Genomic DNA, 230,686 nt, shown 5'->3' with positions numbered 1-230,686 from the left:
TTTTCGTATCTGCGGCTTGGCACATTCTGATGCTTGCCGGTTCAGCTGATGGCTTGCGGGCTATTGCCACTCTTGATAGCTGGCGAGGCGGTAGCCGCGCTCGGCGATAAGGGCGGGCAGTGATGGGTTGGTCAGGATAGCCAGTTCGTTGAGGCGGGGCTGGCAGTAGGAGCTACCCTGCATCTCCAGATCGATAAAGGAGGGGTGGCACATGATCTCGAGCGAATGGGCCCCCTGTGCGCTGGCCTCATCGAGCAGTTGCAGCAGGTCGGTCTGGGTCAGCTGCGCGCCGTAGAAGCGGTCGTCAAACCGATCGCAGCTTTGCGATTGGTTGACGGTCAGGCCGTGGCGGGCGATCTCGCCCCGGTCGATGCGAAGGGGCAGGTAATGCGCCTTGGCGAAGGCTTCCACCAGTGGGTAGATAGTCGGCAACATATGAACATGGTGGTGGCTGTCGATATGGGTCGGCTTTCTGCCGAAGATCGCGACAAAGCGCTGATACTGACTCGCCAGCTCGCCGGATATCTCGGCCAGATCCAGCTCTCCCGCCTCGCTCTTGTGCCAGATCCCCTTGTTGAGCTCACCCTGCTCGTTCACCAGCGAGGTGAGCGGCGTGAGCGGTTTTCCCCAGCTGAGCATAAAGTGCAGCCCAACGGGCAGCTCGGGGAAGCGTTCGGCCAGCCAGGCGGCGTGTTTGATGGCGGGGGAGGTGACGATGGCGGTGGTGGAGCTGACGACTCCGTGCTCGAACGCCTCTACGATGCCGTAGTTCTGGGCGCGGCAGAGGCCGAAGTCGTCGGCGTTGATGATCAATCTCTTGCTCATGAGGGTTCCCTTGCGGTTAAGCGCCCCGCCGGTTCGGTCGGGGCGTGCTGGTCTCAGGCGAGGGCGTCGATGGCGGCGGCGAAGTTGGGCAGGTGTTCGCGGTGGGCCAGCAGCAGCTCGCGGGCGACGATGCGGGCATCGTTGTCGGAGTGGATCAGCGGGTTGAGGTTCATCGCCAACAGCAGGTCGTCGAAGTTGCCACTGATGGCGGCCTTGGCGGCTGCGATCTCGAAGCTCTTGATGAGGTGCACCAGCCCGTTCACCTTGTCGTCAAAGCGGGTGAGACGCGGATGGGGAATGGCGCCATCACGCCCGATCAGGCAGCTCATCTCCACCGTCCAGTCGGCCGGGATATTGGTGACATGGCCCTGATGGGGCACGATGACATAGTGCTCGCTCTGCTTGTCGTTGTAGATGGCGCTGATCACCTCGCATGCCGCGTCGGAGTAGTAGGCGCCGCCACGCAGCTCCAGCTCCTTGGGCTTTTCGCACAGCTCGGGGTTCTGGTAGAGCTCGAACAGCTTCCTCTCGACCTGCTGCACGACTTGAGCCCGGGCGCCGCCTTTGTAAAACTCGCCCATTTCGATCCCCAGCATCTCTTTCTCCTTGAAGTAGTAACGCAGGTAGGAGCAGGGGAGCAGGCGCAGGCCGCGGATAAAACCGGGATCGAACGGCAGATCGAAGATGTTTTTGACCGAGCTGGCGCGGGTCAGGCTGCCATCGGCGACCCCTTCCAGCAGCTCGTCAAAGCGGGATTCGCCGTTGACCAGCACATCGCCGATAAAGACCAGATGGTTGAGGCCGAACAAGTCCATGGAGAGGTGATCCCGCTCGGTGAGCTGGAGGGCATCGCGCACGAACATCTGCATGCCGACCGGAATGTTGCACACCCCGATAAAGCGGCGGAAGTTGGTATGACGGCGCACCGCTTCGGTCACCATGCCGGCCGGATTGGTGAAGTTGATCAGCCAGGCATCCGGGCAGAGCGCCTCCACGTCGCGGATGATGTCGAAGATGACCGGAATGGTGCGCAGCCCCTTGAACAGACCGCCCGCACCGTTGGTCTCCTGCCCCAGCATGCCGTGGCTCAAGGGGATGCGCTCATCCTTCTCTCGCGCCTGCAGTTGGCCGACTCGAAGCTGGGTGGTGACGAAGTGGGCGCCCACCAGTGCCTCGCGGCGATCCTGGGTTTTGTGCAGGGTCATGGGGATGCCAGTCTGGCGGATCATCCGCTGGCAGAGGTCGAAGATGATGTTCAGTTTCTCTTCGCCAGCGGGAATATCCACCAGCCACAGCTCGCTGATGGGCAGCTCGGCATAGCGCTTGATGAAACCATCGACCAGCTCCGGGGTGTAGCTGCTGCCGCCGCCTATGGTGACTACCTTGATCTTCTCGCTCATAAATCCCTCTTCATCGATCTCTATCGGTTTGATGGTGGCCGCTCTGTCATCAGGGTGAGAGGGGCCGCAGCCGCCTGTGGCAGGGGCTGGTCAGGTTCTGTGCTTTCTATTGCAATCTGTTCTATTTACATGGAGTTCACTGTCGGCATCAGGCCGGGCTTTCAAATTTCGGGTAGAGATATTTGCGGTAACTGCCCGGGGTAAACGAGGTGAGCTTCTTGAAGTTTTTGATAAAGAGGCTGACGTCGTTGTAGCCGGTCTCGAAGGCGATATCGGCCACCGAGTTGTTGGTCACCTCCAGCTGCATCTTGGCGTAGTTGATCCGGATCTCGTTGATGATCTGCATCGGCGTCTTGTTGTAGTAGCGCCGGGTGGCCCGGGTCAGATACTCCTGGCTCTTGCCACAGAGGGAGACCATGTTGGCCAGCGCATCCTCGGCAAAGAGGGGGCGATCGTGCATCCGCTCCACGGTTTCGTGGAGCCAGAGCGGCAGATCGTCGCTGGCGGAGGTGTCCTTGTAGTGACGCAGCCGGTTCATCACGGCGTAGGTCACTACTTCGAGAAATTCGGTCAGCGCCTCTTCCCGAAAGCCCGGCGAGACCAGCACCGACTCGATGTAGCTGAGGAACTCGCTCTTGAGCGCATAGGCCTGAGAGGCGACGAAGTGCTCCGGCAGCAGGTATTTGAAGTGCTCGTCGAAATAGGTGCGGGTGATCCCGACGTTGAAGATGCGGGTGGTGCCGAACTCGTAGAAGCTTTGATGGCGGGAGCCGAGCGGAATAAACACCACGTCCCCCCGCTCCAGCAGCACCCGCTTGCCGTTGACCTCCTGATAGTAACGACCGGTCAGTACCAGGGTGAACTCGTAATAGTCGTGCTGGTGCAAACCGGTTCCGCTCACCTGCTTGTTGTAGATGAACATCTGGAACGGTTTGTTGTTAAACAGTTCGGTTTCCCGGATTGTTTTAACGCTCATGAGTCGCTTCCTGATCTGCGGGCCGATGACGGGGCTTAGCGCCCCGTCCGGAGGTCATTTATTCTGCAGCTTTTCGTGCAACTCGATCAGCTCGCTGATCAGCTCACGGGCCAGCATGGAGGTCATCAGGTGATCCTGGGCATGGACCAGTACCAGGGTGACCGGGATCTTGCCTTCGCCCTGATCATCCTCGATCAGCTGGGTCTGCACCAGATGGGCGGCATTGAGTGCCTCGCGGGATTGGGCCATCAGCTGGTGTGCGGCGGCCAGCTCCCCCTCTTTGGCCTTTTTCAGCGCGGTGTAGGCGAGACTGCGGGCCTGCCCGGAGTTGATGATGAGCCCCATCACCACCTCTTCCAGATCGTTGCAGGTGGCGGCCTCTTCAGTGATGTTGTCCAGATCGAACATGTGTCGTTCCTTACGTGAATGCGTTAATTGAAACCGTTAATTAAAACCATGGTTGCGCGCTACCTCGGCAAACCAGTAGCCGCTCTTCTTGATGGTGCGCTGTTGGCTCTCCAGATCGAGGCGGATCAGGCCGTAACGGTTCTTGTAGGCGTTGAGCCACGACCAGTTATCGATAAAGGTCCACAGGTGGTAGCCGCGGCAGGCGCTGCCCTCTTCCAGTGCGCGATGCAGCCACTCGAGGTGTTCGCGAATGAACTGGATGCGGTAGTCATCCTCCACCCGACCCTCGGGGCCGATAAAGCGATCTTCCCCCTCTACCCCCATGCCGTTCTCCGAGATGTAGCAGGGCAGGTTGCCATAGTTGACTCGCAACTCGGTGAGGATGTCGTAGATCCCTTTTTCGTAAATCTCCCAGCCGCGGTGGGGGTTCATCTTGCGACCCGGCATCTTGTAGTAGTCGAACAGGTCGTCAGGGGTGCGTGGCACCCCCTGCCAGGGTTCCTCTTTGGCCTTGATCCGGCGTGGCTGGTAGTAGTTGATGCCGAGGATATCCACTTTACCGGCGGCGAGCAGTGCCTTGTCACCCTCTTCGATCTGCGGCAGCAAGTCATACTGCGCCAGCAGGGCGACCAGCTCGGGGTCATAGCTCCCCTTCATGGCCGGATCGAGGAAGCTCTTGTTGAGCAGCAGATCTGCGATGCGGGAGGCGGCGATATCTGCCGGATCCTGCGAGCGGGGATAGGTCGGGCTCAGGTTGAGGATGATGCCGATCTCGCCATCATGCTGACAGGCGCGATAGGCCTGCACGGCACCGGCATGGGCCAGCGCGGTGTGGTAGGCGACGGTGGCCGCCCGGCCGAAATCGACCACGCAGGGGTAGTGATAGTGGCCAAGATAGCCACACTCGACCGGCACGATCGGTTCGTTGAAGGTGAACCAGTGTTTGACTCGGCCGCCAAACAGGTCGAAGCAGCGGGTGGCGTAGCGCACATAGGCGGCCACCACTTCCCGACTCTCCCAGCCGCCGCGCTCCTGCATGCACATCGGCATGTCGAAGTGGTAGAGGTTGATAAGCGGGGTAATCCCCTCGGCCAGCAGCCGATCGAAGACGGCGTTGTAGAAGCTGACCGCCTCCTGATTGACCTCGCCTACTCCGTCCGGGATCAGCCGTGACCAGGAGATGGAGGTGCGGAAACTGTTGTGTCCAACCTGTTTGAGCAGCTTGATGTCACTCTCGAAGTTGTCATAGAAGGTAGAGGCATCGGTCGGACCGACCCCGTTGTGGAAACGCTGCGGCTCGATGGAGAACCAGTAGTCAAAGATATTGGCGGATTTGCCGCCGCGGTTGGCGGCGCCTTCCATCTGCGGGGCCGAGCTGGCGCTGCCCCACCAGAAGTTATCCGGAAAACGATACTGCATGGGTGATTTCTCCAGGCTGATGGGGGAGGAGTATTGCTCCTCCCTTGCTGTCATTTGAATGGCTGTTATCAGAACTTCAGGGCCAGAGCGATATCCTCTTCGCTCTCCTCTTCTTCATCGATGACGTTCTGCGCCTTGTTGGCAATCAGCACGAAAGGCATATACATCAGGGTGGCGACCCCCAGGTTGAATATCGCCAGACAGAAGGCGGCCACGCTGCCGTTGGTGGTGAAAAAAGCCATCAGGCCGGTTGGCATGGTCCATGGCGCTGTGTTGGTGATGGGCGGGATGATCCCGGCGGAGTAGGCCGCCATGGTGATCCCCATCAGTACCGGGTGCACCAGCAGGAATGGCACCATCAAGACGGGGTTCATGATGACTGGCAAGCCAAACAGGATGGGCTCGTTGATCTGGAACATGCCTGCTGGCAGACCCAGTTTGGCGACCTGACGGTAGTCATCGCGGCGGGAGACCATAAAGATGGCGATGATGAGGCCCAGCGTGGCACCGGTACCGCCGAGGAAGACGAAGGAGTCGCAGATCGGCTTGGCCCAGAAGTGGAACTGATGACCTGCCGCGATGGCTGCGTCAACTGAACCGTAACGGTTGAATAGATCGATGTTTTCGAGTGTGAAGGGGCCCAGTACGCCGGACTCCAGCGCGGTGAGTGCCAACATACCGTGCACACCGAAGAACCAGAGGAAGGAGGAGAAGACCACGTAAATCCAGCCTACCAAGTCACTCATGTTGGACAAAGGTTTGGAAATATTGTCCATGATCAGCTGGTGGAAGTTGGTACCGACGCCGTTCAGCAGATAGGCAATTACCCCCATGATGGAGAGGATGATAAAGCCCGGGATCAGCGCAGAGAAGGAGCGGGAGACCGAGGCCGGTACGCTGTCTGGCAGGGTGATGACCCAGTTGCGACGGACGATAAAAGCAAAGACTTCGGCAACACCAATACCGAGCAACATGCCGGAGATGACATTGGTACCACCCAGCCAGTTGGCGCCAACCGCATAGGCGTCTCCCACGCTGAACGGCGTGACGGTCATAAAGGCTGCCACCGCGAGCAGGCCGGCGGCCAGGGGATCGGCTTTGCGCTCTTCCGCCATCGCCATACCGATAAAGAAGGGGGTCATCAGCGACATGATCCCCATGGTGCCGTTATAGACGTTACCACCAATTCCTTTGAGCCCGTCCAGAATGGCAATGGTGGCGGGATCGAGCCGTATCCCGATGGAGTAGAAGAAGGAACCTTCGCCAAAGCTCAGAAAGACACTATTGATGAGGATAAACATTGCCCCGACCAGAGAGAGGGGCATCATTTTGATAAAGCCGTTCTTGATGGCGTTGACATGAGGCTGTTTACCCATCTTGACGGCGATGGGTAGAACGACCTTTTCCAACGATGCGATGATGTTGCTCACAGGGATCTCCTTAACCTATGCGAGGCTCTTCTTGATGGAGGCGACGGCTGCCTTCAGCACGCCCAGCCCGTCGACCTTGCCGTAGAGCAGGGTGTCGATCACCTCAACCGGCTTGCCCGGCAGCTGTTGCTGGATATCAGGCAGCATGTAGGCGATTTGCGGGCCCAGCAGCACCAGATCGGCATCCTGTCCCTTCTCACCGGCCAGGGTCTCCGGGTAGGCATCGATCAGCACCGGCACATCATATTTTTCCGCCTGCGCCTTCATCTTTGAGACCAGCAGTGACGTGGACATCCCGGCAGAGCAAAACAGGTAGATACGCTTCTTTTCCATAACTCTTCCCTCAACGCTTGAAAACTAAATGAACAGATAGGTCGAGATGCTTGTTTGTCGCTTCAGCAAGACAAATCAATCATCTTCAGTTGACCTCATTGTATCGATCCCTAGTTTTCACCGGGTATTTCGATATTTATATCAATAGTCTTTGGTTGACCATCTGTTTTGCCGTTGCTCACATTTTTGAGGGTGGGGATCAGAGTGAGTACACAAAAAACAGCAGATCCAGATGATGCAACAAAAAAATAAGTTGTTATTTTTCATGTAATTAAAGTTTTTCATGAGATATGGCATTCTACTTTTTATATAAAACACTCATAACTGGCGAGAGATCACATTTTTAGCAATGTGCAACGTGGTTGATATTTTTCTTTTTTGGCTCGGAGGTTCGCTATCAGTAATAAAGTGTGTGCTAATTGACCATTTTATTCGCAGCTGAAGTTGTGGTGACCAAAACCAGCCGCTTCATTGTGATGTGTCGATGGCGCAGAGTTTCACTTCATGCCACTTCAAACTGGGTGGTGATGAGGTCGGGGCGGGGCGTCCTCCTGCATACCCCGCAAGAAGTAACAACACAGATACCCGGTCAACAGACCACTTTCGAGCGACGAGAGCCCACTATTTAGCCCCTTTACTCCTGTATAAGGAGCTCAATAAGTTTTCAGCAATCAAGTGATACTTTGGTGTTGGTGTCGTGATTTAAGTCACGAAAAAAACCGTTTTTATGGATTAGCATAATCACGCATGACACATTGTATCGAATGATTGCTTTATTTTTTTAGTGGCTTGGGGAACGCAGATGAAAAGCGTGGTCGGATTGATAGAAAGCAAATTGATGCCGCTGGCAGGGCGCCTTGCTCAACAGCGTCATCTGGGGGCTATTCGGGATGGCTACATCTCATTTATGCCGTTCATCATCGTTGGTTCGATATTGTTGGTCATCTCATCGTTCCCCAGCGACAGCTACAAAGCCTTCATGGCATCCATCTTTGGTGAACAGTGGGGCACCACGATTGAGATCCCGTTCAATGCCATCTTCTCGACCATGGCACTGTTTATCTCTTATCTGGTGGCCTATCGTCTGGCGGAACGTAATGATATCGATAAGAGTTCTGCCGGGATTCTGTCGCTCTCTTGTTTCCTCATCCTGACACCATTTAGCGTGGATGCGCATGGGGCAGCAGTGATTCCGATGGAGTGGATTGGTTCCAAAGGACTGTTTGTTGCCATGTTGGGGGCCATTGTCTGGACTGAGCTATTCACCTTGTTCCTGCGTCGCAACATAGTGATCAAAATGCCAGAGGGGGTACCACCAGCGGTACAGAAATCATTTGCTGCCCTGATCCCGGCTCTGATCATTCTCTCTATGGCGCTGGCTATCCGGATCTTCTTTGCATCCACCGCATATCACACCATTCATGAATTTATCTATTCCGTTATTGCCATGCCGGTTCGCCATTTTGGTACTTCCTATTTTGGCGCGGTTTTGACGGTGCTCAGCATCAGCTCACTGTGGTCGGTCGGGATTAACTCCGGTTCCATGATTAACGGGATCTTGCGTCCCTTCTGGATGGACAATCAGGCAGAAAACTTGGCAGCGACTCATGCCGGCTTGATGCCCCCGCACGTTGTCACAGAGCAGTTTTACGACATGATCTGGATGGGGGGCTCAGGTGCTACCTTGTCGCTGGTCTTGGCGATGCTGATTTTTGCCCGTAGCCAACATATCAAGAAAATGACCCGATTAGCCGCGGGCTCTTCCATCTTCAATATCAATGAACCCATCCTGTTTGGTCTTCCGGTCATCATGAACCCCATCATGTTGATACCGTTCAATCTGGTGCCTGTCGTACTGGTGACCACCCAGTATGTCGCGATGGCATCGGGTCTGGTTGCAACGACAACCGGGGTTTATATCCCTTGGACACTTCCGGCTGTCATCAGTGGTTTTATTGTCACTGGCCATCTGAGTGGAGCCCTCATCCAGTTATTCAATCTGGTGATTGGCGCCATGATTTATCTGCCTTTCCTCAAGGTTCTGGATCGCCAGTATCAGGCAACAGAGAGCCCAGCAGAGAGTCATGGGGAGCCGTCATATTCACAGCAATCACATAAGAAGGTAAGCAATGGTTAATCATCAATGGGGCATTATCGCCACCTGGCGGATGGCTTACGAAGGTCTGAGTGCAAGTGCCAGACTGCTGGCTGACAACGGCGATGCCCGTTCCGCGGTATTACAAGCAGTCAAGCAGGTAGAGGATTACCCTCTCTACAAGTCAGTCGGGTACGGTGGCCTGCCAAATCAGAATGGTGAAGTTGAGCTGGATGCTGCCTTCATGGATGGCGACTCATTGGCTATGGGGGCTGTAGCTGGGGTACGTAATTTGGCCAACCCGGTTTTGATTGCTGCGGCGCTGAGCGAAGAACGATTCAACAGTTTCATGGTGGGGGGCGGTGCGGAACAGTGGGCTATCCACAAGGGCTTCGAGCAAAAGCAGATGTTGACCGAGCGGGCGATGCAACACTATCGCAAGCGATGCCGAGAAACGCTTGCGCGTGGTCTAAACCCTTACACAGGACATGACACTGTCGGCATCATTACTCTGGATCAAAGTAGCAAGATCTGTGTGGCAACTTCAACCAGTGGGCTTTTCATGAAGCGGCCTGGTCGTGTGGGGGACTCTCCAGTTTCCGGTAGCGGTTTTTATGCTGATAGTACTATGGGGGCCGCGACGGCTACTGGTCTGGGTGAAGATTTAATGAAGGGCTGTATTAGCTACGAGATTGTTCAGCGCATGGGGCGGGGGATGACGCCGCAGATGGCGGCAGAATCTGCAGTTTATGAACTGGAAGCCCGTCTGCTGGCCCGTTATGGGCGAGCCGGAGACCTTTCGGTTGTATGTATGAACCATGAAGGTGAGTTTGGTGCAGCAACCAACATCGACAGCTTTTCTTTTGTTGTTGCAAACCACTCCCTCGCGCCGACGGTTTTTCTGGCTCGGCGTGAAGGCAATCATACCCTCTACAGTGAGGCGGATGAGACTTGGCTGAATGCATATCTTGCCCGTATCAGTGCCCCCGTGGAGGAACCTCATCATGCTTGATGCGTCAGTAGCACTTTGGTCAGCCCACTTACCTGCGACGGCGCATTTGCTGCTGTGGCAGAGCGGGTTACAAAGCTATAGGGATCAACCTGCCTTACAACCCATAGCGGCACTATTGGCTGAATTGAGCTGTCGTCAGAACACCACTGTTGATGTCGGGCTGGCGGGGTTGTGTCAACGTCTCACTTGGCTGGCAGCTGACCATCAGAAGTTGCTGAAATCTGCTGGATTGCGCGAGGTGACCGAGGCATTGATCCGTGCCATACCCGGTGACGGAACCGAGTGTATTGCCCTCGACATCACCCCCTTTTCGCTGGAAAACCCGGCGCAACGGGCTGCGTTGCGCCACTGCATCGTCACGTTGCAAAACCAGTTCTACCAACTGCCTCTGCTCGGTTATCGATCTGTCCCCAGCCATGCAGAGCCGGCACTGCGGCTACTGGCAGCACCAGAGCAGTATCCATTGGCCGAGGCGCTGTTGAAGGAGTCTTGTGCCATCAGCTGCGGGATGCGACTTGCCCGGCGCATGGCTGATCGGCCAAGCCAAGATTGTACGCCTGTGAGTGTTGCCGATGAATTAGCGAGCTATGCCGCGCAACATGACGAGGTCAGCTGTGAAATTCTCGACGAGGAGGCTATCCGTACCTTGGGATTGGGTGCATTGCACGCGGTTGGCAAAGGGAGCTTGAATCCGCCCCGGTTGGTCTTGCTGCGTTATCGGGGGGGCGGTGATGCCCAACCTTACGCGATAGTGGGCAAGGGGATCACCTTTGATAGCGGTGGCCTCTGGCTCAAAGAGGGCGAGGGTATGCGTACCATGAAGTACGATATGTGCGGTGCGGCCGTGGTGTTCGGACTTATTGATACTGTGCGACGGTTGAAGCTGCCGCTCAATCTGGATGCTGTACTGGTATTGGCTGAAAATATGCCAACGGATCGAGCCATGCGGCCCGGCGATGTGGTCACAACCTATGCTGGCCACACTGTCGAGATCATCAACACCGATGCCGAGGGGCGGCTGGTATTGGCGGATGGAATCGCCTTTGCGGATCGTCAGCTATCTCCTCGTTGCATTATCGATGTGGCAACGCTCACTGGCGCCGTCGTCAAGGCGCTGGGTTATGACATGAGTGGCTTGATGAGCAATGACCCTGCGTTGGGTTCGGCCCTGACCCTGGCTGCTGAGTCGAGTCGAGACCGACTATGGGCGCTGCCGTTTGACGACAGTTTTGAACCGCAAATCAAGAGCTACATTGCAGATTTCACCAATACGCCCCCTAACAACGCAGCTATTGCTGTTTCTGCTGGCTATTTTCTGAGTAAATTCTGTGGCAACCGTCCGTGGGCTCATCTGGATGTGAGTGGTACCGCCCTGCGCCGTGGTGACTATACCCAGGCCAGTGGTCGTCCTATCCCCTTGTTGACGGAATTTCTAATCCAGCAAATCGCTCCCGCCATGAATGGGTGAGCCGAAGGAGTTAATAATGAAAAAGATCTTATTGGTATGTGATATGGGCATGTCTACCAGTCTGGTAGTAAAAAAAATGCAGGATGTAGCGGCTCGCCGTCAACTTGAGATCGACATTCAGGCCAAAGGTATGCAGGAGTTCAAAGAAGCCATACAGTCGTTTGACTGTGCACTGCTGGGCCCGCAAATTAGCTATAAATTGGCAGCTTGCAAGGAACAAGCCGCTCAATATGGTAAAAAAGTCGAGTCTATCAATATGATGCACTACGGGATGCTGGATGGGGAAAAGATCCTCGACCATGCGTTGACGCTGATCTAAGGAGCAATCATGGAGCTAGAAGAACAGGTCATGACCCTGATTGTCAGTGCAGGTAGTTGCCGCAGCATGTTGATGGAGGCCATGAGGCATTCACGTAATGGGGAATTTGAACAAGCTGAGCAGTTGGTCGAGCAGGCTCGTTGTGCACTCCATGCCGCACATGCGGTGCAAACGCAATTGATTGAAGCTGATGCTGGAGAGGGAAAATTGCCAGTCCAGATCGTGATGGTACACGCTCAGGATCATGTGATGAATGCGGTCTTGCTGATGGATCTGACCCAAGAGATGATTGCGATCCATCGTCGTTTACCGCCTGTAGCGACAAGCCGCAGCCAATCAGCGGCAATGGCCTGCTAAGGCATTTCTGTTGTCAGGCCGAAGGTTAAAAGAGGGAGGCGTTATGCTTCCCTCTTCTCATTGCCGACTACATCAAGCTCGAACAGTTTGTGCTTGGAAGTCAACGTTAGCATTTTTGCTGCAATTGGCGGATGTAGGCGCTAGGTGTAAGGCTTTTCAAGCGAGTACGTAATACCCTGTGGTTGAGGATATCTTCGTACTCAAGTAACACTGCGCCTAGATTAAGGCGTTTGTCAAAACGCTCCCCAGCCAGAATGTCTGCCAGTGAGTTAGACAATGTTGTCGAGCCGATCAGCTCATTTGATACCGGCAGAGGGGTGGGGGTGACTTGTTTACATAGTCGGCTTGCCATTGCCTGCACTTCGGGGAGTAGACAGGTCACCTCAATGCTCTTGAGCGCGTAGGGCAGCCCTTCTTGCAGATAATTGGCAAAGCCATTCAGGGTCTGTTCCTGCTCTTCCGGAGCGCAGAGGGCAAATGAGATATGGCCGGTAAATTGCTCCGTGAGCATCAGTAGCAAAGGCTGACTAGCTGCTAGCCCAGCCGGGAGATAGACAGCATCCAGCCACATTCGACCTAATTCAGATGCTGGGTCAGGCTTTTTTAACCGGTCTTGTTGATGTTTCTGCAGGCAGCGACTTAAGCCTGCCCGTGAGACATCGGCGCGGATCAGTAAACGTGTGACTTCAAGCAGCTCATCGAGAGATAGGTGTAACCGATGGCGGAGAAACAACACCAGCCATTCTTGCTCCGGTTGCAGCTTGCGATGGATAGTGCGCGGTCTATGGGATTTGTCATAGCAATCATCACGATTGCGCCAGCGTCTCACTGTATCAATCGAGATGCTCAGTTCTTCGGCAAGAGCGGCATCGGATTTGGTTGAGGTCTGGATATATTTGCGGGTCCGGGGCGTAGTGGTTGCGTTTTGGTGCAGCTTTATTTCCATCTTGTGTACTCTTGGGCTAACCGTGCGGGCCGGGCGAAAAGGGTAGTGATTATATCGTAATAAACAGTACCTGGCATATTGGCTACGGAATGGATGGTGCAGCTGCTCATAGCTTGGATATAAAAATCAATAACTGGCAGCTCTGACTCGATAAATAATGCAACCTGATTGATGTTCGGCTTTCTCGTGATGTGACGGTTGTGCTGATGGGGGAAAGTAGGGCAATCACAAGCGTGGGCGGTGAGTGAGCGAGGGCAATAAGAGGAGAGGACACAAAAGGGTAAAAAAGCCGACCCCGGAGTGGCTCCGGGGTCGGTGGGGAGGGCGTTAGATCCGGCCCTGATAGCGTAGGGGGAAGCGGCCCTGACTGTCGGGCTGGCCGAGGAAGGGGAGCCCCTGCTGCATCTGCTCTGGCAGCTCGGGCCCAGGCTTGAGGGTGCCCTGGAACAGATACTGGCCATTGGGTTGCAGCTCGAGGCGACCAATGGTCTGTACGGCATCGGATCCCTGCTTGAGTTCGGCCACCAGTTTGGAGTCGAGGCAGGTGAGTTTCACCTCGGGGTCTGCCAGATCCAGTTTGCCCGCCGGGGTATCGGCGCTGGCGTTATACCAGTCGAGGTTGCCGTAGAGGTTGTCGCACCAGGGATTGCCCTGGGCAAATTGATCCACTTTGAGTTGCAGCTGGCCGGTGACGGTGATCGGGATCGGCAGGCGCATCGGCACCCGGCTCAGCAACCAGGGGGCGGGGGCGTTGAGGGTCAGATCCCGGCCAAAGGCGGCGCCATTCCAGCCGACAACGCCCTGACCGTTGAGCCCGTTGCGATCGCCAAAGCGAAGGGTCACTTCGGGGGCGAGGCGCAGCAGCGACCAACCGTTGAGATCCCAGCGTAGCTGGTTCACCGATTCGCTGGCATATTGCAGCCGGGCTGCCTGGCCGTTCCAGAGGGTGCCGCTCACCCCTTCCAGTTTCAGCAGGTTGGCGACATTAGCGGGCAGCGGCAGATATCGCGCCACCAGTGCCGCAGGCAGGGTGGCCAGCAGAAACACCAAATAGGCCGCCAGAAAGAAGCTGGCAATCAGGATGCGTTTTTTCATTGGGGACGACTCAGCTGCAAACGTCTGACCTTGACCAGACCGGGGGCCAGCCCCTCGCGGGCGATCTCGATGATTTGGACCTGAATGCCGTGTTGCTCCACCAGCGTCGCGAGCCACAGCAGCAAGTCATCGAACGGGACAGTGTCGATCCACACTTGTAGCTCCTGTGCCTGTGGTTGCAGCCGGGCAATCTTGATCTTGTGGTTGAAGGCGGTGCGGTTGACCACCCCTTCCAGGGTGCCGCTGGTGTCGATCTGGCGCCCCGCGCCACCTTGCATGGCCAGCACCTCTTCACCCTTCTCCTTGAGCCAGGCCAGGGTCTGCTGCTGGTTCTGCACCTGCCGCTCCCGCTCCGCGATGCGGTTGGCGATGGGCTGCCAGATGCTCCAGTAGCAGAGGCCGACCAGCAGCAGGGCACCGCCCACAACCACCAACCGCTGTTCCCGTGCGCTGATGCCCTGCCACCAGCCCTGCAATTTTTCCATCATGATGATTTACCTTTGAGCACCAGTGAACCCTCTACCTTGCCCTCGGTGCTGCGCACCTCGCCCTGCTGTACCTCGAATTGCTTGCCTGCCAGCTCGCGGAACCGCTCGATCTCGGCAAAGCCGGGGGCGGTGACCTGTAGCCGCAGCTCGCGGCGACTGGCATCAAAGCGCATCACCTGCGGTTTCAGGCCAGGCACTTCGGCAAAGGTGGGGGCCAGTTCGGTCAGCATCAGCAGCACGCCGTTTTGCGGTGTTTGCCCCATCAACTTGAGGTGCTGGGTCATCTGACTGCGCACGTTGACGATGCGGTTCTCGCCCGGAAAGATGCGGGTATAGACGGCACGGATCTCCGTTTTCAGCGCCTTGTCCTGTTCGGTGAGCTGATAGAGCTGCACCCCGCGCTGGCCGAGGGCCACCAGCAGCAACAGGCCAGCGGTGATGGCCACCTTGCGCCACTGCAACCAGTAGCGGGCATATTCGGTCTGTGGCCGGTAGGGGCCAGTGAGCAGGTTGGCGCGGCAGCTGAGTGCTCCCTTGGCCAGCAGCAGCATCGGCAGTTCGGGCTCTGCCGCCTGCCAGTTGGCGGCGGCAATGGTGGGTAGCGGGGTGTGGCTGTGGATGGTGACCGGTTCGGCTTCGGTTGCCAGCAACATGGCCAGCAGCGGTTCGTCGGCGACGATCCCCTGACAGGGGCCCTGACGCACCAGCCATTCGCTGCCGAGCTGCAGGGCAGACCAGCCATCAGCGGCCGGTGGCAGCGCCAGCACATCGGGCAGCAGTTGCAGGCTCTTGATGCCGGCAGCCTCGAGCCAGCCGAGCCACTCATTCATCTTTTGCTGATCCACCGCCATCAGATCGACTTGTGGGCCGTCATTGGCCAGCACTACCAGATGCAGGGTTTCCACATCGGAGGCGATCTGATCTTCCAGCAGGTAGGGGAGGGCCGCCGCCGACTGGTTGTTGTAACGGCCCGGCAGGGTAACACGCCGGAACACCAGATCGCTGCCAGGCACTAGCGTGACCACGGGGCGGCCACCGGCCCGCTCTTGCAGCTCTGTCAGTGCATCGGCCGAGGGCAGGGTGCCGGAGGCGATGATCTCCTGCTCCTGACCTGACCAGACCAGCCAGGCCACGGGTTGTTGTTTATTGGTCCCCAGTCGGATGACCAGACTTTCGCTCACGCATCTCTCTCCTGCGATACTGTTCGGCCTCAAGGGGACGATCAGTGCGCAGCCCGCAGGCTGCAGCCAAAACCTCTTGTACCCGCGACCAGATGCCCGCGGATACGCTGTTTATTCGGCGCCACCATTGAGGCGGCGCAGCATCACCAATTTGTTGTCCTTGCCCCGCTGGAACAGGGTTTCGAGCCAGGCCCGGTTATCGCCCACTTCAGCGACCATACGGGCTTCGAAGAAGTCGCTTTTGACTACCAGCGCCTCTTTCAACCCTTTGACCGAGTCGGCCGAGGTGAGTTGATCCGTCATCAGCTTGGGCTCTTTCCACCCCTTGGTCGGGCGCTCGGTCAGCACCCGTTTGGCGTCATTCAACTCAATCTTGCCCAGATAGAGGGCGACCAGTAACTCGGGGCGCTCGGGGGCCAGGGTATTGATATTGATCTTCAACTTGTCGTTTGGCAGGGCGCAGACGTAGGGGGCCAGTTTGGCATAGACCCTGGCCGTTACTCCGCGTACTGCCCGCAGCTCGTCCTTGCCCAGCATCAACTGGTTGGCGGTCAGATAGGGAGGCTTGAGCCCCTCGTAGTAGGCATCTTCGGCGCCAAGGCTCGAGACCAGCGCGGTATCCTTGTCGGTCCAGTCACGAATGGCATCGGTGAGCTGGGCCGCCTCATACTCCTCCATCGCCAGCTGTTTGAGCAGCTCGCGAAACACCTGTACCGGATAGGGTTGTTGCTCCAGCTCCTCGCCACTGCTGCCCTCCTTGGGGGGCAAGCTCAGGCTGTTGAGATTGAAGCAGGATTGCAGGTCGGTTACCTCACCCCGCAGCTGGCCATCATCTACCGGAAACACCGTATTCTTGCGGGCCCAGTTTTGACTGAGATTGACCACTTCCGGGTTATCTTTGAAATCCTGCGCCAGCACCTTGCTCACCAGCGCTTCCGCCGACAGGGCATACCACCAGGCCTGTTTGCCGGTGGTAATGTTGGCGGTGCGGCGCAGCTCCAGCTGCAGGCGACCACTCATGTTGCTGGCGATGATCACCATAATCGAGAGGATCAGCAGCACCACCAGCAGGGCCATGCCACCCTGGCGGCGGGGTGGTGAGGGGCGCTTAGTTCGCATTTTCGACTCGCTGGCCACCGGCCCCAATCAGGAATTGACGGCGAATGGTGCCGTAATCTTCCAGATCCAGCTCCACCGCCAGCCCGTAGGGCAGCACGCTGCGCTGGGTCCACCCTTCTTTCCAGTTGCCCTTGTCGTAGAAATAGAGGCGAAACGCCGTGACGCCGGTCAACACCTGCTGGATCCGTGGCTCGTTGCCGATCACCGGATCCGGATAGAGATCGCTGAGCCGCTCCAGCTTCTGATCTTTGAGGCGCCAGCCAACCCGCTGCAGATGAGAGCGGGGCAACATGCCATCGGGGTTGAGCCAGCCGCTGCGCATAAAGGCCATGCCCCAGTCATCGCTCTGCTGGCCGAAACGGGACGCCGCCAGCAGCACTTTGCTGTTCTCCCCCTCGATGCGACCACTGCGCGGCACCATCTGGGTGACATCTCGCTCCAGCAGGGTGAAGGCGAGCTGCAATTCATTGAGGCGAGCCTCCTTGCGTTTGGCCACCTCATCGCTGGTGAGCACACCCTGCAGCACTTGATAGGCACCCATGCTGAGGCTGGCGAAGATGGCGATCGCCACCAGCATCTCGAGCAGGGTAAAACCGCCCTGACGAGCTGGCCGGACGTGGTGAGTCGTGCGGATAGGGTGTTGAATCATCGGCTGATATAGGTCCGCATCATGGCCACCGGGCTGTCGGCTTTGGCCTCGGTGCGCACTTCCATATCGAGGGCACGAAAATTATTGTCATTGGTGGCCACGCCACGATAGCGCCAGTACCAGGTAGTGCCTGCCATCTGCTCGTCCCCTTCGACCCAGCTACTGCGGGGCCACTTGTTCTCGAGTTTTTGCTGTACCAGCTGGTTCTCCACCACCCAGCTGGCCAGGGTCTTCTGCTCCAGATAGTTGAGTGCAGAGAGGTGCTCGCTGGCGGTTTTCATCACCGCCAGACCGGCGATGGCAAAGATCGCCAGCGCCACCATCGCTTCGAGTAACGTCATGCCACGGGCGTTCATAGCGCCACCCGTTGGGCGTGTTGTTGGCACATAGGTGGCGCCACCATCACACCTTTCTCAAACAAGGTCATGCCACGGGCGTTCACTCGGACACCTCTTCATCTTCATCACCGGTGAGCAGGGTCAGGCGACCGAACTCGTCCCCCTTGACGATGCGGGTGTAGCGCACGTCGTCATCCTGCTGGGTGAAGGTGAGTACAAACGGGCTCAGCTCGCCGCCCGGGAAGACCAGCAGTTGCGGTGTACGCTCTTTCTCGTCACGCTTCTGTTCGGTTTTTTCATCGGGGTTCGGTTGCCAGCCAAAGCCTTCCAGCTCCAGCGCCAGCACCATATTTTCGGGCAGTTGCACCGGACCGAGTTGCTTGTCGCCGGTCAGGGCCAGCCACTTGCGATCCTTGGCCTGACGCTGCATGAATTGCCAGCCGTTATCCTCGATGCGAATGCCCACCAGCCGACCATCCATCACCGCATACTCCTGCGCCAGCTGCAGGGTCGCCATCAGTCGGCGCGCCTGCTTGTCCAGCTCCCGATCCCCTCTGGCACCCCCCATGCTGAGGGTGACAGCGGTAGCTACCAGCCCCATCAGCATGGCGACCAGCAGTACCTCCAGCAGGGTAAAACCAGTTTGGCGAGAATGCTTCATCGCGCAGCTCCTGGCCGCGTTGTGGCGATATAGCGCCACCCCGCCAGCATGGCGGCACTACGCAACAGCACCTCCAGTAGGGTAAAGCCGGATTGGCGACGAGAGGAGAGAGACCGATTCATGCAGTCAGCTCACAAGGAGTACGGTGGTGGCAAATCACTTATTGGAAATCCTTCAGGTTCCAGTTACCGATGTCGTCATCGGTACCTGCTTCACCATCCAGACCCATGGAGAAGATGTCGAGCTTGCCAAACTGGCCCGGGCTCAGCAGCTGGTACTGGTTGCCCCAGGGGTCTTGCGGCAGGCGCTTGATGTAGCCGCCATCGCGGTAGCTGCGCGGCGCCGGATCGATGGAAGGCTTGGTTACCAATGCGTCCAGCCCCTGTTCGGTGGTCGGGTAGCGGTTGTTGTCCAGCTTGTACATGTCGAGGGCGTTTTCCAGCGCCACGATATCGGATACCGCTTTCTGCTGGTCTGCCTTCTCCTTGTTGCCCATCAGGTTGGGCACCACCAGACTGGCCAGAATGCCGAGGATCACGATGACCACCATGACTTCCAGCAGGGTAAAACCGGATTGACGACGTTTGTTCATGAGTTGCTCCGTAACGAATGAGATGGGATGGCCCATCAGAGATTGATCAATGGGTGGGGTCGACAGGTTCCCTGTCGAACGCCGGAAAATTACATATTCACCATGTTGTTGAGCTCGAGGATCGGCTGCAGGATCGACATCACGATAAACAGCACCACGCCGGCCATGGAGACCACCAACAGCGGCTCGAACACCCCGAGGGCGATGTTGACCTGGGATTCAAACTCCCGATCCTGGTTGTCCGCCGCCCGTTCCAGCATGCTGTCGAGCTCGCCACTCTGCTCGCCCGACGCGATCATGTGCAGCATCATGGGTGGAAAAATTTTGGTCTCGGTCAGCGCCTTGCGCAGGCTGGTACCTTCGCGCACCCGCTCTGCCGCCTCACCAATACGGGTGCGGGCAAAGTCGTTGGAGAGCACTTCGCCGGAGATCTTCATCCCCTCCAGCAATGGCACCGCACTGGCGTTGAGAATGCTCAAGGTGCGGGCGAAACGGGCGGTGTTGAGACCGCGGCTGACCCGACCAATCACTGGCAGGCCAAGGATCACCTGATGCCAGTGGCGGCGGCGTTTCTCATCGGTCAGCCACCAGCGCCAGACAAAGCTGCCGAGGAAGATCAGCAGCAGGAACCACAGGCCATAGTGCTGCATCAGTTCGCTGGTGCCGATGAGAAAGCGGGTGGTAGCCGGCAGTTGCTGACCCATGTGTTCAAACTGGGCCACTACCTTGGGCACCACGGCGGTGAGCAGGATCGAGATCACCCCGACCGCCACGCAGGTGAGCACGATCGGGTAGATCATCGCCTGCAGCAGCTTGGTGCGCATGTGCTGGCGTTGCTCGGTGTAGTCGGCGAGCCGGTTGAGCACTTTTTCCAGATGGCCCGATTTTTCACCGGCCGCCACCATAGAGCGAAACAGCTGGTCGAATACGTGGGGGAAGGCCCCCAGCGAGTCGGCCAGCGAATAGCCTTCCACTACCTTGCTGCGCACCGTGGCCACCAGACTGCGCAGGTGAGCCTTCTCGCACTGCTCTGCGACCGCTCGCAGCGCCTCTTCGATGGTGAGACCGGCACCGACCAGGGTCGCCAGCTGGCGGGTGATCAGGGCCAGCTCGGCGGTGCTGGCACCACGCCGGAACAGGGCAAAACGGGTCGCCTCCCGCTTCGCCTTCTCGGTGGTTTCGTTCACTTCAAGGGGGGTGAGCCCTTGCTCACGCAGCAGCTGGCGTACCTGACGGGCCGAGTCGCCCTCCATCACGCCGCTCTTGCTGCGCCCCTTGTTGTCGAGGGCCTTATATTCGAATGCCGCCATCTCAATCTTCCCGGGTCACGCGCAGTACCTCTTCGAGGCTGGTCTGCCCCTTGAGGACCTTGTCGATGCCATCGCGGCGAATGCTGGGGGTGTGGCCACGGATCAGCCGCTCGATGGCGAGTTCGCCGCTGGCACTGTGGATTGCCTCGCGCACAGCTTCGTCGATCACCACCAGTTCGTGAATGCCGGTCCGGCCACGGTAGCCGGTGTGGTTACACTGTTCGCAACCCACCGGGCGCCACACCTGCTGATCGGGGGCCAGCTCGATGCCCATCGCCAGCCGCTCCTGCTCGGTGATGGGGCGCGGGGCGCGGCAGTCGGGGCAGAGGGTGCGCACCAGTCGCTGGGCCAGCACCGCCAACAGGGATGAGGAGAGCAGGAAGGGCTCGATCCCCATGTCCCGCATCCGGGTGATGGCACCGATGGCGGTGTTGGTGTGCAGGGTTGACATCACCAGGTGACCGGTGAGGGATGCTTGTACCCCGATCTGGGCGGTCTCCAGGTCCCGGATTTCCCCCACCATCACCACGTCAGGGTCTTGGCGCAAGATGGCGCGCAGACCGCGAGCGAAGGTCATGTCCACCTTGCTGTTGACCTGGGTCTGGCCTACCCCTTCGAGGTCATATTCGATGGGATCTTCCACCGTGAGGATGTTGCGATCCCGCGAGTTGATCTCCGAGAGCGCCGCATAGAGGGTGGTGGACTTGCCTGAACCGGTCGGGCCGGTCACCAAAATAATGCCGTGGGGCTTGCGAATAAGTTCGCTGATGATGGTGCGGTTGGGCTTGGTCATGCCGAGCTGCTTGAGCTCGAGGCGCACGTTGTTTTTGTCCAGCAGACGGAGCACAACCCGCTCGCCGTAGCTCGACGGCATGGTTGAAACCCGCACGTCGACCGCGCGGCCGCCGATACGCAATGAGATGCGGCCATCTTGCGGTACACGCTTCTCGGCGATATCCATCCGCGACATCACTTTGATCCGCGATACCAGCAGCGAGGCCAGTTTGCGATGGGGGCGCAGGATCTCCCGCAGCACCCCATCGATGCGAAAGCGGATCACCAAGGCCCGCTCGAAGGTCTCGATATGGATATCGGAGGCCTCTTCCTTGATCGCTTCGCTCAACATGGCGTTGATGAGACGAATGATGGGGGCGTCGTCATCGGCATCCAGCAGGTCTTCGCTCTGCGGCAGCTCTTCGGCCAGCGCAAAGAAGTCCATCTCGTTGCCGAGATCTTCCATCAACTGGCGCGCTTCGGAAGAGTCGCGCTGGTAGTGGGCCATCAGCAGCTCTTCAAAGGTGTCGTTGTCCAGTTGCTCTACCGTGAAGGCACAGCCCGCCACCCGCCGCACTTCCAGCAGGGCTTGCGGGGTGACGCCGGGGCGGCACTGCAATATCGCCAAGCCCGCCCGCTCCATCAGGATCACCCCGAAGTTGCGGGCAAAGGCAAAGGGCAGCTCGGGCAGGGGCGCAGGGCCTACCCCCCCATCGAGATGGTAGGCACTCATCAGGGCTGACCCTGGACAACCGAGCGGGTGCTGTCGGCCGTTCCCTGCTGGTGAGCCTTCATCAGCTCAATCTGTTTTTGCACCTCTGGCGACATCATCACATCCTGGCCATAAGCAGGCAGCACCTGGCGTTTGGGTGAGGTGAGATAGCGTTCCTCGGCGGCCAAATCAAGTTGCTCGGCACGGAACAGGGAGTACTTGTTGCTGGAGATACCGGAGTAGACGTTGGCATCGCGCAAAATAGTCGGGCGGATAAAGACCATCAGATTGCGCTTGGTGGTGGTGTTCGAGGTAGAGCGAAACAGATAGCCCAGCACCGGAATATCGCCAAGCAGTGGCACTTTGGATATCTCCTCCAGGGTCTGGGTATCCATCAGACCGCCCAGTACCACGGTCTCGCCGCTTTTGACCAGCACCGCATTCTTGACGATACGGGTGTCAAAGGTCGGGCCGAGACCCGTTGTACCTTCAGCCTGCTTGCCAACACTGGAGACCTCCTGCTCGATATTGAGCAGCACCGAGTCCCCCTCGTTGATCTGTGGGGTGACGGTCAACTTGGTCCCGACAGTTTTGTATTCGATGGTGTTATAGATGCTGTCAGTACTGGTGGAACTTTGGCTGCCTGTCTGGGTCGGGACTTCCTTACCCGCGTTAAATGAGGCTTCCTTGTTGTCCATGGTGACGATACTCGGGGTGGAGAGAATATCGTTTTTGGTATTGGAGGCGAGGGCGGTCAACAGCATGGCCCAATCCCCTTTATAGAAGCCAGCAGCCATGCCGTTGAAGCCGTCCAGCAATTTGGCTGCAGTTTCAGGCTTGCCATTCTGGTAATCCTTGCCTGCGGCAATAGCGCCACCGAGTGGCAGGCCCGTGTTGGTAAACTGGGTACCCCCGCCATTGGCATTGCCCCACTGCACCCCGAGGTTCAGACCATCGCTATCCTGGATTTCGACGATGATCGCCTCCACCAGCACCTGGGCACGGCGAATATCGAGCTTGGCGACCACCTGCTCAAGCTCGGACATCACATCCGGCTGAGCAGTGATGACCAGCGCATTGGTGGTCTCGTCGGCGGAGATGGCCAGCTTGCCACCGCCGATGCTGGCACCACCTGTGGTGGCGCCGCCGCCTTTCTTGTCGGCCTCGATGCTGGAGCTGACCCCCTTGAGCACCTCGACCATGTCTTTGGCTTTGCCATATTTGAGATAGAAGACCCGGGTATTGCCCTGGCTTTGCAGGTCGCGGTCGAGCTGGCGCACCATCTGGATAATGCGGGCACGCGCTTTCGGTTCACCGCTTACCACCACCGAGTTGGTGCGCTCGTCGGCCACCACCTTGGGGGAGAGCAGCAGGGAGGCGGTGCCGCCCTGGGGGCTGCCATCCTTGTTGAGGTTGGTCACCAGTCGCACCATCTCGCCGGCAGAGGCGAACTTGAGCTTGATGATGTCCACATCCTGATCTCCGGCGCGGTCGACCCGGTTGACCACTTCCACCAGCCGATTGACCACGGCGGCGCGGCCGGTGATCAGCAGTACGTTGGAGGGCTCGTAGTGCACCACGTTGCCACCACCGGCGTTGTCGTTGAGCTGGCGCAGCAATGGGGCCAACTCACGGACCGAGACGTTGCGCACTGGTACTACTCTAGTCACCATCTCGTCGCCCACCCCCGGGTTGCTGCCATCCACCACCGGAATGGCGGAGGTTTTGGCATCCCGCGAGCGCAGCACCTTGAGCACCCCGTTGTCCATCGGCACCACGGCGAAGCCGTAGACGTCGAGCACGCTCAGGAAGAACTGGTAGTACTGCTCCTCATTGAGCAGGTCGTAGCTGCGCACGTTGATCTTGCCGCGCACCGATGGCTCTATGATGATGGTTTTATTGAGGTTCTTGCCCACCGTATTGATGAACTCTTCAATCTCGGCGTTCTTGAAACTGGCTGAATATTCGGTGGCCCAGGCTGAGCCCGCCATCATCAGTGCCGCTGCGACAGTGGCCAGACGCCAGCATTTCCCTTTAGTGGTCATTATTGGTACGACTCCAAATCATTATTCTGACAAGTGCACATAGATGTCGAACTGTTCGCCCTGTCGCTCGACGGTCACTGTCAGTTCGGTGGCACCCGCCATCTGCTGCATGGCCTGCATGGCTTGCATGTTGTCTCGTAAATCCAGCCCGTTGATGCTGATGGCCAGATCATTGGCCTGCAGCCCGCTCTGGTTGAAAAATTCCGGATGGGTGCCCGGATTGAGGCGATAGCCGGTCATGCGGCCATCCACCTGAACCGGTGAAATATTGAGGTAATCGGTGATCTTGCCCGGATCGGTCATCAGCTCGCTGCGCAGGGCGCCAAGCGGTGCGGCGTTACCGGTTTGTGGCAGCGGCTTGCCGTACTCCTCGCCGTCCAGCATCAGGGTTTCGTCACGACCATCCCGCTCGATGATCACCCGATCTGAGAAGACCTGGCGGATCCTGGCCTGAGTGCCGTCAATCATATCACCGACACCATAGGAGTTTTGAATGCCGGACATGGCGATGATGGCGATGGATTTGGCGGGCTCTGAGCTCGCCAACACCCCGTTGAGCTGGGCATTGAGCTGGGTGCGCGGCGCGTTGGCGGCCACGGCGGCGGCTTTTGCCTGCGCCTTGGGGATCGCCTTGCCAAACAGGGCCAGACGGCTTATCTCTCCCAGTTCAAGGCGTGGACCGCTCTGGCTGGCAGTGGCTACCGGCACTGGTTGCCACGGCTGGCTGGTTTGCGGGCTTGCCAGAGTGAGCAGACGCCAGGTGAGGGCGGCGCTCTGTTGCGCCAGCATCAGCAGCAATACCAGAAAAATCACCTGGGTGACTCTGGTCATGGGGAGCCGCCGGCACTGGGCCAGTAGGGTCAAGATCTCATCCCTGAATCGTAATGTCATATTAATCAACAAATTCCAGGTTCTGGGTCGGCTGCATATTGTGTACGGCCGGTGGCTGCGACACAACGGCGCTGAGCACGCCAATAAGCAAAAATGAATATTTCATCACACTAAGCCTGAATGGGTGCTGATAAAAGTAACAGCCTGCGTCACTACATGCCCGCCTGATGCTCGCCAAGATGGTGCCAGCGATAAGCCTGTGCAATTTATGAGTTATCCGCGCCAATCCTGCAGCGCCTTGAGGGTGACGCTCTGTCCACCCACATCCAGCACAATGTACTGCTGCTCTATGGTGGCAAGGTGTACGCCGGGCGCCACTTCGTTGCCCTCACGGTATTCGCGGCCATTGAGCACGACGGCCCGCTTGGCCGCATTGGATGAGAACAGATGGGAGCCATAGCTCAGTGTCGGCACTTGCTGGCGTATCGACTGCGGGGCAGCAGCCAGTGCCATCAATTGGGCCGGTTGTACGTTCTGAGCGGATGCCCCGGGGGTCTCTTGCAACGGGGTATCGTTGAGAGCCCGCATCAATTGCTCGGCCAGACTCAAAGAGGGGGCCTGGCCCTGGTTGGCTGCGTCGTTTCTGGCCACCGCTTTGGGTTGTACCACCGGCTCTGGCAAGGGGGGCGGCAGCGGCCGAGTGATCATCGCCTTGGGTTCGACCCGCACGAAGGGAGGGGTAATCACCTCCTTTACTTCCACTTTTTCCTCAATGGGGCGATTGTGCAGCAGATGCCAGCCATAGTTGGCGGCAACCCCCAGCAGCAGCGCCAACGGTGCGAGCAGCCAGCCGATGCGGCGGGGGTTGCGCTCTTCTTCACGGGGCATTGGCAAACCCATGGCGGGGATATGGGCACTCTGTTGCGGTTGCTGTGCGCGGCGCAGCGCTTTGAGCAGGGTGGACATCAGGAGGCATCCTCCAGTCTGGGCATGGGTTCACCGGAGTGGACATTGAGGCGCAACAGGGTATTGCTGCCTGCGATGCCGTCGGGGGTCAGTCCCTGATCTTGCTGGAACTGCTGCAGTTTGTTTTTGAGCTCGCCATCGAAACGGCGCACCTTGCGTTCGGGCTGTTGCAGCGCACGGCTCAGGGCGTTGTCGAGCCACTGGATCTGGGTTTGTCCGGCATTACTGGCAATCAGGCTGACACCCCCTTTGGGCATGCGCCAGAGCAGGGTGTAGCTGCCACCCCAGTTGTCGGTGAGCCACTGCCGCTCCACCTGCCAGCTTTGGCTGCCGATCATCAGGCTGGCCTTGCTCGGCCCCAGATTGACCAGGGTCGCGTAGTAGATACCACCAGTCTCGTCGGTCAGGGTGATCATGGCGGGGTGTTGCAGGGCGCGCAGTTCATCGAGGCTCGCCTCACCCTCCTGACAGCGCAGGCCAGCGCGAGGGGCGTTGTCACAGGTCGCCTCAAAAGAGTCGACCTCATAGCCCCAGACTTTGTAAAGATTCTGCATGGCGCTATCGGGATCGATGGCCTGATTGATCGCCTCGGTGAGTTGTTCCTGCTGCTCGGCGGTCTCGTCGACGGTGACTGGCACCTCGACCTTGACCACCGGGCGCTCGGGCAATACGCCAAAGAGTTGCCAGCCCCACCAACCTGCGGCCACCAGCAGGGCGCCCGCCAGCGTTATCATCAGACCCGAGATCCAGCTCCCCTCGTCGCGCACCCCGTTTACTTCAAACGCGGCCTGACTGATATCGCTATGTACTATTTTGTAGCTGCCACGGGAGAAGGCGGCGATCAGCGCGCGATCGCAGATGAGGTTGATAAAACGGGGGATGCCGCCACTCAGGCGGTGGAGTGTCTTGATGGCTCTGGGGGTAAAAATCGGTTGCACGCAGCCAGCCACCTGCAGGCGAAAACGGACATAGGCATCCACATCAGGGTGCGACAGGGGCAACAGGTGATAGCGGGCGGTAATGCGTTGGGCCAGCTGACGCAGCAGGGGTTGGCGCAGCATCTGCTGCAGCTCGGGCTGACCGATCAGCACCACTTGCAGCAGTTTGCGTTCGTCGGTTTCGAGGTTGGTGAGTAGACGCAACTGCTCCAGTACCCCGGGCAGCAGGTGCTGCGCCTCATCCACCAGTACCACGCTACGCTTGCCTGCTGCCAGGTTGGCCAGCAGGTGATCGCGGATCAGGTCAAACAGCCGCTTGATCCCGGCATCTTCGGGATAGGGGAGTTGAAACTCGTCGCAGATGGCGGCCAGCAGATCCCGTTCGGTCAGAGAGGGGTTGAGGATATAGGCGATCTCGGTCTCGGCGGGCAGCTGCTGCAGCAGGCAGCGGGAGACGGTAGTCTTGCCGGTGCCGACTTCACCGGTCAGCAGTACGAAGCCGCCGCCATCTTGCAATCCATAGTTGAGGTGAGCAAGGGCTTCGCCGTGGCGCTCGCTCATATAGAGGTATTTGGGATTGGGCGAGATGGAAAACGGATGTTCCGAGAGGCCGAAGAACTGTGTGTACATGAGGGTATTCTTGTTTGGCTGGCGAAAGATGAAAAATATCACCGGATGATAGCAAACCTCGCTTTCATTGGAAGCCATCATTGACGCCGGATGGCTAATGTCGCGATTTTCCTGCCATCTTGTGATCCCGGTTGTGCCATCTGCACGAACCCGGATCACAAAATGACAAAAAACATCTGTAAATAAAGGGAAATATCAATATGCCCGGCGTGGCACATGCCGCTTGTGCGCATTTTTATGACGCAGGTTGTCCTGTCAGCCACCACGGCAAAGGGTCGGGATGCGCCTGCTCAGTGGTGATCCTGAAACTGCGCGGCAATTTCCCTGAACTGCGCTTCGCAGGCGAGAAAAGCCGCGACGATGCCGGGATCAAAATGGCTGCCGCTCCCTTTCACGATGATGGCCTTCGCCTCGTCATGGCTGAATGCAGGTTTGTAGACCCGCTTCGAGATGAGCGCATCGTAGACATCCGCCACCGCCATCAAGCGCCCGGAGAGAGGAATATCCTCACCCGCCAGCCCTGCCGGATAGCCGCTGCCATCCCACTTTTCGTGATGGGTGAGGGAGATCTCCCGGGCCAGTCGCAGGAAGGAGTTGGAGCCCAGCTGCGCCTCGGCACTGGCCAGCGCATCGGCGCCGATCTGCGGGTGGCGCTTCATGATGGCGAACTCCTCGTCGGTCAGCCTGCCCGGTTTGAGCAGGATGGCGTCGGGAATGCCCACCTTGCCCACATCGTGCAGGGGCGCCGATTTGAACAGCAGGTCGATGGTGGCGTCATCGAGCGGGTAGCGATCCCGGTCGTTGCGACTGAGGTATTGCGCCAGCGCCTTCACATAGTGTTGGGTGCGGATGATATGGGCGCCGGTCTCGTTGTCCCGAGTCTCCGCCAGCGAGGCGAGGCCGAGGATGGCCACGTCACGGGTCAGGTTGAGCTCGTCGCTGCGGGATTTCAGCTCGCCGATCATCTGATTGGTGCTGGCGGCAATCAGGCCGAACTCGTCATCCCGGGTGACCGGCACCCGGGCGTCGAAGTCACCGCATTGCACTCTGGCCATGGTGCGGGTCTGCTGGCGCAGGGAGAGGCCGAGATTGCGACCATAACCGTGGATGATGAGGGCGAGATAGCAGAAGGTCACCGTCATCACGAAGGCGATCTCCCACAGGATGTAGTGCTGGGCATCGGCCCTCGGCAGACTGCGCTCCACCGTCACCAGCCACTCCAGATCCTTGTTGAACAGCAAGAAGAAGACGCCTCCCAGCAGGGTGAGGGTCGCCAGGGTAAAGAGCGTGAACTTGCGTGGCAGCGGCATGGCCAGCGGGTGGCTCAGCGCCAGACTCTGCTCGGCTTGCCGTGCTCTGGCCCGATGCCAGCCCCGCTCCAGGGTCAGATCGGCTGCCACCAGAAAGCCAAGGGTAGTCATCCCCAGCAGCACCTTGAGGTGGCTCTCCAGCGGAAAGTCGTGGTTCAGGGCGTTGTAGCACGAGAGCAGCAGCGCCCCCAGCAGGTAGAAACCCACCTCCAGGCCGAACCCGTTCAGCTCGTTGCGCGGCAGGGGCCGCCTTGAGAGCAGCCGGTTGCGCACGGCGAACATGATGGCGAACGTCACCAGGGTTGGCCCCAGCAACTGGGGTAGGGTGAGGCTCTCCAGAAACGGGCAGACCTGCCAGCCATAGAGACAAAATAGTGACAGGGTTACCCCGTAGTGCAGGGCGCAGCGCCCCGTGATCCTCTGCATATTCCCACCCATGTTGCTGGTTATTGTTATGTCGGCGGGAGGCCCGCCATTACAGGCGCCGCAGCAGCAGGCTACCGATGGAGTAGCCAGCGCCAAATGAGCAAAGTACGCCGCGGGCCCCCGCAGTAAGGTCGCGATTGTACAGATGAAACGCGATGATGGAACCCGCCGAGCTGGTATTACCATAGCTATCAAGAATGACCGGCGCCTCCTGTTGGCTGGCATCGTGGCCCAGCAGCTTGCGGCCGATGAACTGGTTCATGGTGAGGTTGGCCTGATGGAGCCAGAGCCGGTTCAGGCTCTCTGCGGGCCAGCTTTGCTCATCGAGCTGGCTGGTGATCTGGTCGCACACCAGCGGCAACACCTCCTTGAACACCTTGCGCCCCTGCTGGCGAAACAGCTTGTCATCGCCATAGCGGGTACGCGGGCTCAGCCGGTTCAAAAAGCCGAAGTTGTTGCGGATGTTGTTGGAGTACTGGGTCACCAGCTTGCTGGCCACCAGTTGCCACGGATTGGCGACCTTGCAATCGGTTTCCCGCTCCAGCAACACAGCAGTGCAGGCATCGCCGAAGATAAAGTGGCTATCCCGATCGCGAAAATTGAGGTGCCCCGAGCAGATCTCCGGATTGACCACCAGCGCTACTCTGGCGGTGCCTGCCGCCAACATGTCCGCGGCAGTCTTGATGCCGAAGGTGGCGGATGAGCAGGCCACGTTCATGTCAAAGGCCATGCCGCTCGCCCCCAGATAGTGCTGCAGCTCGATGGCCAGCGCCGGATAGGGGCGCGGCATATTGGATGCTGCCACTATCACCAAATCGATCTCCCCCGGCTCGCGGCCAGCGGCGATCAGCGCCTGTTCGGCGGCGGCCACCGCCATCTCCACCATGATGGAGGGCATTTCATCGGGCCGTTCCGCCAGCAGCGGCTGCATGATGTCGGGGTTGAGCACCCCCTCGCGGCTCACCAGATAACGGCTCTTGATGCCGGAGGCCTTCTCGATGAACTCGCAGCTTGAATGCTGCTTGGCGGGTAGCTGGCCAGCGTCGATGGCGGAGGCGTTCTCTTCGTTGTAGAGATCCACATGCTGGTTAAAGGCGACCACCAGCTCTTCATTGCTGACGGCAAAGGGTGGGGTATAGAGGCCTGAGCCACTGATCACGATAGAGGTCATCTTTGCTCCTCGCCGGGTGCGTTCCCGGCTTGTCGGTTTATAGGGTAGAGAGGGTTACAGCTGGTCGATCGCCGCAGCGAGACCCGCCAGGGTCAGCGGATGCATCCGCCCGCCAACCACGTCATTCATCAACTTGATGGAGGGGTGCCAGAGCCACTCCCGCCGCGGAATAGGGTTGATCCACACCAGTTTGGGAAAGTGCTGCTGCAAGAGAGTGAGCCATACCTGACCCGACTCCTCGTTCCAGTACTCAACGGCACCGCCGGGCCAGCTGATCTCGTAGGGACCCATCTTGGCGTCTCCCACCAAAATTACCCGGTAGTCGCTGCCGTAGGTGCGTAGCAGCTGCAGGGTGTCGAACCGCTCCTCAAAGCGGCGGGCGTTGTCCTTCCAGACGAAGTCGTAGAGGCAGTTGTGAAAATAGAAGTACTCCAGATGCTTGAACTCGTGGCGCAGGGCGGAGAACAGGCGCTGCACCTCGGCCACGTGGGCATCCATGGAGCCTCCCACATCGAAAAAGACCAACAGCTTGACCCCGTTGTGGCGCTCGGGTCGCAGCTTCACATCAAGCCACCCCTGCCGGGCAGAGCTGCTTATTGTTTCGTCGAGATCCAGCTCGTCGGGACTGCCTTTGCGCACCCAGCGTCTGAGCTTGCGCAGCGCCAGCTGGATGGCGCGCTGGCCGAGCGGCGAGTCGTCGCTGAAGTTGCGATAGTGTCGGGCCTCCCACACCTTGGCCGCCTTGCCGTGCTGCCCCTCTCCGCCCATGCGCACCCCCTCGGGGTGAAAACCGCCGTGGCCAAACGGGCTGCTGCCGCCTGTGCCTACCCATTTGTTGCCACCGGCGTGGCGATCTTTTTGCTCGTTCAACCGTTGGTTGAGGGTCTCCAGCAGCTTGTCGAGTCCGCCGAGGGATGTAAGCAAGGCCTTCTCCTCAGGGCTCAGCAGTCGCTCGAACTCTTTGCGTAGCCACTCCTCGGGCAGGCTCTCCGGCAGCAGGGGGATGGCTTCCAGCCCTTGGTAATATTCGGCGAAGGCGCGATCGAAGCGATCGTAGTGGGCCTCGTCTTTCACCAGCAGGCAGCGGGCGAGCTGGTAGAACTCGTCCATATCGATAGTGACCAGCCGTGCTGCCAGTGCGGCGTGCAAGTCCAGCAGTTCGCGCAGGCTACAGGGGAGCTTGTGGCGGCGCAGGTGGGTAAAAAAGTCGATCAGCATGGGTCAGCTGCCGCGCCGGGCCAAAAAGGCGAGCTTCTCGAAGAGATGCAGGTCCTGCTCGGTCTTGAGCAGGGCGCCGTAAAGCGCGGGCACCAGCTTGCCCGGCTCGCGGGCGCGCATCGCCTCGGGGGCGATATCGTCGGCCAAGAGCAGCCGGATCCAGTCCAGCAGTTCTGAGGTAGAGGGCTTCTTGCGCAGCCCCTCTACCTCGCGCAGCTCGAAGAAGAGCTCCATCGCTTCGCCGAGCAGGCTCTCCTTGAGGTTTGGGTAGTGGAGTTTGACGATGGCCTGCATCTCGGCCTTGTCGGGGAAGCGGATGTAGTGGAAGAAACAGCGGCGCAGGAAGGCATCCGGCAGCTCTTTTTCATTGTTGGAGGTGATGATGACCACCGGCCGCTGGCGCGCCTTGACTCGCTCGCCGGTCTCGTAGACATCGAACTCCATCCGATCCAGCTCCAGCAACAGATCGTTGGGGAATTCGATGTCGGCTTTATCGATCTCGTCGATCAGCAGCACCGGCCGCTGCTCGGCGCTGAAGGCCTGCCACAGCTTGCCCTGGCGAATGTAGTGGCCGATATCGGCCACTCTGGGGTCGCCGAGCTGGGAGTCGCGCAGCCGGGCCACAGCATCGTATTCGTAGAGCCCCTGCTGGGCCTTGGTGGTGGACTTGATATGCCAGGCAATGAGGTCTGTGCCGAGATGGTCGGCGACCGCTTCTGCCAGCACTGTCTTGCCGGTGCCCGGCTCCCCTTTGATCAGTAGCGGTTTTTCGAGGGTGATGGCGGCATTGACCGCCATCCTCAATGCATCGGAGGCGAGATAATCGCTGCTTCCTGAAAATCCCATAACGTCGGTTCCTTTGACGATTGGCGCCCGGAGTCAGGGGCCAGAGAGAATAAGCTCTATATGTTGTAATACCATATGGTTATAACGAATAGTCACTTCTCATTCAGAAATCACAGGGTAATCTTGTTTCATCGTCGTAACAAACACAGGGATAGCACCATGAGCAAAATTTTTGAGGACAACAGCCAGACTATCGGTCACACCCCGCTGGTTCGTCTCAACCGTGTTACCAAAGGCCGCGTGCTGGCCAAGATCGAGAGCCGTAACCCTAGCTTCAGCGTCAAGTGCCGTATCGGTGCCAACCTGATCTGGGATGCCGAGAAGCGCGGCATCCTGACCAAGGGTAAGGAGATCATCGAGCCCACCAGCGGTAATACGGGTATTGCTCTGGCGTTTGTTGCGGCTGCTCGTGGTTATGCCATTACGTTGACCATGCCCGCCACCATGAGCCTGGAACGCCGCAAGCTGCTCAAGGCGCTCGGTGCCAATCTGGTGCTGACCGAAGGGCCGCTCGGCATGAAGGGGGCCATTGCCAAGGCCAACGAGATCCTTGAATCCGAGCCGGGCAAGTATGTGTTGCTGCAACAGTTTGAAAACCCGGCTAACCCGGAGATCCACGAAAAGACCACAGGCCCCGAGATCTGGGATGCCACCGACGGCGAGGTAGATGTGTTCGTGGCCGGGGTCGGTACCGGTGGCACCCTTACCGGTGTCTCCCGTTATCTGAAGCAGACTCAGGGCAAGGCGGTGGTCTCTGTCGCGGTCGAACCGGCCGAGTCGCCGGTCATCAGCCAGAAGCTGGCCGGTGAAGAGATCAAACCGGGCCCCCACAAGATCCAGGGTATCGGCGCCGGCTTTATCCCGGGCAACCTGGATCTGTCCCTGATTGATCGGGTTGAGCAGGTCACCAGCGACGAAGCCATCGAGATGGCCCGCCGCCTGATGGAGGAAGAGGGCATTCTGGCTGGTATCAGCTCGGGTGCCGCGGTAGTGGCGGCCAGTCGTCTGGCAGAACTGCCAGAATTCGAAGGAAAAACGATTGTCGTGATACTGCCGAGCGCGGCGGAGCGTTACCTCTCCAGCGCCCTGTTTGCCGGGGTATTCAGCGAGCAAGAGCTGCAACAGTAACTGATCGGATTTTGTCAAAGAAGCGGCGCTCTCAGGAGCGCCGCTTCTTTATGGGCTAGACTCAGCGCCAGTTAGTGTCACTTGTTTCTTATTTTTTGGGGTAAAATAACAAGTTCCTGCATGAGAAAAAAAGCAGACATCGTGCGGCAAATCTCATATCCTGTGCGGCGTCACGCGGTGTTTGCTGGCTTGGTATCACAAAGTAACAAAGTGTTATTTTTCGTTATAAAATAATTTCAGGCCAGTCCTGATGCGGCTTGTAGCCCAATAACTGAAAATTGCCAACCAGCGCGCCGATTACTGCACAGAAACTTGACCTGGATTAAGCTATTGCGGGTCTGCTTTCGTTACTTTACAACATATCCATACTGACACGGTGGGTCAGGGCGCTTAAAAACCGACCAATCCACCAAAAAATATCAATAATATGGGGTGAAACCATGTACGAGAAGTCTGTTGTTATCACTGCTGAAAACGGCCTGCACACCCGTCCAGCAGCTCAGTTCGTGAAAGAAGCCAAAGAATTCCAAAGCGAGATCACTGTGGTCTCCGGTGGCAAGTCCGCCAGCGCCAAGAGCCTGTTCAAGTTGCAGACCCTGGGCCTGACCAAGGGCACCAACGTGACCATCCAGGCCGATGGTCCGGACGCTCAACAAGCTGTTGAGAAGCTGGTTGCCCTGATGGACGAGCTGGAGTAATCCAGCTTTATTCCTCCCCCACAGTCGTTTTAATAGGAAGGATTATGATATCTGGCATTCTTGCGTCCCCCGGTATCGCATTCGGTAAGGCGCTTCTTCTTAAAGAAGATGAAATCGTTATCAATCAGGGCAAAATTTCTGCCGAGCAGATTGATGTCGAGATCAACCGTTTCCTCGAAGCTCGTACCAAGTCAGCTGCTCAGCTGGAAGCCATCAAAACCATGGCCGGTCGCACCTTCGGTGAGGAAAAAGAGGCCATCTTCGAAGGCCACATCATGCTGCTCGAAGATGAGGAGCTGGAAGGGGATATCAGATCCTTCATCAAAGACAACAAGGCTTCCGCTGACAAAGCCATTTATGAGGTGATCGAACAGTACGCCAAAATGATGGCTGATCTGGATGACCCTTATCTGCGTGAGCGCGCCACTGACTTCCGTGACATCGGTACCCGTCTGGTGAAGAACGTACTGGGCATCGCCGTTGTCAACCTGAGCACCATCGACGAAGAGGTTATCCTGGTCGCCAAAGACCTGACCCCGTCTGAAACTGCTCAGATCAATCTGAAATATGTGCTGGGTTTTGTGACCGATATCGGTGGCCGTACCTCTCACACCTCCATCATGGCCCGCTCTCTGGAGCTGCCGGCCATCGTGGGCACCAACGACATCACTGCGCGTGTCAACAATGGTGACCTGCTGATCCTTGATGGGATCAACAACCAGATTATTGTCAATCCGACCGCTGAACAGCTGACCGAGGCCAAGAAGTTCCAAGCCCAGTTCCAGGCCGAGAAAGATGAGCTGGCCAAGCTGAAAGACTTGCCTGCCATCACCCTGGATGGTCATCAGGTCGAAGTGTGCGCCAACATCGGTACCGTCAAGGATACCGAAGGTGCCATCCGTAATGGCGCCGAAGGCGTAGGGCTGTACCGTACCGAGTTCCTGTTTATGGATCGTGATGCGCTGCCGACCGAAGACGAGCAGTTCAAAGCCTATAAAGAAGTGGCCGAAGCGATGCCGGATCAGCCGATCATCGTGCGCACCATGGATATCGGCGGCGACAAAGAACTGCCGTACATGAATTTCCCGAAAGAGATGAACCCTTTCCTGGGCTGGCGTGCCGTGCGGATCTTCTTTGACCGCGCAGACATCATGAACGCTCAGCTGCGGGCCATTCTGCGTGCATCTGCCTTCGGTAAATTGCGCATCATGTTCCCGATGATCATCTCTGTCGAAGAGTTCCGTAGCCTGAAAGCTACCGTAGAGACGCTGAAAGCCGAACTGCGTGCTGAAGGCAAAGCCTTTGATGAATCCATCGAAGTGGGTATCATGGTCGAGACCCCGGCTGCGGCCGTGATGGCTCACCATCTGGCCAAGGAAGTGGATTTCTTCAGTATCGGTACCAACGACCTGACCCAGTACACTCTGGCTGTCGATCGTGGTAACGAGATGATTTCCGCCATGTACAACCCGCTTTCGCCCTCCGTCCTGACGCTGATCAAGATGGTTATCGATGCGTCCCACGCCGAAGGCAAGTGGACCGGTATGTGTGGTGAACTGGCCGGTGACGAGCGCGCCACTCTGCTGCTGCTGGGTATGGGTCTGGATGAGTTCTCCATGAGCGCCATCTCTGTACCGCGTATCAAGAAGCTTATCCGCAACACCAACTTTGAAGATGTGAAGGCAATGGCCGAGCAGGCACTGAGCTTTGCCACTGCAGCTGAAATCGAAGCTTGCGTAGATAACTTTATTAAGCAAAAAGCAGTCTGCTAAGATCGGCTGCAAGCAGCGACAAATCATCTCTAGGAGCTTTACTATGGGTCTGTTTGATAAACTGAAGAAACTGGTTTCCGATGATAGCTCTGATACCGGTGGCATTGAGCTGTATGCCCCGCTGTCAGGTGAAATCGTACCGATCGAAGATGTGCCTGATGTTGTCTTCGCCGAGAAGATCGTGGGTGACGGTATTGCCATCAAGCCAACCGGCAACAAGATGGTTGCTCCGTGCGATGGTACCATCGGCAAGATTTTCGAGACCAACCACGCGTTCTCTCTGGAATCTGACTCAGGTATCGAGCTGTTCGTTCACTTCGGTATCGACACCGTTGAACTGAAAGGTGAAGGTTTCACTCGTATCGCTCATGAGGGCCAGCAGGTCAAGCGTGGCGACACCATCATCGAGTTCGATCTGGCCATTCTGGAAGCGAAAGCCAAGTCTACCCTGACGCCGGTTGTCATCTCCAACATGGATGAGATCAAGGAGCTGATCAAACTGACTGGTGCAGTGACTGTGGGCGAGACCCCGGTTATCCGTATCAAGAAGTAATGCCCGGCTGGCGCAAGCCAGTTGCTGCAATAAAAAACCGAAGCCTGGTGCTTCGGTTTTTTTATGGCCGGGAGTCGGCTTCCCCTTCTGGTTACCACTCTATTGTGCCGAGATGACAACCCTATTACGCCCCTGTGCCTTGGCTTGATAGAGGGCCCGGTCGGCCATCATCAGCAGATTGTCGAGGCTCTCCTGGCTCTCCTGGCTCTTCATGCTGGCACAACCCAAGCTGATGGTGATCGAGAGCTGCTCCCCTTGCCACGGTAAGCGGGTGGCACAAACCTGCTGTCGCAGCTGTTCGGCACGTAATGCGGCCCGCTCTATGGTGCAACCTGGCAAGATCAGCAAAAACTCTTCCCCGCCCCAGCGGGCCAGGCTCTCCCCTGGCAGCAGTTGGCTGGCCATGGCGTGAGCGACGGCACAGAGCACGGCATCGCCTGCAGGATGACCATAACAGTCGTTGATCAGCTTGAAATGGTCGATATCCCCCAGTACCACCGCCAGGGTCTCATCTTGCAACCTGTGGGCCTGCAGCTGTTGCTGGGCGCCGCGCCGGTTGGTCAGGTCGGTGAGGGGATCGGTACAGGAGAGGTGACTCACCTCTTCCACCATGCACTGCAGGTCGTGAATGTCGCGAAAGGTGATGATATGGCAATCAGGGATGGCATCCGCCCCCAGTTGTGCGGTGGCGACAAACCAACGGGACTGACCGTTCTTGCAGCGGATCAGCGCAGGCATTTCGGCGACTTCCAGCCCTTGAGCCAGGCTCTGCTCCACCTGGGTATGCCAGGCATCGATGATGGTGCGACGATACCCTTCATCCGGGTAGGCGAGTCGAAACCAGGAGGCCATGTCAGGCAGATCAGCAAGGTCATAACCCAGCTGTTCAAGGAATGCCTTGTTGATAAAACGGTGGAGCCGTTGCGAAAGCGGGTCCGGTGAGGTGCTATCGGGTCGCGTAATGGCTTCCGACACCAGAATAGGCAGCGGTATTACATCGAAGGAGCGAAACAGGATCTGTTGCAGTTCTAGGTCATTCATCGGGAACCTGGCTCCTTGATGCATATATTGCATGCTTTACCATAGGCCAGAGCCCAGGGGTGGTAAACCGATTTATAGCGACTGCGGGAGGGGGTTTTCCGATCGGTCTGGTGGTGCTCGCAGGGGGATGAGACAGTCTGAACATGTTTGGATGAACTCTGCTTACAAAGGTCTTTGTAGCTACAGCTACCCGCAACCGGTATTGAAAGGCTGAGATGTCCATGATGGTAGGCCTGGAACTGATGTGTTATGCCAAGATTAGCCTTTCAACAGGTCATTGAGAGATAGCCATGAAAAAGCCGCTCCCCTTGGGTGAGCGGCTTTTGTCATCAAGTCATTGCAGCTGGGCTATCAGGCTGGCTGCTTGCCATCTTCAGCTGGAGGCGGCAGGGCGGTGGAGCTGGACTCTACCTTCTGCTCTTCTCCCTGCATGTTCTTGATATAGACATCCATCTGGTTGAAGGCGATCTCGATGCCATTCTCGCGGAACAACTGATCGATCTTGCGGTTCAACTCGTCCACCGCCGGGTTGCGATCACCCAGTTCGCTCACGAAGAAGCGCAGCTCGTGATCCAGGGTGCTGGCGCCAAAGGTGAGGAAGTAGACGATAGGTGACGGGTCTTTCAGTACACGGCTGTTCTCATCCGCCGCCTGTTTGAGCAGGGTGCGGGTCAGCTCCAGATCCGAACCATAGGCCACACCAACTCGCACAATAACCCGGGTGACGGTATCACTGAGGGACCAGTTGATCAGCCGTTCGGTCATCAACTGCTGGTTGGGGATGATCACCTCTTTGCGGTCGAAGTCGGTCAGGGTGGTGGCGCGGATACGGATCTTGGAGACGGTACCGGAGAAGGAGCCGATAGTGACGGTGTCACCGATCCGTACCGGACGTTCAAACAGGATGATGATGCCGGAGACGAAGTTGGAGAGGATCTCCTTCATACCGAAACCGATACCGACCGACAGACCACCCGCGACCCACTGCAGCTTGTCCCACTGCACGCCCATCATGGAGAGGGCGGTCAGGGTGCCCACCCCAATCAGCAGGTAGTTGAGCATGGTGGTGAAGGCGTAGGCCGTACCCTGGGCAAGGCGCAACCGTGAAAGCACCAGTACTTCCAGCAGACCCGGCAGGTTGCGGGCCAGTGACCAGGCGCCTCCGAGCATGAGGAAGCCGATCAGCACATCACTGAGGCTAACCGGGAAAAGGATGGCATTGGCGCCGGTTCCTTCGCTCTTGTGCCACAACACCATGCTATCGAGGTAAGAGAATACCGCCACCAGATCAGACCAGAGCCAGTAGAAGGCCACGCCGAAGATCACCAGCAGCACGGTACGGGTCAGGCGCAGGGATTGCTGGCTGACATCCTCCAGATCCATTGGCTGTTCTTCAATGGATTCGCCACCTTCTGCATCTTCCTGAGACTTGTGATCACGTTTGGCGACTGCACGGCGATAAGCCAGGCGACGGGCGGCCAGCTCCAGACCACGCAGGGCGGTACGGTAGATCAAACCCCAGGTAATCAGCAGGTAGAAGGATTCGATCAGGCGACCGGTCAGCTTCAGTGCTGTGTAGTAGTAACCAAGCACCGCCAACACGATCAGTGCCACTGGCGCCAGTGCCAGCGCGATCGCGATGATCGACTTCTGCATGCTCGCCTCGCCCTTGATGCGGGCGCGGGAGATGGGGAACACCAGATAGGCGGCCAGTCCAAGCAAGGAGAGGGTCATGGCCTGGCCAATCACGTCGTTGCCAAGAGTCGAGGGTTCAACCACCGCCTTGGTCGCGAGCATGATCAGCGGCAGCAGTGGCAGCCAGAGATAGCGCATGCTGGTGTGTGTGGCCTGTAACTCCGCCTTCGGGATCCGGAAGTGGGATTCGGCAATACCGCCCGGACGCATCACGGCCAGATAGACACTGAATACCAGATAACCGAGGGCGAGGTTGAGGGTGATCTGGAACGTTAGTTTCGGGCTGAGCAGACCGCAGTAGGTGATTAACAGGCCGCCAGCCAGAATGAACAGGCTGCCCGGCAGGCGATGCAACAGGGTGAACAGCAGCGCCTTGGGGGTGTGCCACTGGCTGTCTTGACGGAAGCGACCCAGATCTTTGGTGATCCGCTTCTGCTGTTCGATAAGGATGGGGCGCTTCCACATCAGTACGCCCCCGATCAGCAACAGCGGGAAGGCCAGTACGGAGACAGCCAGCAGCTGTGCGCGCCAGTGCTTCCAGTCGGGCTTGAGCACCCAGTCAGAGGCTTGTTTGTAAGCTTGGGTGGGCCAGTTGATCAGCCACTTGCTGTCGATAGGCTTGTTGCTGCTTACCCAGAAGATGTGCTGCTGCAGGGTAAACTCGATAGCGTCGTGGGTACGGGCCAGCTGCTGCTGGGTCAGCTGCAGGCTGATGGCGTTGGTGAGCTGGCTGTCGAGTTGGCGGTTAAGCTGGTCCAGCAGGTTGATACGGGTATCGAGCAGCTTGGCAAGGCTGGCCTTGTCCTCATCGCTGACCGGATCCTTGCTGCCGGCAATCAGGTTGTCCAGATAGAGGTTCTTCTGGAACAGTTGGTCACGCTGCTGGCTCAGTTCAAACTGGGCCAGATGCAGATCGGCGATCTGCTCTTCCAGATTCTTGACGGCGATTGCGGGGGCCGCCTCCAGTTGCTGGTAGAGCTGATAGAGGATACGAGAGAGCAGCAGATTGCCTTTGAGCATCTGCACCTGTTCATTGAGGTTGCGCTCGGTCTGGATGCCGCGTTCTAACCAGGTCTTGGCTTGCAGGTTTTTTTGTACCAGCGAGTTGAGGTTGCTGGTGGCGTTGACTAACTGCTGACTCAGCTGGTGGTTGAGTTCCTGCTCTTTTTGTACCAGCGGGTTATCTTCGCTGGCGACCAGTTCACCGGTCTGTTCGGCCGTTTTTTCGGTGTCGCCAAGGCGCTTGGCACTGCTCTGCTCCTGCAGCAGTTGCAGTTTCTGCTCTTCGCTGGCGAGGCGGGCACTTTGGTAGTCGCGCTGTTTGACCGCCAGATCCTGCATGCTGGTGCGGTTATCCAAATCCTTTTGCAGGAGCGCCAGTTGCAGATCCAGCAGTGCGGATTCGGCGTTCAGCTTCATCTTCTCGGCACTGCTGACAGTTTCGCCCGCATTGAGACGGCTGCGGATCTCCTGGCTGCGCTGGTAGGCGCGGCTCATGCTGGTCTGGGCACGCTCCGGCAGGGTCTGCAGAGTGGTCAGCTGACTGCCAATGGCGCCGAGCGCCTCCTGGGCTCCCTGCATATTGGCCAGTACTTCCGGCTGGCGGCTATCGAGCTCCGCCAGACTCATGCTGGCGTATTCGCTCTTGATCTGCTCGACGCTCTTGCCCTTGGTCAGGGCATCGATCTTGGCACTGATCTCGTTGAGCTCGGTGGGCAAGCTGCGGATGCGCTGGGCCTGGGTTTTAGCTTTGGCCTCTTCCTTGTCGATGCTGTCGAGCAGGGCGAGGGTTGCGGTCAGCAACTTCTGATCCTCTTGCTGGCTGACCGTCGGCGTTTCTGTTTTCGCCAGACTGTCCAGCGTGCGCTGAACTGTGGCTCGAGAGGGCACATCTTGCGCCATGGCGAGCGGGGTGCAGAGACTGGAGATTAGACAGAGCAGCGGCAACAGGGTGGCCGAGGCTCTTTTAAAACGTATTGAGGGCATATAACTTCCGGGTTATTACACGGGGCGCGGGAAACTTCCCACATAGAGTAAATTGGCGTGGATTCTAACACCGGGCTTGTCAGGTAAGCAGGGGGGAGGGATAAAAAAAACGGCGCCTGAAGGCGCCGTTTTCACGTTGTTCGGCTCTGATTAAAGAACGTGAACAGAAGCGGTGTTAGTAGTGCCGCTCGGTACCAGTGCACCGGAGACCATAACAACTACGTCACCCTTCAGGCCCATACCGCTTTGCAGCGCAGCTTCTTTACCGATGCGATAGAAATCGTCGGTAGAAGCGATGCTGTCAACAACATGAGCAACCACACCCTTGGTCAGAACCAGCTGGGCAGCAGTTTTCTTGTTGGTGGTGATGGCCAGGATCCAGGCTTGCGGGAAGTACTTGCGAATGGCTTTGGCAGATTTGCCGCCTTCGGTAGCAACCACGATCAGCGGGGCGTCCAGCTTCTCAGAGGTCTCTACGGCACCTTTACAAACGGCTTCGGTGATGCGCAGCTTGTTGCTGTCATTGGCAGCAGACAGGTTGGATTGCATCACGGCATCGGTACGCTCGCAGATGGTGGCCATGATGGTCACGGCTTCCAGCGGGTACTTACCCTTGGCGGACTCACCGGACAGCATCACTGCGTCGGTACCATCCAGCACGGCGTTAGCCACGTCGCCAGCTTCGGCGCGGGTCGGACGCGGGTTCTTGATCATGGAATCCAGCATCTGGGTGGCAGTGATAACCACTTTACGTGCCTTGTTGCACTTGGTGATGATCATCTTCTGGGCGAAGATAACTTCTTCAACCGGAATTTCTACACCCATGTCGCCACGAGCAACCATGATGCCGTCGGAGACAGCCAGGATCTCGTCGAAGTTGTCCAGGCCTTCCTGGTTTTCGATTTTGGAGATGATCTGGATGTTCTCGCCACCGTGGGCTTTCAGGTGCTCACGGATTTCCAGTACGTCTTCTTTCTTACGGATGAAGGAAGCAGCAACGAAATCAACGCCTTGCTCGCAACCGAAGATCAGGTCGCGCTTGTCTTTCTCGGCCAGTGCCGGCAGCTTGATGGAGACGCCCGGCAGGTTAACGCCTTTGTTCTCGCCCAGATCACCGTTGTTCAGCACTTTACAGATAACTTCGCGCTCGGTGATTTCGATAACGTCCAGACCGATCAGGCCGTCATCAACCAGGATGCGGTTGCCGACGCGCAGGTCGTTGGCGAAACCGGCATAGGTCACAGCTACTTTGTCTTTGTTGCCAACCACAGTCTGGTCGGTGGTGAAGGTGAAAGTCTGGCCAGCGACCAGCGCGACGTCATTGCCACCTTCCAGCTTGATGGTACGGATTTCCGGACCTTTGGTGTCCAGCAGGATAGCTGCGTGGGTGCCGGTTTCGGCCATCACTGCGCGCAGGTTGCTGATACGACCACCGTGTTCGGCGTAGTCACCGTGGGAGAAGTTCAGGCGCATGACGTTCATGCCGGCATCCAGCATTTTGGCCAGCATTTCTTTGGATTCGGTCTTAGGACCGATGGTGCAGACGATTTTGGTCTTTTTCATGTCAATCTTCATGGTTAAGGAATTTCCGCCGAGCAATATACACCAGTTTTTGGAATCTTTTTATGATCCAGAAACAACGTTTTGACCAGATAACGTTTTCTTTTAAGGGATAACGTTTTCCTATTGGTCACTATTTAGGATATACGGCCACTGATCCGGACTGACGGGACACAAATGTTACCACCTGTGGTGGTTTGGCCCGGTTGAGGTTCAGATGTTGTAAAATGACCACCCGCCCACTGTCACCGTCTTGTCACCAGCTTGCGCAAAAATGTTAGTTCATTGGCGCGCAGGTGAAGGAGGTCGGGATGAAAAACAGCCATGAAACCGGATTGGCCCTGCTGTTGCTAGGCACCGCCCTGCTGCTGGTTCAGGCACTGCCAGCCGGGTACTGGCCTGACAACCCTCGTTTGCTGGCGATCTTCTCCCATCCGGTGACAGGGGAGGCTGCCGCCGAGGGGCTGGCGTGGCGCGAATGGCAGGATCATGGCGCCGCGACCCGGATGGCGCTTCGCGCTTCCCGACCGCTGCCGGATGTGCCACAGCCTTGATATGTATTGCCGCTTCCCGGTCGTGAAGGAGTGAAGGGGTGAAATTATCAACCATTGGTTGATAGTGCTTATCTATGTTGCTGGATTGTTCACCTTAAGTGGCAGGGTGATAATCGATTCCATCAGCGATATCCCATCCGATATCGCCCCCTGATACCTTGTTGGAGTTCGCTTTATGTCTCTCGCCCCCGTCTGGTTTATCTCTCACGGCGCACCGGATCTGGTGCTGCGTGAGCAACCCGCCACCCGTTTTCTGCGTACCCTGCGTCTGGGTGAGCTCAAGGGGTTAGTGGTCATCTCCGCCCACTGGTTCAGCCGCGAGCTGCAGATCAACGTCGAGCCCAAACCTGCGCTGATGTACGACTTCTACGGCTTTCCCGAGCCCCTCTACCGGATGCGCTGGCCTGCCAGCAGCCCCGAGTGGTTGCAGCAGGGGGTGAGCGATCAGCTGACGCTGGCCGGACTGACCGCCACCCCGGTGCGGCGCGAGCTGGACCACGGGGTCTGGTCGCCGCTCTCCCTGATCGACCCTGAGAGCAAGATCCCGCTGGTGCAGATTTCCATCCCTGCTAGTTTCACCCCGGCCCAGTTGTGGCAGCTGGGGGAGGTGCTGGGGGCGCTGCGTAGTCAGGGGATTGGCATCCTCGCCTCCGGCGCCATCACCCACAACCTGCGGGCGCTGGGGCCGGATGATTCACCGGTGCCGGAGTGGGCCAGCCAGTTTGTCGGCTGGCTGGAGCAGAAGATGGCCGAGGAGGATCGGCTGGCGCTGCTCGACTATCGCCAGCGGGCTCCCGGAGCGGTGGAGTCCCATCCCCACGACGATCACCTGCGCCCACTCTTTGTGGCGCTGGGGGCAGCCGATGGTGTGGCGCCCACCCGGCTGCACGAAAGCTGGGATGGCGGCAGCCTCTATATGGGCGCCTACCGCTTCGGTTGATAGCCTCCCTTACAGCAAGACCCCGCCAATTGGCGGGGTCTTGCTGTTTATGGCGTGGTGATTGAGCCGATGGAACTGGTGATTGAACCGATGCTACTCAGGGGACCCGCACCCGACTTTCGCCACCGCCGAGGGCTTCGACTCGTATCTGCACGCCAATCCGCTCCACCAGGGTCTGGACGTGGGAGATGACCCCGATCTGGCGACCGGCGGCTTGGAGGGAGTCGAGGCTGGAGAGCGCCAGATCCAGACTGTCCGGATCGAGCGTGCCGAACCCTTCGTCGATAAACAGCGACTCGACCTGGGTTTGCCGTGACGAGAGGCTGGAGAGGGCCAGCGCCAGCGCCAGCGACACCAGAAAACTCTCGCCGCCGGAGAGGGAGTCCACCGAACGCACCTCGTCCCCCATGTCGAGATCCACCACCTGCAGCGCCAGATCGGTGCCGGGCACCCGCTCCAGCCGGTAGCGTGGCGACAGCTCGGCGAGCTGGGCGTTGGCTTCCAGCAGCAGGCGCTCGAGGGTGAGACTCTGGGCGAAGGTGCGGAACTTGGCGCCGTTGGCTTGCCCGATCAGATCGCACAGCTGCTGCCAGTGGTCGGCCACCGCCTGTTGGGCGGCCAGTTCCTGCTGCAGGCCGCCCGCCTTGAGGGCTGCGGCTTCGGCCTGTGCCAGCTTGCTCTTGCACTCGAACAGCTGCTCTTCAAGGGCGCGACAACGGGCATCGAGCGCTGCCAGCTGCTCACTCAGCTCTGCATCCGGCAGGGTGGCTAGCTCGGGATGGTGCTCCCGATAGCGATCCCGCTTGCTCTCCTCCAGCGCCAGCGCCCGTTGCCGCTCGGCAAGACGGGTACGCGCCTCGCCAAGGGCATCCTCCAGCCCTTGCAGGGCAGTGCGGCGTGCCTTGAGCTCATCGGGGGTGATTGCGAGCAGGCGGCGCAGGTCGTATTCGGCGATGCCAAGGGTGCTGGCGTGGGCAGCCCAGCGCCCCAACGCCTCCCGCTTGCGGCGGCTGCTGGTCTGTTTTTCCTGCTCCACATGGGTGAGGCGGGTCTTGAGCTCGGTCTGCCGCTCCCGCACAACGCGGGCGCCGCTCTGCATCAGCTCCAGTTCGCTGGCGAGTTGTTGCAGCCGCTGTTGCCAACGGCTCTCGACCAGCGGGATCTCCTCACCGCCGAGACAACCGCTGCGGCTGGTGAGCAGCCCCTGCCGCTGCTGCTCGTGCTCCTTGTAATCCCGCTCGAGTTTGTGCAGCAGCTCGCGCTGGTTCTGCAGGCGCGCCTCCTGTGCGCTCAGGGCTGGGGTGAGGCTGGCGATCTCGCTGGCCAGCCGCTCCCACTCGCTCTGGCCGTGCAGCCAGGCTTCGCAGGCCCGCTGCCACTCGTGCCACTGCTGGCTGCCGAGCCACTGGCGCCACGGTTGGCCACCCATCTGCTCGTCGAGGCGGTGAGCGCCTTGCTCAAGGCGCTGGCGCAGGGTCGCCTCCTGCTCGCCCATCCCCTTCACTTCCCCTTCCAGCGCGATGCGCTGGCGGTCGGCCTCCTGCCACTGCTGGTCAAACTGCTGGTGCTGGGCAGCCAGTTGGCTAAGTTGCTGACGCACCCCTTGCAGCTGTTGTTGACCAAGCTGGGCCTGACGCAGTAGCTGCTGGCTGTGGGCCAGCCCCTGCTCCAGCGCCTGGCCACGGCCGAGCAGGGTGCTCATCAGCTCGTTCCACTCAATGGGGCTTTGGCGCAGTGGCAGCGGATGGCCGAGCAGGGTATCGCCCCCCAGTTGTTGCCAGCGCTGGGTCAGCTGCTCGGCGCGCGCCTCCAGCTCCGGTAGGTGCTGCTGGCGCACCGCCAGCTGACGGGCCAGCTCTTGACGCTCGCTCTCGCACTGAATGTATTGATGGTTGAGCCGTTCCCATTCGAGATCCAGACTGCGGACCCGTTCAGCCAACTGACCCAGGATCCCCGCCACCTGCGGCTGGCTCTGGCTGTAGGGGTGCTCCTTGGCGCCACACAGCGGGCAAGGTTCGTCATCGCTCAGAATGTGACGATACTGCTCGAAGCTGGCGATGGCGCGGGACTGCTCCAGCGCGTGGCGCGCTTCATCCCGCTGCAGGGCGAGCCGCTCGCGGGCTGGCGCCAGCTCTTCGCTGAGGGTGGCGAGTTTGCTGAGCGCCTGCTCCAGCTGGGCAATCTCCTGCTGCAAGCGGCCATGCTGCTCGCCGTGGTTGCGGCCATAATCGGCCAGCTCCAGCAGTTGGCGCAGCTGGCCCAGCTGTTCGGTCTGCTGCTGCCACTGCTCCTGCGCCTTGGCGAGACGGCTCTCCCACTGCTGCTCCTGCAGCTCGTTTTGTTGCTGTTGTAGCCGCGCCTGCTCCTGTTGCCAGTAGTCGCGCTTCTGCTGGCCCTGTTCCAGCTGGCGTTGCAACTGCTGCAGGGTGTGCAGCTGGTGATCCCGCAGGGTGAGCAGCTGTTGCAGCTTGTCGGCATCCTCGGCCCAATCCTGCACGGCGGTGAGCAGGGGCTGCCACTGGCGGGCCACCGGGGCCAGCCCCTTGTGCTCTTCGAGCCAGAGCCCCCATTGCTGGTGTTGCTGCTTGAGCAGTTCTACCTGTTTGCTCTGCTCGCGCCAGCCCTGCTCGAGGGTGAGCTGGACTTCCCGCTCCTGCGCCCCCTCCTGCTGGATCTTCTGCAACTGCTGCACTTTTTCCCGGATGCGGGTATCGAGCTCCTGTGCCCGTTTGAGTTCGGGTTGCAGGGCGCCCCACTCCCGCTCGGCGGCGATCTTCTCCGCCAGCAGCTGCTGCTCGGTGAGGGCACTCTGCCGGGTCTGCTCCTCGAGCTTGGCCAGCTCCGGCCCCAGCTCGGCGATCACCTTCTCCTGCTGCTGCACTTCCAGAGTGAGGCGGGCCAGTTCGTCGTGATCGGCGCGGGCCACCTGAGCCTGTTCGGCGCGGGCAAACTCGTCGCGCTCGGGGGCGGCGGCGCCGTGGGCTTGCAGGGTGGCATCGAGCGCCGCCTGTCCCTCGGCGCAGCCCTGCAACTGGGCGGCAATGCGGCTGTTGAGGTCGCGCAGATCCTGCATCAGCTGTTGTTGCTGCTGTTCATGTTTGAGGGTGGTGGAGAGGCTTATCTGCTGGCTCACCCACTGTTCGCGGGTGGCCTCGTCCATCAGCGCCACGTCGCCGAGGCGCTGGGCAATGGTCGCCAGCTTCTGCTGCTCTTCCCGCGCCCGTTCATAGGTCTGGATGGAGATGGCGGAGTAGAGCTCGGTGCCGGTCATCCGTTCGAGCAGGGCGGAGCGCTCGTTGGCGTCCGATTTGAGGAAGGCGGCAAACTCCCCCTGCGGCAGGATCACCGCGCGGCGGAACTGCTCCCAGGAGAGCCCCACCAGCTCGTCGATGCGATCCTGCAGCTCCCGCTTGCTGCCGGAGAAGACCTGCCCCGACTCGATATCGGTCAGGGTGCGCTCCTGCGCCTGAAAGCGCCCCTCCGAGCGGTTGCGGGCCCGGCGCACCGCCCAGCGGGCTAGCCAGATGCGGCCATCGCAGCCACGAAACTGCACCTCGGCAAAGCCGCTGGCGTGGCCGCGACTGAGAATGCCGCGCACGTCGTTGGCCTTGAGCTTCTCTTCATCATCCATGCGGCCCACTTCGGCCACGTTCTTGCGATTGGCGATAAAGCGCGGCATCTCGTCGTAGAGGGCGAGACAAATGGCGTCGAGCAAAGTGCTTTTGCCCGCGCCGGTGTTGCCGGTGATGGCAAACAGGCCCGCGGCGCCGAGCGCCCCTTTGGTAAAGTCGATGGTGAAGGCGCCGGTCAGACTGGCCAGATTCTCACCAGACAGAGACAAGATTTTCATTGGTTTGACTCCTTCACCTGCTCCAGGATCTCTTCAAACGAGGCGACCAACCCGGCCTCGGGCTCCCCTTCAAACTGGCGCTGATAGCAGAGACGAAACACCTCGGTGGGGGAGAGCTCATCGAGCCTGCGCCGCTCGCGACCATCGGCCAGCCCTTCCCCCGAGCCCTGATACTGGGTGCTGATGCGGGCGAGGCGCACCGGTTTGTCTGCAATGGCGGCCAGGATGCGCTCGCGGATGCGGGCCTCGGGCTTGGGTAGTAGCAACCGCACTTCGAGGAAGGGCTGTGCCTCTTGTGGACAAGCAGGCAGCTCGAGCGATGCGATGGCGTTCAGCGCGTCGTCGAGGGTGCTCTGGGGTAGGCGGATCATCTCCACCGCGCGTGGCACTGGAATGGATGCCACCGTGGTGAGCTTGCCCCCCGCAAAGGTCACTTCCAGCACCTGATGGTTGTAGTTGGCCTCGGCCAGCGATAGCGGCAGCGGCGAGCCGCTATAGTGCACCCCCTCGGCCGGGTTCTGGGCCAGATGGAGGTGACCGAGCGCCGTGTAGTCAGCCGCGGCGAAGAGATCAGCAGGCAGGGCGTGCTGGTTACCGCCGAGCACCCTCCGCTCCGAAAGCTCCGAGAGCTGGCCCGCCGCCAGATAGGCGTGGCCCATGGCGATCAGCGGCAGATCTTGCCCGCAGCGGGCGCGCCCCTCGGCCAGCACTTCTGCGTAGACCTGCCGTACCCCTTCGATCAGCCTGTCTTGCCCCTCTGCCAATTGATCCACCCGCAGATCGCTGCTGCGCAGGAACGGCACGGCGGCGCACCAGGCGGCGAGCTTGCCTGCTTTGTCTTGCAGCGGCACCAGCAGGCGGTCGGTTTCGAGCTTGCCTTCACTGTCGCGGCTGACACTGCCCACCAGATGAAGATCGAAGGCGCGCAACAGCTCGTGGGGGGCATCGAGCTTGGAGGGAGAGTCGTGGTTGCCGCCGATCAGCACCATGTTGAGGTGGGGCATCTCGGCGCGTAGCCGCGCCAGAAAACGGTAGAGCTGTTGCCAGGCGCTGGCGGGCGGATTGGCGGTATCAAACAGATCGCCCGCCACCAGCAGGGCGTCGATCTCGCGCGCCTTGAGGGTGTCGCTCAGCCAGTCGAGAAAGGCATCGTGTTCAAAACGGCGGTCGTGACCATGGAGTTGATGGCCAAGGTGCCAGTCGGCGGTATGGAGGATTTTCATTGGAAAGCTGCCCGGTTGCAGGGACGGTGCCAGTGGCACCCGATGGAGACAAGATGAGGATGCCCCGTGCTTTTTTCAAGTAAAACAGGGGGCTGGCATCGATTCAGGCTGGTTCGCAGCACATCCTGTATTGGGGGTGGCCGGTGAGGGGATCGGACTCCTCGGCCTCGATAACGAAGCCGTGGCGGCGATAGAAACGCACCGCCTGATCGTTCTCGACAAAGACCCGGGCGTGGAGCGACGCCCCCTGACGCTTGGCCTCTTGCAGCAGGGCATGGCCGACGCCGCGTCCCTGGCGGTCGGGGCGCACGAACAGGGCGGCGAGGTAGTTGTCCACCAGCGCCATGAAACCGAGCAGATCGCCGCGCTCCTCGAATACCCAGATGGCAGCGCGATCGAGGTAGCGAATGCGCAGATCCTCCTGAGCCCGCCACCAGCAGGAGGCATCGACGAAATCGTGGGCCTGCAGGGAGGCCAGCAACCAGATTTCGACGATCTCTTCCATGTCTTCCGGGCGACTGGGCCGTAACATAATTTCATCCTTGTTAACAACTTGCACAACTCGCAGTCTAGGGGAACTTGGTGACCGCTCAGGTGATATAAATGAGACCCTGTGAGGTCGATCGCCCTTTATTTAGCGAGAATGATTGGCTGATCACAAAGCGCCTCTCTAGTACAATGCCCGCCGGACAATCTAGAGACCGAGGACGCCATGTGGTTTAAAAACCTGCAGATTTATCGCTTTACCCGCCCCTTTGACCTGACCGTGGATCAGCTGGAAACCCAGCTGGAAGCCTGTGCCTTCACCCCTTGCGGCAGTCAGGACATCTCCCGTTTCGGGTGGGTCAAGCCCCTTGGCAAATTCGGCTCAACCCTGACCCACTCTGCCTCCGGCCACATACTGCTCTGCGCCCGTAAAGAGGAGAAGATGCTGCCCGGTACCGTGGTCAAGGAGATGCTGGCCGAGAAGGTAGAGGCGATCGAGTTCGAACAGGGACGTGCCCTCAAGAAGAAAGAGAAGGAAGCGCTCAAGGAGGAGATCCTCCACACCTTGCTGCCCCGTGCCTTCAGTCGTACTAGTCAGACCTTCGCCTGGATCAATCCGGCCGATAATTTAATGGTGGTGGACGCAGGTTCTGCCAAGAAGGCAGATGATCTGCTGGCGCTGCTGCGCAAATCCATCGGCTCCCTGCCGGTGGTACCGGTGGCCCTCAAGAACCCGCCCGAGATCACCATGACCGAGTGGCTGAACGAGGGTAACCTGCCATCTACTTTCACGCTGGAAGACGAAGCCGAGCTGCGCAGTGCCATGGAGCACGGCGGCATCATTCGTTGCAAACAGCAGGATCTGATGAGTGAAGAGATCAAAAACCACCTGGCCAACGACAAATTGGTGACCAAGCTGGCCCTCAACTGGGGCGAGACCATCAGCTTTGTGCTGGGGGATGATCTCTCCATCAAGCGCTTGAAATTCAGCGAAGAGCTGCGCGAGCAGAATGACGACGTCACCAGCGAAGATCCGGCCGCCCGTCTGGATGCCGACTTCGCGCTGGTCACCTCCGAGCTGGCCCAGTTTATCCCGGCGCTGTTTGCCGTGTTGGGTGGCGAAGAGCAGTCCATCTAAATGGACTGGCGGCTGTTTAGCCTCAGCTATCCCATTGTAAAAACCGCCTTCGGGCGGTTTTTTTATGTCTATTGCGGATAACCATTATTGATAGATGACTAAGATATTGATCTTGTTCAATAACTTGAGCTGTCAGCGCCAATCGTGACATAGTCCCTCTTCATGGTCATAAAACAGACAAGGAGAGTGTCATGTTGCTCAAACCTCTGGGGCTGGCTGTTGCCCTTGCCCTGCTGGCCGGTTGTGCCAGTGATAAAGGCTTTCACTACGCCCCGCCACCCCAGGCCCTGATCGCGCCGGAAGCGGCCAGTGGCTGGACCGACAAACAGGGCTGGCAGGGCCATGACTTCATGGTGGCGGCTGCCAACCCGCTGGCGGTGGATGCGGGCTATCAGATCATCAAGGCGGGTGGCAGTGCCGTTGATGCCGCCATTGCGGTGCAGCTGGTGTTGACGCTGGTGGAGCCGCAATCCTCCGGGATCGGTGGTGGGACGCTGCTGCTGGTGTGGGATGGCCGCAAGGTGAGCGCGGTGGATGGTCGCGAGACGGCACCAGCCGCCGCCACTGACCAGCTGTTTATGCAAGATGGCAAGCCGCTGGCGTTTTATGATGGGGTGGTAGGGGGCCGCTCGGTCGGCGTTCCCGGCACCCTGCGCGCCCTGGCGCTGGCCCATCAGCGTTATGGCAAGCTGCCCTGGGCTGGGCTGTTCGAGCCCGCCATTACCCTGGCAGAACAAGGATTTGTGATAAGTCCACGGCTGGCAACCTTGCTGGCTAAGGATCCCTATCTGGCCCGCGACCCGGATGCGCGCGCCTATTTCTATCAGGCTGATGGCAGCCCCAGACCTGCGGGCTCACGGTTGACCAACCCGGCGCTGGCCAAGGTATTGCGCACCCTGGCAACAGAGGGGGCGGATGCCTTCTATCAGGGGCCGCTGGCGGATGCCATGGTGGCCAAGGTGCGTCAGCATCCCACCAATCCCGGGGTACTGGCAGCCACCGATCTGGCCAGCTATCAGGCCAAACTGCGGGACGGCCTCTGCTTTGACTATCGCCAGAGCGAGATCTGCGGTTTCCCCACCCCTTCATCCGGCACTCTGGCGCTCGGCCAGATCTTCGGCATGCTGGAGAGCCGCGATATGGCGGCCCTCAAGCCGATCACCACCAAGGAGGGGGGACTGGCTGCTTCCAGCGAGGCCATCCACCTCTACAGCGAAGCGGCACGCCTTGCCTTCGCCGATCGCAATCAGTACGTCGCCGACAGCGATTTTGTCAGCGTGCCGGTGAAGGGGCTGCTGGATAAGGGCTATCTGGCCGAGCGCGGCAAGCTTGTCGGCGAGAGGTCCATGGGGATTGCCAAGCCCGGGACGCCGCCGCTGGCGCTGGCTCGCGGCAAGGATGCGACCCCAGAGTTGCCCTCTACCAGCCATGTCTCGATCGTCGACCAAGCGGGGATGGCTATCTCCATGACCAGCTCCATCGAGGATGGTTTTGGTTCGCGCCAGATGGTTAACGGCTATCTGCTCAACAACCAGCTCACCGATTTTTCCTTCACCTCGGTGGACGCTGCCGGTCTGCCGGTGGCGAACCGGGTGGAGCCGGGCAAGCGGCCCCGCTCCTCCATGTCACCGCTGCTGGTGTTTGACAAGCCAAGCGGCGAGCTGACCATGACGCTGGGCTCGCCGGGGGGCTCCGCCATCATCAACTACGTGGGCAAGACCCTGCTCGGCACTCAGGATTGGGGCTTAAACCTGCAACAGGCCATCAACCTGCCCAACTTTGGCAGCCGCAACGGCCCCACCGAGCTGGAGGCGGGACGCACTCCCATGTCGGTGGTCGAGGGATTGAAGGCGAGGGGGCACGAGGTGGTGCTGAACGAGCAGACCTCTGGCTTGCAGGGGGTTGAGCGCAACGCTGGTGGCTGGTTTGGCGCAGCGGATCCGCGTCGGGAAGGGATCGCCAAGGGGGAGTGACGTTCCCATAGCAACAAGGCCAGCATGATGCTGGCCTTCTTGTTGATGGCGTGTGACGGCGTGCTTACTGGATACCCAGCAGCTCTACGTCAAAGATCAGTACAGATCCCGGCGGGATTTTGCCCGCGGCGCGGTCGCCGTAGGCGAGGTCGGCGGGGATGTAGAAACGGGTCTTCTCACCTTCCACCATCAGCTGTACTCCTTCGGTCCAGCCCTTGATCACCTGATTGAGGCCAAACTCGATGGGCTCGCCACGGGCGACCGAGCTGTCAAAGACGGTGCCGTCCAGCAGCTTGCCCTCGTAGTGCACCTTCACCTTGCTGGTGGCGGTGGGGTGAACGGTGCCGGTACCCGGGATCAGCACTTCGTACTGCAGGCCGGAGGCGGTGGTGGTCACCAGCGGTTTCTCCTTGTTGCTGGCGAGGAACTCGGCGCCAATCCGCACGTTGTCGGCCGCCAGCTTTTTGTTGTTGCTGCTGGAGTAGAAGTAGTAGGCCACACCGGCAATGAGCAGCGCGATCAGTATGAATTTCATCGGTTTTTCCTGTTCCATGAAATGTAAAAAGTGCAATAAAGGCGCCATCTTATCGCGCACCGCCTCTGATGGCGAGCCACAGGGCGGGAGGATGTGAGCGGGCAGGCAAAGCAGGGTGACGCAGATGCAAAAAGGGGCGAGTCGGTGACTCGCCCCTCGTGATGGCGCCAGCGCTTACTTGGCGGCCACCATCATCAGGGCGGGCAGGGCGAAGAAGAGACCCGCCACATAACCCAGTGCCAGCAGCTTGTTCTCGCTGCCTACCCGGGCCAGCCCCTCGGCGGCCCGCACTGGCAGGTCACGCAGCAAGGGGATGCCATAGATGAGCACCACGGCGAAGACGTTGAACAGCACGTGGACCAGCGCTATGGTCAGGGCCAGCTGGGCTCCGGCTCCGCTGATGGCGGTGGCAGCCAGCAGGGCGGTGATGGTGGTGCCGATATTGGCCCCCAAAGTGAAGGGGTAGAGCTGGCGGGTGCTGAACACGCCGCCGCCAGCCAGCGGGATCATCAGGCTGGTGGTGGTGGAGGAGGACTGCACCATGATGGTCACCAGCGCACCCGAGGTGATGCCAGTCAGCGGGCCACGGCCCAGCGCCTTGTGCAACAGCTCTTTGGCACGGCCAACCAGCACCTGTTGCAGCACTTTGCCGAGCCAAGTGACGCAGGCGAGGATCAGCAGGATACCGATGACGATGGTGGCGATGGCGGCACTCTTGCCCGGCAGGAAGGCGACGGCGCTGTCGATCAGCTGCTGGGCCGGTGCGGTCAGCGGCTTCATGAAATCCATCCCCTTCATCGACATGTTGGCGGAGCCTACCAGCAGGTTGGCCAGCCACTCGGCGCTCTGTTGCAGCAGACCGAACATCAGCTCCAGCGGCAGGAAGATGAACACCGCCAGCAGGTTGAAGAAGTCGTGTACGGTGGCGGCGGCGAAGGCGCGGCGGAACTCGTCGCGATCCCGGATATGACCCATGGAGACGATAGTGTTGGTGATGGTGGTTCCGAGGTTGGCACCCATCACCATGGGGATGGCCATGCCGATGGGCAGGCCGCCGGCCACCAGACCGACGATCACCGAGGTGACGGTGCTGGAGGATTGCACCAGCGCGGTGGCCAGAATGCCGAGCAGCAGGGCGACAAAGGGGTTGTTGGCAAAGGCGAAGATCTGGGCTGCGCCCTCGGCGCCGCCGGAGAAATCTTTGAAGCCGTGGGAGATGGCGCCCACGGCTACCAGGATCAGGTAGACCAGTACGATGACACTCATCCAGTTGAACAGGGCGCGAGTCGCGGGCGGCTGTGACAAAGCGTGATGGTGTTGCATAAAGCCTCTTGGGACGGTCGTTCCGTCTTGGGTAGTTGATGACCCGCGCATTTAAGCAGTGGTAAATGACAGAAATATGACAAAGTGACACTTTTATGATGGTTTTATGACTGGGGAGGGGGGCTTTTTCGGTAACTTCTTCGACAAGGTGTGACGGATATGGACGATTATCCGGTCGCCCGGGGGCTATCGGCACAATAAGGCTTGTGATCCCGGCACGGGACGCTATGCTGCGGCGTTTCTTTTGAGTCGTGGAGTAATAAGCGTGATGCGAGCATGGGTTCTCTCTCTTTCCCTCGGGTTGTTGTCGGTCGGTGTGCAGGCCAAGTCAGTGCTGCAGCCGGATTGTAATCTGGACAAAGCGCTGAAGAACGAGGCGATGGGGGCCTCCGTCGGCGTCAAGGGGCGTTGTGATACCGAGATGCTGATGCGTCAGCAGAAAGAGAAGGCGAAGGATGAGCTGAAAAATGGCACCGCCGATCTGCGTGACAAGGCCAACGACAGCGTGCAAGGTGCCCGTGATGACGTTAAATCGACCCAGCGCCAGGCCGACAAGGCCCAAGATCAGCTCAAGCAAGTGAACAAGGATGTTAAAGCGGTTGCCAATGATCCGCTCAAGGCGGCAGCAACTGCGGTGATCAACAAGAGTTGATCACCCTCTCCTCTTACGCTTTTTAGCGAGTAAGGGCAGTCACTCGGTGAGATAGCGCCGGTGAAATAACAGAAGGGGAGCCATGGCTCCCCTTCTGTGTATCCGTTATCGCTCAGGATCAGGCGTCAGCCGCTTCCTCGTACTGACGGAACGGGATGCGGAACACCGCCAGACGCAGGAACAGATAGGTCACACCCAGACCGGCCCAGATCAGCCCCAGCTCGAGGGAGCTTTGCTCCAGGTTGATCCACAGGGCGCCGATGGTGGCAGCGCCGAGCAGCGGCAGCAGCAGGAAGACAACGTGATCCTTGAGGGTCTTGTTGCGCTTCTCGCGTACCCAGAACTGACCGATCACCGACAGGTTGACGAAGCTGAACGCCACCAGCGCCCCGAAGTTGACCAGCGCCAGCGCGGTATCCAGATCAAACGACACGGCGGAGAGGGCCAGACCGCCCACCATCAGCACGTTGATGGCCGGGGTGCGGTATTTCGGGTGGATGTAGCCAAACACCCGCTCCGGGATCATCCGGTCACGACCCATCACGTAGAGGATGCGCGAGACACCGGCGTGAGCCGCCATGCCGGAGGCCAGTACCGCGACTGTGGTGCAGACCAGTACCACCGACTGGAAGAAGGTGCCACCAACGTAGAGGGCGATCTCCGGCAGTACCGCATCCGGATGCTGGAAGCGGGCAAGGCTCGGGAAGTAGAGCTGCAGGCAGTAGGAGACCACGACGAAGATGATGCCGCCGATCAGGGCCGTCAGCACGATCGCCTTGGGGATCACCTTGCCGGCGTTCGGGGTCTCTTCGGAGAGGGAGCTCAGACCGTCAAAGCCGAGGAACGAGAAGCAGAGGATGGTCGCACCGGTAAAGAGCGGCACCATCTGGGCTGACTCGACGTGGAACGGACGGCTGCTCATCAGGGTGCCAGCGCCCTCACCATGATAAATGCCCCATGCCATCAGGCCGATGAAGAGGGTGATGATGGCGAGCTGGATCACCACGATCAGCCCGTTGAAGTTGGCCACCAGATTGATGCCGCGCAGGTTCAGCAAGGTCATCACGGTCACCAGACCGAAGATGAAGATCCAGGGCTCGACGCCCGGGAACATGGCGGTCAAATAGATCTTGGCCAGCAGGATGTTGATCATCGGCATGAACATGTAGTCGAGCAGGGATGACCAGCCGACCATGAAACCGACGTAGGGGTTGAATACTTTCTGGGCATAGGTGTAGGCAGAACCCGCAGAAGGGAACTTGCGTACCAGATGACCATAGCTGAGGGCGGTGAGCAGGATGCCACCCAGTGCCAGTAGATAGGCGGTGGCGACCCGGCCATCGGTGATGTCACCGACGATGGCGAAGGTGTCGAACACAGCCATGGGGGTCAGATAGGCCAGACCCATCACAATCACTTGTGTCAGGGTAAGGGTCTTGAGCAGCGTGGCGTTTTGCGATGCCATTACGCTTTCTCCTCAATCAGTGCCGCAGCACGTGCTTGCAACGAGCGCAGGGATACGATGGATTCGCACACCTGCACATCAAGGGCGCCGGGGTGGCGCATACCGGGCTGTACCGGCAGGAAAGCATTAAAACGCCCCATGGTTATCCTCTCAACGTCGGGAGATTGTTTGGCAATCTCGAATATCACTTCCGGAAACGTTCCGGCCTCTTGTGGTGGGTTTGTACTGCACTTCAAAAATACAAAAACCGATGTCGCAGTGAACATCGGTCCTTTATTGGCGGCGTATTTTGCATTCGTGATGCCCCCTTGACAAGCAATTAAAGGCGCTAAAACGCATTTATTTGCATAAAGGGGAGGCAGGTAAGTGATCACTATCCCGCTGTGGCTGCCGGTGCGCCTTGCGGCTCTTTTTGGGGTAAAAACAGGATGGTCAGAGAGGGGATGAAAAACCGGCAAATCGTCGCTGCAGGGTGCATGGCGCCTGAATATTGATCCGGATCATATTTGCCATGATCCCCTGATATGTGAGTCCCGTTATCGAGTGGTTGGGCAGGGTCAGCCAAGGGGGATAAAGGGCGGATCAGAAACCTGAATAGTTAGTCACATTAGTGACTGCGCGTATGGCATGCTTCTGCCAAAACCAGCTAATAACGAGACGGCGCAACGGGTGGTTATTTGAAATAAATCACACTTTTGCGACAAACCCCAAAGAGCCTGCCGGCTCTTCGGGCGTCGTGATGAACCCATGGCTGGCAGTCTCTCCCGTCAGGCCATGATATCCAGCTGGGAGCCTTTGCGTTTTTCTTCACCAACCATACTACCCATCTGTTGACCGAGGGGGCTCTGCTGGAATTGCAGATAGTCGGTCAGGTTCTGCTGGCGCTGGTAGCGATTTGCCGCCTGATAAACATCAGCGGTGCTCGGGGCGGCGCTGTCGCCGGTCTCTTGTCCGCTCGCTTGCAAGTAACGATTGATCGCCGCTTTATCCTGCTGGTGGGCGGTGTAGGAGACGGCCATGGTTCTGCGGGCGGTTGCCTGCTCCTCGCTCTGCGCCTTCACCTCATCCTTTTTGGCCAGCGCTTCATTGCGGGCTTTATTGATCTGCTCGGGTGTCACATCGGGGTAGGAGGGGTATTTGCTGTAATCGGGCAGTGGCATGGGCTGGGAGGTGATCTGCATGGGGGCTCTTCTCTTCTGAACAGGAACGGCCGCATGATACGTGGCCGGTTTCGTTCAACAAAGCACCACTTGCCGGTTCATCAAGAGTAGGTTCAGCTTCGCGAATAGATTGTTAATTGAACAGTGGCGGAGCAATAAAAAAGGCGCCAAAAGGCGCCTTTCATATGGTCCAACCATAGCCTGATCAGCTAAAGAACCAGTAACCGCGATTGACCAGACGGGTCAGCAGTTGCAGGAAACCGGCCTGATCGGCGAGCTCCACCATATCTGCCTGGGTGATGATGTCTTTATCACACAGCAGGGAGATGGCAGCCGCATCTTCGCTCGGCAGGGTCCAGGCTTCGCCGTCGATATAGCACTGCTGACTCTCGCCGCTGAACCAGACGCTGCGCAGGCCCGGTACCTTGATGGCAGGCTCGCCCTGGGTCAGCAGGTCGGCTACTTCCTCGGCGCTGTAGTCCGGCTCGACCGGATTGACGTCCAGATCGTGCTTGGCCTCGGAGATCATGGCGCCGAACCACTCCTTGAACAGGGTCTCGTCATCGAGGGCCTGTTGCATCAGCTCGCGCAGACGGTGCAGTTCATGGGACTGGATCTCGCCATGACGGGCACGGGGCTTGAGGTCCGGGTCGCTGTAACGCTCGGTACGCACCTCGTTGTCGATCAGGTGATCGGCAAAGGAGGAGATCAGCGCCTTGGCGTCCGGCGCGCGGAAACCGACCGAGAAGTTCATGGAGGGCTCGATGGCGTAGCCTTCGTGGGGGAATCCTGGCGGAATGTAGAGGATATCGCCCGGCTCCATGATGACGTCGATGATAGCCTCGAACGGCTCGCAGTGCAGCAGGGCTGCGTGGGCAGCAAATTCGTTCAGCGGCAGCGCATCGCCAACCCGCCAGTGACGCTTGCCCAGGCCCTGGGTGATAAACACATCGTAGTGATCGATGTGGGGGCCGACACCAGCGTGGGGGGTGGAGAAGCTCACCATCACATCGTCCAGCCGCCAGCCGGGGATGAACTGGAAGGGCACCGCCAGTTCGTTCACCTCGGGCGCCCAGTGGTTGCAAGCCTGTACCAGAATGGTCCAGTTCTCTTCGCCCAGATGGTCATAGGATTCGAAGGGGCCGTGGGCGGCATCCCACTTGCCATCAAAACGGGTGACGAGGCGGGACTCTACCACCTCTTCCATGGCCAGACCTGCCAGCTCGTCCGGGCTGATGGGATCCTGAAAGTCTTTGAAGCCGCCCTTGATAAGGAGCGGGCGCTTCTGCCAGTAGTGCTCAAGGAAGTGAGCGATATCCAGATTGAGTTCGTACATAGATCTTCTCGTAAAAGGGTTCGGCAAAGGGTAAGAGAGGTCTTGCCAGAGGCGGCAGCCAACCTCGGGCAAGCCCTCTTGCAAACTGTGTATAGGGTGCCACATAAAATAACCGGGGCCCTGTTGCAGATCATGCACAGGGCCCCGGTCGTGTTACTTATCCGCTTATTTCAGCAGATCAACCAGACGCTGGGCGTCACCGATATAGTTGGCCGGGGTCAGCTTCTTCAGCTCCACCTTCACTGCTTCTGGCAGTTCGAGGGTGTCGATAAAGGTACGCATCCCTTCGGCATCAACGCGGCGACCACGGGTCAGCTCTTTGAGCTTCTCGTAGGGCTTCTCGATGCCGTAGCGGCGCATCACGGTCTGGATCGGCTCGGCCAGCACTTCCCAGTTGGCGTTCAGGTCAGCGGCCATGGCATCGCTGTTGGCTTCCAGCTTGGAGATACCCTTGAGGGTCGCCTGATAGGCGATAAGCGAATAGCCCACTGCCACACCCAGGTTGCGCAGCACGGTAGAGTCGGTCAGATCCCGCTGCCAGCGGGAGATGGGCAGCTTGCTCGCCAGGTGCTGGAACACGGCGTTGGCCAGACCCAGGTTGCCTTCGGAGTTTTCGAAGTCGATGGGGTTGACCTTGTGCGGCATGGTGGAGGAGCCGATTTCGCCCGCGATGGTGCGCTGCTTGAAGTGACCCAGTGAAATGTAACCCCACACATCGCGGTCAAAATCGATCAGGATGGTGTTGAAGCGGGCCATGGCGTCGAACAGCTCGGCAATGTAGTCGTGGGGCTCGATCTGGGTGGTGTAGGGGTTCCAGTTCAGGCCCAGCGAAGTCACGAACTCCTCGGAGAACTGGTGCCAGTCCACATCCGGGTAGGCGCTGATGTGGGCGTTGTAGTTGCCGACCGCACCATTGATCTTGCCGAGGATCTCCACCGCCATGATCTGCTTGTACTGGCGCTCCAGACGGTAGGCGACGTTGGCCATCTCCTTGCCCATGGTGCTCGGGGTTGCCGGCTGGCCGTGGGTACGGGAGAGCAGCGGCATGTCACGGTACTCGTGAGCCAGACGCTTGAGCTCGCTGATCAGCTTCTCGCAATAAGGTTTGATGACCTCTTCGCGGGCGGTTTTCAGCATCAGACCGTGGGAGTTATTGTTGATGTCTTCCGAGGTGCAGGCGAAGTGGATAAATTCGCTGACAGCTGCCAGCTCAGGGGTCACTTCGACCTGCTCTTTGAGGAAGTACTCCACCGCTTTCACATCATGGTTGGTGGTGCGCTCGATCTGTTTGATACGGGCTGCGTCACTCTCGTTGAAGTTGCTGACGATGCCGTCGAGCAGGGCATTGGCGGCCGCGCTCAGGGCAGGGACTTCGGGGATCCCGGTGTGGCTGGCCAGTTTTTGCAACCAGCGCACCTCGACTTCGACGCGAAAACGCAGCAGGCCGAATTCGGAGAAGATAGGGCGCAGGGCATCGGCCTTGTCGCCATAACGACCGTCAATCGGGGAAACAGCAGTCAGCGCGGACAGCTCCATGGGGTGAACTCCTGATGATTTGTGTGGGGGATCCGTATCCACTCGCGCGTTGGCCGGAGTCGTCATCAAGGCCGCTGTGCGGCTGTTCACCCTGATGTCGACCTCGATTGCCCGCGCGCGAGCCGATGATTAGTAACGTTTGGCCAGCTCCACCATCTTCTTGCGAGCGAAGATGATCTGGGTTCGGCTGCCACCGAGCTGACGCCACAGCACGCAGGCACGGATGCCCGCCAGCAGCAGGGCGCGCACCTTGTGCTGCACCAGCGGCTGCTGCAGGAACAGCGGGGTACCCGCCACCTGAATGCGCGGCCCGATGGGGCTGATGAGGTCGCTGTAGATGCTCGCCATGTTGGCCATGATCTGCTCATCCAGCAGATCGAAATGCTGTTGCTGGCGGCCGATCTGGCTGATCCGCTCACCCAGCATGTTGAGAATGTCCTTGCGCTTGGCCAGCTTGCGCTCCAGCGCAATCAGGCTCACCACATAACGGGTCAGCTCGGCATTCTTCTGGCTGCCGTCGGCACCCAGCTGCTCGACCAGCGCGCGATAGCCATCGCGGATCGCCAGATGGCTGCCAAACACTTCCAGCGGTTGTTTGGGATCGGTCACCAGTACGCTCGAGAGGCTCTCGCGCAGGGAGGCTTCGTCGCAGTTGCCGTCACGGGCCACCTTCTGCACCAGAAAGGCAGCCTGGCAGATGCCGGCAAAGGCCATTGTTCTGTCTTGGAATTTATCGCTCACGTCTGCTGCCTTGTGTTAAGGATTCAAACCGGATGGCTGAAACGTTGCTCTATGATGCCACCGCCCAAGCACTCTTCCCCGTCATAGAAGACGGCGGATTGGCCCGGGGTGACCGCAGCCTGTTTCTCGTCGAAGATGACCCGGATGGTCAGATCGTCGATGGGCTGGATCAGGCAGGGGATATCCTGCTGGCGGTAACGGGTCTTGACGGTGCAGCGGCGCGGCTCGCGGATCGGAGTGCGATCCACCCAGTGCAGCTGGCTGGCAATCAGGCCGTCGGAGTAGAGGCGGGGATGCTCACCTTGCGCCACCACCAGTACGTTGCGTTCGACCTCTTTGTCGACCACATACCAGGCCTCTTCGGTAGCATCTTTGCGACCACCGATGCCGAGCCCCTTGCGCTGGCCCAGAGTGTGATACATCAGCCCCTGATGCTCGCCGATCACCTTGCCATCTACGGTTTCGATGGGGCCGGGCTGGGCGGGCAGGAACTTGGCCAGGAAGTCCTTGAACTTGCGCTCACCGATAAAGCAGATGCCGGTGGAGTCTTTCTTCTTGGCGGTGATGAGATCCAGCTGCTCGGCGATGCGGCGCACCTCCGGCTTCTCCAGATCGCCCACCGGGAACAGGCTCTGACCCACTTGCTTCTCGCTCAGGGTATAGAGGAAGTAGCTCTGATCCTTGTTGGTGTCGAGACCACGCAGCAGGCGCGGGTGGCCGGTGCTGTCGTCACGGCGCACATAGTGGCCGGTGGCGATGTAGGTGGCACCCAGCTCTTCGGCGGCAAATTCGAGGAACGCCTTGAACTTGATCTCCTTGTTACACAGGATATCCGGGTTCGGCGTGCGGCCAGCCTTGTACTCTTCGAGGAAGTGCTCGAACACGTTGTCCCAGTACTCGGCTGCGAAGTTGATGGTGTGGAGTTTCATCCCCAGCTTGTCGCAGACGGCCTTGGCATCAGCCAAATCCTGGGCGGCAGAGCAGTACTCGTCCGTGTCGTCTTCTTCCCAGTTCTTCATGAACAAGCCTTCGACCTGATAGCCCTGCTGCTGGAGCAGGTAGGCCGAGACGGAAGAATCCACGCCGCCGGACATGCCGACGATCACCTTGATTTGGCTGTTGTCTGTCATTAGTCGAAGTTACCAGTTCGTTTAAACGGGGCGTATTCTACCAGAGTTTTGCGCCCCCGGTCACATCTCCATGCTGTCGTTCCCATCAGGAGCCTGATAGCAGGAAATCGTTTTTCTGTTATTGGCCAGCGCGGCCGTAAAAGAGTGTCAAATGGCCTCAAATAAAGGCCTTGAGTGCTGAGAGTGGCAGGCGGGTGCCCGCCAGATAGTCCTGAATGCACTGCCATACCAGCGGGCTGCGCAGGGCCGGTTTGCACTCGGCGATCTCCTCCAGGGTGAGCCAGTGACAAGCCAGCACATCGCCGTCAGGATCCTCTGGATGGTGCTGACCGGGCGCTTTTTCAAGGTCGAAGATCAATGCGGTCCGGACAAAGGTGGCCTCACTGTCAGCCGGTTTGAACAGATAGGTGCCGAGCCAGGCGGTCGGCGTGGCGGTCAGACCCGTCTCCTCTTTCAGCTCACGGCAGGCCGCTTCAAGCAGGTTTTCCCCCGGCTCCACATGACCGGCGGGCTGGTTGAAACGGCGCTGGCCCTTTATCTCCTCTTCCACCACCAGAAAGCGGCCCTGCCACTGCACCACGGCGGCGACCGTCAGGTGCGCCTCCATGCGGGCATGGCTGCTGGTCGATTGCTCTGCCTGATTGCTCATCATGACTCCTTGTCGTTGCTATTGGGATTGCCCGCGCGGGCCGGTCTGCGCATTGTGCTGCGCCCGCTGCTGCGGGGTTTGCCGCCAGTCGGGCTCTCGGTCGAGCTTGCAGTTGAATTAGTGCTGCGGGGACGCTCGTCCCGTTTCGGCTGGCTGGCCCGCCGGGGAGCCTCTCCTGCCGGTTTGGTGTTTACGCCTGCGCGGGATGAGGGCAGACGCTGGCGGCTGGCCGACGCTGGCGCCAGCTCGGGGGCGGGCAGGCTGCGGCTCTCGCCCGGAGCCAGACCATCGAGGGTCCAGTCGCCGATGGCGTAGCGAATAAGGCGCAGTGTGGGGTGGCCGATATGGGCGGTCATCCGCCGCACCTGCCGGTTGCGTCCCTCGATGATTTTGATCTCCAGCCAGCTGGTGGGGATCTCCTTGCGCTCGCGAATGGGCGGATTGCGCGGCCACACCGCAGGTTCTTCCATAATGCGGGCCCCGGCGGGCAGGGTCATACCGTCATTGAGCTCTACCCCGGCGCGCAGGGCGGCCAGTTTCTCTTCGCTGGGGATGCCTTCTACCTGCACCCAGTAGGTCTTGGGGGTCTTCTCCCCCGGCTGGGTGAGGCGCGCCTGCAGCTTGCCGTCGTTGGTGAGCAGCAGCAATCCCTCGCTGTCTCTGTCGAGGCGGCCAGCGGCATAGATGCCGGGCTCCCTGATGTAATCCTTGAGGGTCTCCCGGCCCGCCTCGTCGGTAAACTGGCACAGCACCATGTAGGGCTTGTTCAGTAGCAGCAATTTGCGATCCGCCGCTGCCAGCTCCGGTTTGCGGGGGGCGGCTGGGCGCGCCGTTGTGGTGGTGCGCGCGGCGCCATCACGGGGTGGACGGTTAGGGAGAGAGAGACGGGAACGGGGAGATTTCATCGGATACACACTTCAGACTGTCGATGGCAGCGAGTGTACCACAGGGGGCTGACGGCGGGATGAATGGCAGAGGCCGCGGTGAGACCAAGATCGCAGACCGACTCTTCAGTTGGCAACAGCTCAGTTGGCAACAAGGGGCAAACCGGCCTAGCTCAGCAAGCTCTCAATCACGATAGCCTGACGGGCGGGGGCCGAGCCTGCCTGCAACAGGGCGTGGCTGACCACATCGTCGATCATCGCCTGCGCCAGTCGGGTGAGGGGGCGCAGGGTCTCCCGTCCACTGCCGACCGGTACTGCCAGCAAAATGATGCTCTGCACCGGCCCAATCCGGGAGCCCCACTCGATGGGGTCTACACAGTTGAGCAGACTCAGCGCCGGTTGGCTTATCCCTTCGCTCAATACATGGGGCATGGCAAGGCCCGGGCGGATAATGGTGGCAGAGACCTGCTCGCGCCGCTCTACTGCCGCGGTCAGTTTGGTGCGGTCGGTGACCAGTTCGGCGGGCAGCAGATCGATCAGATGTTCGAGGGCCTCGGCCTTGGTCAGCGGTTCGGGGCTGTGGGCCAGCTGGCGCAGGGCAAAATGGTAGTCGGGCAGGGCGCTCGCCAACCGTAATTCGGCCAGTGCGGCGGTCAATGGGCGCACCAGCGGTTGGCCCAGTTCGCCGCACCAGCAGGTAAACGCCATGTGGGCCAGCTCGGCATCACACCCTTCGATCTGCAATTGGCAGAGGTCGCCGGGTTGGGTGGCGAGGGTCAGCAGGGAGAGCTGGTTGCTGGCGATGACAGTCTGGCGCCGGGTGAGGTTGGCGCAACAGATAGAGGATTTGAACATCCCCGCCAGCCGGTTCAACTGTTTGGCCTGGGTGATGCTCATTCCCTGCTGGCAGTAGAAGGTGATCTCGCGGGTCAGCATCAGGCCGGGATCGGCAATCCCTTGAGTACGCCCATGGCATCCAGCAGCACTGTCTCCAGGGTCACTTGATGGATGGTGCAGCCGAGAAAGCGATCTTTTTGCTCAATCTCGATATCGGAGGCGATGAGCACCAGATCGGCGCTGGCAATATCGCGGGCGGTCAGCATGTTCTCCATGCCCATGGCACCTTGAGTTTCGACCTTGATCTTGAGCCCCAAGGTGGTGGCAGCTTTTTGCAGGGCATCGGCAGCCATATAGGTATGGGCAATACCGGTCGGGCAAGCGGTGATGGCAACGATCTTCATCAGATATCTGTGATGCAGGCAAGTGGGAGCAACAAGATAGCGCTGGCGGGCTGGCTTTACCAAAAGTCCATACGAAAAGTGGGATCTTGATGGGGATATGTCTGCCCCTTGAGCGGCAGCGCAGGCTCATGTCGGGCCCATCGGGTGTCTGGTTGCGCCAAACAACAAGGGCCACCCCTGTGGGTGGCCCTGAACAATCAGCGACAATCTGTAGGGGATCAGGCGGTCTGGCCGGCCAGCGCTGCGGCTTTCAGCTCGCGCTTGATACGGCGGATCTTGCGCTCTTCGGCCACGGCCACACAGGCCATCAGCACCAGACAGGCGGCAGCAGCCATGTCGAGGGCGGCGAAGGTGCCTGCCCAGCCAGTCAGACCGAAGATGGGGGTGCCATCGGCGATCATGCCCAGACCCAGTTTGGCGAAGCTGTCACCGATCAGATAAGCAAAGGTGCCCTTGACCCCATCGGCTACGCTGATGCCCTGTTTGGGGACGAAGCCCACGGCGGCAACGCCGATCAGCAGCTGCGGACCAAACACCAGGAAGCCCAGCAAGAACAGTGAACCCAGGAACATGAACGGGGTCGTGGCGTGCTGATAGAGACCCAGGGTGGCAATGATCAGTGCCAAGGCGACGCAAGCCACCAGACCACGACGGCCATTGGCCAGATCGGAGAGATAACCCCACATCAGGGTGCCGACCAGTGCGCCCACTTCAAAGAAGGTAAAGCCCTGAATCGCCACCTCTTTGGAGAAGCCCAGCTCCTGGTGAGCGTAGACGGTAGACCACTGGTCGATACCGATGCGCACCACGTAGAGGAAGATGTTGGCAAAGCAGAGCAGCCAGATCACTTTGTTCAGCAACACGTACTTCACGAAGATCTGACCCTTGGTCAGCTGCTGCTCTTCGGTGGCGATATCTTCTTCGCTCGCCACTTCGTCAAACAGCTCTTCCACCTTGCCCAGACCATAGGCTTCCGGTGAATCGCTACCAAAACGCAGGCCGATAAAGCCGACGATCAGCGCGATGATGGACGGGAAGATAAACATGCCGAGCACATTGCCATCAAACAGGTAGTTGGCACCGAACAGCGCCACACCGGCCGCACCGGCACCGCCCACGTTGTGGGAGAGGTTCCACATGCCGAGGTAAGTGCCGCGCTTGTTGCGTGGCGTCCACTTGGTGATGGTGGAGTAGCTGCAAGAGCCACCACAGCTTTGGAAGAAACCACTGGCTGCGTAGAAGAAGATCATCAGGTAGAGGCTAAAACCTGTGCCACCCATGCTGGCACTGAAGCCCAGCATGCAGAGGGCGGAGAGGATCAGCATCAGCGGCAGGAACTGCTTGGTGTTCTTGCCATCGGCGTAGTAGGAGACGACTGTCTTGCCCACCCCGTAGGTGATGGAGAAACCAAGGCCGATCATGCCAAGCTCGGTCATCGACAGACCGTACTCCTGGATCATGTCATTTTGCGCAATGTTGAAGTTCTTGCGGATCAGATACATGGTCAGGTAGCCAATAAATACAACCAGATAGGATTGCATAAACGGCTTGAACCAGAGCTTGCGCCGGGCTTCGACCGGCAGGTCGAGGGTCGGAACCCGGACCTGTTGGAGCAATTTCAACATCTTCGTTCATCCTCTGCGAGATAGACGGTATTTCCGCCGCGCCCCTCATTTGTAGATAAATTGTTTGAGGTCACGCCACGGAAGGGGAACCGAAAGTCAGATCCTGCCAGTTGGTGCTGCGGCCGACTCTCCATCCATATAAACCCGGGCCCGGCACGGGATGATGGGGCTGGTTGCCCATCGTGGTGCGGGTCACGACATCAGGTGGGGTGACTCTAATCAGAGGGGCAGAAAATGGCTTGAGAGCCATCCCTAGTGGCACTAGGAAAATTTCCTAGTTTTTGCGCTTTCGCGGAAAAAGCGTGAGAAACATCACACAGTGAACGCCCAATTGCTGCCATGTCAGCCAGTTTGCTGCGGTGTACGAGCCCTTGGTTGCGAGGCGTGAGGGAGAGAAGTAAGGAGAGGAGGGCGAAGCGAGAAGTGAGGAGAGAAGCGAGGTAGGCGGGGTCATCGACCACTGTTTCGTGGGGGCGGAGCAGGGGATAACGGGCTATCAGCCGCCGCGAAAACCAAAGAGGCCACCCCGTGGGGTGGCCTCCTTTTATGCGTTACGAGTAGCGATTGCGAGGGAGACTCAGGCCGCCTTGGCCAGAGCTACCTCGTCACTCTTTTTGATCCGCAGTTTTTTCAGGGCTACCGCCACCACACCGGTGACGATGGCACCGCAGACCATACAGAGCAGTGCCAGCAGCGGCTTGTTGACCGCACCTAGCAGGGCCACGATGGGGCCACCGTGGGCGACGCTGTTGGTGATGCCAAACAGGAAGGCCATCACCGCAGCGGTCATGCTGCCCAGAATGTTGGCCGGGATAACGGCCAGCGGATCACGGGCGGCGAACGGAATCGCCCCTTCGGAGATCCCCACCAGACCCATGGCACCGGCGGCTTTGCCTGCTTCGATTTCAGAGGCATCGAAGATACCCAGCTTGCGACCGAGCACGGTTGCAAGCGACATGCCGAGCGGCGCGGCCGGAATGGCGCAGGCCATGGCACCCATAAACTGGGTCTGACCGGAGGCAATCATGCCGACGGAGAACAGGAAGGCCACCTTGTTGACCGGGCCACCCATGTCAAAGCCGGCCATACCCCCCAGCACGATGCCCAGCAACACCAGGCTGCCACCGCTCATGGAGAGCAGCATGGCGTTGAGGCCTGTCATCATGTCGGCAATCGGGGCGCCGATGATGAAGATGAAGACCGCAGCGATAAACAGGGAACCGACGATGGGGGCGATCAGGATCGGCACCAGTGGCTGCACCATCTTGTGGTAGTGACGGGTGGCAATCCAGCGCACCAGATAGCCGACCAGCAGACCTGCGATGATGGCACCGATAAAGCCAGTACCGGCGTCAGCGCCGTAGAAGCTGCCGTTGTTGGCGATCCAGCCGCCGATAAAGCCCGGGGCCAGCGCCGGACGATCACCGATGGCGTAGGCGATATAGCCCGCCAGAATGGGGATCATCAGGGTAAAGGCGGCCACACCCACGTTGAGGATCTGGTTCCACATGCTCCCTTCCGGGATCTGCATGCCGCTCGGGGTCGGGTTGCCGCCGATGGCCAGTGCCAGCGCAATCAACAGACCGCCGGTCACCACGAACGGGATCATGTGGGAGACGCCGTTCATCAGGTAGCGATAGAGATCGGAACTGCCGCCCGCGCTCTTCTCTTCACCCTTTTTATCTTCTTTGCCAGCAACATAGGCGGGGGCTTTCAGTGCCTGCTCGATCAGACCCTTGCCATCCTTGATGGGGGCCTTGACGCCGGTCTTGATCAGCGGCTTGCCAGCGAAGCGGGCCATGTCCACCTGCTTGTCACAGGCAACCACGATGGCGCTGGCGCGGGCAATTTCGTCTGCGGTCGGGCTGTTCTTGACGCCGATGGAGCCGTTGGTCTCCACCTTCACCTCATAACCCAGCTCGCGAGCGGCGCGCTCCAGCGACTCGGCCGCCAGATAGGTGTGGGCGATACCGGCTGGGCAGCCAGTGACACCGATGATGAAGCCTTTGCTGGTGGTTGGGGCTGCGCTCTGCTCCTCTTTCTTGGCCAGCAGCAGCGCCAGTGCCTCAGCGGGGCTCTTGGCGGCCAGCAGCTTGGCGATAAAACCCTCTTCGATCAGCTTGCCGGAGAGCTCGGCCAGCACCTCGATATGGTGATTGGCGCCGCCATCGGGGGAGGCGATCATGAAAAAGAGGTGGGACGGCTTGCCATCTTCGGCGCCGTACTCGATGCCGTTGCGGCTGATGCCGATGGCGACCGCCGGGTTGCTCACCGCCGCACTCTTGGCGTGGGGCAGGGCCACTCCCTCCTCAAAACCTGTGTTACCCAGCTCTTCGCGGGCCCACAGATCCTTGATAAAGGCCTGCTCGTCGCTGACCCTGCCTTGCGATGCCAGCAGGCGGGCCATCTCGGTGAAGACCTCTTCCTTTCGCGTCGCTTTCAAATCGAGGTTGATCAGATGTTCATTGATCAAGGTGGTGATCATGGCGCTCTCCCCGCTTCCGGTGACGGAAGCTATGCGTGAGTACGTATCGACGTACTGGATAAAAATGACCTGGCTATTATCGCGGTTCGTCCGCCCTCGCCCTATCGGACAAATGTGCCAATCACTGGATTTTTGTGCGCAGCAAAACACGATGTGATGAAGATCCCGTTTTCAGGCAGGACTCGCTATTTTCAGTCGGTATTTATTTTTCTTTTTAAAAACAAATGATTGAGGCTATTTGTGGCATGGGGTGAGGTTTGTTATGGGTAATATCAATAAATTAATCTCTATCTGGTGATGGATTTTTATGTGGTGAACCAGAATAAAGCAGTGTGATCTTTATCACGTTAACCCCTGTTTTTCTCGACGTGATTAGGATTTTTATGCGCCTGATGGCCGGGGGGAAGTGGTAAGCGCTATCTATCAGATTTTTCGTCTAAAATCGGTACAGACGTAACCTAATTGCAGGTATCTATCGGAGGCTGGGCTGATGTTTAATTTTAAAATCAAAGCAGAATTACTCGCATGTCAAACGCAGTTGGCCCAGGCCCACGCCTTTATTGATGCCGTCAAAAAGGGGGTGGCAACCATCAGTTTTACCCCGCAAGGGGTTATCCTCGAGGCTAATCCGCTGTTTTTAAGTGTGGTGGGTTATAGCGAGCAGGAGGTGGTTGGCAAACACCATCGGATGTTTTGCGATGCCCACTATGGGCAGTCGACCTCTTACTCGCAGTTTTGGCAGCAACTGGACCATGGCGAGACCCACAGCGGCATTTATCAGCGTTTTGATAAGCAGGGGCGAGAGTTGTGGCTAGAGGCGACCTACTTCCCGGTCAAGGTTGATGGCAAGGTGATCAAAGTGGTCAAGATTGCCGCCGATATCACCGAGAGTTACATCCAGCTTAGCCGTCAGAAAGCCATCGCCTCAGCCCTCGACCGTTCGCTGGCCATTATCGAATTCACCCCCAAAGGTGACATCATCACTGCCAATCAGAATTTCCTCTCCTGCGTTGGTTACTCGTTATCACAACTCAAAGGACAGCATCACAAGCTGTTTTGTGACGACAGCTTTTATCGGGAACAGCCCCATTTTTGGGAGGATTTGGCCCATGGCCAGCTCAAGTCGGGTCTTTTTTTACGCCGGGACAGTCATGGTAACGAGCTCTGGCTGGAGGCAACCTATAACCCCATCAAGGATGAGTCGGGCAAGGTGATCAAAGTGGTCAAGTTTGCCAGTGACGTGACGGAACGGATCAAACGGGCCCAGGCGGTCAGTGAAGCGGCCCGTATCGCTCACACTATTTCTAAAGAGACCACCCAAGCTGCATCGACCGGTTCTGATCTGCTCAATGCCTCGGTCGCTCTCTCGAGTGCTATTTCGGAGCAGGTAAGCAAAACCTCAGCTCTGATTGGTCAGTTAAATGAGCAGTCAAAAAGCATAGAGGCGATTGTTTCCACCATTAGCAGCATTGCGGAGCAGACCAACCTGTTGGCACTGAATGCGGCCATTGAAGCTGCGCGGGCCGGAGATCAGGGCCGTGGTTTTGCGGTGGTGGCCGACGAAGTGCGGCAACTGGCGGCTCGCACCTCGCTCTCTACCGGCGAGATTGCCGCAGTAGTGCAGAAAAACCGCGAGTTGACCGCCCATATCACCAGCAATATCGATGAAGTGGCCAGTAGAGCATTACGTGGCAAGGAGCAGATTAGCGAGGTGAGCAGTGTGATGGCCCAGATTGAGCAGGGGGCCATCAGTGTCACCGAAACCGTATCCAACTTGGCCATAGATTCTTGAGTGGTATTGGTTGTTGAGTAAAGGCACCGTTTGGATTATTACTCCATCGGTGCTTATTTCTTGTGCACTTGATATGTGAATCTGAACCCCTCCTGTATCGTCCCTCCATTGTGAATTGTTCTGGTTTGACCTCTTGATTAGGCTTGCCGCCTCATTAATTTTGGAGCAGGAACAGAACAAGATGGCATTACAACAGAAAGGGCGGGCAATGGCCCTGCTGGTTATGGTCGCGAGCATGGGTCTGGGCGGCTGTATGGGGCAGATGGGGCTTTCTGGCATGGTCACCAAGGGCAACCTGAGCGTGGTGGATAACCGCTACGGCCGTGCCGGGGTCTTCGTGTTGCTCGCCCCTGTCTATGGTCTGGCGGCCACCGGCGATCTGTTCGTATTCAATACCATCGAATTCTGGACTGGCAAAAACGTCATCACTGGCAAGTCGCCAGCGCTGGTCGACATGCGTGCCAACTCGGTGATCAAGGTGAACCAGCATCTGGATCCGGCCCTCAAGAAGGTGCCGTTGGCCATGCTGCCGCAGGGTGTGCGCGAAGTAGAAATCAGCTATCCCAACGCACAAAGCGCCGAAATGAAGCTGCATTATCTGGATGGCAGCATCGGCATGATGCGCGGCGAGAAGCGTGGTGAGATGCTGGATATCTATTTCGATGGTCAGCTGGTCTCTACCATGACCCAGGATCAACTTGAGCAGATCCGCACCGCCGCGTAAACGGCTGAGATCTTCAGGTTGGTACTCAAAACGCCCCGCAACTGCGGGGCGTTTTGCATTGGGCCTAGTCCGGCTGCTTGCGATGGGGCGGGGTGAGGATCAGCCCCAGCAGGCGGCGCAGGTGGGTGAGCTGTTCGGTCAGCTGGACGTTGAGCCAGAGGTAGCCATTAATGGCCGCCTCGGTGTTGGGGGGCAGCGACACCTGCATCGCCACCTCCTGCAGGCGGGCTATGGCGGCATCCGCCCCGCGCCCGTCGCCGGTTTGCATCATCAGGGCGAGCTGGCTGATCACCTCCTCGGTGGCCTGATGGCAAGTGTGCAGCTCGCGGGTGCTCTGCATCAGGAAGTGACTCTGGCGATCGTTCCAGTAAGTGTTGGCCAGCATCTCCAGGGTACAGAGGGTGTTGCGCATGGTGACCTGCACCGCATCAAACAGCGAGATACTGTGGCGAGTCTCCTTGGCCGCGGGAGCCAGCAGGGCCCGCAGTTTGCCGGTCTGGGCCAGCAGTTGGGAGAGATTGTGTTTGAGGCGCGGCCGCTCCAGCACATTGGGGGAGAGGTGGGTGTGATAGAGCCGCCCCGACTGTTGCAGGATCTGGTGCAGTTGCAGCCGCCAGTGGCTGTAGGCGCGCTGGGGATAGATGCTGCAAAAGAGCAGCGCCAGCAGGGAGCCGAGGATCACATCAGCACTGCGCCACAGCGCCATCTTGATGTCCCCCGGCATGGCTCCCATGGTGATGCCAAGGGTGATACCGATCAGCAGCCCCACATAGGGGCGCTTGCCGAGCGCCAGATAGCCGCAGAGGAACATGATGCAACCGCACCAGATCAGGGTGAGCGGCATGGAGTAGATCTCCAGATAAAGTGCCACCACCCCGCAACCGGCGCCGAAGATGGTGCCCACCACCCGCTGCAGGGCACGGGAGAGCACATTGCCCCAAAACGAGATGGGCCCCATCACCACCACTAATGTGATCAGCGGCCAGGTGCTCTCCGGCAGTTGCAGTTCGCGGGTCAGCAAAAAGGTGAGCATAAAGGCGAGCGCAATGCGCAGGCCATGGACGATCCGGTAGTGGCCATAGACCAGCAGATCGAGTCGGGAGAGAGGGGCATCAAGACGCACAGTTTGCCTCGTATCAGGTTGCCGATCAGGTGTGTGACGGGGCGCCGTGCATCCGGCCGACGCCCCGTTCGGGTATCAGGCCAGTCGTCCCTGCAAGGGGTGGATCCAGACCCGCTCGCCAATGGCGATGCCGGGTTGATCCGGTACGATTTCGATCAGGCAGTTGGCATCGCTCATGGAGCTGAGAATGCCGGAGCCCTGCGGCCCTGTGGTACGCACCCGCAGCTGGCCGTTGCGGTCCTGATGGAAGATGCCGCGCAGAAATTCGGTGCGCCCCGGGCGGCTCTTCATCTTCTCGTCCGCCAGTGCCGACAGGCGCAGCGGCTGCCACAGCTTGCCTTGCAGGCGGGCGATGGCGGGTTCGACAAACTGCAGCACGCAGATCATCGCCGCCACCGGATTGCCCGGCAGGCCGAAGAAGGGGGTCTGCCCCAGCTTGCCAAAGGCGAGCGGGCGGCCCGGCCGCATCTGGATGCGCCAGAAATCGATCTGGCCGAGCTCTGCCAGCACCAGCTTGATAAAGTCGGCGTTGCCCACCGACACCCCGCCCGAGCTCAGCACCAGATCGGCGCTGGCGGCGGCCTGCTCCAGCTGCTGGCGCAGGATGGCCTTGTCATCGGGAATGATGCCAAGGTCCATCACCTCGCACCCGGCGGCGCGAATCAGGGCCATCAGGGTGAAGCGGTTGCTGTCGAAGATATGGCCGGGGGCGAGCTGTTCGCCCGGTGCCTGCACCTCATCGCCGGTACTGAACAGCGCCACTTTCAGCGGGGTGCGCACGCTGAGCGTGGCTTGACCGAGGGATGCTGCCAGCCCGAGCTGGGGGGCGCCAAGCCAGGTACCGGCCGGGATGGCGACCGCACCCTTGGCGAGATCTTCGCCAGCCAGGCGCACATTCTGCCCCGCCCGGATTGGGGTGGTGACGGCGACCCACTCACCTTCAATCAGCGTCTCTTCCCGCATCACCACGGTATCCACGCCGGGGGGCAGCGGGGCGCCGGTCATGATCTGCACCGCCTGACCGGCCAGCACCGGCTCATGGTGCTGCTGGCCCGCCAGCACTTCCCCCACCAGCTGCCAGCGACCGGCGGCGAGGTCGTCGCTGCGCAGGCCAATGCCATCCATCGCCGAGTTGGCGTGGGGCGGCACATTGATGGGGCTCACCAGATCGGCGGCCAGCACGGCGCCGTGGCACTGAGCCAGCGGTTTTTCACTGCAGGCGTTGCTTGGGGTGAGGGCCGCCAGAATGGCGTTGCGGGCCGCCTCTACCGAGAGAAATCCCTTGCCCGCCTCCGGCTCCTTGCTCTGGCAGCCGTCAAGCCAGCGGCAGACGAAGTCGGCGATGGCCGCCAGATCGTTGATATCGAGGCGGGGCAGGCTTGTCTGCTGTTGTTCGCCACTCTGTTGGGGCTGATCGCTGGCCAGCGCGATGATGTCCCTGTCGTCGGGGAAGAGCAGCGGCTTGCCAATTTCGGCGCGGTGCAGTTCGATTTTCGGGAAGTGCTCGTGCTTGAACCCCTCGACCAAGAGCAAGTCGAGGCTGGTTTGATCGAAGCTTGCCAGCAGCTGGCGAAAGTCGGCTTCGGCAAGCTCGGTTTCAATGATGCGGGCATGGCGGCGGCGGGAGGCCACCATCATCTGCTGGGCCCCCGCCTTGCGCAGCCGATGGCTGTCCTTGCCCGGCTGGTCGATGTCAAAGTCGTGGTGGGCGTGCTTGAGCACCCCGATGCGCAGGCCGCGATCCACCAGCAGGGGGATCAACTGCTCCAGTAAGGTGGTCTTGCCGGTGCCGCTCCAGGCGGCAAAGCCGAGCAGGGGAAGGGTGGGGGCCGGGGTCATGAGGTGACTCCTTGTTGGGGGTCGATAGCCGGGGCAAGCAGGCGGGCCTCGTAGGCGGCCAGCTCGGCAGGGCTGTTGAGATTGATAAAGGCATCCGGCTGATCGGCAAAGCTCACCACCGCCATATTGTGGCGGGCAAACCAGACATCGATTTTGCGCTCACCCTCGGCCAGCGCGGCGCTGAGGGAGGGGAGCAGGGATTTATGCAGCAGAGCCACCACGGGTTGCAGCCAGTCGCCGTCGTGGGCCACCACCAGCTCGGTCTGTGGGGTCAGGGCGGCGCGAAAGCGGCTCATCAGATCCAGCGGCAGGGCGGGGCCATCGCAGGGGACAAACAGCACCCAGTCATGACGGGCGGCGGCAAGGCCCGCCTGCATGCCCGCCAGCGGGCCGAGATAGTCGTTGTTGTCATCGCTGATGACTGGGGCCAGCGCCTGATAGCGGGGCTGACTGCGGTTGGCGTTGATCAGCACCTCATCCACCTGGGGGCGCAGGCGTGCCAAAACGTGGTCGATCAGGGGGCGTCCCGCCAGTGCTACCCATCCCTTGTCTTCGCCCCCCATGCGGGTGGCGCGGCCTCCTGCCAGGATCACTGCTGATACGGCAACGGGATCAGAGTGGCTGTCGCTTTTTGAAGTCATGTCGCTCGATGATTTTTAAAGGGGTCGTCTCTTGCAGCTGGCCACGGGCGAGGGTCCATTGCCGCTCGCACAGGTCGGTCAGGGCATTGCTCTGGTGGCTGATGACGACCAGGCCGCTGCCATGTTCCCGCAGATCTTGCGCCAATGCGGCCATCAGGGCAACCGAATGTGTGTCCAGATTGGCGGTGGGCTCATCCATCAGCAGAAAGGCCGGTTGCAGCGCCCAAGCGCGGGCCATCGCCAGCCGTTGCCGTTCGCCACCGGACAAAATACTGATGTGCTCCCGCGCCAGCCCCTCCAGCTCGACCCGGCGCAGCGCTTCGAACACCCGGATTTCGCTGCCGAGCTGTTTATCCAGCGCCCATGCCACGTTGTCGTGTACGGTGCGATCGAACAGATAGGGAGTCTGGTGCAGATAGGTGACCCGGCCCGGCCCCAGATCCCGCTTGAGCAGCCGGTTGAGCCGCCGTTGCCAGCGCCCCGGTAGATTGGTGTTGCCACGGGTGGGGGCGAGCAGCCCCGCCAGGATCTTGAGCAGGGTGGTCTTGCCCACCCCGTTGGCCCCGTGCAGCCAGATGGCATCCCCCGGTGCGATGGCGAGCCGGTCAATCTCGAACAGCTGGCGCTCGCCAAAGCGCATGGTGAGTTGCTGGGCGGTCAGGGCCATGGGGTACTCCTGTTGATACACAGTGGGGGCATGGTCAGTTCTTCAAATAACTGTGGCCGCGACACGCGGTCAGCAGCAGGTTGAGCAAGAGGGCTAGGGTGAGCAGCACTATGCCGAGCGCCACCCCCTGGGTGAAGGCACCTTTCTGGGTCTCCAGCGCGATGGCGGTGGGGATATTGCGGGTGAAGTGCAGGATATTGCCCCCCACCATCATGGAGCAGCCTACCTCGGTAACGATGCGGCTAAAGGCGCCGATGATGGCGGCCAGCAGGCCAAAGCGGCACTCATGCATCAGGCCGATCAACGCCTTGGGCCAGGATACCCCCAGGGTCAGGGCGGTCTCCCAGGCGCGCCGATCGCTCTGGACAAACGCCGCGTGGGCCATGGTGGCGATCACCGGAAAGGCGATCAGCATCTGCCCCACCACCATCGCCTGCTGGGTAAACAGCAGCTTCCAGTCGCCAAAGGGGCCGGCCCGCGACAGCAGCATATAGAGCAGCAGGCCAATCACCACGGTCGGCACCGATTGCAGGGTATTGATGCAGGAGAGCCAGAGCCAGCGGCCGGGCAACGGCAGATAGGCCAGCGCAAAGCCCAGCAGCAACGCGGGCAGCAGCACCAGCAGCAGTGCTATACAGGAGACGGAGAAGGAGACCCCCACCACCTGCCACAGTTCGGTGTCACCACTGAACAGCAGGGCGAGGGCCGCCAACGTTGTATCGATCAAGGTTGGCATGACGCCTCTCTCCCATGGTGCAGGGCTAGGGCGGCCAACGTCGCATCGAGCCGTGTCAGCATCAGGCGCCTCCCTCAGCGAACCGGGGGAGGGCCATCAACGTCATCGCAGGGGTCAGGGTTGCCATTATTTCCCGTTGGCATCCGCCACAAACAGCGCCTGACCCGCCACCTTGAAGTCGCCGATCAACTTCTGGCCATGCTCGGAGATCAGCCAGTTTTTCAGGGTGCGCGCCCCTTCGGTGTTGAGATCCGGGTAGCGCTTGGGGTTGACCAGGATCACCTGATAGGGGTTGAACAGGCGCTTGTCACCCTCCAGCAGCACGGCGAGATCCAGCTTGCTCTGATAGGCGAGCCAGGTGCCACGGTCGGTCAGGGTGTAGGCACCCAGCTCGGAGGCCATGGTCAGGGTCGGACCCATCCCCTGGCCGATGGATTTGTAACCGGCAAACTCGGGTTTGACGTCAGCGGCTTGCCACAGGGTCTGCTCCTTGATGTGGGTGCCGGATTCGTCACCGCGGGAGATAAAGGTCTGGCCCTGATCCTTGATGGCTTGCAGCCCCTTGGCCGCGTCGTGCAGCTTGGCCAGACCCGCCGGGTCTTTCGCCGGGCCGACGATGACGAAGTCGTTGTACATCAAATGCACCGGCTCGATGCCAAAGCCCGCATCAACGAACTTCTTCTCGGCAGAGGGGGCGTGGGTCATCACCAGATCAGCATCGCCATTTTCGCCCATCTTCAGGCTCTGGCCGGTACCGGCCGCCATCACCTGCACCGGATAACCGGTCTCTTTGGTGAACTGGGGCAGCAGCCAGCCCAGCAGACCGGACTGCTCGGTGCTGGTGGTGGTAGCGAGGCGGATCGGCGCTTTCGCGGCGTCAGCGTGGGCCGCTCCGGCGATCAGCAGGCTGGCGGCGAGGGAGAGGGCAAAACGTTTGAAATTGGTTTTTATCGTCATCTTGATGCAACTTTTTTCAGGGTGGATGAGGAGAGGGCAAGAGTAAGCAAGCAGGGTGCCAAACTGTTCCTTTGTCATCGCATTCACGGTTTGCCGTTTAAAAACAGAAGCTTATTGAAATCAATCAGGGGAGCTTGTTGTCGCTTTTAATCATGGGTGTTGGTGCTTTTGATACGGGAAGGACAAAATGTCCCACTAAAGTTCCGGTTATCGGGATATTATCTGACCTTACGTGTATCTGAGGTACTTTTTTCCATGACTGCATCCGTTAGCCGCTGGTCTGCCCTCTCCCTGCTCATCGTTGACGATGAGCCCGGCATGCGCAGCTTTCTGGCCAAGGCACTGGCCAAGCGCTTCGCCCAGATAGAGACTGCCGCCAGCGTGGAAGAGGCGGAAGCCCTGCGCTGCCGCCTGCATTTTGATCTCATCATCGCCGACATCCGGCTGCCGGGGCGCTCCGGCATCGAGTGGCACGAGGCCATCGACCCCGCTACCCGTCGCAGCGACATCATTTTCATGACAGGTTTTGGCGACATGGATACCGCCCTCAAGGCGCTGCGCCTCGGCGCCAGCGACTTTATCCTCAAGCCCTTCAATCTCGATCAGATGGTGCAGGCGGTGGACAGGGTCATCGAGCGCCGCCAGATGGAGCGGGAGAACCTGCTGCTGCGCCGGGAGGTGAGCAAGCTGTTCCCCCCCACCCTGATTGGCGACAGCGCCAAGACCCGCGAGCTCAAGACGCTCATCGCCAGAGTGGCCCCCTCCAATGCCGCCGTGCTGGTGGAGGGGGAGTCCGGCACCGGCAAGGAGCTGGTGGCCCGCGCCCTGCATCAACTCTCTGGCCGGATGGGGGCTTTTGTGCCGCTAAACTGCGCCTCCATCGCCCCCGAACTGCTGGAAAGCGAGCTGTTTGGCCACGTGCAGGGGGCCTTTACCGGTGCCCGCAAGGGGCGTGACGGCCTGTTTCGGGTTGCCCATCAGGGCACCCTGTTTCTCGACGAGATCGGCGAAATGCCGCTGGCCATGCAATCCTCCCTGCTGCGGGTGCTGGAGCAAAAAGCCATTCGCCCGGTCGGTGCCGAGCGCGAGCTGGCGGTGGATGTACGCATCGTCGCCGCCACCAACCGCAACCTCAAAGCCGAAGTGGAGGCGGGCCGCTTTCGTGAAGATCTCTTCTACCGCCTCAACGTGGTGGCACTGCCGGTGGCGCCGCTGCGGGATCGCATCGACGACATCCCCGCGCTGGTGCACCACTTTACCCGCCAGCTCACCGCCGAGATGGGGATGGGATCCTTAAGCTGGACCCACGAGGATGTGGTGGCCATGCAGGCTTATCCATGGCCCGGCAACGTGCGGGAGCTGCGCAACCTGATTGAGCGCTGTCTGCTGCTGGGCAAGCCCCCCGCCGATTACTGGCTGAGCAGCAAACCCGCCGAACAGGAGGCGAGCGAGGAGGGTTATCCGCTGGCATGGCCGCTGGCCGAGGTGGAGAAGGCCCACATCCTGCAAGTGGTAGCCAGCCATGATGGCAACAAGTCGGCCGCTTCCCGGGTGCTCGGGGTGGCGCGCAAGACCCTGGAGCGCAAATTCAAGGAGTGGGCCATCGAATGAGGAAGGTTGATCGGATGGGGTGGCGATGAAACTGACCCTGATCTCCCGCTGCATGCGCGCCCTGCTGCCCCGCTGCGTGCGCACAAAAGTGCGCTGGCGTCTGCTGCTGCTCACCTCGGTGCCCATCATGCTCACCCTGGCGGGCATGATCGCGCTCACCCTCTACTGGACCCTCACCTACAGCTGGCAGAACCTGCTCACCACGGTGCGCAGCGATCTCGGGGTGGCCCACCACGCCATCACGGTGCAGCAGCAGCGCCAGACCGAACATCTGGAGCATCTGCGCGATGCCTGGGCCTTTCAGCTGCGACTGCGGGAATCGCCGGATCAGCTGCAGGATTGGGTGATGCCGCTGGCGGCCAACTATGGCCTCGACTTCCTGCGTTTGCGCCGTGGCCCCGAGCTGGATCAGCTGACGGCGCAGGCGCGTGCCGCCCTCACGGCCGGACGCAGCGTCAGTCACTTCGTGGTCTGGTCGCAGCAGGAGATGCTCGCCCTCGCCCCTGTGTTGGCCAAGCGGGCTGTGCTGTGGCAGCGGGATGGCACCAAGGTGGTGGAGAACCGGGGATTGATCAGCCTGTCACTGACGCCGGTGATGGGCCGCGACGGCTCGCTCTGGGCTGTGCTGGAGGGGGGCGAGCTTGTCAACGGCAGCACCCGGCTGGTGGATGAGCTCAAGGGGCAGGTGTTTGCCAAAAACACCCTGCCGGATGGCAGCGTCGGCACAGTCACCCTGTTTCTCGACGATCTGCGGGTGAGCACCAACGTACCGGTCAGCAGCAGCCGTCAGGTGGGCCGGGCGGTGGGCACCCGGGTCTCGCCGCCGGTGCGCGAGCAGGTGCTGGGGCGGGGGGAGATGTGGGTTGACCGCGCTTTCGTCCACGACGCCTGGTATGTCTCGGGCTACGAGCCGCTGCTGGGGGCCCGGGGCGAACGGCTCGGCATGCTCTATGTCGGCTTTCTCGAGTGGCCCATCATCCGCACTTACCTCACCAATCTGGTGGAGCTGGGCTCCGGCGTGGTGCTGCTGTTGCTGCTCTCGGGCCTGCTGGTCTATCGCGGCGCGCGGGATCTCTTCTCCCCCATAGAGCGGATGCACAAGGTGGTGCGGCAGGTGCAGGCGGGCCACTCGGCTCGCATCGGCCCATTGGCCCTCGACCCCGACCACGAGCTGGCCCAGCTCGGCCGCCAGTTCGACGCCATGCTGGACCGGCAGGAGGCGCACCAGCAGCAGATGGCTCGCAGCGCCGATGAGCTGGAGCAGAAGGTGGCCGAACGCACCCAGAGCCTCAAGCTCAAGACCGCCGAGCTGGAAGATCATATCCATATGCTGACCGAGGCGCGCCAGCAGCTGCTGATCAGCGAGAAGCTGGCGGCCCTTGGCGAGCTCTCGGCCGGAGTGGCCCACGAGATCAACAACCCCTTGGCGGTGATCCTTGGCAATGTGGAGCTGATGAAGCTGGAGCTGGGGGAGGCGGCCGAGCCGGTCAGCGAGGAGTTGGCGCTGGTGCTGGCCCAGATCGAGCGCATTCGTGCCATCACCCGCAGTCTGTTGCAATACTCCCGCCCCGGCGACTACGAGACGGCGCCGGTGTGGCAGCACCTCAATCCCATTATCGAAGAGAGCCTGACCCTGGTGCGCTCCGCTCTGCGTCAGCAGCAGGTGGAGCTGGTGGCCGACCTCAAGGCCATGCAGCCCATCGAGGCGGATCGTCAGCAGCTGCTGCAGGTGCTGATCAACCTCCTGGTCAACGCCAGCCACGCGCTGGGGGAACAGGGGGAGATCCGGGTCGAGAGCCGCGACTGGTTCGATGAACTGGGTCAGCTGCGCGGGGCAGAGGTGCGGGTGATCGACAACGGCAGCGGCATCGAGGCGGCCATTATCGACAAGATCTTCGATCCCTTCTTCACCACCCGCGCCACCGGCACCGGGCTGGGGCTGGCCCTGAGCCACCGCATCATCAGCCGCTGGGGCGGGGAGCTGCTGGTGGACTCCACCCCGGGGCAGGGGAGCTGCTTTACCGTGCGGCTGCGCAGCCACGCCCTGCTGCCCAGCGGTGGTGAGCCCACGAAACTGGAAGGGTGGCGCATCGCCCTCAATGCCGAGGGGCGTGAGACAAGCGATTGATGCTGTTATAAAAAGGCCCGTTATAAAAACAGCCCGTCAACATGGTTGGCGGGCTGTTTTGTCGGTGGGTGAGTGGTTATTTACTGCGGGCTCCACACCGGCTTGCCACTTTGGGTCAGGTCATAACCGCCAAGGCGGGCCGCCAGCTCGCGCCCTTCGGGGGATTGCAGCCAGCCGATCAGCTGTTGCAGCAAGGTACGAAAGAAGACCCCCTGCGGCATTACCAGATCGAAACACTCCTGCGACAAGGGCATAAAGCCGAGGCCAAACTCGGTGGCGGTGCTCTGGGCGCCGGGCCCGACATCCGCATCGCCACGGCTGATGGCGGCGGCCAGCTCCCGCTCGCTGTTGACCTCGAGGGTGCGCTCCAGCCGGGTCAGCGACTCCCCCTGGGTTTGCAACCACTCCTGCAGGGCGCGCTGGCTGCCAGCACCTTCTTGGCGCATGGCCCAGCGCCAGTCGAGCGCCTCTTTCGCCTCCTTGGGTTGCAACCCCTGCCGCAGTACCAGCCCCTGCACCCGCCTAAATCCATGAACGATCACCCATTGCCGGTGGCCCTGATACTGCTGCACCAGCGCCGGGTGGCGCAGATGGGCCTCTTCGGCCTGCCCCCAGTGGATGGCGCAGAGATCCACATGGCCGCGCGCCAGCATCGCCAGCCCCTGACGGGTGCCGCACGGGGTGTAGCCCACCAGTGCCTGGGTGCCGAGCTGCTGGGCCAAACGGCTGCTGGCGTAGTGGAGCAGCACGTCGTCGGAGCCTGCCAGCAGCAGCCGGTCGTTCATCACCCCCTCGTGGCAGCTGCCGAGCAGCCAGCGATCGAGCAGGGAGCGGGGAAACAGCCACTTGCCGGTCGCCTTGGTGGCGGGGATGCGCGCCTCGTTGGCGAGCTGGTAAACCTTCTTCTCGTTGAGATCGAGGTATTCGGCCACCTGCTTCACGTTCATAAATTCATTCATGGCTTGCGCTTGACCCTTTGGTGGCGTGGTCGAGATACAGAGCGATCTGTTCGGCACTCATAAACTCGTTCATGGCTTAGTCCCGCATCCCGCGCCCGGCCGAACCGGGCGCCAGCACCGGCGGCTTCTCGTCCAGCACGATATGGTCGTGGCCGCTAAAGACCTCGAAATGGCGCCCCTTGGCGCGAGCAATCATGGTGATGCCGAGTTGGCGGGCGAGATCCAGCCCCATCTGGGTGACGCCGGAGCGCGACAGCAGCACCGGAATGTCCATCTGCGCCACCTTGATCACCATCTCCGAGGTGAGCCGCCCGGTGGTGTAGAAGATCTTGTCGTGGCCGCTCTCGCCGCGCATCCAGAGTTCGCCCGCCAGGGTATCCACCGCATTGTGGCGCCCGACATCCTCGACAAAAGAGAGGATTTCGCTGCCGCGACAGATGGCGCAGCCATGCACGGCACCCGCCATCTTGTAGGTTTCGTTATGGGCCGACAGCGCCTTGAGCAGGGCGTAGAGGGTGCTCTGTTTCAGCTCCGGCGCCGCCAATACCACCCCTTCCAGCTTCTTCATCACGCTGCCATACATGGTGCCCTGACCGCAGCCTGAGGTGACCGTCTTCTTCTCCAGCGACTTGTCGAGATCTGCGGCCTGCTGGCTGCTCACCACGGCGGCGGCCTCGCTCTCCCAGTCGACGATCACCGACTCGATGGCCGAAATATCCTCGATAAAGCCCTGATTTTTCAGATAACCCAGTACCAGCGCCTCGGGGCGCGCCCCAAGGGTCATCAGGGTCACTATCTCCTTCCAGTTGAGGTAGACAGTCAGTGGCCGCTCACAGGCGATTTGGCGGGTGTTCATCGTGCCCTGTTCATCCATCACCTCGACGGCCATGGTGAGCTGGGCGGCTGCATTGCTTTTGATAAAGGTCGGTGTCATGGGCCCCTCGCGACCGGTTGCCGGGATCTAAGGGGAGGGATACAGCAAGTTTTGTTCCAGATGCTTCATTCTAAATAACTGATCCTAATAGTGCTACACCTTCGCTGTGCCATAGCCATTCCCGGGGAAAGGAGACACTGTATCCATGAAGTGTTTCACTCGAGCCAGCAGGTTGGCCATCCCTCTGCATTGATGATTGCGCGTGATGGTTTCATGCAACTTGTGCCACAGCCGTTCTATGTGATTAACCCAAGGACTGTAAACTGGCTGGAATACCAGGCAGAACTTGGGGTTCTTCTTCAACCATCGCTCGGTCTGTTTGCTTTTGTGAATGATGTAGTTATCGAGGATCAGCGTGATGGTTTTGGCTCGTCGGTAGTGGTGACGCAGCTTTTCCAGCATGGCGATAAACAGCGATGAGTTTTTCTTTATCCCGCTGACGTAAAGCACTCTTCCGTTGCCTGCATGAAGAACGCCTGCCAGGTAATGCTTGGCATTTTGCCCCGGAGTGACAACACGCTTTTGCTGCGCTCTGAACATCCAGTCGGCCCCTAATTTGGGATTGAGGTCTATATCGACTTCATCCTCATAAAACACCGGATTATCGGCATCACAGTGGGCCAGTGCAGCGTCGATATTCGCCATTTTCTCCTGATAAGCTGGGTCTTTTATGGCGTTGTTTCCTAAATCGATGCAGCTTGAATGGAACTAATTGAAAACCCAGTGCTCTGATCACCACCATCCCCCTCAAGTCTGCATCATGGGTAAAGTGCTTCACCCCATCACCAATTGGCCTCAATACAACAGGTCTTTGATCAACCGTGGCTCTCTCACTTTCTGGGTTGATGCCGAGGCCATGGATAACTGGTTTCACCAAGACCATCACGGAAAACGGGGACGCAGCCAGCTCTACACCGACCAGAGCATCTGTACCGTTCTGATGCTCAAAGGGATTTTCAGCCTCACGCTGCGAGCCACTCAGGGGCTACTCGACTCCCTGTTCGAGCTGATGAATGTGCCGCTGTGTGCCCCGGACTACAGCTGTGTCAGCAAGCGCGCACGCACAGTGAAGGTGGCCTATCGGCAGCCCCCCAAGGGGCGCATTACCGACCTGGTTATCGACTCGACGGGTCTGAAAGTGTTTGGTGAAGGCGAGTGGAAAGTCAGAAAACACGGCGCTGAGAAACGTCGAGTCTGGCGCAAGTTGCATCTGGCGGTAGATCCGGTGACTCACGATATCGTGGCGGCAGAAGTGTCGCTGAAGAATGTGCATGACGCGGAGGTGTTGCCGACCTTGCTCAATCCTCTGCGTCGCAAGCTGGGGCGTGTTTACGCGGATGGCGCCTATGACAGCAAAGCCAGCCATCGGTTGATTGCGCGTAAAGGGGCGACGGCGTGTATCCCGCCTCGCAAGAACGCAGGGCTATGGAAAAAGGGCCATCCGAGAAATGAGGCGGTGCAGGTGATGCGCAAGGAAGGGCTGGCGCACTGGAAGAAGATATCGGGGTATCACCGTCGTTCGCTGGCAGAGACAGCGATGTTCCGGTTCAAACAGTTAATGGCAGGCCAAATCACCCTGCGAAAATACAATGGTCAAGTGGGAGAAGTGATGGCGTATGTGAGCGCGATAAACAAACTGAACACCCTTGGCTTACCTGTCAGAAAGCCCCGAGTGTAGCGGTCACCCGGGGCTGGGGAAGTCATGACTTGCTGGCTGATTTGGGAAACAACGCCATAGGCATCAACTCAGTCCTTTGGGTGTGGCTTGTTTTGTTTGGCGACTAATGAGATCACACAAACTGGTCTGAGTTCCCTTCCTCCGGTGATCTACTATTCGGAGCAGTTATTTAGAAGGCAGCAATGCTGGTACTATTGATATATCTACTAAATGCCTGATTGGTAAATATTAGCGTGAGTCTCTTGGTACGTTTCAAGATGCTCGGCTCATGGGGTTGGCTTGAAGTAGGGCACCGTGATTTTATGAGTGTGTTAGGGCATCGATTGCGGCATAATCTGCCCACTTTTGGTCGTTATTTCTCGCAATGGCGGGCAATTTTTCAATTTATTACATTTCGGAATGTGAAGCTGTATGGCAACTAACCAACCAACCAACCAACCAACCAACCAACCCCTAATCCAGTCTAAGTCATTTCGTCACGATATTAACGGCCTGCGGGCTTGGGCGGTGGCCGCTGTGATGCTTTATCACTTTGGCGTGCCCGGTTTTGCTGGTGGCTTTATCGGGGTTGATGTTTTTTTCGTCATCTCTGGTTTTTTAATGACCGGGATCATTATTGCTGGCCTCGAACGTGGCAATTTTTCGCTGTGGGATTTTTATCTTGCACGGGCAAGGCGGATTATCCCTGCCCTGTTGGTGCTCTGTTCCAGCTTACTGATCTTTGGCTGGGTCTGGCTACCCAGCGTTGATTACAAGATGCTGGGCGTCCATGTGGGTACGGCGGTTGCGTTCGTATCAAACCTAAAATTCTGGCGCGAAGCCGGTTATTTTGATGCCGCCTCTCATGAAAAGTGGTTACTGCACACTTGGTCGCTGTCGGTGGAGTGGCAATTTTATATTCTATTGCCGCTGGGCTGCCTGCTCTTGTGGCACTTTTTTGGCAAGCGCGGGGTAAAGTGGGCGCTTGTTGTGGTCGGGATGTTGTCGTTAGCCCTGTCTATTTATGTTAGTGTGCGCTGGCCGGGGCCTGCGTTTTATCTGTTGCCAACTCGCGCGTGGGAAATGCTAGCGGGTGGCTTGGTGTGGTGGGCCACTCGAACTCAAATTATGCCGCGCCAGTGGGCCGCATTAATTGAAGGGCTTGGTTTTGCGCTGATCGTTTGGGCGATCGCCACATTTGATCCAGCGATGCTGTGGCCTGGCTATTTGGCGCTGGTGCCGGTGGTGGGGGCCATGTTGGTATTGGCAGCCAATCGCCAGCATTCATGGTTTACCGCTAACCTGTTTGCTCGCCACCTCGGGGCCAGCTCTTACTCAATTTATTTGTGGCACTGGCCGTTGGTAGTATTGCTGACTTATGCTGGTGAGCAAGGCAATCCACTATGGATTATCTTGGGGGTGTCGGGCTCGCTGATGTTGGGTGAGGTTTCTTATCTTTTTGTGGAAAACCCCACAAGAAGATCTTTAGCAACTTTTACCAAGTTAAAAGAAAGTCTAGCTGTACTGTCACCGGTGATAATGTTGGTATTTTTATCTTGTGTAATTTTTATTCTAGGTGGTGCTAATTTACCAATCCGCTCTGGCGCAGTGTCAGACAGCTCAAAGTATATCGATAAATATTCGCGTGATGCATACTTAACAAATACGATCAAAAATGAATATAAGCTAGAGTGTGATTATTTTAATGGGGAAACCTACATTGCTAAAAATGAAGGAATACCCGACACTTGTGCTATTAAAAATCAAGAGGATGGAATATTTTTGTGGGGGGATTCTCATGCACAAGCATTGTCATATGGCTTAAGGAAACATTTGCTACCAAATTATGATTTTTATCAAATAGCATCTTCGGGTTGTCAGCCTCATTTAGGTAGTGATAGTGTGACTACTGGGCAATTCAAGTTGGCTTGTGATAGATCAAATAATGCTGCAATCCGAGCAATAGAAAAATTGCAACCTAGCTTAGTTATCATGGCGCAGCAACATGATCATGATAAAAACCATTATGAAGAAATTGTTAAGCGTCTCACAGAGCTAGGGGTCAAGCATGTTGTTATTGTTGGCCCTGTACCACAATGGCAACCATCATTACCTAGAACAATAGGCTTGCGACATTTTGATAAGGCAGAAACCTCATTTGCTGATAGTGCTTTTGATAGAAAGCTACTTGAGATAGATAATTCAATGAAAGTGAATTTCTCACAACGCACTGATGTAAGTTATATATCTATTCTTGACAAATTGTGTCATCGCGGGAAGTGTCTTGCTAAAGTGGATGATAATAACTCGCCGCTTGTCTGGGATTATGGTCATTTATCCCTTACAGGTTCTGACTTTATCGTACAGCACGTTTTTTTAAAAAACGATCTGCTTAGATCTTATTTAAGATGATTTATTAGTTGTGTTAAATGCACTGTGTATCAAGATTGGTGGCCACAGTTTTGGCCACTAATCTTGTATGGTGTGGAACATAAAAATAGATCGTATTTTTTGACTTACTTGTAGTCTGACGCTTCACGAAGCGAATCCCAACGTTTACCGCGAACAGCCTTATCAAGGCAATAATCGGATAATTCGGCCTTATTCGATTATTGCCATTCCCTCGATTATGCTCGGGTGAATAGGTTTGACGCCGCATGTTGGGCTTCGCTGCGCTCTGCACCAACCTACGCCCGCGCCAACCTATGTCCCGCACGACGTCCCAACCCGCATCAAAGCCCCCATTAACCACCAAACCTGCCTTGGCCCCACTCTTGCTAAGTCTTATCCCATTGATGGCCGTGGCTGCCCTGAATCTCCTGCTCTGATCCGCCCCGAACGGGGTGGATTACGGGGGAGGGCGGCCCGGCAGAGACCTTCTGATGGGAGCCGTGACAGTGCAAGACACCACCAATACCTTGCCCCCGCAGCGCTGGCTGCAACTGGAGTTAAAGGCCATCGACAGCCAGGTTGGCCGCTGGCAGAGCCGCCGTTTCGAGATTGCGGCGCTCCACCCTGCCGAGCCCGAGGCTGCAGGTGCCTTGCCCCTTACCCTGTTTCGCGATGAGCGGGGGGATTATCGCTTCAATTTGAGCTCCGGCTCGCCCCGCCTCTTTGTCACCGGAAGCCGCGTGGACAGTGGCTTTGTGGCCGATGGCCTGACCCTGAGCCAGACCGTGGCTGCCGCCTATATGGATGGCGAGCGGCAGGTGCTCTCTTGTCCGCTGCCCGAAGCGCTGCAAGCCTGGGTGGAGGCCTTTATCGGTCGTCACGGCGAGCTGCTGGAGGCCCGTCGCAAGGGCAAGAAGGGCAAGGGGCGGGCGCAGGATCAGCTCGGTGTCGATAGCCAAGATCAAGCCAGCTGCGGCGCAGTCAAAGCCACCGGCCCCGATGGCCGCGAGCGTGGCAGCAATGCTGGAAACAGTGCCGGAAACAAGGCCGGAAACAGCGCCCATGAGTGAGTTCCTCAAGCGCTGGTCGTCTCGCAAGAGTGAGGCGCGCAAGCATCAGGTATTGCAGCCGAGGGAAGAGGCCATTCCCGAGGCTGTTACCGCGTCAACCGAAGGCAGTGGCGAAGGTGAAACTCCAGATACCGCGATGGATAGCTCCGTAGTCAGCACTGACAAGGGGAGTGGTGAACCCCTTGCAGTTGAGGGGGCTGAGAGTGGCGAACCGCCGCTAACAACGGCTCAGCCGGGCAAGTCAAAACTCCCGGACAGGGAGGCGCTGCGGGCCATGTTTCGCAGCCACAAGCCGGATGGGCTCGACGACTACACCCAGGATTTCAGCCAGCCCGAATTGCTGCCTGCGGCCCTGACCGCCGGGCTGCGCAACTGGCTGGTAGATCAGGTAACCGCCCCGGACAGCGAATCGGCCAATCCGGCCAGCGGATCCGCTGAACCGGTTGCAGTTGCCAGCGAACCTGCCGCCGACGAGCCGCACGAGTTGGCTGATAACCATTCTCAAACCCACATCGATGGTCGGGACATTTTGGCTTCCTCTAATGGACAAAATGTCCCAACCAAAGGTGGGGGAATGGAACCCTCAGGATCCTGACTCCCTGTCAGTCACTTTTTTTCCGGGGGAGTTGGCTCGCCTCTTGCTCTCTCGGCTTACCAACAAGCGCCCATCCCATGAGGTGGCGCGCACAGGAGCGTATGTGAGCACTGAACAAACATTGCCAAATCTGACCCCAAATCTGACCTCAAATCTGGCCCACGGGGCGGGGGCGGCCGAGCATAACGCGCGCGCGCGCGCCTGTGCCCTGCAGCATACGGTCAAGACCGACAACCTGATCCCGGCCACTGTCTCTTACCAGAGTCAGGGGCGCTTGCTGCTGGTCGGCCCGGAAGATCGCATTCGCCGCGCCGCCAGCCTGCTGCCTGCCGGGGTGAAGCCCACCCTGCTGGTGACTGAATCGGTTCACGATGCTGAGGCGGCAGATCTTGAAGCCATTTTTGATGCCACCGCATCCCTCGCGGCCCTGACCCTGCGCGAGCCGAGCCTGACAGGGTATCTCGGCCAGTTCCAGCTCACCGGCCTCAATGGGCAGGGTGAGCGGGTTAACCTGGCTGCGCTCTGTTTTACTCAGCAGGCCGCTGCAAATGGCGAACCGCGCTTCGATCTGGTGGCCGATCTGGGCCGCGCCCCGCTCTTTGCGCTGGAGCGCCCGCCGGTGGGCTATCTGCATCTGGCTGATGACACAGACTTGGCTGAACGGCTCGCCGAGATCTGCGCACTGACCGGTATCTTCGACAAGCCACGCTATTTTCGCCTCGACCCCGAGGCCTGCGCCTTTACCGCTCGCGGCGTGCCCGGTTGCAGCCGCTGCCTCGATGTCTGCCCGACCGATGCCCTCAAGCCCATCAATGGTCGCATCCAGATCGATCCCCATCTCTGTCAGGGCTTCGGTAGCTGCGCCTCTGCTTGTCCGACCGGGGCGATTGCCTATCACCAGCCCGATGCCAACACCAGCGGCGACTACCTGCTGCGCTTGCTCAAGCACTACCGGGAGGCGGGCGGCGAAGCGCCCCAGTTGCTGATCGCCGGTGAAAACGAGCGCGAATGGGTGGAAGCCGAACTCACCCGCCTGCCCGCCAACTGGCTGCCGATCTGGGTGGAGGAGAGCGCCAGTTTAGGCATCGAGAGCTGGTTCGCCGCCCTCGCCTATGGCGCCAGCGCGGTGCGCATTGCACTGGGCGATGATGCCCCCGCAAGCGTCCGTGCGCTGGTTGAACGGGAGCTGGCCAGCGCCGCCGTGCTCTTGGCGGGCGCTGGGCTTGCTGCCGATCGTATTGCCCTGTTTAACGGCGATGCCGAAATGGATGAGTCTCTTTACGTGCAGCCAGCCATTGCCCTGCTGGAGAAGCCGCTCAAAGGGGACAAACGGGAAAACCTGTTTGCCGCCTTCGATGTCCTCTGGCAGGCCAACGAAGGGAGCTGCGAGCCGCTGGCGGTACCTCATGGCGCCCCATACGGCAGTGTGGAGCTGAAAGAAGCTGACTGCACCCTCTGCATGGGCTGCGTGGCGGTCTGCCCGAGCCGCGCCCTGCATGCGGTGGGTCATGCGCCGGGCCTCAATTTTATCGAGCAGGATTGCATCCAGTGCGGCATGTGTGAAAAGGCGTGCCCCGAGCAGGCCATTGTGCTGGTGCCCCGCCTGCAACCTGTGCCCGAGGCGCGCCGCGCCGTCCAGAGCCTCAAGGCCGAAGAGGCTGCCTGCTGCATTCGCTGCTCCAAGCCGTTCGCGCCAGCCTCGATGATCCGCCGCATCCAGCAAAAACTGGCCGGTCACTCCCACTTCCAGAATGAGGCCGCCCAGCGGCTGCTGATGTGCGAGGACTGTCGGGTCAAGGATGTGTTTGCGGCGCTGGCGGCGGATCCCGTCTCCCAGCTCAAGGTGTGAGGGCCAGTGATGAGTGAACAACATAACGAAAAGGCTGGCGAACTGACCATGACCGAACTGGAACAGAGCAGCGCCGATCTCTACGCCCTGCTGGCAAGCCTCTGGCGCGCCGCCCCCCGTGGCGAACAGCTCGCCTGGCTGCAAGGGTTGCAGGCTATGCCGGGCCCCTTTGCCAGAGGGCTGGGACTGGTGCAGCTGGCGGCTAGCAGCCACCACGAAAACGAGCTTGGCGAGGAGTATCAGGATCTCTTTATCGGGCTGGGGCGCGGGGAGATCGTGCCGTTTGCCTCCTGGTATCTCACCGGCTCATTGATGGAGCTGCCGCTGGCGGTACTGCGCGCCGACCTGCAGTCCCTCGGCTTCGAGCGCCAGAGCGGAGTGTGCGAGCCGGAAGATCATCTGGCCGCCTTGTGCGAGGTGATGGCGGTACTGATTGGCGAGCAACACCCGGAGCGCAACCGCTTCTATGAACGCCACCTTGCCCCTTGGGTTCTCGCCTGCTGCCGCGATCAGCAACAGGCGAAAGGGGGCAGCTTCTACCGGGCGGTCGGGGCCCTTGCCGAAGATTTCTTCAAGCTGGAAAACGAATTGCGCCTGCCGTTTGGCGCCTGCGTGGTGAAGGGCTGAACGCCCCTATCTGTGCATAACAAGAGCTGCGCATAACAAAACGAGCAGATGAGATATCCCATTGGACGCGAAGCTGGCGCGCAGGCGCCGGCAAGAACAAAAACAGAGGTCACAAGAATGAGCGATGAAAAGCTGAAAGACCCGTCCCGCCGCAATCTGATCAAGGGAGTTGGCGTGGTCGCCACCATAGGCGTATTGGCCGGTGCCACCGGTCGGGTGGTTGGCAAAGAGGTGCTGACCCACGACACCGAGCCTGACAAGGGCTATCGGGAGACCCCCCATGTTCACGACTTTTATCGCACCCTGCGCGGCACCGACTGAGCCGGATCAGTGAAGGAGAATTCATGAAACTGACAAAACGTGCCGAGCAGCCCCAAGTGGGCGAGCAGGGCAGCTTACAAAGTAATGAGGCCGCTCGCGGCCAGGGGTTGACCCGTCGCGCCTTTATGGTCAACTCTGGTCTGGTGGCCGGTGGCGCCGTGGCCGCCGGTTGGCTGACTCCCGCCATGATGCAGCGGGCCGAGGCCAAAACCGTGGCTGCAGAGGTGCCGGTCGAGGTGAAGCGCACCATCTGCTCCCACTGCTCGGTGGGCTGCGGCGTTTATGCCGAGGTGCAAAACGGCGTCTGGACCGGTCAGGAGCCGGCGTTTGATCACCCCTTCAACCTCGGTGGTCACTGTGCCAAAGGGGCGGCCCTGCGCGAGCACGGCCACGGCGAGCGTCGCCTCAAGTACCCGATGAAACTGGTGGGCGGCAAGTGGCAGCGCATCAGCTGGGATCAGGCCATCGAAGAGGTGGGTAACGAGGTGCTGCGCCTTCGCAAGGAGTCCGGTCCCGACAGCGTCTACTGGCTCGGCTCCGCCAAGCACTCCAACGAGCAGGCCTACCTGTTTCGCAAGATGGCGTCCCTGTGGGGCACTAACAACGTGGATCATCAGGCGCGGATCTGCCACTCCACCACGGTCGCTGGCGTAGCCAACACCTGGGGCTACGGCGCCATGACCAACAGCCTGAACGATATGCACAACAGCAAGTCGATCATGTTCATCGGCTCCAACCCGGCGGAGGCCCACCCGGTCGCCATGCAGCACATCCTGCTGGCGAAAGAGCGCAACGGCTGCAAGATTTTGGTGGTCGACCCGCGTCGCACCCGTACCGCCGCCAAGGCGGACATGTACCTCTCCCTGCGCCCGGGCACCGACGTCGCCTTTATCTGGGGCATGCTCTGGCACATCTTCAAGAACGGCTGGGAAGACAAGGAGTTTATCCGCACCCGCGTCTACGGCATGGACGAGGTGCAAAAAGAGGTGGCACGCTGGACCCCGGCGGAAGTGGAGCGGGTGACCGGTCTTAACGAACAGCAAGTGCACGATGCCGCCAAGCTGCTGGCCGACAACCGCCCCGGCTGCGTGGTCTGGTGCATGGGCGGTACCCAGCACACCACCGGCAACAACAACACCCGCGCTTATTGCATCCTCGAACTGGCCCTCGGCAACGTGGGCAAGAGCGGAGCGGGCACCAACATCTTCCGCGGTCACGACAACGTGCAGGGCGCCACCGACTTTGGCGTCACCTCCGACTCCCTGCCCGGCTACTACGGGCTGGAAGAGGGCTCCTGGAAGCACTGGGCCCGGGTGTGGGACGTGGATTACGAGTGGATCAAGGCCCGTTTCGACAACAAGGCCTACAACGGCAAGCTGCCGATGAACAACAACGGCATCCCGGTCTCCCGCTGGGTGGATGGTGTGTTGGAGAACGCCGATCTGATCGAGCAGGGCTCCAACATCCGCGCCATGTTCTACTGGGGCCATGCGGTCAACTCCCAGACTCGCGGCCCCGAGATGAAGAAGGCGATGCAAAAGCTCGACATGATGGTGATTGTCGACCCGTATCCTACCGTTGCTTCGGTGATGAACGATCGCACCGACGGCGTCTACCTGCTGCCAGCCACCACCCAGTTCGAGACCTATGGTTCCGTCACCGCCACCAACCGCTCCATGCAGTGGCGCGACAAGGTGATCGAGCCGCTGTTCGAATCCAAGGTTGACCACGAGATCATGTATCTCATGAGCAAGAAGCTTGGTTTTGCCGATCAACTGTTCAAGCACATCAAGGTAGAGAGCAACCAGCCACTGCTGGAAGACATCACCCGCGAATACAACCGTGGCATGTGGAGCGTGGGCTACACCGGTCAGAGCCCGGAGCGGCTCAAGGCGCACCAGCAGAACTGGCACACCTTCCACAAGACCAACCTCAAGGCCGAGGGGGGCCCGGTTAGCGGCGAGATCTATGGTCTGCCGTGGCCCTGCTGGGGCACCCCGGAGATGAAGCACCCCGGCAGCCACATCCTCTACGACACCAGCATTCCGGTCTCGCAAGGGGGCGGCGGTTTCCGCGCCCGCTTCGGCATCGAGTATCAGGGGGTCTCGCTGCTCGCCGAAGACTCCTGGCCGAAGGGAAGTGAAGTAGAAGACGGCTATCCCGAGATCACTGCCGATCTGATGAAGCAGCTCGGCTGGTGGGATGAGCTGACCGAGGCCGAGAAGAAGGAGGCCGAGGGCAAGAACTGGAAGACCGACCTCTCCGGCGGCATCCAGCGGGTGGCCATCAAGCACGGCTTCGTCCCCTACGGCAACGCCAAGGCGCGCTGCGTGGTGTGGACCTTCCCGGATCAGGTGCCCAAGCACCGCGAGCCGCTCTACACCCCGCGCCGGGATCTGCTGGCCGACTACGCCACCTGGCCTGATTCGAAGAGCCTGTGGCGCCTGCCGACCCAGTACGCCTCGGTGCAGGAGAAGGACGTCAGCAAGGAGTTCCCGATCATCCTCACCTCCGGCCGTCTGGTGGAGTACGAGGGGGGCGGCGACGAGACCCGCTCCAACCCTTGGCTGGCTGAATTGCAGCAGGAGATGTTCGTCGAGATCAACCCGGCGGATGCCAACGACGTCGGCGTGCGCGACGGTCAGGATGTGTGGGTCGAGGGGCCGGAAGGGGGCCGGGTTAAGGTGAAGGCGCTGGTGACCCCAAGGGTTAAGCCGGGGCTCGCCTTCATGCCGTTCCACTTCGGCGGCCACTTCGAGGGCAAGGATCTGCGATCCAAATATCCGGAAGGGTCTGACCCCTATGTGCTGGGTGAGTCGGTCAACATAGTTACTACCTATGGTTATGACCCTGTCACCCAGATGCAGGAGACCAAGGTCACCCTGTGCCGTTTTCGCAAAGTAGGAGCCTGATCCCATGGCCAGAATGAAATTCATGTGTGACACCAAGCGCTGCATCGAGTGCAATGGCTGTGTGACGGCGTGCAAGAACGAGAACGACGATGCCCTCGAGTGGGGCATCCAGCGCCGCCGGGTGGTGACCCTCAACGACGGCCTGCCGGGGGAGACCTCCATCTCGGTCGCCTGCATGCACTGCACCGACGCCCCCTGCATGGCGGTCTGCCCGGCCGACTGCTTCTATCACACCGACGACGGCATAGTGCTGCACAACAAGGATCTCTGCATCGGTTGCGGCTACTGCCTGTTTGCCTGCCCCTTCGGGGCGCCCCAGTTCCCGAAAACCGCCGCCTTTGGCGATCGCGGCAAGATGGACAAGTGCACCTTCTGCGCCGGTGGCCCGGAAGAGGATCACAGCGAGGCGGAGCGCCAGAAGTACGGTGCCAACCGCATCGCCGAAGGCAAGCTGCCGATGTGTGCCGAGCTTTGCTCTACCAAGGCACTGCTGGCAGGGGATGCGCAGGTGATCTCCGACATCTTCCGTGAGCGGGTCGCCTATCGCGGCGCCCCTCATGCAGCTTGGGGAGCTGACGAACAGGCGATCTATCGCGACGCCAGCAAACCTCACGATGGCAGAGGCAAGGGGCTCAAGCTTGGCAAGCAGGAGGATGGCCAATGAGACACTGGCTGACAGCGCTGCTGACGGCCTTGCTGCTGTTCAGCGCGCCCGGCTTCGCTGATGCGCAGAAAGAGGCGGTCGGCTTTGCCGGCGCCGATTACTGGCGGGCGGTGAAGGATGGGCAGGAGGGTTACACCACCTCCCGCTCGCCGGAGCACGGGGTGCTGATCTCGGTGCCGGGCCAGCTCTGGTTCGAGGTGAAGACCAAGTGGGTGTCACCGCTCGGTGCCATCGCCATCTTCGGCTCCCTGGCCATGTGCGGCCTGATGTACTGGGCGGTGGGGCAGACCAAGCTCTCCAAACCCCGCACCGGGCGCAAGCTCAAGCGCTGGAGCAGGCTGGATCGGGCGCTGCACTGGACCACTGCGGCCATGTTTCTGACCCTTTCCGGGTCGGGGCTGGCCATCATCTACGGCAAGCACTTCATCAAGCCGGTGGTGAGCATGGGGGTGTGGGAGAACTGGATCTGGTTCGCCAAGGAGTTCCACAACTATGTGGGGCCGCTCTTCTTCCTCTGTTTGCTGGGCGTGCTCATCAAGTGGTTTCGTCACAACATAGTCAACATGGTGGACGTGCGCTGGTTCATGAAGGCGGGCGGCATGCTGGGCCCCCACAAGGGCAGCCACCCCTCGGCGGGCTTCTCCAACGGCGGCGAGAAGGCCATTTTCTGGCTGCTGATCTGGTTTGGCGGCATAGTGGTGGCGACCGGGCTGTTTCTGGACTTCCCCATCTTCGGCCAGCTGCGCCGTCAGATGGAGTGGGCCAGCTTTATCCATATCGTCGGGGCGCTGATCCTCATCTGCGGCTTTATCTTCCATATCTATATGGGCCTGTTCCAGCTGGAAGGGGCGCTGGAGGGGATGGTGACCGGCGAGGTGGACGAGACCTGGGCCAAGGAGCACCACGACCTCTGGTATGAAGAGGTGAAACACACCCTTGATGAGCCCAAGACGGGTAAATCAAGCTGACCGTCGATGGCACGGAACACATAAAGGTAAGGGGCGCTGAGGCGCCCCTTGTTGTTGTTCCATTCCCCCTGTTGTTCATCTGCTCTGCTTGGTGTGTCAGCCCGCCGGTTTGAGCGGGAGGTGGATCTCGTAGCAGAGCCCTTCACCCGCTGGGCTGGTGACATTGATCGAGCCGCGCAGGTTGTTCTCCACCAGATTGTGGATCCGACAGGCGCTCAACCCGCAGTGATTGGCGTTGCCGCGCAGGGTAGTGAAGAAGGGTTCAAACAGCCGGGGCAACTTGTCGGCGGGCATGCCGGGGCCGGAATCTTTGTAGGTGAGCAGCAGTGAGCCATCCTGCTGCCCGATATGGATGGTGAAACTGTGCTCTCCGGCGCCCTGAAAGGCGTGATCCAGACTGTTTTTGATCAGCTCCTGGATCAGATCCAGAAACAGGGATTCGGGCGCAGTTATGGTGACCTGGTTGCCGTCCAGATGGTAACTGACCTTGGCGATCTGCAGCTCGGGCAAGAAGGCCAGCAGCAGCTTCTGTACACTCTCCTGCACCGAAAAGGTATTGGCATCCAGCTCGGTCTGATCCCGGGTCAGCTCCTTGAAACGTGTGACCAGCACTGCAACCCGGCGCAGGCTGGATTCAACCAGCTCGGTGCCCTCTTTGATATCGGTGAGTTGCTGATGGAGCAGGCGTTGACCCAGCACGCCGCTTTTCACCGCGTTGGCCAGCAGGTCGCCCGCGCCCTGAATAAGGCTGGAAGCGGTAATGCCGACCCCCAGCGGGGTATTGATCTCATGGGCAATGCCAGCGGTGAGCTGGAACAGGCTTTGGTAGAGTTGCACTCTGGCCTGCTGGCGCCCCAGCTCCTTGAGGCGCAGCTGGTTTTGCACCCGGGCCAGCACTTCGAGCTGATGAAAGGGCTTGGAGACATAGTCACAGCCACCGGCCTGAAAGGCTTGCTCAAGGGCGCTGACTTCACTGTTGGCACTGATAAAGATGATGGGCAGTGCCCATTGCCCCTGTTGTTGCTGGATCCGCCGACATGCTTCGTAGCCATCCATCACCGGCATATTGATGTCCATCAGGATCAGATCGGGCGTGGCCTGTGCTGCGGCATCAACGGCCTGCTGGCCATCTGTCGCTTCGCGCACCTTATAGCCTGCCTCTTCGAGCAGGCTGCGCAGGATGTAGCGATTGGAGGCCATGTCATCGACGATCAGTATGTTGCTCATGGTGTTGCTGTTTGGCATACCGCAGTGCAGTTCCGTTGCTATGGGCCCAATCTTCAGCATAGTGGTTCATCCCCTTTATCGGTTTACAAACAAGGGAAAAGTGATTCAAACGGGTTTTTGTGCGCCAGCGGTGTATGGAAAATGTGCAATAGTAAGCAGGCGACAGTAGACGGGCATGGTTTCAATGGAGAGGAGTGTGAAGATGAACAAAGTGTTATTGGCTGCGGTATGGTCGGTCGGGTTGCTGGGCGGGATATCGGCCTGGTCTGTGCAGGCGGCTGACGAGATCAAGACCCAGCAGGTGCAGTTCAAGAAGGGGGAATCGGGGGCAACCATCAACGGCACCATTCAGGGCCGCCAGACCCTAGATTACAAGCTGACGGCCAATAAGGGCCAGAGCATGGTGGTGATCCTGACCGGCAAGCCCTATTTCAATATTCTGCCGCCAGGCAGCAAGGGGGAGGCGATCTTTATCGGCTCCACCGAAGGGAACAACTTTGAGACAACCCTGCCCGCCAAGGGCACCTACACCATTCGTGTCTACCAGATGGGGGCGGCCGAAAGCAGCAAGGCCAAGACGCCGTTCAAGCTGGAGGTGGGCATCAGCGGTTAATGCCTGCTGCTGACAAGCATCACGGCGGTGGCTGTTACAAGGGGCCACCGCTGTTGTTTTTCCCTCGCGTTTACCTCAAGACGTTCATCAAGACGATCAATAGTCGCCCCGGGCCAGTCGTTCGAAGTAAGTCTGATAGCGCCCGCTGGCGATGGCCTGCTGCAATTGCTGATTGAACTGATCCCGCAATTTGGCCGAATCCGGCATCTTGCGCGGGAACATCACGAAGCTGTCGTTACGCAGGAAAGGGGTCTGGCTGTGGGTGATGAGCGCTGCGCTGGCGGGATCAAACTGGCTCTGCAGCTCGGCCAGACCGACCCGCAGCTCTTGCGGATAGAGGTCGATCCGCCCCCGCAGCAGCTTGCCAAAATTCTGTTTCACGTCGGTGACCTTCTGCTGGGTCACCTTGCCGTCAGCCACCATCTGGTCCAGTTCTGGCCCGTAGCTGTAGGCGATATCGCCCCCCAACCGCATGCCGACGATTTGCTCAAGGCGCTCGGCCTGCAGCTGCCGTGCTTTGAGGGAGAAAAAAACAAACTGCTCCTGCAGCACCGCTTCGCTGAACAGAAAATCCTGCTCCCGCTCCGGTTTGTGCATCCAGACGGCGGTGGCATCGTAGAGCTGGCTGTTGGCCGCCAGCGAATAGACCCGGCCCCAGGGGGCGAAGTGGAACTTCACCTCATAGCCCGCCGTCTTGAACAGATCGCTGATGAGATGGGCCACCGGGCCCTGTTTTTTTGACTGTTCCGAAACAAAAGGAGGCCACTCGCCAACGATGATGTTGAGCACCCGGCCCGGTGCGGCCAGTGCCGATTGGCAGGTCAGAAACAGCCAAAGAGCAAGCAGCGGGATCAGGCGCATGGAGAGAAGAGGGGGGCGCAGGCTGGCAGAGTCGAGGGCATCAGGGTCACTCCCGGCTGTGATGCTGTGAAGGGTGGCTGGGTTGCCAGCAATGCTAACATGAGTCTCATTCCTTGCCGTGGATATTTGTCTCGCCGGGGTCGCCGGGGGCCTATTTTGGCCGCAGGGTATGCCCAAGCTCACAAAACCGATCGAATAAACGTCATATGATTGATTTCATTATGAGTCTTACTCTCCTGCCGAATGGCAACTTCACGTAAATCAAAGAGAATGACTATGGCTACCGGACAATATCTGCTGTGGAAAGATGCACAGGGACAGGATTTTCGCCCCGTTGCACTGACAGGTACCAACCTGCTGAATGATCGCAATCTCAACAAGGGCACTGCCTTCACCGAACAGGAACGTGCCGATTTCGAGCTCGATGGCTTGTTGCCGCCTCAGGTACAAACGTTTGAAGCCCAGCTCGAACGGGTTTATGAAGGGTTCAAGAGCGCGAGCAGCGACATCGAGAAGTACCAGAACCTGCGCGCCCTGCAGGATCGCAACGAAACTCTCTTCTATGCCTTGCTCTCCCGCCATGTGGAGGAGATGACTCCCTATATTTACACCCCGACCGTCGGCAAGGCGTGTCAGGAGTTCAGCCACCGTTTCCAAAAGCCGCGCGGCCTCTATATCACCGCGAAAAACGTCGAAGACATGGACTCGCTGGCCCGTCATATCGATGCCAAATCGATCCGCATCATAGTCGTGACCGACAGCCAGGGGATCTTGGGGATCGGCGATCAGGGGGTGGGCGGCATGGGGATCCCCATCGGCAAGCTCTCTCTCTATACCCTGGGGGCCGGTATTCACCCCGCCTGCTGCTTGCCCATCGCGCTGGATGTGGGCACCGACAACCAAAAACTGCTCGATGATCCCATGTATCTGGGTCAGCCCCACAAGCGCATTCGCGGCAAGGAGTACGACGACTTCATCGACAAGTTTGTCGCCGGGGTCAAGCGCCACTTCCCCAACGCCGTGCTGCAGTGGGAAGACTTCAGCAAATCCAACGCCTTCAATAATCTGGCCCGCTACCAGCAGGCGCTGCCGTCATTCAACGATGACATTCAGGGCACTGGTGCCGTGGTGCTGGCCGGTATCATAGGTGCGGTCAAGGTCAAGGGGGAAACCCTCGGCCAGCAGAACTATCTGGTCTATGGCGCCGGTGCTGGCGGGGTCGGGGTGGCGGATCAGATCTGCGCGGGAATGATCCGCGAGGGGATGGATCCGCAGGCGGCCCGCGATCGCATCTACATCTTGGATACCCAGGGGCTGGTGTGTGACAACCGGGACGGGCTCGACGAGTACAAACGTCGTTACGCCAAGCCGGGACTGCTGCTCGCGGGCTGGGATACCGAGGTGCCCGGCAAGGCCAATCTGGCCGATGTGCTGCGCCATGTGCCCATTACCGTGCTGCTGGGTACCAGCGGCTCGGGCGGCGCCTTCCAGGAAGAGCACGTCAAACTGATGCAGAAGCATTGCGAGCGCCCCATGGTGTTCCCGCTCTCCAACCCGACCGCCAACTGTGAAGCGCTACCGGAGGATATCTACCGCTGGAGTCAGGGCAAGGCCATCGTTGCCACTGGCAGTCCGTTCAAGGATGTGAGCTATGAGGGACAGGATTTCCGGGTCGGGCAGGGCAACAACGTCTTTATCTTCCCCGGTGTGGGTTTGGCGGCCATCGTCAGCCAGCTTCGCGAGTTAAGCCCCGATATCTTCACTACTGCCGCCTTTGCGCTGGCCGAATGCGTGAGCGAGGTGGACCTGGCGAAAGGCGCCGTTTATCCGCGTATTCGCGAGCTGCGCAGCATCTCGGTGCATGTGGCGACTGCGGTGCTCAAAGATATAGTGCGCCGGGATCCCTCCCATCCGCTGATCGGTCAGGATTTGCAGCAGCATATCCTCCACCACATGTGGGAGCCGGTTTACCTGCCCTATCGCCGGGTATAACCGCGGATCCCCTGCCAAAATAATGGGTTGGCACAAATGACAAGGGGGTAGCACAGCTACCCCCTTTCGTTTATCCCCGTCACGCGCTAAGTGCGCAAGGGCCGCCAGCGACCGTCCTGATTGCGACAGGCGGTATCCTGCCACTGCTGGCTGGCCTTGCCGATATAGAGTTGCTCGCGATAGTCGCGACACCACTCCCCGCTGGCATGGCGGAAGGTTCGCAGCGGCGTGACGCTGCCCGAGTGACGGTTGGCCGGATTGAACCAGGTGAGGCTCTGCCCTTTGGTGCGGGTTTCCAGCGCCTGGGCGAGGGCCTGATTGGCCAGTTGAACATCGGCCTTATCCATCTGATGGTAAAGCGGCGGAGTGTCGACCGTGGCGCAGCCAGCGAGGCCGAGCAGGAGGAGTGGTAGCAGATAGCGCATCATGGTTGCCCCTGTTGGCGAAAACCGTTGTTGAGCAGAGCACGCTCCTGCTCATCGGTAAGCACTTGCTGGCGATCATCGACCGTGCCATCGCCTCTGAGTTTGTTGCCGTTGGCATCGACGGCATCCACGCCGTTGTCATCGACCGTGCCATCGCCCCTGAGCTTGTTGCCATTGGCATCGACGGCATCCACGCCGTTATCATCGACCGTGCCATCGCCCCTGAGCTTGTTGCCGTTGGCATCGACGGCATCCACACCGTTGTCATCAATGGTGCCATCACCTCTGAGCTTGTTGCCATTGGCATCGACGGCATCCATACCGCTGTCATCAACGCCATTGCCAAACCCGCGGCCGCCATGACGCTCGCCACCGGCGTGTTGCTCACCACCACCATGCCGCTCACCGCCAGCATGCTCGCCCTGGCCGCCACTGTCATCGCTGCCTCCGCCTCCGCCGCTGTCGCTGCCACCGCCGCTGTCGCTGCCACCGCCGCTATCGCTGCCACCGCCGCTATCGCTGCCACCGCCGCTATCGCTGCCACCGCCGCTGTCGCTGCCTCCGCCGCTGTCGCTGCCTCCGCCGCTGTCGCTGCCTCCGCCGCTGTCGCTGCCTCCGCCGCTGTCGCTGCCTCCGCCGCTGTCGCTGCCTCCGCCGCTGTCGCTACCTCCGCCGCTGTCGCTACCCCCGTCACCATCTTTGTTGTGAACGATCAGCTCATTGGCGATATAGCTGTGGCTGCCATCGAGCAGCAGATTGAAGAGCGCAGTGGTTGGGGGAGCCTCGATCCAGCAGAGCGACTCAACCAGCAGTAGCTCAGGTTGGGGTTGCAGGGCCAGATTGCCCGTCACCATGCCAGGTGCCGGGCGACACACTATCTGCATGCCGGTAAATAGCGGTAGCACCGTCAGCTGCGGGTTTTCGGTTCGGGTCATGGCGGGTGAGATGGCCGCCCAGCCCCGAGTGGTCAGCAGAGGATGCTCTGCGGTAAAGAATGGGGCCAGATGGTTGATCCCGTAGAGTCTGCGTTTGCCCAGTATTACATGTTCGACAGCAAGGATCCGGTTGTTGCCGCCGTGCTGATCCAGCACCTGTTCACCGGCCCGGAGCGTCTCTATGGGGCGGATGGAACCATCGGCCATCGTGATGCGGGTGCCGGCGATAAAGCAGGACTTGGCATAAGCCTGATTCATTTGCCACTCATTGTGGGTGAAATCATAACTGAACGGGTTCGCAAACAGGGCTAGTGCGATAGCCGAGCCGATCAGCAATCTGCGCTGGTTGGCTTTGAATGGGGGCTGTGACATGGGGACTCCTTGTCCATCTTGGTTCACGGGATCCATTATAGATCGCCCTCTGATGGCGGCATTTCTGACCACAAACACAATAAACATGATGGAAAAACGATTGGCGTTCGCCACAATAATGCGTAAAATCGCATACTCGATGCTTGTAGCAACGAATCCCGCCTAAAAAGCCAGTTTCATGCCCTCCCCAAGCAGTAAAAGGTAACAGGTGATGCTTTTATGCTCACCTCGTGCCTTGAAAAAGTCTTGTGATAACTGAAAAGTGTCAAATATCCCTGTCAGTTATCAAAAAATTAAGGACATCCATGTTTTCCTTAGTCAAGCAAAGTGTCGCCGGGCTGCAAATCCTGTTTGTTGCGTTCGGCGCCATGGTTCTGGTGCCCCTGCTCACCGGATTGAACCCCTCCATGGCCCTGCTTGGCGCTGGTGTGGGAACCTTGTTGTTCCAGCTCTGCACTCGTCGCCAAGTCCCGATTTTCCTCGGTTCCAGCTTTGCCTTCATCGCCCCCATCATCTACGCCACCCAGACTTGGGGATTGCCATCCACCATGTTTGGCCTGTTTGCCGCCGGTTTCATGTATTTCATTCTGGCTGTGCTGATCCGGGTAAAAGGGATGGGTTTTGTCCATAAGTTGTTGCCGCCGGTCGTCATCGGCCCGGTGATCATGGTAATTGGCCTCTCCGTGGCGCAGGTTGCCTGCAACATGGCGATGGGGCGTGCGGGTGCCGAGCAAGTTATTCCGGCCGGTGCAGCGCTGACTCTGGCGGGGATTTCACTGGCGGTGACCCTGATTGCTGCCGTGTTCTGCAAAGGTTGGATCAAGCTCATCCCGATCCTCAGTGGTGTGGTAGTCGGCTATATCTCGGCAATATTTATGGGGCTGGTGAGCTTTGAGGGGATGGTCAATACCCCCTGGTTAGCGCTGCCTCACTTTGAAACCCCGGAGATCAACTGGGCTGCCGCCCTGTTTATGCTGCCGGTAGCCATCGCCCCGTGTATCGAGCATATCGGTGGCGTGCTGGCCATCGGTGGGGTGACGGGTCAGGATTACACCAAGAATCCGGGTCTGCACCGCACGCTGGCCGGTGACGGTATCGGTGTCTGCTTTGCCGGTTTCATCGGTGGCCCACCTGTGACCACCTATGCCGAAGTGACCGGTGCTGTGATGATTACTCGCAACTTCAACCCGGTGACCATGACCTGGGCGGCCGTATTCGCCATCATTCTGGCGTTCTTCGGCAAGTTCAATGCACTGCTCACCTCCATCCCGATGCCAGTGATGGGCGGTATCATGCTGCTGCTGTTCGGATCCATTGCTGCTATCGGCCTCAAGACGTTGGTGGAGTCCAAAGTTGATATGGGGCTGTCGCGTAACATCGCTATCGTGGGTGTGACGCTGACGGTTGGTGTGGGTGCGCTGGAGATGAAGATCGGTGACTTCGCATTGGCCGGTGTCGGTCTGGCATCAGTGGCGGCCATCCTGCTCAATCTGATCCTGCCTGCTCACTCTGAAGAGGAAGTGATGGAAGCAGCCAAGGATTAAGCCCCGGCATTACACACGCTGTTGATCTGCAGGAGGCCACCTTGGGGTGGCCTCCTTTTTGACTGAATCCTGCAGCGAAATTCCATTGCCACAACGCAGTCCGGTGATGGATTAGGGGTTTAGCCTTGTCATTTGACGTATCTGTTTTCGTGACCTTAGCTAAAGGGCAGGTATGGCTCTGATGTTGTTTTGAGCAGGATGATAAAATGGATGTTGGCGTTTTCGATCATTTTTCTTCCAAGCCGTCGCCATGTATCGATGCGCCTCTCTTTTGCCACGGCGCTGTTGCACGTCATCGGTATTATCCGTCCCCATCCAGCATTTTTTCATCTTGCTTTGGCTTGTTCCCCCTCTCTTTGACCATGAGCCTGTCTTGCCGGTTGCGCTCAATCGCGTGCTGGCGAAATCGGAATTTGTTTGCTGCTGCACATCGGGTGGGCGGCGAGCCGTGAAAGCCGGCATGACCCGTATCGGGTCAGGAGTGCACCGCCCGCCAAAAGGGGTGGGTGTTCAGGGATGAATGGCAAGCAAGGCGAGGTTGCAATGAACTATCAACAGCTGTGGAAAAGCGCAATTTTTTCAGTCTCTACCGTAATGACGATGAGTGCGGCTCAGGCCGTGCCATTGAATGTGATGACGGAGGATTATCCTCCATTCAACATGCAAGGGGAGGGGGGCAAGATTGTCGGGCTATCTACCGAAGTGGTTGAAGAGCTGTTCAAGCGCGCTGAGGTTGAATACAAACTGACGCTGATGCCCTGGAAGCGGGCTTATGAAGATACCCTCAGCACCCCCAACACGGCGCTCTATTCAACAACGCGCACGCCAGAGCGGGAAGCGCTGTTCAAGTGGGTCGGGCCGCTGGTTAATAACAACTGGGTCTTTTTCTCCAGCGCGACGGCCAATATTACGGTGACATCACTCGAAGATGCCAAGCAGTATTCGGTGGGGGGCTATAACGGTGATGCAGCTGCCGAGTATCTCAAGGCGCAGGGTTTCACCAAGTTGCAGCTGGCCGCCAATGACACCGCCAACGTGAAAAAACTGGAAGCGGGTCGCATCGACTTGTGGGCAACCGGTCAATATCTGGCCCCCTATCTGGCCACCAAGGAGAAGGTTGCCAACCCCAAGTCAGTGTTTGTGTTCAAGGAAACCCAGATGAGTTTGGCGTTTAACAAGGAGACGCCGGATGAGCTCATCACCAAGCTCAACGAGATCCTGGCCGCCATGAAGGCGGATGGCACCATCGACAAGATCAACGCCAAATACCAGTAACAGTACCAACAGCAAGTGCCAGTTTATGGCACTGCTCCGGCTGCCGTAAAACCGGGAGGAAACCATGGATTGGAAAAGTCTGACGTTCAGGATCGCCGTGTTGACCTCTCTATCGGTGAGTCTGTTGCTGGTGTTGTTTGGCGGTTACAACTACAGCGCCGCCAGGGCGGAGAGCTATAGCAAGCAGAGCGTGTTGGTCGAACAGGCCATCGGTCGGCTGCAGCTCTCCCTACCCGGCCCGCTGTGGAATTATGAATCAGCCTTCATCGAGGCATCGCTCAGATCCGAGTTGGCAGCGGATATGCTGAGCACTTTACTCGTGGTGAATAAGGAAAAGCTGGTGGCCGGCTTTACTCGTGATGCTGCGGGGACTATCGCACCGATTAGCGCCATCCCTGCCGATACGGCTGCCTACGGGGGGTATGATCTGGTCTATGACGACAGTGGTCAGAAAAACACCGTGGCCAGATTGTTGGTGCAAACCAGTGATGCTGCTATTCAGGCCCACTTGCGTCAGCAGTTGATCACGACCGTCTGGCAAATCGTGGTGCTCGATCTTTGCATCATTGTGCTGCTGATGGTACTCATTCACCGCAATGTGCTCAGGCCGCTCCATCAGATGAATCAGGCGGTGTTTGACCTGGCACGGGGAGAGGGTGATCTGACCCAGCGTCTCAAGATCCGCCGTCAGGATGAAATGGGGGCGCTGGCCACCAACATCAACCTCTTCATTGCCAAGTTGCAGGAGATGGTGGCGGAGATTAATGAGCTGTCTGCCGGGGTGCTGCAAAATGCCGAACGCTGTGATGCCCTCTCGGCAGATACTCGTGTTGGCAGTGACGCCCAGCAATCAGAGCTGGATCAGGTCGCCACCGCCATTACCGAAATGAGCCAAGCGGTGCAGGAGGTCGCGGGTAATGCGGGGAGAACTGCCACCGCGACAGATGAGGCCAATCTCTATGTGGAGCAGGGCTACAAGCTGGCGGGCCATGCCAATGAGGCCATTCATCAACTGGTGGGTGAAGTGGAACGGGTAGCTGTCTTGATGCGCTCCCTCTCGACCGAGAGCAGCAGTATTGGCACCATCATCGAAGTGATCAACGGCATTGCCGAACAGACCAACCTGCTGGCCCTCAATGCCGCCATTGAGGCGGCCAGAGCAGGGGATCAGGGCCGGGGTTTTGCGGTGGTGGCGGATGAAGTTCGTACCCTGTCAGGACGCACTCGTCAGTCAACCGAGGAGATCAGTGCCAGTATCAAGCGATTGCAACAGGCCACCCAGAATGTCGGTCTGGGCATGCAGCAAAGTCAGGAGAAAGCATCCCGTGCGGGTATCGAGGCGGCAGATGTGCAGAACTCGGTGGAGAAGATAAAAAGTCAGGTTAGCTTGATCCGCGAGATGAATATCTACATTGCCCAGGCATCGGAAGAGCAGCATTCGGTGGCAGAAGGCGTAAGCCACAGCGTCAACCGCATTGCCACACTCAATAGTGAGAGCGCAGCGCGAGTGGCACAAGTTGCTGAAGCCAGCAGCGATCTGCGTCAACTATCGACCCAGCTTGATGGTCTACTCAAGCAGTTTCGGGTTTAGTCAGTCAGCCTCGCCCCGCCGGTGCATCCCACGGGGCAGGTTCCCTTCATTGTGAGGTATACGAGCTGTCGTGAGGGACAGGGGCCGCCTGTCCGGTAATGGCACTTTTCGTCATGCTCATGCCGCTGCTTGGTCGAGATTGGCATGACCTCGATGGGTGAACATCGCAGCATCATGCTCTGCCCGATACGCAGTCCGACAGCGCTGGACGCATATTTTCATTTTCCCCGCTCATGCCTGCCTGCATCTATTGTGCCGCTGATCCCGACCCATTAGAATTTCGTTTAAATACAGAAAGTCCTGAGCCGCCATCTGGCCATATCAGACGTGGAATCCCATCTTCTTCATGATGAATGCAAATAACAGGTGGTTGGTATGACGGGGGTTGCGCCAGGCAATAACATATCAGCCTATCACTTCGGTGATTATGTCTTTGATGTCAAAAGGCGAGAGCTGATCTTCTGTGCCGACAAGGACAACTTGCAAAGTGCCAGGGTGGTGCGCTTGTCATCGGCAGAGAGCCTCATTTTCAGCTATCTGCTTGATCACCATGACGAGGTGTGCGACAAGGATCTGCTGCTAAATATCGGCTGGTTGGGCCGCCCTATCAGCCCTAACTCCTTGAACGTGGCCATCGCCAATATTCGCCGCCACTTCGCATCATCCCCTCAAACGCTGGATATCAGAAGCACCCCGAAAAAAGGGTACTCCCTGCACCTTAACTGCAAGGTGAAGAGCTATTACGGCAAGTCGGAGCCAACAAATAGTGAGCCCTTGTCCGAGCCGGTGAGCGAGCCCGAGCCTGCTGTGACTGCGCTGTCATCGTCAACGCCACCACTGTCTGACCACGAGGTCATCAAAGAGCCTGCTTCTGCTTCTGCTTCTGCAGCTCCCCGCTCCTTCGGTGAGCGTTTCCAACTCGCCTTCCTCAGCGGTATCGGGCGGCCGATGCTGGCCAAGAGCTTGATGTACGTCAATCTGCTACTGGCTGTGCTGGTGGTGTTTGCCGCCAGCTATCTCCATTTCGAGTGGCTCCATGTGCATTGCGCCGACTCGCCGACCGGCGTTGTTTGCCAGATGGAGGCCAAGAGTGACGTGCCACCAGTCAAACCGGCATCGCTGGTATTGATCTCGGGTCATAAAGTGCGCGTGCTTTCCTATAAAGAGCTCGAAAAAACGCTGTAAGGGATGTCTGATGAAACGAACGCTGAAAAATACCTTGCTGCTGTTGCCACTGCTTTTCGTGCTGCTGTTTGTGGTCGGGATGTTTATCAACAGTCTGGGCTGTCATTACGATCTGAAAATGTCGGCCAACGGGGTCAACTATCACGGGGTGTGTCGCTGGGGAAAAATTACCGTGATTGAAGAGGAGGAGGCGACCAAAGAGAAGTGGCGGGTGACCGGCTTTCAATTTACCTTCTTCAACCAGCTTGTTTACCTCATAGACAGTCGTACCCAGCTGCACGAGTCGGGTAACGATGACTCCTATCTCAATGAGTACAACCTGATCCAGTCGCAATATGCGCTGGTCAATTACGCTTGGGTGCCGTTGACCGAAAACAAGGTGGCGATCTTCCAGCGCGATCCGGTGCACGAGGTGGTGATTGCCCAGCGCGATGGCTGGTTCGATCTCTACCGCTGGTTCTTCCCCCCGGTACAGCTGGTGCCTGTTCAGCCGCAAAGCGCAGGCGCTGGGCGCCCTGCTAGTTTCTGAGCAATTTGCACCAGGGGCCGGTGACGTCACAGTGACCGGTCTCATCGCTGTTTATCCAGCCGAGGCGATGATAAAAAGCCAACGCTGCGGTATTAAGGGTCGCGACCTTGAGCGAGCCGGGTTTGGCGGTATCGGTCAACCCGTGTTCGAGCAGCGCTCGCCCAATCCCCTGGCCATGCCAGTCGCTTGCAACATATAGATGATGGACGAAGTTGTCAGGCTGCCAGATGGAAATAAATCCACAGATGTTTGCCCCATGCTCGGCTACCCAGACACGTTCGCCTTCGGTCTGCTTTGTAAAATCATCAAGCTGAAATTGAACGGGTTCGACCCAGTGAAAGGTTTGTCGCCGGATCTTTAAAAACAGCTGGGCCAGTTGGGGAATATCCTGTTCTGCCATGAGTCTTATCATGATGACCTTCCGGGTTCAGTGACTGTTAGCTGATGATATTGCACAGTGACAAGTCAACTCGATGTAAGTGACAAGGGTGTGATTAAGCTCTGTCCATTATATTTGGCATGGGGCTATACTGCCGGAAGCTCTTGTATGGATGGCTTGAGGATCGCTGATTTATGGACAATAAACAGATTGAAGGCAATATTTTTGTGCCGGCACACATAGACGATGTCTGGCATGCCTGGACGACAGAAAGCGGTCTGCGCAGTTTTCTGGCTCCCGAGTGTTTGATGGTGGCCGAACCGAATGGCCCATTCGAGATCTACTTCAGGCCCGATGCCCCGCTGGGCGAACGGGGTAGTGAAGGGTGCCGGGTCATGGCGGTGATGCCTTATGATTTACTCAGCTTTAGTTGGAATTTTCCGCCCACGTTTCCCCATATTCGCTTGCAGAAAACCCATGTCTGTCTGCACTTTGTACCTGAAGGGCAGGGGACCCGTCTGCACTTTTTGCAAACCGGCTGGGCCAATGATCCTGATTGGAATCAGGGCTTTGCCTATTTTCGGGAAGAGTGGCTGGAGATCAGCTTGCCGCGTTTGCAGTACCGTTTTACCCATGGCCCCATCGATTGGAACAATCCCCCCGATAAGTCACAATTGAAGGCGCTGGCACAGTAACTGCGGAATTGAAGATAAAAAAAACCGGCCAAAAGGCCGGTTGAAACAGTTCAGGCTTGTCAGGTGACAAACGTATCCAGTGGATGAGAGTCGCTTTCCACTCCTTGTGAAGTACAACCCTCTTGGTTACGTGCAGCTACTTTATGCCATTCACACTGAATCGAGGCTGAACCATCGATGATCCCGCCTCGTGCCAGAGGTTAATCAGATAGAGATCCCCATCGACTGGCGCAGATAAGCACCAGCACCGAGCAGCCCCGGCCCTTGGTGAGTGATCAGGAATACCGGGATTTCTTTGAGGTAGGATTTGAAGCGTCCCTTGTCTTCAAAGGCCACTCGAAAACCCGAGCTGATGAAGAACTCTTGAAAGCGCGGGACTATACCGCCAGCAATATAGATGCCACCAAAGGTGCCCATATTGAGGGCCAGATTGCCGGCAAAGCGCCCCATCAACACGCAGAACAGACTCAAGGTGCGACGGCAATCCAGACATTCGCCACTCAGTGCGCGCTCGGTGATATCTTTGGGGGCGAACGGTTCAGGCTCACGGCCATCGGATTTCACCAGCCCACGATAGATGTTGACCAGACCAGGCCCGGATAGCAGTCGTTCGGCCGAGACATGGCCCAATTCGCTCCGCATCACCTGCAGCACCGCATCTTCCTCTTCGGTGTTCGCGGCGAAATCTACATGGCCACCCTCACCCGGCAGGCTCAGCCACTGCTCTCCTGCCCTCACCAGGTGAGCGACCCCAAGGCCGGTGCCCGCGCCATAGATGGCGATGGGTTTGCCAGAGACAGGTGCCGAGCCGCCCAGTTGAATACGATCCGTTGCTGCCAGTACCGGCACTGCCATGGAGACGGCAGTAAAGTCATTGATCACCTGCAGGCGATCCAGCCCCAGATTACCCTGCATCTCGCTGATAGAAAATTCCCAGCTGTGGTTGGTCATGGCGACCCAGTCACCGTTGATGGGGCAGGCGATGGCGATGCAGGCTTCGCTCACCTGTGCGTGGTGTTCGTCCAGATAGAGGCGTACCACGGCTTCAAGGCTGGGATGGGCCAGACCAGAGTAGGTCTTGGCTTGCGAGATAGTACCGGTGGCCAGCTCACACAGAGCCAGGCGTGCATTGGTTCCGCCGACATCGCCGACCAGCGCGTGGGTATGCTGCATAACTACTCCTTCGTTACAGGGTTGGGACGACCGTTGCATCCCGAGATTATTGTTAGAGGGTGACTGTATATTCTATCCGAGCTTGGGCTGTGCTAACTCGCTGGATCGACACAAACGTGCGGCTGCTCACAGTGTTGTTGCTTTGCAACATTTGTAAGCGTTTTCATGGTGAGATGACGTTTTGTAACGAAAAGTACGAAATAATTAGAGATGAGTCATACTTTGTATGGCAGGTGTTAGTTGCGATAACCGCTTGTCTTGTATAGTCCTTAGCTTGATTGGCAGCATGCTTAGTCGTAGATTCAGTGCAGAGACACTGAAGCTAAATTACAAAAACGCCTGGTGGTGATGATGAATACCCTTGATAAAATTACGAACAACTTGGAAAGTTTCAGTAAATCGGAACGCAAGGTAGCCGAGGTGATCCTGGCCTCTCCCCAGACGGCCATTCACTCCAGCATCGCCACCCTGGCCAAGATGGCCGACGTCAGTGAACCGACCGTCAACCGTTTTTGCCGTCGTCTCGATACCAAAGGCTTTCCCGATTTCAAACTCCATCTGGCCCAGAGTCTGGCCAATGGCACCCCTTATGTTAATCGTCATGTGGAAGCGGAAGATGGCCCGGATACCTACACCGCCAAGATCTTCGAATCCACCATGGCTTGTCTGGATGCGGCCAAGAACAGCCTGGATATCTCCGCCATCAACCGCTGCGTCGATATCCTGACCCAGTCCAAGAAGATCAGCTTCTTCGGTTTGGGGGCATCTTCTGCAGTTGCCCGCGATGCCCAGAACAAATTTTTTCGCTTCAATATTCCTGTGGTGAGTTTTGAAGATATCGTCATGATGCGGATGAGCTGTATCAACGGCAGCGAAGGGGATGTGGTGGTGCTGATCTCCCACACCGGTCGCACCAAAGCGTTGGTCGAGATCGCCGCGCTGGCTCGGGAGAACGATGCCACCGTGATCGGCATGACCGCCAAAGACTCCCCGCTGGCCCGTGAGTGTAATCTGGTGCTCTCCATGGATGTGCCGGAAGATACCGATGTCTACATGCCGATGGCTTCTCGCATCGCCCAGCTGGCGCTGGTTGATGTGCTGGCGACCGGGTTTACCCTGCGCCGTGGGATGAAATTTCGCGAAAATTTGAAAAAAGTAAAAGAGGGATTGCGTGAATCCCGCTTCGAAACACCGCACTCTTCCTGAATCGGCAGGGGCGTTTGCCCCCGGCTGTCTATGCCCCGCGCAGTGGTGTAGTATTGTAATTTAATAACAAAAACCACCCGGATGGTTTGCAAACGGGTGCATCGAGCCATGGGCTCGATAGGGCAGAATCTCAAGTTATATCCACTTCACATTGGAGTTTTTCATGCCTAGACGTACAAAAATTGTTACCACACTTGGTCCGGCTACCGACCGCGAAGGGATCCTTGAGGGGATCATTCTTGCCGGTGCCGACATGGTGCGGATGAACTTCTCTCATGGTACTGCGGAAGACCATATTCTGCGTGCCAACCAGGTGCGTGAGATTGCTGCCAAGCTTGGCCGCCACGTCGCCATCATGGGTGACCTGCAAGGCCCCAAGATCCGTGTATCCACCTTCAAGGATGGTAAGGTCTATCTGGCTATCGGTGACAAATTCATTCTCGATGCGGCCCTTGGTAAGGGCGAAGGATGTCAGGAGCAGGTCGGCATTGACTACAAGAGTCTGCCTGACGATGTGATCGCCGGCGATATTCTGCTGCTGGACGACGGTCGGGTGCAGCTGAAAGTCGAGCAGGTTGAAGGTTCCCGCATTCACACCACTGTGACTGTTGCCGGGCCGCTCTCCAACAACAAGGGCATCAACAAAAAAGGCGGTGGTCTTTCCGCGCCAGCCCTGACCGAGAAAGATAAAGAAGATATCAAGACCGCTGCGTTGATGAACGTGGACTATCTGGCTGTCTCCTTCCCCCGTTGTGGCGATGACTTGCGCTATGCTCGCGAGCTGGCCCGCGAAGCCGGTTCTAACGCCAAGATTGTTGCCAAGGTGGAGCGCGCTGAAACCGTCGCTACCGATGAGGCGATGGAAGATATCATCCTCGGTTCCGATGCCGTTATGGTCGCCCGTGGCGATCTGGGTGTCGAGATCGGTGACCCCGAGCTGGTTGGCGTGCAGAAAAAGCTGATCCGTTATTCCCGTCGTCTGAATCGTGTGGTCATCACTGCGACCCAGATGATGGAGTCGATGATCAATGCACCGCTGCCGACCCGTGCCGAAGTGATGGACGTGGCCAACGCCGTGCTGGACGGTACCGATGCGGTGATGCTCTCTGCCGAAACCGCCGCTGGTCAGTTCCCTATCGAGACCGTCACCTCCATGGCGAGCGTCTGTGTCGGTGCCGAGAAGCACCCGAGCCTGAACGTTTCCAATCATCGCATGAGCTATACCTTTACCTCGGTGGAAGAGGCGTTGGCCATGTCGACCATGTATGCCGCCAACCACCTGGAAGGGGTCAAGGCGATCGTGGCGCTGACCGAATCTGGCACCACCCCGCTGCTGATGTCCCGTATCAGCTCCGGTCTGCCGATCTTCGCCATGTCTCCCCACAACAAGACCCTGGCCTGGACCAATCTCTACCGTGGCGTCACCCCGGTGATGTTTGACGGTGACGAGACCAAGCCGGTCTACGAAGTGTGCCGCGACGCGCTGGACGTACTCAAGGCCAAAGGCCTGGTGCAGAGTGGCGACATGGTGCTGCTGACCCACGGTGACAAGATGGAAACCGTGGGCAGTACCAACACCTGCAAGGTAATGATGGTCGAATAACGGCTGCTATTTACTGTGTTATCAAAGCTGCTCGCCACTGGCGGGCAGCTTTTTTTATGACGGTTTCTGGGGAACTTAGCCGTCCGCATCAGGTGGTGAAGGACTCAATGATTGCTTCCATCACAGGTCCTCCTGATAATGCAGACATGAACCGGATAAAAAGCACACCGGATAGCGGATACATGGCCATGTGCCGGATCGCGGGTGCGTCAAAAGGTCCCTCACTCTGAACGGGAGCAAGAAGATGAAAAAGCGTAACTGGCTGCTGGCCTTATCACTGAGTCTGGCATTTTCGCCCTGCTATGCCGATTGGGCAAAACTCAAGGCTGCAGCCTCTGATCTGGGCGCTGCAGTGAGTGAAACGAGCAAAGAGGTGTGGCAGGACGTCAGCGATTTTTCCAAAAAGAGTTGGGATTCTATCTCGGCCTGGGGCGAAGATGCTTTCAATACTGCCGGGGTCTGGACCGACAAGAGCATCGCGACCAGCAAGGAGTGGCTGAAGGCCGCCGATAAAGAACTCAACGAGATGCTCAACCCCAAGACGGCGAAAGAGGCGAGAGTCGCGCTCAATACCATGGCCGACACTGCGCTGATCCGGTTGTTCAACGAGCAGCCTTCAGCCAAGTTGCTGTTTGACAAGGCTTATGGCTATGCGGTGTTCGATTCGCGCAAGTTCTCCCTGATGCTGCATACCAATCAGGGGGCCGGGGTGGCGGTTAATCGCAAAAACGGCCAGCACACCTATATGAAGATGTTTGGTGCGGGTCTGGCGGCAGGGATTGGCGGCAAGTTCTATCAGCAGGTGATCCTGTTTGAAGACAAGGCCAGATTCGATGCGTTCGTGACCCAGGGCTGGGAAGCCACCTCCGAAGTGGGGGTGGTGGCTGGCAAGGAGAGCGCCGAGCTGACCGCCAAATACAACGGTGGCATGGCGATCTACCAGATTGGCGAGAAGGGCTTGCTGCTCGATGCCAATATCTCCGGCTCCAAATACTGGATTGACAAGGACTTGACGGAAACGAGCCGCTAATTGCGTTGTTATCAACCTGTCACTACACACCATGGCTTCGCCATAAGCTTGCAGTTAGTTTGCCAACAGGCCCGCAGTGCGGGCCTGTTGGTTCTCTCGGGGTCAGAGGGCTGAATAGACCTGCTTGCCCTTGAACATGGTCCAGAGCACCTTGGTCTCCTTGATCTGTTCGCTCGCCACCTGCTCCAGATTGCGATCCAGCAAGATCAGGTCAGCACTCTTGCCTGCGCTGATGGAGCCAATCTCTTTCTCCTGCCCAATCACCTTGGCGGCGTTGAGGGTATACGCCTGCAAGATAGCCTGACGGCTGATCTGCTCACTGGCTGGTGGCAGCAAGCCAAGCTCCCCCTGGCGGGTGATCGCGGTATACATGGCGAGGAAAGGGCTGGGGCTGGAGACCGGCCAGTCACTGGCACCGGCGATAATGGCGCCGCTTTGCAGCAGGCTGCCAGCCGGGTAGAGGCGGGCCAGCAGGGCCGGGGGCACTTTCCCTTCCAGCAGCATGGTGGTCGCCACGTTTTTCCCGGCCCACAGCAGTTGCATCGAGGCTGCCACATTGAGGGGTTTGAAACGGGCAATGCTGGCTGGGCTCACCACTTCCAGATGGGTGATGCTGTGCAGCAGGCGGTGATCCTGATTGTGGGCCCGGGCATAAGCGATGGCATCGAGGGATTCACGGACGGCCCGATCGCCGATGGCATGGAAGTGGGCGATCAGTTGATGGGCATCCGCGGTGCGGATCAGCTCGTTGAAACGCTGTTTGTCCAGATCGTCTTTGCCGCTGTAACCAGGGCGGTTGAGGTAGGGTTCGCTCAACTTGGCGGTCTGGGATGGAAACTCGATGACACCATCTTGCAGGATCTTGATCCCCACCAGTTTGACGTCCGGGGCGTCTTGAAACTGCTGTTGCAGTGCCAATACGTCATCAATAATGGCGGGCGATGCGTGGATCCCCACCAGTGCCAGCGCGGACACATGGCCGGTCAGCTTGCCTTCCCGGGAGAGCATGCTGTACGCCGGCAGCAGGCCGGTGTCGCGGCGATCCGGCTCGGCGTTGAAGATGGGCGCGAGGGGGCGAATGTTGCTGATAGGGTCCATCCAGGCGGTGATGCCCACCTGATTGAGCTGCTTGGCTGCTGTCATGATGGCTTTGGCAATCGTCTCGTCGCTGACCGGTGGCAAAGCTTTGAGGATGGCATCCCAGCCACCTTCCGAGGCAAAGCCACTCAGTTGGCCGGATGGGGTGAGGCCAAAATTGCCTTTCAGCGGGGCATAACGACCGGCAAGGGAGTCGGCATCAATGCCCGCCTTGCGCAGCATGGCCTGATTGGCCCAACCGGTGTGGGCATCCGAACCGGCCAGCACTACGGGGAGCTGCTGGTATTGCGGGCCATTGAACACCTGATCGAGCAGGGGAAGCTGATGCCAGTAGTCGAGGGAGACATTGCTGTATAGCTGCACATCCCCCAGTGTCAGGCGGGGATCATCCTTGCTGCGGGTCAGAAATTGCTGCACCTGTTCAACCTGATTCATGGCATCGGGAAAGTTAACCGTCATCCCCTGAAAACCGGCAAATGCTGCGTGAACATGGCTGTCGATGAGCCCTGGCATCAGGTACTTTCCTTGCAGATCAAGGCGTTTGGCATGGCTGCCGAGGCGGGTGCTGACCTCCTGATAGCTGCCGACCGCCACGATCTTTTTACCTTCAATGCCGACCGCCTCCGGGTGAGGGTTCGCCGGATCGCCGCTGTAGATGGTGCCGCCAAAGATCAGGGTCTGGCTCTGTGACTGGGCATTGGCGGCGGCAGGAAGCGTCACCAGCAGGCTGGCGAGCAACAGCGTTTTGATATTCATGGGCATGACTCCGTCGCTTCGGCGCCCGAAGGCACCGAAGTGGGTAAATGGAAATGAGGTATCGGCTTATCGGTTGATCAGCGGGATACAGATATCAAACACGTAATGATCCCGGTCAGGGTCAGTGCCCGCGTGGTATTGCTCGTAACACGGGCGATCGTCGCAGCTCAGCCCTTTGCTCACCACCCAGCGAAACGCCGTCTCCCAGCTGGCGACCAGTTGATCGCCGCGAGCGATAAACTGACATACCGCATAGGGGCCAGCGGCAATGGTCTGGGTGGTTAACTGGCGCCCTGCGGGGATCTTTGGCCCCAGCTCGATGCAGACGTCAGTACGGCAGCGTGTCTCATCGGTGATATCAGGGATATCCCAATAGAGACTCAGGGTGCCCGCCGGTGTCATCGCCTCGTCTGAGGCGAACAGCGCGAGCAGATCCCGATGGGCTTGCTCGCAGGTCTCCTTGCCATAGGGGCCCAGGCGGCGCATGTACGCCACGCGCCGGGCGGGCATCTGCTTGACGCTTGCCCCCTGCAACAGACCCGGGTGTTCGGTGACCGGGTGCATGACCAGGTCATCATAGGTTTCAAAGGGAAGGGGATCGTTTCCAATCTTGCTTTTCCAGTTTCCCCCTTGTTGCTGGCGGTATTCCGAGGGGCTCATGGCGAAGTGTAGGCGAAAGGCCTTGGCGAAATTCTGGGAGCTGGAGAACCCGGCGGCCAGCGCGAGGGTGGTGATGTCGCTCTGCGGTGAGGCCAGCAAGCGACGGGCGGCGCGCTCCATGCGTAGGCGTCGGGTAAAGCCAGCGATGGTTTCGCCGACCATCGTCTTGAAAATGCGGTGGAAGTGAAAGGTGGAGATGGCGGCCGCCGTTGCGACTTCATCCAGACTCGGGTTGTCATCCAGATGGTGGCTGATGTAGTCCATCGCCTTGAACACAGGTTTGCGATAATCCAGGGCGTACTCCTTGCCAGCCAGCAAAAGTGGGCATCAGAGTCGGATTTAATCAGAGCCACCTGCCGTTGTCGAACCCGTCCGGCCTGGTCTGGCCACTCATCCGCCCCGCGCTTTTAACGCATTGGCACTTTAATTGCTTATTGGCTGTCAGCGTCAATGATTTGTCTGGGGATGGAAAATGGAAATAAGTGCAAGCAGCCTGATGCAAGAGATGCAGGCGCTCAAGATTGAAGCAGGCGCAACGCCGCTGGCACAGCCCGGTCGCCCGGTGACATCCGACTTTGGTCAGCTGCTGCAACAGGCGCTGGGCAACGTCAACGAGCTGCAAGGCGCCGCCAATGATCTGCGCACCCGTTTCGACATGGGCGACAAGTCGGTGGATCTGGCCGAGGTCATGATCGCCGGCCAAAAATCGTCCATCGCCTTTGAAGCCACGGTACAGGTGCGCAACAAGATGGTCGATGCGTACAAGACCATCATGAACATGCCGGTATAAGTGATTACTGAACATCATGAACATGTCAGCAATAAGGACATAAATCGTGGCTACTGACCAAAACGGCGATCTGCTGATAAACGATGAGGGTACCGCCGCCCTCGATGAAAATGAGCAGAAGAGTTCGGCGCTGGGATTCCTGTCCAATACCGATGTACTGCGACAAATCACCCTGATCCTGGGGCTTGCCATCTGTCTGGCCATTGCCGTCTTTATCCTGCTGTGGGGCAAGGAGCCGGACATGCGTCCCCTCGGCACCTACAGCACCCAGGAGCTGGTGAAGACCCTCGACTTCCTCGATCAGCAAAAGATCCCCTATGAAGTGGATGGCAAGAGCGTACTGGTCAGCGCTGAAAGTTACCCCACTATCCAGCTGGCCCTGACCCGTGCCGGTCTCGCCAATGTCGTTGATGCCACCAATGGTGGTGAAGATATCCTGCTGAAAGATTCCAGTTTCGGCGTCAGCCAGCGGATGGAGAGCGAGCGTCTGAAGCTGAGCCGCGAGCGCCAGTTGGCGAGCGCCATCGAGCAGTTCCAGAATGTGGCCAAGGCTCAGGTGCTGCTGGCCATTCCGAAAGACAACGTGTTTGCCCGCAATGAGCGCAAACCCAGTGCCACTGTGGTGCTCAACCTGAAAGGCGCGGCGCTGGGGCAGGGTGAGGTGGACTCCATCGTCGACATGGTCGCCTCTGCGGTACACGGCCTTGAGACAACTCGCGTAACTGTCACCGACCAGAATGGCCGCCTGCTCAACTCCGGCTCGCAAGACCCGGTCTCTGCCCAAACTCGCAAAGAGTTTGCCATGCAGCAGAAGCAAGAGATCGAGTACAAGCAAAAAATTGACGCAATTCTGATCCCGGTGCTGGGTGCCGACAACTATACGGCGGAAGTGGATCTCTCCCTCGACTTCTCCCAGCAAGAGCAAACCCGCAAGACTTACAACCCGGATCTGCCTGCGGTGCGCTCCGAAATGACCATGGAAGAGAACAGCGCCAATGGTAGTAGCGGTGGTGTGCCGGGGGCACTCTCTAACCAGCCCCCTGCCGCGTCCAACATTCCCGAGCAGGCGACCGCTGCTGATGGTGCCAGCGCTGCAGCCTCTGGCCGCTCGCGCAAAGAGGCGACCCGCAACTTCGAACTGGATACCACCGTCAGTCACACCCGTCGCCAGATGGGTGGCATTCGCCGCATGACCGTTTCGGTGGCGGTCGATTACAAAGCGGTGCCCGGAGCGGATGGTGCTGTGACCCGCGAGGCCCGTAGCCAGGCCGAAATTGATACCCTGCGCCGTCTGCTGAGTGGCGGCCTTGGTTTTGATGTGACCCGGGGTGATACCCTTGAGGTGGTCGCCATTCCGTTTAATCGCCCCGAGCTGGAAAGTGTCGCCGACCTGCCGATTTACGAGCAACCCTGGTTCTGGCGTGCGGTGCGCATCGCGGCATCAGTGCTGGTGATTATCGTATTGATTGTCACCGTGGTTCGCCCCATGCTCAAGCGACTGCTCTATCCGGATGCCAAGCCGGAAGGGGAAGTGGATTTTGACAACCACACTGTGCTGGGGGGCGATGACGAGTTGAGCCTGCTGTCCGCTCAAGTGGAGGGCGATCAGGTATTCGGTGTGCGCGATGGTCAGCTGAAGCTGCCTGATCTGCACCGCGATGAAGACTTGCTCAAGGCGGTGCGTGCGCTGGTGGCGAACGAACCGGATCTGGCCGCTCAGGTCATTAAAGAATGGGTAACCAACAAAGATGCCTGAAGAAAAGAAGACTCAAGTCATCGGCAATGACATCACCGACGGCCAGCGCCAGATCCTCGATCAGATGTCCGGCATTGAGATGGCGGCGGTACTGATGTTGAGCCTCAATGAAGAGGATGCCGCCCAAATCTTTCGCCATCTCGAGCCAAAGCAGGTGCAGCGGCTCGGTATGTCGATGGCCTCGATGTCTGACTTCAGTCACGATCGGGTAGCGGCGGTGCACCGTCAATTCATCGACGACATCCAGAAGTACACCAACATCGGTATCGGCAGCGAAGATTTCGTGCGCAAGGCGCTGGTGGCGGCCCTTGGCGAGGACAAAGCCAGTAATCTGGTGGATCAAATCATATTGGGTTCAGGCTCCCGCGGCCTCGACTCCCTCAAGTGGATGGATGCCCGTCAGGTGGCCAGCATCATCCTGAACGAACACCCGCAGATCCAGACTATCGTGCTCTCCTATCTGGAGCCGGAGCAGTCCGCCGAGATCCTGAGCCAGTTCCCGGAGCAGGTGCGCCTGGATTTGGTGATGCGGATCGCCAACCTGGAAGAGGTGCAACCGGCGGCGTTGCAAGAGCTGAACGACATCATGGAGAAACAGTTTGCCGGTGCGGCGGGTGCTCAGGCTGCCAAGATGGGTGGCCTGAAAGCAGCAGCCAACATCATGAACTATCTGGATACCAACATCGAAGGCCAGCTGATGGACTCTATCCGCGAGTCGGATGAAGAGATGAGCCAGCAAATTCAGGATCTGATGTTCGTGTTCGAAAACCTCATCGATGTGGACGACCGCGGTATCCAGACCATGCTGCGGGAAGTGCCGGGCGAGTTGCTGCAACGGGCACTCAAGGGCTCTGACGATCAGATGCGCGAGAAGATCTTCAAGAATATGTCCAAGCGTGCGGCGGAAATGCTGGCGGACGATCTGGAGGCCATGGGGCCGATCCGGGTCTCCGAAGTGGAAGCCGCCCAGAAAGAGATCCTCTCCATCGCCCGCCGTCTTGCTGATGCTGGCGAGATCATGTTGGGTGGCGGTGGCGGTGAGGAGTTCCTCTAAACCATGGGTCATCAAAGGTACGGCTGTGCAGATGCGGCATCAGGCTGTGACAAGGGGTACCTCAACCAATGAATAACAAGCTGCGTGGCTACGTGCGTCCTGACGGGGAAGATGCTCCGGTAGAGGCGTGGGGCTGGCCACAGATGGAGGTCGAAGCGGCGGTCGAGACCAATGCCCTCGGTTTTGCGCCTGACTGGTATCAGCAGGAGGAGGAGGTCGTTGAGCCGGAGCCAGAACCGGAGCCGCTGCCGAGTATTACCGCCCAAGAGCTGGAGGCGATCCGCCAGGCTGCCTGGGAAGAGGGTATGGCCGAAGGTCATGCCGCTGGCTTTGCCAAGGGGCAAGAAGAGGGCAAGCTGGAAGGCCTGCAACAGGGGCACCAGGTTGGGCTGGAGCAGGGCAAAGAAGAGGGGCTCGCCATGGGGCGCGACCTGGTGGATCAGGAGATAGCCCATTGGCAGGGGCTGGTCTCCCGCCTTGCCACTCCGCTGAGTGAGCTGGATCAGGCGGTGGAGCAGCAGCTCATCTCGCTGGTGATGCAACTGGCACGTACACTTATTCGCCATGAAGCCGAGACCTCTCCCCGTATCTTGCTGGAAGCGCTGAAACAGGGGTTGGCGCTGCTCCCTGCCGCCGAACAGGGAGTGACCCTGATGCTCCATCCCGATGACCTCGCCCGGGTTGAGCAGGCATTCGGGGCGGAAGAGTGTGCCAAGCGCCAGTGGCGATTGCAGAGCGATCCCACTCTCTCCCCCGGCGATCTGCAGCTGGCAACGGTACTCTCCAGCATCGACCTGACCCTCTCGGGCCGCATCGAACAGCTGCTGCGCAACTTTTTGCGGGACAATTCATCGCAAAATCCAGCCTCGCAGGATCCACGCCCATAACCGATGCCGGACGCTGCTGTCCGGCTAAATCTTTTATCTCTCAGGAGGCCAGATGAGCGGCTCGTTACTCACCAGATTGCAAGGGTATCGGGTGCGCGGTATTGCCCTCAAGCCCCCCGTAGCCGGTAAATTAACCCGGGTAGTGGGTCTGACGCTGGAAGCCATCGGCTGTAGTGCGGCGATCGGTGCCCTTTGCCGCATCGATACTCAAGATGGCGAGCTGGAGGCCGAAGTGGTGGGTTTCTCCGGTGACCGGCTGTTTTTGATGCCGAGCGAACAGCTCAAGGGGGTTATTCCTGGCGCCCGGGTGGTACCGATGACCGAGGAGCACGGCATTCCGGTTGGCATGAATTTGCTGGGTCGTGTCATCGATGGTATCGGGCAGCCGCTGGATGGTCTCGGCCCCATTCTCTCTTCTCAAACGGTGCAGTTTGCCCAGCACCGCATTAACCCGCTCTCCCGCCGCCCGATCCACCAACCGATGGACGTGGGGGTGCGCGCCATCAACGCCGTGCTGACGGTAGGGCAGGGCCAGCGGATGGGGCTGTTTGCCGGTTCCGGTGTCGGTAAATCGGTGCTGCTTGGCATGATGACCCGTGGCTCGGTGGCGGATGTGGTGGTGGTTGGCCTCATCGGTGAACGGGGCCGGGAAGTGAAAGAGTTTATCGAAGACATTCTTGGTGAGGAGGGGCGTGCCCGCTCTGTGGTGGTGGCGGCGCCGGCCGATGCCTCGCCACTGATGCGTCTCAAGGGGTGTGAGACTGCTCTGGCGATCGCTGAGTATTTTCGCGATCAGGGGCTCAACGTTCTGCTGTTGATGGACTCCCTCACCCGTTATGCCCAGGCCCAGCGTGAAATCGCACTGGCGGTGGGCGAGCCGCCAGCAACCAAGGGCTATCCGCCGTCGGTGTTTGCCAAATTACCGGCGCTGGTGGAGCGGGCGGGTAACGGCAGTGATGGCCAGGGCTCCATCACCGCCTTCTTCACCGTACTGACCGAGGGGGATGACCTGCAAGACCCCATCGCCGATGCGGCGCGGGCGATCCTTGATGGCCACATAGTGTTGTCGCGCGAATTGGCTGATGCGGGCCACTATCCAGCCATCGATATCGAAAAATCCATTAGTCGGGTCATGCCCATGGTCACCTCGCCGGAACACATGGATTTGGCGCGCACCCTCAAGCAGTTCTACTCCCTTTATCAGCAGAACCGGGACCTCATCACCATCGGCGCTTACAGTCAGGGATCCGATCCCCGCATCGACCGAGCCATCATTCAAAAACCCTATCTGGATCAGTTCTTGCAGCAGGGAATGCGTGAGGTCATTCACTACGATGATGGCCTGCAAGCGTTGCAGATGGTGGCCATGCCACTGATGCGTTGATAACGGCGTTGATGGAGGAGGTCGGCCATGAGTAAAGGGTTGCTATTGTTGGCTGATCGGCTGGTGGAGGCGGAGCAGCAGTGTGCGCTGGCGCTGGTGAAGGCGCAGCAGGATCTCAAGCTGTTCATGGATCAGCAAAACGCCCTTAACCAATATCGTCAGATCTATCACCAGCAGTGGACCGATCGCGGTCTGCAGGGGATCACCGCCCAGCAAAACACTCAGTATCACGCTTTTATCAGCAAGCTTGAGCAAGCGGCTACCCAGCAGTACGAAGGGGTGCTGCAGGTGCGTCAGGCGCTGGAGTTGCGCCGTGAAGAGTGGCTGGCTGCGCAACAGCGGCGTAAGGCTGTCGAGTTGTTGTTGAAGAAGCAGGCGGGTCGCGAGCAGCAGAAAGCCCAGCGTCAGGAGCAGAAAATGCTGGATGAATACGCTATGCTGCGCCGCTTTCATCAAGCTGGCCTGTAACTTGCTTTGAACTGGACATTGTCGGGGGCCATCTCTTTGGGGGCCACCAGAATTCAGGGATCCCATCATGATGCAGACACTGTTGACACAAACGCCTTCGGCTCCGGCCAACGGGTTGGACAAAGCGCCTCTGAGCGGTTCCGTCGAGAGCAAAAGCATCGATGGGGGAACCAGCAGCGACAGCAAGGGTGATTTCGCTACCCTGATTGCCAAGGCCCAGAACAGCGAACAGGGCGCTGCCGAGGCCACTCAGGGCGGTAACAATGTCCGATCAGCCAAATCTTTGGCGACCGAGAGCGCCTCTCCCAAAGAAGAGACCAGCAAGGAGCAGGATCCTGACGCCGACAACAAGGTGGAGGAGGTTCCCGCCACCGACTTTCTGCTGCGCCTGCAAGACTCCCTCAAGCTCGATACCTCGCTGGTGACGCCCCAGCTGGCGATGGCGCCCCAACAGAGCGCCACTGCGGTAGACGGCAATCCGTTGCCACCACAGGGTGAGCAGGAAGATATTGCGCTTGATGAAAGCGAGCTGGCACCTTCCGCTACCAGGATCGCCCGCCAGCTTGCCGGTCAGACCGGGGCGCAATCGCCGCTGACAACGACCGGAAAATCGACTCTTGATACCACGGTATCGCCCTCTACGGCGCGAGGGGTGGTGCAGGGTGACGCATCCTCCGCCGTTCTCTCCCCCGCAGTCCTCTCCTCTGAGGGGGAAGATGCTGCCTCCCCACCGGATGAACAGTCCGGGGAGAAAGCCTCAGCCAAGGGAGAAACCCTCGGGGCGGATGGCAAGCACACCAAGCCTCTCACGGGGGCAGAGCGGATGGCCCAGCTGGCCAAGGTGTTGCCGGTCGATGAGTCTGCCAACACCACCAAACCCGGTGAGTCACTCGCAGCGAAAGAAGCTGGCGACAGCAAATCCGACCCCGCAGCCAGCAACGCCGTGACCGGCAAGGGGCAGGCGGCGCAAGCCGCGACTCAGGGGGCAGCCCTTAAGGCATTTAGCGAGGGGCTCAAGCAGCCTGAAGCGGGTGCTGCTACCGCTTCAGCTACCGCAGAGGGCAGTGGTGCAGCTGGCAAAGGGGCAGAGAAGAGTGCTGCCGAGGGGAACCAGCAGCCAGCCACTGCCGCACCAGCCAATCAAGGGGCGGCGCACGTGAAGACGGCGCAAAGTGCCGCAGAAAGTGCCGCAGCCCAGAGCAGCGTGACGCCAAATGGTTCGGCCCAGACCGATAGCGCCGCCGCGCCCGTGATGGTGGCGCCGCAGCAGGTGTTGGCACAGGCCGAATCCCAGGGGCCGCAAGCGCCGTTGTCGAGCATTTCCGCCGGCATCAAGCAGATGGAAGTGACGGGTACCGACGAGGTACGAAAAGCGGTGCAGCTGGAGGTGAAACCGAAGGCCGGTGAGGTGGACAAGAGCCTCCTTGCCACGGCGTCGAGCAGCGAGAGCAGCCAGAGCCAGACCGTACAGCACGGCCAGAACAGCCAGCCCCAGGTGGCAGAGAGCCGGGCTCCCGCTGCAGAGGGCACATTGCGCCGTGAGCCAGCACAATTACCTCATCTGAAGTTGGCCGGCCAGGAGGCACCAGTCGAGTTGCACCAGAAGGTCAACGTGATGCTGGCTGAAAAACTGCAGCAGGCGGAGATCCAGCTCGACCCCCTTGGCCTTGGCAAGATGAAAATCCAGATCCAGATCGGTGCCGACAGCCAGGCCAACGTCCATTTCGTGGTACAACATGGGCAGACTCGCGAGATGTTGGAGCAGTCGATGCCCCGGCTGCGGGAGATGCTGGCAGGACAGGGGATCCAGCTTGGCCAGACCCAGGTTCAGCAACAGTCACAACAACAGCAGCAACAGCAACAACAGGGCCAGCCAGCCTTTACCGGACAGGGTCAGCAGGGGCAGGGTAGTGGTCAGTCGAGCTCAGGTAACAGGCAAGATGAGGGAAATATTACAACGTCGACCCTGAGTGTACTGGTGGGATCGGAAAACAGCAGTGCAATTGATTTCTATGCTTGATGCAATCCCGAGTAAGTTTATGATATCGAACAAGTTTGAGACTAGGGTGGACAAGGGATGGCAGACGATACCGAATTGACGCTAAAAGACCCGGCTGCGGGTAAAAAAAAGAAGCTGATCATTATCATTGCTCTGGCGGTCATTTTGCTGGGCGGTGGTGGCGCGGGTGCCTTCCTGATGCTCTCCGGCTCGGATAAACCACCCGCAGAAGCGGCTGAAGGAGAAGAAGGGGCCAAGCCCAAGGTAGAAGCACCTCAACCCTCCCTCTATGTGGGGATGCCACGCCCCTTTGTATTCAACGTTGCGGGTGCCCAACGGGATCGGCTGGTGCAGATCAAGATCCAGCTGATGGTGCGGGGCACGGCCGACGAGGCCCTGGCCAAGCAGAATATTCCCCTTATTGAAGGTACTTTGCTGCGGGTATTCAGCGCGGCCAGTGCCGAGCAGCTGATGACCTTTGAAGGCAAGGAGAAGCTGCGTAAGGATTCACTGGAAGAGTGCCGTCGGGTACTCAAGGACCTGGTCTCTTCCCCCGTTATCGAACAAGTGCTGTTTACCGGCTTTGTGATGCAGTAGGTGGAAGCGTGAGCGATCTGTTAAGTCAGGACGAAATTGATGCCCTCTTGCACGGTGTCGATGATGTCGAAGAGGAGGAAATAGGCTCGGCGGGGGATCCCGGCGTTGCCCAGTTTGACTTCTCCTCCCAGGACCGCATCGTCCGTGGTCGCATGCCGACGCTGGAGCTGGTGAACGAACGTTTCGCCCGCCACATGCGGATCAGCCTGTTCAACATGATGCGTCGTACCGCCGAGGTCTCTATCAACGGGGTGCAGATGCTCAAGTTTGGCGAGTACGTCCACACCCTGTTCGTGCCGACCAGTCTCAACATGGTGCGTTTTCGTCCGCTCAAGGGCACGGCCCTGATCACCATGGAAGCCCGCCTGGTCTTTATCCTGGTGGAGAACTTCTTCGGTGGCGATGGTCGTTACCACGCCAAGATCGAAGGGCGCGAATTTACCCCGACCGAGCGGCGCATTATCCAGATGCTGCTCAAACTGGTGTTCGAAGATTACAAGGATGCCTGGGCACCGGTGATGGATGTGGGCTTTGAGTACCTCGATTCTGAAGTGAATCCGGCGATGGCCAACATCGTCAGCCCAACCGAGGTGATAGTGGTCAGTTCGTTCCACATTGAACTCGATGGTGGTGGCGGCGACTTCCACGTGGCGATGCCTTACTCCATGCTGGAACCGATCCGTGAACTGCTTGATGCCGGTGTACAGAGTGACAAGGGTGACACTGACGTGCGCTGGAGCAAGGCACTGCGCGACGAGATCATGGACGTCAAGGTCGAGATGCGGGCCAAGTTGCTGGAAACCGAGCTGACCCTGCGCGAACTGATGGAGCTGCGACCTGGCGATATCATCCCGGTCGATATGCCGGAAAATCTGCTGGTCTATGTGGAAGACTTGCCGACCTTCCACGCCAAAATGGGGCGTACCAAGGACAATGTGGCGCTCAAGATCACCGATAAACTCAAGCGCCCTGAAGGGGTAAAGACCGAGATGCATCTGGTGACCCGGGGCGGTGTACGTATTGATGGCGAGGCCGAGCTGGAAGAGCTCGAGCGCAGTATCGAAGATCAACAGCGATAATCGACGGTTTATTGCGATAAACGGTCACGAAGTAGCATAAGGAAACAAGATGAGCGGAACTGAGGAAGAGGATTTGATGGCTGATGCCTGGGCTGCGGCACTGGAGGAGCAGGTCATTGCAGAAGCCAAACCGGCCCCGCTGGAAGAGCTGAAAGATGATGCTCCCATCAGTGCTGAGGAGCGGCGCAAGCTCGACACGATTCTCGATATTCCGGTCACCATCGCGATGGAGGTGGGCCGTAGCCAGATCAGTATTCGCAACCTGCTGCAGCTGAACCAGGGCTCGGTGGTGGAGCTGGATCGCGTCGCGGGTGAGCCGCTGGACGTGCTGGTCAACGGCACCCTGATCGCTCACGGCGAGGTGGTGGTGGTGAATGACAAGTTCGGTATCCGTCTGACCGACGTTATCAGCCAGATTGAAAGGATCAAGAAGCTCAAATGATGCGCCTCCTGTTGTTACTGCTGCCGGTACCGGCTTTTGCCGAGACAGGGGCATCTGCCAACGCGCCCAGTTTGAGCTCCTGGCTGCTCTCCAGCTTGATGGTGATTGGCCTCATTTTGGTGCTGGGTTTTCTGCTCAAAAAGAGCAAGCTGGCGACCGCCATGGGTGGCGGGCAGATGAGAGTCATCGCCTCGTTGCCGGTGGGTTACAAAGAGAAGCTGCTGGTGGTCAAGGTGGGTGAACAGCAACTGCTGGTCGGGGTGACGCCACAACAGGTCAACTTCCTCTGTCGGCTGGAGGAGCCGCTGGACGAGAGCCAGCCACAGGCGTTTTCACAACAGCTTGGCAAATTGATGGGCAAGCATGAAAAAAGCTAACGGCTTATTGCTGAAAATAGGGCTGCTGGTCAGCCTGCTGATACCACTGTTTTGCTCTTGGCCCGCGCTGGCGCAAGACGCCATGTCGGCGGTGACCGTCAAGACCATGGGGGATGGCTCTCAGGAGTACAGCCTGACCCTGCAAGTGCTGGCGCTGATGACCGCGCTCTCCTTCTTGCCAGCCATGGTGATCATGATGACCTCGTTTACCCGCATCATAGTGGTGCTGGGTATCTTGCGTCAGGCGATCGGTTTGCAACAGAGCCCCTCCAACCAGGTGCTGATCGGCATTGCACTGTTTATGTCGTTCTTCATTATGTCGCCGGTGCTGGACCGCATTAATGATGAGGCGCTGCAACCCTATCTGGCCGAGACCATTCAAGCCAAGGAGGCGCTGGAGCATGCCACATTGCCCATCCATCAGTTCATGCTGGCCCAGACCCGGATCAAGGATCTCAATACCTTTATGGAGATCGCCAACGTGCAGGTGGAGAAGCCTGCCGAGGTGCCACTGCGGGTGCTGATCCCGGCGTTTGTCACCAGCGAGCTGAAAACCGCCTTCCAGATTGGCTTTATGCTGTTTTTGCCATTTCTGGTCATCGATCTGGTGGTGGCCAGTATCCTGATGGCGATGGGGATGATGATGCTCTCGCCGATGATCGTCTCGCTGCCCTTCAAACTGATGCTGTTTGTGATGGTGGATGGCTGGAACCTCATTCTCGGGTCACTGGCCAACAGTTTCGGACTGGGTGCCGGTTAGCCGGTGTGAAGCAAGGAGCCCGAACATGAGTCCTGAAACCTTTGTCGACGTTTTTCGCGAGGCACTCTGGCTGGTGACCATCATGGTATGCGCCGTGATCCTGCCCAGTCTTGCCATCGGGCTGGTGGTCGCCATCTTCCAGGCGGCCACCTCCATCAACGAACAGACCCTGAGTTTTTTGCCACGTCTAATCGTGACCCTGTTTGCGCTGGGAGCGGGTGCTCACTGGGGCTTACAGAGTCTGATGGACTTCTTCGTGTTGATGGTCAATCAAATACCCGAGGTGGTGGGATGACCTATACAACCGCTCTGATCATGGAGTGGTTGTCTTCCATTCTCTGGCCGCTGGCACGAGTAAGTAGTTTGCTGATGGTGATGGCGGTATTCGGTAGCCGCCTTGCCCCTGCGCGAGTACGGATGGGGCTGGCACTTGCCATCACTTTTCTGATTGCCCCCCTGTTGCCGAAAATGCCCCCCATCGAACTCTTCTCTGCTGGCAGCTTTCTGGTATTAGGCCAGCAGCTGTTGATCGGTATTGCCCTCGGCCTGATGACCCAGTTTCTGATGGAGAGCTTCGTGATGGCCGGTCAGGTCATTGCCATGCAGACCAGCCTGGGATTCGCCACGCTGGTTGACCCGATGAATGGCCAGTCGGCCCCTGTGGTGGGTCAGTTCTATCTGATGTTGGCAACCCTGGTGTTTCTGGCGCTGGATGGTCATCTGATCATGCTGCGGCTGGTGATCCTCAGTTTTGAGACATTACCAGTATCAGACAGTGGGCTTTCTCTGCCAGCGATCCGCACCCTGATCGGTTTTCTCGGGGTGATGTATCAGGCATCGCTGGTGATGTCGCTCTCCGCCATCGTTGCGCTGCTGCTGATCAACTTTGCTTTTGGCGTCATGACCCGGGCCGCGCCGCAACTCAACATCTTCAGTATCGGTTTTGCGGTCAGCATGATGTCGGGTCTATTGATCCTCTGGCTCACCATTGGTGGTTTCCTCGGCCATTTCGACATGATGTGGGAGCGGGTACAAGAGGTCAGCTGCGAGCTGATCGGCACCCAATGCTTTGGCGGTGCCCATGGCTGATACCGATCAGGAACGTACCGAACAACCCACGGGCAAACGACTGCAACAGGCCCGTGATAAAGGGCAGATTGCACGTTCAAAGGAGCTGGGCACCGCCAGTGTCCTGCTGTCAGCAGTATTCGGCCTGTTGATGCTCAAGGGCTCGCTGGCGACCGCAATGATCAAAGTTGTGACCATGGGCTTTACCCTGGATCGGGAGCAGGCGTTTGATCCCAACGCCATGATCGCCATGGTGCCCGCGCTTCTGGCGGAATTGATCCTTCCGCTGGGGCTGTTGTTCGCACTGGTGGCCGTTGCCGCCTTTATCGGTAACACCCTGATGGGCGGGATGAATTTTTCGACCGAAGCTATGCTGCCAAAATGGAGCAAGCTGAGCCCGCTCAGTGGCTTGAAACGGATGTTCGGGGTGCAGTCGCTGATTGAGCTGGTCAAGTCCATCGCCAAGGTGGTGTTTATTACCCTGTTTGCCTGGTGGATGCTCTCCAGCCAGTTCAATCACCTGCTTAACCTCTCCATGGAGGGATTCCCCGGCGGCATCATAGACGCCCTTGAGCTGTTTCTCTGGATGTTGATCATCCTCTGCTGTGCCCTGCTTCCGATTGTTGCCATCGATGTGCCGTTCCAGCAGTGGAACCATATGCGTCAGCTCAAGATGACCAAGCAGGAGGTGAAGGACGAGTTCAAAGACAGCGAAGGCAAGCCCGAGGTGAAGGGGCGGATCCGGCAGTTGCAGATGCAGATGGCGATGCGCCGGATGATGGGGGATGTACCCAAGGCCGATGTGGTGATCACCAACCCGACCCACTACTCGGTGGCGCTCAAGTATGATGCAGGCAAACCCGGAGCCGCACCCAAGGTAGTGGCCAAGGGCACTGATGAAATTGCAATGAAGATCAGGGAGATAGCCAGGGAATACGAGATCCCGATTATGCCCTCACCTGAGTTGACCCGGGCTATTTATCATTCCACCGAGATTGGCCACGAGATCCCAGAAGGGCTGTTTGCGGCAGTTGCCCAAGTGCTTGCCTATGTCTTCCAGCTGAAAAAATTCCGCCGTGGCCAGGGACGCCGTCCTCAGACGCTGGCCAAAGACCTCCCCATCCCGACCGAATACCGAAAATGACAAAGTTCTGACGCAATAATAATAAAATCATTTAACTTCAATAGCTTGGTGTTTTGGCTTGATGCTTGCATTAATCTGACACCAGCACGTTGAAATTGAGAAAGACGATGGAATTCAAGGCATCTTTGGGCCGATTGAAAGAGTACAGAGGGTTACTGACCACCGGGTTCGGTACGCCGTTACTGGTACTGGCCGCCTTGGGGATGGTGGTGTTGCCTATTCCACCTTTGATGCTGGATGTGCTCTTCTCGTTCAACATTGCGCTCTCCATTGTGGTGTTGCTGGTCGCCGTTTACACCCGCCGTCCCCTCGAATTTGCCGCCTTTCCCACCGTGTTACTGCTCGCCACCCTGCTGCGGTTGGCGCTTAACGTTGCGTCAACCCGGGTGGTGTTGCTGGAAGGTCATAATGGCACCGCGGCTGCGGGCCATGTGATCGAGGCGTTCGGTAAGGTGGTGATTGGTGGCAACTATGCGGTCGGTATCATCGTTTTTACCATCCTGATCATCATCAACTTTGTGGTCATTACCAAGGGTGCGGGGCGGATTGCGGAGGTGAGTGCCCGTTTCACCCTGGATGCGATGCCGGGTAAGCAGATGGCCATCGATGCCGACTTGAACGCCGGTCTCATCAATCAGGAAGAAGCCAGGAAGCGTCGGCAAGAGGTCACGCAGGAGGCCGACTTCTACGGCTCGATGGATGGTGCCTCCAAGTTTGTCAAAGGGGATGTCATCGCGGGCATCATGATCCTCTTTATCAACATCATCGGTGGCTTCATTATCGGGATGATGCAGCACCAGCTGACCTTCGCGGAATCGGCAGAGATATACACCTTGCTGGCCATCGGTGATGGCCTGGTGGCGCAGATCCCCTCGCTGTTGCTCTCTATCGCCGCCGCTATCATAGTGACCCGGCAAAATACCGATCAGGATATGGGTACTGCGGTACTGGGTCAGTTGTTTGACAATCCCAAGGCGCTGATTATCTCTGCCGGTATTCTGCTGATGATGGGTCTGGTGCCGGGTATGCCTCACTTGGCGTTTTTGGGTCTGGGGGCGGTATCTGCAGCAGCCGCCTGGTGGTTGTTGCGCCGTGAGAAGCTGGCCGCGGCCAAAGTCGCCAGGGGTGAGCTGATGCCTGCTACCAACGAGCAGCCCCACGAGCAGAAAGAGCTGAGCTGGGACGATGTGATGCCGGTCGATATCATTGGCCTTGAAGTGGGTTATCAGCTGATCCCGCTGGTGGATCGCAACCAGGGTGGGGAATTGCTCAACCGGATCAAAGGGGTGCGCAAGAAGCTCTCGCAAGAGTTGGGCTTTCTGGTGCCGGCCGTGCATATTCGCGACAACCTGGATCTGGCGCCTAACCAGTACCGCATCACCTTGATGGGGGTCAGTACCGGCGAGGCCAATGTTTACCATGACAAAGAGATGGCTATCAATCCGGGCCAGGTGTTTGGTCAGCTGCAGGGGATTGCCACCAAGGATCCCGCCTTTGGACTGGAAGCGGTCTGGGTTGCCAAAGATCAGGTGTCCCAGGCACAGACACTGGGTTATACAGTCGTGGATACTGCCACTGTAGTGGCAACCCATATGAGCCAGATCCTCACCAACCATGCGGCCTTGTTGCTGGGCCATGATGAGGTACAGCAGCTGCTCGACATGATTGGCAAACACCAGAGCAAGCTGGTGGAAGGGCTGGTGCCGGAAGTGATCAGCATGGGTAACCTTGTGAAGGTATTGCAGAATTTGCTCAATGAAGGCGTGCCAATCCGCGATATGCGCACTATCCTGCAGACCCTGGTTGAATACGCGCCGCGCAGCCCGGATCCGGAAGTGCTCACTGCGGCTTGCCGGATTGCCCTGCGCCGTCTGATTGTGCAGGAGATTGCCGGCCCTGATCCCGAGTTGCCGGTGATTACCTTGGCGCCGGAATTGGAACGTATATTGCATCAATCCCTGCAGGCAGGTGGCGGTGATGGTGCCGGTATTGAACCTGGCCTGGCCGAGCGGATGCAGCGATCACTGGTGGAAGCCACTCAACGACAAGAACTGGAAGGCCAGCCAGCCGTGCTTCTGACATCGGGGATCTTGCGTAATACCTTGGCGAAATTTGTCAAGAATGCCATTCCTGGATTGCGCGTTCTGTCTTATCAGGAAGTGCCCGACGACAAGCAGATTCGCATCGTCAGCGCAGTAGGGCAGAACTAGTTAGCGGAGATGACGGGTGAAGATTAAGCGGTTTTTTGCCAAGGACATGCGAACGGCTCTGGCCGAGGTCAAGGAGACTCTCGGGCCCGATGCGGTGATCATGTCCAACAAGAAGGTCACCGGTGGGGTCGAGATAGTCGCCGCAGTCGATTATCAATCCCAGGTTCCGGGGCCTAAAGATGCGCCGGTTCGCCGTCAACTGAATGACGAGAGCGTCAATATTTCGTCTGCCGGACGGCAGATGACCCGCCCTGAACCGACTCAGGTGAAGGAGCAGAACGAACATTATGCCGATACCCTGGCCGCATTGCTGGCTCGCCAGCAAAAGCTCAAGCCGGGTAACGCTGCCGCCATGAGCAGCACTCAGTCAGCTGGCCTTGCGGCAGCCAATACCGCGCCCAGAACCTTGGCCGAACAGGGGCAGTGGGGCGCCGCCCCTGAGCCCGCCAAGCCAAAAGCCAGGGCTGCAACGCTGGGCCGGCCCGCGCAGCCTGCACCTCGCGAACAAGAGATGGAAGGGATGCGCAAGGAGATGGCCAGCATCCGAAAGTTGCTGGAACACCAGATTTCCGGGCTGATGTGGCAAGAGGTGGAGCGCCGTGAGCCAATGCGGGCATTGCTGATCAAAGAGCTCAAGAAGATGGGCTTTGATGATGCGTTCGCCGATCAACTGGCGGGGCTTATCCCCGAGGATATGTCCATCCACCAGGCCATGGCACAGCTGGCAGAAGTATTGACGGGTCAGCTCAAGATCAGTGAAGACGAGATTTTACGTCAGGGGGGAGCGGTGGCGCTGCTAGGCCCGACCGGGGTAGGCAAGACCACCACCATCGCCAAGCTGGCGGCACGCTTTGCCATGAAGTATGGCGCGGAGCAGGTGGCGCTGATCACCACCGATAATTACCGGATCGGTGCCCATGAACAGCTGCAGACCTATGGTCGGATCATGGGTTGCCCGGTGCGGCAGGTGCGTGATGCCGAAGAGTTGGCCACTGCACTCTATCAGTTCCGTCATCGGCGTCTGGTGCTCATCGATACGGCCGGGGTTGGCCAGCGGGATATCCGCTTGACCGAGCAGCTCGATACCCTGGTCAAGAATGCCAAGGTGCGGATCCGCAGCTATCTGGTGATGTCTGCGACATCCCAGCGTCGGGTGATGCAGGAAGCGGTGGACCATTTCCGGCGGATCCCATTGAGCGGCTGCATACTTACCAAATTGGACGAGAGTCTGAACCTGGGTGAAGTGATAAACGTGTGTATCCAGAATGCTTTGCCAATCAGCTATATCACTGACGGGCAACGGGTTCCGGAAGATATTCAGGTTGCCAATGCGGCGCAGCTCGTCGGAGCGGCCATGGGCTCGCTGGAGCGAGAAACAGAAGAGCCCTATTTCTGGGGCGCAGGCTTTGGCGAGGCCGAAGATTCGGAGTTTTATGAGTAACATACATATGGATCAGGCGAGTGGTCTGCGCAAAATGCGTCAAAACAATCGAGTAAAAGTAATCGCCGTGTCCGGTGGCAAGGGTGGCGTGGGCAAGACCAACGTGACCCTGAACGTGGCGGGAGCCATGGCGGCCCAAGGTAAACGGGTGCTAGTGCTGGATGCTGACTTAGGGTTGGCCAACGTCGACGTCATGCTGGGGCTACGGGTTCATCGTAACCTCTCTCATGTACTGGCTGGCGAATGCACCATCGATGACATCATTGTCGAAGGCCCTTATGGCATGATGATTGTACCCGCGACCTCGGGCACCCAATCGATGGTGGAGCTCTCGTCAGTGCAGCATGCCGAGCTTATCAGGGCGTTCAGCGAGATGAAGACCCAGGTCGATATCCTGATGGTGGATACGGCGGCGGGGATCTCCGACATGGTGCTGAGTTTCACCCGTGCAGCTCAGGACATCATGGTGGTGGTGTGCGATGAGCCGACCTCCATTACCGATGCCTATGCCCTGATCAAGATCCTCTCCAAGGATCACGGCGTATTTCGCTTTAAAGTTGTGGCCAACATGGTGCGCAGCCTGCGTGAAGGGCAGGAGCTCTTTGCCAAGTTGACCAGGGTGACAGACCGCTTCCTCGACACCTCACTGGAGCTGGTTGCCTGCGTGCCTTACGACACGAATTTACGTGCGGCAGTGCGTAAACAGAAGCTGATTGTTGAAGCGTTTCCCAAGTCGCCAGCTGCGCTGGCATTTAGGGCGCTGGCCAACAAGGCGGCGAGCTGGCCGGTGCCAAACCAGCCAGGTGGTCACCTGGAGTTTTTCCTGGAAAACTTGTTGCAAAAACCGGCCACGACACAGGAAGGTTCCCGTGAATAAAGCCCAAGCGTACTTGCGTCATCAGGATTCCTATGTGCTGGTGGAGCGCCATGCTCCTCTGGTCAAGCGAATTGCCCAGCATTTGTTGGCTCGCCTGCCCAGCAGTGTCTTGCTGGATGACCTGATCCAGGCAGGTATGATTGGGTTGCTCGAAGCTTCTCGCAATTTTGACGGTAGCAAGGGCGCCAGCTTCGAAACCTACGCCGGGATCCGCATCCGTGGCTCCATGCTCGATGAAATTCGTCGTGGCGACTGGGTGCCGCGCTCTGTCCATCGCAACAGTCGCGCTATTGCCGAGGCGATCGAAAATGTCGAGCAGGCTCATGGACGGGATGCTCGGGATACCGAAGTGGCGGTCCAGATGGGGGTCTCCCTCAATGACTATCACGCCATGCTGCAGGATGTCTCATGTGGCAAGATTATCGGTATCGAAGATCTGGGGATCAGTGAGGATGTGATCGGGCACCCTGATGATGGACCTGCAGGCACCGGATTTGATGAATTGGCAGCGGAACGATTTCAAATTGCATTATCTGAGCAAATTGGTCGCTTACCAGAGAGAGAAGCGTTGGTTCTCTCTCTTTACTACGATGAAGAGCTCAATTTACGCGAGATTGGCGATGTTTTGAATGTGAGTGAGTCGCGAGTCAGCCAGATCCACAGCCAGGCAATGCACAGATTACGTGCTCGTTTGAGAGATTGGCATCTATAAGTGTTTGTACTGGCTACACTGAGATGAAACTCTAGGGCATAATCCGCACGACACAACCTGTTTTTAGCATCATGTAAGTTAGCCATTCTGGTGGCTATTTAGGAGGGAATTTTGGACAAGAACATGAAAATCCTCATTGTTGACGATTTTTCAACTATGCGGCGGATTATCAAGAACTTGCTGCGGGACTTGGGGTTCAATAATACCCATGAAGCGGACGATGGCAATACAGCATTGCCGATGCTGAAAAACGGTGATTTTCAGTTTGTGGTCACCGACTGGAACATGCCCGGCATGCAAGGAATTGACTTGCTTAAGGCCATTCGCGTCGATGACAAGCTCAAGCATTTGCCGGTACTGATGGTCACGGCGGAAGCCAAGCGCGAGCAGATCATCGAAGCCGCACAGGCTGGCGTCAACGGTTACATCGTCAAGCCTTTCACCGCTGCAACGCTCAAAGAAAAGCTGGATAAAATTTTTGAACGTATCGGCTAAGGAGCTGCAGGGATGATGGCCAAAACGAGAGCAATGATTTCGCTCGACCAGGCAAGGATGCTTGTTGCTCATTTAGAACAGGATAAATTTGAGCTTGCGGATGAACTTCTTGCCGATGTATGTGCTCCCAACGCAGCCGATCTGTTTGACAAAGTAGGTCAGCTGACCCGACAACTACATAATTCACTGCAAGAATTTTGTCTTGACTCTCGCATTCCCGATTTGGCGACACATGATATTCCCGATGCACGGGAACGTCTCAGTTACGTTATAGAGATGACGGACAAGGCTGCTAACCGCACTATGGATGCAGTGGAAGCCAGTCTGCCGATAGCGGATCGCCTGAATGACAATATTCAGCTGGTGCTGCCGAACTGGAATGCGTTGATGTCCCGTGACATGAGCCTTGGGCAGTTCAAATCGTTATGTCACCAACTCGATGATTTTATTAAGGCCTCAGCTACAGATGCCGATAAATTACGACAACTGCTGACAGAGATCCTGATGGCGCAAGATTTTCAGGATTTGACCGGTCAGATGATCCGAAAGGTCATCAAACTGGTTCAGGAAGTTGAAACAAAATTAATTGAAATGTTGACCATGTGTGGTGAAGCCTCTGCAGAGCATTCAACTCGCAGCCTTCCTGTTAACGGGATTGAAGCAGAAGGCCCCATCATGAACCCTGAGGCGCGTGCCGATGTGGTTAATGGTCAGGATGATGTGGACGATCTGCTGTCTAGTCTGGGATTCTAATGGAGTGACGCATGGCCTTCGAAGTTGATGAAGACATACTGCAAGACTTTCTGGTCGAAGCATCCGAAATATTGGAACAGTTGTCTGAACAACTGGTCGACTTGGAAAAGCGGCCTGATGACAAGAACCTGTTAAATGCCATCTTTCGTGGTTTCCATACCGTAAAAGGTGGTGCAGGGTTTCTGTCGTTGGGTGAACTGGTTGACGTATGCCACGGCGCGGAGAACGTGTTTGATATCTTGCGCAATGGTAAACGTTCAGTCACCGCTGAGTTGATGGATGTAATCCTGCAAGCGCTGGATGCCATTAACGTCATGTTCGCACAAGTTCAAAACCGCGAACCGCCAAGCCCCGCTTCTGCTGAAGTCCTGCATGACTTACATGAACTCTGCAAGCCGGAGGGCGAGGAGCAGTTGCTAACTGCTTCGGCGAATAATAGTTCACCAGCCGAGAGCACTGGATCAGCGGAGTTCGTTGAGGCGGATGCCGAGCTAGAGGTGATCGCTGACTCCTTGCCTGTTAATGGCGGTGGCTCTATCGATGAAATTTCAGCGGATGAATTTGAACGTCTGCTGGATGAGTTGCATGGTGCCGGAGGCGCGCCAACTCCGGTTGCTGCGGTATCGGCTCCTGTTGCCGGTGGTACCGGTGATATTACTGATGATGAGTTTGAAGCCCTCTTGGATCAGCTCCATGGTCAAGGCGCACATATTGGGGCACCAGAGGTTAATCCATTGGCATCGGTGCAAAAAGAGGTTGATGCACTGATCGATGATGATGAGTTCGAACGTCTGCTTGATGAGTTGCATGGGCGTGGTCAGTCACCTCAAACCACAATGGCTGCTGCACAGCCTCCTGTTGCGGTCACGCCACCGGTACCACCTAAGCAGGCCGCACCTATCCCCCCTGCTGTGCCGGTCAGTAAACCGGCGCCCGTTTCCCCTGCCAAACCCGCAGAGGCACCCGTAAAAGCGCCAGCCCCGGTTGCCAAGGCCGCGCCCGCCGAAAATGCAGTACAAAGCGATACCACTGTACGTGTAGATACCAAGACCCTGGATGTCATCATGAACATGGTGGGTGAGTTGGTACTGGTGCGTAACCGCTTGGTGAGCTTGGGGATTGCGAGTAACGATGAAGACATGTCAAAGGCGGTCGCCAATCTGGATGTGGTGACTGCTGACCTGCAAGGTGCGGTGATGAAAACCCGCATGCAGCCAATCAAGAAGGTATTTGGTCGCTTCCCGCGCGTGGTGCGCGATCTGGCGCGTACTCTCAAAAAGGATATTGAGTTGGTCATGGTCGGTGAAGAGACCGATCTGGATAAGAACCTGGTGGAAGCACTGGCAGACCCGCTTGTTCACCTGGTGCGCAACTCTTGTGACCACGGGGTTGAAATGCCGGATGTGCGCGAAAAGGCAGGCAAGCCTCGGCAGGGGACGATTACCCTGAGTGCTTCCCAGCAAGGTGATCATATTCTGCTCTGCATCGAAGATGATGGGGCGGGAATGGATCCTGAGAAGCTCAAGTCCATTGCCATCAATCGTGGTGTACTGGATGCAGATAGTGCTGCTCGGATGAGTGACAATGATGCTTATAACCTGATTTTTGCTCCGGGTTTTTCGACAAAATCAGAAATCTCGGACATCTCCGGCCGTGGTGTCGGGATGGACGTGGTAAAAACCAGTATTGTCAGCCTCAACGGTTCGGTGCATATCGATTCAACTTGGGGTAAAGGCACCCGTCTTGAGATCAAGGTTCCCCTGACTCTGGCAATCCTGCCGACTCTGATGGTGGAAGTGGGTGAGCAGACCTTTGCGTTGCCTCTTGGCTGCGTGAACGAGATTTTTCACCTGGACTTGAAAAAGGCCAACATGGTTGATGGTCAACTCACCATCATTGTGCGTGACAAGGCGATACCGCTCTTTTATTTGCATAAATGGTTGATCCGCGGTTCCAACAAGCGCTCTCGTCAGGATACTGGCCATGTGGTGATCGTGCAGATCGGCACTCAGCAAATTGGCTTTGTAGTCGATAGCCTGATTGGCCAGGAGGAGGTAGTGATCAAGCCGCTGGATAACCTGTTGCAAGGCACCCCCGGTATGGCTGGCGCAACTATTACCAGTGATGGCGGGATTGCCCTGATTTTGGATGTGCCGAGTCTGCTCAAAGCATATGCGCGTAGACATTAATAGCTCAGGCCCAAGGAGTTAGAAAAATAACAATGGCAGTCAAGGTATTAGTTGTCGACGACTCGAGCTTCTTTCGCCGTCGGGTAAGTGAAATCATCAATCAGGATCCTATGCTGACGGTGATCGACACGGCCCAGAATGGACGGGAAGCTGTGGACAAGGCGCTCTTGCTGCGCCCTGATGTGATCACCATGGACATCGAGATGCCCGTGATGGATGGCATCAGTGCGGTGCGGGAGATCATGGCAAAGTGTCCGACCCCCATTCTGATGTTCTCCTCCCTGACCCATGAGGGGGCTAAATCAACCCTTGATGCGCTGGATGCCGGAGCTCTCGACTTTTTGCCCAAAAAGTTTGAGGACATCGCCAGAGACAAGGACGAGGCGGTCAAATTGTTGCAGCAGCGGGTGAAGGAGATCTCCCGCAAGCGCTTCTTGATGACTCCGTCTGCTCGTCCCAAAGCTCCGGAGCCTGTTGCTCGCACTCCATTGGGTAGTGCCGCGCCCAGGGCTACGGAGCGTCAACTTGATTCGCTGCGCCCTGCTACAACAGCGTCATTCAAGCGCAGTGGCAAGACATACCAGCTGGTGGCGATTGGTACTTCTACCGGTGGGCCTGTGGCACTGCAAAATGTGCTGACCAAGTTGCCTGGGGATTTCCCTCATCCGATCCTGCTTATTCAGCATATGCCCGCGACCTTTACGGCCGCGTTTGCTGCTCGGCTTAATGGTCTGTGCCAGATTGGCGTCAAGGAAGCCGAGGATGGCGATGTGCTCAAACCCGGTCATGCCTACCTGGCTCCCGGTGGCAAGCAGATGTTGCTGGAAGGGCGTGGCGCCGGTGCCCGCATCCGGATCATTGATGGCAATGATAAGGTGAACTACAAGCCTTGCGTGGATATCACCTTTGCTTCTGCCGCCAAAACCTATGGCGATAAGGTGCTAGCCATAGTGCTGACGGGAATGGGGGCTGATGGTCGTGATGGTGCTCGACTGCTGAAAGAGCAGGGTTCTACCATCTGGGCACAGGATGAGGCTTCCTGCGTGGTGTATGGCATGCCGCAGGCTGTTGCTAAAGCGGGTATTGCCAGCGAATCACTTCCTCTGGACAAAGTGGCCCAGCGTATTCTGGTTGAGTTGGGGCGCTAATCATGGGGTTGCTTGGTCTGCTCCTGGCGTTGGGGGCTATGGCTATTGCCCAATTGTGGCATGGCGGCTCACTGTTGACTCTGGTGGATGGCCCTGCCTTCCTGATTGTGCTGGGCGGCACCTTCGGCGCCGTGATATTGCAGACTCCCGCCAAATATATCCTGCTGGCTCTGCGGCAACTGTTATGGATTGTTACCCCCCCGCGACAAGATCTTTCTGTTCAAGCCGAGCGGCTGCAATCCTGGGCTGTCTTCGCTCGCCAGCAGGGGTTGCTGGCCCTTGAGAACCAAGCAGAGCAGGAAGAGGACAACTTTACCCGTCAGGGGCTTGGTATGATTGTTGACGGTGTATCTACCGACGATATTCGTATGTTGCTCGAAGCTGATATCGATATCGAACAGGAGCGCAATGAGCATGCTGCCCGGGTATTCGAGTCCATGGGTGGATACAGTCCGACCATCGGGATCATCGGTGCCGTGCTGGGCTTGATCCAGGCCATGTTTCATCTGGAAGATCCTGCCGTCTTGGGGGCTGGTATCGCAGTGGCATTTGTAGCAACCATTTATGGTGTGGGGTTTGCCAATCTGGTCTATCTGCCCATCGCCAACCGGTTACGAGCCTTTCACTACCACTACGGACTGTTTCAGGAGATGACTCTCGAAGGGCTGTTGGCCATCGCTCATGGGGAGAATGGTATGCAGGTTGAACGTCGGCTCAGGGCCTATCTGAAGGGAGAGTAGCCATGCGCAAGCGCTATCGGTTGCACTTGCAGGGAGGTGATCATCTTGATCGCTGGTTGGTCTCCTATGCCGATTATATGACGCTGATCTTTGCTCTTTTTGTGGTGCTCTATTCCGTGGCGCTAGTAAACAAGGACAAATATCGTGCAGTCATTGATGGCATGAGCCAGGCATTTAATGTAATTCCCTCCCATAACGACGGTGTGTTGGACGGCCAAGGCAATACACTGCTAAACAATGCGCTTTCTGCTGAACCTTCACTATTGGACGGGCCTACAGCGCAAGCTCCTGCACTTGCCCCTATTTCTGGTATCCCTATTCAGCAAGATGGCACCACACTGGCCACACTCGATGTACAGTTGCAACAGAGCATGGGATCGTTGGTGGACGCAGGGATAGTCAAACTGACGCAAGATGAAAACTGGTTGACCATAGAACTGAGCTCCGGATTGCTGTTTAGCAGCGGTAGCGCCTTCATGGGACCAAATGCAGCGCCCATCATTAATACTCTTTCAAGTATTCTAAAACCGGTCGATAACTATGTAAGAGTCAGGGGCTATACAGATAACCAACAGATTAATAATGAAATTTATCGCTCGAATTGGGTGCTTTCTGCCGCGAGAGCAGAAGCTGTGCTCAGTGGCTTGGTCACAAATGGCATTGCCCCCCAGCGGCTAGCTTTCGAGGCGTATGGTGAGTTTTCCCCCTTCGCAGACAATGGTAGCGAGCAGGGGCGGTTACAGAATCGCAAAGTGGTGGTCGCTATTTCGAAGTTTGCCTGGGTGCCCCCTGCTCCTGCCGTTGTCAGCCCGGTGGCTGCTGAACCGGCACCAGCAGTGAACAATGCAGTGGATGTGGGAAAGATCAAGGTGATCTCCTTGCCCGGTGGTGGCATACGCATAACAACAAGGCAGGATTGATAACGTGATTGTTTGGACGGTTGCCAACCAAAAGGGGGGAGTGGGTAAAACCACCACAGTGGTCTCGATTGCCGGGATCCTGGCCCAACGTGGCCAACGGGTGCTGTTGATAGACACTGACCCTCATGCATCCCTGACCGCTTATCTTGACTTTGATTCGGATCGGCTGGACGGCACCCTCTATGAGTTGTTTCAAGCGGTCAAACCGACAGCCGAGCTGGTCAATAAACTCACACTGCGAACCCAGTTCGAGAATATTCATCTATTACCGGCCTCAATAACCCTTGCCACGCTCGATAGAGTGATGGGTAATCGGGAGGGGATGGGACTGGTTATCAAGCGAGCGCTGCTACGGATTCAAGATCAGTACGACTATGTGTTAATCGATTGCCCGCCGGTACTGGGGGTGATGATGGTCAATGCGCTGGCTGCTTGTGATCGCATTCTAGTGCCTGTCCAGACCGAATTTCTGGCTCTGAAAGGGCTGGAAAGAATGATGAAAACATTCGAGATTATGCAGCGTTCCAAGCGGGACAAGTTTCGTTATACAGTTATCCCGACCATGTTTGATAAACGAACACGCGCCTCTCTGATGACCTTGAAATCGATCAAGGATCAATACGGTGACTCGGTATGGAATGCAGTGATCCCGATTGATACCAAGTTTCGCGATGCCAGCTTGCTACATATTCCTCCGTCCATTTACTCCCCTGGGAGCCGTGGGACTTATGCCTACGAGACACTGCTCAATTATCTCGACTCCCTCGAGCGGCAGCGAATGCATGAGGTAATGCCATGAGCGATACCATTCAAGTGCGGGCGATGGATGACTATTTTCACTCCTTGCTACTCGACGAGCCGCTGGTTTTGGATGAGGTGGAGGAGGAGCCACCGACACCAGTACTGCAGATGCAGCGCAAGAGCATCCCTGATCTGGTGGTGGCCCCCTATCTGGAGAATGACCCGCGTCTTGCCCAGTTGGGGGAGTTGCTTGCACAGGTTGGGCAAGTTCAGTTCGAAAATGATCTGTTTACGCATGAGGTCACAGTTACAGCTCCGCTGGAGATAGTGGCTGAAGAGTCATTATTACCGGTAGAACAGGAATGGCCTGCAGAGATCATGTCTCCTGCGGTCGTGGAACCACATGCCACTATCCTTACCGAGACCGCGCCGGAGGTAGCTCCGATAGAAGCTAGCGCTCCGGTTGTCTGGGAGAATATCGATACCGGCAAAGAGTTTCAGGCGCTATTTTTTGAAGTCGCTGGCGTTACTTTCGCTGTTCCTCTGACCGAACTTGGCGGGATCCATCAGTTGGGCGAGATCACCTCCCTCTTCGGCCAACCAGCTTGGTATAAGGGGCTCATGACTTCCCGCGAGCAGAAGATGAATGTGGTAGATACAGCCCAGTGGGTCATGCCCGGCCAGCATCTGGAGATGGATAGTTACAAATATCTGATTATGCTCGGTGAATCCCCTTGGGGATTAGCCTGCCATCATCTTAAAGGAACCGAATTATTACACCGAGACCAGGTGAAGTGGCGACATCAGGAGGGTAAGCGCCCCTGGTTGGCTGGCATGGTCAAAGAAAAAATGTGCGCCCTGCTGCATGTTCGTGAACTGCTCTTGTTATTGGAGCGTGGGGTTAACATAGAAGGTCGCTGATAACTTCTGCAATCGAGCTGTTTTATTGCTAGTTTTAGCAGTAGACATTTTCATAAAAGGAATAAAAATATGACTGGAAAGCGCAATATCGCACAGAATCTGGCCGAAGATGAAGTGCTGCAATGGGTAACTTTTCAACTGGAAAACGAAACCTATGGCATCAATGTGATGCAGGTTCAGGAAGTGTTGCGCTACACCGAAATCGCGCCTGTTCCTGGTGCGCCCGAGTACGTGCTAGGGATCATCAACCTGCGTGGCAATGTGGTGACTGTCATCGATACGCGCTCCCGTTTTGGCTTACCATCCGGTGATGTCAGTGAAAACTCTCGCATTGTGATCATCGAGGCCGAAAAGCAGGTCATCGGCATCATGGTGGACAGTGTGGCGGAAGTGGTTTATCTGCGTTCCTCCGAAATTGATGCAGCACCCGCTGTCGGGACCGAGGAGAGCGCCAAGTTCATTCAGGGGGTCAGTAACCGTGATGGGCAACTGCTGATCCTGGTGGACTTGAACAAGCTGCTCTCTGATGAAGAGTGGGAAGATATCGGTTCTCTCTGATGAATAAGGTGATGTTTTGATTATCGAGATAGTTGCCTTGGGGTTGTCCCTGATTGCCTTGTTGTTTGCTTTTTATATCTGGTTCCAAAGCAAGCGTAGCAAACAGGAGTCCGAGGCGAGCGTGACGACCCTGCAGGGTCAACTGGAGAGCTTGCGCAAGCAGATGATGGAGCTTCATACCGGGGCGATAGGCATGGGGCAGCGCTTGCAGTCAGTAGAAGGGACAATGCAGCAGGTCAATGATCGTCAGCAAGAGCTGACAATGCAAGATCCCGAGCGGCGGCTTTACAGTCGCGCAGCCAAGATGGTCGAACTGGGCGCTGATCTGGATGAGGTCATGAGTGAATGCGAGTTGCCAAAGGCAGAAGCAGAGCTCTTGATATCGTTGCGCAAAGGTCGCTCTTGAGGATTCAGGAAGGCAATCGCCTTCCTGAACTTTATTGGGCCAGTTGTGATACATGTATGTGTAGAAACTTGCAGAGATATTGATGCAGTCCCTGTTGTGGCATGGCTAATGTGGCTAACAGGCTAGCCACATTAGCCACATTAGCCATGCTGTATGGTGCAACATCAGAATATAAAAAAGCGCCCGCAGGCGCTTTTTTATATTTCCAGTGGCTTAACTGATCAGGCTCGCCCACAGATCGTATTCGTCAGATTCATCAATCCGCACCTTGACCATATCACCAGGCTTTAGGCTGGTTTCACCGTTGAGGTAAACCAGACCGTCTATTTCCGGCGCGTCAGCGAAGGATCGGCCGGTTGCGCCCTCTTCGTCCACTTCGTCGATAAGTACCATCATCTCTTTACCGACTCGGCGGGCCAGCTTGCGGATGGAGACCTGCTGTTGCAGTTCCATAAAGCGCTGGAAGCGCTCTTCCTGAACCTCTGCTGGCACCGGATCCGGTAGCTCGTTGGCCAATGCCCCTTCAACCGGGCTGTATTTGAAGCAGCCGACCCGATCCAGCTCTGCCTTGTCGATGAAGTCCAGCAGCATCTGGAACTCTTCCTCGGTCTCGCCCGGGAAGCCAACGATAAAGGTAGAACGCAGGGTGATCTCGGGGCAGATTTCACGCCACTTTTGAATGCGCTCCAGGGTACGTTCGACAGTACCCGGGCGCTTCATCAGTTTGAGGATGCGCGGGCTGGCGTGTTGCAGTGGAATATCGAGGTAGGGCAGTACCTTGCCATCGCGCATCAACGGGATGACGTCATCCACGTGTGGGTAGGGGTAGACGTAGTGCAGGCGCACCCAGATATCGAGCTTGGCCAGCTCTTCGCACAGGGCGACCATGCTGGTCTTGACCGGCATGCCATCGTAGAAACCGGTGCGGTGTTTGACATCGACACCGTAAGCGGAGGTGTCCTGGGAGATCACCAGGATCTCCTTCACGCCCGCCTCTTTCAGGCGCTTGGCTTCGGCCAGTACTTCGCCGATGGGACGGCTCACCAGATCACCGCGCATGGAGGGGATGATGCAGAAGGTGCAGCGGTGGTTGCAGCCTTCGGAAATCTTCAGATAGGCGTAGTGGCGCGGAGTCAGTTTTACACCGTGAGCGGGCACCAGGCTGGTGAAGGGGTTGTGCTCCGGCTTGGCCACATATTTGTGGACGTGACCCAGCACCTCTTCGTAGGCGTGGGGGCCGGTGATCTCGAGCACCTTAGGATGGATCTCGCGGATCTGGTTCTCTTTGGCGCCGAGGCAACCGGTAACAATCACCTTGCCGTTTTCGGCCAACGCTTCACCGATCGCTTCCAGCGACTCTTGCACCGCGCTATCGATAAAGCCGCAGGTGTTGACGACGACCAGCTCGGCATCGTCATAGCTGGGCACCACATCGTACCCTTCGGTACGCAGCTGGGTCAGGATGCGTTCTGAATCGACCAGGTTTTTGGGGCATCCCAAGCTCACAAAACCAATCCTTGGGTGGTGAGACCTAATAATGCTGGAAGTCGCTTGTTGGACAGGTTGGCTGTCCAATGGTTGAGCCTGCGCGGTTGCAGGCGTCAGGCTCTCTGAGCTGGGGTCAAAACGGTTGACGGTCATAGGGGGCGCAGGTCACATCTGTAAAAAAGATGGCGGATTATACCTGATGAGCAGGAAAGAGGAAGAACATGGCTGGGTGTTTTTTAATCTACCTGTCCAGTGACTCATGGGTATTTCTAATATTTGTATGGGGTGCGTTGGGGGGAGGTTGGTGAGTGCCTGATGAGAGCCTGTAAATGATTCTGTGTAACTGCCCACTCCATTACAGGTGACCGTTCAGGCGATCACCGAATTCGATAATAAAGCGATTTAGGGCAAGCTTCCAATTCTGGATCGGCATGGTCCATTTCTTGGAGGCTTGCTGTATCGCGAGAAACGCCACTTTTAGCGCCGAGTCGTCGGTCGGGAAGAGCTTCCTTTGCTTGGTCGCTTTACGCAGCACGCTGTTGAGTGACTCGATCGCATTAGTGGTGTAAATCACCTTCCGGATGGCGGGGGGATAATCGAACAGTGTGATCAGATTGGCCCAGTTACTCTGCCAGGAGCGCGTTATCTGCGGGTACTGGCTATCCCAGCGCTCGCCGAAGGCCGCCAGCGCCTGCTGAGCCTCACGTTCCGTCGCAGACTGGTAGAGCTGCTTCAGCTCCGCCGTCACCGCCTTGTAGTCCTTCCAGGAGACATAGCGCAGCGAGTTGCGCACCATGTGGACGATACACAGTTGAACCTTGGTCTGGGGATACTCCACAGCAATCGCATCAGGGAAGCCCTTGAGACCGTCTACACACGCAATCAGGATGTCTTCCAGGCCACGGTTCTTCAGCTCAGTCAGGACCGACAGCCAGAACTTTGCCCCTTCGGTCTCGGCCAGCCACAGGCCCAACAGCTCCTTGTGACCGTCCATATTGATGCCCAGTGCCAGATAGAGCGACTTGTTAATCACCCGCTGGTTCTCGCGGATCTTCAGCACAATGCAGTCCAGATAGACGATGGGATAGAGCGGATCCAGCGGTCGGTTTTGCCATTCGTGGACCTGCTCGATGACACGCTCGGTCACCTTCGATACCAGCCCCGCCGAGATGTCGGCGTCATACATCTCTTTGAACGCGTCAACGATATCCCGGGTGCTCAAACCCTTGGCGTAGAGGGAGAGGATCTGGTCGTCCATCTGAGTCAGGCGGGACTGGCCCTTGCGGACGAACTGAGGCTCGAAGGAGCTGTTGCGGTCACGAGGCGCCTGGATAGTGACCTCTCCGTGCTGCCCTTTTAGGCGCTTGGTGGAATAGCCATTGCGATTGTTGCCGGTCCCGCGGCCTTGTGGGGCGTGTTTCTGGTAGCCCAGATGCTCGTCCATCTCGGCATTAAGCGCGGTCTCGACGGTGAGCTTGATCAGCTGTTGGGTGAGGGTGCCGAGATCTTTTTCAGACTTGATGTCTTTTGCCAGCTCAGCGGCGAGTGCTTTGAGTTTGTCTTGGTCCATTTGCTTACCCACGAAGGTATCCTTTTGAAAAAGTTACTTATTCGTGGGCGGTTACACAATTGGATTTACAGGCTCCCTGATGAACCAGACTGAAAACTCACCACAATGTTGCCTTGTTCTGGCCTGCATTATACGCGTCAACCATAAACAAATGAGCCTATCCGCTAACCGCAAAGTGGGGCTTGTACAACACTCACTCTCTATCATCTTGGTACCCACGAATCACCTGGATGGAACTAAGAACGACTCACTATACAAAGAGAACTCAGCTCAGGGATGACTCCTGCACTCTCATCAGCTATTGCCATCCCCATATCGCTATTTACTGACTTGCCCCTGTGGCCCGACAAGCAACCGAGGTGTCAACCTCTTGGAATTAGCTCAGAATCACAAAATCAAAACAGCGTTTCACTTTTAAGTTGATGGTGTTTCCTTTTATTGGTATCGTGCGTTCCACAAAGTAAAGCGTAAGTACGCAGTCATTGATGCCCTAAAGGCCCTGAATTGAGGTTCATTATGCAAATTCGTCAAAGCATCCATAGCGACCATGCCAAGCAACTTGATACTCAGGGCCTGCGCCGTGAGTTTCTGGTTGAGGAGATCTTCACCCCGAACAAGCTGACCATGACCTACAGCCACATCGATCGCATCGTGTTCGGTGGCATGATGCCGGTTAACGGTCCGCTTGGCTTCTCAGACGAGCTAGGTAAGACCTTTGGTGTCAGCTATTTCCTCGAACGTCGTGAGCTTGGGCTTATCAACATCGGTGGCCCCGGTGTGGTTACTGTGGATGGAACCACCTTTGAAGTCGGTAATGCCGAAGCGCTTTACGTGGGACAGGGCGCTAGGGAGCTAAGTTTTGCCAGCGTCGATGCCTCGCAACCGGCCAAGTTTTACTACAACAGTGCTCCGGCCCACATGCATTTCCCGACCCGCAAAGTCACCAAGGAGCAGGCTTCCCCCAGCACCATCGGTGACGCGTCTACCAGCAACCGTCGCACCATCTACAAATACCTGGTGCCGGATGTACTGCCGACCTGCCAACTGGTAATGGGCATGACCCAGCTGGAGGAAGGCAGTTTGTGGAACACCATGCCTTGCCACACTCATGAGCGTCGTATGGAGGTCTACTTCTACTTCAACATGAAAGAGGATGCGGCTGTATTCCACATGATGGGCAAACCTGACGAGACTCGCCATTTGCTGATCCACAACGAGCAGGCAGTGATCTCGCCAAGTTGGTCCATTCACTCCGGGGTAGGTACCCAGGCTTATACCTTTATCTGGGGCATGGTCGGCGAGAATCAGGTGTTCGGTGACATGGATCATGTTGCCATCGAGGATCTGCGTTAATTCCCTTTATGTCCGGGCCCGCTTCAGACGGCCCGCATCACCACCATCAAGACTGTCACGCAGGGTGGCAGCAGAGGAAACAAGATGATTCTCAATGCATTCGATTTGAAGGGTAAGATTGCCATCGTGACCGGTTGCGACACCGGTTTGGGTCAGGGCATGGCGTTGGGCCTGGCTCAGGCAGGCTGTGACATCGTTGGTGTCAACATCGTCGAGCCTACCGACACCATTGCCAAGGTCGAGGCCATTGGCCGCCAGTTCCTTAGTCTCAAGGCCGATGTTAGCAAGGTTGATACCCTACCAGGTCTGGTGGATCAGGCCGTCTCTCGGTTTGGTCGTGTCGACATCCTGGTCAACAACGCTGGCATCATTCGCCGCGAAGATGCCATCAACTTCAGCGAGAAGGACTGGGATGATGTGATGAACATCAACATCAAGAGCGTCTTCTTCATGTCCCAGGCAGTTGCCAAACAGTTTATCGCTCAGGGCCATGGCGGCAAGATCATCAATATTGCCTCCATGCTCTCGTATCAGGGCGGGATCAGGGTGCCTTCCTACACCGCCTCCAAGAGCGGCGTGATGGGGATCACTCGCCTGCTGGCAAATGAATGGGCAAGCCAAGGTATCAACGTCAACGCCATCGCTCCCGGTTACATGGCCACCAACAATACGACTGCTCTGCGCGCAGATGAGGATCGCAATGCCGCCATTCTGGAACGGATCCCGGCCGGACGTTGGGGTGTACCCGATGACATGATGGGCCCGGCAGTCTTCCTTGCCTCTGCGGCTTCCGACTACATCAATGGTTACACAATCGCTGTGGATGGTGGCTGGTTGGCCCGCTGATCTCTTAAGATGCAACAAGGCGCCAATGGCGCCTTTTTTTGTTCAATCCTGTTACGGAATTTACCCTATGCATCTTGATACCCCTTGGCTGGCCCAGCTCCTTGGGTTGCTGGCTTGCGCTATCGGTGCCACCGCTTTTTTGCAACACCAGGATCAGAAATTGCGGCGGCACCTGACCCTTAATGGTGTACTTTTGGCTCTGCATTTTATGATGCTCGGTGCGACGGTCGCCGCCATAAACTGCCTGCTCGTGGGTCTCCGGATACCACCGAACGTTAAGCGTCATGTGGACCTTTATTGTGTTGGCTTGGGTGCTGGTGCTTCCTCAGCTGGAACATCCCATGCAATTGCTCACCCTGATGGGGACCACTTTGAGTACCTATACCCTGTTCAGATTGGATGGACTACCACTGCGAGGGTGCATGCTGGTCAGCAGTCTCTGTTGGGTGGTTCACAACCTCTGGGCTGGTTCGATTGGCGGGAGTCTGTTAGAGGGGATGTTCTTCGTCATCAATGGCTACACCATGGTTTCTCTCTACCGGCGCCAAGGTGTAGCGCCGCTCGATCGGGTTCGATAACCGGGAGCATTGAGTGGATGCCAGACTGGGCATCCACTCATATGATGAGGCTAAGGAGCTTAGGCCCTCAGCCTCAGTTCGAAGTAAAGGGGTAGTCGTGGTAGCCAAGTTCCGCCGAAATGCGGGCCGCAGATTCATGTAGCAAGCTAACAAGCTCGGCACGTTTGCTCTCTTCAAAACGTACTATCGGCAGTGACAAAGAGAGCCCGGTGATGATGCGTCCCATCCGGTTGTAGATAGGCACACCGAAGCAACGTAGCCCGTTCTCATTCTCTTCATTGTCTTCCGCATAGCCTTGCTCGCGCACTTGTGCCAGCTCAGCCAACAGGTCATCAATATTGGCCAGGGTATGTCCGGTGAAGCGCTCAAACGTCACTCCGGCCAACATGCTCCGCACCTCTTCTTCTGGTAGCCAAGCCATCATCACCTTGCCAAGCGCGGTGCTGTAGAGTGGGCAGCGGCGACCGATACGGGAGTACATACGCAGATTGTATTCGGAGTCGATCTTGTGCAGATAGACGACACTGTTTTCATCCAGTGCCCCTAGGTGCAGCGTTTCTTTGGTCAACTTACCCAAACGGTACATCTGGACATCAGCGATTTGGATCAAATCCTGGTGCTCCAGCGCTCTTCCACCCAGTTCGAAAAGCTTCAGACTAAGGGTGTACTTGTCAGTTTCCCCTTCCTGATTGACATAACCAAGTGTCTTCATTGTCTGCAAAAAACGATAAACAGTGCTTTTTGACATCATGATCCGCTGGGACAGCTCAGTCACTCCGATATCTTTTTGTTCACTCAAGGCCTGCAAGATACCGAACACTTTCAGTACTGACGAGACCGAATCCGGTGAGTTATCTACCGCTGACATCTATATCCCCTTATAAAATCTATCGTTTCATTATATTTGAAACAAGTGCGCAATCATAGCCAAGGTCGCAGCTACCTTACCTGATTACGGTATCAAACAGAACCATTTCAAGCGCTTCTCACGCCGGTCATCCTCCTCATGCTGAAGAACCTTTGCGTTCCGTCACAAATTAATGAAATGCTGTTTCAATTCATTTGATAGTTTCGTTTCATTAAATAGAATGGACCCATCATAAAAGTGGGAGGACATATGGCTATCAAGGTTGCCGTCATTGGCGAATGCATGATCGAGCTATCGGAGAGCAAGGTGAACATCGTCCGCCATTTCGGTGGAGATACGCTCAACACTGCGGTCTATCTGGCACGAGCCAACACTGAGCTGGCCGTACACTATGTGACCGCAATGGGAACCGATGCCATCAGCAATACCATGTTGCAGCTGTGGCAACAGGAAGGTGTCCATACCGATCTGGTGCAGCGTTTTGCTCACAAACTGCCCGGTCTCTACCTCATTGAAACTGACGAGCACGGCGAGCGGACCTTCCATTACTGGCGCAGCGATGCGGCTGCCCGTTATTGGTTGCAAGGCGATGAAGCGAAGCAGATCTGCCAGCAGTTGCACGAGTTTGACTACATCTATTTGAGTGGCATCAGCCTCGCCATCCTGTCCCAAGCAGACCGGGAAACCCTGCTACAACGTCTTGCCGAGTGTCGCACTGCCGGGGTGAAGATCGCCTTTGACAACAACTACCGGCCACGCCTTTGGGAAAGCAGGGAAGCGGCACAGCAGGCCTATCACGCCATGCTGTCGCTGACTGACCTTGCTTTCCTTACACTCGATGACGAGTACGCCTTGTGGGGAGATAGCCAGGTTGAGCAGACGCTGGCGCGGACTCAGGCCCTCGGCGTCAGTGAAATAGTTGTCAAACGCGGTGCTGAGTCCTGCCTCATCGTGCAGGACGAACGGTGCAATGAAGTACCCGCCGTGTCACTGGCACAGACGCAGGTGATAGACACTACGGCGGCTGGTGACTCGTTCAGCGCAGGTTACCTTGCCAAACGACTGGCCAACGCCTCGGTCAACGACTCAGCACACTATGCCCATCGACTGGCGAGCACGGTTATTCAGCATCGCGGCGCCATCATCCCTTTGCTGGCGATGCCAGCCACCACCAATGCCAGTGAGGAATCCCATGTCAGTATTGCTTGAACAACTGTCCAGCCTGAAGATCATCCCCGTCATCGCTATCAAGAATGCCGATGATGCAGTGGCCCTTGGTCAGGCTTTGATGGACAACGGCATGCCGAGCGCGGAAATCACCTTCCGCACTCCCGCTGCGGCCGATGCCATCCGCCAACTGCGCGCAGCCTTCCCCAACATGACCATCGGGGCGGGGACCGTGCTCACTACAGCCCAAGTGGATCAGGCTATAGAAGCAGGGGTGGATTTCATCGTCAGCCCAGGACTCAATCCACGGATCGTTCAGTATTGCCAGGCGCGAGGCGTGCCTATCATCCCGGGGGTCAACAATCCCAGCCTAGTTGAGCAAGCAATGGAGCTTGGCCTGCATACACTCAAGTTCTTCCCGGCAGAGGCATCCGGCGGGCTGGCCATGCTCAAGGCCCTGAGCGCCGTCTACCCCGTCACTTTCATGCCGACCGGCGGTATCAGCCCGAGTAATGTGAAGGATTATCTGGCCCAAGGGACCGTGTTTGCCTGCGGCGGTACCTGGATGGTCCCGGCTGATCTCATCGAGCGACGGGAGTGGGACAAGATTGGCTCGCTTGCACGGGATGCCATGGCGGCACTTTAACTCTCATTCGGGCCCGGCCACCGGGCCCATACCACAGATACGTAACGATAACTCCGATCTTACTCGCTCGATGGACGGCTCTCGCCTGTCTGTACCGACGATCAAGACGGACAACGTGACAAGGAAATCCGGATCATGATCATCGGTAATATGAATCAACTCGGAATGGCGATGTTACCCACTCCGTTATTGCAGCTTTTACAAAGAGAAGAGTGCTCCCATCAGCATTTACTGACTCAGCAAGATGGAAAATTCGACATAATCGAGAATGACGTTTTTTATCTTATTTCAAACCCAACCACTGCTCCTGAAGACAGCTTAAAGAGTGAATTTCATGATCAGTTTATCGATATTCAAATACTGTTGTGTGGCCAAGAGATAATCGCTACCAGCGCAGCCATTACCTCCCCATATTCATATCAGGAAACCAAGCCTGACTTGATCTTCATTGACCAAGATGAAATTACCAATCGGATACTACTTAGTGCAGGTGATTTCGCCATTTTTTATCCGGGTGAAGTTCATCGTCCGACTTGCCAAGTAAATACATCTGAAAAGATAAAAAAAGCCGTATTCAAGGTCAGCAAAACGTGGTTGGCCAATCAATAAAAACATTAAAAATACAGAGTTGAAATTTTTACGTTATTTCTTTTATCATTATTGAGGTCTATATGAAAATCAAACAGACGTTGGATAAAATTCCGGGGGGGATCATGCTGATCCCGCTGCTTCTGGGCGCAACTCTGAATACATTTGCTCCCGGTACCGCAGAGTATTATGGCGGCTTCACCAAAGGGATTATCACCGGTACAGTGCCAATCTTGGCAGTCTGGTTCTTCTGTATCGGCGCCTCCATCAATCTCAAAGCCACGGGTACCGTGATCCGAAAATCTGGTGTACTGGTAATCACCAAAATAGCGGTAGCCTGGTTGGTTGCAGTACTGGCATCCCAACTGCTACCTGAGCACGGTATTGAGGCCGGTCTGCTCGCGGGATTGTCCACTCTGGCTCTCGTCTCAGCTATGGATATGACTAACGGCGGTCTTTATGCCAGCCTGATGAACCAGTATGGCACCAAGGAAGAGTCCGGCGCGTTCGTGTTAATGTCTATCGAGTCTGGTCCCCTGATGACCATGGTCATCCTTGGTGCAACAGGGCTGGCCTCCTTCCAGGGCCACCATTTTGTTGGGGCGGTCCTACCTTTCCTTATCGGTTTTGCTCTTGGTAATTTGGACTCTGATCTGAAGGAGTTCTTCAGTAAAGCCACCGGTACTCTGATCCCCTTCTTCGGTTTTGCACTGGGCAATACCATCAACTTCTCAGTCATCATAGAGACTGGGTTACTTGGAATTTTGCTTGGCTTGGCAGTAATCGTTATCACCGGGATCCCGCTCATCTTCGCCGACAAGTGGCTGGCTGGTGGCAATGGTACTGCCGGGGTAGCGGCCTCTTCCACCGCCGGGGCTGCCGTCGCCAACCCGATGATCATCGCCCAGATGAACCCGGCGTTTGCACCTGTGGCTCAATCTGCAACCGCGCTGGTTGCAACCTGTGTGATCGTAACGGCTGTGCTAGTACCTATCCTTACTGCTATTTACAGTAAGAGGTTCTCGATTAAGGAAAATGTTATGGTCGACTCGGTTCAAGCTACATCACGCAGTGCCTGACATGATAATTTAATTGCACCAAGTTTATTTTATATATAATAAAGCCTCTGACATTCCTCATGTCAGAGGCTTTATTTATTTTCACTACGTAGTGAAAAATTGCTGATGATAACTCTGATCTGCGAACCCTAAACTTAATTTTAAGTGCCAATGTGGAAAGTTTATGTTTCCCCTAATGAGGGGACTCTATTAATAACCAAGCGTTTTTGGGCAACCCAAGGAGACGAATCCTACTTTGGGGGCCTGTTTTGTGTTGGACATCGCTCAATCACTCTTAGGTGGCTCTTCTTTAAGGGCGCGAATTTTACCGGAATGGTTAACCAAAAACTATACAGCCAGCATGGCAGAACCGAACAATATCTTCGATAAGGTCAAATCGTACCGGCTAATGCCAATGATGGCGCGATGTAAGGAGGATTAGTCCTGCTGTGCGCCCGACTACTATTGATTCCGTGGTTAATATGACAGGTCCGCCAGGATGGGGGTCACTATACTCCTATCAAAGCTGCACGGATGGAGATGGGGATGGAACATTCATTTGACGAGAGAGTGCAGAATCTGCACGCCACGCTCAGGCAGCGCTTTGACAAGTTGGGTCGGGTGGCCATCGCGATTTACGACCAGCATACGGATCAGCTCAAGACCTTTGCCCACAGCACCGAGGGGCACTCGCCGCTGGTGCAGTATGAGGTGAAGCTGAGCGATGTTCCCTCCCTGCGCTATCTGGCGGAGCACAAGCAGCCCCGGGTGCTCGGCAATCTCGATGCCCTGCGCGGCTCAGCATCGGAGCACAGCCGCAAGCTGCTGGAAGCGGGCTATGCCTCCAGTTATACCGAGCCACTGCTGTTCAACAGCAAGCTGTTTGGCTTTCTGTTTTGCGATGCGATGGAACCGGGCTATTTCAACGAGCCGATCCGCAGCGAGCTGTCAGCTTATGCCCAGATGGGCGTTGTTTCCTAAATCGATGCAGCTTGAATGGAACTAATTGAAAACCCAGTGCTCTGATCACCACCATCCCCCTCAAGTCTGCATCATGGGTAAAGTGCTTCACCCCATCACCAATTGGCCTCAATACAACAGGTCTTTGATCAACCGTGGCTCTCTCACTTTCTGGGTTGATGCCGAGGCCATGGATAACTGGTTTCACCAAGACCATCACGGAAAACGGGGACGCAGCCAGCTCTACACCGACCAGAGCATCTGTACCGTTCTGATGCTCAAAGGGATTTTCAGCCTCACGCTGCGAGCCACTCAGGGGCTACTCGACTCCCTGTTCGAGCTGATGAATGTGCCGCTGTGTGCCCCGGACTACAGCTGTGTCAGCAAGCGCGCACGCACAGTGAAGGTGGCCTATCGGCAGCCCCCCAAGGGGCGCATTACCGACCTGGTTATCGACTCGACGGGTCTGAAAGTGTTTGGTGAAGGCGAGTGGAAAGTCAGAAAACACGGCGCTGAGAAACGTCGAGTCTGGCGCAAGTTGCATCTGGCGGTAGATCCGGTGACTCACGATATCGTGGCGGCAGAAGTGTCGCTGAAGAATGTGCATGACGCGGAGGTGTTGCCGACCTTGCTCAATCCTCTGCGTCGCAAGCTGGGGCGTGTTTACGCGGATGGCGCCTATGACAGCAAAGCCAGCCATCGGTTGATTGCGCGTAAAGGGGCGACGGCGTGTATCCCGCCTCGCAAGAACGCAGGGCTATGGAAAAAGGGCCATCCGAGAAATGAGGCGGTGCAGGTGATGCGCAAGGAAGGGCTGGCGCACTGGAAGAAGATATCGGGGTATCACCGTCGTTCGCTGGCAGAGACAGCGATGTTCCGGTTCAAACAGTTAATGGCAGGCCAAATCACCCTGCGAAAATACAATGGTCAAGTGGGAGAAGTGATGGCGTATGTGAGCGCGATAAACAAACTGAACACCCTTGGCTTACCTGTCAGAAAGCCCCGAGTGTAGCGGTCACCCGGGGCTGGGGAAGTCATGACTTGCTGGCTGATTTGGGAAACAACGCCGCCCAGATGCTGTCGGCCATTATTGCGGTGGAGTTTTTCTCCATCCAGACCCTTGGCGGCGCGTTGACCACGGCGCGGGAGTTCAGCCGTTATCGGGATGAGGAGACCGCCAACCATCTGCACCGGATGTCTGCCTACTCCCGGCTGATTGCCAAGGCGCTGGCTCCCAGTTGCGGCCTGAGCGATGAGGAGGTGGAGTTTATCTATCTCTTTTCCGAGCTGCACGATATCGGCAAGATCGCGGTGCCGGATGCCATTTTGCTCAAGCCGGGCAAGCTGACGCCGGAAGAGTTCGAGATCATGAAGATCCACCCCGGCAAGGGGCGGGAGATGATCAGCCTGATGATCAACGAGTTTGGCCTCGATGGCATCCACCACACCGACATGCTGACCAACATCATCGCCAGCCATCATGAGCGCTTTGATGGCACCGGTTATCCGCAAGGGCTGGTGGGGGAGGCGATCCCGCTGGCTGCGCGCATCGTGACGGTGGCCGATGTGTTTGATGCCCTGACCAGCGAGCGCCCCTACAAGAGGGCCTGGCCGTTCGAGACGGCATTTGCCTATCTGGAGGAGCTTGCCGGTAGCCAGTTTGATCCCGCCTGTGTCGCCGCGGCCCTGCACAATAAGGCCGAGTTTTATGCCATCTATCAGCAGTATCAGGAGCTAGCTAGTTGGGCGGGCGTATCGGCCAGCGGCACGGAGTCGGGTTGACCTGTCGTGGTGAGCTCGGGGGGCAAAGCACAGGGTTAAGCATGACGAGGACGGAGTAACAAGAGAGGGGGCACCAGCAGGTGCCCCCTCTCTTTTATGCGCCTTCATTTTGCAGACGTTGTATCTATGGATATGGCGTCGGTGGCCAGGTTACTTTTTGGACGGCGGCTCGTTGATTTGGTAGAGGTGATCCGCGCAGGCGCTTGAGCATCCGCAGGGGCGCACCTCTTTATCCTCCCGCTTCTGGGCAAGCTGGTATTGGCGCCACCAGATGATGGTGCCCATGGCCAGGATCAGCACGAACGAGGCGAGCAGGCTCAACAACCAGATGGACATGATCTCTTCTCCTTGGTGGTGATGGAACGAGTCGTGATGGCATTAATGCTGATGGCAGCAACCGCTTTGTTGATCGCTGCCCTCACTGCCGTGGCAACAAGTATGGCCTTGCCGTGGACTGTCTGCCTGATTGTCACCACTGGCGCAACAGTGATTGGAACCACTGTTGCAACCACCATGACAATTGGTATGGCTGTGGCCTGCGCCGAGGGGTTGGATAGCCCGGATCGCCGCCTTGCTCTGATGACGGCGAGAGGGACGGCCCTGACTGGCATCTGTGAGCAGTTGCAGATTGGCGGGAGCTAGCAGCGCGGGTAGCGGCAGCCGGGCAGAGCGGCACTGCAGCACCCGGATATTGGCCGCCAGCAGGCGCCCTAGCATCCGCTCGCCGATATTGCGCACCACCACCTGACCCACCTGATGATGGGCGAGGGCGTCGAGCAGCCCTTGCTTGCCATGACAGCCCTCGGCGGTGGCCGGGTTGGCCAGGGTTGTGATGATGCTCCCCTCTGGGCTCAGAATTTGCAGCTGCTCGGCACGGGTAAAGTGTCCGGCCAGCAGTCCCTGACTCAGCATCAGGGCGCTGTTGCAGGGGTTGGTGGTCATGGTTGTGACAGCATTCATGTCGGCTCTTCTCCACGGGTTTGGGGGGCGGGCTCGGCGGGTTGCATCATCAATGCCTTGCCCAGACTCAGACACTCCACCACCTTGTAACGCCCTTTTTTCAGGATATTGGCCAGGGTCTGACGGGAGACCCCCATCACCAGGGCGGCCTCCTGCTGCTGCATTCCTTGAAGGTCGACGAGGCGCAATGCCTCGAACTCGTCAGGGGCCAGAGTGACCTGCTCCAGCTGATGCATGGGGCGGCCGTTGGGTTTGAAGCAGCTGTTGGCGGGGCGGCCACAGATCTGGCGGGCAATCTTGGGTCTTGGCATGGTGGCTCCTAATTGGCATATGCCACTTATACGCTTGTATCTGGCATATGCCAATAATTTTGTCGGTTGTAAGGGGTAATGGGAGTGCGGTGGGAGGCAGAGAGAGGCAGAGATAGGGGCAGAGGAGGAAAGAGAAAGACAGAGAAGGAGGCCGAAACGACGCAGGCCCGAACACTGTTCGGGCCTGCGGTTTTTACAGAGGATGGCGGGTGCCTTCCCGGCGAGCTTACGCCTGTTCGGCTTCGGCCACGGGGGCTGCACTCTCGCTGCCGTTGGCGAAGCGGTCGGCCCATAGGGCAATCACGCCGTCACCGGTGACGTTGCAGGCGGTGCCGAAGCTGTCCTGCGCCAGATAGAGGGCGATCATCAGGGCGATGGAGGCTTCACCGAAGCCGAGCATGGAGGTGAGCAGGCCCAGTGCCGACATCACGCCACCACCCGGAGCGCCCGGTGCGGCGATCATGATCACCCCCAGCATCATGATGAAGGGGAGCATGGTCTCGATGCCCGGAATGGCCAGATGCTCGGAGAGGAACATCACCGCGGTGGCACAGGTCACCAGCGTGATGGTGGATCCGCACAGGTGAATGGTGGCGCACAGCGGCACGGTAAAGTTGGCGATACCATCGCTCACCCCGTTGTTCTTGCTCGATTGCAGGGCGACTGGAATGGTGGCGGCGCTCGACATGGTCCCCAGCGCGGTGAAGTAGGCGGGCAGCATGTTCTTGATGAGCTGGGCCGGTGAGCGGCCAAGGGCCAGACCTGTGCCGATAAACAGCACGGAGAGCCAGATCCAGTGCATCAGGATCGCCATCACCAGCACCACGCCGAAGGTTTTCAGGGTGGCGAACACAGTGCCTTCTACCGTCATCTCGACAAAGACCCCGGCGATATAGAACGGCAGCAGCGGGATGATCACCTTGGCCAGCAGGCGGTCGATGATGTCACGGCCCTGATCGGCGACCCGGCGCAGATCGGTGGCCTGGGTAGCGCTGATGCCGATGCCGAACACGAAGGCGGCGGCCAGTGCCGACATCACGCCAAACAGCGGCGGGATCTCCAGATTGACGTAGGAGGAGAGCTTGATAGCCGTGGCCGTGGTGGGCTCGGCGGCGGTGGTCAGCTGCGGGATCAGGTGGCTCGCCACAGTAAAGGCGAACAGTCCCGCCAGAATGGTGGAGCAGTAGGAGAGGGCCACGGTTTTGCCCAGCAGCTTGCCGGAGTTTTTCGGCAGGCTGGCGATGCCGCTCATGATAAAGAACAGAATGATGAGCGGAATGGTGAAGGTGATCAGCTGACCTATCACCGTCTTGGCCGTAAACAGCACGCGCGCCATCCACTCAGGGGCGTAGAGACCGAGCAAGAGACCGGCAAGGATGCCAGCAATGAGTTTCAGGACAAGTTTCATAAGGAAATCCGGAGTTGGTTGTATTGTCTGTCTTGTTATTAATTTTTGATATTAATCACACTTTTTAACACAGAAACCGTGTTATGTCTGCCTTCACTGCGTTAACACCGAGTTAAATATTGTCGAAAGCTATGAGAGTAGACTTGCTGTCGGTTTGGCGTTGAACTGAAAAATCCGTGATGAATTAGCCCGTTAGGAGGCGGGATGATCGCCACGCAGCAACATGACGTAGTGGCTGGCGTTTTTACTGGCGTATGGTGGTGTGCTGGCAGATACGGCCCCCATCGGGGCCAGTTGCAGCGCTATCCCGGATGTGGTGACTAGCTGCTGTAGATACTGCATCAGCTGGTCGAGGATCATTTCGCCGGTTGGCTGCAGGGGGAAACAGAGCGGGGCACCCGCTTTGAGCAGGGTCGCTAGCTGTTGCAACAGGGGGACGAGGGTGGCCGCTTCGCTATCAAGAGGGCGACTTAGCCAGATACCATCGTAAGGGAGCACCGAGTGCATCCGCGCGAGGGTGCCGACCCGCACCGCTTGTCCGGATTGCTGCGAGGCAACTTTGGCGTCGGTCAGCACCGCTTCACAGGCGGTGACCACATATCCTTCAGCACGCAGCCAGCGCAGATCCTCCCCCGTACCGCACTGACCATTGAGCAGATGGGCGCCGGGTTTGAGGTGCGCCACAAAGGCGGCCCGAATAGGGGCGTGCTGGTCGTGCAATGGTTGGGGAGTGGGAATGGCGTCAGAGTGTGGCACAGGGGTTACCTCAAGCAGGGGGCGCACACTTTAACAAATCGGGGCCTGACTGCCAAAGCGTGCGCTCAGGCCCCGATGTGCAGGGATGTGTTGGGATTACCGGAACCTGTTAGTGGCCGCAGGCAGGCCCGTTGGGTTGGACCAGCATGGTGAACATGCTCTCTATCAGGAAGCTGGACTCGCTCTGCAGGTCGATCCGCCCGGGAAAGTGGAGCCAGTTGATGATGTAGCCATCCAGGGTGCAGTGGAGCAGGGTGGCGGCGCGCTGCAGGTTGAGGTTGGCGGGCAGCTGGCCCCAGCGTATCGCGTTGGCCAGGGTTGTCTCCAGATCCCGAAAAAAGTGGCCGGACTGGCTGCGAATATGTTCGCGCAATGAGATGGCTTCCCCCTCCAGCGATTCGAGATTGAACAGGATGGTGAACATCTGCCGCTGGGCCGGATTGTGAATGAAGCTGTGGAGCACCCCTTCAAAGAAGAGGCGCAGTTGTCCCAGCGGATCTGGTTCGTCTGGATTGAGGCAGGCATCGAGCTGGTGGGCGAGGGGGCTGCAGAGCTCCTCCCAGAGCGAAATGAAGAGTTCGTCCTTGTTCTTGAAGTGCCAATAGATGGCCCCACGGGTCAGGTCTGCCGCCCTGGCGATGTCGGTCAGGCTGGTCTTGGCCAGGCCCTGAGAGCAGAACAGATTCAGCGCCGTGTTCATGATATGGCCGCGGGTTTGCTGCGCCTCTTCTTTGGTTCGTCTGGCCATTGAAATCTATGCCTCATGCAAGCAAAAAGTCACTTACATACATTTATGAATGTATGTATATTGCCTCAACTTTAGACTATTTACCAACAGGGCCCATGCGGCCCTGATTGTTCATTGACTGGCAAAGGCTCAGGTGTTTCATGCATAAACATATTCTTGCTCGTTCAGTTGGTCTTGCCTTGCTGGCTACAGGCTTGCTGGCAGGTTGTGGTGACAAGGGGGGCGCACCCCAGGGACAGGGCGGCATGCCCCCCGCTGCGGTCAACGTAGTGACCCTGCAGAGCGGCCCGCTGATGTTGACCACCGAGTTGACCGGCCGCAGCGCCCCGCTGCGGGTGGCCGAAGTGCGTCCGCAAGTGAGCGGCATCATCCTCAAGCGCCTCTTTACCGAGGGAAGCGATGTGAAGGCAGGCGATCTGCTCTATCAGATCGATCCGTCTGTCTATCAGGCTGCGGTCGCCAGCGCCAGGGCCAATGTGGCCAAGGCCGAGGCCAACGAGCAGAGTGCCCGCCTCAAAGCCAAACGTTATCAGGAGCTGCTCAAAGTCAACTCCATCAGCCGTCAGGACTATGACGACGCCGACGCCAGCTGGAAGCAGGCCAAGGCGGAGATCATGGCGAGCAAGGCTGCCCTGCGCACCGCCGAGATCAATCTCGGTTACACCCGCATCACCGCCCCCATCAGCGGCCGCATCGGCAAATCCGCGGTGACCGAGGGTGCGCTGGTGACTGCCCAGCAGGCGGATAGCTTCACTGCCATCCAGCAGCTCGATCCCATGTATGTGGATGTGCGTCAGTCCACCGCCGATCTGCTGCGCCTCAAGCGACTGGTCGCCGAGGGCAAGCTGACTCAAGACGAACAGAAAGGGGCCAAGGTGACCTTCCAGCTGGAAGATGGCTCCACATATAGCGAAGAGGGCTCGTTGCAGTTCTCCGACGTGACCGTGGATGAGACCTCCGGCATGGTGACCCTGCGGGTGATTGTGCCCAACCCTCATCAACTGCTGCTGCCGGGCATGTTTATGCGCGCCACCCTGCAAGAGGGTGAGCGGGCGCAAGGATTGCTGGTGCCGCAAACCGCGGTTTCCCGCACCCCCAATGGCGGAGCCACCGTGATGGTGGTGACCGCTGACAACAAGGTGGAGCTGCGCAATGTGCAGCTGAGCCGGGTCGTTGGCAGCAACTGGGTGGTGGAGTCAGGGCTCACCTCCGGCGAGCGGGTGATCGTGGCTGGTTTGCAGAAAGTACGACCGGGCGCCGTGGTTAATCCCGCTGAGCAGGGTGCTGATGCGCCGTCTGCTCAAGCGTCTTCCAACACCCCGGCCAACAAGTAGGATGGAGTAATCGCCTCATGGCTCGATTTTTTATAGACAGACCCATTTTTGCCTGGGTGATCGCGCTGGTGATCATGCTGGCGGGCAGCCTGGCCATCATCAAATTGCCGGTCGCCCAGTATCCGAGCATTGCGCCGCCTGCTGTCGGTATTTCCGCCAGCTATCCGGGCGCATCCGCCAAAACGGTGGAAGACTCGGTGACCCAGATCATCGAACAAAACATGACCGGGCTGGATCACCTGCTCTACATGTCCTCCCAGTCTGACTCCGCGGGTCGGGTGTCGGTGACCCTGACCTTCCAGCCGGGGACCGATCCCGATATCGCCCAGGTGCAGGTGCAGAACAAGCTGCAGCAAGCGATGTCACTGCTGCCGCAAGAGGTGCAGCAGCAGGGGATCCGGGTACAGAAGACCTCCAGCAGCTTCCTGATGGTCGCGGCGTTCATCTCCAGCGATGGCAGCATGAACAACGACGACCTGGCGGATTATGTGGTCTCCAACATCAAGGAGCCCCTGAGTCGTCTGGACGGGGTAGGGGATATCACCTTGTTCGGCAGCCAATACTCCATGCGGGTGTGGCTCGATCCCAACAAGCTCAACCGAGTGCAGATGACCCCGGGTGATGTGCAGGCGGCTATCAAGGCGCAGAACGCCCAGGTGGCGTTCGGCAAGCTGGGTGGCACTCCGTCGGTGAACGATCAGCAGTTCACCGCCACCATCATGGGGCAGACTCGTCTCTCTACCGTGGAGCAGTTCAACGATATCCTGCTGCGGGTGAATCAGGATGGCTCCAAGGTGCGGCTCAAAGACGTGGCCCGGGTCGAGCTGGCGGGTGAAAGCTATGACGCCGAGGCGCTCTACAATGGCCAGTCCACCGCGGCAGTCGCCATCAAGCTGGCCACCGGCGCCAACGCGCTGGATACCGCGGAGAAGGTGCGCGCCAAGCTCGACGAGCTGTCGGACTACTTCCCGGCCAACATGAAGATCGTCTATCCCTACGACACCACGCCGTTTGTGAAGATCTCCATCGAGGAGGTGGTGCAGACCCTGATCGAGGCGATCTTCCTGGTGTTCTGCGTCATGTATCTGTTCCTGCAGAACTTCCGCGCCACCCTGATCCCGACCATTGCGGTGCCGGTGGTGCTGCTCGGTACCTTCGGGGTGATGGCGGCGTTTGGCTTCTCCATCAACACCCTCACCATGTTCGGTATGGTGCTGGCCATCGGCCTGTTGGTGGATGACGCCATCGTGGTAGTGGAGAACGTGGAGCGGCTGATGAGCGAGGAGGATCTCTCCCCGCTGGAAGCGACCCGCAAGTCGATGACCCAGATCACCGGCGCACTGGTGGGGATCGCCCTGGTGCTCTCCGCCGTGTTCGTGCCGATGGCCTTCTTCGGCGGCTCGACCGGTGCCATCTATCGCCAGTTCTCGCTGACCATCGTCTCGGCCATGGTGCTGTCGGTGCTGGTGGCGTTGATCCTGACCCCGGCGCTCTGTGCCACCCTGCTCAAGCCGATGAAACATGGCGAGTTTGGTGCCAAGCGCGGCTTCTTTGGCTGGTTCAACCGCGCCTTTGATGCCGGTACCAACCGCTATCAGCGCGGCGTGCGCAAGGTGATCAAGCAGGGTGTGCGCTACAGCCTGATCTACGGTGCCATGCTGGCGGTACTGGCAGTGCTCTTTATGCGGATGCCCACCTCCTTCCTGCCGGAAGAAGACCAGGGGGTCATCATGTCCATGGTGCAACTGCCGGTGGGGGCTACCAAGCAGCGCACCGAGGTGGTGCTGGCGGACATGCGCGACTACTTCCTGAAAAACGAGAAGGATAACGTCGACTCCGTACTGACCGTGTCGGGCTTCAGCTTCGCCGGTAGCGGCCAGAACGCGGGCATGGCCTTTATCAAGCTCAAGGACTGGAGCGAGCGCAAGAGCCCGGATCGCAGCGCCAATGCCATTATCGGTCGCGCCATGGGCTATCTGTTCAGTATCAAGGAGGCGCAAGTGTTCGCCTTCAACCTGCCTCCGATCCCGGAGCTGGGTACGGCGACCGGCTTTGACTTCTTCCTGCAGGATCGCGGCGGCATCGGTCACGACAAGCTGATGGCGGCGCGCAACCAGCTGCTCGGCATGGCGGCGCAGGATCCCAATCTGGTGCGGGTGCGCCCAAACGGGATGGAAGATACGCCGCAGCTCGATATCAAGATCGACTACGAGAAGGCGCTGGCGCAGGGGCTCTCCATCGCGGACATCAACAACACCCTGGCCGCAGCCTGGGGTTCGTCCTACGTCAATGATTTCGTCGACCGGGGCCGGATCAAGAAGGTCTACCTGCAGGCGGATGCTCCCTTCCGGATGAACCCGGAAGATCTGAAGCTCTGGTATGTGCGCAACGCCGCTGGCCAGATGGTGCCCTTCTCTGCCTTTGCCAGCAGCGAGTGGAGCTTCGGCTCGCCGCGTCTGGAGCGTTACAACGGCGTACCGGCGATGGAGATCGTCGGGGAAGCGGCGCCCGGCAAGAGTACCGGTGATGCCATGGCCGCCATCGAGCAGATGGTGAAACAGCTGCCGGAAGGGGTGGGTATCGAGTGGACCGGGCTCTCTTTCCAGGAGCGTCAGGCTGGTTCACAGGCCCCCGCGCTCTACGCCATCTCTTTGCTGGTGGTGTTCCTCTGTCTGGCGGCCCTCTACGAGAGCTGGAGCATTCCGTTCTCGGTGATGCTGGTGGTGCCGCTCGGGGTGCTGGGGGCCATTCTGGCTGCCACCCTGCGCGGGCTGGAGAACGATGTTTACTTCCAGGTCGGCCTGCTGACTACCATCGGCTTGTCGGCGAAGAACGCGATTTTGATCGTGGAATTTGCCAAAGAGCTCTATGACAAGGGGATGGGGTTGGGTGAAGCCGTGGTGGAGGCGGCGCGTCTGCGTCTGCGCCCGATCCTGATGACCTCGCTCGCCTTTATCCTCGGGGTGCTGCCGCTGGTGATCAGCTCCGGCGCTGGCGCCAGCAGCCGCAACGCCATCGGTACCGGCGTGATGGGGGGAATGATCAGCGCCACCGTGCTGGCCATCTTCTTTGTACCGCTGTTCTTCGTGTTGGTGATGCGTTACTTCACCAAACACAGCAGCAAAGAAGAGCGCCTGACCCATGCCGATGAGTCAAAACATGACTGATGGCATGCAGGCGAGGCAGATCTGAGCTGCGTGCAATAAACCGCCAGCTTGATTTGACCTCGCTGACTACTAAACAGGGCAACCCCATGGGTTGCCCTGTTTTTCTGAGCTTGCCGAGATGTTCGTTTTAGCGATTGTTGAAATAAGTAGCAGAACGTACGAGCAGGCTGTGATCGGCCTCGTGTTCAGCTTCAAATTGACCCCCAATGAGGTAGTTTTTGCTGTTCATATGGGGGGAATACGAGATAGAATCCGGCATCAAATCGGGTCTGTCTGGTGTGCAATCTCACGAGAGATCTGTGAAATGCATACCGCCAAAAATACAATTAAATGCTGGAGGACATGATGACCAACAGCTTGAGCAATGTGGTTAAAATCAGCGAACTGGGGGCTGCAACTCAGTGCGGTAGCCATGTCCTTTGTCGATTTAAGCTCAAGTAATGAGCACCTGCCCATCCGGTGATATGTATTAGATTGCAAATATCCATGCACTTCTTTGAGTTCCTGCGTCGTATTTCCCCCGAGCAATAATCTTGTTCTCAAATGAACCTCCCTTTGTTATAAGAGCATCCTTTCTATGAAAATTTTAGTGACCGGTGGCGCAGGCTTTATCGGCTCTGCCGTGGTGCGCCATATCATCCGTGATACTCAGGATTCCGTTATCAATCTTGATAAACTCACCTATGCCGGCAATCTGGAATCCTTGGCCGATGTATCGACAAGTGATCGTTATGCGTTTGAGCAAGTGGATATCTGCAACCGCGCCGAGCTGGATCGGGTGTTTGCCCTGCACCAGCCGGATGCGGTGATGCACTTGGCCGCCGAGAGCCATGTTGACCGCTCCATCACTGGCCCGGCTGACTTTATCGAGACCAATATCGTCGGCACCTATATGTTACTGGAAGCGGCTCGCGCTTATTGGAATGGTCTGGATGAGGTGCGCAAGGCGGCCTTCCGTTTCCACCATATCTCCACCGACGAGGTGTATGGCGATCTGCCTCATCCGGATGAAGTGGCTGCCGGTCATCCCTTGTGGAATAAGCCATTGCCGCTCTTTACCGAAACCACGCCTTACGCCCCCAGCAGTCCCTATTCTGCGTCCAAAGCCTCCAGCGACCATTTGGTACGCGCTTGGCGCCGTACTTACGGCTTGCCAACTATCATCACCAACTGCTCCAACAACTACGGTCCTTATCACTTCCCCGAGAAGCTGATCCCGCTGGTGATCCTCAATGCGCTGGATGGCAAGCCGCTGCCGGTCTATGGCAAGGGCGACCAGATCCGTGACTGGCTCTATGTGGAAGACCACGCGCGTGCACTCTACAAGGTGGTGACCACTGGCGTGGTAGGGGAGACCTACAACATCGGCGGCCACAACGAGAAGCAGAATCTGGACGTGGTGCATACCGTGTGTGATCTGCTGGACGAGATGGTGCCCAAAGCGGGTTCTTACCGCGATCAAATCACCTATGTGGCGGATCGCCCCGGTCACGATCGCCGCTATGCCATCGATGCCAGCAAGATGAGCAGTGAGCTTGCCTGGCAACCGCAAGAAACTTTCGAGTCAGGCATTCGTAAAACCGTGCAGTGGTATCTGGATAACCAGCTGTGGGTGAATAACGTCAAGAGCGGTGCTTACCAGTCCTGGATTGAGAAGAACTACGGGGAGCGCGACTGATGCATATTCTGCTGTTTGGCAAAAACGGTCAGGTAGGTTGGGAGCTGCAACGAGCACTGGCGCCACTGGGCCGCATCACCGCCGTTGATTTTGACTCCACTGACTATTGCGGCGATTTCAGCAATCCGGCAGGGGTGGCCGAAACTGTACGTCTGGTCAAGCCGGACGTGATTGTCAATGCGGCAGCTCATACCGCAGTTGACAAGGCGGAGAGCGAGCGGGAGTTTGCCGAGCTGCTCAACGCGACCAGCGTAGCCGCTATCGCCAAAGAAGCGGAAGCATTGGGAGCTTGGTTGGTGCATTACTCTACCGACTATGTGTTCGATGGCAGCGGTGAGCGCCCCTGGGTGGAAACCGATGCGACCGCCCCACTCAACGTCTACGGTGAAACCAAGCTGGTAGGGGAACAGGGCGCAGCCCTCTGTTCGCGTCACCTGATCTTCCGCACCAGCTGGGTCTATGCCGCCCGGGGCGCTAACTTTGCCAAGACCATGCTGCGTTTTGGCAAAGAGCGTAGCGAGATGTCAGTTATCAATGACCAGTTCGGCGCTCCGACCGGTGCCGAGTTGCTGGCCGATTGCACCGCCCATGCGATCCGTGTGGCGCAGAGTAAACCCGAGGTCGCTGGGCTGTACCATCTGATTGCCTCCGGTACCACCACCTGGTTTGACTACGCCCAGCTGGTGTTTGCCAAAGCCAGAGAGGCCGGGGTTGAACTGGCGGTCACGCAACTCAATGCGGTGCCGACCAGCGCCTTCCCGACCCCGGCCAAACGCCCCCATAACTCCCGCCTTGATACCAGTAAATTCCAGCGCACCTTCGATCTGGTGCTGCCGGACTGGACGGTCGGTGTGGAGCGGATGTTGACCGAGATCCTGGGCAAGTAAATCACTGGTCAGGGATGTAGTGACTGCATCCCTAGCTGGCAGGGATAAAACAGAAAGGCGTGGTTGCAAGCCACCCTTTTCTTTTGCAATTTAAAAATAAGAAACAAGCATCATGACCAAACGTAAAGGCATTATTCTGGCCGGTGGCTCTGGCACCCGTCTCTATCCGGTCACCATGGCGGTGAGCAAGCAGTTGCTGCCCATCTATGACAAGCCGATGATCTACTATCCGCTCAGCACCCTGATGCTGGCCGGTATTCGCGATATTTTGATCATCAGCACGCCGCAAGATACCCCCCGTTTTGAGCAATTGCTGGGTGATGGCAGCCAGTGGGGCCTGAACTTGCAATACAAGGTGCAGCCAAGCCCGGACGGGTTGGCACAAGCCTTTATTCTGGGTGAAGAGTTCATCGGTTCAGATCCGTGTGCACTGGTGCTGGGCGACAACATCTTCTACGGCCACGATCTGCAGAAACAGTTGGCGGCGGCAGCGGCCAAAGATAGTGGCGCTACCGTCTTTGCCTACCATGTGCATGACCCTGAGCGCTATGGGGTGGTGGAATTTGATAAACAGGGAACAGCTATCTCTCTGGAAGAGAAGCCACTTGAGCCCAAGAGCAACTATGCGGTCACCGGCCTCTATTTCTACGACAACAGCGTGGTGGAGATCGCCAAGAGCCTGAAGCCATCGCCGCGTGGTGAGCTGGAAATCACCGATGTGAACCGTATCTACCTGGAGCAAGGCAATCTGTCGGTGGCGATGATGGGTCGTGGTTATGCCTGGCTTGATACCGGTACCCATGAAAGCATGATTGAAGCGAGCAACTTTATTCAGACCATCGAGACACGTCAGGGCTTGAAAGTTGCGTGTCCGGAAGAGATTGCCTATCGCCAGAAGTTCATTAATGCTGAGCAGGTGCGTGAACTTGCTGTACCGCTGGCAAAGAATGCTTATGGCCAATATCTGCTGAGAATGGTTGCAAAGGCTTGAGTGAAATTGGGGAAGTAATACACTCCCCCAATAGAGGCTGAATTGAATTTGGATATATAAGATGCATGTAATCAAGACAGCAATTCCTGATGTGCTTATTTTTGAGCCGAAAGTATTTGGTGATGAGCGTGGCTTTTTCTTTGAGAGTTTCAACCACAAGTCGTTTGAAGAGGCGGTCGGATATCCGGTGGCTTTTGTGCAGGATAATCACTCCAAATCTTCAAAAGGCGTATTGCGCGGCTTGCACTATCAGTTATCTCCCCATGCCCAGGGTAAGCTGGTGCGTTGTGTGGCTGGTGAAGTGTTTGATGTGGCGGTAGATATCCGTACAAGCTCAGCGACCTTCGGTCAATGGGTTGGGATTCACCTGTCAGGTGAAAACAAGCGACAATTGTGGATCCCTGAAGGCTTTGCTCATGGATTTGTTACCTTGAGTGATACAGCAGAGTTTTTGTATAAGACCACAGCTTATTACCATCGAGAAAGTGAAGGTGCAATTGCGTGGAATGATATCGAGCTGAAAATTCAATGGCCTATTGATAGTGTATTTCTTTCAGAAAAAGATGAGAATGCTCAATCATTTCTACAATTCAAACAGGCTTTTTAACATGCAAATTAAGCTAATTTCCCTTCAAGCCCACGGTGATGAGCGCGGCTCGCTGATTGCACTGGAGGAAGGCAAAAACATTCCTTTTCCAGTTAAACGGGTTTACTATCTTTTTAATACCAAAGATGGTGTACGCCGTGGCTTTCATGCTCACAAAACGCTTAAGCAAGTCGCTATTGCGGTGCGCGGTTATTGCCGTTTTTTATTGGATGATGGTAACGAGCGTGTCGAGGTGTTGCTCGATAATCCTGCCCAAGGCTTGCTGATAGAATCCTTTATGTGGCGGGAAATGTACGACTTTTCCGAAGATTGTGTTTTGATGGTGTTAGCTGATCAGCTTTATGATGAGTCGGATTATATTAGGGATTATGAGCGTTTTTTGGAGGAGATTAGATGAGTATACACCCTACAGCAGTAATATCAGACAAGGCTAAAATTGGTAAAAATGTAACTATTGGTGCCTATACAGTAGTCTACGATAATGTTGATATAGGTGACGGTTCGGTGATTGAATCATTTTGTGAACTTGGAGTTGCTAATTCATTATCGGAAGGCAATTTTTTGATTATCGGCGCTAATGCACACATTCGCTCACATAGTATTTTTTATGAGGGCTCTCAATTCGATTCATTGCTTGTTACAGGCCACCGTGTCACGGTACGCGAAAAAACAAAAGCGGGAAAAAATTTTCAAATCGGTACGTTGTCAGATATACAAGGTCATTGTGAAATTGGTGATTATGTTCGAACCCATAGCAATGTGCATATAGGTCAACATTCTAAAATTGGTGATTTTGTATGGATTTTCCCCTATGTTGTTCTCACAAATGATCCAACCCCGCCAAGCAATGTAATGCAGGGGGTTGTAGTAGATAACTTTGCAGTAATTGCAACTATGTCAGTTATTTTGCCTGGAGCACATATTTCTGAAGGGTGTTTAATTGGTGCACATTCCTGTTTATCTGGAAAGACAGAAAAAGATACTATTTATTCTGGTTCGCCAGCCAAAGCGATTGGTTGTACATCAAAATTAAAACTAAAAGATGGAACACGCAGACCTGCTTACCCGTGGAGGAAACACTTCACTCGAGGTTACCCAGAACACATAGTTCAAGAATGGATAAAAGAGTTTTCAGATAATGTATAAAATAGAAGAAATTGAGGCTGGAATGACAGCATCATACTCACAGACCATCACTGATGCAGATATAAAAGATTTTGCAGGCATATCTGGTGACAAAAACCCAGTGCATATGGATGAGATATACGCAAAAGAGTCAAGATTCGAGCGACGCATTGCACATGGGATGTTAAGTTCTAGTTTTTTTTCAGCTTTATTTGGCACTCAACTCCCTGGGCGAGGTTGTGTATATGTCAGTCAGGATTTAAAATTTCGCAAACCAGTATATATTGGTGATACTGTGACAGCGACTATTGAAGTTACATCAGTAGATTTTAAAAGAAGGCGCGTATTTTTTGATACCTACTGTAAGGTTGGTAAGTCAAAAGTTATTACAGGGACCGCCGAAATTTATATTCCAGAGTGATAAAATGATCAACTTCCTCGATTTAAAAGTCATCAACAATCAATACCAGCAGGAACTTAAAGATGTTTGTACCCGCGTCATTGATTCCGGTTGGTATATCATGGGCAATGAGCTAACCCAATTTGAAACCGAGTTTGCAGCTTATTGTGGGGTAAAGCACGCCATTGGCGTGGCTAATGGGTTGGACGCTTTAATTCTGACACTGCGAGCTTGGAAGGAGCAGGGCAAACTGCAGGCCGGTGACGAGGTTATTGTCCAAGCGAATACCTATATTGCTTCCGTGTTAGCCATCACCGAAAATGAATTGGTGCCGGTATTCGTTGAGCCAAATCCGGCCAGCTATAACTTGGATCCAGCCACGATAGCCGATGCGGTTACCCCGAAAACTAAAGCTATTCTGCCCGTACATTTATATGGCCAGTTATGCCCTATGCCGGAAATCATGACGCTTGCCAAGCAGCATAACCTATTAGTGCTGGAAGATTGTGCTCAAGCCCATGGTGCCGAAATAGATGGTAAGCGTGCCGGTAACTGGGGTGATGCCGCAGGCTTTAGCTTTTATCCGGGGAAAAACCTAGGTGCCCTTGGCGATGCCGGTGCCATCACGACCAATGATGATAAACTAGCTCAAACACTCAAAGCCCTGCGCAACTATGGTTCCCATAAAAAATATGAAAACCTCTATCAAGGTGTAAATAGCCGTCTTGATGAAATGCAAGCCGCCATGCTGCGCGTCAAGTTACGCCACTTAGAGGCCGAAACTACCCGCCGTCAACAGATTGCCGCTATGTATTGTGAGGGGATCAGCAACCCGCACATCATATTACCCCTCGATGCTGCTACATTCGCCATCCAGCATTACAAGCAACATGTTTGGCACTTGTTTGTTGTGCGTTGTGAACAGCGTCAAGCCCTGCAACAGCACTTAGCTGAAAATGATATTCAAACCTTAATTCATTACCCAATTCCGCCGCACAAACAGCAGGCATATCAACAATATGCTGATATGCAGTTGCCGCTAACCGAAAAAATTCACCAGCAAGTACTCTCTATTCCGCTTGACCCAACTATGAGTGATGCCGCGGTTAAACAAGTGATAGCTGCTATCAATGAGTTTGCTGGATGAAGCGTTTACTCAAAGTCACCGCTATGACGGGGTTATTAACTCTGCTACGTATGGTGATGGGATTTGTGATTGCCAAGGTGGTGGCCATTTATACTGGCCCCACCGGTATGGCAATGCTAGGTCAAGTGCAAAGCTTAGTCGGTAGTTTAAATGGTATAATTAATGCGCCCGTAGGCAGCGGCGTGGTGCGTTTTACTGCTGAAAATAAGGATCAAGGATTTGATGCTTGCTCCCCTTGGTGGCGAGCGGCTCTACATTGGGTATTAATTATTTCAGCTATTGCTATCCCGGTTGGGTTTTTATTTGCCAAGCCGATTGCCAACAGTTTGTTTAAAGATGTCAACCTTGCTTGGGTAGTTATGGCAAGCTTGAGTGTGTTACCTTTTGCTGCCGTTGGTACTTTGTGTAACTCGGTCATTAACGGTCAGCAGTTATATCGACGTTATGTCGGTCTTGGTATGTTATCGGCGCTGATTTCGGGCGGCGTAATGCTGACGATGATCGCCTTGCACAACATCGAGGGTGCACTATTAGCTGCCGCGCTACAAAGCGCCTTGATTGGCCTGGTGATGTTAATTGCTAACCTACGTCAGCCCTGGTTTAAATTGCATTACTGGTGGGGCGCAGTGGATCCCCAAGCCCGCAAAGATATTGGCAAATATATGCTGATGGCGATAACTAGTGCGTTAACCGTGCCGATATCCATGATTTTTGTGCGCAATATCTTAATTGATCAAGTAGGTTGGGAGGCTACAGGTCAATGGCAAGCGGTCTATAAAATCTCTGAAGTCTATTTGGGGGTAATCACCATATCGCTTGGCACCTATTATTTACCGCGTTTGGCTTCATTAACTGGCATCGACGCGATAATAGGTGAAATTCATAAAACTGCCTGTATAATAATCCCGATTGTCACCATTATGGCGTTCGGTGTTTACTTATTACGTGATGTGGCGATTTCACTGCTGTTCACCGAAGCATTTCGCAGCGCACGCGACCTGTTTGCCATTCAATTAACCGGTGATGTAATTAAAATTTTAGCTTGGTTGTATGCCTACCCGATGCTCTCACGTGGTGCTACAAAATGGTTTATCGGCACTGAAATAGTGTTCACGATGAGCTTTGTTGCACTAACCTATTTTTTTGTGCTGCATCATGGTGTAGTTGGTGCAAATATGGCCTATGCGATAAATTATTTTATTTACTTTTTTGTGGTGTTTTTTAATGTTAAGCGGGTTGCCCGCTGATAAAAATCGAGTTTATATATGCAATCCACTGTTAACCAAAAAATAGTTGAGTTTATCGATTATTACAAGGCTGAGATTTATCGGCTTCCTCTTGATAAGGCGTTAGAGCAAGCTGAGCAGCTGGGATTGCTTTTACGTGCTAATGAAGTTGGTATTTACTCTCTAAATGAACTCGAAACATTTTTAATAAATAATGTTTTTGCTGAGTTATCTATAAATTATGATGTGATAGATAATAGCAGGCATAATGAAATTATTTTTATAGCAACCGAGCTATATCATACCGGTGGGCATACTAGGTTGATGGAAAGACTCGCATCATTTCTAGACACTAATCCTGATTTGTTAATAACTAAAAAAACAATCAAATCAATTATTAAAAGAGAAGAAGGTTTTTTCTCGTCAATACATCATGGTTGCGTTGACGGTTGTACCGTGTTGGAAAAAATTTCCTTTTTTTTGACGGTGATATTGCAGTATAATTTTATTATTTTAAATACACACCCAGAAGATATCTATGCGATTGTTGCTTGCGGTTTGGCAAAAAAAATAAAAAAAGATATTAAAATCCTTTTTGTTAATCATGCCGACCATACATTTAGTTATGGCAGTTCTATTTCAGACGTATGGTTTGAAATAAGTGGTTATGGCGTGGCAGTTGATGCGATACGCGGATTAAAAGCTAAAAAATGTTTTTTGGGGATACCAATAGACACGAGTAAGCAAAATTCGGAAAGTAGTTATAAGTTTGAAAATGGAGATCTGATTTTAAGTGCCGCATCTCCCAATAAATATGAACCAACTAACCAGCACAGCATTATGCCTTTAGTTGGTGCGCTGCTTGATAAGTATGACAAATCCAATTTTCAAGCAATTGGTGTTAATTTTTTAACCAATTATTGGTGGTGGGCGATAAAGTTAAAGTATTGGAATAGACTGACACTGTCCAAATCACTGCCATACGAAGAATATATAAAAGCAACAAGTGAAGCAAAATTGTATATAGATAGCCATCCTTTACCTGGTGGTACAGCATTTGCTGAGCAGTTTCTGCAGGGGCGCTTGTGTGTTGGCCTAAACAGCACCTATAACGGTTATACACCACTAGAGTCTTTTAAGAAAGACAGTGTGGATGCCGTTTTGAGAGAAATCGAACTAATAAATGACAAAAAAATCATTGATATAAAAAATAAAATTGAAATAAAACACGGTTTTACCTCTGTGAGAGCTCGTTTTTTAGATGCAATTTTTAAAGATGTGTATGCAAAAGAAGATTTTATTTTGTCTGTTCCAAAGGTCAAAATTTTATTTGAAAAAATACCAGTGAAAATAGATCAAATATCCAAAATTAGACGTATTTCCACAAAAAGAGCTTTTTGTTCTTTTTATATTAAAAAGATCATTTTTAACATTTTCTTCGGATTGCGTCACTGCAAATTTTTCAAAAAAATAAATTAACCGCACGATAAATTTTTCCATGGCTTTTTGACAGCCAAAGTTACTTAACATAATTAAGAGGTTGTATCTTGGTTAGGTCTTATGTTGAAAAGTGTTTTATGTATTCTATGTTTGTTTTTTTTCTTTCAATATCTTTGTTAGGAAATGCAGATAAACTTTTCTTTGGTGGAATTCCTTTTAGAAAAATAACTTTCATTTTTTTTATTTCTTCTATTATATTTTATCTTTTATATAAAAGAATAAAATTAGGCGTCCTTATCTGTACCATTTTTTTTATAATTTTTGGTTTTTTTTTCGCAGGGCTAGTGCCTATAGTCAGAGGTTTGAGTATTGCCGATGCTATAAGCCAAATTTTACCATATACAATTCCATTCCTTGCTATGTTTATAACTTCATTTATAAATGATAAAACAAACAAAACTTGCAACGATTTTTTTTCAAAAGTTATTTTTTTTGTAGGGGTTATGCACTGTGTTGCATCGTTTTCTTATTTTTTAAGTGAGGAAATTGGAAATTCTATCTATGTTATACTCTCTATATATTTGAATGATGTAGAAACAACTGATGATATGGTACCTGACTTTGCAGGTTCATTTCTGGTTACTAGAATCCAATTTGGAATATCAGTTTTCTTAGTTTTATATTTTTATTTTAAAATAAAAGATTTTATTTTTTTAAAAAGCCGGCTTAATAAAGTGAAACTTTTTGTTTCATTTATATTCATTCTTATCACTCAATCTAGAGCTTTGATTTTTTCGGTAATATTAATTCCAGTGTTGTATTATTTATATATAGCATTGCAGCCACTATTTAAAACTCTCGTTTCAAGAGCAGTGTTATTTGTTATGACACTATTTACTCCAACAGTATTAACTTATTTAATAGTAATATTTGATCCGTTAAAAACAATCGGACTTACTCGAGAATATGGTGAAGATCTTCGATTTTTACAACAAGAATCATTGCTTAATGGACTAAGTGACAATATATTTTGGGGTATCTCTATGGGGGCACATGCTGATATTGTTAGGAACGTGAATACGCCATGGATATACGAGTTAAGTATAATAGCATTTATTGCTCAAATCGGTTTTTTGGGGTTAACATTTATTTTTTTGATGTTGTTTTTATTTGCCTATTATCTATCTACAGCAAAAAGTAATTATTGCACTAAGTTTGTAGTGAATTATAAAGAAAATGCACTTGCTTTATCGGCTATTTTTTCTTTTGTATTGGCATCCAATACGAATCCATATTTAAATAATTTTATAGGTGGGTTTATATTATTGGTTTTTTTCATTGAGTATGGGCGCTCATACATATTTTTAAAGTGAAAAAATAATTTATTGGATTTATATATAATGAAAAAAATAGATATTGCTTTGGCTACATACAATGGTTCGCCATTCTTGTCTGAGCAACTCGATTCAATTCTTAATCAGACGCATACCGAAATTTTAGTTTTGTGTTCAGATGATGGTTCAAAAGATGATACAGTTTTAAAAGTTGACAATTATGCAACGTTTGATACTCGAATACATGTTTGTAATACAAGAAGAGTTGGTGGGACTGTTTTAAATTTTGAAAAAGCCTTAGAGGCTACGCAGTCAGAATATATTATGCTGTCCGATCAAGATGATGTTTGGCTTCCTCATAAAATAGACAGCATGCTCAATTTTATCATTGAAAAAGAAAACGAATTAGGCTCAGAGTCCCCTATATTATGTTTTTCTGATTTAACTCTAGTTAATGAAAACTTAAATGTTATTGCAGACAGCTTTTATAAAGCGAATAATTATGACCCATTAAATAATACACAAGAAGGATTTTTATTATGGCGTTCTACTGTTTACGGTTGCTCGTGTATATTTAACAAAGCTTGTTTAAAAATGGCTTTGCCATTTCCTAAATACATCCCAATGCACGATCACTGGCTCGCATTGATTGCAGCAAAGCACGGAGCAGTGTTTTATTATGATCAACCAACAATACTATACAGGCAGCATGCGAGTAATGTTGTTGGTGGTGCAGCATTTAATAAACCTCATTTCTATAAGTTAAAAAATGCCAAAAAACTAATAGCTGGAATAAAAAGAGCGCATCAAGGCTCTCTTGTTATGAGAGAGGTGATGGGTGATAAACGTGGGAAAATTAAATTTTTCTTTGATTGTATATGGCCATATTTTCATGAGAAAAAATTATTTTCTTTTATCTTTACTTTTTTTCATTTTTGGGGGAAATAAGCTTTTTTATGGATATATTAAAGCTTAATGAAGTAGGTTTCATTTTAGTTAATGCAACAGCTTTATCCTCTGGTGGTGCACTGACTATCCTTCGACAATTTATTGCCCATGCGGCATTAACGAATAAAAAATATATTGTTTTTGCACCCATCGGGGTGCCACTCGATGTACATGCCAATATTATTTATATTGAAGTTGATACCAAATCTTGGTTGAAACGGATTTGGTGGGATAGTTTCGGTTTAAAACGCTATATAAAACAACATAACATCGAGAGTGAGCTGTGTATTTCATTGCAAAACACGTCGGTAAATGTTGATTGTCAGCAATTAATCTACTTACACCAGTCTCTTCCTTTTACAACTGTCAAGTATACTCTTAACAAAGAGACGATAAAATACTTTTTATATAAGTGGTTTTATAAGTTTTTTATTTTCTTATTTGTCACCTCGGGCACGCGTTTTGTGGTGCAAACGCAGTGGATGAAGGCAGCGCTGACGCAAAGTGGTGTGGTAGAAGGCAATATTTCGGTATTTACGCCGGATATCAAGTTGCCAGATGGCCATCTAAAAAAGAGCCCTGAACAAGCGCAACGATTAACTACCGAGCAAATTACTTTTTTTTATCCAGCTTCACCGCTGTTTTATAAGAATCACTTATTGATTCTGGATGCGTTAGCGTTACTTAAAACTAGACAGCTAAACAAGAAAGCCCGTTTTGCTGTGACATTAACCGTTGGTGATTACCCTGTATTTGATGAGAAAGTGCAGCAATTAGAGCTGAGTGATACTGTTTTTTATTTAGGCGTGATGTCTTACGAGCAAGTGATTGATAATTATATTTCAGCTGATGCGGTATTATTTCCCAGTTATATTGAAACCTTTGGCTTACCACTTGCTGAGGCAGGAGTATTAGGGAAAAAAATCATTTGTGCGGATTTACCTTATTCCAGAGACGTATTGAAAGGTTATCAAGGTGCGAGTTTCTTGAATTATCAAGATGTAACTAAATGGGCAGATGAAATGGAATTTGTTATTGGGCAGCAAATAGTATTTAATTTTGCACCGCTGTCATTTGCAAAGTGTGCAACTTGGAAAGATTTTTTTAATTTTATTTAAATTTTAATAGTGTTGAGGTTAGCATGTTTAATAATAAAGTGCTTTTGATTACCGGTGGCACCGGTTCTTTCGGTAACGCAGTGCTGCGCCGTTTTTTAAATACAGATATTAAAGAAATTCGCATTTTTTCCCGTGATGAAAAAAAACAAGATGATATGCGTAAACTTTTTAAGTCTAGCAAGCTTAAATTTTATATCGGTGATGTGCGTGATTACCAGAGCGTGGCTAATGCTATGCGTGGAGTCGACTATGTTTACCATGCCGCAGCGTTAAAGCAGGTACCCTCCTGTGAGTTCTATCCACTGGAAGCGGTAAAGACCAACGTATTGGGTACTGAAAATGTACTAGAGGCTGCTATCAGCCATGGCGTTGAGCGAGTGGTGTGTTTGAGTACTGATAAGGCTGTATATCCGATCAATGCAATGGGTATTTCTAAGGCGATGATGGAAAAGGTAATTGTTGCCAAAAGCCGTAACCTGGAACACACCAATACCACTATTTGCTGTACCCGTTATGGCAATGTTATGGCCTCGCGCGGTTCGGTGATCCCGCTATTTATTCGCCAGGTTGTTAATGGCGATGCCATTACCATTACCGATCCGGCGATGACACGTTTTATGATGACCCTCGATGATGCGGTTGATCTGGTATTGCATGCCTTTGAGCATGGCAAGAATGGTGATGTTTTTGTTCAAAAAGCACCAGCCGCAACTATTGATGTATTGGTAAAAGCCTTGTTGGAGATCCTGAATAAACCAGGGCACCCAGTTAATGTGATTGGTACACGCCACGGCGAGAAGCAATTTGAAGCTCTCTGTAGCCGTGAAGAGATGTTTGTCGCACATGAGCAGGGACAATACTTCAGAGTGCCTGCCGATAACCGTGATCTTAATTACTCAAAGTATTTTGAAGAGGGTGAGCAAGATCTGTCGCAGATTGAAGATTACAACTCTCATAACACCGAGCGCCTCGATGTGGCTGGTATGAAGCAATTGTTGCGCAAGCTCGATTTCATTCGTGAAATCGAAGCCGGTAATCTAATCGTGCCGGAAGGGGTATAACGGTGAATGTGTTAATCTTGGGTGCCACCGGCATGTTGGGTTACAGCCTGTTTAGCAATTTGGCTGACAACTCAGCATTAAACGTCACGGGCACAGTGCGCAGCTTAACCGGCAAGGCGGCTTTTTTTGCGCAGTACCAAAAGCACCTGTTGCAAGGTATTGATGTTACCGATATCGCCAGCCTTGAAGAGGCGATTGTCACTACCAAGCCAGAGGTGGTGATCAATTGTATTGGCTTGATTAAGCAGCACGATATTGCCAAGCAGCATGTGGCGGCAATTGAAATTAATGCGCTGCTGCCACATCAGCTGGCTGCTTTGTGTGACCAATATGGCGCACGGTTAATCCATTTTTCGACCGACTGCGTGTTTGATGGCAAGCAAGGCATGTATCAGGAAGCTGACTTGCCGACCGCGACGGATCTGTATGGCAAATCTAAGTGCCTAGGTGAGGTTAACTATGGCCGCCACTTAACCTTGCGTACCTCGATCATTGGCCATGAGCTGGATTCAGCCGTTAGCTTGGTTGATTGGTTTTTAAGCCAATCAGGTACTGTGAATGGTTTTTCCAAGGCAGTGTTTTCTGGGGTGCCTACTTGTTACATCGCCAAACTACTGGCCGACAACATTCTGAACAAGCCTGAGATCTGTGGGTTGTACCATCTGTCTGTCGAACCTATTAATAAGCACAGTTTAATCTCGTTGGTGGCTGATATTTATGGCAAAGAGATTGAGATTAATGAGTCAACCCAACTGGTGATCGACCGTTCGCTCGATTCTAGCCGCTTGCGCCAAGCGCTGGATTTGACTGTGCCTAGTTGGCGTGAGTTGATTGAATTTATGCATAACGATTATTTGACAAGGTATGTGCAATGCAAAAACTAAAAGTAATGACTATTGTTGGTACGCGCCCAGAAATCATTCGGCTGTCGCGTACTATCGCCAAGCTGGATGAGTTTTGCGATCATATCTTGGTACATACCGGTCAAAATTACGATTATGAGCTCAATCAAATCTTTTTTGATGATTTAGGAATTCGGGCCCCAGACGTGTTTTTAGAGTGTGCTGGCAGCAGCGCTGCTGAAACTATGGCGCAAGTTATCAGCAAGTCAGATAAGGTATTTGCTGAGTTAAAACCGGATGCGCTCCTTATTTTGGGAGACACTAATAGTGCCTTGGCGGCTATTTCGGCCAAGCGTAAAAAAATCCCGATCTTCCATATGGAGGCGGGTAACCGCTGCTTTGATTTGCGGGTGCCGGAAGAGATTAACCGTAAAATTGTTGACCATATTTCTGATGTGAATATGCCCTACAGCGAGATTGCGCGCGAATATTTGTTAAGCGAAGGAATCAAGCCTGATTTTATCGTTAAAACCGGTAGTCCGATGGACGAGGTACTGGAATTTTATCACGATAAAATTCACACTGCCGATGTGGTAACTCGTCTGTCACTCATCAAGGAGGAATACTTTTTGGTGAGTGTACATCGTGAAGAGAATGTGGATTCAGATAAAAACATTAACAGTTATGTGAGGGTATTAAACGAACTTGCAGAAAAATATCAGTATCCGATTATTGTTTCGACCCATCCGCGTACCCGTAAAAAAATTGAAGCATTGAATTTAACTTTCCACCCTTTAGTTAATTTGTTAAAGCCACTTGGTTTTAGTGATTATGTGCGCCTGCAAATGGATGCCAAGGTAGTGCTAAGTGATAGCGGTACCATTACGGAAGAGTCATCCATCTTGAACTTCCCTGCCGTCAATATTCGGGAGGCACAAGAGCGCCCAGAAGGCTTTGAAGAAGGGGCGGTGATGTTCACCGGCATGAGTGTTGAGCGGATCCTGCAAGCGATTGAAGTGTTGGAGCAGCAACCGCGTGGTGCAACGCGGTTGATCAATAAGGTACAAGATTACATTGCTCCGAATGTATCAGACAAAGTGTTGCGCACCATTTTAAGCTACACCGATTATGTCAATCGAGTGGTGTGGAGAAAGTCGTTGTGAAGATCGCCCTGTTCCCTGATGATTATTTACCTAATAGCACTTTAGTGCATGCTAAAATGTTCCATGAACTGGCATTAGAGCTTAAAAGGCTTGGCCATGATCCGGTGATAATTACCCCCAGCCATGGCAAACAAACTAAACGTCTTAAGATCGATTATATAGATGGTGTAGAAATATGGCGTTTTCGTAACCCACCTATGCGGGGGCAGGGTAAGGTTAAAAGAGTGATAAGTGAAACATTGCTATCTCTCAATGCTTTTTTAGCAATTAAAAATGTAAAGGATATATATTCATTCGAACTGTGTGTTAATTATTCGCCAACTATTTTTTTTGGCCCACTAATGCATTGGTTCAAACGTAAAGCGAAAACATTTAATTATTTAGTGTTGAGGGACATGTTCCCGCAATGGGTAATAGATGAAGGGTTGATTTCTGCTAAATCCCCAATCGCGTCATATTTCCATTTTTTTGAAAAACTCAATTACAATGCATCCGACTGCATTGGTTTAATGTCTCCTGCTAATGTTGATTATTTTAGAACTCTGCATTCCGAGTACAATAATCTACAAGTGCTAAGAAACTGGGCTGATATTAATCCTGTCAGTTTCTCGTCACAGCTTATAGACATTAGGAAAGTATATGATTTAAATGATAAAGTCATATTTTTTTATGGCGGCAATATTGGTCATGCTCAAGATATGCGTAATTTATTACGTTTAGTCAAGAATATGACACCATACCCAAATGCCCATTTTTTGTTTATTGGCCAAGGCGATGAATTCGAGTTAGTCAAGCAGACTATAGCTGTTGAAAACCTTCACAACCTAACGCTGCTACCTTCAATCAACCAAGATGCATATAAGGAAGTTTTGACGCAGGTTGATGTTGGTTTGTTTTCATTAGCTAAAACGCATAAAGCACATAACTTTCCCGGGAAGTTGCTTGGTTATATGCTTCAATCTTTGCCTATTCTTGGTAGTGTGAATCCAGGTAATGACGTTATTGATTTCATTAATGGCCAAGGTGCTGGCTGGGCATATATTAATAGTGAAGATGAGGCGTTGTTAACGGCGGCAATTAATCTTTTAAACGATAAAGTGTTGCGTGTTGAAATGGGTATGCGTGGTTATGATGTTCTTACAGCTAACTTTTCAGTTAAGGCCGCAGCTCAGCAGATAATTAATACATTTTTAGAGTCAAATAAATGACAATATTGCTAACCGGTGCCACCGGCTTTGTGGGTAATGCAGTATTGAAGCAGTTAATGCTGCAACCTGATGTAACAATACGTACTTATGGTCGTCGTGCACCGGTTGGAGTGAACGCTAACCGTGCTGCCGATGCCAGTGCTCAAATGATTAGCCATGTGATAGGGGGGGTTAGCGCTGTGGCGGATTATGCCACCGCCCTGATCGATGTTGATGTGGTCATTCATTGTGCAGCGCAAGCGCATGTGATGAATACTTCAGGAAGTAATGGGGGAGATATTTATCGGGATATTAATGTAGATAGCACATTGCAATTGGCGCGGCAGGCGATTACAGCGGGAGTGAAGCGTTTTATCTTTATTAGTTCCATTAAAGTGAATGGTGAATCGACCATCTATAGCCAGCCTTTTACGCATGATTGTGCTGCTGCACCTGAGGATGCCTACGGGCGTTCAAAGCAAGCGGCAGAGGATGGGCTACGACAATTGGTGGCCAGCTCGGGAATGAACCTGGTGATTATTCGTCCACCTCTAGTTTATGGGCATGGTGTTAAAGGTAATTTTTCTTCATTACTGACTATTGCAAAAAAAAATCTTCCGTTGCCATTGGGGGCTATCAATAACCAACGCAGCATGGTAGCGCTGGCTAATCTGGTCCATTTGATCATCACCTGTATCCGTCATCCACAAGCGGCGAATCAAACCTTTTTAGTCAGTGATGATGACGATATTTCAACAACTGAATTGCTTGAGATGATGACGCGCGCTGCGGGTAAATCGCCGTGGTTATTACCTGTGCCGATGAGTTGGCTGCAGTTCCTGGGGCGCATGACTGGAAAACAGGCCGTGATAGAGCGACTGTGTGGTAATCTTCAGGTTGATATCAGTCACACAAAACACACGTTGGGTTGGCAACCACCTATATCGGTCGCAGAAGGTATCCAGCGCTGTTTTATTGAGGAAGAATAATTATGTTGATACGGTTTTTTGATTTTTGCGCAGCATTTTTTGGTTTGCTGCTGCTGTGGCCCATTTTGCTTATCGTCACTATTATTGGCCTGTTTGATACTGGCTCGCCGATTTTTGTGCAAACCCGGATTGGTAAACACAAAAAGTCATTCAGGCTGATTAAATTTCGCACAATGTCGGTCGATACACAATCGGTGGCGAGCCATTTGGCGAGCACAAGTTCCATCACCAAATTAGGTGCTTTTTTACGCAAGACTAAAATTGATGAACTTCCACAACTGATCAATGTGCTTAAAGGTGAGATGAGCTTGGTTGGGCCGCGACCCAATCTTTTTAATCAGGAGGAACTGATCAAAGAGCGGGATGCCTTGGGGGTTTATGAGGTGTTACCTGGGATTACCGGGTTGGCACAGGTACAAAATATCGATATGTCGACCCCTGCTTTGCTTGCAAAAACAGATCGGCAGATGATCGATACCCTCACGTTAACTAGCTACTTTCGTTATATCATTATGACGGCAACCGGCAGTGGCGCGGGCGATGCGATTGGATCGAAATAGTATTGCTCCGAGTTGCTTCACCTTATCTTCCTAACCGTTATTAACGAGATGGTGCCATTATGTTGACCTCTTTCTTGGCTATCCCCCGTGTTTATAAACGGGGGATTAGCGTTTGTGCTGATCTGCTATTGCTAACCTTGGCATTCTGGGGCGGCTATTGGGTGCGGCTGGATGCCAATATTCCATTGCAGAGTGTGCTTCACTGGCAAATGCTTGCATTGTTGCTGCCGATCACCATCGTAATCTTTATGCGGTTGGGGCTTTATCGCGCGGTATTACGCTATGTCGGTTTCAAGGTGTTGTGGACGGTGTCACTCGGTGTTCTTCTCTCAACTATGTCTTTGGTAATGCTGGCGTTTTTTATGGAAGTGCCACTTCCTAGAACTGTATCGCTCATCTATTTTGCTTTTTCAGTGTTGCTGGTCGGTGGTGTGCGGCTTTTTTTCCGGGCGCTGGTACAGCGCAGTGGTCAACAACGGGTTGCGGTGCTGATCTACGGGGCCGGATCTTCCGGGCGGCAATTGCAGTTGGCGTTGAATCAAGGGCAGGAGTATCTGCCGGTGGCGTTTGTCGATGATGATCCCGCTTTGGTGAAAGCCGTAATCCAAGGGGTTAACGTTTACAGTACCGACGCTATCGAGGCGTTGATCGAGCGTTTTGATATTAAAAAGATCCTGTTGGCCATGCCGAGTGCATCGCGCAGCGTCAGGCAAGCGGTGATCAATCGACTGGAACAGTGCCCTTGTGAAGTGCTCTCTATACCTGGTATGGCGGATTTGGTGGAAGGACACGCTCATATCGATGAGCTTAAAGAGGTCAGTATTGAAGATCTGTTAGGGCGTGATGCGGTTGCCCCAATCCCTGAGCTGATCAATGCCAATATCTCTGGCAAGCGGGTGATGGTGACGGGGGCGGGCGGTTCTATCGGTTCTGAATTGTGTCGCCAGATCATCCGTTGCAAGCCCTCGCAACTGGTATTGTTTGAGCTGTCTGAATATGGCTTGTATGCCATAGATAAAGAGTTGCAAGAAATCGGCCAGCAAGAAGGGTTGCAGGTTGAGATAGTACCATTGCTGGGGTCGGTGCAGCGGCAACATCGTTTGCAAGCGGTGATGAGCACCTTCCAGATCCAGACGGTTTACCATGCAGCGGCATACAAGCATGTCCCCTTGGTTGAATACAACGTGGTTGAGGGGGTGCGAAATAATGTGTTTGGTACCCTTTACTGTGCACAGGCCGCTATCAGGGCCAAGGTTGAAACCTTTGTGTTGATTTCAACTGATAAGGCGGTGCGCCCCACTAACACCATGGGCACTACCAAACGATTGGCCGAACTGGTACTGCAATCGTTGGCTGCCGCGCAGCGGCAAACCCGTTTTTGCATGGTGCGTTTTGGTAATGTCCTGGGCTCTTCGGGTTCTGTGGTACCGTTGTTTCGCAAGCAGATTCGCGATGGTGGCCCCTTGACCTTGACTCACCCTGACATCATTCGTTATTTCATGACCATTCCTGAGGCATCGCAATTGGTGATCCAGGCGGGTGCCATGGGGCAAGGTGGAGATGTATTTGTGTTGGACATGGGCGAGCCGGTCAAGATCATTGATTTGGCGCACCGGATGATCCGTTTGAGTGGCCTGAAGCTCAAGAGCGACAAATATCCCGCTGGTGATATTGAAGTTAAGATCACTGGCTTGCGCCCTGGTGAGAAGCTGTTTGAGGAGCTGCTAATTGGTGAGCAGGTTCAGGGCACTGCACATCCTCGGATTATGAAAGCCTCCGAGTTAATGCTGCCATGGCCACAATTGCGGACGTTTTTGGCCGAGCTCGATAGCGCGTGTTTCCGTTTTGATCATGAACAGATCCGTAGCCTGCTGTTAAGTATGCCGACCGGTTTTAATCCCACCGACGGGATCTGCGATCTGGTGTGGCAGGCAAAAAACACTTTGCCGCATGAACCGTGCCTGAGTGTGGTCGAGGACATTGATTTTCTTAATTCAGAGAGTCACCAGCCGATGCATTAAGTAGCGGGTAGAGGGGCGACATGTCGCTCATTCATGACCAGTTTGGGCCGAGGGTATCCTCTGCTCCCATCAGGGACAATGGCATGTCAGTGGACGTCTCCAACAATGTCTTGTCAGTTGGCCAGTGCGCCTTATACAGCAGAGATTCTCGTTTAGATATGTTTAAAATTCTGATTACTGGTGGCGCAGGCTTTATCGGCTCTGCCGTGGTGCGCCATATCATCCGTGATACTCAGGATTCCGTTATCAATCTCGATAAACTCACTTATGCCGGCAATCTGGAATCCTTGGCCGATGTATCGACAAGTGATCGTTATGTGTTTGAGCAAGTGGATATCTGCAACCGCGCCGAGCTGGATCGGGTATTTGCCCTGCACCAGCCGGATGCCGTGATGCACTTGGCTGCCGAGAGCCATGTTGACCGCTCCATCACTGGCCCGGCTGACTTTATCGAGACCAATATCGTCGGCACCTATATGTTACTGGAAGCGGCTCGCGCCTACTGGAACGGTCTGGATGAGGTGCGCAAGGTGGCTTTCCGCTTCCACCATATCTCCACCGACGAGGTGTATGGCGATCTGCCCCATCCGGATGAAGTGGCTGCCGGTCATCCCTTGTGGAATAAGCCATTGCCGCTCTTTACCGAAACTACCCCTTACGCCCCCAGCAGTCCCTATTCTGCCTCCAAGGCCTCCAGCGACCATCTGGTGCGCGCTTGGCGCCGTACTTACGGCCTGCCAACCATCGTCACCAACTGCTCCAATAACTACGGGCCATATCACTTCCCCGAGAAGCTGATCCCGCTGGTGATCCTCAACGCGCTGGATGGCAAGCCGCTGCCGGTCTATGGCAAGGGTGACCAAATTCGTGATTGGCTCTACGTGGAAGACCACGCGCGCGCGCTCTATAAGGTGGTGACCACTGGCTTGGTCGGGGAGACCTACAACATCGGCGGCCACAACGAGAAGCAGAATCTGGACGTGGTGCATACCGTGTGTGATCTGCTTGACGAGATGGTGCCAAAAGCGGGCTCTTACCGTGATCAAATCACCTATGTGGCGGATCGCCCCGGTCACGATCGCCGCTATGCCATCGATGCGACCAAGATGAGCGCCGAGCTGGCTTGGCAACCGCAAGAAACTTTCGAGTCGGGCATTCGCAAAACAGTGCAGTGGTATCTGGATAACCAGCTGTGGGTGAATAACGTCAAGAGCGGTGCTTACCAGTCCTGGATTGAGAAGAACTACGGGGAGCGCGACTGATGCATATTCTGCTGTTTGGCAAAAACGGTCAGGTAGGTTGGGAGCTGCAACGAGCACTTGCGCCACTGGGCCGCATCACCGCCGTTGATTTTGACTCCACTGACTATTGCGGCGATTTCAGCAACCCGGCAGGGGTGGCCGAAACTGTACGTCTGGTCAAGCCGGACGTGATTGTCAATGCGGCAGCTCATACCGCAGTTGACAAGGCGGAGAGCGAGCGGGAGTTTGCCGAGCTGCTCAACGCGACCAGCGTAGCCGCTATCGCCAAAGAAGCGGAAGCATTGGGAGCTTGGTTGGTGCATTACTCTACCGACTATGTGTTCGATGGCAGCGGTGAGCGCCCCTGGGTGGAAACCGATGCGACCGCCCCACTCAACGTCTACGGTGAAACCAAGCTGGTAGGGGAACAGGGCGCAGCCCTCTGTTCGCGTCACCTGATCTTCCGCACCAGCTGGGTCTATGCCGCCCGGGGCGCTAACTTTGCCAAGACCATGCTGCGTTTTGGCAAAGAGCGTAGCGAGATGTCAGTTATCAATGACCAGTTCGGCGCTCCGACCGGTGCCGAGTTGCTGGCCGATTGCACCGCCCATGCGATCCGTGTGGCGCAGAGTAAACCCGAGGTCGCTGGGCTGTACCATCTGATTGCCTCCGGTACCACCACCTGGTTTGACTACGCCCAGCTGGTGTTTGCCAAAGCCAGAGAGGCCGGGGTTGAACTGGCGGTCACGCAACTCAATGCGGTGCCGACCAGCGCCTTCCCGACCCCGGCCAAACGCCCCCATAACTCCCGCCTTGATACCAGTAAATTCCAGCGCACCTTCGATCTGGTGCTGCCGGACTGGACGGTCGGTGTAGAGCGGATGTTGACCGAGATCCTGGGTAAGTAAATCACTGGTCAGGCCCCCCCCCCGGAGTCAAGATTGTTGCCGTTTGCCCTGAACAATATACATGTGATGAGTGGTGGTGCATGAAGGGGGCGATTGGTTAGTCAGGAAAATATCAGTGAGGGGTTGAATCCACCTCATTGATGTGAATAATCAACCGCAAGGTGTTTTAAATGTTGGTGATGTGTTAATGAGGTTTAAGGCTACACAATTAGCAGACGTGATGATATTGATGCCAGAAATATTTTCTGTTCATCGTGGTGATTTTCGTGAGTCTTTTCGCCAGGAAGAGTTTGAACATTATTGTGGGCATTATTCTTTTGTTCAGGATAATTTGAGCCGTTCAGTTGGGGGTACCTTGCGAGGATTGCATTACCAATGCTCACATCCTCAAGGTAAATTAATACAGGTGACCACTGGCCAAATTTTTTATGTGGCAGTAGATATTCGCCCTGCATCATCGACCTATGGTCGTTGGGTGGGCCATATACTGGATGCAGTGCGAGGTGAACTTATGTGGAGCCCTCCCGGTTTTGCCCATGGCTTTTATGTGTTAAGCGAGACTACAGATGTATTTTATAAATGTACAGATTATTATCATCCCGATGATGAAGCAGTAATTCGATGGGATAGTCCTGATTTGGCGATTCAGTGGCCATTATCTGAACAGCGACCCTTATTGCTATCGGATAAAGTTCGCCTGGCCCCCTGCTTTGTTGCGGTACTTTAAGAGTGCTCCAGTCGTAACATTTTTAATATCGATAACAAGAGAGAGATATGAGCGATAAAACGCCAGTTATTCCAAATCAGTTGGTACATATACCTGCATCAGACGAGATCGATCTGCGAGAGCTGCTGCTTGTGCTGTGGCGTCAAAAAGTACTTATATTGTTGGTGACCGGTGCGTTTGCTGTCGCGGGTATTGTTTATGCCACGGTTGCGCGCCAGGTATGGACCAGTCAGGCGGTGATTTCTGAACCATCAGTGTCCCAGGTTGAGGCCTTACAGCTAGCTGTAGATAAATTACAAGCAATCATGTCCAGCAATAGCTCTCCTCTGACGACAGCTGAATTTTCATCGCTTGAGCAACCTGCTATTTTCCAGAGCTTTATCTCAGCCTTTAACAGTATGAATAATAAGCGGGATTTTTTGATTCGAGAAGGTATCTATGCCGCAGAAATGGAAAAATTTGAGATCTCTGATAAGCGCGATGGCCGTGCGCTAATGAGCAAGTTAGCTGAGTCAGTATCAGCCAAGATTCAGGATAAAACCAGTCAAGAGATGACGTTAAGTTTTTCTGCTGAAACGCCTGAACTTGCTCTGCAGCGACTAGAGAAATATATAGACTTTGTCCAGCAGCAGCAACTCAAAAGCAAAAGTGCAGAGTTACAATCCATATGGCAAAATAGAATAAAAGCGCTGACTGCACAATATTACAGTGCCAAAGCTGATACATTGCTGAAAAGGCAGGAAGAGCTTCAGCGGGTTGGATATAGTTTGCGTATCAGTAAGGCGGCTGGAGTTGATGCTCCTCTTGAACGAATTGATAGCCAAGAGGTTTTCAATATTCAGTTAGGGACGAAAGGCCTTGCGGAAAAATTGAAAATATTGAATGAAATTAAAGATCCTGAACTTCTTAATCCTGAATTAGGAAGTATTCGTCTGCAATTAAGTAGTTTGAAAGCATTGAAACTTAAAAATGCTGACTTTCAGTCTTTTAATATGATCGATTCACCGGAAGAACCGTTTACCCGTGATAAGCCCCAACGCCCACTAATTGTTGTACTGGCTACCCTGCTGGGGGGCATGTTGGGTGTTGCGATTGTGCTAGTACGGCATGCCTTTCATCGATCAGAAGGGGTGTGATGTTTTTGTTTGAGCATAGCGTTTGAATGCTATTCACTTGGATATGACTTCGTTAGTGCTTAATGCTACCATGCAGCCGTTTTTGCTCATGGTTATCATGGTGTTTATTTTTTATGGGTATTGGGTGGAATAACTAGAATGAAACAAAAGGGATTGCTTCTCTCACTGGCTTTGATGGGCTTGCCGCTTATGGCTGCGCCACAAATCACTCCCGAGATGATGGCCAAATTTAAACAATTATCTCCTGCCCAGCAGCAGGCGCTGGCTGCTCAGTATGGTATCGACCCATCCCAATTGGGAGGAAGTAACAAGCAAAGCAGTGTTACTCCGGTCAATACTGCGCCTGTGGCTGCTCCACGTGAAGTGGATTACAGCCAAGAGTCTCAGCGGCCTTTGGTCGCTGGTGTAGCGCAAGAGGGGGCATTACAGCCTTTTGGTTATAGCGTTTTTGCCGGGGAACCTCTGACAGATACGCCCGTGGTGGATATGCCGGTTGCAGACGATTATGTGATGGGTCCGGGTGACGAAATCCGGGTTCAGCTCTATGGCAAGGAGAATGCGAGTTATACCTTGGCGATTGGCCGTGAGGGATTTATCGATTTCCCTTCCCTTGGCCCTATTGCAGCCAGTGGCCAGACTTTCCAGCAACTACGCAGTGAACTGGAAAACCGGATCAAAGAGCAAAAAATTGGTGTAGAAGCGTTTATCAGTTTTGGCGCTCTACGTACCATGCAAGTTTTTGTGATGGGCGATGCCTATCGCCCCGGCGCCTATAACGTCAATGGGATGGCCACCGTGACCCAGGCTCTGCAGGCTGCGGGTGGTATCGATACTGTGGGGTCGCTGCGCAAGATCCAGGTCAAGCGTGCAGGGCAAAAAGTGATCGATGTCGACCTCTACAAAATGTTGGTCTGGGGCGACACCAGCCAGGATATCCGTCTGCGCTCCGGTGATACGGTGTTTATCCCTGCTAAAGGCAGTGAAGTGAGTATCGATGGTTTGGTTAAACGCCCCGCTATTTATGAATTGAGTGGTCCCGCAGCCCTGGTTAATGTGCTTGGGTTGGCGGGCGGCATGAAGGCCGCTGCACTCAAAGAGGTTTCGGTGACCCGTTATGGTGAAACCGGGATGCGGGTATTTAACCTGAACTTGTCAAATCAGCATGATCATCAGTTTGTCGTGCGTGATGGTGACAAGGTCACGGTCAAGCCGAGCAGCACCGAATATAGCCAGGCGATTGTGGTAAAAGGTGCCGTAGTTCGTGAAGGTGTCTTCAGCTTTCAGCCGGGAATGCGGATCAGTCGTGTGTTGCAAAGTGCCGACCGCGATCTGACATCGGTCACTGACCTGAATTATGCCCTGGTTGTGCGTGAGGTGGATGCGCAACGTAATATTGAGGTGCTGCAATTCAATCTGGGCCGTGTGCTGCAAATGCCGGGAGGTGAAGATGACATTCGTTTGCAGCCGCGGGATCAGGTGCTTATTTTTAGCAATGATGCAACGGACCGGCTGAAGCAGCTGGCGAGCTCTCAGAGTTCTTCGACAAGTATCGACAATCAGGCTAACAAACGCATTGAGCAGCAAGCCAATGCGGTAGACGACAGTACTGGTGCTGATGTTAGCCGTGCTCAGCTGGCTAAAGAAGATAAGATGACTTTGGCTAGTGTATCTAACACGACGAAGACTGCGGCGATGGTTGGGGCCTCTCGTCAAGCTTTGCTCACTCCGGTTATTGAGCGTTTGAAAGCACAAGCAGCACAAGGTAAACCGGTACAGATTGCTGAAGTTCGCGGTGAGGTTAAATATCCGGGGGTCTATCCCTTGACGCCTTATAGTCGAACTCATGATTTAATCATGGCTGCGGGCGGGTTTAACGAACAGGCGAATGTGATTGAGTTATCTCGCGTGAGTGAGCGAGGGAACGATATTGCAATTGAAAATCAGCGTCTGGATTTGGCAACTGCAAATCGGGTAACCGGTTCGCCATTGGTGCAATCAAAAGACAGCTTGAACGTGTTGCCTCATCCTCAGTGGCGTGAAGAAGCTACCGTACAGGTGTTTGGCGAGGTGAAGTATCCGGGAACCTATACGGTTCGTCGTGGAGAAAGTTTGCAGGATTTGATCCTGCGTGTCGGTGGTATTACCCCCTATGCCAATCCGAATGGTGCTGTCTTTGCCCGTGAAGCTCTGCGTAAACAGGAAGCAGAACGAATCGCGTTGCTGCGTGATGAGCTAAAGCAAGAGATCGCGACGATGACACTGCGTCGTCAATCTAGTATCGCTAACTACAACAGCTCGCCTGCAGAGGCGATGACGGTGGTTAATCAGCTGGAAAACAGCAAGGCTGTCGGTCGCATGACCATCGATATGCCGGCGGTTTTGTCTGGAGACAAGCAGGCTGACGTGATGCTGCAAGATGGCGACAAGCTTTATGTGCCTGCGTTACAAAATGTGGTCTCTATTCAGGGGATGGTGCAATTCCCCTCTTCCCATGTCTACGATGGTAACCTGAGTGTCAATGATTACCTGAGTCGTGCCGGGGGAACCAAGAAGCAGGCTGATACCGACCGTATCTACGTGATCAAGGCCAATGGTAGCGTGATGCTGCCAGGTGATAGCTGGTTTGGTGGTCGCAAGAGCCTAGAGCCGGGTGATACCATTGTGGTACCTGTTGATTCTGATTATCTGGATAACCTGAGCATCATGACTTCAGCAACCCAGATCCTCTATCAACTGGGTGTCGCGTGGAGTGCAATCAAGTAAAGTAATGGTATCGTTTATTTGGTCACCCATTCACAGTCAGGTGGTGAAGGCCACCTGACTCTTCTGAGATCCGGTTTGTTATGGCGCAACTAAAAGAATACCCTCCTTTAACCTTGGCAATGAACGGAGGGAAGGAAGATGAAATCGATTTGCGTGAATTATTCGCGGCGCTTTGGCGTGGTAAGTGGTGGATAGTCGCCAGTACCTTGTTGGTGGCGGTAATAGCTGTCATTTTTGCACTATCACTGCCAAATATTTATCGTTCAGAGGCTTTGCTCGCCCCCTCTACGGAGCAGCAAGGAGGTGGACTTGCCGCCATGGCTGCCCAGTTTGGTGGTCTTGCTAGCTTGGCTGGTGTAAATCTCAGTGGTGGCGGCGGTCCGGACAAGACTGCTATTGCGGTCGAAATTGGGAAATCCCGCCAATTCTTAAGTCACTTTATCCGCCAACACCAGCTGGAAGTGCCGTTGATGGCTGTTGCCAAAGCAGACAAGGCGACCGGTGAATTGGTGATTGATGAAGATGTCTACGATGTCGCCAGCAAAAAGTGGGTGCGTGAAATACCTCCTGGCAAGTCCGTTGAACCAACAGATTGGGAGCTGGTTAAGGCATTTCGCGGTATTGCCAGTATCAGTCATGATGCCAAATCAGGGTTGGTTACGGTCGCGGTCGAGTACTACTCCCCCGAGTCTGCGAAGCAATGGGTTGACTGGTTGGTGGCTGATCTCAATGAGGCCATGAAGCTGCGTGATCAAACTGATGCGACACGTAACATTGCCTATCTCAAAACACAGCTTGAGAAAACCCCAGTTGCAGATATGCAGAAGGTGTTCTATCAACTGATCGAGGATCAGACCAAAACCTTGATGTTGACGGAAGTGAATCAAGAGTACGTTTTTAAAACTCTTGATCCTGCCGTGGTTGCTGAGGAAAAAGCGAAACCCAAACGGGCGTTGATCGCCGTATTGGGGACGCTGCTTGGCGGCATGTTAGGCGTTATGATTGTGCTGGTACGCCATGCAATCGGTCGTCCACCTCGTCACTGATGAGAGGGCTCATCTGAGCGACTCACTCTGGTCAATTGGTCTGTTTCAAGATATCCTGTTAGTACTCTAAGTCATGTTTAAATAAGGAAATTAGTAATGAAAAAATCAGTGTTGACTCTAGCTGCTTTGTTGGTTCTCTCTTCAAATGCATTTGCAGCTGAAGAAGTTACAGGTGCTGCTGCTGGTTCCACTGGCGTAGCAGGTACTGCCGCTGTAGGTACCACCACTCTGGTTGCTGTGGGCGTCGGTGCTGCCGCACTGGCGGCAGTTGTTGTTGCTAATGCCAATGACGACTCCACCAGTACCAGCACTAACACAACAACTGCTACTAAATAAGTTGTTTGATATTGTAATAAGGCTGCCACATTGGCAGCCTTATTTTTGTCGCTTTGCAATTATTTTCCCATTCCACTGAGTAACCCATCTATGTTTTCTCTTCGTTTTTTTATGTCTTTGGGGTTATTACTCTTGAGTGGCTGTTCCGCCACCAGTTCAGATACCTATGCAACTCTCCGCTATGCCCTTTTGGGAGTGGATAATGTGGAGGTGACGACTGAAAAAGTGCGTGAATTGCCTTATGCGAGCGCCTATCTGCGAGTGGGTGATAATCCACAGGCATTGGTAGTGCTTGCGTTTGCAGATCCTGATGGTTCATTGAGCTGGGTGAGTTCTGATAATAAGCTTTTTGTTACCAAATCAGGTCGACTGTACAAGACGGTGGGTTTGGAAAATGATCTCTATTTAGTGGCATCATCTTGGCCTGATCCATTGCAAAAAATGGCAAATGCACCTGATGAGGTTTTTAATCCCGATACTATGCGTTGGCAGTATAATGCCGAATGGGAAAAAGACTATGTGAGTGGATATAACATGCAGGCTAAGTTTATATCCGCAGTGCCGGAAAAGTTGTTAATCCTTGATAAATTACATGATGTTATGTTGGTTGACGAGTTGGTCAGTTTCGGACTGAGTCAGAACTCTTGGCATAACTACTATTGGTTTGAGCGCAGTACGGGCAGAATCTTAAAAAGCCAGCAGCAATTGGGGCCGGACTTACCGGTGATTGAAATGACAATATTAAAGCCGTACGCATTATGAAAAGATACCTGATGATCGGTCTCATACCATTTTTTGCTTTGGCTCAAGCTGATGTAGACGTGATTTTTGAACGTCATTCTACAGTAAAGATTGAGTTTCACGATGGAGCCAGACTTGCAGACCTGTTATTTAATGTTAAATTGCCTAAGGATATATATTGGCGTACTGCACAAATAGCTAATGAAAAGACAATCACAGCGTTCCAGACGACTAAAGAGAATTTGCTCAAGGATCTTAAAGCACTCCAGGTATTTTGGATGCGAGAGGGTGACAAAGGCGCATTGATCCAGTCAACTCAGCAGTTACTACAAGAGCTGGACAAAGTTCCTGTCAGTGGCCGTTTGTCAATCGCATTAGACCCAGCGAAGTCCAGAATTGATCCGAATGGTAATCCACTGTTAAAAGGACAGTACACCCTCTTTGTTGCTTCAAGACCCGACTTTATCTACTTCGTAGGACTGATTAACGGTCGCAGTAAACAGCCTCTTCAATCTGGAGCTAGTTTGGCAAGCTATTGGCAGGATTACCACTTGTTGGCAGGCGCTGCGCAGAATGAAGCATTCCTGATCCAGCCTGACGGATCTATTAGTCGCGTTCCTGTGGCGAATTGGAACAAACTGCATCGTGAACCTATGGCGGGTGCCACGCTCTTTGTCGGTTTTGATCCCCAGCTCCTTCCTGAGCAGTATAGAGATATCAACATTCGTATTACCAATCTGCTTGCTAATCGAGTACCAGAATGATGTTGCCTAAATTGAAATATATTGCGATCTTTGTTTCAGGGGCTGTTTGTGCTGCAGAGTCTGTTATTGATCCTTATGGTCCCTCACAGGGTGATTTCGGTGGGGGGGGCTGCTTCAAATGCCTACCGCGCGAATGGCCAAAGAAGGTGAATTCAGTGCCAACTATGTTGATAATGACCAATATCGTAGATGGTCTATCTCCGCGCAGCCGTTTGATTGGTTTGAAGCGACACTAAGATACACAGACGTAAGAACAAAAAAATATAGTCCGTACGAAGAGTTTAGTGGTGATCAAACCTATAAAGACAAAGGAATGGATTTCAAGTTCCGTCTTTGGCAAGAATCTAACTATCTGCCACAGGTTTCTGTGGGATTTAGAGATTTAATGGGGACCGGTCTCTTTGACAGTGAGTTTGTGACGGCTAGCAAACGCTATGGTCCATTTGATTTTACTATCGGTATTGGCTGGGGAAATATGGCCGAAAGTGGTAATGTTAAAAACCCATTTTGTGAGTATAAAGATAGCTGGTGTCAAAGAAATAATAGCTTCTCCGGTAATGGTGGTAAGTTTGAGTTTGATAGCTTGTTTCATGGGCCAGCAGCACTCTTCGGTGGTGTTGAGTATCAAACACCATGGCAACCACTTAGGTTGAAGTTGGAATATGATGGCAATGATTATAGCAAAGAGTTTGCTGGCCATATATCTCAAAATTCACCTTGGAATATAGGGGCTGTGTACCGCGTTTTCGATAATCTGGATAGTCATATTAGCTGGCAGAGAGGAAACACCTTGATGTGGGGGGTGACTTTTCGGACTAACTTTAATGATATGAAACCAGCTCATATTGACCAGCCGAGACCCATTTATCAGCCTGGCCAAGTTCCAGCCATCATGACGGACGTGAAGTGGCAAGCGCTAACCGCTGATTTGAAAGATAATGCTGGTTGGCAAGATACTGAGTTTTACACAACTAGCAATACTGTGACTGTCATCGGTACGCAGAGCAAGTATCGCGATGAGAGTGAGGCGATGAAGAGAGCCTCTTTGTTAGCCGCAAATTATTTGCCTGGTACGGTCGATGAACTGAATGTCGTTGAACGTAAGGCGAATTTCCAGTTACAAGAGACCCGCATCGATCTCCCATCTGTTCGTCGTGCAAATGTGGTACAGGTATTGGGAGACGAACAGCATGAAAAATCGACGGTGCAGGCTGCAGGAAAAATTCAGGGGAAACCCATCTATGCCTCTGAGCGCAAAGCTTTTTCATACTCTTTTGATCCAGATCTGACGCAATCATTTGGTGGTGCAGAGTCTTTCTATATGTATCAGTTAGGCATTAATGCCAATGCTGATTGGCGTATAAATGAAAACAACAGCTTGCAGGGTACGCTGTTTGTCAATCTGGCGAATAACTACGATGAGTTTAATTATAAAGCCCCTCCTCCAGATGGCGCGGCCTTACCACGAGTTCGGACGTGGATTCGTGAGTATGTAGATTCCTCAGATGTATTACTCAACAACTTGCAGTTAACCCATATGCAACCACTTTCTCAAGATTGGTACGGGTAAGTTTATGGGGGATATTTGGAGATGATGTATGCAGGCGTGGGGAGTGAGGTACTCTATCGTCCATATGGTAAGGCTTGGGCCATTGGCGTTGATGCCAACTGGGTGAAACAGCGAGACTGGAACAACACCCTGAAAATGGCTGATTACGATGTGATGACCGGACATGTTACTGCTTATTGGCAGTTACCATTCATGAGTAATGTCACAGCCAAAGTCGCCGTTGGTCAGTATTTAGCTGGTGACAAAGGCGCTACATTCGACTTCTCCAAACGGTTTGATTCGGGCGTTATCTTGGGGGGATATGCAACATTTACAGATGTCTCTGCGGACGAGTATGGTGAAGGTAGTTTTACTAAAGGAATTTATGTCACGATACCTTTTGATTTGATGCTGCTCAAACCAACAACCGCGAAAGGAAGTATTGGGTGGGTTCCTTTGACACGGGATGGAGGCCAGATGTTGAGCCGCAAGAGTGGTCTTTACGGTTTGACAGAGTTGCAGTAATCGAAAGTTGCCATAAGGCCGATCTTTCTTCATAAAACAGAGCGAGCAGTTGTAAACTGCTCGCTCTTTTATTATCTACCCAAGAAATATGGCAATCTGAAGAAATTATGCTAGGAATGCATGATGATTAAAAACATAAATGGTGTGTTTGGCGTACTCTTTATCGCTTATTGGTTGTTCGGTATGCACTTTTTTATGCACAATCCAGGTGGTGCTGGGCTCTATCTGCCCTTTAATGCGTGGGGATGGATTTTCGCCAGTCTGGCTATCGGGTTGGGATTGTGGAAGGTGACGTTACGCCAGCGTCTGGTTTTTTCTCCATTGCAGGCTGGCTTATGGATAGGGGCACTCTTGCTGCTGCTCCCGATGCTCTATCCAGGATTTGTACTCAAGGATTATGCCATTCCCCGATTACTGGGGCTTTTTGCTGGTCTGCTGTTTTTGTTTGGGCTCTATCAATGGCGCTTTAATCGGCAGCAGCGTGATCGCTTGCTCTATCTCATCCTGATTGCGATCGCGATGGAGGCGGTATTGGGTCTGGTGCAATTCTATCTGTTGACGCCAGGTAACTGGATTGGCTATGACACCAAAGCCAATCGCCCTTACGGGATCTTTCAACAGCCGAATGTGATGGCTACTTTTATGGCGACCGGGATTGCCCTTGCCATCTGGCTGGAGCTACGTAGAGAAGCTGGTCGCTTACTGATGGCTCTGCGTTATGGCGTCATTCTATCTGCATCACTGTTGCTGGTTGTTTTGCAATCCCGAGTGGGGCAATTAGGCGGCCTGATAGCCCTGTTCTTACTGATGCCTCAGCTTTATCGACAACGGCTGCTATGGCGTATATTGGGTCTGGTTATCCTTGCTGTAGCTATTGGCCTGTTATCACAATATTGGATGGCTGGAGCAAAGCGCGGATTAGAGATCTATCAGTCCGGTGGTATGCGCTCTATTTACTGGCCTTATGCGGCAAAACTGATTGCACAGGCTCCCTGGAGTGGTTGGGGATACGGCAGTTTTGAATCTGTTTTTCTCCATCACTACATGGCTGATAAAGCGCTGAATCCATCTATGGTGCAGATTGAGTACAATCTTGACCACCCCCACAACGAGTTTCTCTATTGGGCTGTTGAGGGGGGCATTGCACCTATGATCGGCATGGTGATCATGGGCGGCGCATTATTATGGCGTCTGGCGAGTGTCCGTTGGGTAAATGCCATGGGGCTGCTTGCCCTAGTGACACCGATATTGCTCCATACCCAGACGGAATATCCTCTTTACCATGCAATCGTGTTGTGGTGGTTGTTGCTGACGCTGATTTATATCATCGATACCGAAATTGAAGAGACCAGATTGGCGAGCCGTGCTTGCTCATCATGGTGGGATATGGCGTGCCGCCCCTGGTTGTTGCTGCGATTTATGGCGATCGCGATCCCGCTGTTGGTGGTCCCCTTTATGCTCACTGCAATTCACACCGCCTGGGTAGTCACCAAGTATGAAAGAGGTGGGTATAAAGAGCCGACCTTGCTACTCGATATTGTCAATCCCATGGCTTGGTTGACCCGAGTCGAGTTTGATGTGAACTCGGTTCGTCTAATGGTGGGTTTGCAGACAAGTAACAAGGCTGAACTGGAAGCTTATCTGGAGTGGGGGCAGGCATTCGTACGCCATACACCACGTGCCAACATATACGCCAATATGGTGATAGCACTTAATGCATTGGGTCGTACGGAGGAAGCCAATGCGATGCGAGCAGCAGCACTTAAGCTCTATCCATCCGAGCCCATTTTGACTGGGTCGGCTGCAACGGCAGTGATTACCGGGGTTGATCAATCAGGCAAGAATATAACCAAAAATAAATAGTGCTATTTGACTACGTAGAAAGCCAGCCCTTCACAAAGGCTGGCGTTTTATTGCTTGCCTTCTGGATTACCGGCATCTGAACAGCTTGTTTTCTGGTACATACATCTACAAAACTGGTTATGAAATACATACATTGAAAAGTCACAGTGTGATTGCAAGGTTATGATTTATATATGGTTATCTGTTTTTAATTGATGGTTTTGCATACATTGATGGTCAATTGGGACATACTCCTCGTCATCGGGTGAACTGTGTGGGATCCTGGTTTGCTCATGGCTAAACGGAGAGTCGCAGGCTTACCAAATGATGCTGAGCATATGGTAGAAATGAGCGCTCAAGGCTTATATAACAGGTCACAGAGTCAGTCTGTTGGATACTGAACTGGAAATTAATGAGTCTTGAAATACCGACTTTTCTTGTGCACAACATGGTAATCAACCTACAACCTCAAAGATCTGCATTTCAGCTTGTTTGTTATTGATAGTGACGCGCACTCGATCTCAATGGTGAAAATTAAGAAAAAAAGAACGTTAATATAGAAAAACTGTATGTTGTCGAGAATTGTCCATGCTATTCTGAAACGGTTATCCCTGTAACCGACTTTTTTGTGAGGAAATAATGAACGAGTTTCTGAAAGTTCTGCTGAACATTCGCAGTCTGCGCGCCGCTATTCGTGAGCTGCCGTTTGAGCAACTGCTGGAAGCTAAAGAGAAGTTTGACCTGGTTTATCAAGAGCGCGCTGCTTCTGTTGAACAGGACCGAGCTGAACAGGAAGAGCGTCAGCGCAAGCTGAATGAATTTACCGAAATGCTGCAGCAGGCGGGTATTGATCCTCGCGAGCTGCTGGCTAGCGCTGCTGCCCCCGCTGCTTCTGCCGGTGCTGCCAAGAGCAAGCGTGCTCCGCGTCCGGCCAAATATCAGTATGAAGAAGACGGTCAAATGAAAACTTGGACCGGTCAAGGCCGTATGCCGAAAGCCATTGCTGCTCAAGTAGCTCTGGGTAAAGACCTGAACGATTTCCTGATCTAATTCGTCAGGTTCAGAGATTGAATAATGCCGCCCAAGGGCGGCATTATTTTTTGCCGTTTTGCTCGCGTTATCCAATCCCCTCCGCTGTTACCTACATCCTCGCTTGTATCCTTTTTGCTGTTACTTTACTCAATATCACTCACTATTTGCGATTAATTCTGCCGTGCTGAGCTCCGGTGCGATAACGCTATTTGTACACGCAGTGCAGATACGATCTCCGGATATGTTTCTCGCGATTCACTGGCATCGTCCAGCAACAGAATTCCGCCTGCTGATGGAATATCCGGTAACCGTTATCTCTACAGGAGGCTTTCCGCATCAAGACTGCTGCAAGGGATCGTCGGGATATTCAGGGTGGCCGACGTACGGAATTGGCTGCGCTGCCATTTCTGCCACTTGATGATGGGCAATGGAGTTCGGCTGCAGTGTGAGATCGGGGGTCTGTATGGTGTATGGCGATGGAAGCCCCACTCTGCTGGCAGAGTGGGGTATTGCTGGGTGAGGAATAGTCGAGTGAACCGTTAGCGGGGCATCACGCTATCGCTGCCACCCAAGGCGCGATAGATTTTGGCGGTGGTGGTGAGCTGCTCTTTTTGCTGGGCCAGCAGGCTCTGCTGGGCATCCCACAGTCGGTTCTGCTCATCGAGCCAGGCTTGTACGCCGGTTGCTCCCGCCTGGAAGCGGGCCTTGGCCAGCCGCTCGGCCTCCTGGGCATAACTCAGCTGTTCCTGCAGATAATCGAGCCGCTGCTGGCCATAGTGGCGGGCGGCCAGATTGTCTTCCACTTCCACCAGTGCGGTGTAGAGCTGTTTGCGAAACTCGGTTTCGGCGATCTGGTAATCGAGCTCGGAGCTTTCGATGGCGAGCTGGGTACGGTTGTATTCGAGGAAGGGGAGGGCGAGGCTGGCTCCCAGCGTACCGACCGGATTTTGCAGCACCTGCGCCAGTCGATCGGATGCCGTGCTGGCACTGCCGGTCAGGGTCAGGTTGGGGTAGAAGCTGGTGCGGATCTCGTCCCCTTTTGCCAGCGTCTTGCGCAGCCGCAATTCGGCCGCTTTGACGTCGGGGCGGCGGGCCAGCACATCGGCCGGGATACCCACCGCAAGTTCAGGAATGGTCTGGTTTGCAAGGGAAGCGGGTGCATACTCCAGCGGCCCGCTGCTGCGCCCAAGCAGCAGACGCAGAGCGTTGCGAGCCTGCTCCTGCTGCGCCTTGAGGGAGGCCAGCTCGGCCTGTTGGCCTGCCAGTTGCTGGCGTGCCTGCGCCACATCGAGCCGGGTGATGGCGCCAGCCTGGTATTTGGTCCGGGTCAGCTGCTCGGTTCGCGCCAGGTTGGCCAACTGCTGTTCTCCGAGCGCGATGGCAGAGCCGAGATAGCCGAGCTGCCAATACTGCTCCAGGGTATTGCCGATCAGCAGCAGTCGGGTGCTGGCGAGATCCTGCTCGCTTGCCGCCGCCTCCCAACTTGCCTGATCTCGCACCGAGGCGAGCTTGCCCCACAAATCTACTTCGTAACTGAGGCTCAGCGAGGGACCCAGACTGTTGGTGCCTTTGCCGGTTTTCAGATCCTTGTTGCCGCTGGCGCCGATAGTGCCATTGACCGAAGGGGTGAGGTTGGTATCTGCCTGCTCGGCGCCCAGTCGGGCGCTTTTGAGCTTGAGGGCCGCCACACGCATGTCCGGGTTGGCGGCCAGTACCGATTCGACCAGTTTGTCGAGCCGGGGATCATGAAATTCCCGCCACCAGGGGCCAGCCTGCGCAGCCAGTCGGGCGCCGTCTGCCTGTTGCCATGTGGGGGCAAGCCCCAGCTCGGGTCTTTGATAGGTGCTGTGCTGACTGCAGCCGCTGAGGGCCATACAGAGAGCCAGCCAGGAGAGTTTGTGCATTGTTATTCCCTCGCCAGTGCGACAACAGGGTCGAGCCGCGCCGCATTGCGTGCCGGCAGGTAACCAAACAGGATCCCGATGAGTGACGAGCAGCCAAAGGCCATCAGGATGGAGAAGAGCGAGAACTGCATCTTGATGGAGTCCACCAGCAGTGAAAAGAGTGCGCCAATGCCAAGAGAGAGGCCGACGCCGAAGATCCCCCCCAGCAGGCTGACCATCACGGCTTCAATCAGAAATTGCTGCAGGATGTCCGACTGGCGGGCGCCCACGGCCATGCGAATGCCGATCTCGCGGGTGCGCTCCACCACCGACACCAGCATGATGTTCATCACGCCCACCCCGCCGACGATCAGCGAGATCACCGCGATGGCCGAGACCATCAGAGTCATGGTGGCGGTGGTTTTCTCCACCGACTTGATGATGCTGTCGCTGCTGAAGGTGAAGAAATCCTTCACCCCGTGGCGTTGGGTGATCAGCTCGATCACCGCCTGCTCGGCCAGTGCCGGTTGTACTCCGTCCTTGACCCGGATGGTGATCTGGCTGAAGTGGTGCTGCGAGATGAGGCGACTCATCACCGCGCTGTAGGGCAGCCAGATATTGACCGACTGGCTGGTGGGACCGAAGCCGGTCTCCTGCGAGACCACCCCGACAATACGCACCGGCAGGGTGCCGACCAGTACCACCTTGCCGACCGGATCATCCTTGCCAAGCAGGCTGGTAATACTCTTCTTGTCCACCACGGCGACGGCGGCACGCTGCTGGATATCTTGCCATTCCAGTAAGCGACCACTGACCAGCGTCATCCCCTTCACCTTGAAATAGTCGTTACCGACCCCGGTCACGTTGCCGCTGTTGGTCTTGTTGCGATAGCGCAACTGGCCGGAGCTGCCAATCTCGGGGCTGGCGCCCGCAAGATAGGGTTGCCCCAGCAGGGCATCGAGATCCCCCTTGTTGAGAGTCTGGATGCTGGCCATCTTCTCATCGCCCCACCCCTTGCCCGGGAAGATTTCGATGGTGTTGGTGCCCATTGCATTGATCTGGTCGATCACCTTGGCGCGGGCCCCCTGACCAAGGGCGACCACGCTCACCACGGCGGCGATGCCGATGATGATGCCGAGCATGGTGAGGAAGGTGCGCATTCGGTGGGCGAGCATGGCATGGATCGCCATGCGTCCCGCTTCCCGATAGCGATCCCAGTCGTGGCCCATGGCGCCTTTATTGGGTGCGATGTTGGTGGTTGGGGCCAGCACGGCCGTTTGGCGCGTGCCGCTATCTTGCTCTACCCGACCATCCTTGAGGGTGATGATCCGGTCGGCATGGCTGGCCACGTCCATATCGTGGGTGACCAGAATGATGGTGTGACCCTGAGCGTGCAGCTCCTTGAGGATCGCCATCACCTCCTTGCCGCTCTGGCTATCCAGCGCGCCGGTCGGTTCATCGGCGAGGATCACCTCGCCGCCGTTGGCCAGTGCCCGGGCGATACTGACCCGCTGCTGCTGACCGCCGGAGAGCTGACCCGGGTTATGGTGGCTGCGATCGCGCAGTCCCAGTCTGTCTAGCAGCTGGCGCGCACGCGCTTGGCGATCCGGGCGGTTGGTGCCGGCATAGACGGCGGGGATCTCCACGTTGGCGGCGGCATCGAGATGGGGCAGCAGGTGGTAGCGCTGAAAGATAAAGCCGAAGTGGTGGCAGCGAAGCCGGGCCAGCGCCAACGCATCCATGGTGGCGGTGTCCTGACCGCGAAACAGATACTGACCGCTGCTCGGGCTATCCAGACAACCCAGCAGGTTCATCAGGGTCGACTTGCCGGAGCCGGACGCGCCGACAATGGCGATCATCTCTCCTGCCGCGATAGTGAGGTCAAGAGGGTGGAGCACGGTGACCTCGCTGTCGCCGCTCTGATAGCGTCGCTCGACCCCTTTCAGCTGGATCAACGGCAGCTGGCTCAGGGGCTCACTCATAGCATCACCGCCATATCATCATTGGCGGCGGGGGCGCCGTGATTGAGCTGCACCTCCTCCTTCTCGGTCAGCCCGCTGATCACCTCAATGCGGATCTCGTCCTTCATGCCGGTCTTGATGGTACGGGTCTCGCTCTGATCGCCCTCCTTGACCAGGGTCACCTCATACTCGTTGTCGGCCAGCTGCTTGCCAAGGGCGGTCTGCGGCACAGTGAGTACCTGCTTGCGCTCGCCGAGCACTATGGTCACCTGGGTGGTCATTGCCACCCGCAGGGTATGGCCGGGATTGGGCACATCGAACAGGGCGTAGTAGTAGACAGCCGCATTGTTGGTGGTGGTGCCGGTAGCGGCCTGATCGTTGATGTTGGTAGGCGCTAACTCCACGGCGCGCAGCGTGCCCTGATAGCGGGTATCCGGATCGCCAATCAGGGTGAAGTAGACCGGCATGCCGGCGTTGACCTTGGTGACATCGGCTTCGGAGATCTGCGCCTTGACCGTCATGGTCTCGAGGTTGGCCAGCTTGAGCACGGTCGGCACCGTCTGGCTGGCAGCCAGAGTCTGGCCCTGACGGGTCACAATGCTGATGACGGTGCCATCCATCGGCGCCAGGATCTTGGTGTAGCCTAGCTCGGTTCTGGCCCGATCAACCTTGATCAGGGCGCTGTCGATATTGGCCTGACTGTTTTGCAGTTCGGCGCGGGTGACGGCCAGCAGTGCCTCAGCGCTCTCCAGATCGGCCCGTGAACTCGCCTCCTGCTTGAACATCTGTTGCTGGCGCCGCCAAGCGAGCTCGTTTTGTTTGAGTTGCGCCTGCTTGATCTTGAGCTGTGCGCGGTTGCTGGCAAGCTCCGCCTCGGCCGTCTTGAGGTTGTTCTGGGCAATCAGGGGATCGATCTCGGCCAGCAGGTCTCCCTGCTTGACCTGATCACCGGCCTCGACGGCCAGCTTGGTAACCTGACCGGAAACCTGGGCACCCACATCCACCTGCTCAACAGCCTGCAGCACGCCACTGGCCAGCACGGTCTGGGCAATATCCTCGCGGGTCACCTGAGCGGTCAGCATCGCCTTGGGGGGTTGACTGGGCCAGAGCAGCCAGCCGAGGAGCACCACGGCGATCAGAATGGTGATGGCCAGGGTTCTCTGCTTGGGGGTTATGTTCATCGATCACCTGAATGGAAACGGAAAAGGGTTGTGCGCGGCGATTATCCTGCAGCAAAGCCCTGATAAATAACAGCCGCAAATATGTAAGCAAAGTTATGGGGTTAACTGTCAATAAGTAGGCAAAGGGATATGCGGGAGGCAAGAGGGATGAGCGAGATGGTTAGCAAAACAGGGCGGGGAGTGCTGCTGGCAGTGGTGATGAAAAAAGCCCTGCGCAGAGGCAGGGCTTTGGAATGTGTTATGGGGAGTGAGGATCAGGCCTTGGCCAGCAGATCCATCACCCAGGGCAGACCCTGCTTCTTGCGGCTAACAAAGCCCGGGTGGTAGCTGGATTCTGCCGGTACTTTCGGGTGCGCAGTAAAGTAGATGCGGCTGGCGGCAGCCGTCAGGTCAGTCACCATCAGTACGAAGAAGTCGAGCCCTTCGCTCGCCACGCGCTGGACCATCTCCTGCTGCAGCGCCGGCAGTTGCTCGGCAAGCTGCTGCTCACTGCCCACTTCGATCTGGCTCATGATGAAGTTGTAACCTTCCGCCTGGAACGCTTTCTCATCCTGCTGCAGCAGTTGAGCCGGGGTCAGGCCGCTCAGGTCGGTTTTTGCCATCAGCAGCTGTTGGCCGAACTCGGCCAGTGAGACCTCGGCCAGCGGCGCCAGACGCTCACAAGCGATCTTGTCCTGCTCGGTGGTGGTCGGCGAGGTGAGACAGAGGGTGTCGCTCATGATGGCACCCAGCATCAGGCGAGCCTGGCTGCGGGTCACGGTACCTTGCTGGCTCAACAGATCGAAGGCGATGGTGCAGGTGCAGCCGACGGCACGGATCCAGGCATCCAGTGGAGACTGGGTGACCAGGGTGCCGAGACGGTGGTGATCCACCAGACCCAGTACATTGGCTTGTGCCAGTGTGGCGGGGCCCTGTTCCAGATCACTGAAATCCACCAGCCAGACATCTTCACCGGTCAGATCTTTGGTCAGCAACTCGGGTTCGCTGACGCCAGCCTGCTCCAGAATAAAACGGGTTTCGGTGCGCAGGTCACCCAGACGCCATGGGGTGGCCTGACGGCCCTGGCCATTGAGCCAGTCGGTGATAACCAGCGCACTGCAGATACTGTCGCTATCAGGATTCTTGTGACCAAAAACGTGGATCATAGACAAAGCCTCACAATTGGATACCCATAAAGGGGGGCAACACTATGCGAAATCCGCTGCATGAAGGCAACCGGATCCGCGCCCATGTTGCTGCCAGCTTCGCCTAACTCGCTATTTTATTGATCTGGGTCGGTAATCCTGACGCGAGTTCGGTTCTCACTATTGGCTATTGGCTATTGGCTATTGGCTATTGGCTATTGGCTATTGGCTATTGGCTATTGGCTATTGCTGACTGCGAGGGCAATGGCGTTCGCTTGTGCCAGCGCCGTCAGCATGTTTGGTCAGCCCTATCAGTCGCCATCTCTGCAAATCTGCCTTATCACCTGATTCAGCGGCGCAGCAGCTCGCGGGCATTGGCCAGGGTGTTGTCTGTGATCTGGTCGCCACCGAGCAGCCGTGCCAGCTCATTGAGACGGGCGGTCTCATCAAGGGCGCTCATTTGGGTTTCGGTGGTTTTGCCGTCGGTATGCTTGCTCACCACCATATGCTGGTGGCCGTTGCCTGCCACCTGCGGCAAGTGAGTGACCACCATCACCTGAGTGGACTCCCCGAGCTGGCGCAGCAGGCGACCTACCACGGCGGCAGTCGGGCCGCTGATCCCCACATCCACCTCATCGAAAATCAGGGTTGGGGTGGAGATCTTGCGGGCACTGATCACCACGATGGCAAGGCTGATACGCGACAGTTCACCCCCTGACGCTACCTTGCCAAGTGGCTGAATGGGTTGGCCCGGGTTGGTGGTGACCATGAATTCCACCCGATCTATACCCAGTGGGGAGAGGCTGCTCTGGGCATCGGGGCGTACCTCGATGGCAAAACGGCCATCGGGCATTGCCAACTCGTGCATGCTGCTAGTTACCTTGGCGCCCAGCTCCTGGGCGTAACGCTGACGGCTCTGGCTCAGGGCTTCGGCAGCCTGGACAAAAGCCTGACGGGCCTCGGCCAGCTCATCTTCCATCCCCTCTAACCGCTCCTCGTCGGAGTTGAGGCGGGCGAGATCGGAGGCCAGCTCCTGATGGTGCTGGGCCAGATCTGCTGGTTTGACGTGGTGCTTGCGGGCCAGATTGATCGCCTTGGAGAGGCGGGCTTCCAGCTCATTGAAGCGTTCGGGATCCAGCTCCAGCTGATCGAGGTAGCTGCGCAGCTCGCTGTGGCTCTCCTGCACCCCGATCAGGGCTTCGTTCAGCATCTCCAGTACCGGGGTGAGGCGGCTGTCCATGGCGACCAGTCCTTCGGCTCTGTCTACTGCCACTTGCAGCAGACCGGCGATGGTGGTCTCTTCATTGTCATAGAGCAGATCGAGGCAGGCGCCGCACTCTTGCATCAAATCAGTGCCGTTGGCGAGACGCTGGTGCTCCTCTTCTATCTGCTCGAACTCCCCCGGCTGCAGGGCAAATTCATCGAGCTCCTGCACCTGATATTCGATGAGCTGGCGGCGGGCTTCCCGCTGTTGCTGCTCGGCCTTGAGCCGGTTCAGCTCGTTTTGCAGCTGGCGCCACAGTTGATAATGCTGGCGCACTTCATTGAGCAGCAGATGGTGACCGGCATAACCGTCGAGCAGGGCGAGCTGGTAATCAGGCTTGAGCAGCATCTGATGAGCATGCTGGCCATGGACGTTGACCAGTTGTTGGCCCAGATTTTTGAGCTGGGTGAGGGGGACGGGCACGCCATTGATATAGCTGCGCGAGCGCCCTTCGGCGGAGATGACTCGCCGCACGATACACTCACCTTCGTTTTCCAGTTCGTTGGTGGCTAGCCAGGCGCGGGCGGCCGGGTTGTTGTCCAGCAGGAAGCGGGCGCTGACCTCGCTTTTGTCGCTATCGGGTCGCACCATGCCCGCTTCGGCTCGTTCCCCGAGACAGAGACCAAGGGCGTCGATGGCGATGGATTTACCGGCACCAGTCTCACCTGTGATGCAGGTCATGCCCGGTTGCAGATCGAGTTCGAGAAACTTGACGATGGCGAAGTTGTTGACGGTCAGCTGGGTCAGCATGGTCTCATCCTGTATAGGTCAACTTTACTGTGTATGCATACAGTATATACTGGTCTTATATACAGTAAAGAGGGGGCCGCCATTTTTAACGATAACGGGCCACCAGAGTGGTGACCCGCACGGGATAGTGAGGAGAGATCCGCGAAGAGAGACGCGGGGGATCAGTGGAAGGCCGACATCAGATCTGGATGGGCGGCAATCACCTCATCCAGCGCCTGCTCCAGTCGACTACCGCTGGTGATGAGCGGGTTGAGCACCAGGGCGCGCCAGGCGGTATGGCGGTTGCCGGTGATGGCTGCTTCGATGGTGAGCTGTTCGAACTCCTTCATCAACTGCAGTAGCCGCAGGGTGTCTTGCGGGAAAGGGGCCACGTTGAGCGCAAGCGGGCCCGACTTGGTGATGAGGGCGCTGACCTCCACGGCGCACTCGTCCGGCAGACCGTTGATAGCGCCGTTGTTGCGGGTGTTGACGTGCATGATGATGCGCTTGTCGTTGTGGATGGCGCTCATCAGTTCGCACGCTGCTTCTGAATAGTACTGGCCGCCGCGTCCTTCCAGCGCCTTCGGTTTCTCGGCGAGATCCGGGTTGCGATAGAGATCGAACAGCTGCTGTTCGATGGCCTTGACCACTTCGCCTCGGGTTCCTTCGCCACTGGCCTCACCGAGCTCCTGCTTGAGGATATCGTCGCTCATGTAGTAGTAGCGCAGATAAGCACAGGGGATCATGCCCAGATTGGCCAGCAGATCTTTGGGCCAGGCAAAGGGGGGAATATTGCGCGGTACCAGCGGATCGGGCCCTTGCGCGAGCCGGGCGATCACCTCGCTGAGTTTATCCTTGCCCTGATGCTGGATCTGGCGCACGAAGATAAAGTGGTTGAGTCCCGCCACCTGCATGATGAACTCCTGCTCATCGCGGCTCTCCAGCAGGGTGGCGACCCCTTTTTGCATGATCACAGGTACGTTGCAAAGCCCTACCGCCTTGATCTTGCTGTGGCGCAACACGGCTTCGGTCACCATGCCTGACGGATTGGTGAAGTTGAGCAGCCAGGCATCGGGGCAGAGACGCTCCATGTCGGCGGCGATCTGCAGGGCGATGGGGATTGTCCGGCAGGCGTTGGCAAAGCCGCCAAGTCCGTTGGTCTCTTGTCCAATGAGTCCATATTTCAACGAGATCCGCTCATCGCTGATGCGGGCTTCCAGACAACCGGCGCGAAACTGGGAGCAGACGTAGTCGGCGCCGCGCAGTGCCTCTTCCCGCTCCAGCCGGGTTTCAACCCTGACCGCCAGCCCGGCCTTGGCCAGCATACGGCGGGTAAGGGCGGCGATGATCTCCATCTTCTCGCGGCCATCGTCGATGTCGACCAGCCAGAGTTCGCGCAGCGGCAGCTCGTGCTGACGCTGGATCAATCCCTCGATCAGCTCCGGGGTATAGCTGGAGCCTGCACCGATGACCACAATCTTGAGTCCGTTTTTCATTGTCCACCTCATGAACAGGGATAGGGTTTGATCCTATTAAAGAGGCGCTGTGGCGGGCAGACAAACGAAAAAAGGGGCGGTATGGATTAGCCTGTTTAATCCATGAGAGTGAATGGCATACTAATGGCCTGCACCGCAACGCGCGTCATCACGAGGTTATCCATGCTGGTACAACAGAATACCCTGGCCCTGCTGCACACCTTCGAGAGCACGGCCCGTCACCTCAGCTTTACTCGCGCTGCCGAGGAGATGAACCTCACTCAGGGGGCCATCAGCCACCGCATTCGCCATCTGGAAGGGCTGTTGGGTTTTCGCCTGTTTATTCGCCTGACTCGTAAGCTCGAATTGACGGAGGAGGGGACGCGACTGCTGGCAACCCTGAGCCACTCCCTGCGCCAGATCAACGAGGAGATTGAAGATATCCGGGCCCAAGATCTGCGAGGGACGCTCCATGTGGGGGTTGCACCGACGCTGGGGCTCAACTGGTTGATGCCAAGGTTACCCCGCTTCCAGCAGCGCTGGCCCGGGCTGAACGTGATGATGCGGGTTCGGGCGGGGGCGGTGGATTTCAACGAGGAGCGGGTGGATCTGGCGATCTATTACGGCGCGACTCGCTGCAGTGATCTGCACCGGGAGTTGTTGATGGAGGAGCGTCTGCTGCCGGTCTGCTCCCCCGCCTATGCCGAGCGGCTGGGGTTGCTGGCGGATCCGTCCCGGCTGGTGGATGCCTGTTTTATTCATGCCTCCGAATCGACCGATGTACAGCAGATCTTCTCTGAGTGGCGTCTTTGGTGTGATGGCGTTGGCATGACATTGCCCTATGAACAGCGTCACTACGGCTTCAATCACTATCAGATGGCCCTGCAAGCGGCGCAAGGTGGCATGGGCGTCGCGATGGGGCGGGAGGTGCTGGTGCGTAACTTGCTGGAGCAGGGCGCGCTGGTAGCGGTAGGGGGCCCGGCGGTGACAGCCGGGCGTAATTACGAGTTGATCTCGCCGCGGGAGAACCGTGAGCGGCCACGTTTTCGCGCCTTTAGCGACTGGCTGCGCAGCGAGGTGGCGCTCAGCCAGCTTGGCAGTGATCCTGTCCTTTAAAACAGCTTGCTGCCCCAGCCGAGCTTGTTGCGCAGCACGTGGAAGTAGCTGTAGTCGAGCGGATGCACCAGATGAAGCTGGTGGTGGCTCTTCTTGATGAGGATCTCGTCCCCTGGGTGGACCGCCAGGGTCACCTGACCGTCACAGCTCACCTGCATGGCATCGTCCTGATTGTCTGGCGAGACCAGCAGGCGCACTTCGCTGTCGGCATCCAGCACTATGGGGCGGCTGCTCAGGGTGTGCGGGAACATCGGCACCAGCGTGATGGCGTTGAGCTTGGGGGTGAGGATGGGGCCGCCCGCTGACAGCGAGTAAGCGGTGGAGCCGGTGGGGGTGGCCACTATGATGCCGTCCGAGCGCTGGCTATACATAAAGCTGCCATCGATATAGACCTCGAACTCGATCATGTGGGCTATCTTGCCCGGGTGCAGCACGGCTTCGTTGACCGCCAGATTGCTCGACTTGCGCTCGCCGTGGCGATAGACCGAGGCCTCCAGCAGGAAGCGATGTTCGCTCTTGTAGTGGCCGGAGAGCACCTGCTCCAGCGGCAGCAGATAATCCTGCGGCGAGAGGTCGGTCAGAAAGCCGAGGTTGCCCCGGTTGACCCCGATCACCGCCACATCAAAGCGCGACAGCACCCGTGCCGCCCCCAACATGTTGCCGTCACCGCCGACCACTATGGCGAGATCGGCCTGCTGGCCCAGCTGTACCAGATCCATCACGTTTTCATCGAGGATGCTCAGGGTCTGGGCGACCCGGCTCTCCACCAGTACCCGAAAGCCGCGAGCGGTCAGGTATTGATGCAGGCCGGTCAGCGTCTGGTTGGCCCCCTCATGGTGGGGTTTGCCAATCAGGGCGATGGTTTTGAACGGAGAATCCATAGTCTGTCAGGTCTGGGATGGGTATTGCGGGCCAGTATACAGTGCTTTGCCGCGCTTGTGGCGCTCCGGATAGTGCGGTGCCCCTGTCGCCAGTTGGCGAAAGAGTGGTCAGTGACACGGGCAAATAGCCGCTTGCAGCGGTTCAGAAGCCCTGATTGGCCTTTTACCCCTTGAAAGCCGGGGCTGCATCCCCATAATAGCGGCAATGATTGAAGTAACCCTGAATTGGAGATGTCATGAACCACGAAGAGCAAAAGGTTGAAGCGATGGAGCAAGTGGAAGCCCAACCAGTCGAGCCGACCGATGTAGACAGTGAAGTGACAGCCGAACAGGCCCGCATTGCTGAACTCGAAGCGCAACTGGAAGCAGCCCAACAAGCTTCTCTCGAGGAGCGGGAGCGTGCCATTCGCGCCGTCGCCGAGATGGAAAACCATCGTCGCCGTGCTGCACAGGACGTGGAGAAAGCGCATAAGTTCGCGCTGGAGAAGTTCGCAGGCGAGCTGCTGCCAGTGCTGGACAACCTGGAGCGTGCCATCGAGCTGGCCGACAAAGAGAACGAAGCCCTCAAGCCGATGATCGAAGGTGTCGAACTGACCCTGAAATCCATGCAGAGCGGTGTGGCCAAGTTCGGTCTGGTGGCACTGGACCCCACCAATCAGCCGTTTGACCCCAATGCCCATCAGGCGATGAGCATGATCCCGAGTGCCGATGTGGCACCCAATACCGTCATCGCCGTGATGCAAAAAGGCTATGAGCTGAACGGTCGGGTGATCCGTCCTGCCATGGTGATGATCGCCAAAGCGATCGACTGATTGGTTGTGGGTACCCAAGCCCGCCCCGTGGCGGGCTTTTTGTTTATCTGTGCTGCACCCCGTCATCTTGTCCGGCTTTACGGTTCAAAACCGTCGCTCAATCATGATAAAGGGTGTGGTTTTTTAGGGTTAGGGCTTGAAGCTGCGGCTGGCGACCCCATATAGGAAGCAAGGCGCGGCGGCACAAGAAAATTTGATGCCGGGAGCTTGAAAGCCAGATTGGCTGCCCCCACCTAGCCGTTAACGCATTAAGGCGAGTTCCTCGCCAGTTTATTCAAAGTTTTTGGAGATTCGTCAAATGGGTAAAATCATCGGTATTGACCTGGGTACTACCAACTCCTGCGTCGCTATTCTGGATGGCGACACTGCTCGCGTGATCGAGAACGCAGAAGGCGATCGTACTACTCCGTCCATCATTGCCTATGCCGATGATGGCGAGATCCTGGTTGGTCAACCGGCCAAGCGTCAGGCCATCACTAATCCGAAGAACACCCTGTTCGCTATCAAGCGTCTGATCGGTCGTCGTTTTGAAGATGAAGAAGTACAGCGTGACCTGAAAATCATGCCGTATGCCATCGCCAAAGCTGACAACGGCGATGCCTGGGTTGAAGTGAAGGGCAAGAAAATGGCACCGCCGCAGATCTCTGCCGAAGTGCTGAAGAAGATGAAGAAGACCGCTGAAGATTATCTGGGTGAGCCGGTCACTGAAGCCGTTATCACTGTGCCAGCTTACTTCAACGATGCTCAGCGTCAGGCGACCAAAGATGCTGGTCGCATCGCGGGTCTGGATGTAAAACGCATCATCAACGAGCCGACTGCCGCAGCATTTGCCTACGGCGTGAACAAGGTCAAGGGCGAGCGCAAGGTTGCCGTATATGATCTGGGCGGCGGTACTTTCGATATCTCCATCATCGAGATCGATGAAGTGGAAGGCGAGACCACCTTCGAAGTACTGGCGACCAACGGTAACACCCACCTGGGTGGTGAAGACTTCGACAACCGCGTCATCAACTACCTGGTTGACGAGTTCAAGCGTGAGCAAGGCATCGACCTGCGCAACGATCAACTGGCCCTGCAGCGTCTGAAAGACTCCGCAGAAAAAGCCAAGATTGAGCTCTCCTCTGCCCAGCAGACTGATGTCAACCTGCCGTACATCACCGCTGATGCCACCGGTCCCAAGCACATGAACATCAAGGTGACCCGCGCCAAGCTGGAATCCCTGGTAGAAGACATGGTGAAAGACTCTCTGGAGCCAGTGCGCATGGCGCTGAAAGACTCTGGTCTGGCGATTGGTGAGATCGACGACATCATCCTGGTAGGCGGTCAGACCCGTATGCCAATGGTGCAGAAGACCGTATCTGAATTCTTTGGTAAAGAGCCGCGTAAAGACGTTAACCCGGACGAAGCCGTGGCCATGGGTGCTGCCATCCAGGGTGCGGTACTGTCTGGTGAGAAGACCGACGTACTGCTGCTGGACGTGACCCCGCTCTCCCTGGGTATCGAAACCATGGGTAGCGTGATGACTGCGCTGATCGAGAAGAACACCACTATCCCGACCAAGAAATCCCAAGTGTTCTCCACTGCCGAAGACAACCAGTCTGCCGTGACCATTCACGTGCTGCAGGGTGAGCGCAAGCGCGCCAGCGACAACAAGTCACTGGGTCAGTTCAACCTGGAAGGTATCCGTCCGGCACAGCGCGGCCTGCCGCAAATCGAAGTGACCTTCGACATCGATGCCAACGGTATCCTGCACGTCTCTGCCAAAGACAAAGAGACCAACAAAGAGCAGAAGATCACCATCCAGGCCTCTTCCGGTCTGTCTGATGAAGAGATCGAGCGCATGGTTCGCGAAGCCGAAGCCAACGCGGCCGAGGACAAGAAGTTCGAAGAGCTGGTGCAGACTCGCAACCAGGCTGATGGTCTGGTCCACTCGGTACGCAAGCAGATCACCGAAGCCGGTGAAGCCCTGCCTGCTGACGACAAGAGCAAGATTGAAGCCGCGGTGAGCGAGCTGGAAGCCACCCTCAAGGGTGACGACAAGGCTGCCATCGAAGCCAAACAGCAGGCACTGCTGGAAGCATCCCAGAAGCTGATGGAGATTGCTCAGCAGCAAGCTCAGGCTCAACAAGGCGCCGCCGGTGCTGATGCCGGTCAGTCCTCCTCTTCTTCCAAGGCTAACGACGACGTGGTCGACGCCGAGTTCGAAGAAGTGAAAGACGACAAGAAGTAAGCCCTACCCAGATGGGGGAAGTTCGCTTCACCCATCGGCTTAGTCAATGAATTCACGGGCGTTGGGTAACCAACGCCCGTCTGCGTAACTGCTACGAAGCAACAGGATGAGTATGTCGAAGCGCGATTTCTACGAAGTGCTGGGTGTGGCAAAAGATGCCGACGAGCGCGAGATCAAGAAGGCGTACAAACGTCTGGCCATGAAGTATCACCCGGATCGCAATCAGGGTGATGCGGCATCTGAAGAGAAGTTCAAAGAGGTCAAGGAAGCTTACGAGGTCCTGACCGATGGCAACCTGCGTGCCCGTTACGATCAGTATGGCCATGCCGGTGTCGATCCGAGCCAGGGTGGCGGTGGCCACGGTGGTTTTGGTGGCGGCGCTGATTTTGGTGATGCGTTCAGCGATATTTTTGGCGATATCTTTGGTGGTGGCCAACGTGGCGGCGGCCGTCGTGGCCCGGCCCGTGGCTCCGATCTGCGTTACACCATGGAGCTGACCCTCGAAGAGGCGGTGCGCGGGGTCTCCAAGGAGATCAAGGTGCCGACCCTGGTTCACTGTGAAGTCTGTAACGGCTCCGGTGCCCACACCGGTAGCAGTGCCCAGACTTGCCCGACCTGCCACGGCGCCGGTCAGGTGCAGATGCGTCAGGGCTTCTTCGCGGTGCAGCAGGCCTGCCCCCACTGTCACGGTCGCGGCAAGATCATCAAGGATCCGTGCCGCAAGTGCCACGGCGAAGGTCGCTACCAGAAGACCAAGACCCTGTCGGTGAAAATTCCGGCGGGCGTCGACACCGGCGATCGTATCCGTCTCTCCGGCGAAGGGGAAGCAGGCGAAGCGGGCGCAGGGGCTGGGGATCTGTACGTACAGGTGCACGTCAAAGAGCACGAGATCTTCGTGCGTGATGGCAACAACCTCTACTGCGAAGTGCCCATCAGCTTCACCGCTGCTGCGCTGGGTGGCGAGATCGAAGTGCCGACCCTGGATGGCCGGGTCAAGCTCAAGGTGACTCCCGAGACCCAGACCGGCAAGATGTTCCGCATGCGCGGCAAGGGCGTTAAATCTGTGCGCTCCGGCCAGGTTGGCGATCTGATGTGCAAAGTGGTCATTGAGACCCCGGTCAAGCTCAACGAATCCCAAAAAGAGCTGCTGCGCCAGCTGGACGAGTCGTTCAGCGGTGCCGCTGCCAAGACCCACAAGCCGAAATCGGAAGGCTTCTTCGAAGGGGTGAAACGCTTCTTCGACGATCTGACCCGCTGATTTCAGCCACCCGAATAAACAGAGCCGGCCCTGCGCCGGCTCTTTTTTTGCCCGTCATTTAGCCAGGATCCGCGCTATTGAGTGGATCCTGATGAGGGATCCTCCTCACAACTCCCGCCAATTCCTGCTGTACAAATGTTATCCAGCCCACACTGTTGCTGAAACGGTTTAGTTGTCATATTGAGTTAGCTAAAGCGGTTTAGCTATGCTCTGGCTGTCGATAACAACAGCGCCCGTTCGGGCCACAGATGACAGGTGAGGAAGATGATGATGTTCAAGAGCAAGTTGGCGCTGGCGGTAGCGCTGGGATTGGGGATGATCAGCCCGCTGTGGGCGGCGCAGGCGAGTGTCGGAGGGGAGAGTGTCGAAGAGGAGCGTGTCGAAGCCAGACTGGCGGCGCTGGAGGCGCGGGTGCAGGCGGCCGAAGCGAGAGCCGAGGCGGCAGAGAGCCGTGCCAGTCAGGCGGAAGTGAAGGCGAGCGCCGCCAGCGAGCAGGCGCAGGTGGCCGACAGTCGCAGCCAGAAGGTGGATGAGAAGACCGCAGGCGCCCAGGGTTTCGAGTTTCATGGTTACGCTCGCTCGGGCCTGCTGGTCAACAGCAATGGCAACGGCGGGCGCGGCGGCCCCTACCTCACCCCAGCCGGTTCGGTGGGCGGGGCAGTGGGTCGCCTTGGTAACGAGGATGACACCTACATGGAGGCCAACTTGCTGAAAACCCAGACCTTCGAGGATGGCAGCTGGGCCCGCTACAAGCTGATGCTGGCAGACGGGGTGGAGACCAGCAACGACTGGACCGCCAGTGATTCGAGCCTCAATACCCGTCAGGTGTTTGCCGAGATCGGCAATCTGGCGAGCTTCGATGGCCCCTTCAAGAACGCGGTGCTGTGGGCGGGCAAGCGCTTTGACCGCGACAACTTCGATATCCACTGGCTCGATTCCGACGTGGTGTTCCTGGCCGGTACTGGCGGTGGCGTCTACGATGTGCAGCTGGCCGACAGCTGGAAGGCCAACTTCTCCCTCTATGGCCGCGATTACGGCGACATCAGCGCCAGCGGTCTCTCCGATATCGAGAGCTACATCCTCACCATGAACAACCGCGTCGGTAACTGGCAGTGGATGGTGAACGGTCTCTCGGCCAAGGACAATGACGCCCGCATCAATGACAAAGGGGCGGGCAGCGAGGCGGCGGATAAGGGGGCACACACCCTGCTGGCCTACCACGGCGAGAGCTTCTTTGGCATCAACCCCGGTTTTGCCAAGGCGGCAGTGCTGTACGGTCATGGGCTGGGGGCCGAGCTCAAGGGGCTGGGCTCTGACAGCGAGCTGCTGCCGGATGCCGATGCGGTGCGGGTCGCCGTGTTTGGCGCCACCGATCTCAACTCGCGCTGGCGTTTTGCCCCGGCCCTGCTGGCCGAGCAGAGTCAGGATCGCTACGTGAAAGGGGACGAGTACCGCTGGCTTACCTTCAATACCCGGGTGGCCCAGGTGCTGAGCCAGAACGTCGAGCTGGTCTACGAGGCGGCCTGGCAGTACATGGATCTCGATCCCAAGGGCTACAAGGGACGCCAAGCGGTGAATGGCAACTTCACCAAGCTCACCTTCGCCCCCACCTTCAAGGCGCAGACCGCCGGTTTCTTCGAGCGGCCCGAGCTGCGGGTGTTCGCCAGTTGGATGGATTGGTCATCGGAGCTCGACAACTACGCCAGCGACGATGCCATGGGCCAGAGCAATTTCACCGCCGGTGGCGAGTGGAACTTTGGCGTACAGATGGAAACCTGGTTCTAGTTCGTTATCCCGATCACAAAAATGGCAGCCAGTGCGGAGATCTGTTGGTTGGCTAAAACGGTTTAGCTGATAATGCCAGCCAACAGAACAGAGTCTGGGTTTGACCGTGGATCCGATGCAGCAGTGGAGTAGCAAGGTGACGAATCGTGTGTGGGTAATGGGGGATGCGGTGGTGGATTTGATCCCGGAAGGGGCGTTGCACTACCTCAGGTGTCCGGGTGGCGCGCCCGCCAATGTGGCGGTTGGCGTGGCACGGCTGGGTGGCGATGCGGCCTTTATCGGCCGGGTCGGCGCCGATCCGTTCGGCCGCTTTATGGCCGAGACCTTGAGCGGGGAGGGGGTGGATATCGCCGCGCTGCGGTTTGATCCAGACCATCGCACCTCTACCGTGCTGGTGGCACTGGATGATGAGGGGGAGCGCAGCTTCACCTTTATGGTGCGCCCCAGTGCCGACCAGTTTCTCACCCCCGATGAGTTGCCCCGCTTCGATGTCGGTCAGTGGTTGCTCACCTGTTCCATCGCGCTCGCCAACGAGCCGGTGCGCGGCAGTTGCCTGCAGGCCATGGCAGCCATCAAGACGGCTGGTGGGCGGGTCTGCTTCGACCCCAACCTGCGCCCCGAGGTGTGGGGCAACCCCGCCGAGATGCTGCCGCTGGTGCATCAGGCCATCGCGCAGGCGGATGTGGTCAAGCTATCCATCGAGGAGCTGCAGCTACTGAGCGGCGAGGATGAGTTGGTTGCCGGGCTCGCGACGCTCTCGGGCCCGGCGTTGGTGCTGGTGACCCGGGGCGCGGCCGGTGTGGTGGCGCGTCTCGATGGCGAGCTGCTGGAGTGGGTGGGGCAGAAAGTGACCCCACTCGACACCACAGGGGCGGGGGATGCCTTCGTCGCCGGGCTGCTGGCGGCGTTGGCCGGGCGTTCGTCGCTGCCCAATCTGGCTGAGCTGCCCGCCATTCTGGCTCAGGCCCACGGCTGCGGGGCGCTCGCCACCACCGCCAAGGGGGCGATGACGGCGCTGCCGACCCGCACCGAACTGGATGCCTTTTTGCGATCAGGCGCAAGCGGCTGTTGATCTGCGGCTAGAAGCCCGGCTCGACAGCCCCTACTCTCATGTGACAAGGGCCCGCCAGCGTGGCGGGTCATAAGAGGAAGAATATGAATATCAGTGCGATAGCCAAGGATCTGGTGCCCCTGCTCGGGGGCAAGGAGAACATCGTCAGTGCCGCTCACTGCGCCACCCGGCTGCGGCTGGTGTTGGCCGATGACAGCAAGGTGAACAAGGCTGCCATCGACAAGCTGGAGGGGGTCAAGGGCTGTTTTAGCAACGCGGGTCAAATTCAGGTGATCTTCGGCACCGGTCTGGTCAACAAGGTCTATGCGGAGTTCGTGGCGCTGACCGGCACCGGCATGGCCAGCAAGGCGGAACTGACCAACATGGCGACGGCCAAGCTCAACGTGGCCCAGCGGCTGGCGCGGACTCTGTCCAACATCTTCGTGCCGATCATTCCGGCCATCGTCGCCTCGGGCCTGCTGATGGGGCTGCTCGGCATGGTGCGCACCTACGGCTGGGTCAATGCCGACAGCGCCCTGTTTGTGATGCTCGACATGTTCAGCTCGGCGGCCTTTATCATCCTGCCCATTCTGATCGGCTTTACGGCTGCGCGGGAGTTTGGTGGCAACCCCTATCTCGGGGCGACCCTCGGCGGCATTCTCACCCACCCGGCGCTGACCAACGCCTGGGGCGTGGCCGGTGGCTTCAAAACCATGGATTTCTTCGGGCTCGATGTGGCGATGATCGGCTATCAGGGCACCGTCTTCCCGGTGCTCTTGGCGGTCTGGTTTATGTCCCATCTGGAGAGACAGCTGCGCAAGCGCATTCCGGATGCGCTGGATCTGATCCTCACGCCGTTTCTCACCGTCATCATCACCGGTTTCGTGGCGTTGCTCTTTATCGGCCCGGCGGGTCGGGTACTGGGGGATGGCATCTCGTTCGGCCTAAGCGCCCTCTATGAGCAGGCTGGCTGGCTGGCAGGGCTGGTATTTGGCGGCACCTATTCGCTGATCGTCATCACCGGCATCCATCACAGCTTCCACGCTATCGAGGCGGGACTGCTGGCTAATCCGCAAATTGGCGTCAACTTCCTGCTGCCCATTTGGGCCATGGCCAACGTGGCACAGGGTGGGGCTTGCCTCGCGGTCTACTTCAAGACCCGTGACGTGAAGATCAAGGCCATTACCGTGCCGGCCGCCATGTCGTGCCTGCTGGGCATCACGGAAGCGGCGATCTTTGGGGTGAACTTGCGTTACATCAAACCCTTCCTGGCTGGTCTGTTCGGCGGGGCCTGCGGCGGCGCCTACGTGGTGGCGGCCAAGGTGGGGATGACGGCGGTTGGGCTGACCGGTATTCCCGGCATGGCCATCGTCCAGCCCATGAGCCTTATTCACTACATCATCGGGTTGGTGATCGCCTTTGGCACCGCCTTCGCCGCCTCCACCTTGCTCAAATACAAGGTGGAGTGATGAAGGAAAGCGATCTTCTCAACCAGATTGTCCGGTCGTTGCTGGCCGGACAGCTCAAGGCGGCGGCCGATCCCCATCGGCCCCGCTGGCATCTGGCTGCCCCGGTGGGGCTGCTCAATGATCCCAACGGCTTTATCGAGCACGACGGGCGCTACCACCTCTTCTACCAGTGGAATCCACTGGGCTGCGAGCACCGCGACAAGGGATGGGGGCACGTCACCTCCACCGACCTGCTGCACTGGCAGCACGAGCCGGTGGCGCTGTTGCCCACCGAGGCGTATGAGAGCCACGGCTGCTATTCCGGTTCGGCGGTGAGCGACGAGCAGGGGCGCTTGACCCTCATCTACACCGGCAATGTCAAATACCCGGATGGCAGCCGCACCGCCTATCAATGTCTGGCCCGCGCCGACGGTGAGGGGGGCTTCGAGAAACTGGGGCCTGTGCTGGATCTGCCCGCAGGCTACAGCGGCCATGTGCGCGACCCCAAGGTGTGGCACGACGGCCAGCAGTGGCTGATGGTGCTGGGAGCGCGCACCCTGAATGACAAGGGTGAAGTGCTGCTCTATCGCGGCGACACCCTGCAAAGCTGGCAGCGGGTGGGCCCCATCGCCGGTAGCGGACGAGGGGGGCTGGGTGAGTTTGGCTATATGTGGGAGTGCCCGGATCTCTTCCCGCTAGGGGATCGCCATGTGCTGATCAGCTGCCCGCAGGGGATTGCCCCGGCAGGCGAGGATTATCGCAACCTCTACCAGTGCGGCTGGCTGGCGGGGGATTTCGACGGCGAGCGCTTCGAGCACGGGGCTTTCCACGAGCTGGACAGGGGCTTCGAGTTCTATGCACCGCAAACCGCCCGAGACAGTCAGGGGCGCCGCTTGCTGATTGGCTGGCTGGGGCTGCCGGAGGAGAACGAGATGAGCCAGCCCACCATCCCCTATGGCTGGATCCACCAGATGAGCTGCCCGCGGGAGCTGTTCTGGCAGGATGAGTGGCTCTGCCAGCGACCGGTGGCCGAGCTCGCGGTATTGAAGGGGGAGCTGACCCGCTTCGAGGGGACGCTTGGCGAGTTTCCGGGGCTGGCCATCGACTCGGCCTGGCTCGATCTGGCTCTCTGCGGCGAGGGGAGCCTCTGGTTCGGTGCCGTGGCCGAGCTGGTGTGGCAGCCGGGGCGCATCACCTTGCGGCGGCAGAACTGGCAGAGCGGGGCGTGGGAGACCCGCAGCAGCTCATGGTCTGGCGGGCGGATCACCCTGTTGTGCGATCGCTCCAGTCTGGAGTGTTTTATCGATGAGGGCCGTCACAGCCTGTCTGCGCGCTACTTCCCCGGGGAAAAGCCGCAACTTTCATCAGGTAACGGCGCTGATGGCTGCAAAATTTGCCTCAATCACTGGCCGCTGTCGGCGTGCCTAGTACAATAGCCCGGTTCTAGTCAGCCGGGAGGCCAGGTGGAGAAGAAGAAACGGATCACGATTGCCCAGATTGCCGAACTGGCGGGGGTATCCAAGGCGACCGCCAGTCTGGTGCTCAACGGGAAGAGTGCGGAGTACCGGATCGCCGACGATACCCGCAAGCGTATTCAGGCGGTGGCGGATGAGTGCCACTACCTGCCGAGCTTTCACGCCCGCTCCCTGCGCGAGACCCGCAGTTACACCTGGGGTTTGGTGATCCCCGATCTCACCAACTTCGGTTTTGCCCGCATCGCCCGCGCCCTCGAGGCCCACTGCCGGGAGGCGGGCATCCAGCTGCTGATTGCTTGCTCCGAGGATGATCCCGCCCTCGAGCAGCGGGTGGTGGACAACCTGATCAGCCGTCAGGTGGATGGGCTGATTGTCGCCTCCAGCGGCCACAGCGATGACATCTATGCCCGCATTCACGACCGCCTGCCGGTGGTACAGCTCGACCGCCACATCGGCGAGTCGCGCCTGCCCATGGTGATCTCCGATGCCTGCAAGGCTACCGCCGAGCTGGTGCGGGATATGGCAAGCGAGTGCGGCGAGGAGATCTACTACGTCGGTGGCCTGCTGGATCTCTCCCCCAGCCGTCACCGGCTGGCGGGCTATGAGCTGGGGCTCCATCGCGCCGGTTTTGAGGCCGATGCAATCCGGGTGCGCCATCGCGATTATCAGCCTAGCTCCGGTTATCAGCTGATGGCCGAGCTGGTGGCCGAGTTGGGGGCGCCACCCAAGGGGCTTTTTACCGCCTCCTTTACCCTGCTGGAGGGTGTACTGCGCTACCTCAACGAGGCGGGGCTGATGGAGACTGGGATGCGGCTCTGTACCTTCGATGATCACGACTTGCTCGACTGCATTCCCATGCGCATCGACTCGGTGGCGCAGGATTGTCCGGCGCTAGCCCGTGCCGCTTTCGAGCTGATGCAGCAACTGATTGCGGGTAATCCCCCGGCGCAGACCGCCCTGGTGATCAACCCCCGGGTGCGCTGGCGCAGTCGCCGCTAGCCACGCCGCTTCGCCCATCCCATATGAAAAAGCCCCGCCATTGCTGGCGGGGCTTTTTGCTGTTGGCGGATGGTGCCGTTCCTCTGACCGAGAGATCAATCGGTGGTACTGGTACGCCAGAACACCTGCTTGATATGGGGGTGGATGGCCAGTTTTTGCATCAGGGCATCCAGCTCGTCGCCATTAATGGAGGTGGCGAGCAGCACTGCCGAGATCTCCAGATCCCCCGCACCGAACGGCTCGATATCGAGCTCACTCATGGGATAGTTGGCCTGTTCCAGCATCTCTTCCAGCCAGTGCAGCACCTCTTTTTGATGTTCGCGCTGGGTTAGCGCCGTCACCTTGTAGGTCACTTCGGTGTCGGTATTGTCCACTGGGCGGCGGTTGATCTGATTGACCAGCGGCCGCAGCAGGGTGTTGGCAGCCAGCACGAACAGGGCCCCCAGAATCGCCTCCATGGCCAGCCCAGCACCACAGGCGGCGCCGACGGCGGCCACGCCCCAGAGGGTGGCGGCGGTGTTGATGCCGCGGATATTGCCCGACTCGCGCATGATGACACCGGCACCGAGAAAGCCGATGCCGGAGACGATATAGGCCACTACATGGACCACGTTGTAGTTGCCGCCGTGCAGGTCATAGATGCGCTGGGCCAGACTGACGAACAGGGCGGCCCCCACGGCGACCAGCACGTTGGTGCGAAGGCCCGCAGTACGTTGGCGGTACTGGCGCTCCAGTCCGACCAGACTGCCGAGCACAAAGGCGAGCAGCAGGCTGGCCAGAGTGTCGAGCAGGGAGATCATGTCAATTTGTTGCCACATCTTCATGGCGTACTCCTTCTGATGAGTGCTGGCTTGGCGCAATCCATGATGAGACGCCCTATGGCGGATGGATCAGGGGTGATTGCGCGGATGGCCAGCAGAAAAACAACACTACGCGCCCGCACTCGGGCACCAGGGGTGCGAGCCGAGCATGGGCGCGAACATAAGTGCGAACATAGGTGCGAGCATGGACGGCGGATCGGTGACCCGATCTGCCGCTGGGCAAGCTGTTGCTCACAACAAGGGGCCAGCGTGGCTGGCCCCTTTCACTGTGGTTAACTCAGGTGCGCGTTCAGTTGAGCTCAGGATCGCAGTCGATGCGCGGGCGCAGTTGCCAGCGCACCGGATGTGCTACTCCGACCTGATGAACAAACTGCACCAGATAGCGTCGCTGGGGCGGGGTGCACTGCAGGTTGAGCACCAGCTCACGCCCGCCGCTGCGACCCGGCTTTATCGATTGCATCGGTTGCAGTCCGGCCGGTTGCAGGGTGTGGTTCACCATATCCAGCACCTGCTCCATATCGGCGCGATCCTCGCAGCGGATCTGCAGCCGGTAGTGGTGCTGGCGCTGTTTGCCGCCCAGCCAGCGTGGCAGCATGCCACGGCCGAGCTTGCTCAGCAGAGGGTGAGCCCGGGTAGCAACGGAACCTGTTGCGACCGTGGGATCCGCAGCCGGTTTGATTGAGATAAAGCGCATAGCAGCCTCCTTGTGGGAAGCAGAAACTATGCAGGCATGACGGCCATGGCTTTTGGCCAATGGTCACCAGACGTCAAGTGTAAAAAGAGAAGAGGGGAGTGGATTTCCGCTTCTCGCAGGGTTGCGAGTTGCGGCAGAGGAAATCTGCGGCTAGCTCGCGACCTTGGTACCGGCTGACAGGGCCGGTCTACAACTGTCACTTGATGAGTTGCCCACTGATGGTCTCCGCTATTGATAAGAGGCTCGAATGATAGCCGAGGCGGCAGGCAGGGTAAACCCCGCGCCGCCCGCAGCAACATCTTGAAACATAATCGAAAGCGTCTGTCTTGGCCGCGCCGGTCCGCCAAAAACTGACCCGGTTATTTCAGTCCCATCCGTTTGAGGATCATTGCGGCCGGGCAGAAACCGGTGAAGGCGCTCTGGATCAGGTTGACCCCGACAAAGGCACTCAACCAGACAAAGCCCGGATGAACCCAGGTGGTAAGGATCAGCGAGAGCAGCAGCATGCAGCCCGCGACGATTCTGACTCCGTTATCTACTGTCATGGTCTTTCTCCTTATCTACTTTAGATATTGCTAATTTAGTGTTGTTTTATACAATAGAACAAATATCAGCAATTGCTAATTTACTCTTATGAGCCAATTCGACCAGATGAACAGACATGCGACAGCCGCCGCCTCCCTGCTCAAGGCGTTGGCTCATCCCGAACGCCTGATGGTGCTCTGCCAGCTGGTGGAAGGAGAGAAGGGGGTCGGGGAGCTGCTGGCCCACAGCCAACTGGGGCAGTCGGCCTTCTCCCAGCAACTTGCGGTATTGAAGCGCTACGGCCTGATCCGTTCGCGCAAGGTCTCCCAGCAGATCTACTACTCGCTGGTGAGTGAGGCGGCCGCCGATGTGCTGGCGGCGCTGCAAACCCATTTTTGTCACTCAGAAAATAAGGAATCTTGATGATGGAAAGCCAATGGCTGCTCTCTTTGGGCGGCGGCATGCTGGCGGGGCTGTCGGCCCTGATCCTGATGTTGTTCAACGGCCGGGTGGCCGGGATCAGCGGCATTCTGGCCGGTGCGCTGCAACAGCGTGCGCCGTGGCGGGTGCTGTTTCTGCTGGGGCTCGGGGTGGGCGCCTGGCTGGCGCTGACCCTGGGCTGGGCCAGTATGCCTGCATTCACCACGCTGCCCGGCTGGCCTGTGGTGTTGCTGGCCGGTCTGCTGGTCGGCATCGGTACCCGTCTTGGTAATGGCTGCACCAGCGGTCACGGTATCTGCGGCATGGGGCGGCTCTCCCTGCGCTCCATCGTCGCTACCCTGACCTTTATGGCGGCTGGCTTCATCACCGTCTTCGTTACTCATCATCTGTTGTAAGAGGCTGATCGCCATGAAGTTGCTGACAAGTTTGTTTGCGGGCCTGCTGTTCGGGCTGGGGATGGCCATCTCCGGCATGGTGGATCCCGCCCGGGTCACCGGTTTTCTCGATCTGGCTGGCGGCTGGGATCCCAGCCTCGGCTTCGTGATGGGGGGCGCCCTGCTGGTCTTTATGCCGGGTTATTTTCTGCTGGTGAAACCTCGTCGCCAGAGTGTGCTGGGTGAGCCCATCGCCGCCGTACCTGCTTCCAAGCTGGATCGACGGCTGATCGGCGGGGCCGCGCTGTTTGGCATCGGCTGGGGGCTGGTGGGCATCTGCCCGGGGCCAGCTCTGAGTCTCATTTCCAGCGGGCAGCCCATGATAATGTTGTTTATAGCGGCCATGGTGGCCGGGATCTTGCTGTTTGACAGAGGGCTGGCCAGGGTGCTGACCAAGGCGCCAGCTCGGGGAAAGGGTAAGGTGCGCCAGTCCCATACCGGCTGATCCCGTGAAGTGACTGATGATGCCAGGGAAGGAGAGTGATGATGGAAAACATTCGGTTGCTGGGGCTCACCTTGCTAGTGATGATATCGCAGGCCATGACATCCACCCAGGCCCTGGCCGCACAAGGGGAGCCGGTGGCCCCGCTGACTGTTGTTTCGCTGACAGAGTCCTTGCTGACAGTATCGCCACAGCCGGTGACCGACTGGCTGATGCTGGATGGCACCGTCACTGCCATCAATCAGGGGACGGTGGCGGCCCAGACCAGTGGCCGGGTCTCCCGCATGCTGGTGGATGTGAACGATCAGGTGCAAGCGGGGCAACCGCTGCTGGAGATCAGCGGCAAAGAGCAGTTTGCCGCCGTCACGGGTGCGCAGGCACGGCTGGCGCGGGCGCAGGCCCAGCAAGTGGAAGCCGAGCGCCAGCTCGCCCGCTTTCAGGCGCTGATTGCCAAGGGGGTGATCACCCGCGCCCAGCTCGATAACGCCCAGGCGACCGATCGCGCCGCCCGCGCCGAGGTGAACGCTGCCGATGCGGCCCTCACTCAGGCCCGTGAGGCCTACGGTTATACCCGCATTCTGGCCCCCTACGCCGGGGTGGTGACCAAGCGGTTGGTAGAGCTGGGGGAGACAGTCGCCCCCGGTACCCCACTGCTCTCCGGCTTCTCTCTCGACACCTTGCGGGTGGAGGTGGAGTTGCCCCAATCCGCCCTGACGCTGGCTCGTGAGCCTGCGGATGTGCAGGTGCTGCTGCCGGATGGCAGGGCCGTTACCCCGGTCAAACTGACCCGCTTCAACTATGCCGACAGCCAGAGCCACGCCTTCAGGTTGCGCCTCGACTTGCCGCCGCAAACCGCAGGTGTGCTGCCCGGCATGTGGCTCAAGGTGCAGCTCAAACAGGGTGAACGTCAGGTGTTGCAGGTACCGGAGCGCGCCCTGCTGCGGCAAGGGGAGTTCAACGGCGTCTATCTGCAGCAGCCCGCTGGCTGGGCCCTGACGCCGGTGCGGGTCGGCCACTGCTTGGCGGGGCAGTGCGAGATCCTGGCCGGGCTGCAAGCCGGTGACAAGCTGGCCCCCGATGCCTGGGCGCTGCAGCAGGAGGTGGCCCATGAGTAGCGAGCTGAACGGCAACAGGGAGAGGCTGGGGCCCGCGGGTCGGCTGGCTGCGCTGTTTCAGGGCTCGGCCATCACCCCGCTGCTGGCGCTGGTGGGGCTGTTGCTCGGCCTGTTTGCAGTGCTGGTGACCCCCAAGGAGGAGGAGCCGCAGATCGATGTCACCTTCGCCGATGTCTACATTCCCTTCCCGGGAGCCAGCCCGGCTGAAGTGGCCTCTCTCGTCACCACCCCTGCCGAGCAGGTGGTCTCCCAGATAAAGGGCATTGATACCCTCTACTCTTTTTCCCAACCCGATGGCGCCCTGCTGGTGGTGGTGTTCAAGGTGGGGGTGAGCCGCGAGCAGGCCATCGTCGATCTCAACAACCAGCTTGACTCCAACCGCGACTGGCTGCCACAGGGGATCGGGGTCGGTCAGCCACTGGTAAAACCGAGGGGGATCGATGATGTCCCCATCGTCAGTTTGACCTTATGGAGCAAAGAGTGGAACAAAGAGGGGAGCAAGCAACTGGGGGCACCCGAGCTGACCCGGGTCGCCCATGAGCTGGAGACCGAACTCAAGCGCATTCGCGGTACCCGCGATATTTACACGCTGGGCAGCCAGAGCACCGTGTTGCGGGTGATGCCGGATCCGGCGGCCCTCAGCGCCCACGGCATCAGCTGGGGCGAGCTGAGTCAGCGCCTTTCGGCCGCCAATCAGGTAGGCCCGACACAGGCCATCGAGCAGGACAACAGTGAGATCAAGG

At 56.6% G+C, this 230,686-nt stretch carries 205 protein-coding genes and 6 pseudogenes (1 of these 211 only partly in view); 127 read left to right on the top strand and 84 right to left on the bottom strand.

What is annotated here, in order from left to right:
- Positions 1–60: 60 nt before the first annotated feature.
- The 7 genes from chbG to CK911_RS11270 form a co-directional block, all read right to left on the bottom strand.
- Positions 61–825, bottom strand: a complete 765-nt coding sequence (gene chbG, locus CK911_RS11300; protein WP_098970005.1) for a chitin disaccharide deacetylase — start codon at positions 823–825, stop codon at positions 61–63.
- A gap of 53 nt (positions 826–878) precedes the next feature.
- Positions 879–2,225 (bottom strand): 6-phospho-beta-glucosidase, encoded by a 1,347-nt coding sequence (locus CK911_RS11295; protein WP_098970003.1) that lies wholly within the window; start codon positions 2,223–2,225, stop codon positions 879–881.
- 148 nt (positions 2,226–2,373) lie between these two features.
- The gene (gene chbR, locus CK911_RS11290; protein ID WP_075113380.1) at positions 2,374–3,201 is read right to left on the bottom strand and encodes a transcriptional regulator ChbR; all 828 of its coding nucleotides are present in this window, start codon (positions 3,199–3,201) and stop codon (positions 2,374–2,376) included.
- Between the two features lie 54 nt (positions 3,202–3,255).
- Positions 3,256–3,609, bottom strand: a complete 354-nt coding sequence (gene chbA, locus CK911_RS11285; RefSeq protein ID WP_098970001.1) for a PTS N,N'-diacetylchitobiose transporter subunit IIA — start codon at positions 3,607–3,609, stop codon at positions 3,256–3,258.
- A gap of 36 nt (positions 3,610–3,645) precedes the next feature.
- Entirely contained in the window at positions 3,646–5,028 is a 1,383-nt protein-coding gene (locus tag CK911_RS11280; RefSeq protein ID WP_098969999.1) for a glycoside hydrolase family 1 protein, read from the bottom strand.
- A gap of 68 nt (positions 5,029–5,096) precedes the next feature.
- Positions 5,097–6,458: a PTS N,N'-diacetylchitobiose transporter subunit IIC gene (gene chbC, locus CK911_RS11275; RefSeq protein WP_098969997.1), complete on the bottom strand. Its 1,362-nt coding sequence runs from the start codon at positions 6,456–6,458 to the stop codon at positions 5,097–5,099.
- A gap of 15 nt (positions 6,459–6,473) precedes the next feature.
- Positions 6,474–6,791: a PTS sugar transporter subunit IIB gene (locus tag CK911_RS11270; protein WP_075113377.1), complete on the bottom strand. Its 318-nt coding sequence runs from the start codon at positions 6,789–6,791 to the stop codon at positions 6,474–6,476.
- Positions 6,792–7,593: 802 nt separating this feature from the next.
- On the opposite strand from CK911_RS11270, the gene CK911_RS11265 reads away from it, so the two are divergent.
- From CK911_RS11265 to CK911_RS11245, 5 genes are read left to right on the top strand one after another with little or no spacing between them, the layout of a single operon-like run.
- Positions 7,594–8,928 (top strand): PTS sugar transporter subunit IIC, encoded by a 1,335-nt coding sequence (locus tag CK911_RS11265; protein ID WP_098969995.1) that lies wholly within the window; start codon positions 7,594–7,596, stop codon positions 8,926–8,928.
- Positions 8,921–9,898 (top strand): N(4)-(beta-N-acetylglucosaminyl)-L-asparaginase, encoded by a 978-nt coding sequence (locus tag CK911_RS11260; protein ID WP_098969993.1) that lies wholly within the window; start codon positions 8,921–8,923, stop codon positions 9,896–9,898. Before CK911_RS11265 ends, CK911_RS11260 begins: the two co-directional genes overlap by 8 nt.
- Positions 9,891–11,366, top strand: coding sequence for a M17 family metallopeptidase (locus CK911_RS11255; protein ID WP_098969990.1), 1,476 nt, complete (start codon positions 9,891–9,893; stop codon positions 11,364–11,366). Before CK911_RS11260 ends, CK911_RS11255 begins: the two co-directional genes overlap by 8 nt.
- A 16-nt stretch (positions 11,367–11,382) precedes the next feature.
- Positions 11,383–11,685 carry a PTS sugar transporter subunit IIB gene (locus tag CK911_RS11250; RefSeq protein ID WP_075113450.1) on the top strand — a complete coding sequence of 101 codons (303 nt, stop codon included), beginning with the start codon at positions 11,383–11,385 and terminating at the stop codon, positions 11,683–11,685.
- A gap of 9 nt (positions 11,686–11,694) precedes the next feature.
- A complete protein-coding gene (locus CK911_RS11245; RefSeq protein WP_098969988.1) occupies positions 11,695–12,042 on the top strand; it encodes a PTS lactose/cellobiose transporter subunit IIA in 348 nt (115 codons plus the stop codon).
- Positions 12,043–12,148: 106 nt separating this feature from the next.
- On the opposite strand, the gene CK911_RS11240 is transcribed toward CK911_RS11245, so the two are convergent.
- The 20 genes from CK911_RS11240 to CK911_RS11145 form a co-directional block, all read right to left on the bottom strand.
- Complete coding sequence (locus CK911_RS11240) at positions 12,149–12,988, bottom strand: helix-turn-helix domain-containing protein (protein WP_098969986.1); 840 nt, start codon at positions 12,986–12,988, stop codon at positions 12,149–12,151.
- Positions 12,989–13,315: 327 nt separating this feature from the next.
- Complete coding sequence (gene exeN, locus CK911_RS11235) at positions 13,316–14,083, bottom strand: GspN family type II secretion system protein ExeN (protein WP_098969984.1); 768 nt, start codon at positions 14,081–14,083, stop codon at positions 13,316–13,318.
- Complete coding sequence (exeM, locus tag CK911_RS11230; protein WP_098969982.1) at positions 14,080–14,571, bottom strand: GspM family type II secretion system protein ExeM; 492 nt, start codon at positions 14,569–14,571, stop codon at positions 14,080–14,082. The genes exeN and exeM overlap by 4 nt, the downstream gene beginning before the upstream one ends.
- Positions 14,568–15,752: a GspL family type II secretion system protein ExeL gene (exeL, locus tag CK911_RS11225; protein ID WP_098969980.1), complete on the bottom strand. Its 1,185-nt coding sequence runs from the start codon at positions 15,750–15,752 to the stop codon at positions 14,568–14,570. The genes exeM and exeL overlap by 4 nt, the downstream gene beginning before the upstream one ends.
- Before the next feature lie 111 nt (positions 15,753–15,863).
- Positions 15,864–16,871, bottom strand: a complete 1,008-nt coding sequence (gene exeK / locus CK911_RS11220; protein WP_083220973.1) for a GspK family T2SS minor pseudopilin variant ExeK — start codon at positions 16,869–16,871, stop codon at positions 15,864–15,866.
- On the bottom strand, positions 16,861–17,520 hold the full coding sequence (exeJ, locus tag CK911_RS11215) for a GspJ family T2SS minor pseudopilin variant ExeJ (protein ID WP_098969977.1): 660 nt from the start codon (positions 17,518–17,520) through the stop codon (positions 16,861–16,863). Before exeJ ends, exeK begins: the two co-directional genes overlap by 11 nt.
- On the bottom strand, positions 17,517–17,876 hold the full coding sequence (gene exeI / locus CK911_RS11210; RefSeq protein ID WP_098969975.1) for a GspI family T2SS minor pseudopilin variant ExeI: 360 nt from the start codon (positions 17,874–17,876) through the stop codon (positions 17,517–17,519). Before exeI ends, exeJ begins: the two co-directional genes overlap by 4 nt.
- 82 nt (positions 17,877–17,958) lie before the next feature.
- Positions 17,959–18,519, bottom strand: coding sequence for a GspH family T2SS minor pseudopilin variant ExeH (exeH, locus tag CK911_RS11205; protein WP_098969974.1), 561 nt, complete (start codon positions 18,517–18,519; stop codon positions 17,959–17,961).
- A complete protein-coding gene (locus CK911_RS21590) occupies positions 18,516–18,641 on the bottom strand; it encodes a type II secretion system protein (protein ID WP_301337394.1) in 126 nt (41 codons plus the stop codon). Before CK911_RS21590 ends, exeH begins: the two co-directional genes overlap by 4 nt.
- Before the next feature lie 38 nt (positions 18,642–18,679).
- On the bottom strand, positions 18,680–19,111 hold the full coding sequence (gene exeG / locus CK911_RS11200) for a GspG family T2SS major pseudopilin variant ExeG (RefSeq protein WP_042020172.1): 432 nt from the start codon (positions 19,109–19,111) through the stop codon (positions 18,680–18,682).
- Between the two features lie 89 nt (positions 19,112–19,200).
- A complete protein-coding gene (gene exeF / locus CK911_RS11195) occupies positions 19,201–20,421 on the bottom strand; it encodes a GspF family T2SS innner membrane protein variant ExeF (RefSeq protein WP_068976754.1) in 1,221 nt (406 codons plus the stop codon).
- A gap of 1 nt (position 20,422) precedes the next feature.
- Positions 20,423–21,928 carry a GspE family T2SS ATPase variant ExeE gene (exeE, locus tag CK911_RS11190; RefSeq protein ID WP_042020174.1) on the bottom strand — a complete coding sequence of 502 codons (1,506 nt, stop codon included), beginning with the start codon at positions 21,926–21,928 and terminating at the stop codon, positions 20,423–20,425.
- Positions 21,928–23,952, bottom strand: a complete 2,025-nt coding sequence (gene exeD, locus CK911_RS11185; RefSeq protein ID WP_098969973.1) for a GspD family T2SS secretin variant ExeD — start codon at positions 23,950–23,952, stop codon at positions 21,928–21,930. The genes exeE and exeD overlap by 1 nt, the downstream gene beginning before the upstream one ends.
- 21 nt (positions 23,953–23,973) lie before the next feature.
- The gene (gene exeC, locus CK911_RS11180) at positions 23,974–24,819 is read right to left on the bottom strand and encodes a GspC family type II secretion system variant ExeC (RefSeq protein WP_098972617.1); all 846 of its coding nucleotides are present in this window, start codon (positions 24,817–24,819) and stop codon (positions 23,974–23,976) included.
- A 237-nt stretch (positions 24,820–25,056) separates the two neighbouring features.
- Complete coding sequence (exeB, locus tag CK911_RS11170) at positions 25,057–25,749, bottom strand: GspB family T2SS assembly factor variant ExeB (RefSeq protein WP_098969972.1); 693 nt, start codon at positions 25,747–25,749, stop codon at positions 25,057–25,059.
- On the bottom strand, positions 25,749–27,317 hold the full coding sequence (locus CK911_RS11165; protein WP_042020369.1) for an ExeA family protein: 1,569 nt from the start codon (positions 27,315–27,317) through the stop codon (positions 25,749–25,751). Before CK911_RS11165 ends, exeB begins: the two co-directional genes overlap by 1 nt.
- Before the next feature lie 290 nt (positions 27,318–27,607).
- Entirely contained in the window at positions 27,608–29,053 is a 1,446-nt protein-coding gene (locus tag CK911_RS11160) for an HD domain-containing phosphohydrolase (RefSeq protein ID WP_098969971.1), read from the bottom strand.
- Positions 29,054–29,102: 49 nt separating this feature from the next.
- Complete coding sequence (locus tag CK911_RS11155; protein WP_098969970.1) at positions 29,103–30,224, bottom strand: beta-ketoacyl-ACP synthase III; 1,122 nt, start codon at positions 30,222–30,224, stop codon at positions 29,103–29,105.
- Positions 30,225–30,278: 54 nt separating this feature from the next.
- Positions 30,279–31,442 (bottom strand): VWA domain-containing protein, encoded by a 1,164-nt coding sequence (locus CK911_RS11150; RefSeq protein ID WP_098969969.1) that lies wholly within the window; start codon positions 31,440–31,442, stop codon positions 30,279–30,281.
- Positions 31,443–31,445: 3 nt separating this feature from the next.
- On the bottom strand, positions 31,446–32,288 hold the full coding sequence (locus CK911_RS11145) for a MoxR family ATPase (protein WP_098969968.1): 843 nt from the start codon (positions 32,286–32,288) through the stop codon (positions 31,446–31,448).
- Positions 32,289–32,447: 159 nt separating this feature from the next.
- Here CK911_RS11145 and cysK point away from each other — a divergent pair, with 159 nt between their 5' ends.
- The 4 genes from cysK to crr all read left to right on the top strand — a co-directional run bounded on the left by cysK (position 32,448) and on the right by crr (position 36,439).
- The gene (cysK, locus tag CK911_RS11140; protein WP_042020187.1) at positions 32,448–33,416 is read left to right on the top strand and encodes a cysteine synthase A; all 969 of its coding nucleotides are present in this window, start codon (positions 32,448–32,450) and stop codon (positions 33,414–33,416) included.
- Positions 33,417–33,856: 440 nt separating this feature from the next.
- Entirely contained in the window at positions 33,857–34,114 is a 258-nt protein-coding gene (locus CK911_RS11135) for an HPr family phosphocarrier protein (protein ID WP_005338266.1), read from the top strand.
- A 44-nt stretch (positions 34,115–34,158) separates the two neighbouring features.
- Positions 34,159–35,886 (top strand): phosphoenolpyruvate-protein phosphotransferase PtsI, encoded by a 1,728-nt coding sequence (ptsI, locus tag CK911_RS11130; RefSeq protein WP_098969967.1) that lies wholly within the window; start codon positions 34,159–34,161, stop codon positions 35,884–35,886.
- Positions 35,887–35,929: 43 nt separating this feature from the next.
- Positions 35,930–36,439, top strand: coding sequence for a PTS glucose transporter subunit IIA (gene crr, locus CK911_RS11125; RefSeq protein WP_042020191.1), 510 nt, complete (start codon positions 35,930–35,932; stop codon positions 36,437–36,439).
- 99 nt (positions 36,440–36,538) lie between these two features.
- Here the strand turns inward: crr and CK911_RS11120 are convergent, their stop codons facing one another.
- The 3 genes from CK911_RS11120 to pykF form a co-directional block, all read right to left on the bottom strand.
- Positions 36,539–37,480, bottom strand: coding sequence for a sensor domain-containing diguanylate cyclase (locus tag CK911_RS11120; protein WP_098969966.1), 942 nt, complete (start codon positions 37,478–37,480; stop codon positions 36,539–36,541).
- 351 nt (positions 37,481–37,831) lie between these two features.
- Complete coding sequence (gene mscK / locus CK911_RS11115; RefSeq protein ID WP_098969965.1) at positions 37,832–41,161, bottom strand: mechanosensitive channel MscK; 3,330 nt, start codon at positions 41,159–41,161, stop codon at positions 37,832–37,834.
- A gap of 150 nt (positions 41,162–41,311) precedes the next feature.
- The gene (gene pykF, locus CK911_RS11110; RefSeq protein WP_042020195.1) at positions 41,312–42,724 is read right to left on the bottom strand and encodes a pyruvate kinase PykF; all 1,413 of its coding nucleotides are present in this window, start codon (positions 42,722–42,724) and stop codon (positions 41,312–41,314) included.
- 308 nt (positions 42,725–43,032) lie between these two features.
- On the opposite strand from pykF, the gene CK911_RS11105 reads away from it, so the two are divergent.
- The gene (locus tag CK911_RS11105) at positions 43,033–43,275 is read left to right on the top strand and encodes a hypothetical protein (protein ID WP_098969964.1); all 243 of its coding nucleotides are present in this window, start codon (positions 43,033–43,035) and stop codon (positions 43,273–43,275) included.
- A gap of 175 nt (positions 43,276–43,450) precedes the next feature.
- Entirely contained in the window at positions 43,451–44,215 is a 765-nt protein-coding gene (locus tag CK911_RS11100) for a class III extradiol ring-cleavage dioxygenase (RefSeq protein WP_098969963.1), read from the top strand.
- A gap of 97 nt (positions 44,216–44,312) precedes the next feature.
- Here the strand turns inward: CK911_RS11100 and CK911_RS11095 are convergent, their stop codons facing one another.
- The 3 genes from CK911_RS11095 to CK911_RS11085 form a co-directional block, all read right to left on the bottom strand.
- Complete coding sequence (locus CK911_RS11095; RefSeq protein WP_098969962.1) at positions 44,313–48,065, bottom strand: AAA family ATPase; 3,753 nt, start codon at positions 48,063–48,065, stop codon at positions 44,313–44,315.
- Entirely contained in the window at positions 48,062–49,288 is a 1,227-nt protein-coding gene (locus CK911_RS11090) for an exonuclease SbcCD subunit D C-terminal domain-containing protein (RefSeq protein WP_098969961.1), read from the bottom strand. Before CK911_RS11090 ends, CK911_RS11095 begins: the two co-directional genes overlap by 4 nt.
- Positions 49,289–49,391: 103 nt before the next feature.
- On the bottom strand, positions 49,392–49,820 hold the full coding sequence (locus CK911_RS11085) for a GNAT family N-acetyltransferase (RefSeq protein WP_042020205.1): 429 nt from the start codon (positions 49,818–49,820) through the stop codon (positions 49,392–49,394).
- 180 nt (positions 49,821–50,000) lie between these two features.
- Here CK911_RS11085 and rdgC point away from each other — a divergent pair, with 180 nt between their 5' ends.
- Complete coding sequence (gene rdgC / locus CK911_RS11080; RefSeq protein WP_042020207.1) at positions 50,001–50,912, top strand: recombination-associated protein RdgC; 912 nt, start codon at positions 50,001–50,003, stop codon at positions 50,910–50,912.
- Between the two features lie 191 nt (positions 50,913–51,103).
- On the top strand, positions 51,104–52,885 hold the full coding sequence (ggt, locus tag CK911_RS11075; protein WP_098969960.1) for a gamma-glutamyltransferase: 1,782 nt from the start codon (positions 51,104–51,106) through the stop codon (positions 52,883–52,885).
- Between the two features lie 64 nt (positions 52,886–52,949).
- Here ggt and CK911_RS11070 read toward each other — a convergent pair whose 3' ends face one another.
- Both CK911_RS11070 and CK911_RS11065 read right to left on the bottom strand, forming a co-directional pair.
- Positions 52,950–53,420: an FKBP-type peptidyl-prolyl cis-trans isomerase gene (locus tag CK911_RS11070; RefSeq protein ID WP_098969959.1), complete on the bottom strand. Its 471-nt coding sequence runs from the start codon at positions 53,418–53,420 to the stop codon at positions 52,950–52,952.
- A 174-nt stretch (positions 53,421–53,594) separates the two neighbouring features.
- Complete coding sequence (locus CK911_RS11065) at positions 53,595–54,743, bottom strand: sodium:phosphate symporter (RefSeq protein ID WP_098969958.1); 1,149 nt, start codon at positions 54,741–54,743, stop codon at positions 53,595–53,597.
- A 268-nt stretch (positions 54,744–55,011) separates the two neighbouring features.
- Here CK911_RS11065 and CK911_RS11060 point away from each other — a divergent pair, with 268 nt between their 5' ends.
- Entirely contained in the window at positions 55,012–55,395 is a 384-nt protein-coding gene (locus tag CK911_RS11060) for a hypothetical protein (RefSeq protein WP_098969957.1), read from the top strand.
- Between the two features lie 118 nt (positions 55,396–55,513).
- Here the strand turns inward: CK911_RS11060 and CK911_RS11055 are convergent, their stop codons facing one another.
- From CK911_RS11055 to CK911_RS11000, 13 genes are all read right to left on the bottom strand, one after another.
- Positions 55,514–56,860, bottom strand: a complete 1,347-nt coding sequence (locus CK911_RS11055; protein WP_098969956.1) for an APC family permease — start codon at positions 56,858–56,860, stop codon at positions 55,514–55,516.
- Complete coding sequence (locus tag CK911_RS21205; RefSeq protein ID WP_148610993.1) at positions 56,860–57,318, bottom strand: hypothetical protein; 459 nt, start codon at positions 57,316–57,318, stop codon at positions 56,860–56,862. Before CK911_RS21205 ends, CK911_RS11055 begins: the two co-directional genes overlap by 1 nt.
- Before the next feature lie 309 nt (positions 57,319–57,627).
- Entirely contained in the window at positions 57,628–58,041 is a 414-nt protein-coding gene (locus tag CK911_RS11050) for a hypothetical protein (protein ID WP_098969955.1), read from the bottom strand.
- Between the two features lie 184 nt (positions 58,042–58,225).
- Positions 58,226–59,356 (bottom strand): cupin domain-containing protein, encoded by a 1,131-nt coding sequence (locus tag CK911_RS11045; protein WP_042020215.1) that lies wholly within the window; start codon positions 59,354–59,356, stop codon positions 58,226–58,228.
- Between the two features lie 165 nt (positions 59,357–59,521).
- A complete protein-coding gene (gene purB / locus CK911_RS11040; protein ID WP_098969954.1) occupies positions 59,522–60,892 on the bottom strand; it encodes an adenylosuccinate lyase in 1,371 nt (456 codons plus the stop codon).
- 129 nt (positions 60,893–61,021) lie between these two features.
- On the bottom strand, positions 61,022–61,633 hold the full coding sequence (gene hflD, locus CK911_RS11035) for a high frequency lysogenization protein HflD (protein WP_098969953.1): 612 nt from the start codon (positions 61,631–61,633) through the stop codon (positions 61,022–61,024).
- Between the two features lie 23 nt (positions 61,634–61,656).
- On the bottom strand, positions 61,657–62,763 hold the full coding sequence (gene mnmA / locus CK911_RS11030) for a tRNA 2-thiouridine(34) synthase MnmA (protein ID WP_098969952.1): 1,107 nt from the start codon (positions 62,761–62,763) through the stop codon (positions 61,657–61,659).
- A 157-nt stretch (positions 62,764–62,920) separates the two neighbouring features.
- Positions 62,921–63,412, bottom strand: coding sequence for an NUDIX hydrolase (locus tag CK911_RS11025; RefSeq protein WP_162515684.1), 492 nt, complete (start codon positions 63,410–63,412; stop codon positions 62,921–62,923).
- Positions 63,412–64,317 (bottom strand): 23S rRNA pseudouridine(2457) synthase RluE, encoded by a 906-nt coding sequence (gene rluE, locus CK911_RS11020; RefSeq protein ID WP_172954007.1) that lies wholly within the window; start codon positions 64,315–64,317, stop codon positions 63,412–63,414. The genes CK911_RS11025 and rluE overlap by 1 nt, the downstream gene beginning before the upstream one ends.
- A gap of 147 nt (positions 64,318–64,464) precedes the next feature.
- On the bottom strand, positions 64,465–65,232 hold the full coding sequence (locus tag CK911_RS11015) for a PTS sugar transporter subunit IIA (protein WP_098969950.1): 768 nt from the start codon (positions 65,230–65,232) through the stop codon (positions 64,465–64,467).
- Complete coding sequence (locus CK911_RS11010; RefSeq protein ID WP_098969949.1) at positions 65,232–65,537, bottom strand: PTS fructose transporter subunit IIB; 306 nt, start codon at positions 65,535–65,537, stop codon at positions 65,232–65,234. The genes CK911_RS11015 and CK911_RS11010 overlap by 1 nt, the downstream gene beginning before the upstream one ends.
- Positions 65,538–65,755: 218 nt before the next feature.
- Positions 65,756–67,162 carry a hexose-6-phosphate:phosphate antiporter gene (gene uhpT / locus CK911_RS11005; protein WP_042020224.1) on the bottom strand — a complete coding sequence of 469 codons (1,407 nt, stop codon included), beginning with the start codon at positions 67,160–67,162 and terminating at the stop codon, positions 65,756–65,758.
- 577 nt (positions 67,163–67,739) lie between these two features.
- Entirely contained in the window at positions 67,740–69,647 is a 1,908-nt protein-coding gene (locus tag CK911_RS11000) for a fructose-specific PTS transporter subunit EIIC (RefSeq protein WP_098969948.1), read from the bottom strand.
- A 490-nt stretch (positions 69,648–70,137) separates the two neighbouring features.
- Between CK911_RS11000 and CK911_RS10995 the strand changes: the two genes are divergently transcribed.
- Together CK911_RS10995 and CK911_RS10990 are read left to right on the top strand one after the other, a co-directional pair.
- Positions 70,138–71,439, top strand: a complete 1,302-nt coding sequence (locus tag CK911_RS10995; RefSeq protein WP_042020226.1) for a PAS domain-containing methyl-accepting chemotaxis protein — start codon at positions 70,138–70,140, stop codon at positions 71,437–71,439.
- Positions 71,440–71,620: 181 nt separating this feature from the next.
- Positions 71,621–72,163, top strand: coding sequence for a DUF3332 domain-containing protein (locus CK911_RS10990; RefSeq protein WP_042020227.1), 543 nt, complete (start codon positions 71,621–71,623; stop codon positions 72,161–72,163).
- A 64-nt stretch (positions 72,164–72,227) separates the two neighbouring features.
- Here the strand turns inward: CK911_RS10990 and CK911_RS10985 are convergent, their stop codons facing one another.
- The 6 genes from CK911_RS10985 to CK911_RS10960 form a co-directional block, all read right to left on the bottom strand.
- Positions 72,228–73,286, bottom strand: a complete 1,059-nt coding sequence (locus tag CK911_RS10985; protein WP_098969947.1) for an FUSC family protein — start codon at positions 73,284–73,286, stop codon at positions 72,228–72,230.
- 75 nt (positions 73,287–73,361) lie between these two features.
- Positions 73,362–75,125 carry a bifunctional molybdopterin-guanine dinucleotide biosynthesis adaptor protein MobB/molybdopterin molybdotransferase MoeA gene (locus CK911_RS10980; protein WP_098969946.1) on the bottom strand — a complete coding sequence of 588 codons (1,764 nt, stop codon included), beginning with the start codon at positions 75,123–75,125 and terminating at the stop codon, positions 73,362–73,364.
- On the bottom strand, positions 75,122–75,766 hold the full coding sequence (mobA, locus tag CK911_RS10975; protein WP_098969945.1) for a molybdenum cofactor guanylyltransferase MobA: 645 nt from the start codon (positions 75,764–75,766) through the stop codon (positions 75,122–75,124). Before mobA ends, CK911_RS10980 begins: the two co-directional genes overlap by 4 nt.
- Positions 75,738–76,433: an energy-coupling factor ABC transporter ATP-binding protein gene (locus CK911_RS10970; RefSeq protein WP_098969944.1), complete on the bottom strand. Its 696-nt coding sequence runs from the start codon at positions 76,431–76,433 to the stop codon at positions 75,738–75,740. The genes mobA and CK911_RS10970 overlap by 29 nt, the downstream gene beginning before the upstream one ends.
- A gap of 34 nt (positions 76,434–76,467) precedes the next feature.
- Entirely contained in the window at positions 76,468–77,169 is a 702-nt protein-coding gene (locus CK911_RS10965) for an ABC transporter permease (protein WP_019446238.1), read from the bottom strand.
- A gap of 126 nt (positions 77,170–77,295) precedes the next feature.
- Positions 77,296–78,126 carry a substrate-binding domain-containing protein gene (locus CK911_RS10960; RefSeq protein ID WP_098972612.1) on the bottom strand — a complete coding sequence of 277 codons (831 nt, stop codon included), beginning with the start codon at positions 78,124–78,126 and terminating at the stop codon, positions 77,296–77,298.
- Positions 78,127–78,381: 255 nt separating this feature from the next.
- Here CK911_RS10960 and CK911_RS10955 point away from each other — a divergent pair, with 255 nt between their 5' ends.
- Both CK911_RS10955 and CK911_RS10950 read left to right on the top strand, forming a co-directional pair.
- Entirely contained in the window at positions 78,382–79,737 is a 1,356-nt protein-coding gene (locus CK911_RS10955) for a sigma-54 dependent transcriptional regulator (RefSeq protein ID WP_098969943.1), read from the top strand.
- 25 nt (positions 79,738–79,762) lie between these two features.
- Positions 79,763–81,865, top strand: a complete 2,103-nt coding sequence (locus CK911_RS10950; protein ID WP_172954006.1) for a cache domain-containing protein — start codon at positions 79,763–79,765, stop codon at positions 81,863–81,865.
- A gap of 80 nt (positions 81,866–81,945) precedes the next feature.
- On the opposite strand, the gene CK911_RS10945 is transcribed toward CK911_RS10950, so the two are convergent.
- From CK911_RS10945 to CK911_RS10935, 3 genes and pseudogenes are all read right to left on the bottom strand, one after another.
- Positions 81,946–82,812 (bottom strand): helix-turn-helix transcriptional regulator, encoded by an 867-nt coding sequence (locus CK911_RS10945; RefSeq protein ID WP_172954100.1) that lies wholly within the window; start codon positions 82,810–82,812, stop codon positions 81,946–81,948.
- An 88-nt stretch (positions 82,813–82,900) separates the two neighbouring features.
- Positions 82,901–83,758 carry a formate dehydrogenase accessory sulfurtransferase FdhD gene (locus tag CK911_RS10940; RefSeq protein ID WP_098969942.1) on the bottom strand — a complete coding sequence of 286 codons (858 nt, stop codon included), beginning with the start codon at positions 83,756–83,758 and terminating at the stop codon, positions 82,901–82,903.
- Between the two features lie 93 nt (positions 83,759–83,851).
- A pseudogene (locus CK911_RS10935) lies at positions 83,852–84,430 on the bottom strand (IS630-like element ISAhy2 family transposase); the annotation flags it as partial.
- 88 nt (positions 84,431–84,518) lie between these two features.
- Here CK911_RS10935 and CK911_RS10930 point away from each other — a divergent pair.
- The 10 genes from CK911_RS10930 (at position 84,519) to CK911_RS10885 (ending at position 96,812) form a co-directional block, all read left to right on the top strand.
- Positions 84,519–85,436 carry an IS5-like element ISAs4 family transposase gene (locus CK911_RS10930; RefSeq protein WP_098972507.1) on the top strand — a complete coding sequence of 306 codons (918 nt, stop codon included), beginning with the start codon at positions 84,519–84,521 and terminating at the stop codon, positions 85,434–85,436.
- Positions 85,437–85,847: 411 nt separating this feature from the next.
- Complete coding sequence (locus tag CK911_RS10925) at positions 85,848–87,827, top strand: acyltransferase family protein (protein WP_098969941.1); 1,980 nt, start codon at positions 85,848–85,850, stop codon at positions 87,825–87,827.
- Between the two features lie 470 nt (positions 87,828–88,297).
- The gene (locus CK911_RS10920) at positions 88,298–88,876 is read left to right on the top strand and encodes a DUF3305 domain-containing protein (protein WP_098969940.1); all 579 of its coding nucleotides are present in this window, start codon (positions 88,298–88,300) and stop codon (positions 88,874–88,876) included.
- Positions 88,869–89,471: a DUF3306 domain-containing protein gene (locus CK911_RS10915; RefSeq protein WP_098969939.1), complete on the top strand. Its 603-nt coding sequence runs from the start codon at positions 88,869–88,871 to the stop codon at positions 89,469–89,471. The genes CK911_RS10920 and CK911_RS10915 overlap by 8 nt, the downstream gene beginning before the upstream one ends.
- 103 nt (positions 89,472–89,574) lie before the next feature.
- Entirely contained in the window at positions 89,575–91,320 is a 1,746-nt protein-coding gene (locus CK911_RS10910; protein ID WP_098969938.1) for a 4Fe-4S binding protein, read from the top strand.
- Positions 91,321–91,329: 9 nt separating this feature from the next.
- A complete protein-coding gene (locus CK911_RS10905; RefSeq protein WP_098969937.1) occupies positions 91,330–91,947 on the top strand; it encodes a molecular chaperone in 618 nt (205 codons plus the stop codon).
- A gap of 117 nt (positions 91,948–92,064) precedes the next feature.
- Positions 92,065–92,268, top strand: a complete 204-nt coding sequence (locus CK911_RS10900) for a transcriptional initiation protein Tat (protein WP_021229865.1) — start codon at positions 92,065–92,067, stop codon at positions 92,266–92,268.
- A 23-nt stretch (positions 92,269–92,291) separates the two neighbouring features.
- Positions 92,292–95,180, top strand: a complete 2,889-nt coding sequence (locus CK911_RS10895; protein WP_098969936.1) for a formate dehydrogenase subunit alpha — start codon at positions 92,292–92,294, stop codon at positions 95,178–95,180.
- Positions 95,181–95,184: 4 nt separating this feature from the next.
- Positions 95,185–95,844, top strand: coding sequence for a formate dehydrogenase FDH3 subunit beta (fdh3B, locus tag CK911_RS10890; RefSeq protein ID WP_098969935.1), 660 nt, complete (start codon positions 95,185–95,187; stop codon positions 95,842–95,844).
- On the top strand, positions 95,841–96,812 hold the full coding sequence (locus CK911_RS10885) for a formate dehydrogenase subunit gamma (protein ID WP_098969934.1): 972 nt from the start codon (positions 95,841–95,843) through the stop codon (positions 96,810–96,812). Before fdh3B ends, CK911_RS10885 begins: the two co-directional genes overlap by 4 nt.
- Before the next feature lie 96 nt (positions 96,813–96,908).
- Here the strand turns inward: CK911_RS10885 and CK911_RS10880 are convergent, their stop codons facing one another.
- On the bottom strand, positions 96,909–98,039 hold the full coding sequence (locus CK911_RS10880; protein WP_098972606.1) for a hybrid sensor histidine kinase/response regulator: 1,131 nt from the start codon (positions 98,037–98,039) through the stop codon (positions 96,909–96,911).
- Between the two features lie 202 nt (positions 98,040–98,241).
- Between CK911_RS10880 and CK911_RS10875 the strand changes: the two genes are divergently transcribed.
- Positions 98,242–98,652: a DNA breaking-rejoining protein gene (locus CK911_RS10875; protein WP_098969933.1), complete on the top strand. Its 411-nt coding sequence runs from the start codon at positions 98,242–98,244 to the stop codon at positions 98,650–98,652.
- 96 nt (positions 98,653–98,748) lie between these two features.
- On the opposite strand, the gene CK911_RS10870 is transcribed toward CK911_RS10875, so the two are convergent.
- Positions 98,749–99,513, bottom strand: coding sequence for an ABC transporter substrate-binding protein (locus CK911_RS10870; protein ID WP_098969932.1), 765 nt, complete (start codon positions 99,511–99,513; stop codon positions 98,749–98,751).
- 276 nt (positions 99,514–99,789) lie between these two features.
- On the opposite strand from CK911_RS10870, the gene CK911_RS10865 reads away from it, so the two are divergent.
- Positions 99,790–101,505: an NAD-dependent malic enzyme gene (locus CK911_RS10865; RefSeq protein ID WP_098969931.1), complete on the top strand. Its 1,716-nt coding sequence runs from the start codon at positions 99,790–99,792 to the stop codon at positions 101,503–101,505.
- 86 nt (positions 101,506–101,591) lie between these two features.
- On the opposite strand, the gene CK911_RS10860 is transcribed toward CK911_RS10865, so the two are convergent.
- Together CK911_RS10860 and CK911_RS21435 are read right to left on the bottom strand one after the other, a co-directional pair.
- The gene (locus CK911_RS10860; protein WP_098969930.1) at positions 101,592–101,933 is read right to left on the bottom strand and encodes an RT0821/Lpp0805 family surface protein; all 342 of its coding nucleotides are present in this window, start codon (positions 101,931–101,933) and stop codon (positions 101,592–101,594) included.
- Positions 101,930–103,237, bottom strand: coding sequence for a hypothetical protein (locus CK911_RS21435; protein ID WP_098969929.1), 1,308 nt, complete (start codon positions 103,235–103,237; stop codon positions 101,930–101,932). The genes CK911_RS10860 and CK911_RS21435 overlap by 4 nt, the downstream gene beginning before the upstream one ends.
- Positions 103,238–103,542: 305 nt before the next feature.
- Here CK911_RS21435 and CK911_RS10850 point away from each other — a divergent pair, with 305 nt between their 5' ends.
- The 5 genes from CK911_RS10850 to CK911_RS10830 all read left to right on the top strand — a co-directional run bounded on the left by CK911_RS10850 (position 103,543) and on the right by CK911_RS10830 (position 109,361).
- Positions 103,543–104,781, top strand: coding sequence for a uracil-xanthine permease family protein (locus tag CK911_RS10850; RefSeq protein WP_172954005.1), 1,239 nt, complete (start codon positions 103,543–103,545; stop codon positions 104,779–104,781).
- Between the two features lie 543 nt (positions 104,782–105,324).
- Positions 105,325–106,056, top strand: coding sequence for an ABC transporter substrate-binding protein (locus CK911_RS10845; protein WP_098972603.1), 732 nt, complete (start codon positions 105,325–105,327; stop codon positions 106,054–106,056).
- 64 nt (positions 106,057–106,120) lie between these two features.
- Entirely contained in the window at positions 106,121–107,647 is a 1,527-nt protein-coding gene (locus CK911_RS10840) for a methyl-accepting chemotaxis protein (protein WP_098969927.1), read from the top strand.
- A gap of 375 nt (positions 107,648–108,022) precedes the next feature.
- On the top strand, positions 108,023–108,832 hold the full coding sequence (locus tag CK911_RS10835) for a winged helix-turn-helix domain-containing protein (protein WP_098969926.1): 810 nt from the start codon (positions 108,023–108,025) through the stop codon (positions 108,830–108,832).
- Positions 108,833–108,842: 10 nt separating this feature from the next.
- Complete coding sequence (locus tag CK911_RS10830; RefSeq protein WP_098969925.1) at positions 108,843–109,361, top strand: hypothetical protein; 519 nt, start codon at positions 108,843–108,845, stop codon at positions 109,359–109,361.
- Here CK911_RS10830 and CK911_RS10825 read toward each other — a convergent pair.
- Positions 109,351–109,773: a GNAT family N-acetyltransferase gene (locus tag CK911_RS10825; protein WP_098969924.1), complete on the bottom strand. Its 423-nt coding sequence runs from the start codon at positions 109,771–109,773 to the stop codon at positions 109,351–109,353. The genes CK911_RS10830 and CK911_RS10825 overlap by 11 nt on opposite strands.
- A gap of 161 nt (positions 109,774–109,934) precedes the next feature.
- Between CK911_RS10825 and CK911_RS10820 the strand changes: the two genes are divergently transcribed.
- A complete protein-coding gene (locus CK911_RS10820) occupies positions 109,935–110,435 on the top strand; it encodes an SRPBCC domain-containing protein (protein WP_098969923.1) in 501 nt (166 codons plus the stop codon).
- A gap of 204 nt (positions 110,436–110,639) precedes the next feature.
- Here the strand turns inward: CK911_RS10820 and glk are convergent, their stop codons facing one another.
- A complete protein-coding gene (gene glk / locus CK911_RS10815; protein ID WP_157774555.1) occupies positions 110,640–111,647 on the bottom strand; it encodes a glucokinase in 1,008 nt (335 codons plus the stop codon).
- A gap of 312 nt (positions 111,648–111,959) precedes the next feature.
- Here glk and CK911_RS10810 point away from each other — a divergent pair, with 312 nt between their 5' ends.
- The 3 genes from CK911_RS10810 (at position 111,960) to CK911_RS10800 (ending at position 115,447) form a co-directional block, all read left to right on the top strand.
- Positions 111,960–112,814 carry a MurR/RpiR family transcriptional regulator gene (locus CK911_RS10810; protein ID WP_172954099.1) on the top strand — a complete coding sequence of 285 codons (855 nt, stop codon included), beginning with the start codon at positions 111,960–111,962 and terminating at the stop codon, positions 112,812–112,814.
- Between the two features lie 163 nt (positions 112,815–112,977).
- On the top strand, positions 112,978–114,417 hold the full coding sequence (gene pyk / locus CK911_RS10805) for a pyruvate kinase (RefSeq protein WP_042020263.1): 1,440 nt from the start codon (positions 112,978–112,980) through the stop codon (positions 114,415–114,417).
- Between the two features lie 244 nt (positions 114,418–114,661).
- The gene (locus CK911_RS10800) at positions 114,662–115,447 is read left to right on the top strand and encodes a hypothetical protein (protein WP_098969921.1); all 786 of its coding nucleotides are present in this window, start codon (positions 114,662–114,664) and stop codon (positions 115,445–115,447) included.
- Between the two features lie 102 nt (positions 115,448–115,549).
- On the opposite strand, the gene CK911_RS10795 is transcribed toward CK911_RS10800, so the two are convergent.
- Together CK911_RS10795 and CK911_RS10790 are read right to left on the bottom strand one after the other, a co-directional pair.
- Positions 115,550–117,301 carry an amidohydrolase gene (locus CK911_RS10795; protein ID WP_098969920.1) on the bottom strand — a complete coding sequence of 584 codons (1,752 nt, stop codon included), beginning with the start codon at positions 117,299–117,301 and terminating at the stop codon, positions 115,550–115,552.
- A gap of 66 nt (positions 117,302–117,367) precedes the next feature.
- Positions 117,368–118,279, bottom strand: coding sequence for a GyrI-like domain-containing protein (locus tag CK911_RS10790; RefSeq protein ID WP_172954004.1), 912 nt, complete (start codon positions 118,277–118,279; stop codon positions 117,368–117,370).
- A gap of 154 nt (positions 118,280–118,433) precedes the next feature.
- On the opposite strand from CK911_RS10790, the gene fliE reads away from it, so the two are divergent.
- The 29 genes from fliE (at position 118,434) to CK911_RS10645 (ending at position 145,877) form a co-directional block, all read left to right on the top strand.
- Positions 118,434–118,751, top strand: a complete 318-nt coding sequence (fliE, locus tag CK911_RS10785; RefSeq protein ID WP_033135920.1) for a flagellar hook-basal body complex protein FliE — start codon at positions 118,434–118,436, stop codon at positions 118,749–118,751.
- A 46-nt stretch (positions 118,752–118,797) separates the two neighbouring features.
- Entirely contained in the window at positions 118,798–120,507 is a 1,710-nt protein-coding gene (gene fliF, locus CK911_RS10780) for a flagellar basal-body MS-ring/collar protein FliF (protein ID WP_172954003.1), read from the top strand.
- Positions 120,500–121,561 carry a flagellar motor switch protein FliG gene (fliG, locus tag CK911_RS10775; RefSeq protein WP_042020268.1) on the top strand — a complete coding sequence of 354 codons (1,062 nt, stop codon included), beginning with the start codon at positions 120,500–120,502 and terminating at the stop codon, positions 121,559–121,561. Before fliF ends, fliG begins: the two co-directional genes overlap by 8 nt.
- Before the next feature lie 68 nt (positions 121,562–121,629).
- Positions 121,630–122,448, top strand: coding sequence for a flagellar assembly protein FliH (gene fliH, locus CK911_RS10770; RefSeq protein WP_098969919.1), 819 nt, complete (start codon positions 121,630–121,632; stop codon positions 122,446–122,448).
- Positions 122,449–122,500: 52 nt separating this feature from the next.
- Positions 122,501–123,832, top strand: coding sequence for a flagellar protein export ATPase FliI (gene fliI / locus CK911_RS10765; RefSeq protein WP_098969918.1), 1,332 nt, complete (start codon positions 122,501–122,503; stop codon positions 123,830–123,832).
- A gap of 27 nt (positions 123,833–123,859) precedes the next feature.
- Positions 123,860–124,300, top strand: coding sequence for a flagellar export protein FliJ (gene fliJ / locus CK911_RS10760; protein WP_042020272.1), 441 nt, complete (start codon positions 123,860–123,862; stop codon positions 124,298–124,300).
- A 67-nt stretch (positions 124,301–124,367) separates the two neighbouring features.
- Positions 124,368–126,320: a flagellar hook-length control protein FliK gene (locus CK911_RS10755; protein WP_098969917.1), complete on the top strand. Its 1,953-nt coding sequence runs from the start codon at positions 124,368–124,370 to the stop codon at positions 126,318–126,320.
- A gap of 57 nt (positions 126,321–126,377) precedes the next feature.
- Positions 126,378–126,896, top strand: a complete 519-nt coding sequence (fliL, locus tag CK911_RS10750) for a flagellar basal body-associated protein FliL (protein WP_098969916.1) — start codon at positions 126,378–126,380, stop codon at positions 126,894–126,896.
- Positions 126,897–126,904: 8 nt separating this feature from the next.
- Positions 126,905–127,975, top strand: a complete 1,071-nt coding sequence (gene fliM, locus CK911_RS10745) for a flagellar motor switch protein FliM (protein ID WP_042020276.1) — start codon at positions 126,905–126,907, stop codon at positions 127,973–127,975.
- Between the two features lie 49 nt (positions 127,976–128,024).
- Positions 128,025–128,417 (top strand): flagellar motor switch protein FliN, encoded by a 393-nt coding sequence (fliN, locus tag CK911_RS10740; protein ID WP_042020278.1) that lies wholly within the window; start codon positions 128,025–128,027, stop codon positions 128,415–128,417.
- Positions 128,414–128,794, top strand: coding sequence for a flagellar biosynthetic protein FliO (gene fliO, locus CK911_RS10735; protein WP_042020280.1), 381 nt, complete (start codon positions 128,414–128,416; stop codon positions 128,792–128,794). The genes fliN and fliO overlap by 4 nt, the downstream gene beginning before the upstream one ends.
- Entirely contained in the window at positions 128,781–129,554 is a 774-nt protein-coding gene (fliP, locus tag CK911_RS10730) for a flagellar type III secretion system pore protein FliP (protein WP_098969915.1), read from the top strand. The genes fliO and fliP overlap by 14 nt, the downstream gene beginning before the upstream one ends.
- A gap of 25 nt (positions 129,555–129,579) precedes the next feature.
- Positions 129,580–129,849 carry a flagellar biosynthesis protein FliQ gene (fliQ, locus tag CK911_RS10725; RefSeq protein WP_042020284.1) on the top strand — a complete coding sequence of 90 codons (270 nt, stop codon included), beginning with the start codon at positions 129,580–129,582 and terminating at the stop codon, positions 129,847–129,849.
- Positions 129,846–130,643 (top strand): flagellar biosynthetic protein FliR, encoded by a 798-nt coding sequence (fliR, locus tag CK911_RS10720; protein ID WP_068976690.1) that lies wholly within the window; start codon positions 129,846–129,848, stop codon positions 130,641–130,643. Before fliQ ends, fliR begins: the two co-directional genes overlap by 4 nt.
- Positions 130,636–131,766 (top strand): flagellar biosynthesis protein FlhB, encoded by a 1,131-nt coding sequence (gene flhB, locus CK911_RS10715; protein ID WP_068976894.1) that lies wholly within the window; start codon positions 130,636–130,638, stop codon positions 131,764–131,766. Before fliR ends, flhB begins: the two co-directional genes overlap by 8 nt.
- 107 nt (positions 131,767–131,873) lie before the next feature.
- Positions 131,874–133,976, top strand: a complete 2,103-nt coding sequence (gene flhA / locus CK911_RS10710) for a flagellar biosynthesis protein FlhA (protein WP_042020288.1) — start codon at positions 131,874–131,876, stop codon at positions 133,974–133,976.
- A 16-nt stretch (positions 133,977–133,992) separates the two neighbouring features.
- Positions 133,993–135,417, top strand: coding sequence for a flagellar biosynthesis protein FlhF (flhF, locus tag CK911_RS10705; protein ID WP_098969914.1), 1,425 nt, complete (start codon positions 133,993–133,995; stop codon positions 135,415–135,417).
- Positions 135,410–136,294, top strand: a complete 885-nt coding sequence (locus tag CK911_RS10700; protein ID WP_042020291.1) for a MinD/ParA family protein — start codon at positions 135,410–135,412, stop codon at positions 136,292–136,294. The genes flhF and CK911_RS10700 overlap by 8 nt, the downstream gene beginning before the upstream one ends.
- On the top strand, positions 136,287–137,006 hold the full coding sequence (locus CK911_RS10695; protein WP_068976688.1) for an RNA polymerase sigma factor FliA: 720 nt from the start codon (positions 136,287–136,289) through the stop codon (positions 137,004–137,006). The genes CK911_RS10700 and CK911_RS10695 overlap by 8 nt, the downstream gene beginning before the upstream one ends.
- A 111-nt stretch (positions 137,007–137,117) precedes the next feature.
- A complete protein-coding gene (gene cheY, locus CK911_RS10690) occupies positions 137,118–137,501 on the top strand; it encodes a chemotaxis response regulator CheY (RefSeq protein ID WP_010634617.1) in 384 nt (127 codons plus the stop codon).
- A gap of 12 nt (positions 137,502–137,513) precedes the next feature.
- Positions 137,514–138,254, top strand: coding sequence for a protein phosphatase CheZ (locus CK911_RS10685; RefSeq protein WP_068976687.1), 741 nt, complete (start codon positions 137,514–137,516; stop codon positions 138,252–138,254).
- Positions 138,255–138,265: 11 nt separating this feature from the next.
- Positions 138,266–140,443, top strand: coding sequence for a chemotaxis protein CheA (locus tag CK911_RS10680; RefSeq protein WP_098969912.1), 2,178 nt, complete (start codon positions 138,266–138,268; stop codon positions 140,441–140,443).
- A gap of 32 nt (positions 140,444–140,475) precedes the next feature.
- Positions 140,476–141,591: a chemotaxis response regulator protein-glutamate methylesterase gene (locus CK911_RS10675; protein ID WP_098969911.1), complete on the top strand. Its 1,116-nt coding sequence runs from the start codon at positions 140,476–140,478 to the stop codon at positions 141,589–141,591.
- 2 nt (positions 141,592–141,593) lie between these two features.
- The gene (locus CK911_RS10670) at positions 141,594–142,331 is read left to right on the top strand and encodes a flagellar motor protein (protein ID WP_172954002.1); all 738 of its coding nucleotides are present in this window, start codon (positions 141,594–141,596) and stop codon (positions 142,329–142,331) included.
- A 2-nt stretch (positions 142,332–142,333) separates the two neighbouring features.
- Positions 142,334–143,251 (top strand): flagellar motor protein MotB, encoded by a 918-nt coding sequence (locus tag CK911_RS10665; protein WP_098969910.1) that lies wholly within the window; start codon positions 142,334–142,336, stop codon positions 143,249–143,251.
- Between the two features lie 4 nt (positions 143,252–143,255).
- Positions 143,256–144,050: a ParA family protein gene (locus tag CK911_RS10660; RefSeq protein ID WP_042020303.1), complete on the top strand. Its 795-nt coding sequence runs from the start codon at positions 143,256–143,258 to the stop codon at positions 144,048–144,050.
- Positions 144,047–144,913, top strand: coding sequence for a chemotaxis protein CheW (locus CK911_RS10655; protein WP_098969909.1), 867 nt, complete (start codon positions 144,047–144,049; stop codon positions 144,911–144,913). The genes CK911_RS10660 and CK911_RS10655 overlap by 4 nt, the downstream gene beginning before the upstream one ends.
- 69 nt (positions 144,914–144,982) lie before the next feature.
- Entirely contained in the window at positions 144,983–145,471 is a 489-nt protein-coding gene (locus CK911_RS10650) for a chemotaxis protein CheW (RefSeq protein ID WP_042020306.1), read from the top strand.
- Between the two features lie 19 nt (positions 145,472–145,490).
- The gene (locus tag CK911_RS10645) at positions 145,491–145,877 is read left to right on the top strand and encodes a DUF2802 domain-containing protein (protein ID WP_098972595.1); all 387 of its coding nucleotides are present in this window, start codon (positions 145,491–145,493) and stop codon (positions 145,875–145,877) included.
- Positions 145,878–146,090: 213 nt separating this feature from the next.
- On the opposite strand, the gene rimO is transcribed toward CK911_RS10645, so the two are convergent.
- Positions 146,091–147,518, bottom strand: a complete 1,428-nt coding sequence (gene rimO / locus CK911_RS10640; RefSeq protein WP_253860320.1) for a 30S ribosomal protein S12 methylthiotransferase RimO — start codon at positions 147,516–147,518, stop codon at positions 146,091–146,093.
- Between the two features lie 202 nt (positions 147,519–147,720).
- Complete coding sequence (locus CK911_RS10635; protein WP_098969535.1) at positions 147,721–148,935, bottom strand: IS256 family transposase; 1,215 nt, start codon at positions 148,933–148,935, stop codon at positions 147,721–147,723.
- Between the two features lie 516 nt (positions 148,936–149,451).
- On the opposite strand from CK911_RS10635, the gene kduI reads away from it, so the two are divergent.
- The 3 genes and pseudogenes from kduI (at position 149,452) to CK911_RS10620 (ending at position 151,712) form a co-directional block, all read left to right on the top strand.
- Positions 149,452–150,288 (top strand): 5-dehydro-4-deoxy-D-glucuronate isomerase, encoded by an 837-nt coding sequence (gene kduI / locus CK911_RS10630; protein ID WP_042020308.1) that lies wholly within the window; start codon positions 149,452–149,454, stop codon positions 150,286–150,288.
- An 84-nt stretch (positions 150,289–150,372) separates the two neighbouring features.
- A complete protein-coding gene (gene kduD / locus CK911_RS10625; protein ID WP_098969908.1) occupies positions 150,373–151,134 on the top strand; it encodes a 2-dehydro-3-deoxy-D-gluconate 5-dehydrogenase KduD in 762 nt (253 codons plus the stop codon).
- Positions 151,091–151,712 (top strand): annotated as a pseudogene (locus CK911_RS10620) (YgjV family protein). Before kduD ends, CK911_RS10620 begins: the two are co-directional and overlap by 44 nt.
- A 73-nt stretch (positions 151,713–151,785) precedes the next feature.
- On the opposite strand, the gene kdgR reads toward CK911_RS10620, so the two are convergent.
- A complete protein-coding gene (gene kdgR, locus CK911_RS10615) occupies positions 151,786–152,580 on the bottom strand; it encodes a DNA-binding transcriptional regulator KdgR (protein ID WP_042020313.1) in 795 nt (264 codons plus the stop codon).
- Between the two features lie 249 nt (positions 152,581–152,829).
- On the opposite strand from kdgR, the gene CK911_RS10610 reads away from it, so the two are divergent.
- The 7 genes and pseudogenes from CK911_RS10610 to CK911_RS10580 form a co-directional block, all read left to right on the top strand.
- Positions 152,830–153,789 (top strand): sugar kinase, encoded by a 960-nt coding sequence (locus CK911_RS10610; protein WP_098969907.1) that lies wholly within the window; start codon positions 152,830–152,832, stop codon positions 153,787–153,789.
- Positions 153,773–154,393 (top strand): bifunctional 4-hydroxy-2-oxoglutarate aldolase/2-dehydro-3-deoxy-phosphogluconate aldolase, encoded by a 621-nt coding sequence (locus tag CK911_RS10605; RefSeq protein WP_042657843.1) that lies wholly within the window; start codon positions 153,773–153,775, stop codon positions 154,391–154,393. Before CK911_RS10610 ends, CK911_RS10605 begins: the two co-directional genes overlap by 17 nt.
- A 135-nt stretch (positions 154,394–154,528) precedes the next feature.
- The gene (locus CK911_RS10600; RefSeq protein ID WP_042020317.1) at positions 154,529–155,002 is read left to right on the top strand and encodes a YhcH/YjgK/YiaL family protein; all 474 of its coding nucleotides are present in this window, start codon (positions 154,529–154,531) and stop codon (positions 155,000–155,002) included.
- Between the two features lie 62 nt (positions 155,003–155,064).
- Positions 155,065–156,060, top strand: a complete 996-nt coding sequence (gene kdgT, locus CK911_RS10595) for a 2-keto-3-deoxygluconate transporter (RefSeq protein WP_098969906.1) — start codon at positions 155,065–155,067, stop codon at positions 156,058–156,060.
- A 525-nt stretch (positions 156,061–156,585) separates the two neighbouring features.
- A pseudogene (locus CK911_RS10590) lies at positions 156,586–157,017 on the top strand (phosphodiesterase); the annotation flags it as partial.
- Positions 157,018–157,093: 76 nt separating this feature from the next.
- A complete protein-coding gene (locus CK911_RS10585; protein ID WP_098972507.1) occupies positions 157,094–158,011 on the top strand; it encodes an IS5-like element ISAs4 family transposase in 918 nt (305 codons plus the stop codon).
- A gap of 56 nt (positions 158,012–158,067) precedes the next feature.
- Positions 158,068–158,781, top strand: a pseudogene (locus CK911_RS10580) (HD-GYP domain-containing protein); the annotation flags it as partial.
- A gap of 150 nt (positions 158,782–158,931) precedes the next feature.
- Here the strand turns inward: CK911_RS10580 and CK911_RS10575 are convergent.
- The 6 genes from CK911_RS10575 to CK911_RS10550 form a co-directional block, all read right to left on the bottom strand.
- The gene (locus CK911_RS10575; RefSeq protein ID WP_098969905.1) at positions 158,932–159,117 is read right to left on the bottom strand and encodes a hypothetical protein; all 186 of its coding nucleotides are present in this window, start codon (positions 159,115–159,117) and stop codon (positions 158,932–158,934) included.
- A gap of 42 nt (positions 159,118–159,159) precedes the next feature.
- Positions 159,160–159,741, bottom strand: coding sequence for a NifB/NifX family molybdenum-iron cluster-binding protein (locus tag CK911_RS10570; RefSeq protein WP_098969904.1), 582 nt, complete (start codon positions 159,739–159,741; stop codon positions 159,160–159,162).
- Positions 159,738–160,052 carry a DUF134 domain-containing protein gene (locus tag CK911_RS10565; RefSeq protein ID WP_098969903.1) on the bottom strand — a complete coding sequence of 105 codons (315 nt, stop codon included), beginning with the start codon at positions 160,050–160,052 and terminating at the stop codon, positions 159,738–159,740. Before CK911_RS10565 ends, CK911_RS10570 begins: the two co-directional genes overlap by 4 nt.
- Before the next feature lie 226 nt (positions 160,053–160,278).
- Positions 160,279–161,460 carry a dicarboxylate/amino acid:cation symporter gene (locus CK911_RS10560; RefSeq protein ID WP_098969902.1) on the bottom strand — a complete coding sequence of 394 codons (1,182 nt, stop codon included), beginning with the start codon at positions 161,458–161,460 and terminating at the stop codon, positions 160,279–160,281.
- Between the two features lie 192 nt (positions 161,461–161,652).
- Positions 161,653–162,216 carry a hypothetical protein gene (locus CK911_RS10555; protein ID WP_098969901.1) on the bottom strand — a complete coding sequence of 188 codons (564 nt, stop codon included), beginning with the start codon at positions 162,214–162,216 and terminating at the stop codon, positions 161,653–161,655.
- 109 nt (positions 162,217–162,325) lie between these two features.
- Positions 162,326–162,964, bottom strand: a complete 639-nt coding sequence (locus tag CK911_RS10550; RefSeq protein ID WP_098969900.1) for a TetR family transcriptional regulator — start codon at positions 162,962–162,964, stop codon at positions 162,326–162,328.
- Between the two features lie 140 nt (positions 162,965–163,104).
- Between CK911_RS10550 and CK911_RS10545 the strand changes: the two genes are divergently transcribed.
- From CK911_RS10545 to CK911_RS10385, 35 genes and pseudogenes are all read left to right on the top strand, one after another.
- Positions 163,105–164,298, top strand: a complete 1,194-nt coding sequence (locus tag CK911_RS10545; RefSeq protein WP_098969899.1) for an efflux RND transporter periplasmic adaptor subunit — start codon at positions 163,105–163,107, stop codon at positions 164,296–164,298.
- 17 nt (positions 164,299–164,315) lie between these two features.
- On the top strand, positions 164,316–167,465 hold the full coding sequence (locus tag CK911_RS10540) for an efflux RND transporter permease subunit (RefSeq protein WP_098969898.1): 3,150 nt from the start codon (positions 164,316–164,318) through the stop codon (positions 167,463–167,465).
- Positions 167,466–168,042: 577 nt separating this feature from the next.
- Positions 168,043–169,143, top strand: a complete 1,101-nt coding sequence (gene rfbB, locus CK911_RS10535; protein WP_098969897.1) for a dTDP-glucose 4,6-dehydratase — start codon at positions 168,043–168,045, stop codon at positions 169,141–169,143.
- The gene (gene rfbD / locus CK911_RS10530) at positions 169,143–170,030 is read left to right on the top strand and encodes a dTDP-4-dehydrorhamnose reductase (protein WP_098969878.1); all 888 of its coding nucleotides are present in this window, start codon (positions 169,143–169,145) and stop codon (positions 170,028–170,030) included. The genes rfbB (CK911_RS10535) and rfbD (CK911_RS10530) overlap by 1 nt, the downstream gene beginning before the upstream one ends.
- A gap of 112 nt (positions 170,031–170,142) precedes the next feature.
- The gene (rfbA, locus tag CK911_RS10525) at positions 170,143–171,021 is read left to right on the top strand and encodes a glucose-1-phosphate thymidylyltransferase RfbA (RefSeq protein WP_098969896.1); all 879 of its coding nucleotides are present in this window, start codon (positions 170,143–170,145) and stop codon (positions 171,019–171,021) included.
- A 61-nt stretch (positions 171,022–171,082) separates the two neighbouring features.
- The gene (gene rfbC / locus CK911_RS10520; RefSeq protein WP_098969895.1) at positions 171,083–171,628 is read left to right on the top strand and encodes a dTDP-4-dehydrorhamnose 3,5-epimerase; all 546 of its coding nucleotides are present in this window, start codon (positions 171,083–171,085) and stop codon (positions 171,626–171,628) included.
- Position 171,629: 1 nt separating this feature from the next.
- Complete coding sequence (locus CK911_RS10515) at positions 171,630–172,025, top strand: FdtA/QdtA family cupin domain-containing protein (protein WP_098969894.1); 396 nt, start codon at positions 171,630–171,632, stop codon at positions 172,023–172,025.
- Complete coding sequence (locus CK911_RS10510) at positions 172,022–172,774, top strand: N-acetyltransferase (RefSeq protein ID WP_098969893.1); 753 nt, start codon at positions 172,022–172,024, stop codon at positions 172,772–172,774. The genes CK911_RS10515 and CK911_RS10510 overlap by 4 nt, the downstream gene beginning before the upstream one ends.
- Positions 172,767–173,174: a MaoC family dehydratase gene (locus CK911_RS10505; protein ID WP_098969892.1), complete on the top strand. Its 408-nt coding sequence runs from the start codon at positions 172,767–172,769 to the stop codon at positions 173,172–173,174. Before CK911_RS10510 ends, CK911_RS10505 begins: the two co-directional genes overlap by 8 nt.
- A gap of 4 nt (positions 173,175–173,178) precedes the next feature.
- Positions 173,179–174,300 carry a DegT/DnrJ/EryC1/StrS aminotransferase family protein gene (locus CK911_RS10500; RefSeq protein WP_098969891.1) on the top strand — a complete coding sequence of 374 codons (1,122 nt, stop codon included), beginning with the start codon at positions 173,179–173,181 and terminating at the stop codon, positions 174,298–174,300.
- A complete protein-coding gene (locus CK911_RS10495) occupies positions 174,297–175,547 on the top strand; it encodes an O-antigen translocase (protein ID WP_098969890.1) in 1,251 nt (416 codons plus the stop codon). The genes CK911_RS10500 and CK911_RS10495 overlap by 4 nt, the downstream gene beginning before the upstream one ends.
- An 18-nt stretch (positions 175,548–175,565) precedes the next feature.
- Complete coding sequence (locus CK911_RS10490) at positions 175,566–177,005, top strand: hypothetical protein (protein ID WP_098969889.1); 1,440 nt, start codon at positions 175,566–175,568, stop codon at positions 177,003–177,005.
- Positions 177,006–177,103: 98 nt separating this feature from the next.
- Positions 177,104–178,339 carry a hypothetical protein gene (locus CK911_RS21200; RefSeq protein WP_157774554.1) on the top strand — a complete coding sequence of 412 codons (1,236 nt, stop codon included), beginning with the start codon at positions 177,104–177,106 and terminating at the stop codon, positions 178,337–178,339.
- A 27-nt stretch (positions 178,340–178,366) separates the two neighbouring features.
- Positions 178,367–179,248: a glycosyltransferase family 2 protein gene (locus CK911_RS10485; RefSeq protein WP_098969888.1), complete on the top strand. Its 882-nt coding sequence runs from the start codon at positions 178,367–178,369 to the stop codon at positions 179,246–179,248.
- An 8-nt stretch (positions 179,249–179,256) separates the two neighbouring features.
- Positions 179,257–180,366 carry a glycosyltransferase gene (locus CK911_RS10480; protein WP_098969887.1) on the top strand — a complete coding sequence of 370 codons (1,110 nt, stop codon included), beginning with the start codon at positions 179,257–179,259 and terminating at the stop codon, positions 180,364–180,366.
- A gap of 23 nt (positions 180,367–180,389) precedes the next feature.
- Positions 180,390–181,427 carry a polysaccharide biosynthesis protein gene (locus CK911_RS10475; RefSeq protein WP_098969886.1) on the top strand — a complete coding sequence of 346 codons (1,038 nt, stop codon included), beginning with the start codon at positions 180,390–180,392 and terminating at the stop codon, positions 181,425–181,427.
- A 2-nt stretch (positions 181,428–181,429) separates the two neighbouring features.
- The gene (locus CK911_RS10470; RefSeq protein WP_098969885.1) at positions 181,430–182,311 is read left to right on the top strand and encodes an SDR family oxidoreductase; all 882 of its coding nucleotides are present in this window, start codon (positions 181,430–181,432) and stop codon (positions 182,309–182,311) included.
- Positions 182,299–183,432 (top strand): non-hydrolyzing UDP-N-acetylglucosamine 2-epimerase, encoded by a 1,134-nt coding sequence (gene wecB, locus CK911_RS10465; protein WP_098969884.1) that lies wholly within the window; start codon positions 182,299–182,301, stop codon positions 183,430–183,432. Before CK911_RS10470 ends, wecB begins: the two co-directional genes overlap by 13 nt.
- Positions 183,429–184,640, top strand: a complete 1,212-nt coding sequence (locus CK911_RS10460) for a glycosyltransferase family 4 protein (RefSeq protein WP_098969883.1) — start codon at positions 183,429–183,431, stop codon at positions 184,638–184,640. Before wecB ends, CK911_RS10460 begins: the two co-directional genes overlap by 4 nt.
- Positions 184,637–185,608: an SDR family oxidoreductase gene (locus CK911_RS10455; protein ID WP_098969882.1), complete on the top strand. Its 972-nt coding sequence runs from the start codon at positions 184,637–184,639 to the stop codon at positions 185,606–185,608. The genes CK911_RS10460 and CK911_RS10455 overlap by 4 nt, the downstream gene beginning before the upstream one ends.
- A 2-nt stretch (positions 185,609–185,610) precedes the next feature.
- The gene (locus tag CK911_RS10450; RefSeq protein WP_098969881.1) at positions 185,611–186,168 is read left to right on the top strand and encodes a sugar transferase; all 558 of its coding nucleotides are present in this window, start codon (positions 185,611–185,613) and stop codon (positions 186,166–186,168) included.
- 59 nt (positions 186,169–186,227) lie between these two features.
- Positions 186,228–188,189, top strand: coding sequence for a nucleoside-diphosphate sugar epimerase/dehydratase (locus CK911_RS10445; protein ID WP_098969880.1), 1,962 nt, complete (start codon positions 186,228–186,230; stop codon positions 188,187–188,189).
- A gap of 158 nt (positions 188,190–188,347) precedes the next feature.
- Complete coding sequence (gene rfbB, locus CK911_RS10440) at positions 188,348–189,451, top strand: dTDP-glucose 4,6-dehydratase (RefSeq protein WP_098969879.1); 1,104 nt, start codon at positions 188,348–188,350, stop codon at positions 189,449–189,451.
- Positions 189,451–190,338, top strand: coding sequence for a dTDP-4-dehydrorhamnose reductase (rfbD, locus tag CK911_RS10435; RefSeq protein ID WP_098969878.1), 888 nt, complete (start codon positions 189,451–189,453; stop codon positions 190,336–190,338). The genes rfbB (CK911_RS10440) and rfbD (CK911_RS10435) overlap by 1 nt, the downstream gene beginning before the upstream one ends.
- 142 nt (positions 190,339–190,480) lie before the next feature.
- On the top strand, positions 190,481–191,065 hold the full coding sequence (rfbC, locus tag CK911_RS10430; protein WP_253860319.1) for a dTDP-4-dehydrorhamnose 3,5-epimerase: 585 nt from the start codon (positions 190,481–190,483) through the stop codon (positions 191,063–191,065).
- Positions 191,066–191,112: 47 nt separating this feature from the next.
- Positions 191,113–192,201 carry an LPS O-antigen chain length determinant protein WzzB gene (locus tag CK911_RS10425; RefSeq protein WP_098969876.1) on the top strand — a complete coding sequence of 363 codons (1,089 nt, stop codon included), beginning with the start codon at positions 191,113–191,115 and terminating at the stop codon, positions 192,199–192,201.
- 138 nt (positions 192,202–192,339) lie between these two features.
- Positions 192,340–194,964, top strand: coding sequence for an SLBB domain-containing protein (locus CK911_RS10420; RefSeq protein ID WP_098969875.1), 2,625 nt, complete (start codon positions 192,340–192,342; stop codon positions 194,962–194,964).
- A gap of 80 nt (positions 194,965–195,044) precedes the next feature.
- Positions 195,045–196,010 carry a Wzz/FepE/Etk N-terminal domain-containing protein gene (locus CK911_RS10415; RefSeq protein WP_098969874.1) on the top strand — a complete coding sequence of 322 codons (966 nt, stop codon included), beginning with the start codon at positions 195,045–195,047 and terminating at the stop codon, positions 196,008–196,010.
- A gap of 96 nt (positions 196,011–196,106) precedes the next feature.
- A complete protein-coding gene (gene yjbE, locus CK911_RS10410) occupies positions 196,107–196,346 on the top strand; it encodes an exopolysaccharide production protein YjbE (RefSeq protein WP_098969873.1) in 240 nt (79 codons plus the stop codon).
- A 90-nt stretch (positions 196,347–196,436) separates the two neighbouring features.
- Positions 196,437–197,108, top strand: a complete 672-nt coding sequence (locus tag CK911_RS10405) for a YjbF family lipoprotein (RefSeq protein ID WP_098969872.1) — start codon at positions 196,437–196,439, stop codon at positions 197,106–197,108.
- A gap of 11 nt (positions 197,109–197,119) precedes the next feature.
- On the top strand, positions 197,120–197,851 hold the full coding sequence (locus tag CK911_RS10400; RefSeq protein WP_157774553.1) for a capsule biosynthesis GfcC family protein: 732 nt from the start codon (positions 197,120–197,122) through the stop codon (positions 197,849–197,851).
- Positions 197,852–198,982: 1,131 nt separating this feature from the next.
- Positions 198,983–199,045, top strand: a pseudogene (locus CK911_RS21660) (hypothetical protein); the annotation flags it as partial.
- A 397-nt stretch (positions 199,046–199,442) separates the two neighbouring features.
- On the top strand, positions 199,443–199,925 hold the full coding sequence (locus tag CK911_RS21655; RefSeq protein ID WP_367576388.1) for a YjbH domain-containing protein: 483 nt from the start codon (positions 199,443–199,445) through the stop codon (positions 199,923–199,925).
- Positions 199,926–200,048: 123 nt separating this feature from the next.
- Positions 200,049–201,788 carry a PglL family O-oligosaccharyltransferase gene (locus CK911_RS10390; protein ID WP_098969870.1) on the top strand — a complete coding sequence of 580 codons (1,740 nt, stop codon included), beginning with the start codon at positions 200,049–200,051 and terminating at the stop codon, positions 201,786–201,788.
- 618 nt (positions 201,789–202,406) lie between these two features.
- The gene (locus tag CK911_RS10385) at positions 202,407–202,817 is read left to right on the top strand and encodes an H-NS family nucleoid-associated regulatory protein (RefSeq protein ID WP_042018649.1); all 411 of its coding nucleotides are present in this window, start codon (positions 202,407–202,409) and stop codon (positions 202,815–202,817) included.
- 521 nt (positions 202,818–203,338) lie between these two features.
- Here CK911_RS10385 and CK911_RS10380 read toward each other — a convergent pair.
- The 6 genes from CK911_RS10380 to CK911_RS10355 all read right to left on the bottom strand — a co-directional run bounded on the left by CK911_RS10380 (position 203,339) and on the right by CK911_RS10355 (position 212,437).
- Complete coding sequence (locus tag CK911_RS10380) at positions 203,339–204,703, bottom strand: efflux transporter outer membrane subunit (RefSeq protein WP_098969869.1); 1,365 nt, start codon at positions 204,701–204,703, stop codon at positions 203,339–203,341.
- 2 nt (positions 204,704–204,705) lie between these two features.
- Complete coding sequence (locus CK911_RS10375; RefSeq protein ID WP_098969868.1) at positions 204,706–206,664, bottom strand: MacB family efflux pump subunit; 1,959 nt, start codon at positions 206,662–206,664, stop codon at positions 204,706–204,708.
- Positions 206,661–207,824: an efflux RND transporter periplasmic adaptor subunit gene (locus CK911_RS10370; protein ID WP_098969867.1), complete on the bottom strand. Its 1,164-nt coding sequence runs from the start codon at positions 207,822–207,824 to the stop codon at positions 206,661–206,663. Before CK911_RS10370 ends, CK911_RS10375 begins: the two co-directional genes overlap by 4 nt.
- Before the next feature lie 254 nt (positions 207,825–208,078).
- Positions 208,079–208,969, bottom strand: a complete 891-nt coding sequence (locus CK911_RS10365) for a manganese-dependent inorganic pyrophosphatase (protein WP_068976648.1) — start codon at positions 208,967–208,969, stop codon at positions 208,079–208,081.
- Positions 208,970–209,297: 328 nt separating this feature from the next.
- The gene (gene recN, locus CK911_RS10360) at positions 209,298–210,962 is read right to left on the bottom strand and encodes a DNA repair protein RecN (RefSeq protein ID WP_098969866.1); all 1,665 of its coding nucleotides are present in this window, start codon (positions 210,960–210,962) and stop codon (positions 209,298–209,300) included.
- 161 nt (positions 210,963–211,123) lie between these two features.
- Positions 211,124–212,437: a 6-phospho-beta-glucosidase gene (locus CK911_RS10355; RefSeq protein WP_098969865.1), complete on the bottom strand. Its 1,314-nt coding sequence runs from the start codon at positions 212,435–212,437 to the stop codon at positions 211,124–211,126.
- Between the two features lie 162 nt (positions 212,438–212,599).
- Here CK911_RS10355 and CK911_RS10350 point away from each other — a divergent pair, with 162 nt between their 5' ends.
- Positions 212,600–213,532: a LysR substrate-binding domain-containing protein gene (locus CK911_RS10350; RefSeq protein WP_098969864.1), complete on the top strand. Its 933-nt coding sequence runs from the start codon at positions 212,600–212,602 to the stop codon at positions 213,530–213,532.
- Here CK911_RS10350 and nadK read toward each other — a convergent pair.
- Positions 213,529–214,413, bottom strand: coding sequence for an NAD(+) kinase (nadK, locus tag CK911_RS10345; RefSeq protein ID WP_042018657.1), 885 nt, complete (start codon positions 214,411–214,413; stop codon positions 213,529–213,531). The genes CK911_RS10350 and nadK overlap by 4 nt on opposite strands.
- A gap of 236 nt (positions 214,414–214,649) precedes the next feature.
- Between nadK and grpE the strand changes: the two genes are divergently transcribed.
- The 8 genes from grpE (at position 214,650) to CK911_RS10305 (ending at position 225,471) form a co-directional block, all read left to right on the top strand.
- Entirely contained in the window at positions 214,650–215,225 is a 576-nt protein-coding gene (gene grpE, locus CK911_RS10340; protein WP_042018658.1) for a nucleotide exchange factor GrpE, read from the top strand.
- A 298-nt stretch (positions 215,226–215,523) separates the two neighbouring features.
- Positions 215,524–217,455 (top strand): molecular chaperone DnaK, encoded by a 1,932-nt coding sequence (gene dnaK / locus CK911_RS10335; RefSeq protein WP_042018660.1) that lies wholly within the window; start codon positions 215,524–215,526, stop codon positions 217,453–217,455.
- A 112-nt stretch (positions 217,456–217,567) separates the two neighbouring features.
- The gene (gene dnaJ / locus CK911_RS10330) at positions 217,568–218,713 is read left to right on the top strand and encodes a molecular chaperone DnaJ (RefSeq protein ID WP_042018662.1); all 1,146 of its coding nucleotides are present in this window, start codon (positions 217,568–217,570) and stop codon (positions 218,711–218,713) included.
- A gap of 264 nt (positions 218,714–218,977) precedes the next feature.
- Positions 218,978–220,498: a carbohydrate porin gene (locus CK911_RS10325; protein ID WP_098969863.1), complete on the top strand. Its 1,521-nt coding sequence runs from the start codon at positions 218,978–218,980 to the stop codon at positions 220,496–220,498.
- Between the two features lie 115 nt (positions 220,499–220,613).
- Positions 220,614–221,570, top strand: coding sequence for an aminoimidazole riboside kinase (locus CK911_RS10320; RefSeq protein ID WP_098972591.1), 957 nt, complete (start codon positions 220,614–220,616; stop codon positions 221,568–221,570).
- Between the two features lie 83 nt (positions 221,571–221,653).
- Entirely contained in the window at positions 221,654–223,018 is a 1,365-nt protein-coding gene (locus CK911_RS10315) for a sucrose-specific PTS transporter subunit IIBC (protein WP_098969862.1), read from the top strand.
- Positions 223,018–224,433, top strand: coding sequence for a sucrose-6-phosphate hydrolase (locus CK911_RS10310; RefSeq protein WP_098969861.1), 1,416 nt, complete (start codon positions 223,018–223,020; stop codon positions 224,431–224,433). The genes CK911_RS10315 and CK911_RS10310 overlap by 1 nt, the downstream gene beginning before the upstream one ends.
- 27 nt (positions 224,434–224,460) lie before the next feature.
- On the top strand, positions 224,461–225,471 hold the full coding sequence (locus CK911_RS10305) for a substrate-binding domain-containing protein (protein WP_042018667.1): 1,011 nt from the start codon (positions 224,461–224,463) through the stop codon (positions 225,469–225,471).
- 95 nt (positions 225,472–225,566) lie between these two features.
- Here the strand turns inward: CK911_RS10305 and CK911_RS10300 are convergent, their stop codons facing one another.
- The 3 genes from CK911_RS10300 to CK911_RS10290 form a co-directional block, all read right to left on the bottom strand.
- Positions 225,567–226,295, bottom strand: a complete 729-nt coding sequence (locus tag CK911_RS10300) for an MgtC/SapB family protein (RefSeq protein ID WP_042018669.1) — start codon at positions 226,293–226,295, stop codon at positions 225,567–225,569.
- Positions 226,296–226,581: 286 nt separating this feature from the next.
- Positions 226,582–226,986 (bottom strand): hypothetical protein, encoded by a 405-nt coding sequence (locus tag CK911_RS10295; RefSeq protein WP_098969860.1) that lies wholly within the window; start codon positions 226,984–226,986, stop codon positions 226,582–226,584.
- Positions 226,987–227,345: 359 nt separating this feature from the next.
- The gene (locus CK911_RS10290; protein WP_033136592.1) at positions 227,346–227,531 is read right to left on the bottom strand and encodes a DUF2892 domain-containing protein; all 186 of its coding nucleotides are present in this window, start codon (positions 227,529–227,531) and stop codon (positions 227,346–227,348) included.
- Positions 227,532–227,619: 88 nt separating this feature from the next.
- On the opposite strand from CK911_RS10290, the gene CK911_RS10285 reads away from it, so the two are divergent.
- The 5 genes and pseudogenes from CK911_RS10285 to CK911_RS10265 all read left to right on the top strand — a co-directional run.
- Positions 227,620–227,934 (top strand): helix-turn-helix transcriptional regulator, encoded by a 315-nt coding sequence (locus tag CK911_RS10285; protein ID WP_098969859.1) that lies wholly within the window; start codon positions 227,620–227,622, stop codon positions 227,932–227,934.
- Positions 227,934–228,347, top strand: coding sequence for a YeeE/YedE family protein (locus tag CK911_RS10280; protein WP_172954001.1), 414 nt, complete (start codon positions 227,934–227,936; stop codon positions 228,345–228,347). Before CK911_RS10285 ends, CK911_RS10280 begins: the two co-directional genes overlap by 1 nt.
- 13 nt (positions 228,348–228,360) lie before the next feature.
- A complete protein-coding gene (locus CK911_RS10275; protein WP_172954000.1) occupies positions 228,361–228,831 on the top strand; it encodes a YeeE/YedE family protein in 471 nt (156 codons plus the stop codon).
- Between the two features lie 41 nt (positions 228,832–228,872).
- Complete coding sequence (locus tag CK911_RS10270; RefSeq protein ID WP_098969857.1) at positions 228,873–229,943, top strand: efflux RND transporter periplasmic adaptor subunit; 1,071 nt, start codon at positions 228,873–228,875, stop codon at positions 229,941–229,943.
- Positions 229,936–230,686 (top strand): annotated as a pseudogene (locus CK911_RS10265) (efflux RND transporter permease subunit) (it continues 2,425 nt past the right edge of the window). The gene CK911_RS10270 and the pseudogene CK911_RS10265 overlap by 8 nt, the downstream one beginning before the upstream one ends.

Origin of the sequence: Aeromonas sp. CU5 (assembly GCF_002586745.1) — a bacterium.
GTDB lineage: Bacteria > Pseudomonadota > Gammaproteobacteria > Enterobacterales > Aeromonadaceae > Aeromonas > Aeromonas sobria.
The sequence above is the reverse complement of the archived record's forward strand: the minus strand, read 5'-3'. Positions and strand labels throughout refer to the sequence as shown.

What these genes read in the sequence shown, in the direction of transcription:
- chbG (WP_098970005.1), bottom strand. Translation starts at nt 825, where the DNA reads ATGAGCAAGAGATTGATCATCAACGCCGACGACTTCGGCCTCTGCCGC.
- CK911_RS11295 (WP_098970003.1), bottom strand. Translation starts at nt 2,225, where the DNA reads ATGAGCGAGAAGATCAAGGTAGTCACCATAGGCGGCGGCAGCAGCTAC.
- chbR (WP_075113380.1), bottom strand. Translation starts at nt 3,201, where the DNA reads ATGAGCGTTAAAACAATCCGGGAAACCGAACTGTTTAACAACAAACCG.
- chbA (WP_098970001.1), bottom strand. Translation starts at nt 3,609, where the DNA reads ATGTTCGATCTGGACAACATCACTGAAGAGGCCGCCACCTGCAACGAT.
- CK911_RS11280 (WP_098969999.1), bottom strand. Translation starts at nt 5,028, where the DNA reads ATGCAGTATCGTTTTCCGGATAACTTCTGGTGGGGCAGCGCCAGCTCG.
- CK911_RS11270 (WP_075113377.1), bottom strand. Translation starts at nt 6,791, where the DNA reads ATGGAAAAGAAGCGTATCTACCTGTTTTGCTCTGCCGGGATGTCCACG.
- CK911_RS11265 (WP_098969995.1), top strand. Translation starts at nt 7,594, where the DNA reads ATGAAAAGCGTGGTCGGATTGATAGAAAGCAAATTGATGCCGCTGGCA.
- CK911_RS11260 (WP_098969993.1), top strand. Translation starts at nt 8,921, where the DNA reads ATGGTTAATCATCAATGGGGCATTATCGCCACCTGGCGGATGGCTTAC.
- CK911_RS11255 (WP_098969990.1), top strand. Translation starts at nt 9,891, where the DNA reads ATGCTTGATGCGTCAGTAGCACTTTGGTCAGCCCACTTACCTGCGACG.
- CK911_RS11250 (WP_075113450.1), top strand. Translation starts at nt 11,383, where the DNA reads ATGAAAAAGATCTTATTGGTATGTGATATGGGCATGTCTACCAGTCTG.
- CK911_RS11245 (WP_098969988.1), top strand. Translation starts at nt 11,695, where the DNA reads ATGGAGCTAGAAGAACAGGTCATGACCCTGATTGTCAGTGCAGGTAGT.
- CK911_RS11240 (WP_098969986.1), bottom strand. Translation starts at nt 12,988, where the DNA reads ATGGAAATAAAGCTGCACCAAAACGCAACCACTACGCCCCGGACCCGC.
- exeN (WP_098969984.1), bottom strand. Translation starts at nt 14,083, where the DNA reads ATGAAAAAACGCATCCTGATTGCCAGCTTCTTTCTGGCGGCCTATTTG.
- exeM (WP_098969982.1), bottom strand. Translation starts at nt 14,571, where the DNA reads ATGATGGAAAAATTGCAGGGCTGGTGGCAGGGCATCAGCGCACGGGAA.
- exeK (WP_083220973.1), bottom strand. Translation starts at nt 16,871, where the DNA reads ATGCGAACTAAGCGCCCCTCACCACCCCGCCGCCAGGGTGGCATGGCC.
- exeJ (WP_098969977.1), bottom strand. Translation starts at nt 17,520, where the DNA reads ATGATTCAACACCCTATCCGCACGACTCACCACGTCCGGCCAGCTCGT.
- exeI (WP_098969975.1), bottom strand. Translation starts at nt 17,876, where the DNA reads ATGAACGCCCGTGGCATGACGTTACTCGAAGCGATGGTGGCGCTGGCG.
- exeH (WP_098969974.1), bottom strand. Translation starts at nt 18,519, where the DNA reads ATGAAGCATTCTCGCCAAACTGGTTTTACCCTGCTGGAGGTACTGCTG.
- CK911_RS21590 (WP_301337394.1), bottom strand. Translation starts at nt 18,641, where the DNA reads ATGAATCGGTCTCTCTCCTCTCGTCGCCAATCCGGCTTTACCCTACTG.
- exeG (WP_042020172.1), bottom strand. Translation starts at nt 19,111, where the DNA reads ATGAACAAACGTCGTCAATCCGGTTTTACCCTGCTGGAAGTCATGGTG.
- exeF (WP_068976754.1), bottom strand. Translation starts at nt 20,421, where the DNA reads ATGGCGGCATTCGAATATAAGGCCCTCGACAACAAGGGGCGCAGCAAG.
- exeE (WP_042020174.1), bottom strand. Translation starts at nt 21,928, where the DNA reads ATGAGTGCCTACCATCTCGATGGGGGGGTAGGCCCTGCGCCCCTGCCC.
- exeD (WP_098969973.1), bottom strand. Translation starts at nt 23,952, where the DNA reads ATGACCACTAAAGGGAAATGCTGGCGTCTGGCCACTGTCGCAGCGGCA.
- exeB (WP_098969972.1), bottom strand. Translation starts at nt 25,749, where the DNA reads ATGTCCACCCTGCTCAAAGCGCTGCGCCGCGCACAGCAACCGCAACAG.
- CK911_RS11165 (WP_042020369.1), bottom strand. Translation starts at nt 27,317, where the DNA reads ATGTACACACAGTTCTTCGGCCTCTCGGAACATCCGTTTTCCATCTCG.
- CK911_RS11160 (WP_098969971.1), bottom strand. Translation starts at nt 29,053, where the DNA reads ATGCAGAGGATCACGGGGCGCTGCGCCCTGCACTACGGGGTAACCCTG.
- CK911_RS11155 (WP_098969970.1), bottom strand. Translation starts at nt 30,224, where the DNA reads ATGACCTCTATCGTGATCAGTGGCTCAGGCCTCTATACCCCACCCTTT.
- CK911_RS11150 (WP_098969969.1), bottom strand. Translation starts at nt 31,442, where the DNA reads ATGCTGATCGACTTTTTTACCCACCTGCGCCGCCACAAGCTCCCCTGT.
- CK911_RS11145 (WP_098969968.1), bottom strand. Translation starts at nt 32,288, where the DNA reads ATGGGATTTTCAGGAAGCAGCGATTATCTCGCCTCCGATGCATTGAGG.
- cysK (WP_042020187.1), top strand. Translation starts at nt 32,448, where the DNA reads ATGAGCAAAATTTTTGAGGACAACAGCCAGACTATCGGTCACACCCCG.
- CK911_RS11135 (WP_005338266.1), top strand. Translation starts at nt 33,857, where the DNA reads ATGTACGAGAAGTCTGTTGTTATCACTGCTGAAAACGGCCTGCACACC.
- ptsI (WP_098969967.1), top strand. Translation starts at nt 34,159, where the DNA reads ATGATATCTGGCATTCTTGCGTCCCCCGGTATCGCATTCGGTAAGGCG.
- crr (WP_042020191.1), top strand. Translation starts at nt 35,930, where the DNA reads ATGGGTCTGTTTGATAAACTGAAGAAACTGGTTTCCGATGATAGCTCT.
- CK911_RS11120 (WP_098969966.1), bottom strand. Translation starts at nt 37,480, where the DNA reads ATGAATGACCTAGAACTGCAACAGATCCTGTTTCGCTCCTTCGATGTA.
- mscK (WP_098969965.1), bottom strand. Translation starts at nt 41,161, where the DNA reads ATGCCCTCAATACGTTTTAAAAGAGCCTCGGCCACCCTGTTGCCGCTG.
- pykF (WP_042020195.1), bottom strand. Translation starts at nt 42,724, where the DNA reads ATGAAAAAGACCAAAATCGTCTGCACCATCGGTCCTAAGACCGAATCC.
- CK911_RS11105 (WP_098969964.1), top strand. Translation starts at nt 43,033, where the DNA reads ATGAAAAACAGCCATGAAACCGGATTGGCCCTGCTGTTGCTAGGCACC.
- CK911_RS11100 (WP_098969963.1), top strand. Translation starts at nt 43,451, where the DNA reads ATGTCTCTCGCCCCCGTCTGGTTTATCTCTCACGGCGCACCGGATCTG.
- CK911_RS11095 (WP_098969962.1), bottom strand. Translation starts at nt 48,065, where the DNA reads ATGAAAATCTTGTCTCTGTCTGGTGAGAATCTGGCCAGTCTGACCGGC.
- CK911_RS11090 (WP_098969961.1), bottom strand. Translation starts at nt 49,288, where the DNA reads ATGAAAATCCTCCATACCGCCGACTGGCACCTTGGCCATCAACTCCAT.
- CK911_RS11085 (WP_042020205.1), bottom strand. Translation starts at nt 49,820, where the DNA reads ATGTTACGGCCCAGTCGCCCGGAAGACATGGAAGAGATCGTCGAAATC.
- rdgC (WP_042020207.1), top strand. Translation starts at nt 50,001, where the DNA reads ATGTGGTTTAAAAACCTGCAGATTTATCGCTTTACCCGCCCCTTTGAC.
- ggt (WP_098969960.1), top strand. Translation starts at nt 51,104, where the DNA reads ATGTTGCTCAAACCTCTGGGGCTGGCTGTTGCCCTTGCCCTGCTGGCC.
- CK911_RS11070 (WP_098969959.1), bottom strand. Translation starts at nt 53,420, where the DNA reads ATGAAATTCATACTGATCGCGCTGCTCATTGCCGGTGTGGCCTACTAC.
- CK911_RS11065 (WP_098969958.1), bottom strand. Translation starts at nt 54,743, where the DNA reads ATGCAACACCATCACGCTTTGTCACAGCCGCCCGCGACTCGCGCCCTG.
- CK911_RS11060 (WP_098969957.1), top strand. Translation starts at nt 55,012, where the DNA reads ATGCGAGCATGGGTTCTCTCTCTTTCCCTCGGGTTGTTGTCGGTCGGT.
- CK911_RS11055 (WP_098969956.1), bottom strand. Translation starts at nt 56,860, where the DNA reads ATGGCATCGCAAAACGCCACGCTGCTCAAGACCCTTACCCTGACACAA.
- CK911_RS11050 (WP_098969955.1), bottom strand. Translation starts at nt 58,041, where the DNA reads ATGCAGATCACCTCCCAGCCCATGCCACTGCCCGATTACAGCAAATAC.
- CK911_RS11045 (WP_042020215.1), bottom strand. Translation starts at nt 59,356, where the DNA reads ATGTACGAACTCAATCTGGATATCGCTCACTTCCTTGAGCACTACTGG.
- purB (WP_098969954.1), bottom strand. Translation starts at nt 60,892, where the DNA reads ATGGAGCTGTCCGCGCTGACTGCTGTTTCCCCGATTGACGGTCGTTAT.
- mnmA (WP_098969952.1), bottom strand. Translation starts at nt 62,763, where the DNA reads ATGACAGACAACAGCCAAATCAAGGTGATCGTCGGCATGTCCGGCGGC.
- CK911_RS11025 (WP_162515684.1), bottom strand. Translation starts at nt 63,412, where the DNA reads ATGAGCAATCAGGCAGAGCAATCGACCAGCAGCCATGCCCGCATGGAG.
- rluE (WP_172954007.1), bottom strand. Translation starts at nt 64,317, where the DNA reads ATGAAATCTCCCCGTTCCCGTCTCTCTCTCCCTAACCGTCCACCCCGT.
- CK911_RS11015 (WP_098969950.1), bottom strand. Translation starts at nt 65,232, where the DNA reads ATGCTGACCCGCGAGATCACCTTCTACTGCCAGCAGGGAATGAGCATC.
- CK911_RS11010 (WP_098969949.1), bottom strand. Translation starts at nt 65,537, where the DNA reads ATGAAGATCGTTGCCATCACCGCTTGCCCGACCGGTATTGCCCATACC.
- uhpT (WP_042020224.1), bottom strand. Translation starts at nt 67,162, where the DNA reads ATGTTGAAATTGCTCCAACAGGTCCGGGTTCCGACCCTCGACCTGCCG.
- CK911_RS11000 (WP_098969948.1), bottom strand. Translation starts at nt 69,647, where the DNA reads ATGATCACCACCTTGATCAATGAACATCTGATCAACCTCGATTTGAAA.
- CK911_RS10995 (WP_042020226.1), top strand. Translation starts at nt 70,138, where the DNA reads ATGTTTAATTTTAAAATCAAAGCAGAATTACTCGCATGTCAAACGCAG.
- CK911_RS10990 (WP_042020227.1), top strand. Translation starts at nt 71,621, where the DNA reads ATGGCATTACAACAGAAAGGGCGGGCAATGGCCCTGCTGGTTATGGTC.
- CK911_RS10980 (WP_098969946.1), bottom strand. Translation starts at nt 75,125, where the DNA reads ATGACCCCGGCCCCCACCCTTCCCCTGCTCGGCTTTGCCGCCTGGAGC.
- mobA (WP_098969945.1), bottom strand. Translation starts at nt 75,766, where the DNA reads ATGACTTCAAAAAGCGACAGCCACTCTGATCCCGTTGCCGTATCAGCA.
- CK911_RS10970 (WP_098969944.1), bottom strand. Translation starts at nt 76,433, where the DNA reads ATGGCCCTGACCGCCCAGCAACTCACCATGCGCTTTGGCGAGCGCCAG.
- CK911_RS10965 (WP_019446238.1), bottom strand. Translation starts at nt 77,169, where the DNA reads ATGCCAACCTTGATCGATACAACGTTGGCGGCCCTCGCCCTGCTGTTC.
- CK911_RS10960 (WP_098972612.1), bottom strand. Translation starts at nt 78,126, where the DNA reads ATGACGATAAAAACCAATTTCAAACGTTTTGCCCTCTCCCTCGCCGCC.
- CK911_RS10955 (WP_098969943.1), top strand. Translation starts at nt 78,382, where the DNA reads ATGACTGCATCCGTTAGCCGCTGGTCTGCCCTCTCCCTGCTCATCGTT.
- CK911_RS10950 (WP_172954006.1), top strand. Translation starts at nt 79,763, where the DNA reads ATGAAACTGACCCTGATCTCCCGCTGCATGCGCGCCCTGCTGCCCCGC.
- CK911_RS10945 (WP_172954100.1), bottom strand. Translation starts at nt 82,812, where the DNA reads ATGAACGTGAAGCAGGTGGCCGAATACCTCGATCTCAACGAGAAGAAG.
- CK911_RS10940 (WP_098969942.1), bottom strand. Translation starts at nt 83,758, where the DNA reads ATGACACCGACCTTTATCAAAAGCAATGCAGCCGCCCAGCTCACCATG.
- CK911_RS10930 (WP_098972507.1), top strand. Translation starts at nt 84,519, where the DNA reads ATGGGTAAAGTGCTTCACCCCATCACCAATTGGCCTCAATACAACAGG.
- CK911_RS10925 (WP_098969941.1), top strand. Translation starts at nt 85,848, where the DNA reads ATGGCAACTAACCAACCAACCAACCAACCAACCAACCAACCCCTAATC.
- CK911_RS10920 (WP_098969940.1), top strand. Translation starts at nt 88,298, where the DNA reads ATGGGAGCCGTGACAGTGCAAGACACCACCAATACCTTGCCCCCGCAG.
- CK911_RS10915 (WP_098969939.1), top strand. Translation starts at nt 88,869, where the DNA reads ATGAGTGAGTTCCTCAAGCGCTGGTCGTCTCGCAAGAGTGAGGCGCGC.
- CK911_RS10905 (WP_098969937.1), top strand. Translation starts at nt 91,330, where the DNA reads ATGAGTGAACAACATAACGAAAAGGCTGGCGAACTGACCATGACCGAA.
- CK911_RS10900 (WP_021229865.1), top strand. Translation starts at nt 92,065, where the DNA reads ATGAGCGATGAAAAGCTGAAAGACCCGTCCCGCCGCAATCTGATCAAG.
- CK911_RS10895 (WP_098969936.1), top strand. Translation starts at nt 92,292, where the DNA reads ATGAAACTGACAAAACGTGCCGAGCAGCCCCAAGTGGGCGAGCAGGGC.
- fdh3B (WP_098969935.1), top strand. Translation starts at nt 95,185, where the DNA reads ATGGCCAGAATGAAATTCATGTGTGACACCAAGCGCTGCATCGAGTGC.
- CK911_RS10885 (WP_098969934.1), top strand. Translation starts at nt 95,841, where the DNA reads ATGAGACACTGGCTGACAGCGCTGCTGACGGCCTTGCTGCTGTTCAGC.
- CK911_RS10880 (WP_098972606.1), bottom strand. Translation starts at nt 98,039, where the DNA reads ATGAGCAACATACTGATCGTCGATGACATGGCCTCCAATCGCTACATC.
- CK911_RS10875 (WP_098969933.1), top strand. Translation starts at nt 98,242, where the DNA reads ATGAACAAAGTGTTATTGGCTGCGGTATGGTCGGTCGGGTTGCTGGGC.
- CK911_RS10870 (WP_098969932.1), bottom strand. Translation starts at nt 99,513, where the DNA reads ATGCGCCTGATCCCGCTGCTTGCTCTTTGGCTGTTTCTGACCTGCCAA.
- CK911_RS10865 (WP_098969931.1), top strand. Translation starts at nt 99,790, where the DNA reads ATGGCTACCGGACAATATCTGCTGTGGAAAGATGCACAGGGACAGGAT.
- CK911_RS10860 (WP_098969930.1), bottom strand. Translation starts at nt 101,933, where the DNA reads ATGATGCGCTATCTGCTACCACTCCTCCTGCTCGGCCTCGCTGGCTGC.
- CK911_RS21435 (WP_098969929.1), bottom strand. Translation starts at nt 103,237, where the DNA reads ATGTCACAGCCCCCATTCAAAGCCAACCAGCGCAGATTGCTGATCGGC.
- CK911_RS10850 (WP_172954005.1), top strand. Translation starts at nt 103,543, where the DNA reads ATGTTTTCCTTAGTCAAGCAAAGTGTCGCCGGGCTGCAAATCCTGTTT.
- CK911_RS10845 (WP_098972603.1), top strand. Translation starts at nt 105,325, where the DNA reads ATGAACTATCAACAGCTGTGGAAAAGCGCAATTTTTTCAGTCTCTACC.
- CK911_RS10840 (WP_098969927.1), top strand. Translation starts at nt 106,121, where the DNA reads ATGGATTGGAAAAGTCTGACGTTCAGGATCGCCGTGTTGACCTCTCTA.
- CK911_RS10835 (WP_098969926.1), top strand. Translation starts at nt 108,023, where the DNA reads ATGACGGGGGTTGCGCCAGGCAATAACATATCAGCCTATCACTTCGGT.
- CK911_RS10830 (WP_098969925.1), top strand. Translation starts at nt 108,843, where the DNA reads ATGAAACGAACGCTGAAAAATACCTTGCTGCTGTTGCCACTGCTTTTC.
- CK911_RS10825 (WP_098969924.1), bottom strand. Translation starts at nt 109,773, where the DNA reads ATGATAAGACTCATGGCAGAACAGGATATTCCCCAACTGGCCCAGCTG.
- CK911_RS10820 (WP_098969923.1), top strand. Translation starts at nt 109,935, where the DNA reads ATGGACAATAAACAGATTGAAGGCAATATTTTTGTGCCGGCACACATA.
- glk (WP_157774555.1), bottom strand. Translation starts at nt 111,647, where the DNA reads ATGCAACGGTCGTCCCAACCCTGTAACGAAGGAGTAGTTATGCAGCAT.
- CK911_RS10810 (WP_172954099.1), top strand. Translation starts at nt 111,960, where the DNA reads ATGAATACCCTTGATAAAATTACGAACAACTTGGAAAGTTTCAGTAAA.
- pyk (WP_042020263.1), top strand. Translation starts at nt 112,978, where the DNA reads ATGCCTAGACGTACAAAAATTGTTACCACACTTGGTCCGGCTACCGAC.
- CK911_RS10800 (WP_098969921.1), top strand. Translation starts at nt 114,662, where the DNA reads ATGAAAAAGCGTAACTGGCTGCTGGCCTTATCACTGAGTCTGGCATTT.
- CK911_RS10795 (WP_098969920.1), bottom strand. Translation starts at nt 117,301, where the DNA reads ATGAATATCAAAACGCTGTTGCTCGCCAGCCTGCTGGTGACGCTTCCT.
- fliE (WP_033135920.1), top strand. Translation starts at nt 118,434, where the DNA reads ATGGAAATAAGTGCAAGCAGCCTGATGCAAGAGATGCAGGCGCTCAAG.
- fliG (WP_042020268.1), top strand. Translation starts at nt 120,500, where the DNA reads ATGCCTGAAGAAAAGAAGACTCAAGTCATCGGCAATGACATCACCGAC.
- fliH (WP_098969919.1), top strand. Translation starts at nt 121,630, where the DNA reads ATGAATAACAAGCTGCGTGGCTACGTGCGTCCTGACGGGGAAGATGCT.
- fliI (WP_098969918.1), top strand. Translation starts at nt 122,501, where the DNA reads ATGAGCGGCTCGTTACTCACCAGATTGCAAGGGTATCGGGTGCGCGGT.
- fliJ (WP_042020272.1), top strand. Translation starts at nt 123,860, where the DNA reads ATGAGTAAAGGGTTGCTATTGTTGGCTGATCGGCTGGTGGAGGCGGAG.
- CK911_RS10755 (WP_098969917.1), top strand. Translation starts at nt 124,368, where the DNA reads ATGATGCAGACACTGTTGACACAAACGCCTTCGGCTCCGGCCAACGGG.
- fliL (WP_098969916.1), top strand. Translation starts at nt 126,378, where the DNA reads ATGGCAGACGATACCGAATTGACGCTAAAAGACCCGGCTGCGGGTAAA.
- fliN (WP_042020278.1), top strand. Translation starts at nt 128,025, where the DNA reads ATGAGCGGAACTGAGGAAGAGGATTTGATGGCTGATGCCTGGGCTGCG.
- fliO (WP_042020280.1), top strand. Translation starts at nt 128,414, where the DNA reads ATGATGCGCCTCCTGTTGTTACTGCTGCCGGTACCGGCTTTTGCCGAG.
- fliP (WP_098969915.1), top strand. Translation starts at nt 128,781, where the DNA reads ATGAAAAAAGCTAACGGCTTATTGCTGAAAATAGGGCTGCTGGTCAGC.
- fliQ (WP_042020284.1), top strand. Translation starts at nt 129,580, where the DNA reads ATGAGTCCTGAAACCTTTGTCGACGTTTTTCGCGAGGCACTCTGGCTG.
- fliR (WP_068976690.1), top strand. Translation starts at nt 129,846, where the DNA reads ATGACCTATACAACCGCTCTGATCATGGAGTGGTTGTCTTCCATTCTC.
- flhB (WP_068976894.1), top strand. Translation starts at nt 130,636, where the DNA reads ATGGCTGATACCGATCAGGAACGTACCGAACAACCCACGGGCAAACGA.
- flhA (WP_042020288.1), top strand. Translation starts at nt 131,874, where the DNA reads ATGGAATTCAAGGCATCTTTGGGCCGATTGAAAGAGTACAGAGGGTTA.
- CK911_RS10700 (WP_042020291.1), top strand. Translation starts at nt 135,410, where the DNA reads ATGAGTAACATACATATGGATCAGGCGAGTGGTCTGCGCAAAATGCGT.
- CK911_RS10685 (WP_068976687.1), top strand. Translation starts at nt 137,514, where the DNA reads ATGATGGCCAAAACGAGAGCAATGATTTCGCTCGACCAGGCAAGGATG.
- CK911_RS10680 (WP_098969912.1), top strand. Translation starts at nt 138,266, where the DNA reads ATGGCCTTCGAAGTTGATGAAGACATACTGCAAGACTTTCTGGTCGAA.
- CK911_RS10675 (WP_098969911.1), top strand. Translation starts at nt 140,476, where the DNA reads ATGGCAGTCAAGGTATTAGTTGTCGACGACTCGAGCTTCTTTCGCCGT.
- CK911_RS10670 (WP_172954002.1), top strand. Translation starts at nt 141,594, where the DNA reads ATGGGGTTGCTTGGTCTGCTCCTGGCGTTGGGGGCTATGGCTATTGCC.
- CK911_RS10665 (WP_098969910.1), top strand. Translation starts at nt 142,334, where the DNA reads ATGCGCAAGCGCTATCGGTTGCACTTGCAGGGAGGTGATCATCTTGAT.
- CK911_RS10655 (WP_098969909.1), top strand. Translation starts at nt 144,047, where the DNA reads ATGAGCGATACCATTCAAGTGCGGGCGATGGATGACTATTTTCACTCC.
- CK911_RS10650 (WP_042020306.1), top strand. Translation starts at nt 144,983, where the DNA reads ATGACTGGAAAGCGCAATATCGCACAGAATCTGGCCGAAGATGAAGTG.
- rimO (WP_253860320.1), bottom strand. Translation starts at nt 147,518, where the DNA reads ATGACCGTCAACCGTTTTGACCCCAGCTCAGAGAGCCTGACGCCTGCA.
- CK911_RS10635 (WP_098969535.1), bottom strand. Translation starts at nt 148,935, where the DNA reads ATGGACCAAGACAAACTCAAAGCACTCGCCGCTGAGCTGGCAAAAGAC.
- kduI (WP_042020308.1), top strand. Translation starts at nt 149,452, where the DNA reads ATGCAAATTCGTCAAAGCATCCATAGCGACCATGCCAAGCAACTTGAT.
- kduD (WP_098969908.1), top strand. Translation starts at nt 150,373, where the DNA reads ATGATTCTCAATGCATTCGATTTGAAGGGTAAGATTGCCATCGTGACC.
- kdgR (WP_042020313.1), bottom strand. Translation starts at nt 152,580, where the DNA reads ATGTCAGCGGTAGATAACTCACCGGATTCGGTCTCGTCAGTACTGAAA.
- CK911_RS10610 (WP_098969907.1), top strand. Translation starts at nt 152,830, where the DNA reads ATGGCTATCAAGGTTGCCGTCATTGGCGAATGCATGATCGAGCTATCG.
- CK911_RS10605 (WP_042657843.1), top strand. Translation starts at nt 153,773, where the DNA reads ATGTCAGTATTGCTTGAACAACTGTCCAGCCTGAAGATCATCCCCGTC.
- CK911_RS10600 (WP_042020317.1), top strand. Translation starts at nt 154,529, where the DNA reads ATGATCATCGGTAATATGAATCAACTCGGAATGGCGATGTTACCCACT.
- kdgT (WP_098969906.1), top strand. Translation starts at nt 155,065, where the DNA reads ATGAAAATCAAACAGACGTTGGATAAAATTCCGGGGGGGATCATGCTG.
- CK911_RS10585 (WP_098972507.1), top strand. Translation starts at nt 157,094, where the DNA reads ATGGGTAAAGTGCTTCACCCCATCACCAATTGGCCTCAATACAACAGG.
- CK911_RS10575 (WP_098969905.1), bottom strand. Translation starts at nt 159,117, where the DNA reads ATGTCCATCTGGTTGTTGAGCCTGCTCGCCTCGTTCGTGCTGATCCTG.
- CK911_RS10570 (WP_098969904.1), bottom strand. Translation starts at nt 159,741, where the DNA reads ATGAATGCTGTCACAACCATGACCACCAACCCCTGCAACAGCGCCCTG.
- CK911_RS10565 (WP_098969903.1), bottom strand. Translation starts at nt 160,052, where the DNA reads ATGCCAAGACCCAAGATTGCCCGCCAGATCTGTGGCCGCCCCGCCAAC.
- CK911_RS10560 (WP_098969902.1), bottom strand. Translation starts at nt 161,460, where the DNA reads ATGAAACTTGTCCTGAAACTCATTGCTGGCATCCTTGCCGGTCTCTTG.
- CK911_RS10550 (WP_098969900.1), bottom strand. Translation starts at nt 162,964, where the DNA reads ATGGCCAGACGAACCAAAGAAGAGGCGCAGCAAACCCGCGGCCATATC.
- CK911_RS10545 (WP_098969899.1), top strand. Translation starts at nt 163,105, where the DNA reads ATGCATAAACATATTCTTGCTCGTTCAGTTGGTCTTGCCTTGCTGGCT.
- CK911_RS10540 (WP_098969898.1), top strand. Translation starts at nt 164,316, where the DNA reads ATGGCTCGATTTTTTATAGACAGACCCATTTTTGCCTGGGTGATCGCG.
- rfbB (WP_098969897.1), top strand. Translation starts at nt 168,043, where the DNA reads ATGAAAATTTTAGTGACCGGTGGCGCAGGCTTTATCGGCTCTGCCGTG.
- rfbD (WP_098969878.1), top strand. Translation starts at nt 169,143, where the DNA reads ATGCATATTCTGCTGTTTGGCAAAAACGGTCAGGTAGGTTGGGAGCTG.
- rfbA (WP_098969896.1), top strand. Translation starts at nt 170,143, where the DNA reads ATGACCAAACGTAAAGGCATTATTCTGGCCGGTGGCTCTGGCACCCGT.
- rfbC (WP_098969895.1), top strand. Translation starts at nt 171,083, where the DNA reads ATGCATGTAATCAAGACAGCAATTCCTGATGTGCTTATTTTTGAGCCG.
- CK911_RS10515 (WP_098969894.1), top strand. Translation starts at nt 171,630, where the DNA reads ATGCAAATTAAGCTAATTTCCCTTCAAGCCCACGGTGATGAGCGCGGC.
- CK911_RS10510 (WP_098969893.1), top strand. Translation starts at nt 172,022, where the DNA reads ATGAGTATACACCCTACAGCAGTAATATCAGACAAGGCTAAAATTGGT.
- CK911_RS10505 (WP_098969892.1), top strand. Translation starts at nt 172,767, where the DNA reads ATGTATAAAATAGAAGAAATTGAGGCTGGAATGACAGCATCATACTCA.
- CK911_RS10500 (WP_098969891.1), top strand. Translation starts at nt 173,179, where the DNA reads ATGATCAACTTCCTCGATTTAAAAGTCATCAACAATCAATACCAGCAG.
- CK911_RS10495 (WP_098969890.1), top strand. Translation starts at nt 174,297, where the DNA reads ATGAAGCGTTTACTCAAAGTCACCGCTATGACGGGGTTATTAACTCTG.
- CK911_RS10490 (WP_098969889.1), top strand. Translation starts at nt 175,566, where the DNA reads ATGCAATCCACTGTTAACCAAAAAATAGTTGAGTTTATCGATTATTAC.
- CK911_RS21200 (WP_157774554.1), top strand. Translation starts at nt 177,104, where the DNA reads ATGTATTCTATGTTTGTTTTTTTTCTTTCAATATCTTTGTTAGGAAAT.
- CK911_RS10485 (WP_098969888.1), top strand. Translation starts at nt 178,367, where the DNA reads ATGAAAAAAATAGATATTGCTTTGGCTACATACAATGGTTCGCCATTC.
- CK911_RS10480 (WP_098969887.1), top strand. Translation starts at nt 179,257, where the DNA reads ATGGATATATTAAAGCTTAATGAAGTAGGTTTCATTTTAGTTAATGCA.
- CK911_RS10475 (WP_098969886.1), top strand. Translation starts at nt 180,390, where the DNA reads ATGTTTAATAATAAAGTGCTTTTGATTACCGGTGGCACCGGTTCTTTC.
- wecB (WP_098969884.1), top strand. Translation starts at nt 182,299, where the DNA reads ATGCAAAAACTAAAAGTAATGACTATTGTTGGTACGCGCCCAGAAATC.
- CK911_RS10455 (WP_098969882.1), top strand. Translation starts at nt 184,637, where the DNA reads ATGACAATATTGCTAACCGGTGCCACCGGCTTTGTGGGTAATGCAGTA.
- CK911_RS10450 (WP_098969881.1), top strand. Translation starts at nt 185,611, where the DNA reads ATGTTGATACGGTTTTTTGATTTTTGCGCAGCATTTTTTGGTTTGCTG.
- CK911_RS10445 (WP_098969880.1), top strand. Translation starts at nt 186,228, where the DNA reads ATGTTGACCTCTTTCTTGGCTATCCCCCGTGTTTATAAACGGGGGATT.
- rfbB (WP_098969879.1), top strand. Translation starts at nt 188,348, where the DNA reads ATGTTTAAAATTCTGATTACTGGTGGCGCAGGCTTTATCGGCTCTGCC.
- rfbD (WP_098969878.1), top strand. Translation starts at nt 189,451, where the DNA reads ATGCATATTCTGCTGTTTGGCAAAAACGGTCAGGTAGGTTGGGAGCTG.
- CK911_RS10425 (WP_098969876.1), top strand. Translation starts at nt 191,113, where the DNA reads ATGAGCGATAAAACGCCAGTTATTCCAAATCAGTTGGTACATATACCT.
- CK911_RS10420 (WP_098969875.1), top strand. Translation starts at nt 192,340, where the DNA reads ATGAAACAAAAGGGATTGCTTCTCTCACTGGCTTTGATGGGCTTGCCG.
- CK911_RS10415 (WP_098969874.1), top strand. Translation starts at nt 195,045, where the DNA reads ATGGCGCAACTAAAAGAATACCCTCCTTTAACCTTGGCAATGAACGGA.
- yjbE (WP_098969873.1), top strand. Translation starts at nt 196,107, where the DNA reads ATGAAAAAATCAGTGTTGACTCTAGCTGCTTTGTTGGTTCTCTCTTCA.
- CK911_RS10405 (WP_098969872.1), top strand. Translation starts at nt 196,437, where the DNA reads ATGTTTTCTCTTCGTTTTTTTATGTCTTTGGGGTTATTACTCTTGAGT.
- CK911_RS10400 (WP_157774553.1), top strand. Translation starts at nt 197,120, where the DNA reads ATGATCGGTCTCATACCATTTTTTGCTTTGGCTCAAGCTGATGTAGAC.
- CK911_RS21655 (WP_367576388.1), top strand. Translation starts at nt 199,443, where the DNA reads ATGATGTATGCAGGCGTGGGGAGTGAGGTACTCTATCGTCCATATGGT.
- CK911_RS10390 (WP_098969870.1), top strand. Translation starts at nt 200,049, where the DNA reads ATGATTAAAAACATAAATGGTGTGTTTGGCGTACTCTTTATCGCTTAT.
- CK911_RS10385 (WP_042018649.1), top strand. Translation starts at nt 202,407, where the DNA reads ATGAACGAGTTTCTGAAAGTTCTGCTGAACATTCGCAGTCTGCGCGCC.
- CK911_RS10380 (WP_098969869.1), bottom strand. Translation starts at nt 204,703, where the DNA reads ATGCACAAACTCTCCTGGCTGGCTCTCTGTATGGCCCTCAGCGGCTGC.
- CK911_RS10375 (WP_098969868.1), bottom strand. Translation starts at nt 206,664, where the DNA reads ATGAGTGAGCCCCTGAGCCAGCTGCCGTTGATCCAGCTGAAAGGGGTC.
- CK911_RS10370 (WP_098969867.1), bottom strand. Translation starts at nt 207,824, where the DNA reads ATGAACATAACCCCCAAGCAGAGAACCCTGGCCATCACCATTCTGATC.
- CK911_RS10365 (WP_068976648.1), bottom strand. Translation starts at nt 208,969, where the DNA reads ATGATCCACGTTTTTGGTCACAAGAATCCTGATAGCGACAGTATCTGC.
- recN (WP_098969866.1), bottom strand. Translation starts at nt 210,962, where the DNA reads ATGCTGACCCAGCTGACCGTCAACAACTTCGCCATCGTCAAGTTTCTC.
- CK911_RS10355 (WP_098969865.1), bottom strand. Translation starts at nt 212,437, where the DNA reads ATGAAAAACGGACTCAAGATTGTGGTCATCGGTGCAGGCTCCAGCTAT.
- CK911_RS10350 (WP_098969864.1), top strand. Translation starts at nt 212,600, where the DNA reads ATGCTGGTACAACAGAATACCCTGGCCCTGCTGCACACCTTCGAGAGC.
- nadK (WP_042018657.1), bottom strand. Translation starts at nt 214,413, where the DNA reads ATGGATTCTCCGTTCAAAACCATCGCCCTGATTGGCAAACCCCACCAT.
- grpE (WP_042018658.1), top strand. Translation starts at nt 214,650, where the DNA reads ATGAACCACGAAGAGCAAAAGGTTGAAGCGATGGAGCAAGTGGAAGCC.
- dnaK (WP_042018660.1), top strand. Translation starts at nt 215,524, where the DNA reads ATGGGTAAAATCATCGGTATTGACCTGGGTACTACCAACTCCTGCGTC.
- dnaJ (WP_042018662.1), top strand. Translation starts at nt 217,568, where the DNA reads ATGTCGAAGCGCGATTTCTACGAAGTGCTGGGTGTGGCAAAAGATGCC.
- CK911_RS10325 (WP_098969863.1), top strand. Translation starts at nt 218,978, where the DNA reads ATGATGATGTTCAAGAGCAAGTTGGCGCTGGCGGTAGCGCTGGGATTG.
- CK911_RS10320 (WP_098972591.1), top strand. Translation starts at nt 220,614, where the DNA reads ATGCAGCAGTGGAGTAGCAAGGTGACGAATCGTGTGTGGGTAATGGGG.
- CK911_RS10315 (WP_098969862.1), top strand. Translation starts at nt 221,654, where the DNA reads ATGAATATCAGTGCGATAGCCAAGGATCTGGTGCCCCTGCTCGGGGGC.
- CK911_RS10310 (WP_098969861.1), top strand. Translation starts at nt 223,018, where the DNA reads ATGAAGGAAAGCGATCTTCTCAACCAGATTGTCCGGTCGTTGCTGGCC.
- CK911_RS10300 (WP_042018669.1), bottom strand. Translation starts at nt 226,295, where the DNA reads ATGAAGATGTGGCAACAAATTGACATGATCTCCCTGCTCGACACTCTG.
- CK911_RS10295 (WP_098969860.1), bottom strand. Translation starts at nt 226,986, where the DNA reads ATGCGCTTTATCTCAATCAAACCGGCTGCGGATCCCACGGTCGCAACA.
- CK911_RS10290 (WP_033136592.1), bottom strand. Translation starts at nt 227,531, where the DNA reads ATGACAGTAGATAACGGAGTCAGAATCGTCGCGGGCTGCATGCTGCTG.
- CK911_RS10285 (WP_098969859.1), top strand. Translation starts at nt 227,620, where the DNA reads ATGAGCCAATTCGACCAGATGAACAGACATGCGACAGCCGCCGCCTCC.
- CK911_RS10280 (WP_172954001.1), top strand. Translation starts at nt 227,934, where the DNA reads ATGATGGAAAGCCAATGGCTGCTCTCTTTGGGCGGCGGCATGCTGGCG.
- CK911_RS10275 (WP_172954000.1), top strand. Translation starts at nt 228,361, where the DNA reads ATGAAGTTGCTGACAAGTTTGTTTGCGGGCCTGCTGTTCGGGCTGGGG.
- CK911_RS10270 (WP_098969857.1), top strand. Translation starts at nt 228,873, where the DNA reads ATGGAAAACATTCGGTTGCTGGGGCTCACCTTGCTAGTGATGATATCG.